This is a genomic window from Streptomyces lydicamycinicus, from assembly GCF_000829715.2.
Classification (GTDB): domain Bacteria; phylum Actinomycetota; class Actinomycetes; order Streptomycetales; family Streptomycetaceae; genus Streptomyces; species Streptomyces lydicamycinicus.
In genome coordinates, this window is the sequence record NZ_BBNO01000001.1 from 661,322 (window position 1) to 889,234 (window position 227,913).

Consider the following 227,913-nt stretch of genomic DNA (forward strand, 5'->3'; position numbering starts at 1 on the left):
CCATGGCACCGGGCCGCGCACCGCCGGCCTGTGGGCCGGCTGGACGGCCGGGTACGCGGTGTACGGCGACTGGCTGCTCGGACAGCTGCTGGCCGGCGGCCCTGATCTGCCCCCTACCGCGCCCCGGGCCGCCGTCGCCCCCGCCGTGGCACTCGCCTTCGCCCTCGCCCCCGCCGCCGGCTGCGCCCACTGGTTCACCGTGCGCGGACGACGTGTCCTGGCCGCCAGCCGCGGACTCGGAGAACTCGCCGCCCGGGTACGGCCGTTGCTGCTCGCCGTCACCCTGCTCTTCCTGGGCGCGCTGGCCGCGCTGCTCCTCGGCGCGGAAGCGGTGCTCGGCGGTGGCGACCCGCTCGCCCTGGGGGCGGCGGCCGCGCTGGGGGTGCTGCTCTTCCTCGCCCGGCTGCTCGCCGTCCACGGCTTCCCCGAAGCCGCCGCGGCCGGCCTGGCCTCGGCCGCCGCCCTGGAAGCCCTCGCCCCGGCCCTGGTGCTGATCGCCCGGCTCCCCGGCGTGCCCCCGGTCGACGCCCCGGTCATGGCGCTGGCCACCACGGTCGGACCGGCCGCGGTACCCGCCGTGGCCTGCACCGCCGCCGCCCTCGGCCTCCTCGTCCACGGTCTGCGGGCGCTCACCGGCGCTTGCGCCCACTGGCCCGCCCCCTCCGGACCGGCGGAGGCGCACCGCCCGTGACCCTCCGGACGATCACCGGCCCCCGATACCCCGCACCCCCACACGGGCACCCCACCACGCACCACCCCACGGAGCGGCACCCCGAAACGGCCGCTCCGGCCGCTGCACCGCGGACCGCACCCCCAGGGCGGACGCCGACCCCGCGGCCGAAGCCGACCCGCTTCCCTCAATCCGCCTTAGGAGCACGACATATGAACGTCCAGCCGACCACACGCCACGCGGACCGGGGGGTCGCACGATGAGGGTGCTGCTCATCGGCGCCAACGGCTACCTGGGCCGCTATGTCGCCGACCGCCTGCTCGCCGACCCCGCCGTCCAGCTCACCGCCCTCGGGCGGGGCGACGACGCCGACGTCCGCTTCGACCTGGCCACCGGAAGCCCCGGGGCGCTCACCCGCTTCCTCGACGCGGTCCACCCCGGTGTCGTCGTCAACTGCGCCGGGGCCACCCGGGGCGGTGCCCGCGAGCTGACCCGGCACAACACCGTCGCGGTCGCCACCATCTGCGAATCGCTGCGGCGCAGCAGCTGCGGCGCCCGGCTCGTCCACCTGGGCTGCGCCTCCGAGTACGGGCCCTCCCAGCCCGGCTCCTCCACCGCCGAGGACGCGGTCCCGCGCCCCGGCGGCCCGTACGGTGTCAGCAAACTCGCCGCCACCGAACTGGTCCTGGGCTCCGGGCTCGACGCCGTGGTGCTGCGAATCTTCTCGCCGGTCGGCCCCGGCACCCCGGCGGGCTCCCCGCTCGGCCGGCTCGCCGAGGCGATGCGCCGTGCCATGCAGTCCGGCGACAGCGAACTCAAGCTCGGCGGGCTCGGGGTGCAGCGGGACTTCGTCGATGTGCGCGATGTGGCGCGGGCGGTGCACGCCGCCTCACTGTCCGCCGCACAGGGCGTCGTCAACATCGGCACCGGCCGGGCCGTCCGGCTGCGGGAGGCCGCGTCGGTGCTCGCCCGGGTCGCCGGCTTCGGCGGTGCCCTGCACGAACTCGACTCCCCGCCCGCCCGGCTGGTCATCCCGGGCCCGTCCCCGGAGCACCCGGGGGCCGGCTCGCCGCCCGCCACCTACCCGTACCCGGACGGCTGCGGCACCTGGCAGCAGGCGGATGTGCGCACGGCCCGCGACCGGCTCGGCTGGCGCCCCCGGATCCAGCTGGAGGAGTCCCTCGCCGACATCTGGATGGAGGCCGCGTGTCGTATCTGAGACCGGTGTCCGCTTGTTGGGACGCGGGGACAGGGGCGGCAGCGCGCGCCCGGTCGGTGAGCTGCTCTCCGAGGAGCTGGAGCGAGGGCCGCCGGCCACCCTCCGCAGTGGTTCCGTCACCTCGTCGACGGCGTGCGGCGTCCCCCTCTCGGTGAGGCGCTGCGGAGCGCCCGCCGGCAGGGGCGGGCACGGGGCACGTCACCGGCCGTCGTGACCGGCGCGGAGAGGCCTGGGCGTCACTGCCCGGCTACTGGGACGCATTCGTCTCGCGCATCGGAACAGGTGTCTCGGAATGAAGAAGGGCGTGGCAGTGTTACGGGAGTGCAAGCTCCCCCACTCCCGGCTCGGCTCGGGCGGGGGGAACCCCATCAAGACCGACCAACGGAGTCCCCGTGTCGCTGCCACCCCTGGTCGAGCCCGCTTCCGAGCTCACCGTCGATGAGGTCCGCAGGTACTCCCGCCACCTGATCATCCCCGATGTCGGGATGGACGGGCAGAAGCGGCTGAAGAACGCCAAGGTGCTCTGTGTGGGCGCCGGTGGCCTGGGCTCGCCCGCGCTGATGTACCTGGCCGCGGCCGGTGTCGGCACGCTCGGCATCGTGGAGTTCGACGAGGTCGACGAGTCGAACCTCCAGCGCCAGATCATCCACAGCCAGGCGGACATCGGCCGCTCCAAGGCCGCGTCCGCCAAGGACACGGTGCTGGGCATCAACCCGTACGTCACGGTGAACCTGCACGAAGAGCGCCTGGACTCCACGAACGTCATGGAGCTCTTCGCGCAGTACGACCTGATCGTGGACGGCACCGACAACTTCGCCACCCGCTACCTGGTCAACGACGCCTGTGTGCTGCTGAACAAGCCGTACGTCTGGGGTTCGATCTACCGCTTCGACGGCCAGGCGTCGGTGTTCTGGAGCGAGCACGGTCCCTGCTACCGCTGCCTCTACCCGGAGCCCCCGCCGCCCGGCATGGTGCCCTCCTGCGCCGAGGGCGGCGTCCTGGGTGTGCTCTGCGCCTCCATCGGCTCCATCCAGGTCAACGAGGCCATCAAGCTGCTCGCCGGGATCGGCGACCCGCTCGTCGGCCGGCTGATGATCTACGACGCGCTGGAGATGACCTACCGTCAGGTCAAGGTCCGCAAGGACCCGGACTGCGCGGTCTGCGGCGAGAACCCGACCGTCACCGAGCTCATCGACTACGAGGCCTTCTGCGGCGTCGTGTCCGAGGAGGCCCAGGAGGCCGCGGCCGGCTCGACGATCACTCCCAAGCAGCTCAAGGAGTGGATCGACGGCGACGAGAAGATCGAGATCATCGACGTCCGCGAGCCGAACGAGTTCGAGATCGTCTCGATCCCCGGCGCCCGGCTGATCCCGAAGAACGAGTTCCTGATGGGCACCGCGCTCCAGGACCTCCCCCAGGACAAGAAGATCGTCCTGCACTGCAAGACGGGCGTCCGCTCCGCGGAGGTCCTGGCCGTCCTGAAGTCCGCGGGCTTCGCCGACGCCGTGCACGTCGGCGGCGGTGTCATCGGCTGGGTCAACACCGTCGAACCGGAGAAGCCGGTCTACTGAGCTTCCCGCACCACCCGAAAGGCGCCGGTCCGTGTTCTGCGGGCCGGCGCCTTCGCGCGGTGTACGGGAGGTAAGGCCGGCCCTTGCCGGGCGCCCGCGCTCAGATCTCGCCCTTGCGCGTCAGATACGTGAGGGCCAGCCAGCCCGGCAGCACCGGCAGCCAGAACACCATCAGCCGGAACAGCAGCACCGCCGGGAACGCCACGTCACCGGCGAGCCCGGCGACGGTCAGCGCGCCGAACAGCGCGCCCTCGACGGCGCCCACACCGCCCGGCGTCGGCGCCGCCGACCCCAGCGCGTTACCGGCCAGGAAGGCGACCGCGATGCTCGCATAGCTGATCGTGTCGCCGCCGCCGAAGGCCCGGATCGAGGCGTCCAGGCACATCACGTTCGCCGCCGTCAGCAGCAGCATCCCGCCGATACCGGTGGCCAGCTTCCCGGGCCGCTGGAGAATGTCCAGCATCCGGGGGACCACCCCCGCGAACAGCGACCGGACCCGCGTCGAGACGAACTTCCGCAGCGCCGGCACCGCCGTGACGATCAGCACCAGCACCGCCACCGTCAGCAGCCCGGCGATGACCGTACGGGACGGGGAGATGGTCGGGGTCCGTTCGGTGCCCGTCAGATAGCCGAAGATCAGCAGCAGCAGGATGTGGCTGCCCAGCCCGAACAGCTGGGAGGCGCCGACGCTCGCCACCGCCAGGCCGGGACGGACCCCGGCGCGCTGAAGGAAGCGGGTGTTGAGCGCCACCCCGCCGATCGCCGCGGGCGCCACCAGCTTCACGAAGTTGCCCGCGATCTGCGCGATGACCGTCCTGACGAACGACACCTTCTCGGTGACGAACCCCAGCAGGCTCATCGCCGCCGCGATGTACGTCAGCCCCGAGAAGCCCACCGCGACCAGCACCCACATCCACTGGGCCTTGCTGATCAGATCGCTGAGGTTGAAGTGGGTGAGCTGGGACAGCAGCAGATAGACCGCGAACGCGCCGGCGATCCAGCTGATCAGGATGCGCGGGCTGAGCCGCTCCAGCTTCGCCGGCTCGATCACCGCCGCCGGGCGGATCAACAGCACCTGCCGGCGGATCTGCGCCAGCAGATCCTCCTCGCGGGCCTCCTCGGTCGCCTCGTCCAGGGCGCGCTTCTCGGCGTTCTTCTCCGCGTGCCGCTCGGCCCGGAGCGTCTTGCGGTCCTTCGGGCCCGCCGCGTCCCGGGCCTCCCGCGCCTCCTTGGCGGCCTGCGACGCCTCCAGCACCGCTTCCCGCTCCCGCTTGGCCCGCTCCCGGGCCAGCTGCCGCAGCGTCGCGCGGGTGGTGCGGCTCAGCGCGATCGGCTGGAGCAGCGGCAGACTGTCGGCGACCGCGTCCGGGCCCAGCACCTCGACGGCCGCGGCCACCGCACGCTCGGCGCCGACCCGCAGCCCGCAGGTGGCCAGCAGCTGGGCGATGTCCATCCGCAGCACCAGATCACCGGCCGCGATCTCCCCGCCGCGCAGTTCGGTCAGCACGATGTCGCCGGAACGGTCCACCAGCAGCGCGTCCCCGACCAGCCGCCGGTGCGCGATCCGCCGGGACTGCAGCGCCTCGACCTGCCGCCAGGCGCTGTGCATCAGCGCGTCGGTGATCTCCTCGTCGGCCAGTGAGTCGAAACTGCGGCCCCCGATGTGCTCGTAGACCAGCATCACCGCGTCCGGGCCGAGCTCCGAGGTGGCGATCAGCTTGGGGGCGTGGGCGCCGGCCGCGATGGCCGCGTACGCCAGCAGCGCCTCCTGCTCCAGCGCCTGGCGCAGCGACTGGAGACTGCGGCGCTGATTGATGCCGCGCAGCGACAGCCGCCGCCACACGCGGTAGAAGAAGCCCTGCGCCTGCTGCTCGCGGTCGACGACGGTGACATCGATCGGCGGGCCGTCCTCCAGGGTGACGAGGTAACGGCGCCCGCGGTCGGCCTGCTCGGACTGCTCCGCGCCGGCCGAGTCCTCCGCGCGCAGCGCGGAAACCGGGTGGAAACCGACCCGGCGCAGCCCCGCGAGGAGGTTCTGTCCGGTGGGACGGACGTTGGGGGAGCCGACGGCGTAGAGGGTGCCGTAGGCGACGGTCCAGCCGATCAGCACGGTCGTGACGATCGCGAACGGGGTGGTGTACCGCCCGACCAGCACCGCGAACGAGTCCAGCAGCAGCACGCACCACATCGCGACCCGCCACCGGGGCCGCCGGGCCATGCCCACCGCCGTCATATAGGCGATCACGGGCGCCAGATAGCTGTGCACCGGAGCGGAGAGCGCACCGTTGTCCAGGGTCTGGGTCAGCGCGTCCCGGATGGAGGGCGGGGCGGCCTCGGCCACCCACAGATCGGTGGCCAGCGACACCCCGTGGGCGAGGACGGCGGCGAGTACCCCGTCCGCGATCCGCAGCCCGTCCCGCTTGATCAGCCGCTCGACGGCGAACGCCATCGGCACGATCAGCACCGCGACGCTGGAGGTCAGCCCCGCCAGATTGATCAGCAGCGGGGGCGCCGCCTTCGCGCCGCTGCCGATGTCGTTCTCCAGGCCCTGGGTGGTGCCGTGGGCGAACGTGGCGAGCCCGAGGACGAGCGCGATCCCGGCCATGCCGAGCAGCAGCCGCATCAGGTCGGAGGGCCGGTGCACCCGCGCGGGCAGCAGCGGCTCGTCGCCGGAGACCCGGTCGACATGGAACTCGCCGTACTCGTCGGCGCTCAGATCGGCACGGTGCGAGCCCGTACGGGGCTTGCTCCGGGCCGTGCCGGACGGCTGCTCCTCGCCCTGGTCGTGCCGGACCTGCTCCTCCTCGGGCCGCGTGCGCTCCCGCTCCTCCTCCTGCCCCTCGGTTGGCTCGGGCTCCGTGGGCCCTTCCGGCCTCTGGGACGCCCCGGGTCGTTCGGCCTTCTCGATCGTGCTCGCCTTTTCGGTAGCGGAAGCCGTGGCCGGCTTCCGTTGGTGCTTCCCCTGCGGTGCCACCTGCTGCCGCTCGGGCCGCTCGGTCACAGCGGCCGGTCCTGGCCCGGTGCGGGAGGCGTCGACGGCCAGCGCCTCAGGGGCGCCCGCCTCCCGTGGAGGCGCTGCACCCTGCTGCTCGGCCGTCTCTTCTTGATCTCGTATCACCAGTCACCGTCCGGAAGATGGTGGCACGACCGACCGGTGGAGGAGGGCATCAGGGTGCATTTCGGGGGTGCGGGAAGCGGAACATCCTCCCCCGCACCACGGCTGACGACGCCTTGCCGCCGACCTCCCCGGGGTACGGGACCCCGTGTCCGCTCCCATTGTCGGTGCCGTGCGGCAGGATGGACCGAATGAGTGGGACCGGAGATACAGGGGCGGGTGAGCTGCCGCCCTACGCGGAGCGGGTCCTCGCCGTCGCCGAGCTGATCCCGGCGGGCCGGGTGATGACGTACGGGGACGTCGCGGAGTGGCTCCGGGACGAGGAACCGCCCGCCGGGCTCCCCGATACGGGCACCGGCGGGCCCCGCCAAGTGGGGCGGGTGATGGCGCTCTACGGCGGCGCGGTGCCCTGGTGGCGGGTGGTGCGCGCGGACGGCCGGCTGCTGCCCGGCAGCGAACTGCGCGCACTGGCCCACTACCGGGAGGAAGGCACCCCCCTGCGCACCGCCGCGCAGCAGGCCGACGACCACATACCGCGGCTCGACATGCGGCGGGCCCGCTGGGACGGGCAACGGATCGATTAGCACCGGCGGCGGTGCGCGACGGCTCATGGGACGCGCTGCGTCCCGGGCGCCGACTGGCGTAGCGTCGGGCACTGCCGTCACGACGACGGCCCCGCCGCGCACCAAGCGGCCGGACCGTCCCCCAAGCCGGCGGCCCGCCGCGCGGCGCTCCTCCGGAGCCCGTCCGGGGGGACCCCTTCGCACCACCCATGCACCACGACGAGCACCTCCTCAGGACCGGCGATCCACGTGAGTTCCTCCTTCTCGGCCGCCCCGCCGACGCAGCCCCACCGGGCGCGGCGGGCTGCCGCCGGCGCGTACCGGCTGGTGCGCACCCCGCCGGGGCGGGTGGCTCCTCCTGTCCTGGACGCAGCCCAGCGCGCCGTGGTTGACCACCGGCACGGGCCGCTGCTGGTACTGGCCGGTCCGGGCACCGGCAAGACCACCACCCTGGTGGAGTCGGTGGCCCGCCGGGTACGGGCCGGCGCCGACCCCGAGCGGATCCTCGTCCTCACCTTCAGCCGCAAGGCCGCCGTCGAACTCCGTGACCGGCTCGCGGCCCGGCTGGCCGTTCTGGAGGCGCAGCCCGAGGGGGCGCCCGGTACGGCCGTCGGCGCCCGGCGGGCGGGCATCCCGCAGGCGACGACCTTCCACTCCTTCTGCTACGCCCTGGTCCGCGCCCACCAGGACGCCGACCTCTTCGCCGACCCCGTGCGGCTGCTGTCCGGACCCGAGCAGGACCTCGTCGTCCGGGAGCTCCTCGAAGGGCAGGCGGAGCTGGCCGGCGCCGGCCGCGCCCAGGTGAGCTGGCCGGACGAACTGCGGGCCTGCCTGACCACCCGCGGTTTCGCCGACGAGGTCCGCGCGGTGCTCGCCCGCAGCCGCGAACTGGGCCTGGGCCCCGAGGCCCTCGGCGCCTTCGCCCGGCGCACCGGCCGCCCCGACTGGAGCGCCGCGGCCGCCTTCCTCGCCGAATACCTCGACGTCCTGGACGGCCAGGGCGTCCTGGACTACGCCGAGCTGGTGCATCGCGCCGTGCTGCTCGCCGAACAATCCGATGTCGCGGCGCAGCTGGCCGGTGCCTATGACGCGGTCTATGTCGACGAGTACCAGGACACCGACGTCGCCCAGGTACGGCTGCTGCGGGCGCTCGCCGGCAACCACGGAGCCACCGGCACCCCGGGCTCCCCGGGCCGCACCCTCGTCGCCTTCGGCGACCCCGACCAGTCGATCTACGCCTTCCGGGGCGCCGACGTCAACGGCATCCTCGACTTCCCCGAGACCTTCCGGCGCGCCGACGGCACCCCCGCCCCGGTGGCCGTACTCGGCACTTCCCGGCGCTCCGGCGCCGCCCTGCTCGCGGCCACCCGGCTGGTCACCCGGCGGATGCCGCTCACCCGCCTGCCCGCCCAGAAGGTCCGCGCCCACCGCGAGCCCGCGCCCGTACGGGACGGCGGCCGCGTCGAGGTGTACACGTACCCGACACCCGGCGCCGAACTCGACAACATCGCCGACATCCTGCGGCGCGCCCACCTGGAGGACGGGGTGCCCTGGCGCGAGATGGCCGTCCTCGTCCGCGCCGGCGGGCGCTCGCTCCCCGCCGTGCGCCGTGCGCTGACCTCCGCCGGGGTACCGCTCGACATCGACGGCGACGATCTGCCGCTGCGCCATGAGCCCGCGGTCGCCCCCCTGTTGACGGCCCTCCGGGCGGCGGCCCGGGCGGCGCTCCGCCAGGAGCCGGCCGATGAGGCGGGTGGTGAGGGCGTGGCTGGTGACGGCGGGGCTGGTGGCGCCGGGCATGGTGGGGGCACCTCCGGTGGGGATGAGTCCGTCGCGGATGAAGCGGGTGCCGGCGAGCCGGGAGCGGACGAGCCGGGTGTTGGCGAGCCGGGGGCGGACGCCTCCGGTGTGGACGTGTCCCGTGTGGGCGTGTCCGGTGTGGACGTATCCCGTGTGGGCGTGTCCGGTGTGGACGTATCCCGTGTGGACGTGTCCGATGTGGACGTGTCCCGTGTGGGCGAACCCCTCGCCGACGCGTCCCCTTCGGGCGCACCCGAGGAGGACGAGCCCGGCCCGGAGGACCCCGTCGCGGACGCCTCCACCCAGGCCGCCCCGGCCCCCGCCGTCCCCCGCTGGCTCGACGCCGAAACCGCGCTCGATCTGCTGGCCTCCCCCCTGGGCGGGATGGACTCCGCCGACCTGCGCCGCCTGGGCCGTGCCCTGCGGGAGGAGGAACGGGCCGCCGGACAACCACTGCCGCGGCCTTCCGACGAGCTGATCGCCCGGGCGCTCGCCGAACCCCAGCGCCTGGTGGCCCACGACCCCGCCTACGCGCGCGGCGCCCAGCGGCTCGGCCTGCTGCTGCGCAAGGCCCGCGAACTGCTCGCCGGCGGCGGCACCGCCGAGCAGGCGCTGTGGGAGCTGTGGGACGGCACCCCCTGGCCGCAGCGCCTGGAACGGGCCGCCCACCGCGGCGGCGCGGCCGGCCGCAACGCCGACCGGGACCTGGACGCCGTCGTCGCCCTGTTCGAGACCGCGGCCCGCGCCGAGGAACGCACCGGCGGCCGCGGCGCCCTCAACTTCCTGGAGGAACTCGACGCCCAGGACATCGCCGCCGACACCCTCACCCGCCGCGCGGTCCGCCCCGACGCCGTCCGGCTGATGACCGCCCACCGTGCCAAGGGCCTGGAATGGCGGCTCGTCGTCGTCGCCGGCGTCCAGGAAGGTCTCTGGCCCGACCTGCGCCGGCGCGGCTCGCTCCTGGAAGCCGACCGGATCGGCCGCGACGGCCTGGCCGAACCGCTCACCCCGGGCGCCCTGCTCGCCGAGGAACGCCGGCTGTTCTACGTGGCCACCACCCGCGCCCGTGACCGCCTGGTCGTCACCGCAGTGAAGGCCGCGGCCGACGACGGCGACCAGCCGTCCCGTTTCCTGACCGAGCTGGGCGTCACCCCCCAGGACGTCACCGGCCGCCCCCGCCGCCCCCTCTCGGTGGCCGCGCTGGTCGCCGAACTGCGCGCCACCACCGTCGACCCCGCCGCCACCCCCGCGCTGCGTGAGGCCGCCGCCCAGCGGCTCGCCAAACTGGCGGCACTGCACGACGACGACCACTACCCCCTGGTGCCGGCCGCCCACCCGGACAACTGGTGGGGCCTGCACGAGCCCACCCACAGCAGCGTCCCGCTGCGCGACCGCGACCGCCCCGTGGTCCTCTCCGGCAGCGCACTCGACCAGCTCGCCAACACCTGTTCCCTCCAGTGGTTCCTGGGCCGAGAGGTCAAGGCGGACACCCCCGCCACCGCCGCCCAGGGCTTCGGCAACGTCGTCCATGTGCTCGCCGACGAGGTCGCCTCCGGCCGCACCCCCGCCGATCTGACCGTCCTCATGGAGCGCCTCGACTCCGTATGGGACGCCCTCGCCTTCGACGCGCCCTGGAAGTCACGTCAGGAAAAGGACCAGGCGCGGGCCGCCCTGGAACGCTTCCTGCGCTGGCACGTCATAGAACGCGAGACCCGCGGCCGGGAGACCGTCGCCACCGAGCACGGCTTCGACCTCACCCTCCGGGCCGGCGTCCACGAGGTCCGTATCCGCGGCAGCATGGACCACGTCTCCCAGGACGCGCAGGGCCGGGCCTATGTCGTCGACTTCAAGACCGGCAAACAGAAGCCGACCGGCCCCGAGGTCGCCCGCCACCCCCAGCTCGCCGTCTACCAGCTCGCGGTGCGCGAAGGCGCCGTGGACGAGGTTTTCGACGGCCGCACCCCCGAACCGGGCGGCGCCGAACTGGTCCATCTGCGGCTGGGCGCCCCCCAGAAGGAAGGCGGCGACGCGATGCCCGCCGTCCAGGCGCAGCCGCCGCCGGACGGCGAATGGATCGGGGAGCTCCTGGCCACCGCCGCGGGCCGGGTGCTGGAGGAGCGGTTCACGCCCACCACCGGCACCCACTGCACCCACTGCACCTTCCGGGCCTCGTGCAGCGCCCAGCCGGAGGGCCGGCACATCGTGGAGTGAGCGGGCGGTGCGGCGGGCGGCGCGCGGGCGCGGGGTGACCCCGGGCCGCCTTCCGTGCCGCGGGTGGCGAGCGGGCACGAGCCGGTCCCGGGCCACCTCCGTGCCGTGGCTCGCTCGGCCTGCCCGGCCCGCTCGGCCCGTCCGACCCCCTGACCTGCGACGACGATGCCGCCGGCGGTGACTGTCAGTGGCGGCCGTTACGGTTCTCGATGTGTCAGCTCGCCTCACCGACCCCGAGCAGCTCAAGGAGCTGCTCGGCATCCCGTTCACGCCGGAGCAGACGGAGTGCATCACCGCCCCGCCCGCCCCGCAGGTCATCGTGGCCGGAGCCGGTTCCGGCAAGACCACGGTCATGGCCGCCCGCGTGGTGTGGCTGGTCGGCACCGGCCAGGTCGCCCCCGAACAGGTCCTCGGGCTGACCTTCACGAACAAGGCAGCCGGCGAACTCGCCGAACGCGTCCGGGCCGCGCTGCTCGCCGCCGGCGTCACCGACCCCGACGCCCTCCCGTCCGCCGACGGCGCCCCCGACCAGCCCCCCGGCGAGCCGCGGAGCTCCACCTACCACGCCTTCGCCGGCCAGCTCCTCAAGGACCACGGCCTGCGCATCGGCCTGGAGCCGGGCGCCCGGCTCCTCGCCGACGCCACCCGCTTCCAGCTCGCCGCCCGGACCCTGCGCGCCGCCCCCGGCCCCTACCCGGCGCTAACCACCTCCCTGCCCTCCCTCGTGGAGGACCTCCTCGCCCTGGACGCCGAGCTCGCCGAACACCTGGTGGACCCCGCCGCACTCCGCGCCTACGACAGCGACCTCCTCGCCACCCTCGACGGCGCCAAGCTCACCAACGCCGACCTGCGCAAAGCCCCCGAAACCGCCCGCGGCCGCCGGGAACTCCTCGACCTCGTCACGGCCTACCGCAACGAGAAACGCCGCCGCGATCTCCTCGACTTCGGTGACCAGATCGCCCACTCCGCGACCCTCGCCACCACCCGCCCGGAAGTCGGCCGCATCCTGCGCGACGAATTCCGCGTCGTCCTCCTCGACGAGTACCAGGACACCTCCGTCGCCCAACGCCTGCTGCTCTCCGGCCTCTTCGGCGCCGGCACCGGCCATGCCGTCACCGCTGTCGGCGACCCCTGCCAGGCCATCTACGGCTGGCGCGGCGCCTCCGTGGCCAACTTGGACGACTTCCCCGACCACTTCCCCTTCGAGGACGGCACCCCCGCCCGCCGGTACGCCCTCAGCGAGAACCGCCGCAGCGGCGGCCGCCTCCTCGACCTCGCCAACGGCCTCGCCGCCCCCCTCCGCCGGATGCACGAAGGCGTCGAAGCGCTGCGCCCCGCCCCCGGCGCCGAGCGCGACGGCCTCGTCCGCTGCGCCCTGCTGCCCACCCACGCCGAAGAGCTCACCTGGCTCGCCGACTCCCTCGCCCACCTCGTCCACACCGGCACCCCGCCCGGGGAAATCGCCGTGCTCTGCCGCACCGCCGGCGACTTCGCCCGCATCCAGGGCGAACTGGTCGCCCGGGACATCCCCGTAGAGGTCGTCGGCCTCTCCGGGCTGCTGCATCTGCCCGAGATCGCCGACCTCGTCGCCGTCTGCGAAGTGCTCCAGGACCCCACCGCCAACGCCGCCCTGGTCCGCCTGCTGATCGGCCCGCGCTGGCGAATCGGCCCCCGCGACCTCGCGCTCCTGGGCCGCCGCGCCCGCACCCTCGTCCACCACGGCGGCCCCTCCGACGACCCCGGACAGCGCCTCGCCGAGGCCGTCGAGGGCGTCGACCCCGCCGAGACCATCTCGCTCGCCGACGCACTCGACACCTTCCTGGAGGCCGACGGGCCCGACGACGGTCTCCCGTTCTCCGCCGAGGCCCGGGTGCGCTTCGCCTACCTCGCCACCGAACTCCGCGACCTGCGCCGCTCCCTCGGCGACCCCCTCATGGACGTGCTCCACCGGGTGCTCGCCGCCACCGGCCTGGAAGTCGAGCTGTCCGCCTCCCCGCACGCCCTCGCCGCCCGCCGCCGCGAAACCCTCGGCACCTTCCTCGACATCGCGGCCGGCTTCGCCGCCAAACAGGGCGGCGAATCCCTCGACGGTGACGCCACCCTCCTCGCCTTCCTCGGCTTCCTGCGCACCGCCGTCCAGTACGAGAAGGGCCTCGACAGCTCCCTCCCCGGAGGCGACAACACCGTCAAGGTGCTCACCGCCCACAAGTCCAAGGGCCTGGAATGGGACGTCGTCGCCGTCCCCGGCCTGGTCGGCAAGCAGTTCCCCAGCGAACAGGCCCGCGAGTCCTGGACCAGCCGCGCCAAGGTCCTCCCGCACGCCCTGCGCGGCGACGCGGCGACCCTCCCCGACGTCGAGGAATGGACCGCCCGCGGCCTGAAATCCTTCAAGGAGGCGATGAAGCACCACCAGGAAACCGAGGAACTCCGCCTCGGCTATGTCACCTTCACCCGCCCCCGCTCCCTGCTCCTGGGCTCCGGCCACTGGTGGGGCCCCCAGCAGAAGCGGCCGCGCGGCCCGTCCGTCTTCCTGGAGGCCCTGCGCGAGCACTGCGAAGCCGGCCACGGCGAGATCGAGCACTGGGCCGAGGCCCCCGAGGACGGCGACGAGAACCCGGCCCTCTCCGAGGCCGCCACGGAACAGGCCTGGCCCCTGCCCCTCGACCCCACCGCCACCGCCCGCCGCCGCACCGCCGCAGCCACGGTCCGCGCCCATCTGGAACGCAGGAGGACGGGCTCGGGTGCGGCCGCCCCCGGATCTGCCACACCCGCACGGTTCGCCCACGACCCCGACTGGCCGCCGGTCCCGCCGGAGGACACATGGGACGGAGGCCCGTACGAGACCCCCGAGGCGGACCCGTTCGACCTTCCGGAAGACGAACCGTTCGACGAGGCCGCGCCGTATGGCTTGGACGATGCTCCGCCGTACGACACAGCCGAGGCCGATCCTTTCGACGTCGACGCTTTTGAAGCCGGCCCGTTCGAGGACGACGGCTCGTTCGGAGACGCCGCGGCGCAGGCGGGACCGGCGCACGCGGGACCGGCGCACGACACCCCCGGGGCCGGGGCCGGGGCCGAGGGCCAGGCCCAGCCCGGGAGCGAGACCGCCCCACGCCCCCGCATCATCGCCCAGCGCTCCACCGAACCCGACCTCACCGATCTCACCGGCCTGAACGACCCGGCCCACCCGACCCAAGAGGCCGACACCACCCGCCCCGACGACACACCTCACCTCCACGACACCACCCCCCACCCCCTCCTCCCCGAAGAGCGCCGCACCGTCGGCTCCTGGGACCGCGATCTGGACGCCCTCGCCGCCGAGCTGCGCCGCGCCCGCGCGACCGTCCGCGACGTCCCGCTGCCGTCCGCGCTCAGCGCCACCCAGCTCCTGCGCCTCGCCGCCGACCCGGACGGCTTCGCCCGCGAACTGGCCCGCCCCATGCCGCGCCCGCCCCAGCCCGGCGCCCGCCGCGGCACCCGTTTCCACGCCTGGGTCGAATCCCGCTTCGAAGAGCTCACGCTGCCGCTGCTCGGCCCCGACGAACTGCCGGGCGCCGAACCGGGCGAGGAGACCGAGATCGTCGACGAGCACGACCTCGAAACCCTCAAGGAAGCCTTCGCCCGTACCCCGTACGCCCACCGCACCCCCTACCGGGTCGAGGCACCCTTCCAGCTGACCCTCGCGGGCCGGGTCATCCGCGGCCGGATCGACGCCGTCTACAAGGAGCCCGGCCCCGACGGCGACCGCTTCGAGATCGTCGACTGGAAAACCGGCCGCGCCCACACCGCCGACCCCCTCCAGCTGGCGATCTACCGCCTCGCCTGGGCCGAGCGGTACGGCCTGGAGCCGTCCGCCGTCGACGCCGCCTTCCTCTACGTCCGCACCGGCGAGGTCGTCAGACCCACCCGGCTCCCCGGCCGGGCCGGACTCGAACGCATCCTGCTCGGCGAGACCGCCGACCTGCCTCCCCCGGAAGGCCGATAGGCTCGGTCGTATGAGCACAACCCCGGACAGCGCCGTCCGCGCGTACCTCACCCTCCACCGCGAGACCTTCCTCGAAGACCTCGCGGAATGGCTGCGCATCCCCTCCGTGTCCGCCGACCCGGAGCGCGCCGGCGATGTCCGCCGCAGTGCCGAATGGCTGGCCGCGAAGCTCACCGACACCGGCTTCCCGACCACCGAGATCTGGGAGACCGGCGGTCTGCCCGCGGTCTTCGCCGAATGGCCCTCCGGTGACCCGTCCGCGCCGACCGTGCTCGTCTACGGCCACCACGACGTCCAGCCCGCCGCCCGCGAGGACGGCTGGCACACCGATCCCTTCGTACCGCAGACCATCGACGGCAAGCTCTACGCCCGCGGCGCCGCCGACGACAAGGGCCAGGTGTTCTTCCACACCCTGGGTGTACGCGCGCACCTCGCCGCGACCGGCCGCACCGCCCCCGCCGTCAACCTCAAGCTGCTGATCGAGGGCGAGGAGGAGTCCGGCTCACCGAACTTCCCGGCCCTGATCGAAAAGCACGCCGACCGCCTCGCCTGCGACGCGGTGATCGTCTCCGACACCGGTATGTGGTCCAAGGACACCCCCACGGTGTGCACCGGCATGCGCGGCCTGACGGACTGTCAGATCGACCTCTACGGCCCCGACCAGGACATCCACTCCGGATCGTTCGGCGGCGCCGTCCCCAACCCCGCCACCGAGGCCGCCCGGCTGGCCGCCGCCCTGCACGACGCCGACCGCCGGGTCGCCGTCCCCGGCTTCTACGACGGCATGATCGAACTCACCGACCAGGAACGGGAACTCTTCGCCGAGCTCCCCTTCGACGAGGAGGAATGGCTGCGCACCGCGCACTCCCACGCCACCCTCGGCGAAGCCGGCAGCACGACCCTGGAACGCATCTGGGCCCGCCCCACCGCCGAGGTCAACGGCATCAGCGGCGGCTACCAAGGTCCCGGCGGCAAAACCATCGTGCCCGCCAGTGCACAGCTCAAGCTGTCCTTCCGGCTGGTCGCGGGCCAGAACGCGGCCGCCGTGCAGCAGTCCGTACGCGACTGGGTCGCCGCGCGCCTCCCGGCCGGCATCCGCCACGAGATCTCCTTCTGGGGCGCCACCCGCCCCTGCCTCACGCCGCTCGACCACCCCGCGCTCCAGTCCGTCGTCCGCGCCATGGGCCGGGCCTTCGACCAGAAGATCCGCTTCACCCGCGAGGGCGGCTCCGGACCGGCCGCCGACCTCCAGGACGTCCTCGGCGTCCCGGTGCTCTTCCTCGGCATCTCCATCCCGTCCGACGGCTGGCACGCACCGAACGAAAAGGTCGAGCTCGACCTGCTGATGAAGGGCGTCGAGACCGCCGCCCACCTGTGGGGCGACCTGGCGGAGACCTGGCAAACGGCCTGACCGCGCGCACCGCCGTACCGACCCGCGCCCGTACGCAGCAATCACCCACGCCATAGGGGGAGTTGGAAACACCAGTGACCACCTGGACCGACCACAGCGCCGACCGGCCGATCACCTTCAGCGCGCCGAGCGGAATCGACCGCTCCGCCCATCACCGCCTCGATGAGGCATGGCTGGCGGCGGCCTGGAGCCACCCGACGACGCGTGTCTTCGTGGTGTCCGGCGGCCAGGCGCTGATCGACGACACCCCCGACGGCCGCACCGAGCTGATCATGACGCCGTCCTTCGAGGCGCCGCTGACCGAGGCCCACCGCTACTACCTCGGCACCGACGACGACGGCGTCAGCTACTTCGCTCTCCAGAAGGACTCGCTGCCCGGCCGCATGGACCAGTCCGCGCGCCCGGCGGGCCTGCGCGAGGCGGGCCTGCTGCTCTCCCCCCGCGACGCCGGCCTCCTCGTGCACGCCGTCGCCCTCGAAAACTGGCAGCGGCTGCACCGCTTCTGCTCCCGCTGCGGCGAACGCACCGTCATCGCCGCCGCCGGCCACATCCGCCGCTGCCCGGCCTGCGGCGCCGAGCACTACCCCCGCACCGACCCCGCCGTGATCATGCTCGTCACCGACGAGGAGGACCGCGCCCTCCTGGGCCGCCAGGTCCACTGGCCCGAGGGCCGCTTCTCCACCCTCGCGGGCTTCGTCGAGCCGGGCGAGTCCATCGAGCAGTCGGTGGCCCGCGAGGTCTTCGAGGAGGCCGGCGTCGTCGTCGGCGACGTCGAATACATCGCCAGCCAGCCCTGGCCCTTCCCCTCCAGCCTGATGCTGGGCTTCATGGCCCGCGCCACCTCCGCCGAGATCCAGGTCGACGGCGAGGAAATCGAAGAGGCCCGCTGGTTCTCCCGCGAAGACCTCCGCACCGCCTTCGAATCCGGCGAGGTCCTCCCGCCCTACGGCATCTCCATCGCCGCCCGCCTCATCGAACTCTGGTACGGCAAGCCGCTGCCAAAGCCGTGAGCCGGGGGCGCGGCCGGTCTACGGCGCCGGTCGCGCCTGGTAGGGGGATGCTGTGACGGGATGCCCTGGGATTCGGTGCGGCGGCTCTTCGGCGTCTACATGTGGGTGGCAACGTCGCTCACCGACCAGCGGCCGTATTGCTGATCGGCTCAGAGCAAGGCGAGGCCCTCGCCGAAGAACGTCGGACGAGGGCTGCGACCTCTGCGGATCAGACGCCGAGCGCCTGCTTCACCTGAGCAAGGCTCGGGTTGGTCATGACGACCTCGGTGTCCCCCTGGGTGGGGACAACCCGAACGGTGGGAACCGTCTGGTTGCCGCCGTTCGCCTTCTCCACGAACGCAGCGGACTCCGGGTCGTGCTCGATGTTGATCTCGGTGTAAGCGATGCCTTCGCGGTCCATCTGGCCCTTCAGCCGACGGCAGTAGCCACACCAGGTCGTGCTGTACATCGTCACAGTGCCCGCCATGCGTCCTGCGCTCCTTCACTAAGTCTTGATCCAATACCACCCGCATCCGTACCCGACGCGGCCAAGCAACTCAACGCACATCCCCCCTCAGCCATTCCCGTGCCCCCGAAACGGCCTCGGGAACGGCTGTGGCACGGCCTGGCAATGGCCGCGCCCGCTCCCGACGCCCCCGGCCCGCACGTGCCCCTCCCGGGGGGCCGCCCCCGCCCCTCCCCACCCCAACCCCCACCGACCAAAGCCGCCCCGCAACGCTGTCTCCAGCCCCAGCCCCAGCCCCAGCCCGGCACCACCCCCGCACCACATCTACGAGATCTACGAGCCCCGCTCACCCACCCTCACCAGCCTCCAACCGCCACCTCCGCCCGCCGCTCCGGCCACCGAGACCAGCAAAGCACCCCCCGCGCCCCCGCACCCTCACTCGTCCACAGCGGTCGGCATGCATACGACCGGCTCCCGTGGCTGTGGACAGCTGTCCCGGGCGTCCCGGAGGACCTGGCAGCATGGCGGGGTGACAGCAGCAACGGACTCCTCTCTTTTCCCGCAGGTGCCTGATTCGGCCGACGGGGTGCTCGACGGGCTCGACCCCGAGCAGCGCGAGGTCGCGACGGCTCTGCACGGTCCGGTGTGTGTGCTGGCCGGTGCCGGCACGGGCAAGACCCGCGCGATCACCCACCGGATCGCGTACGGGGTCCGGGCCGGGATTCTCCAGCCCGCGAGTGTGCTCGCCGTCACGTTCACGGCCCGCGCGGCCGGCGAGATGCGCGGCCGGCTGCGTCAGCTCGGCGCGGGCGGGGTCCAGGCCAGGACGTTTCACTCCGCGGCGCTGCGGCAGCTCCAGTTCTTCTGGCCGAAGGCTGTCGGCGGGGAGGTCCCGCGGCTGCTGGAGCGCAAGATCCAGCTCGTCGCCGAGGCCGCCGCCCGCTGCCGCATCCGGCTCGACCGCAATGAGCTGCGCGATGTCACGGCGGAGATCGAGTGGTCCAAGGTCACCCAGACCGTCCCGGCCGACTATCCGGCGGCGGTCGCCAAGGCCGGCCGTGAGGCCCCGCGCGACCCGGCCGAGATCGGGCAGATCTACGGCACGTACGAACAGCTCAAGCGCGACCGGGGCACCATCGACTTCGAGGACGTGCTGCTGCTCACGGTCGGTGTCCTCCAGGACCGGCACGACATCGCCGAGCAGGTCCGTACGCAGTATCAGCACTTCGTTGTCGACGAGTACCAGGACGTCAGCCCGCTCCAGCAGCGGCTGCTGGAGCTGTGGCTGGGGGACCGCGACAACCTCTGCGTGGTGGGCGACGCCAGCCAGACGATCTACAGCTTCACCGGCGCCACCCCCGACCACCTCCTCAACTTCCGCACCCGCCACCCGAACGCGACGGTCGTCAAGCTCGTCCGCGACTACCGCTCCAGCCCCCAGGTCGTGCGCCTCGCCAACGGCCTGCTCTCCCAGGCCCGTGGGCGGGCCGCCGAGCACCGCCTGGAGCTGATCTCGCAGCGGGACGCGGGCCCCGAGCCCGTCTACACGGAGTACGCCGACGAGCCCGCCGAGGCCGAGGGCACCGCCCGCCGTATCCGCGACCTGATCGCTTCCGGGGTGTCCGCCGGGGAGATCGCCGTCCTGTTCCGCATCAACGCTCAGTCCGAGGTCTATGAGCAGGCGCTGGCCGATGCCGGGGTGCCGTATCAGCTGCGGGGAGCCGAGCGGTTCTTCGAACGGCCGGAGGTGCGCGAGGCGGGCGTCAAGCTGCGGGGCGCCGCCCGCTTCGGGGGCAATGACGCGCTGCTCGACGACGCGCTGGACCTGCCGTCCGAGGTGCGGGCGGTGCTCAGCGACATGGGCTGGACCAGCCGGCCGCCGGCCGGTTCCGGGGCGGTGCGGGACCGCTGGGAGTCCCTGGCCGCTCTGGTGCGGCTCGCCGAGGACTTCGCCCGGGCCCGGCCCACGGCCACCCTCGCCGACCTCGTCGCCGAGCTGGACGAGCGGGCCAACGCGCAGCACGCCCCGACGGTCGAAGGCGTGACCCTCGCGTCCCTGCACGCCGCCAAGGGCCTGGAGTGGGAGGCCGTCTTCCTGGTCGGTCTCACCGAAGGCATGATGCCGATCACCTACGCCAAGACAGACGAGCAGATAGAGGAGGAGCGCCGGCTCCTGTATGTCGGTGTCACTCGCGCCCGGCTCCATCTGGGACTGTCCTGGTCGCTGGCGCGCTCTCCGGGCGGGCGGGCCTCCCGCCGCCCCAGCCGGTTCCTGAGCGGCCTGCGGCCGGGCTCCGGTGCGGTGGCGGGCCGCCGCACACCGGGCGCGGCCCCAGGGGGCGTCGAGCGCGGCGACGGGACGGCGCCGGCGGCTCGGCGCACCAAGCACCGCAGCCCGGCCCGCTGCCGGGTCTGCAACAGGACGCTCACGGACCCGGGCGAGATGAAGCTGATGCGGTGTGAGGACTGCCCTTCGGAGCTGGACGAGGCGCTCTACGAGCGGCTGTGTGACTGGCGGGCCGAGCAGGCCGCGCGCTCCCGGCAGCCCGCGTACTGCATCTTCACCGACAAGACACTGATGGCGATCGCGGAGGCCGTTCCGGGAACCGAATCGGAGCTTGCGGTCATCTCAGGAGTGGGGCGGCGGAAGTTCGACCGCTACGGCAGTGATGTGCTGGCGATCTGTGCCGGCGAGGAGCTCGCGGGGGTCTCTGAGGAGGGGCCCGAAGGCGCCGCGGAAAACTCGTCGAAAAAATAGTTTGCGCCCGCGGAGCACCGCCCCATAGCCTTCAGAAGCAACGGAGACAACGGTTTCTTTCCGAGATCCGATGGATCCGTGCTGTACTTGAACACCCTGGAACGGGATTCCCGGTCCACCGAGACGCCGAGAGGAGGCGAGACCAGTGATCAGCATCATCGAGACCAACAAAATGACCGATCTCTCGGTCGTCGCCACCTGCACGCTCGGCTCCTCGCTCCCTGGCACCGGTCTGTCCGGCTTCGGCCGCCTGTCCGGTACCGAGGTCGCGCGCCCCGAGTCCCTCGCTGTGCTGACGCGCAGTGAGCGCACCGCGCGACCGACCGAGGCACCTGCGGCAGCCGTAGTGGCGGCATCGGCGAATGCCTTTGCCTTCGCGGCGGCCAACGGTGCCGAATCCCGGCAGCAGTACCAGACGAAGCATGAAATGTGGGCCTACCGCGGCCTCGAACCCTGGAGAGATCCAGCCTGATCGGCGCGATCAGGTCGGCACCTTCCAGGGCCGCGGAACCCACACCGGGATCCGCGGCCCTTTTGTTTGCCCAAGCGCCCGCCACCAGCCGGGCCGAACAGACGAGGAACACACCACCGTGCAACTCCAGACGCACACCCCGTCCGTAGCAACCGACCTGATCCCTCCGCCCGACCCCCAGGAGAACTCCTTGCTGCCCCTCACCGAGCTCGACGACGAGATCGACCGCCTCGGCGCTGCCGTTCCGTGCCGGACCTACGACCCGGAGGTCTTCTTCGCCGAGTCCCCGGCCGACGTCGAGTACGCCAAGACGCTGTGTCAGACCTGCCCGGTCCGCGAGGCATGCCTTGCCGGTGCCAAGGACCGCCGTGAGCCGTGGGGCGTCTGGGGCGGCGAGCTCTTCGTCCAGGGCGTTGTCGTGCCGCGGAAGCGGCCGCGTGGCCGTCCGCGCAAGAACCCGGTCGCGGCATGAACACCATCGGCACAGGAACGATCGACCGTCCCCTCACACGGGATCCCCAGAAGCAGGACCTCACGATGAACCCCACCTTCACCGACACACCCGTCCCCGTGAACACCGACGTGATCGAGTCGCGTCAGAACAGGAACCACGCCATGCAACTCATCCCAGAAGCCCTGGCTCGGGCCCATATGCACGAACGGCTGCGGGAGGCCGAATCGGAACGCAGGGCTCATCGGCTCGCCGCCGCGCGGCGTATGCAGCGGCGTGCCGAGCGCGCGTCGCTGCGTGCCCGTCGTGCGCTGGCCATGGCCGTGATGCAGTAACGGCGGTGCGCTGATACCGCCACATACGGGGTCCGTCCGACAGGGCGGGCCCCGTGGTGCGTTATATCCCGCTTCCTGTAGTTGGCGGGGATATCGTCGGACGGTGGACCAGAAGACGCATGAACAGGCGGAGTTGGCCGACGGGAACACGGTGTGTGCCGGCTGCGGGGCGGTGGCCGAAGGCACCCCGCCGACCTGGACCTGCTCCGTCGAGAACGGTGAACGCCGCTACTTCTGCGACGACTGCGCGCGGGAGAACCTCCGGGCCATCGAGGGACGGCTGGATTCGACCTGGTGGTGAGGCTCCTCGACGCCGTGGCCGGCGGCCCGAGGCGGGGCGGCCCGGCGGGTGGGCTCAGGCGGTGGACCCTTCGACGGCCTCCTCGCTGATGTCCGCGCCGATGACGGTGTCGAAGCCGGTGAGCTCCGAGCCGGCCGGCTCCTCCTCGGGTACAAAACCGGGCATCCATGCCTCGAGTTCGTCGCGCAGCCGTACCGTCGCCCCCAACTGGCACAGCACACCGATCGTGCTCAAGGTCACCCGGTGGATCAGCAGGTACGCGGGCGGCAGATTGAGCTGTTTGCCCAACTGGTGGGCGGGCGAGCGCGGGTCACCGACGCGGGCCGCCTGCCGGCGCATCCAGCCCCGGGTGAAGGTGAACTCGTCCACCTGCGCGGGTTCGATGATCGGCAACAGATACTCCAGCACCGCGTCCGGGTCCAGCTCGATGGACTCCTTGACGAAGCCCTCCTCGCACAGCAGCTGGTAGACCGCGTCCGCCTCGCCGTCCAGCGTCATCCGCAGGGACGTACCGATCGTCGGCGGCAGTCCGTCGGGGAGCCGGTCGACGGTGCCAAAGTCCAGCACCCCCAGCCGCCACTCCTCGACCGGTCCGTCCGGGTGGTCCCCGGCCAGCAGCCGGAAGTTGCCCGGATGCGGGTCGGCGTGCAGCAGGCCCGTACGGGCGGGGCCGGAGAAGAGGAAGCGCGCCAGGAGCTGGCCGGCCCGGTCCCGCTGTTCGTCGGTGCCGTCCGCGATCACCTCGGACAGCGGCAGCCCCGCCATCCACTCCGTCACCAGCACCTGGTCGCACTGGTGGACCACGGCCGGCACCACCACATCCGGGTCGTCCGCGAACTCCTCGGCATGGGCCCGCTGGGCCTCCGCCTCCAGGGAGTAGTCCAGCTCCTCCGACACCCGGTCGCGCAGCTCGGCGATCAGCGGCTTGATGTCCATGCCCGGGATCAGCGGACCCAACAGCCGGGCGAACCGGCTCAGCTGCGACAGATCCGACAGCAGCGCCTGGCCGGCGCCCGGATACTGCACCTTGACGGCCACCTCGCGGCCGTCGTGCCACACCCCCCGGTGCACCTGCCCGATCGAGGCCGCCGCGGCCGGCTTGTCCTCGAACTCCTCGAACAGCTCCTGCCAGTCCTCGCCGAGCTGCTCCGCCAGCACCGCGTGCACCGTGCTCGTCGGCATCGGCGGCGCCGCTTCCTGAAGTTTCGTCAGAGCGGCGCGGTACGGGCCGGCGACCTCCTCGGGCAGTGCGGACTCGAAGACGGACAGCGCCTGCCCGAACTTCATTGCCCCGCCCTTCAGTTCACCGAGCACCTTGAAGAGCTGTTCCGCGGTGCGCTGTTGCAGCTCGCGGCCGACGATCTCGGCGGATCTGCCACCGATCCGCTTGCCCAGGCCCCAAGTGGCGCGGCCGGCGAACCCCAGTGGCAGCGCGGCCAGCTTGGCGGTGCGGGTGACCGCCTTGCGGGGAAGATCAGACATGCGCCCCTCCAACTCACACTGTCCCCCTACCGGGGTTACTCCGTCATTGTGGCGTGTTCGGGCTGCGGATCCGAGGCGCCTGCCGCAGCCGGTGAAGCGGCAGCGCCACAGCCGCAGTCCGGATGCGGCTCGATCCGCACCGTGCGCACGCTCGCACACGGCGCCGCGAGCTCCATCCGCGCACCTGTGCACGGCGGTAGTTCGCCATCGAGGAACGCCAGCGCCTGGACGGCGGCGATCCCCGCGACCGTTGTTGCCAACGCGGCATCGCAGGCCGGAACCGCGGGTGCGGCACGCCCCGACCGCCACTGCGCAAGCAACCGCGGCCAGGCCGGCTCCGCGTCCGTACGACGCAGCTCGTCGCAGCGGGCACAGGCCGAACCGCCGGGCAGCACCAACGGACCCACCACACCCGTGCCCTCGATCACCCCCGCGTAAAGATGCGGGATTCCGGCGGTGAGCAACGGTTCGGACAACACGGGGTCGGGGGCGTATGCGCCGAGCCCGTCCCGCGGGGCCAGCACCACCAGCGACAGTCCGGGTTCGCCCGACTCGCTGACCGGAACCCTCGGCCGTGGGGTACGGCTCCAGGGGGAGGACTGGTGAACCAGCCGTTGCGCGGCGGAGCGCCGCCGCTCGCCGATCCGCTCGGCCGGCAGCCCGCCGGGCAGGACGTCCCACGGCTGGACCGTGCCACCGTCGAACACCTCCACCCGGCCGATGCCCGAGGCCGAGAGCAGCGCCGCGATCGCGGCGCCGACCCGCCCCGACCCCTTGACCCGCGCCCGGACCGCCCGGCGCGCTCCCATCCGGCCCAGCGCGCCCGCCGGCTCCGGATGCCGCACCGAGAGGGACGCCAGATCGGGCCGCAGCTGCTCGAAGGCGGTGTGGTCCGCCCGGACCGCTTCGGCCGACGGGCCGCCCTCGGTGGGGGATTCCAGCAGCCCGGCGGCGCCGAGCCGGTCCACGACACCCCGCACATGCTCGGGCGGGAGGTCCAGTAACGCGGCCTCCTCGACCAGTTGCTGCATGGTGCGGGTGCCGTCGATCAGTGAGAGGAAACTGCCGGTCGCCGTATCGACCGGGCCGACCACCATCGCATGCGCCGGCGCCACCCCGAACCGCACCGTCTCCCGGTCCCGCCATCCGCGCCGCAGCGCGGGCTTGAGCATCGGATGCCTCATCTCCGCCCCTGTCCTTTTCCTTCGTCGTCCGGCTCTCAGCATGCGCCCCGCGGCGGATCGGTGCGGAAGTTATCCACAGGCGGTGGGCAATGGTCGTACAAGCGGTGCACGCCATGGAGTGGTTCGATGGCGAACCGTCCGCGGGGCGGGACTTCCCGCCGCGCCAGCGGGTAACGTCGGGCGCGTGCCCGCCGACCCTTCCGCCCACGGCTCAGGGGAAACCCCTCTGCGCCGCGCCGCTGACACCTCGCGCGGTGCCGCCCCCAACCCCCTGGCCCGCGGATCGGGCACCAGCGCTGTCGAGGTGCGCCGCAGTTCACGACGGCGCAGAACGGTCTCCGCGTACCGCGAGGGCGACCGCACGGTCGTCCTGATTCCGGCCCGTATGTCCGAGGCGGAGGAGCGGCGCTGGGTCACCGTCATGCTGGACAAGCTCGCCGCCCAGGAGAGCAAGCGGATGCTGGGCGACGGTGAGCTGGCCGAGCGCGCCGAGCGGCTGTCCGGTCAGTACCTGGACGGCCGGGCCCGCCCCGCCTCGGTGCGCTGGGTGACCAACCAGAACACCCGCTGGGGCTCGTGCACCCCGGCCGAGGGCAGCATCCGTCTTTCGCACCGCCTCCAGGGCATGCCGGAGTACGTCATCGACTACGTCCTGCTGCACGAACTCGCCCATCTGCTCGTCCCCGGCCACGGCCCCCGGTTCTGGAGCCTGCTGGAGTCCTACGCCCGTACGGAACGGGCCCGCGGCTACCTCGAAGGGGTGGTCGCGGCCGACCGGCTGCCCCATCTGCCCGTCGCCCGCGGGGAATGAGGGCGCGCAGCCGGACGAGATCCGTCGCGCCCCGGCATCGCCCGCTGTCGGCGCCAGCGGTTAGCCTGGCCGCGCAGAGGAACTCACAGCGGGAGCGGGGGACGGGCGTTACGTATGGCCAGGGAATTCCAGCGGGGCCACAAGGCCAAAATCAGTGATCTGACGGCGGGAACGGATCTGTACGTCGGTGTGCAGATCGCCGGACCCGGCCTGTCCTTCGACATCAGCTGCTTCGGCCTGGACGCCGACGAGCGGCTCTCCGACGACCGGTACTTCGTCTTCTTCAACCAGCCCAAGTCGCCCGAGGAGTCGATCCAGCTGCTCGGCGCGCAGGCCGGTGACAGCGAGTCCTTCCGGGTCACCCTCGACAAGATCCCGCCGCACATCCAGAAGCTCTCCTTCACCGCCGCGCTCGACGGCGCGGGCCAGGTCTCGCAGATCGGCCCCGGCTACCTCCGGATCGTGGCCGGCGGCGAAGAGGTCGCCCGCTACTCCTTCAACGGCAGCGAGTTCAGCACGGAACGCGCCGTCATGCTCGGCGACTTCTACCTCAAGGACGTCTGGCGGTTCGCCGCTGTCGGCCAGGGCTTCGACGGCGGCCTCGAGGCGCTGCTGAAGAACTTCGGCGGCGAGGTCGCCGAAGAGGCCGAGGCGCAGCCCGAGCCGACCGCCACGGCACAGGATGTACCGGGCTTCGCCCCGCCGTCCGGGCCGGCCGCCCCCGCCCCGTCCTTCGGGGTGCCTGACGCGCCGTCCGCCCCACAGCCCGCGCCCGAGTTCGGCCCGCCCCAGGGCCCGCCCCAGGGCGCGCCGCAGGAGGCACCCCCGGCCGCACCACAGCCCCCGCAGCCCACCGCGCCGCAGGTCCACAGCGCGCCCACGCTCGCCGCGCCACTGGCCCCGCCGCCCGGCGTGCCCGGCCAGCAGCCGCCGGCCCCGTACGGCCAGCCGGCGCCCGGTCAGGACCCGTACGGCCCGCCGCAGCCCGCACCCGGCGGCTACCCCGGCCAGCCGGCCCCGCAGGCACCTCCCTACGGGCAGCCCGCGCCGCCGCCCGGCGGATACGGCGCCCCGCAGGGCCAGCCCGCCCCGTACGGCCAGCCGGGACAGCAGCCCCCGGGCGCCCCGTACGGAGGCGGCCAGGCACCGGCCGTGCCCCAGGGCGCCGGCCCCGGCCTCGGCGTCGTACTGGACAAGTACAAGGAAGCCCCCACGGGCCGGCGCTGGACCCCGCAGAACAGCAGGCTGATCCGCGTCGACCTCGGCGTCGACGGCCAGCCGGTGCTCGCCCGGCAGGGCAGCATGGTGCTCTATCAGGGCAAGGTCGACTTCGGCTACAAGGGCGCCGGCTTCCGCGGCCGGATCGTCGGCAACGCCACCGGCCAGGAAATGCAGCTGATGCGCTGCACCGGCCAGGGCCAGGTCTTCTTCGCGGAGAACAGCGCCCATGTGCACCCCATCGAGCTCCAGGGCGACGCCATCTGTGTGTCCGCCGAGGCGGTCCTCGCCTTCGACGAGTCGCTTCAGCACGAGGTCCGCCGTATCGAGGGCCACGGCATCCCCGGTGGCGCCCTGTTCACCATGCAGTTCCAGGGGACCGGCACCCTCGTCGTCAAGACCCAGGGCACCCCGGTCGTCCTCCCCGTCACCCCGACCACCTTCGCCGACGCCAACGCCATCGTGGCCTGGTCCGCCGCCTCGCAGGTGATCATTTCCAGCCAGGTGAGCCTGCGCCGGCACGCCTATCCGGGCCACTCCGGCGAGACCGTGAACCTCCAGTTCCGCGGTGCGCCCGGCAACTTCATCGTCGTCCAGCCCTACGAGGTCTGAGGGAGCCCGCACGTCATGAACCAGCAGCAGCTGTCGGGCTATGTCCCGACCCCGCCCGCCGCCCGTATGGAGAACCACGGCAGCGCCATGGTGAAGATCGCCATGCAGAGCGGCCAGGACGTCTTCGCACGCACCGGTTCGATGGTCGCCTACGAAGGCTTCGTCCAGTACGAGCCGAACCCGCCGGCCGTCCGCCAGATGGCCTCCCAGTGGCTCACCGGCGAAGGTGCGCCCCTGATGAAGTGCTCCGGTGACGGCCTGCTCTACCTCGCCGACTACGGCGCCGACGTCGTCTGCATCAACCTCAACGACGACGCGCTCTCCGTCAACGGCACCAACCTCCTCGCTCTCGACGCCCATCTCCAGTGGGGCGTGCAGCGCGTCAAGGGCATGGCGAAGTTCGCCGGCCAGGGACTCTTCAACGTCCAGATCTCGGGCACCGGCTGGGTCGCCCTGACCTCCCGGGGCACGCCCGTCGTCGTCGACTGCGGCCGCGGCGAGGACGAGACCTATGTGGACCCGGACGCCCTCGTCGCCTGGTCGACCCATTTGAAGATGAAGGGCAAGCGCAGCTTCAAGGCGTCCTCGATGATCGGGCGCGGCAGCGGCGAGGCGTACCAACTGGGCTTCTCCGGCCAGGGGTTCGTCGTCGTCCAGCCCAGCGAGGACAGCACCGACCGGCTCCGGGCCCGGGGCTGAGGGGGAGGACCGAACACGCCATGCAGAGTCCACTTTTCGCCTTCACCGAGGCACAGACCCAGGACCGCTACGCCCTTCAGAACAGCCAGCTGCTGCGCGTCGCCCTCCAGGGCCACGAGGACGTCCTCGCCCGTAAGGGCACGATGGTCGCCTATCAGGGGCTGCTCGAATTCGACGGCAACTACCAGACGCCGGGCCAGCGCCGGACCCGCGCGCACTCCGGTGAGGGCCTCGATCTGATGCGCGTCTCCGGGCAGGGCACGGTCTATCTGGCCAACCTCGGCCAGTACGTCCATGTCGTCGACGTCGACCACGACGGCCTGACCGTCGACAGCAGCTACGTCCTCGCGCTGGACTCCGGCCTCCACTGGGAGGTCGTCTCCGTCGACAGCCAGTACGGCATCTCCGGCACCGGCAAGTACCAGCTCAACATCTCCGGACGGGGCAAGGTCGCCCTGATGACCTCCGGCCAGCCGCTGATGTTGCAGGTCACGCCCGACAAGTACGTCAACGCCGATGCCGACGCGGTGGTCGCCTGGTCCGCTTCGCTGCGTGTCCAGATGCAGGCGCAGACGCACTCCTCGGGAGTGTTCCGCCGGCGCGGCAACACCGGAGAGGGCTGGGAGCTGAGCTTCCTCGGCCAGGGCTACGCACTGGTCCAGCCCAGCGAGCTGCTGCCGCCGCAGAACGCCGTCATCGGCTCCGGTGTGGCCGCCCAGTTCGGCATGGGCCAGCAGGGAGCCCGGGGACAGAACCAGGGCAACATCTTCACCAACTGAGCCCGCCGGCCGATCGCTGACACACCTCCGGCGCCCGCCCCCGGGAAGGGACGGGCGCCGGTAGGTGTGTGCCGCTGTCTAGAGCAGCGCGCGGGTGCGCTCCACCAGGCGCGTCACCGACGCATCGGCGACGCCGGGCACCTCGTCGTACGCGAACCACCGCAGGTCCAGCGACTCGTCGCTGATCTCCGCCACCGCGCCCGCGGGCGCCAGCGCCGCATACTGCACGTCCAAATGCCAGGCGCAGGGCGTGTGATGGCGGTCCAGCCGCACCGGGCCGCCGGGCAGCAGCGTCAGCCCCTGCGCGATCCCGGACTCCTCACGCGCCTCACGCAGCGCCGCATCGGCCAGCGAGGCGTCCTCCGGCTCGCAGTGGCCGCCCATCTGGAGCCACATCTTCAGCTTGCGGTGCAGCGTGAGCAGCACCCGCCCGCCGGCCGGATCGATCACCAGCGCGCTGGCCGTGAGGTGCCCGTCCTTGCAGGGCTTCCACATCCCGTCCTGATGGGCGGCGAGGTGATCCAGATACGTCAGCCGTAGTTGTTCCTGGTCGGGGGACGGCGCGGGCCACTCCTTGAGCACCCGCGCCGCGTCCTCGTGCAGACTCACGTGTCGCCGTCGCCCTTGCTCTCGCCGGGGGTCTCGTCCGGGCCGTCGCTCTCCCGGGCGGGCTTGCCCAGATCCGGCTTGCCGCCGCTCGCGGCCTCGCCGAGCATCTTGTCGAGCTCGGAGAAGTCCGGCTGCTCGTGGTGCACGAACCCGTCCGGGTCGTCCAGATCGGCCGCCGTCGGCAGCATGTCCGGGTGCTCCCACAGGCCGTCGCGGCCCTCCAGGCCCCGCGCGTCCGTCAGCGACGCCCACAGCCGCGAGGCGTCCCGCAGCCGCCGCGGACGCAGCTGGAGACCGATCAGCGTCGAGAACGTCTGCTCGGCGGGGCCACCGCTCGCCCGGCGCCGCCGCAGCGTCTCACGGAGCTTGTCCGCCGACGGCAGATGCGGCTTGGCGGCGGCGTGCACCACCGCGTCCACCCAGCCCTCGACGAGCGCCAGCGCGGTCTCCAGACGGGCCAGCGCCGCCTTCTGCTCCGGGGTGTCCTCGGGCTGGAACATGCCCTGCTGAAGGGCGTTCTGAAGCTCCTCGGGATGCTGCGGGTCGATCTGGCCGACCACGTCCTCCAGCTTGGTCGTGTCGACCTTGATCCCGCGCGCATAGCCCTCGACGGCACCGAACAGATGCGAGCGCAGCCACGGCACATGGGCGAAGAGCCGCTGGTGGGCGGCCTCGCGCAGGGCCAGATACAGCCGCACCTCCTCCTCCGGGACGCCCAGGCCCGTGCCGAACGTGGTGACGTTCCCCGGCAGCAGCGCGGCCTTGCCGGCCGGGCCGAGCGGCAGCCCGATGTCCGTCGAACCGACGACCTCGCCGGCCAGTACGCCCAGCGCCTGGCCGATCTGGGTGCCGAACATCGCGCCGCCCATGGAGCGCATCATCCCGAGCAGCGGGCCCGCCATGGCCTGCATCTCCCCGGGCAGCACATCGCCCATGGCCGCCCCGACGCGCTCGGCGAGCGGGTTGACCAGGTCCTTCCACACCGGGAGGGTCTCCTCGACCCATTCGGCGCGGCTCCAGGCCACCACCGAGCCGGACCCCGACGGCAGCGACGTCACACCGTCCAGCCACAGATCCGCCAGCCGCACGGCCTCCTCGACCGCACTGCGCTCACCCGGCGACAGGCTCGCGTCCTTGCTGCCGTCCTCGGCGCCCTGCGCGACGGTCTGCCGCGCGATGTCCTTGGCCATGTCCCAGTTCACCGGGCCGCCCTCGTAGGAGAGCATCTGCCCGAGCTTCTGGAAGGCGGCTCCCAGGTCTCCAGGGTTCATCTCGCCACCGGGGCCGCCCATGCCGCCGAAGAGCGCCGCGAACGGATTGTCCGCGCCGCCGCTCCCGCCGCCGAACCCGAAGGGGTCCGCGGGGCCCTGGCTACCTCCCTGGCCGCCCTTCTTCTTGCCGTTGTCGCCGTCCTCCGGCTCCTCCGGCGGAAGGCCGAATCCAAATGGGGTGTCACTCACGGGTTTCCTCGGCTCGTAGGGCCGCCGACCAGGTGGCCGACGGCGGCTGCCCGACATCACCTCCAGCGTAGACACCCGGACCGCTTCGGGGCTCGGTGCTTCGCTGTCCCGGTGGCTGCGGCAGGATGGACGCCACCTGGTGCGTACGCATGACCACACGTTCGCACTGAAGACAACCGCTGGAGACGCCCGGTGAGTTCCCCAGATCCGACCGTTCGCGCAGCGCGAAACGCTGCGGCCCAGACCGAGAAGGCAGGCAATGGCGCAGACGGCACCACGGACCGGCCGCTGCGCCGGCCCGTCGTCGCCGTCACCGGAGCCGCGTCCGGGGTCGGGGCGCTGCTGACCCGCGCCCTGGTCGCATCCGACGAGGTCAAGGAGGTGGTGGCCATCGATGAGCGGCGCGGCGACGTCGCCGAGGCGCACTGGCATGTCCTCGACGTCCGGGACCCCGCCATCGCCGACAAACTGCGCGGTGCGGACGTCGTCGTCCACCTGGCGCTCGACCTCGACCTGGAGACCGACGCCGCGGCCCGCACCGCCTACAACGTGCGCGGCACCCAGACCGTGCTCACCGCCGCCGCGGCCGTCGGCGTCCACCGGGTGGTGCTGTGCACCTCCGCCATGGTCTACGGGGCACTGCCCGACAACGATGTGCCACTGGCCGAGGACGCCGAGCTGCGCGCCACCGCGGACGCCACCGGTGTCGGCGACCTGCTGGAGATCGAGCACCTGGCGCACCGCGCGCCCCGCGCCCACCCCGGCCTGAACGTGACCGTGCTGCGCCCCGCCGTCCTGGTGGGCGGCACCGACACCGCGCTGACCCGCTACTTCGAATCGCCCCGCCTCCTGGTCGTCGCCGGATCCCGCCCCGCCTGGCAGTTCTGCCATGTCGAGGACCTGGTCAGCGCCCTGGAGCACGCCGCGCTGGAGAAGGTCGACGGCGAGCTGGCGGTGGGCTGCGACGGCTGGCTGGAGCAGGAGGAGGTCGAGGAGCTGTCCGGCATCCGTCGCATGGAGCTGCCGTCCTCGGTGGCCCTGGGCGCCGCGGCCCGGCTGCACCGGATCGGCCTGACCCCGTCGCCCGCCGGGGACCTCGCGTACACGATGCACCCGTGGGTGGTCAGCGGCAGCCGGCTGCACGATGCGGGCTGGCGGCCCCGCTGGACGAACGAGGAGGTGCTGGCCGAGCTCCTGGAAGAGGTCGCCGGACGGCACACCGTCGCCGGCCGCCGGCTCGGCCGCAAGGACGCCACGGCCGCGGGTGCCGCCGGTGCCACCGTCGCCCTCCTGGGCACCGCCGCACTGGTGCGGCGCGCCCGTAAGGCCCGCCGCCGCATCTGAGCCGTACCGGGCCCGCCGGGCTGGAGGAGTCTCCATACGGCGGGCCGGACGACCGGCGGAAACGGCCATTCCCGCGGCGCCCCCGGTTGCGGCACGATGGGGGCATGTCTGGCACGCCCTCCCCTTCGTCCCCCGGCCGCGACCACCCCGGTGAGCGGGCCGCGGCGGACCCGATCCGGCTCCTGGAGATCCGCGACACCCCGCTCTCCGTGGACGAGGTGTTCGCGGCCGTGGGCGACACGGCGGCCGGCGGCACGGCCCTGTTCGTGGGCACGGTCCGCTCGCACGACAACGGCGCCGACGTCGAGGGCCTGGGCTACTCCGCGCACCCGACGGCCGAGGCGGAGATGCGCCGGATCGCCGAGAAGGTGACCGCCGACTTCCCCGTCCGTGCGCTGGCCGCCGTCCACCGGGTGGGCGATCTGCGCATCGGCGATCTGGCCGTGGTCGTCGCGGTTTCCTGCCCGCACCGGGGTGAGGCGTTCGAGGCCTGCCGCAAACTGATCGACGACCTCAAGCACGAGGTACCGATCTGGAAGCATCAAGTGTTTTCCGACGGGACCGAAGAATGGGTGGGCGCTTAGCGGCGTCTTCCGGGGGCGGAAGTCGGGTGACGGGCGGGAGGGCCGGCGCGTGGCCCGTTTTCCGTGTGCGTAATCGCGCGTTCTCCGGGCAGTCGACACAACAGACGGGGCGGGGGCGTTGGCCCGGAGTCACGGGACGGTGAACTCCGAACGTGAGGCCGAACCGGTGCCATGTGTTCCGGTTGCGTAACCCGCCCCCTGGCATGAGCGTTGACCCAGCAGATGGTTAATCTGCTTATTCGTCGATCGCGGTCGTACAAGGGGTTGGGAGGTCGCTGATGGGTGCGCTCCTCTGGTTGCTGATTCCGGTCGGCGCCGGGCTGATTGCCGCGGTGTGGAGCAGCTGGACCATGCGGAATCGCAAGACCGGGGACGTGGCGGAACTCGCGGGCTATGCCCGGTTCCGGGATGCCATGGAAAAGGAGCATTCCGTTTCCGAGCCCGCCTCGGATCCGGTCTGAACCTTCGCCGTTTCTCTGCGGAAGCAAGCGCCACCCTCCGGGGTGGCGCTTTTCTGCGGACGGGCGCCCGGCCCCGTACGGACGGCCCCGCGGGCCGGTTGTCATACCCGTCCCGTACTGTCGTTCCATGCCACGCCGCACCGCGACGCTGCTCGCCTCGATCCTGATGTTGATCGCGCTGCTCTGCGCAGGGGTGCTGATCCCCGTGCCGTACTCCGAGATGTCTCCGGGGCCGACGGTCAACACTCTTGGTGATCACGACGGCGAGCCGGTGCTCCAGATCTCCCGGCGCAAGACCTATCCGACGACGGGTCATCTCAACATGACCACCGTCCGGGTCACCGGCCCCGACTACCGCATGAACCTCTTCGAGGCGGTGTACGGCTGGCTCGGCCACGACAACGCCGTGGTGCCGCACAAGACGCTCTACCCCGAGGGACAGACGGCCGAGCAGGCGGACCAGGAGAACGCCGAGGAGTTCAGCCAGTCCCAGGAGAGCGCCAAGGCCGCCGCCCTCAAGCAGCTGCACCTCCCGGTCGCCGCCCAGACCGTCGTCGGCTCCGTCGTCAAGGACAAGCCCGCCGACGGCCGGCTGCACGCGGGCGATGTGATCAAGGCCGTGGACGGCACGGCGGTCAAGCAGACCGGCGACGTCGCCAAGCTCGTCACCCGCCACAAGCCGGGCGAGAAGGTCGTCTTCACGATCATCCCCGCCAAGGAGGCCGCGGCGGCGGAGAAGCAGGGCAAGAAGGCCGTGACCGGCGCGAAGCAGATCACGATCAGCACGCAGAAGGCGGACGACGGCCGCGCCATCGTGGGCATCCAGGCCGGTGTGGACCACACCTTCCCGTTCCCCATCGACGTCAAGCTGGCCGATGTCGGCGGCCCGAGTGCCGGCCTGATGTTCGCGCTGGGCATCGTCGACAAGCTCACGCCCGGGGACATGACCGGCGGCAAGTTCGTGGCCGGTACGGGCACCATCGACGACAAGGGCAAGGTCGGCCCGATCGGTGGCATCGCGATGAAGACGGTCGGTGCGCGCGACAAGGGCGCGGAGTTCTTCCTGACGCCCAAGGAGAACTGCGCCGCGGCGGCCAAGGACACCCCGAAGGGGCTGACCCTGGTCAAGGTCGGCACCATAGGCGACGCCGTCAAGGCGCTGGAAAAGATCCGCAAGGGCGACGCCGCCGGCCTGCCGAGCTGCGGCCCGGCAGGCCGCTCCTAGGGCCGACCCGCCCCAGGACCCCGGACGCGAGCCGTCCGGCCGGGGCCCTGGACGCCGCGGTCAGGCCTCGAAGGTCGCGGCCAGCGCTTCCGCGAGGCCCGGCACCAGTGCCGAGCCGGTGAGGACCTCGGACGTGGAGTCCTTCTCGCGCAGCCGCAGTGCCGACTCACGGCGGCCGTCCCGCAGCACGGCCACCGTCATCCGGACCTCCTGACGGTCCGGGTGCTCGGCGACCCACTTGGCGAGCTGCGCCTCGTCCATGCCCGCGGGCTCGGAGTCCTCGGCGGACGGCGGCAGCATCAGCCGCTCGACGGTCAGCGCACAGCCGGTGACGGCATCCGGCCAGGCGATGGTGGCCAGGAACTCGTCCAGCGGGACGCCCGCCGGGATCTCGTCCTGCTCCACGGGGGTCAGGGACGTGGTGGTGGAGTCGTCGATACCGAGCTGGGCGGCGAGCGAGGGCTCCTGCGCCCGCAGCTTGGCGGTGTCGACGAGGGCGAACAGTCGGGCCGGCTGATCCCAGCCGAGCCCGGCGCTGTACTCGTCGATCTCGAGCACCGCGCGGGTCAGGGGGTCGGCGGCGAGGGGGGTGCCGTCAACGGGGAGGTTGGTCATGCTCAACATCGTGCCTTGTGTACCCCGGAAAGCGGGAACTGAGTAAAGCCTTCGTAAGTTGCATCGGTGGGTCCTACTATCGCCGGGCCTGCTCCACACGACAGCGAACTTCGAGGTGCGCACCTTGGCTTTCCAGATGCCGGACCGCGGCGGAGGCCCGACAGGGCCACGGATCAGAGTCGGCCGACCATCGCGGCGGATCCGGACCCTGCTCATGACATTGGGTGTGCTGGCCGTACTGGCCATGCTCTTCGTGATGTTTGCAGGGTTTTGGACGGATTGGCTCTGGTATCGGTCGGTCAAGTACTCCTCGGTCTTCACGACCACCCTGCTGACCAAGATCGGTCTGTTCTTCTCCTTCGGCGTGGTGATGGCCGTCGCCGTCGGTGTCAACATCTGGCTGGCGCACCGGCTGCGGCCGCCGCTGAGCGCGATGTCCATGGAGCAGCAGAGCCTGGACCGCTACCGGATGAGCATCGCGCCGTTCAAGAAGTGGGCGCTGATCGCGATCACGGCGGTGATCGGGCTGATCGCCGGTGCCTCCGCCTCCGGCGAGTGGCGCACCTGGCTCCAGTGGGTCAACGGTGTCCCCTTCGGCAAGAAGGACCCGCAGTTCGGGATGGACGTCGCGTTCTACGCCTTCGATCTTCCCTGGTACCGCTTCCTGTTGAGCTTCGGCTTCGCCTGCGCGGTGCTGTGTCTGGTCGCCGCGGCGCTGACGCACTACCTCTACGGCGGGCTGCGGCTGACCAGCCCCGGTTCGCGGGCGACGGCGGCGGCGACCGGCCATCTGTCGGTGCTGCTGGGCATCTTCGTCTCGCTCAAGGCGATCGCGTACTGGCTCGACCGGTACGGCCTCGCGGTGAAGTCCAGCGGCCTGAAGTCGGCCGACAACTGGACGGGCCTGCGGTATGTCGACGCCAACGCATACCTCCCGGCGAAGACCATCCTGTTCTTCATCGCGGCGATCTGTGCGGTGCTGTTCTTCGCCACCCTCTGGCGGCGGACCTGGCAGCTGCCGGTGATCGGCTTCGGCCTGATGGTGCTCTCGGCGGTCCTCATCGGCGGTGTGTACCCGGAGATCGTGCAGAAGTTCCAGGTCCAGCCGAACGAGCAGGCCAAGGAAGCGCCGTACATCAAGCAGAACATCAAGGCGACCCGGGACGCGTACGACATCCAGGATTCCGAGGTCACGCCGTACAAGGGCGACTATCAGCCCACCGGCAAGGCGGACAGCCAGCGGCTGCGCGACAACGCCGACACCACGGCCAGCATGCGGCTGCTCGACCCGAACGTGGTCTCGCCGGCCTTCCAGCAACAGCAGCAGGTGCGGGGCTACTACCAGTTCCCCTCCACCCTGGACGTCGACCGCTACAAGGACAAGGACGGCGCCGAGCAGGACACCGTCATCGGTCTGCGTGAGCTGAACATCGCCGGTATCCCCGAGCGCAACTGGATCAACGACCACTTCAAGTACACCCACGGCTACGGCGCGGTCGCCGCCAAGGGGACGGAGGCCGCCGACGGCGGCGGTCCGAAGTACACGGAGTCGGATCTGCCGGCCAAGGGACAGCTGGGCACGTACCAGCAGCGGGTCTACTACGGCGAGAAGACCTCGCAGTACTCCATCGTCGGCGGTCCGCAGAAGGAACTGGACTACTCCGACGACAGCGGCGAGAAGAGCTACAGCTACCAGGGCAAGAGCGGCGTCAACCTCGGGAACCCGATCAACCGTGCCGCGTACGCGGTGGCGTTCGGGGAGCCGCAGATCCTCTACTCCGGCGCGATCGGCGACGGCTCGCGGATCCTGTACAACCGCACGCCCAAGGAGCGCGTCGAATCCGTCGCCCCCTGGCTGACCATCGACGGCGACGCCTATCCGGCGGTCATCGACGGCCGGATCAAGTGGATCGTGGACGCCTACACCACCAGCAACGGCTACCCGTACGCCTCGCGCACCACGCTCGGGGACAGCACGGCCGATTCGCTCACCGACGGCCAGCGGGCGGTGGTGGCCCAGCAGAACCAGGTCAACTACATCCGCAACTCCGTCAAGGCGACGGTGGATGCCTACGACGGTTCGGTGAAGCTCTACCAGTGGGACGAGAAGGACCCGGTCCTCAAGACCTGGATGAAGTCCTTCCCCGGCACGGTCGAGAAGAAGAGCGCCATAAGCCCGGCGCTCAAGGAGCATCTGCGCTACCCGCAGGACCTCTTCAAGGTGCAGCGCCAGCTGCTGACCACGTACCACGTCACGGACCCCGGCACCTTCTACACCGGCTCCGAGCGCTGGCAGATCCCGAACGACCCGACGACCAAGTCGGGCAACGCGGTGCCGCCGTACTACCTGAGCATGAAGATGCCGGACCAGAAGAACCGCGCGTTCTCACTGACGACGACCTTCACGCCCAACAAGCGCGACAACCTCGGTGCGTTCATGGCCGTCGACGCCAATGCGACCAGCGGCGACTACGGCAAGATCAGATTGCTGAAGCTGCCGTCGGAGACGCCGGTGCCCGGCCCGCAGCTGGTGCAGTCGAAGTTCAACTCCGATCCGGTCATCGCCAATGAGCTGAACATCCTCAAGAAGTTCGGCGACTCGGAGATCGAGTACGGCAATCTGCTGACCGTGCCGCTGGACGGTGGACTGCTCTATGTCGAACCGGTGTATCTGCGCGGCGCCAACACCAACTACCCGCTTCTGAAGAAGGTGTTGGTCAGCTACGGCGACAGCAAGCCCGTCCTGGAGGACTCCCTCAAGGACGCGCTGGATGTGGTCTTCGGCAAGAAGGCGCCCAGTACGGGCACGGAGCAGCCGCCAAGCGGCGGCGACACCGGGCAGCCGCCGTCCGACCAGACGGTGCAGCAGGCCCTCGCCGATGCGCAGAAGGCCTACGAGGAGGGCGAGAAGGCACGCACCTCCGGCGACTGGGCCGGTTACGGCGAGGCTCAGAAGAAGCTGAAGGCGGCGCTGGACCGGGCGGCGAAGGCGTCCGAGAAGGGCGGCAAGCCGGGCAGCTGAGCCGGCCGTCCGCCTCTCGGGCCCTGTGGCCGCCGGTGCGAACCGGTGGCCACAGGGCCGCGTCGGTCCGGGGGCCGTCCGCCGCCGTGATACCTTGAGGTCACAACGACGCGGGGTGGAGCAGCTCGGTAGCTCGCTGGGCTCATAACCCAGAGGTCGCAGGTTCAAATCCTGTCCCCGCTACTGAAAAGCCGAAGGCCTGGATCCTCAAGGATCCGGGCCTTCGTCATGTGTGCGCGTCGATCGTCATGTGTTCAGGTCGATCCCGGGCAAAGGCCGGGTCGTACAACCCATGTGGGGAAGCTGTGTGCTTGAGTTTGCCAAGTCGTCGTGTCGGGAAGTCGACAAACCGCTGAAGTGACCTCACTGGCTGCGGTATACCAGGTGTACGCGGGTTACAGGTGATGCGACGATGGGTCTTATGGGGGACAAGGCAAGGTTGTTGGAGACGGACCGGTTTGTGCATGCGCCCGATGACGGGCGCGAATCCGACCTGCAAATGGACGCGATGGAGGCCGCAGAGGCCGCCGAGGCGTCCGATGCCGTGACCGAGTCCGGCCACCGCCGGGCCGCCGAGGCGGGCGACACCGCCGCGATGAGCGCGCTCGGTGCGATGCTGCTGCGCCGCGGTGACCTCGACGGCGCCGAGCCGCATCTGCGGTCCGCTGCCGCCGCCGGGGACCGCGCCGCGGCCAACAACCTGGGCGTGCTGCTCCACCAGCGGGGCTACGGGGACGAGGCGGCCGGCTGGTGGCGGATCGCCGCCGTGGCCGGTTCTGCCGCCGCCGCGCACGCCCTCGGGCGTCACTACCGGGAGCGCGGCGACGAGCCGGCCGCCGAATACTGGCTGCGCCAGTCCGCCGAGTCCGGCCACTGCCTGGGCGCCTACGCCCTCGCCGACCTCCTGGAGCACCGCGGTGACATCGGTGCCGAGCGCTGGTTCCGTACGGCCGCCGAGCGTGGTCACCGCGAGGCCGCGTACCGCCTGGCCCGGCTCATCGAGGAAGGGCGCGACGCGGACCACCGCGCGGTCCCCGCGTACGGGGAGCTGAGGCAGCAGGAGGAGGCCGAGCAGTGGTACCGCCAGGCCGCCGCGCGCGGCCACCGGCGGGCCGCGCTCCAGCTGGGCGCGCTGCTGGAGGAGCGCGGTGACGTCCAGGAGGCCGGGCGCTGGTACTTGTCCGCCGCCAAGGACGGGGAGGCGCGCGCCGCCTGTGCGCTGGGCTTCCTGCTGCGCGACGCGGGGGACGAGGAGAGCGCCGCGGAATGGTGGCGGCGCGCCGCCCAGGACGGCGATGGCAACGCTGCCAATGCGCTCGGGGCGCTGCACGCCGACCGCGGTGAGCTTCAGACCGCCGAGCGCTGGTACCGCGTCGCTCTGGACGCCGGGGATGTCAACGGCGCCTACAACATCGGGCTGCTGTGCGCCGAGCAGGGCCGGGAGGGGCGCGGCGAGCAGTGGTACCGCCGGGCCGCCTACGCCGGGCACCGTGAGGCGGCCAACGCGCTGGCCATTCTGCTGCTCCAGCGTGGCGACGCCGCAGGGGCCGAGCCGTGGTTCTCCAAGGCAGCCGAGGCGGGCAGTGTGGACGCCGCGTTCAACCTCGGCATCCTCTTCGCCGGGCGGGGTGCGGAGCGTACGGCGCACACCTGGTACGAGCGGGCGGCCGCGGCCGGGCACACCGAGGCGGCGCTTCAGGTCGCCATCGTGCAGCTGCGGGACGGTGAGCTCCAGGACGCGGAGCGGAATCTGCGCTGTGCGGCCGGTGGCGGCAGCGCCGAGGCGGCCTTCCGGCTCGCCGACCTCCTCGACCGCCAGGCGGCGGCCGCGGGTGAGGGGCTGGCGGACGGGGAGCGCGCGGCGGACGACGAGAGCGTGCAGTGGTACGAGCGGGCCGCGCGCCAGGGTCACCGTCGCGCCCAGGTTCGCGTTGGCATGTTCGCGGCGGCTCGCGGGGAGACCGTCGAGGCCGCTGAGTGGTACCGCGCGGCGGCCGAGGCCGGGAGCCGTAACGGCGCCTTCAACCTCGGGCTGCTGCTGGCCCGTGAGGGCAGCCTGCCGGAGGCCGCCCTGTGGTGGCAGCGCGCCGCCGAGGCCGGGCACGGCCGGGCGGCGCTCCGGCTGGCGCTGCTCGCCGCCCGGCGCGGGGCGCTCGCGGAGGCGCAGAGCTGGTGTGCGCACGCCGTGGAGCTGGGCCCGCCGGAGGTGGCGGAGCGTGCGGCGCGGCTGCGTACGGCGCTCCAGGAGGAGCTCAGCGCGTAGCGGGCGGCAGAGGTGTCCGGAGGCCCGGAACCCGGCGAACAAACCGGGTCCCGGGCCCCGCCGGAAGGAATTTGCGCTGGTCGTCGGGCCGGGGTTAAAGTGTGGAACACAACGACGCGGGGTGGAGCAGCTCGGTAGCTCGCTGGGCTCATAACCCAGAGGTCGCAGGTTCAAATCCTGTCCCCGCTACTGAAAGACGAAGGCCCGGATTCTCCGAGAATCCGGGCCTTCGTCGTTCTCATCTCCGGAGCCGGTGGCCGACCGCCTCCGCGTACAGGCTGCGGTCGACGAGCCGGTTCTCCGGGAGCGGTGCTCCTTCGGTGACGCCGGCGTCACGGTAGGCCTTCTGGAGCCGGTCCGTGGTGCCCTTTCTGATCTCCCAGTCCATCCGGAGGGAGGGCACCGAGGTGAGGATCTTCGCGTCGACGTCCAGCAGCTTCGCCAGCTCGGCGACGAAGGCCCGGTCGGCCTTGTAGTCGCCGGCGAAGTAGGTGTTGACCGTGCGGAGGTAGGCGCGCAGGAAGGCGACACCGGCGTCCGGGTCCCGCTGGAGCAGCGCCGGGCCGTAGAGGGCGCCGCCGAGGGGTTCGCCCCGGGGCTGGCCGCCGAGGAATGCGTATTTCTCGTCGCCGTCGACCCGCCGCCAGACCGGGTCGAGCAGCCAGGCGGAGTCCACCCCGCCGCCGGTCAGGGCGGTCAGGACGTCGGCGGAGCCGAGCTGCTGGAAGGCGACGGAGTCCAGGCGGGCGCCGTGTCCGGCGAAGGTCCTGGCCATCGGGTACATGATCACGGAGCCTTTTCCGATCATGGTGCCCAGCTTCGTCCCCTCCAGGGAGACCGAAGAGGCGCGCTCCCCGCTCCTGAGGCGCACCCACAGGCCGCTCCGGGAGTTCGGGGCGGGGGAGAAGTTGCCGGCCACCCAGCGGAGGTCGAAGCCGCCGTGGACGCCGTTGACGACGGCGGCCTCGGGGGCCGCCCACAAGGCGTCCAGTTCGCCCTTGGCCAGTAGCGGCAGCGCCTCCGGGGTGGGCAGCACCTTCAGCCGGACATCCAGGCCCTCCTTCGTGAACTCGCCCCTGGAGAGGGCCAGGCGCAGCGGGGCCACGTACTCGGCGTTGAGAGTGCCGGTGGCGACGGTGAGCGTGCGGCGTTTCGCGAGCGGGCGCGGAGCGGGGGCGCCCATGGCGCAGCGGGCCGGTGGGCGGTCCGGGGCGAGGTCGGCGGGGTCGGTCCAGGCGGCCGGGCCGCAGCCCGCGACGGGCTTGATGGTGCGGGGCCGGGCGGCGGAGGGGTGGTCCTCGGGGGCGGCGCAGCCGGCGGCGAGGGCGAGTGCGGTGATCAGCGCGGCAGTGGTGGTGCGGATGCGCATGGGACCTCCGTACGGGGCGGCGTCCGGTCGGACGGGGCGGTGCGGGATCAGCTCCGGGGGCGGCCGCGGTCGCGGGGTGCCCAGGGGGTGAGGAAGCGCCCGGCCAGCCGTACGAGCTCGGAGAAGAGCACGCCGAGGACGGCCACACAGACGATGCCGACGAACATCACGTCGTTCTGGAACAGGGCGCGCGAGTCGAAGATCAGATGCCCGAGGCCGTCGGTGGCGGCGATCTGTTCCGAGGCGACGATGACCAGGACGGCCACGCCCGCGGCGATCCGGGCGCCCACGAGGACGGCGGGCAGCGAGGCGGGCAGCAGGACGTGCCGGAACATCTGCCAGGGGCCCGCGCCGAAGACCTGGCCGGCGTCGCGGTGGCCGGAGGGGATGGCCAGTACTGCCGCCATGGTCGAGATCCAGACGAAGAAGAAGACGGTGGTGGCGACGAGGGCGACCTGCGGGCCCTCGCCGAGCCCGAACATGTTGAGGAAGACCGGCAGCAGGGCCAGCTTGGGAACCACGTACAGGGCGTCCAGGAGGGGTTCGAGGGCGGCCCGTACGAGTGACAGCGAGCCCATCAGCAGGCCCAGGAGGTAGCCGGTGACGGTCCCGGCGGCATAGCCGGCCAGGACGCGCCGGAGGGTGGCTCCCACGTCCGGCCACAGTGCGCCGGCCAGGGCGCGGTCCCAGCCGTCGACCAGGATCGTCGTGGGTGCGGGGTAGATGCGGGCGTCGAGCCAGGCCCGGTCGGCGGCCAGCTGCCACAGCAGCACGAGCAGCAGTGGTACGGCGGCGGCCAGCGAGATCTCCAGGGTGCGCCGGCGGCGGTGGGTGCGCCCGGGGCGCAGTTCCCGCGGGCCGGGGCGGCGGACGACGAGGCGGTCGGCCGCGGCGGGCCTGTCGTCCTCGTGGCCGGGCCGGGGGAGGGCGGCGGTCATGCGGGGACGGCCCCCTCGGTGGTCCGGCGGGCGGAGCCGCCGCGGTTGACCTCGTCACGCAGCAGCTGCCACAACTCCGCCTTGAGGGCCGTGAATTCGGGGGTGGCGCGGACCGCGCCGGTGCGGGGGCGGCCGGACGGCGGGCGGCGTTCGGCGATGATCCGGCCGGGGCGGGCGGACATGACCAGGACCCGGTCGCCGAGTACCAGGGCTTCTTCGAGGCTGTGGGTGATGAAGAGGGTGGTGGTGCGGGTGGTCTGGGTGAGGTCGAGCAGTTCGTCCTGGAGGACGGTGCGCAGCTGGGCGTCGAGGGCCGCGAACGGCTCGTCCATCAGCAGGATTCCGGGGTCCACGGCGAGGGCGCGGGCCAGCGCGACGCGCTGGCGCATACCGCCGGAGAGCGTGGCCGGGTAGGCGCCGGCGAAGTCGGCGAGCCCCATACGGGTGAGCCAGGAGCGGGCCCTTTCGTCGGCCTCCTTACGGGGGACGCGCTGGAGGTCGAGGCCGAAGCGGACATTGCCCAGCACCGTCTTCCAGTCGTAGATGCCGTAGTCCTGGAAGATCATCGCGGCCGGGCGGTCGGCGCTCACCCGGAGTTCCAGTTCGCCGGCACTGGGGCGCAGCAGCCCGGCGGCGATGCGCAGCAGGGTCGACTTCCCGCAGCCGGAGGGGCCGACGACACAGACGCATTCGCCCGGCGCGATCTCGGCATCGACGGGGCCGAGGGCGGCCAGCGCCTTGCGGCCGCGGCCGAAGGAGCGGGCCAGGGCGTGGGCGCGCAGGGCGGGTGGGGTGGCGGGGCCGGCGGCCGGGCGGTGCGTCGCGGACGAAGGGGGCGGCTCTCCCACGGGGTGCTCCTTGCGGAGTGCGGACAGGGTGCCGCCGTGGTGCGCGGCCCGGGGCCGGTGGGGCCCGGTGGCCGGAAAGCGCGGCCCGCCGACGATATGACGGTGCGTCAGATTTGGGCAAGGGGCGTGCGGGCAGGGTTGTGCGGTGTGGGGAGGCGCGGAGGCGTGGGGGTGAGGGCGCGGGCGACGGGCCGCCGGCCGGGCATGCGAAGGAGCCCGCGGCCGGGTGGGCGTGGGCTCGGTCGTGCGTATGAGGTGATCGGGTGCGGGGGCGGCCCGGACGGGGACCGGCCGCGGGTGTCAGGACGGGGCGCTGCACGTGGGGCAGATGCCCCGGTAGGTGACGGTGACCTCGGATACCTGGAAGCCGTAGCGCTCCGGCTCGGGCAGGGCGGACAGCGGGTCGCCCTGAAGGTGGACGTCCCGGATCGTGCCGCACTGCGAGCAGACCAGGTGCTGGTGCTCGTGGTGGGCGTTGGGGTCGTAGCGCTTGGCCCGGCCGTCGGTGCTCACCTCGAGCACCTCGCCGAGCGACACCAGCTCGCCCAGGGTGTTGTAGACCGTCGCGCGGGAGATCTCGGGCAGCCGGGCGGATGCCAGCGCGTGCACTTCGTCAGCGGTGTAGTGGACGTGGTCCCCGTCGAGGACCTCGGCGACGACGCGTCGCTGCGCGGTCAGCCGCCAGCCGCGTCCCCGGAGCCGTTCAAGCAGGTCACTCATGCCATTCACCTATCAGTCAGATAGACCCAGCGTAGCAGTGGGGGATCCATCACCGGATCGTGTACGAGTTTCACATCCTTCTTGACTTAGACATTGTCCAATGTAGGATCGTGACCGGCGCAAGCCAAGGGCAGGTGGAGAAGACTTTTCAGGAGGCGCACGTGTCGGTAGAGAGCACCACTGGACCGCTGACCACGGAGTCCGGGGCTCCGGTCGGGGACAACCAGAACAGCGAGACGGCGGGCATCGGCGGACCCGGCCTCATCCAGGACCAGCTCCTGATCGAGAAGCTCGCGCACTTCAACCGGGAGCGCATCCCGGAGCGCATCGTGCACGCCCGCGGCGCCGGTGCGTACGGCACCTTCACGGTCACCGCGGACGTGACCAAGTACACCCGCGCCGCGTTCCTCTCCGAGGTCGGCAAGCAGACCGAGACGTTCCTGCGCTTCTCCACCGTCGCGGGCAACCTCGGCTCCGCCGACGCGGTGCGTGACCCGCGCGGCTTCGCGCTGAAGTTCTACACCGAAGAGGGCAACTACGACCTCGTCGGCAACAACACCCCGGTGTTCTTCATCAAGGACGCCATCAAGTTCCCGGACTTCATCCACACCCAGAAGCGCGACCCGTACACCGGCTCGCAGGAGGCGGACAACGTCTGGGACTTCTGGGGCCTGTCGCCCGAGTCCACCCACCAGGTCACCTGGCTGTTCGGCGACCGCGGCATCCCCGCCTCCTACCGCCACATGAACGGCTACGGCTCGCACACCTTCCAGTGGAACAACGAGGCCGGCGAGGTCTTCTGGGTCAAGTACCACTTCAAGACCGACCAGGGCATCAAGAACCTCACGACCTCCGAGGCCGCGGAGACCTCCGGCCTCGACCCGGACAGCCACCAGCGCGATCTGCGGGAGTCCATCGAGCGCGGCGACTTCCCGAGCTGGACCGTCCAGGTGCAGATCATGCCCGCGGCCGAGGCGGCCAACTACCGCTTCAACCCGTTCGACTTGACCAAGGTCTGGCCGCACGAGGACTACCCGCCGATCGAGATCGGCAAGCTGGAGCTCAACCGCAACCCGCAGAACATCTTCGCCGAGGTCGAGCAGTCGATCTTCTCCCCGCACCACTTCGTGCCGGGTATCGGCCCGTCCCCCGACAAGATGCTCCAGGGCCGTCTCTTCGCGTACGGCGACGCGCACCGCTACCGCGTCGGCATCAACGCCGACCACCTGCCGGTGAACCGCCCGCACGCCACCGAGGCGCGCAGCCACGGCCGGGACGGCGTGCTCTACGACGGCCGCCACGCGGGCCGGAAGAACTACGAGCCCAACAGCTTCGGCGGCCCGGTCGAGACCGGCCGTCCGCTGTGGCAGCCGGCCGCCGTGACCGGCCCCACCGGCGAGCATGCCGCGCCCTCGCACGCGGAGGACGACGACTTCGTCCAGGCCGGAAACCTCTACCGGCTGATGGCGGAGGACGAGAAGGGGCGCCTGATCGACAACCTGGCGGGTTTCATCGCCCAGGTCTCCCGCGATGACATCGCCCAGCGGGCGATCGAGAACTTCCGCAAGGCGGACGCGGACTACGGCAAGCGGCTGGAAGCCGCGGTCCAGGCCCTGCGCGGCTGACTGGGCGGGCGCCCCTTATGCGGCTAAACCTCCCCCACGCTTAAGGCGCGGGGGGACCCCCATCGCTTTCGCGGAAGTGGTTACGCGCCGTGGGGGTTGCTCAATTGTCGCTGCCGTAAATAAGCGAAGAGGCCGGATGCCATGGGGCTTCGGCCTCTTCGTGTGTGCGGCTCCGGGGGCGGAGCCGTGTGGGAGTCAGGCGGGTACGGGGCGGGCCCGTTCCGTGGTGGTCGACCAGCAGCGGATGATGTCGCGTACGGAGACCACACCGACCGGTTCCTGGTCGTTGAGCACGATCAGATGGCGGAAGCCACCGCGCACCATGGCGTCCGCGGCATCGTCCAGGGTCCAGTCCGGAGCGGCGAAGACCACGTCCGGGGTGGTGTGGGTCTGGGCGGTCTCCTGGTCGGGGTTCTCGCCCGCGCCGAGGGAGTTGAGGATGTCGCGCTCGGTGAGGATGCCGATGCCACAGGTGTCGTTGTCGAGGACCACGGCCGCGCCGATGCGGCGGGCCGCCATCAGCTGCGCCGCCTGGCGGAGGGTGTGAGCGGGCCCGATGGTGAGGACCACCGTGCTCATGGCGTCTTTGACGTGCATGGGCATGGAGTGGAGCCACCTCCTTGGTGAATGTGCTTGCGAAGGGATTCACAAGTTCACAAAGTGGGGGATTCTCATGTTCACATGCCTCCGCCGATGCAACAAGGGGCAACTGCTGGACGGTTGTCCGAATGCGCGCCCCGCCGCAGGTCAGTGCGGGGAGTCGCCGAGATAACCCAGCAGATCCTCGTGCAGCAGACCGTTCGAGGCAGCCGCGTTGCCGCTGTGCGGGCCCGGCTTGCCGTCCAGGCCGGTGAACTGTCCGCCGGCCTCCTTCACCACCACCGCACAGGCCGCCATGTCCCACAGCGACAGCTCCGGCTCGGCGCAGATGTCCACCGAACCCTCGGCGATCATCATGTACGGCCAGAAGTCCCCGTAGCCCCGGGTGCGCCAGCAGTCCCGGCTCAGATCGAGGAAGCTGGGCAGCTTGCCGCGCTCCTCCCAGCCGGTCAGCGACGAGTACGCGAACGAGGCGTCCTGGATACGGCCGACCTGGGAGACCCGGAGCTGGGTCGCGGAGGTCAGGCTGCGGCCGGTGAAGGCGCCCAGGCCGTCGGCGGCCCACCAGCGGCGGTTGAGCGCCGGTGCCGAGACGATGCCGACCACCGGGCGGTCACCGCCCTCCCCGCGCTCCATCAGCGCGATCAGCGTCGCCCAGACCGGCACCCCGCGGACATAGTTCTTCGTGCCGTCGATCGGGTCGATGATCCAGCGGCGCGGCCCCGCGCCCTCGCTGCCGAACTCCTCGCCGAGCACCGCGTCCCGTGGCCGGGCCCGCTGGAGCTGGCTGCGGATCAGCTCTTCGGCGGCCTTGTCCGCCTCACTCACCGGTGTCATGTCCGGTTTGGTCTCGACCTTGAGGTCGAGGGCCTTGAAGCGCTCCATGGTGGCGGCGTCCGCGGCGTCCGCGAGAACATGGCCGAGGCGAAGATCATCGTGATAGTCGGGCATGTGCGAACAGTATCCATTGGTATACGCCGGAGCCACACGACCATGCGCCGCCCGGCGTGTGGCGGCCCGCGCGCCGCCGGTGCGCCCCCGCCGCGACGACCCTTGACAGTATCTGGCGGTGCGTCAATTCTGTGCGCACACCGGCTACCCGGGGCCGGCGGCCGGGGAGGCGACGGATGCCCGCAGCGCGTGAATCCTTGCTGGACGCCGCCTACACGGCGCTGACGGAACGGGCCTGGACGGCCGTGCGGATGGTCGATGTCGCGGCCGCGGCCGGGGTGTCCCGGCAGACGCTCTACAACGAGTTCGGCAGCAAGGAGGGGCTGGCCCGCGCCCTCGTCCGCCGGGAGACCGACAACTACCTCGCCGGGGTCGCGCGGGCGCTGTCCCAGGGCTCCCCGGCCGCCGGCGCCAGGCGCGACGCGGCGGGCCGGGTGGCGGCCGCGGCCGCCTGGACGCTGCGGACCGCGCGCGCCAACCCCCTGGTCAGGGCCGTACTGACCGGGTGCTGGAGCGACCGGCTGCCGGCCCCCGCGGCCGTCGGTGCCGCGCCGCCACGAGCCACCCGGCCCGGCATCCCCGCCCAGCGGACCGCGCCGTCGGGCGACGGGCCGCTGCCGGGGCCCGCAGAACTCGTCGGCCGCTTCTGCGACCAGGCGGTCGCGGCGCTGGAACCCGACTGGCCCGAGGAAGCGCTGCCCGCCCTGTGCACCGCCTGCGAGACCGCGGCGCGGCTGACCCTGGCCTGTGTGGTCGCTCCCGTGACGCCGGGGTCGGCACCGTCCGCGGGGCGCGCACCGGCACCGCGGTCGCGTCGGGAGCTGGAGACGGAGGCGGTGTCCCGGCTCGTACGGGGCGCCTTCGCCCGGATACCGGCCGATGCGCGGCCGGGGGAACACTGCTGACGAGGTGTCACGGCTGCGCGGGGCCCGGCCGCGGACGGCGGGGGCGGTTCGCGGGGCGCCGGCTCAGTGCGCCGCCCCCGACAGCTGCAGCCCGACCACCCCGACGATGACCATGGTGATGGAGACGATCTTCAGGGTGGAGACCACATCGCCGAGGAAGACCATGCCGTAGATCGCCGTACCGGCCGCACCGATGCCGGTCCACACCGCATACGCCGGGCCGACGTCGAGCCTGCGCAGCGCCAGCGTCAGCAGACCGAAACTGCCGAGGGCGAAGGCCGCGAACGCGATGGTCGGGAACAGCCGGGTGAAGCCGTGCGACAGCTTGAGGCAGACCGCGAAGCCGGTCTCCAGGATCCCCGCCACCACGACCAGCAGCCACGCCATGTCCCATTGCCTCCGTCAGCCAGGGCCTGTCTCGGTGAGCGACGACGGGGCGTCAGAATCACTCCCCAAGGCCCCGTCCGGGCGGTCCGGGCCTGACGGAACACTGCGCCGACCTCGATGTGATTATGCCTTTACCTCGGACGGGCGGCGGCAAACTTCGGCGATCAGTCGCCCTCGCGTCGCTCACGGGTGGCCAGGAGGCGGCGCAAGGAGTAGAGGCGGGCCGGATCGGCGTGGCCGTCGCTGACCCACTCGTCCAGCGCGCAGTCCGGTTCGTCATGGCTACAGGCCCGCGGGCATTCCGCGGTGCCCGGCTCCAGATCCGGGAAGGCGTGGATGACCCGGGACGGGTCGACGTGATGCAGCCCGAAGGACCGGACACCGGGGGTGTCGATGACCCAGCCCGAGTCGTCGGGCAGCGGCAGCGCCAGCGCGGAGGTGGTGGTGTGCCGCCCGCGGCCGGTGACCGCGTTGACATGCCCGGTGGCCCGGCGGCGCTCCGGGACCAGAGCGTTGACCAGGGTGGTCTTGCCCACGCCGGAGTGCCCGACGAACGCCGTCATACGGCCCGCGAGGGTGGCCCGGATCCGCTCGGCGGCGCTGCCGTCGGCGAGTTCGTCGCGATTGGTGACGATGTAGGGGACGCCGAGCGCGCCGTAGGAATCCAGCAGGGTGTCCGCGGACGCCAGATCGGACTTGGTCAGCACCAGCAGCGGGTCGAGGCCCGCGTCGTAGGCGGCGACCAGACAGCGGTCGATGAGCCGGGGGCGCGGCTCGGGGTCGGCGAGTGCGGTGACGATCGCGAGCTGGTCGGCGTTGGCGACCACGACCCGCTCGAACGGGTCGTCATCGTCGGCCGTACGGCGCAGCGTCGAGGAACGCGGCTCGACCCGGACGATCCGGGCGAGGGTGTCCTTGGCGCCGCTCAGATCACCCACGACGGCGACCCGGTCGCCGACCACCGCGCTCTTGCGGCCCAGCTCACGGGCCTTCATCGCGGTGACCGTACGGCCCTCGATGAGGCAGGTCAGCCGGCCCCGGTCGACGGTCAGGACCAGGCCTTCGCCCGCGTCCTCGTGCTTGGGGCGGCGGTTGGTGCGGGGGCGGTTGCCCTTGGGGTTGGGGCGGACGCGGATGTCGTCCTCGTCGGGGTTCTTTCCGTAGCGGCGCATGGCGGCGTCAGCCTCAGCCTCTCCGGGCCGGCACGGCCGCCGGGTCGAGCATGTCCGTCCACATCGCCGGGAAGTCCGGCAGCGTCTTGGCGGTGGTGGCGACGTTCTCCACCTGCACACCGTCGACGGCCAGGCCGATGATCGCCGCGGCGGTGGCCAGCCGGTGGTCCTCGTAGGTGTGGAAGACCCCGCCGTGCAGGGGACGCGGGCGGATGTGCAGACCGTCCGCGGTCTCGGTGACATCGCCGCCGAGCTCGTTGAGCTCCTTGGTGAGGGCGGCCAGCCGGTCGGTCTCGTGCAGCCGGAGGTGCGCCACCCCGCGCAGCGTGGAGGGGGAGTCGGCCAGCGCGGCGACCGCGGCGATGCCGGGGGTCAGCTCGCCGACCTCGCTCAGGTCGACGTCGATGCCGTGGATACGGCCGCTGCCGGTGAAGGTCAGCCCCCGGTCGGTCAGCTCGCAGGAACCGCCCATGGTGGTGAAGATCTCGCGCAGCGCGTCACCGGGCTGCGTGGTGTGCTCGGGCCAGTCCGGGATGGTGACCCGGCCGCCGGTGACCAGCGCCGCGGCCAGGAACGGCTGGGCGTTCGACAGGTCCGGCTCGACGACCAGGTCGCGGCCGAGCAGCGCGCCCGGGGTGACCCGCCAGACGTTGGGCTCGCCGCCCGCCTCCGGGGTGTCCACCTGCGCGCCGACGCTGCGCAGCATGTCGACGGTCATCCGGATGTGCGGCATGGAGGGCAGCGCCGCGCCCACGTGCCGGACCTCGACGCCCTGGTTGAAGCGCGGCGCGGAGAGCAGCAGCGCGCTGACGAACTGGGAGGACGAGGACGCGTCGATCTCGACCCGGCCGCCGTCCAGGCCGCCGCTGCCGAAGACCGTCATGGGCAGCGCCCCGCGGTTGTCGTCGTCGATCCGGGCGCCCAGGGCGCGCAGCGCGTCGATCACGCCGCCGAGCGGACGCTCGTAGGAGCGCGGGTCGCCGTCGAAACGGATCGGGCCGTCGGCGAGCGCGGCGACCGGCGGCAGGAAGCGCATGACCGTTCCGGCATTGCCGACGTCGATGGTGGCCGGGCCGTGCAGGCCCGCCGGGATCACCCGCCAGGCCTCCCCGCCACCGGGCTGCCCGGCGGCGTCCGAGCTGGAGGAAGCGGTCTCCTCGATGCCGACGCCCAGGGTGCGCAGGGCCTCGGCCATCAGGAGCGTGTCACGGGAGCGCAGCGGCCGGCGCAGCCAGCCGGGCTCGGCGGAGAGGGCGGCCAGGACCAGGCCGCGATTGGTGACCGATTTGGAGCCGGGCACGGTGACGGTGGCATCGACGGCCCCGGAGGCGAGGGGGGCGGGCCACAGGGCGGGATGTGTGGGGCTCTCGGTCATGCCCTTACTTTAATGGCTGGGCAAGGGTGCCGATCTTGATCAAAAGCGCCGCAACCCCTGTGAAACATGGCACGGGCAGTGCGCTCACGTGCCGGAACCGCGTCGCCGGCGGAACCACCGGCCGGGGCGGCGGCGGAACCGGCCCCCGGCGCGGGGCGGTTGACGTCAGAGGCCGAGCAGCCAGCGCCCGCCGCCGATCAGCGAGCACAGCGTCACCACGTGGAAGAGGCCGAGCCAGATGGCCGCCGGGACATGGGTCAGCCGCGCCAGCTGGTCCGGGTCGGAGTCCACGGCCCCGCCCCGGCGCCGCTTCCCCTGGAGCTCGAACGGCGGCCGCACCCCGCCCAGCAGGAGGAACCACACCACCACATACGCGAACGCCGCCTGCACATCCGGCGTCGTCAGCCAGGAGACCAGCACGAACGCGGCGCCGGTGAGCACGACCGTGAGCACGCCGTAGGCGTTCCGGATCATGATCAGCATCGCCAGGAGCAGCACGGTGGCGCCCCACAGCAGCGCCGTGATGTGCCCCGCGGCGAGGAGCGCGGCGCCCGCCAGACCGAGCAGCGACGGCGCGATGTAGCCGGCCGCGGCGGTCAGCACCATGCCCAGACCGGTCGGCTTGCCCCGCGAGACGGTCAGCCCCGAGGTGTCGGAGTGCAGCCGGATGCCGTCCAGGCGGCGGCCGGTGAGCAGCGCGATCAGCCCGTGCCCGCCCTCGTGCGCGATGGTGACGGCGTTGCGCGCAAGCCGCCAGGCGGTGCGCGGGACGACGGCGCCCAGCGCGAGCACCGCCGTGGCGATCACCAGCCAGAGCGAGGGATCGGGCTGGGTCCCGAACACGCGGCTCCATATGTCCGTGAGGTGGTCGGTGTCCATGTCTCCCCTTCGTGTGGCATGGCAGTGTGGCACGCATGTGCGGTAGGTATGCAGCGAGTCGTCGTCCCGAGGAGCTGGTGGGACTCTTCGGCGTTCAGCGGTGGGAGCCGACGGAGACCCTCGCGCCCAGTTGGAACGTGGCCCCGACGGACCCGGTGCACGCGGTGCTCGAACGTCCCCTCAAGGGAGCGGCGGCCGAGGACCTCCCGCCGGGCGGTCCGGCGCGCCAGCTGCGGGCGCTGAAATGGGGCCTGGTCCCGTCGTGGTCGAAATCACCCGAGGCCGCCGCGAAGATGATCAATGCCCGGGCGGAGACGGTGCACGAGAAGCCGTCCTTCCGGCAGGCCTTCGCGACCCGTCGGTGCCTGCTGCCCGGAGACGGGTATTTCGAGTGGGTCACCGACGCCGCGGAACGGCAGCTGGAGGAGCAGGGCAAGAAGAAGCGGCCCCGTAAGCAGCCGTATTTCGTGACGCCCGCGGACGGCTCCGTGATGGCGATGGCCGGGCTGTACGAGTTCTGGCGGGACCGGACGCTGCCCGGCGACCACCCGCTGGCCTGGTGGGTGACCTGCACCGTGGTCACCACCGAGGCCGAGACCACACCGCTGGCCGGGGCGGACGGCGGCGACGGGCCGCAGTCGCTGGCCGAGATCCACCCCCGGATGCCGCTGGTACTGACCCCGGACAGCTGGGACGCCTGGCTCGACCCGGCCCGTACCGACCCGGACGAGGTACGCGAATTGCTGACGCCGCCGCCGGCCGGGCTGATGCGTGCCCATCCCGTGCCGACCGGGGTCAGCAACGTCCGCAACAACGGGCCCGAGCTGGTCACCGAGCTCGACGGACCCGAGGTCGGCACGCTGTTCTGAGCCGCCGCACGGCCCGCCGCGCTGCCCTTCCCGCCGCGGCGCGGGCAGGATGGGCGTATGAGCACTGGGGCGAGGGAGACCGAGACGGTCGCGACACCGGCGGGCGATGCCCGGATCACCTGGTACCGCACGGCGGAGCCGGCGCGGGCCGTGGTGGCGCTGAGCCATGGCGCCGGCGGCGGCATCGAGGCGCGTGATCTCCAGGCGCTGGCGGCCGCGCTGCCGGCCCGTGGCTACTCCGTGGCGCTGGTCGAGCAGCCGTGGCGGGTGGCGGGCAAGAAGGTGGCGCCCGCGCCGAAGACCCTGGACACCGGCTGGACCGCGCTGTGGCCGGCGCTGGCGAAGCCGGGGCTGCCGGTGGTCGCCGGTGGCCGGAGCGCCGGGGCCCGGGTGGCCTGCCGTACGGCGCGTGAGCTGGGAGCCCGGGCAGTGGTGGCGCTGAGCTTCCCGCTGCACCCGCCGGGCCGGCCCGAGAAGTCCCGGGCCGACGAGCTGACCGGCGCCGGGGTGCCGACGCTGGTCGTCCAGGGCGGCCGGGACCCGTTCGGCCGGCCGGAGGAGTTCCCGCCGGGGACGGAGCTCGCCGAGGTGGCTCACGGTGACCACGGCTTCGCGGTACCGAAGAAGGCAGGCGTCGGGGAGGCGGAGTCGATGGCCGTGCTCACGGACGCGGTGACGGGCTGGCTGGACGGGGTGTTCGGCTGACGGTTCGGCTGCCGGGCGGCGCGGGGGTCCGGGCGGCTGCCGGGCCGGTACGTGCCGCAGCGGCGGGCGTCGGCGGCTCGGCGGGCCGGGACGGGCGGCCCCCGCCCGCGGGTTCGGCCCGGTTCACCCGTCCTGTCCGCGCGGCCGGGCCCGGACATGCATCCGCTCGCCCTGTCTGCCGAAGAGGCTCAGCAGCTCCACCGGCTCGTCGCCCGCCGGGCCGAACCAGTGCGGCAGCCGGGTGTCGAACTCCGCCGCCTCCCCGGCCCGCAGCTCCACATCGCGGTCGGCCAGCAGCAGCCGCAGCCGTCCGGAGAGCACGTACAGCCACTCGTAGCCCTCGTGTGTGCGCTGCTCACGCGGCCCGTCGACCGGATCGAGGATCAGCTTGAACGCCTGCAGCGCGCCCGGCTGCCGGGTCAGCGGGATCGCGGTCCTGTCCCCGAGCCGCATCGGGGCCGCCCGCACCCGGGGATCGCCGACCTCCGGCGCCCCCACCAGCTCGTCCAGCGGCACCTGATGGGCCTGCGCCAGCGGCAGCAGCAGTTCGAGGGTGGCCTTGCGGCCGCCGGACTCCAGGCGCGACAGCGTGCTCACCGAGATGCCGGTCGCCTCGGAGAGCGCGGTCAGCGTCACCCCGCGCTCCTGGCGCATCCGCCGCAGCCGCGGGCCCACCTCGGCGAGTACCCGCTCGTATGCCTGATCGTTCACCCTTCTATTGCCGAAGCGGCAAGCGCATTTGTCAACCCGTCGTTCCGTCCGAAGTCTTGACAGCGGACCGGGAATGCCGCGGCGAACGCGCCTGTTGTGCCAGGCGTAGTGCTCGAGTACGTCCGGTGAACGACGAGGAATGGGAGTCCGCCGCATGGGAATCGCTTGCCCGGCCCGCCCGGCCGCCGATCTGCCGTGGTCGCAGATGCAGGTCACGCAGCCCGCCCTGGCTGGAGCGGCGGCGGCACCGGATCGTCGTCTATTCTCCGAATCGGGTGGGTCCGCATCCGGATCCAGGACGGTGTTGGAGGAGGTGGGTCCGGTCACCGGTACCGACGCAGGGACCGACGGCACGGCTGAGGAGCAGGCCCAGGAGAGCGCCGCCGAGCGCAATGCGCGCTTCGAGCGGGACGCGCTCACCTTCCTGGACCAGATGTACTCCGCCGCGCTGCGCATGACGCGCAATCCGGCCGATGCGGAGGACCTGGTGCAGGAGATGTACGCGAAGGCGTACGCGTCCTTCCACCAGTTCCGGGAGGGCACCAACCTCAAGGCGTGGCTCTACCGCATCCTCACCAACACCTTCATCAACTCCTACCGCAAGAAGCAGCGTGAGCCGCAGCGCAGTGCCGCCGAGGAGATCGAGGACTGGCAGCTGGCGCGCGCCGAGTCGCATATGTCGACCGGGCTGCGTTCCGCCGAGTCGCAGGCGCTCGACCACCTCCCCGACTCGGACGTGAAGGCCGCACTCCAGGCGATCCCTGAGGAATTCCGTATCGCGGTCTACCTGGCGGACGTGGAGGGCTTTGCGTACAAGGAGATCGCGGACATCATGGGGACACCCATCGGCACGGTGATGTCCCGTCTGCACCGCGGCCGGCGCCAACTGCGCGGCATGCTGGAGGATTACGCCCGTGAGCGCGGGCTGGTCCCGGCGGGGGCGGCGGCCGGTGACCCGCAGGCCGCGCAGACGTCGGACGCGCACGACCGGAAAGGCTCGGGATCATGAGCTGCGGAGAGCCGCACGAGAAGGACTGCTCAGAGGTCCTTGACCACCTCTACGAGTATCTCGACCGGGAGATGCCCGCCGGGGAGTGCGCAGACTTCCAGGTGCATCTCGACGAGTGCTCGCCGTGCCTGGAGAAGTACGGCCTGGAGCAGGCCGTCAAGAAGCTCGTCAAGCGCTGCTGCGGCCATGACGACGTCCCCAGCGATCTGCGCTCCAAGGTCATGGGCCGGATCGAGCTCATCCGGGCCGGGGAGACCGTCCCCGAGGTGAGCGTGCTCGAACAGGCCAAGAAGGAACAGGCGCAGCGCGCGCGGGAGGACGCCGCGGCGTCCGCGGCGGAGGAGGGGACCGGTCCGGCCGACGCGACCGGCTCCACCGATGCACGTACCCGGGCCGCACGGGCCGAATAACGCGGCACATCACCCCAAGGGGTGAGGGGCGGGGCCATCGTCCCGCCCGATCCGCTGAACCGCCTTCCCCGGGGCCTTCGCCCCTCTATTCTCACCGACCCGAGCGCACTGCGGATGCGGCGCGCCAGGGCCCCGGCTCCCTCCGAGCCCGGGGGAGCGGTGGGCAGGGCGAGGAGGCGCGATGCGAGGACTTCCGGCGGCCGCACGAGGGTATATCGGCTGCGCCGCGCCGGCCGCGGCGCTGTGTGCCGCCCCCGCTGTGGGCCTCGGCCCCGGCGCCCCCTGGAGCAGCGCCCTCGCCCTGGCCATCCTGTACGGGCTCTGCGAACAGCTGCGCCGCTGCCGGGCCGGCCGGGCCCCGTACGCCCCCGACTCCGGGGCCCCGGGCGGTTTTCCCACCGGATGGGCCGGCCCCGTCCTGCTCGCCGGGGTCTTTCTGCTGCCGCCGCCGCTGGCCGCGCTGGCCGCGGTCCCCGGCGCGCTGCTCGCACCGGCCGAGCCGCGCTTCGCCGCCGCCCGCCGGCTCTGGCACGCCGCCGAGCTGGCGCTGGCCTGCTGGGCGGCCGCCCAGGTGTTCCGGTCCCTCGGCCACCAGCCGCTGTCCGCACCGCAGTTCCCCGTGGTGCTGCTGCCGGCCGTGGCGGCCGCGGCCACCTTCTGCGTGGTGCTCGCCGCGCTCGACGGCGGGGTGCTGGCCGCCGCCGAGCGGCACCCCGTCCGCACCGCCTGGCGCGGGCTGCTGACCCGCTCCCTGGCGCCGCATCTGGTGCACGGCCTGGCCGGGCTGATGATGGCGGTCCTGTGGTGCAGCTCGTACGGACCGCCGGCGGCGCTGCTGGTGCTGCTGCCGATGTACCTCTCCTGCTGGGCCTTCGACCGGTATCACCGGGAACGGGCCGCCCACCGGGCCACCATCCGCGCCCTCGTCCAGGCCGTGGACATCAAGGACCGCTACACCCGCGGGCACAGCGAGCGGGTCGGCCGCGCCTCGGTGATGATCGCCCGGGAGCTGGGCCTGGCGGAGGACCGTATGGAGGCGCTGCGGTTCGCCGGCATCCTGCACGACGTCGGCAAACTCGGCGTCCCCACCCGGCTGTTGCGCAAGGACGGGCCGCTGACGCCCCAGGAACGCCGGGTCATCGAGCTGCACCCCGAGTACGGACACGAGATCGTGCGCGGCATCGGCTTCCTGGAGGAGGCGCGGGCGGCGATCCTGCACCACCACGAGCGGCTGGACGGCAGCGGCTATCCCTACGGGCTGAGGGGACATCAGATCCCGGAGGTGGCACGGGTGGTGGCGGTCGCCGACGCCTTCGACGCGATGACCTCGACCCGTTCCTACCGCCGGGCCCGGCCGGTGCCGGTGGCCGTCGCGGAGCTGCGCAAGTGCGCCGGTGCGCAGTTCGATCCGCGGATGGTCCGCGCGCTGGTGGCCTCGCTCGACCGCTACGGCTGGCATCCGGACCTGGTGACGGCGGCTCCGGAGCCCGGCGCGGGGCGGTCCGAGCGGGAGGACGTCCCGCCGCGGGATGCCGGGGGCGGGGAGCCCGTACCGGTGCCGCCGGTGCCCTTGCCCGAACGGGCGGGGCGGGACGGTGTGCGGTGAGCGGCGTCCCGGAGGAGCCCCGGCGCGGCCGGGCGGCCGGACGCCGGGCCGCACCGGCTCAAGCGCCCGGCGCCCCGCGCACCACGGAGTCGGGCAGCTGCGGCGCCCGCGCCGTGATCGCCGCGGTCTATGTCCCGGCCGCCGCGCTCGCGTGCTGGTCGCTGGGCCGGACGCTGTGGGACGGTCTGGCCGAGCCGGGGATCGCGCTGGCCTTCGGGGTGCTGATCACGGTGGGTGAGCTGGTGGGGCAGGGGCCCGCCCCGGCGGCCGGGGGCGCACGGGTGCCGGGGGTGCGCGAGGGCGCACCGCTCGGCGCGGCCGGTGCCCTCGCCTACGCCCTGCTCGGCGAGGCCGGCGGACGGCCGACGACCCATGGCGTCCATCAGGTCGTGGCCGTGGTCCTGGCGGCCGGTCTGGTCGGCCTCGTCCCGCGGCTCGCGCGCGGCGAGGGACCGGCGCTCGACCCCCTGGCGCGCCGGCTACTGACCACCGGCTTCGCCGCCACCTGCTTCCAGCCCCTCTACAACACCGGCACGCTGGGCTCCTGGGTGGCCTCCGGGCCGGTCTACCCGGTCTTCCTGATCGCGCTGCTGGCGCTGACCGCGCTGTGCGACGCGGTCCTGGTGGCCGCGCTCGCCCGGGCCCGCACCGGCTGGCCGTACGGGCCGCTGCTGCGCGACGAGTTGCGCGCCCTGCTCGGCATCGGCTCGGCGGTCTGCGCCACCGGGGTGGTGATCTCGCTGGCCACCGCGGTCGCCGGGCTGTGGGCGCTGCCGGTGTTCTGTCTGCCGCTGCTGCTGACCCAGTTCGCCTTCCGCCGGTTCGCGGCCGTCCGCGCCACCTACCGCCAGACCATCGCCTCGCTGGCCCGCTCCACCGAGATCGCCGGCTACACCCCGCACGGCCATGCCCGCCGGGTGGCCGCGCTCAGCCGCGCGGTGGGTCGTGAACTCGGCCTGAACGAACCGGATCTGGATGTGCTCGAACATGCCGCGCTGATGCATGACATCGGCCAGCTCGCGCTGCTGGACCCGGTGCCGGACGGGGCGACCGCGCCGCTGCCGCCCGCCGAACAGCGCCGGATCGCGCTGCTGGGCGGCGCCGTGGTCCGGCAGACCGGCGTCCCCGCCGAGGTCGCGGTGATCGTCGAGCGGCAGGCCGATCCGTATCGCGAGCAGCCGGTCACGGCACGTATCGTCCGCACCGTCAACGCCTACGACGATCTCTCGGGGGAGTCTGCGGGGCCGGGCGTTCGGCTGCGCGCCCTGGAGCGGCTGCGGCTGTCCACCGCGCGGGACCACGAGCCCCGGGTCGTCGAGGCGCTGGCCAGGGTCCTGGCCTGCGGCGACCGGGCCGGGTGAGACGGCCGAGGGGCCCGGCGCGGGATTTGTCCCCTCAGGGGAGGCCCTCCCGGCCACTGGGCGAGCCCCTGCCGACCGTGTATGTCCCGACAATGCCGTAAATGCCGCCCTGGCCGACGCTCGGCGCCCCCTTGCCGGCGCCCCATCCGCCCCAGCCGCCACACCCTGCCGTTACGCCGTCGCCGGGCCCCACAGGTCGTGGAACCCATGGGTAATGAGCGCCCTCCGAGATGGGCATGGTTGGATGCGAAGGGAGCCCCTCTCAAGGGGTTCAGGGGGTCGGCGAAGGGCAAGGAGCCGCAGGGGGACCGGCAAACCGGGCTGAGCCCGGCGGCAATCTGTGGCAGGTTGTCGAGTGGGCCCCCGGAAGGCCCCGGACGCCGCTCGGGACCCCACCTCAGCGGCATCAAGAGCAACCAGCAGGCGGGAATCGTGAGGATCTTCGGCAAGGTACGGCACCGGCCCTCCGCCTCGTGGCGGCAGGCGACCGACCGCGCTTTCACGCTGATCGGCGACGGCCGTTACGAGGACGCGGGTGCGCTGCTGACCCGCGCCGCGGACATGGAGCCGTGGCTCTCCGAGTCCTGGTTCAACCTGGCCCTGCTGCACAAGTTCCGGCACGACTGGGAGCAGGCCCGGGCCGCCGGACTGCGCGCCGTCGCGCTGCTGGACCGCGAGACCGGGGCGCCCGACTGGTGGAACGTCGGCATCGCCGCCACCGCCCTCCAGGACTGGCCGCTGGCCCGCCGCGCCTGGCAGGCGTACGGCCTCAAGGTCCCCGGCGGGGGTTCGCCGTCCGGCGAACCGCTCGGTATGGCCCTGGGCAGCGCCGCGGTCCGGCTCTCCCCGGAGGGCGAGGCCGAGGTCGTCTGGGGCCGCCGGCTGGACCCGGCCCGTATCGAGGTGCTGTCCATCCCGCTGCCGTCCTCCGGGCGGCGCTGGGGCGAGGTGGTGCTGCACGACGGCGTCCCGCACGGCGAGCGGACCACCGCCGCGGGCCCCTCGTACCCGGTCTTCGACGAGATCGAGCTGTGGGCGCCCTCCCCGGTCCCCACCTGGGTGGTGCTCCTGGAGGCCGCCACGGAGGCCGACCGGGACGCCCTGGAGCGGCTGGCGGCCGACGCGGGCTTCGCGGCCGAGGACTGGTCGTCCTCGGTGCGGCTGCTGTGCCGTACGTGCTCGGAGAGCCGGATGCCCAGCGACGAGGGCGAGGGCGAGCATCTCGACCCGCACGACCACAGTGAGCCCGGCCACCCCGGCCCGCTCGGCCACCGCACCGCGGGCTCCGGCTCGCTGTGGGTGCCGGAGCGCGAATGCGGTATCGCGGCGCCGTCCGCGCTGGTCCGCGGCCTGCTGGACGGCTGGGTCGCGGACAGCCCGGACACCCGGGAGTGGCGCGATCTTGAAGAGGTCTGCTGAGGGCCCGGTCGCGCCCCCGTAGGCTGTAGGGCGACTATTCAGGGTTTTCAGGAAGGCGTACGGCGGAGATGGCCCAGCAGCCTGTGTTTGATCAAGACGGTGACCGGCGCGTGGACGAGGAGTTCATCGACGACGTCACGGACGCCGGGGAGCGGGAGGCCGCCCACCGTGAGCGCGGCACCTCGCGACCGATCACGGTCGTCGGCAATCCGGTGCTCCACAAGGAGTGCAAGGACGTCACGGCGTTCGACGACGAGCTCGGCCGGCTCATCGACGACATGTTCGCCAGCCAGCGCACCGCCGAGGGCGTTGGCCTGGCCGCCAACCAGATCGGCGTGGACCTGAAGGTCTTCGTCTACGACTGCCTGGACGACGAGGGCGTCCGGCACGTCGGGGCGGTCTGCAACCCGGTGCTGGACGAGCTGCCCGCCGAGCGCCGGATCCTGGACGACTCCAACGAGGGCTGCCTGTCCGTGCCCGGTGCCTACGCCGAGCTGCCCCGCCCCGACTACGCCGTGGTCCGCGGTCAGGACGCCAAGGGCGAGCCGGTCGCGATCCGGGGCACCGGCTACTTCGCGCGCTGCCTCCAGCACGAGACCGATCACCTCTACGGCTACCTCTACATCGACCGGCTCAGCAAGCGGGACCGCAAGGACGCGCTGAAGCAGATGGCCGAGCGGGAGCCCCGCTACCCCGTCGTCGCCAACGACTGAGACGAACGGGCGCCCGGCTGCCGGCCGGGCGCCCATTCGCGTCACGAACCCTGCTGGTAGGCCTGCCAGACCTTCGGCGGGAGGGTCGTGCCCAACTTGCTCTTCGCGCCGCCGACGCCCTGCATCGGCAGCAGGGCGGGGGTGCCCGCCTTGTTGCGGAACATGGTGACGGCGGTGGTCGGCTCGTTGCCGTCCCCGGCGCCGGGCGCGCGGCCGGGGACGACGCCCTTCCCGTCCTTCGCGCCGGTGCCGGGACCGAAGTCCGGTTCCGCGGCGGACGGACTGCCGATGAACCACGCCGACTTCATCCGGTCGCCCGGCTCCGTGCGGCCGGCCGCCACCGGCTGCTCGGGGGCGAGCCCGCCGTCCCGGCCCAGGGTGAGCCAGCCGACGATCCGCAGCGAATTCGACACCTGCTCGGCGACCTTGGCATCGAGCACCTGCTCGGCCTCGGGACGGTCCAGCCCCGGCACCTTCTTGCCGTCGTAGGTGATCCCGGACACCGCGTACGGCTCCTGGTGCAGCCCGCCGTTGGTGAAGGTCGTGTAGGCGCTCGCCATCCGGATCGCGCTGGGTGCGGAGGTGCCCAGCGGGAAGGTCTGTTCCAGCTGCGCCATGCTCTCCTTGCGCAGCCCCGACTGCACCGCGAGATCCCGGATCCGCTCCAGCCCGATCCGCTTCCCGGCCTGGACGAAGGGCGGGCTCTGCCCCGTCATCAGGGCCCCGCCCAGCTTCTGGGCCGGGGTCTCCTCGCCGTCCACCGGCGCGGTCGTGGGGTCCTCGGTGCCGTCGACCTCCTCCTGGAGCGCGGCCGCCAGCACGAACGGCTTGAAGGCGGACCCGGCCGGGACCGCCGAGGTGTCCGCGTTGTTGCTGAAGTGCTTGGTGGCGTCCGGACCGCCGTACAACGCGACGATCGCCCCGTCGTCGGGGCGTACGGAGGCCGCGCCGAATTGCACAAAGGCGTCGGCCTTGCGGTGCTTCGGATCGATCTCCTTCCGGCGGACCTCGTTGACGGCCTTTTCCAGGCGGCGGGTGCGCTCTTTGTCGAAGGTGGTGTGAACGTGATAGCCGCCGCGCGCCAGATCCTTGGTGGTCAGCCCGGTGCGGGCCTTGATGAACTTGTTGGCGACATCGAGGAGATACCCGGTCTGGCCGGCCTGGCTGGTGGGTTTCGACAGTTTTCGGGGCTCCGGGAAGGTGCGGTACCTGTCCCGCTCTTCCTTGCTCATCTTCCCGGTGGCGACCTGCCGGTCGAGTATCCACTCCCAACGCGCCACGGCCCGTGCGTGATTGGCCTTGCTCAGCCCCGGGTCGTACTGCTCCGAACCCTTCAGCACGGCGGCCAGCAGGGCGCCCTGGCTGGGATTCAGCCGGCTGGCGTCAATGCCGTAATACGCATGGGCGGCGGCCTCGATCCCATAGGAATCGCGGCCGAACCAGCTGGTGTTGAGATATCCGCGCAGAATGTCGTGCTTGGACTTCTGGTTGCCCACCTTCAGCGCGATGATGAATTCCCGCACCTTGCGGGTGACCGTCTGGTCCTGCGAGAGATAGGTGTTCTTCACATACTGCTGGGTAATGGTCGAGCCGCCCTGGGTGTCCCCGCCGGAGACCATGCTGACCACGGCGCGGCCGATGCCCTTGAGGGAGACCCCGGAATCGCTGTAGAACGTGGCGTTCTCCGCCGCGATCACGGAGTTCTCCACCGAGTCCGGCACCTTGTCGAGGGTGATGTTCTGCCGGTTGACGGCACCCACGCTCACCATTTCGCTGCCGTCGGACCAGTGATAGACGGTGGCCTGCTTGCCCGCCAGCTCATTCTCGTCAGGCACGTCGATCTTCGCGTAGACCACGGCTAACAGCCCGGCCAGGCCGACCATGCCGAGCGAGAGAACACCGAGCCACTGGCGCCATGACGGCAGCCAGCGGCGCGGGCCCTCCCGGCCCTGCCGCGGATAGTCGAGGAACCGGCGACGCCCCTTCGTTCCCTTCATGCCCGGATAGAGACGGTGGCCCCGGCTCCGGTTGCCGAGGTAACAGAACGCTCATAAACGGCGTGCCACCAGGGAGAAGAGGGGGGTGGAGGCTGTCTGGTAGCTCCTGTTGTGGAACGTGATCCGCGTGTTTGGGCGGCTTGTCGCCGAGGAGGGCGGGCCTGGCATCGGGTTCGGTGGCGGCGTCGCTGGAGGGTCGATCAATAACCGTCCCCCGCCGGCGGATTATGGCTAACCTCCCCGAAATTCCGCTCCATAAATGATCTGCCGGTACTTCGCTTTACCAAAACTTGTCCCCACTATGCCCGGGTTTGAGCATGAAGCGCGCTCTCTTCGGTTATCGCCGCAACGTGCTGTATAAGCAGTCCCGGGGCCATGGCCTATCCACTCTTTCGCCTATTGATGTGCCCTCAAGGCTGCCTGGGGGCCCGTGGCTTGCACCTAAGCTGGCATGGCAATGGCGGCTTGTGCCGGAGCGGATCCAACGGGGAAGGGGCTGTAGCAGATGGCTGACAAAGAGTCATATGTCGACCACGGTGAGATAATGAAGCTGGCTCGCAGCTTTGAGCAGCACTCCTACGATCTGGAGAAGACTCTTCAGAAGTTCACTGCGGAAACCGGCGAAGAGGCGATCACCGACGGCTTCGGGGTCCTGACCGAGTCGGAAGAGGTGACCTCGGCATATATCGAGTACTCCGCGGACGTGGCCAGTGCCATGAAGGCCATATACACCCATCTCGACGAGATCGGGGCCGCGTTGAAGCAGGTCAGCAGCAACACGGAGGTCAACGATCAGGGCGTCGAGGCGCTCTTCGGGAAAAACGACGGGGGTAAGTGATGAGCGGGGACGAGTCCGTAGCCGAGGAGATCGTAGAACTCGGAATTGAGATCGTCCATCCCGGCGGACGGCCGGATGAACTGCGCGAGGCCGCCAAGCAGTGGCGCCATCTGAAATCCGAGGTCGACCGGATCTTCGGCGCCCTGGACAAGCAGGTCAACGCCGCGGTGGGGCACACCTGGCGGGGCGAAGCCGCCGAGGCTTTCCAGGAGCACTGGAACGAGTGCAAAAAGGCCGTCGACCCGGTGACCGCGAATTTCGATGAAGCCGCCGAGGGCCTTGAGAAGGCCGCGAAAGCCATCGAGGAGGTCAATGAAGAAATCGAGGACATCTACATCGAGATCGGGATCTCCGTCGGTGTCTCGATCGGCATGTCCTTCCTGACCCTCGGTGTCTCCGCCGCGGTCGGTACGGCCCGGGTGGCGATGCTGGCCAAGCGCGCCCTGGACGCGGCCGGCAGATTGGGCAGGATGCTGAGGCTCATTGCCCGGGTCTATCGGGGGATCAAGGGCTCGCGCTATCTCAGGCCGCAGTTGATGCAACGCGGCGTAAAGGCCCTGGAAGGGTTCACGGTGAACACGGCGTCCGGCACGGCCGGCGGTGTGGCCACAAGTGTCCTCTCCGGCAAGGGACCGGAGTGGGGGACCAACCTCATGGGCGGGATCGGCGGTGCGACCGTCGGCACCGGAGCGGGAAAGCTCGCGACGGCCCTCGGCCGCGGCGATTTCGTCAGCGGTGCGGTGGGCGGTGCGGCCGGCGGCGTCACCGGCGATGTCCTGGACTCCTACCGCAAGGGCGAGGACCTCGACGGGCGGCAGACCGCGATCACCGCCGTCACCGGTGGTGCGGCAGGCGGCGTCGGTGGTTCGGTCCGGGGCTTCGACCGGGAAATGGACCGCATGGCGCGGGATATCAAGATGGAGAACCGGACTCCCGGCAGCCATGAGGCGAACATGGACACCGCGTGGGGCACCGTTGTCCCCATCGCCGGAGGCGTCTCCGGCAACGAGGGCAAGGACGGATTCGAAGACGTGGACAAGAGCACCAAGGACGGCCGGACGGCAGCCGAGCAGGGCACCAAGGGCCGGAACGAGACGACAACCGACGAGGTACGAGATGTCTTCGGCTGACCAGGCCGCGACCGGGGCCGCGCCTGCCCTTCAGCGGGTGGGCGCGGCCCCGCGCCGGGCCGGGGCGTGGTGCGCCGCGCTGGGGTTGGCGGCCCTCACCGCCGTCTTGCCGCTGTGGCTCTTCTGGCCGGATCCACAGCCGCGGCGGACGGCGATACTCGTCGGGCTGGGGTGCGCACTGGCCTGTGCCGGCGCCATCGCCGTGTTGCCGCGCGCGGCAGGCGGGCGGCGGCCGTACGCCGCGATCTCCGTCGCCGAGTTCTCGGGGGCACCGGGCGGGCCCGGGGCCGTGGAAGCGGACGGGCCGCCCCGGGTGCTGCCCTCGCGCCGGGGTGTGCAGGCGCGTTCCCTGGCGTGGTACCTGGGCGTCTGCACGGTGCTGGTGACCCTTTTCGCCCTCGTGACGGGGACGCCCCAGCGGCCGGAACAGATGCAGCGGATCGTGGACGCCGGGGCGGAGTTCGCGGCCGTACCGATCGAGAAGGTCGGCGATGTCCGGCTGCACGATCCGAGCAAGGGCCACGACTACTACACCTCCACGGCGGTCGTCCGGCTTGCCCCGAAGGCGGGCGGGCGGCCGGCCACGGCAACCGTCCAACCGGTCACCCCCGACCGTCCGCGCACGGGCGGCAAGGTCTCGGTCCTCTACGCCCCGGCGCGTCCCGGACTGGGCGCCCTCGCGGGCGACGAGCGCAGCCTCGGTGATGCGATGGAGGGCGCCACGATGGGGACCGGCCGCGTCTGGATCGTCGGCATCGCCTGGGCCGCCGGCCTGGTCCTCTCCGTGGTCGGACTTTCCCTGCGCCACGGGTTCCGTTCCTTTTCCCGGCTGGGCCGCGGCGATATGGCGGTACGCGGGAAATACCTGGGGCCTGATTTCTGGCGGCGGGGGGACAGCAAGGAGCCCTGCTTGAAGATTGTCACCGGGTCATCCCGCACCGCGCATTTCCTGGCCAATGTCATGGCGGAGCATGCCCCCGATTCCTTGACGGGGCAGCATGTGTGGCTGTGCTGGGACGCTCGCCGGGGCGCCGGCGGCGGGCGGTTGTCCGGGGGTGCCACACCGGCGGCGCTGGTGTCCGACGACGGCTGGGTGATGCACGGGATGCTCAAGGCCGACGATGCGCAGATGCTGGCCGCCGAGGGTGTCGCCGTCGAGAAGGCCGCCGCGGGCAACGGTGAGCCGCGCGCTCTGCGGCTGTGGGACCCGCACTCCGCCTGGCTGCTTTACGTGCCCTTGTCCGTGCCGCTGCTCGCCGCGGTGCTCATCGGCTGCGCCGCGCTGCTGACCTTCGACCTCACGGGCGTCTGGCGCTGGGTGACCGGCATCGCCGGTGCCGTCGCCGGGCTGTCTCTCGGCCATCTCGCGATGAACGCCCCGTACCCATCGGTCGTGCGCGCGGCCATCTCCTCGAACGGGACGGATCCGGACTGAGGTTCCGCCGGGGCCGGGAAACGCGTCCCGGAGGGAAACGGATCGCGGCAGACAAAGGGGCCCGCCCGCGGCATCGCGCCGCGGGCGGGCCCCTTTCGCCCGGACTGCCGGACTAGAAGTCGTCGTCGAAGGAGACCGACCCCTCGACGGCGACCTGGTAGGCGGATGCCCGGCGCTCGAAGAAGTTGGTCAGCTCCTGGACGTTCTGCAGCTCCATGAAGGAGAACGGGTTCTCCGAGCCGTAGACGGGCGCGAAGCCGAGCCGCTGGAGCCGCTGGTCCGCGACGCACTGGAGATACTCGCGCATCGACGCGGTGTTCATGCCCGGCAGGCCCTCACCGCACAGATCCCGGCCGAACTGGAGCTCCGCCTCGACGGCCTCCTTGAGCATCTCGGTGACCTGCTGCTCCAGCTTGTCGTCGAAGAGCTCGGGCTCCTCCTGGCGGACGGTGTCCACCACCGAGAACGCGAACTCCATGTGCATGGACTCATCGCGGAAGACCCAGTTGGTGCCGGTGGCCAGCCCGTGCAGCAGCCCGCGGGAGCGGAACCAGTACACGTACGCGAAGGCGCCGTAGAAGAACAGCCCCTCGATGCAGGCCGCGAAGCAGATCAGGTTGAGCAGGAAGCGGCGCCGGTCGGCCTGGGACTCCAGCCGGTCGATGCTCTCGACCGAGTCCATCCACTTGAAGCAGAACTCCGCCTTCTCACGGATGGAGGGGATGTTCTCCACCGCCGCGAAGGCCGCGGCGCGGTCGTCCGGGTCGGGCAGGTAGGTGTCCAGCAGCGTCAGATAGAACTGGACGTGCACGGCCTCCTCGAAGAGCTGACGGCTCAGGTACAGCCGCGCCTCGGGGGAGTTGATGTGCTTGTACAGCGTCAGCACGAGGTTGTTGGCGACGATCGAGTCGCCGGTCGCGAAGAACGCCACCAGCCGGCCGATCATGTGCTGCTCACCCGGCGACAGCTTGGCGAGGTCGGCGACGTCCGAGTGGAGGTCGACCTCCTCCACGGTCCAGGTGTTCTTGATGGCGTCCCGGTAGCGGTCGTAGAACTCCGGGTACCGCATCGGACGCAGGGTCAGCTCGAAGCCCGGGTCGAGGAGGTTCTTCTCACCGGTGGTGGCGGTGTGCGCTGCCGCGGCGTTGGTTTCAGGTGCGGTCGTCATTACTGGCAGGCCTCGCAGGACTCGGGGTTTTCCAGGGAGCAGGCGACCGCCTCGGGGTCGGTGGCCTGCTGCGGGACGGGGGCGGGGGCGGCGGCCGCGGTGCCGCGCGCCGACTGGGCGATCCGGGTCGCCGGCCGCGAACGCAGGTAGTACGTCGTCTTGATGCCGCGCTTCCAGGCGTAGGCGTACATCGAGCTGAGCTTGCCGATGGTCGGGGACGCCATGAACAGGTTCAGCGACTGGCTCTGGTCCAGGTACGGCGTACGGGCCGCGGCCATGTCGATCAGCGCGCGCTGCGGGATCTCCCAGGCGGTGCGGTACAGCGCCCGGACCTCCGCCGGGATCCACTCGACGTCCTGCACCGAGCCGTTGGCCTCGCGCAGCGCGTCCCGGGTCCGCGCGTCCCACAGCCCCAGCGCCTTGAGCTCCTCGATCAGATACGCGTTGACCTGGAGGAACTCACCGGACAGCGTCTCGCGCTTGAAGAGGTTGGAGACCTGCGGCTCGATGCACTCGTACACGCCCGCGATCGACGCGATGGTCGCGGTCGGCGCGATCGCCAGCAGCAGCGAGTTGCGCATACCGGTCGTGGCGATACGGGCGCGCAGCGCCGCCCAGCGGTCCGCCCAGCGGGGCTCGGCGTTCGGGTAGTGGTCCGGGTGCAGCACCCCGCGGGCGGTGCGGGTCGCGGACCACGCCGGGTGCGGGCCGTGCCGCTCGGCGAGGTCGGCGGACGCCTCGTAGGCGGCGAGCATGATCCGCTCGGAGATACGGGTCGACAGCTCCTGCGCCTCGGGCGAGTCGAAGGGCAGCCGCAGCCGGAAGAAGACGTCCTGGAGGCCCATCAGGCCCAGACCGACCGGGCGCCAGCGGGAGTTGGACGTCCCGGCCTGCTCGGTCGGGTAGAAGTTGATGTCCACCACGCGGTCGAGGAAGGTCACGGCCGTGCGGACGGTCGCGTCCAGCCGCTCCCAGTCCATCTCGCCGTGGTCACCCAGGTGCGCCGCGAGGTTGACCGAACCCAGGTTGCAGACCGCGGTCTCCCCGTCGTTCGTCACCTCCAGGATCTCCGTGCACAGGTTGGACGAGTGCACGACCTGGCCGGGCTCGGCGGTCTGGTTGGCGGTGCGGTTGGCGGCGTCCTTGAACGTCATCCAGCCATTGCCGGTCTGCGCCAGGGTGCGCATCATGCGGGAGTACAGCACCCGGGCGGGGATCTGCTTGAGCGCCCGGCCCTCGGCCTCCAGCTTCCGGTAGGCGGCGTCGAACTCGTCGCCCCACAGGTCCACCAGCTCCGGGGCGTCCGAGGGCGAGAACAGCGACCAGTCGGCGTCCGCCTCCACCCGGCGCATGAACTCGTCCGGGATCCAGTGCGCGATGTTCAGGTTGTGCGTACGGCGCGCCTCCTCACCGGTGTTGTCGCGCAGCTCCAGGAACTCCTCGATGTCCGCGTGCCAGGTCTCCAGGTAGACGCAGGCCGCGCCCTTGCGCCGGCCGCCCTGGTTCACGGCCGCGACCGAGGCGTCCAGGGTGCGCAGGAACGGCACGATGCCGTTGGAGTGCCCGTTGGTGCCGCGGATCAGCGAACCGCGGGCGCGGATGCGGGAGTACGACAGACCGATGCCGCCGGCGTGCTTGGAGAGCCGGGCGACCTGGTGGTAGCGGTCGTAGATCGAGTCCAGCTCGTCCAGCGGCGAGTCCAGCAGATAGCAGGACGACATCTGCGGGTGGCGGGTGCCGGAGTTGAAGAGGGTGGGGGAGGAGGGCAGGTAGGACAGCGAGCTGGTGAGCCGGTAGAGCTCGGCGACGTCGTCCAGCGCGCGGTCGCTGTGGTCCTCGGCGAGACCGCAGGCCACCCGCAGCAGGAAGTGCTGCGGGGTCTCGATGACCTGACGGGTGGTGGGGTGCCGCAGCAGGTAGCGCGAGTGCAGGGTGCGCAGCCCGAAGTACCCGAAGCGGTCGTCGGCCCCGTCGGCGAGCGCCCGGTCGACCAGCGCGTCCAGCCGGGCGGCGTGCGCCCGGACGAACTCCGCGGTCTCGTCGGCGATCAGCCCCTCGCGGTGGCCGACCTCGACGGAGGCGGAGAAGGCGACCGCCCCCTGTCCGGCCGCCTCCTCCGAGATCGCGAGGGTGAGCAGCCGCGCCGCGAGCTTGGAGTACTGCGGCTCGTCACCGATCAGACCGGCCGCGGCATCGGTGGCCAGCGACCGCAGTTCGGCCTCGTCGGAGCCGGCGTGCCGGCCGCGCAGGGCGGCGGCGGCCACCTTGCCGGGGTCGGTCGCGGTCAGGTCCTCGGTCAGCTGGGTCAGGGTGCGCAGCAGGGCGACACCCGGCCCGTCCTCGCCCGGTCCGCCGTCGGCGGTACCGGGAGGCGTGGCCACCACGGGCGGCACGACCTCGGCGTCTGACGCGGGCTCCGTTGGCGCGATGGTCACGCGATGCTCTCCCTCACTCGGCGGGGGCCGGGAGGGGCGGGCACGACGGGCGCACGCGAGCATGCGGCACCCCGAGACGGCAGGGGTGCGCGGGCACACCGCGCGGCGTCCACCGGCCCAACCCTCGGGGCCCGGACGTATCGACGACCGCACCCCTTGCGGTGCGGACGTACCGTCGGCAGGTCCTCGGACTACACGGGCACGCGCCCAGGGCCGGTATCCGCCCGGCCGAGCGCGCTCCTACACCGTTGCGGGACAGTTCCGGATTCCCACCGGATTCCCCTGCGGCGACAGCGAGGACGAGCATACATGTGGGGGTGGCCCCTCAAGTGCACCCCCACATCTAGTGTGTCGTGAGTGATCACACAGTGCCTGTCAGTGGCCTTGGCTATGGTCGGTGACAGTTCTTTGTTCCGTCCCGTGGAAGAAGGAGAAGGCCTCATGACCGCGCTCGCCGGCCGGCCGCACATCATGGAGACCGAGCATTTCGAAGAGGCCGCCCGGATACTCGCCCGCTTGGAAGAAGGCGCGCGGTTGGAACTCATCGACGGGAAGGTCAAGAACGGCGAACGCCAACGGGCCGCCGCGCCCCGGAGGGTACGCGACGGCCCGTTGCCGGAAGCCGGCCGACCGGTGGCTCAGTGGCCTGCCGGTGCCTTTTCCGTGGCCGGCGGCAGTTCCACGGCGACGCCCTCGTCGCCGGCGTCCGCCGTGTAGTCGGCGGGGCTGGTCTCGTCGATGCCCTCGGGGGCCTTGGCGGCCTTGAGGGCGAAGGTCAGGACGACGGTGACCACGACGTTCAGCACGAAGGCAGTCAGACCGATGTAGCCGATCTCACCGATGCCGGGGATCTCCGCGCTGGAGCCGCCGAAGTGCTTCTGGGTCGGGCTGGCGACGCCGTAGGCCGCGAGCGTGCCGTAGAGCATGCCGACCGCCCAGCCGGCCAGCAGCGCCCAGCGGTGGAACCAGCGGGTGAAGAGGCCGCCGACCAGGGACGGCATGGTCTGGAGGATCCAGATGCCGCCCAGCAGCTGGAAGTTGATCGCGACGGTCTTGTCCATGGTGAGGACGAAGACCAGCGCGCCGACCTTCACCAGCAGCGAGACCAGCTTGGCGACCTTGTGCTCCTGCTCGGGCGTGGCGCCCGGCTTGAGGAAGTCCTTGTAGACGTTGCGGGTGAAGAGGTTGGCCGCGGCGATCGACATGATGGCCGCGGGCACCAGCGCGCCGATGCCGATCGCGGCGAACGCCACACCGGAGAACCAGCTCGGGAACATGTCCTCGAACAGCTGCGGGATGGCCAGCTGCGGGTTGCCCTGGATGTCCGTGCCGGCCTTGATCGCCATGAAGCCGAGCAGCGCCAGCAGGCCCAGCATGAGGGAGTACAGCGGCAGGATGGTGGTGTTGCGGCGGATCACATTGCGGCTGCGCGAGGACAGCGTCGCGGTGATCGAGTGCGGGTACATGAAGAGCGCCAGCGCCGAGCCGAGCGCCAGGGTCGCGTACGCCCACTGGGCGTTGGGGCCGCTGACCAGCTCGCCACGCGGTTTGCCGGGCACGGCACCGGGCTGGGCCAGCGCCTTGCCGGCCGAGTCGAAGATCGCGTCAAAGCCGCCCAGCTTGATCGGGATGTAGATGATCGCCACCGCGATGACGAGGTAGATCAGCCCGTCCTTGACGAACGCGATCAGCGCCGGCGCCCGCAGCCCCGAGGAGTAGGTGTACGCGGCCAGCACGGCGAACGCGATCAGCAGCGGCAGGTCCTTGACGAACCAGTTGGTGTGCTCGCCGCCGCCGATGCCCATCACGTCCAGGACGGCCTGGATGCCGACCAGTTGGAGGGCGATGTACGGCATCGTGGCCAGGATGCCGGTGAGCGCCACGGCCAGTGACAGGCCCTTGGAGCCGAAGCGGCCGCGGACGAAGTCGGAGGTGGTGACGTAGCCGTGCTTGTGCGAGACCGACCACAGGCGGGGGAGGAAGGTGAAGATCAGCGGGTAGACCAGGATCGTGTACGGCACGGCGAAGAAGCCGGCCGCGCCCGCCGCGTAGATCGCCGCAGGGACGGCCACGAACGTGTACGCGGTGTAGAGGTCCCCGCCCAGCAGGAACCACGTCACCCAGGTGCCGAAGCTGCGGCCGCCCAGCCCCCACTCGTCGAGGTTGGCGGACTCCTCCGCCTTGCGCCAGCGGGCGGCCAGGAAGCCCATGACCGTCACGGCCAGGAAGAAGAAGACGAAGACGGCCAGGGCGACGCCGTTGATGCCCTGGGTCTGGGAGGCGGCGAGCGCGCTCGTGGGAGTCACTGGTCCGCACCGCCCTTGCGGGCGCGCTGCTCACGCTGCACGAGCTTGTAGGCGAGGGTGGTGAGCGCGGTCGAGATCAGCACCCACAGCATCTGGTACCAGTAGAAGAACGGGATCCCGATGATCGTCGGCTCGATCTTGGCGTACGAGCTCACCCACAGCATCGCCACGAACGGAGCGATCAGGCAGAGTCCGGCCACCACACGCGTGGGCGTGACGACCTGTCTGCGAACCGGTGATGCGGCTGACTGGGTCATGACCGTGGCTCCGTCCCCTGGCTGTCTCCTGTGCGATCGGCTGGAAATCTATGGCAGGGCAGTGGCACGCGTCACTAGCTGTCCGCATATCGGTATCAAGAATCCACCCGGCCGCGACCTGCGCCGCCGGCCCCAGGGGGCGGACCCGGCGGCGGCAGGGCAGGGGAAGGCCGGGCGGAGCGCTGTCCGCCCGGCGCGGGTCCTGGGTCAGTCCGTGGGGCGTTGCAGCCGGGCGACGAACTTGTAACGGTCGCCGCGGTAGACCGAGCGCACCCACTCCACCGGCTGCCCCTGCGCATCGAGCGAGTGCCGGGAGAGCATCAGCATCGGCAGTCCGACATCCGTGCCCAGCAGGCCGGCCTCGCGCGGGGTGGCGAGGGAGGTCTCGATGGTCTCCTCGGCCTCCGCCAGCCGGACGTCGTACACCTCGGCCAGCGCGGTGTAGAGGGAGGTGTACTTGACGAGGTTCCGGCGCAGCGCGGGGAAGCGCTTCGCCGACAGATGGGTGGTCTCGATGGCCATCGGCTCACCGCTGGCCAGCCGCAGCCGTTCGATGCGCAGCACCCGGCCGCCGGTGGCGATGTCCAGCAGGCCGGCGAGCCGGTCGTCCGCCGTGACATAGCCGATGTCCAGCAACTGGGAGGTCGGCTCCAGGCCCTGGGCCCGCATGTCCTCCGTATAGGAGGTCAGTTGCAGGGCCTGGGAAACCTTGGGCTTGGCGACAAAGGTGCCCTTGCCCTGGATGCGCTCCAGCCGGCCCTCGACCACCAGCTCCTGGAGGGCCTGACGCACCGTCGTGCGCGAGGTGTCGAACTCCGTGGCGAGGGTCCGTTCGGGCGGGACCGGGGTGCCGGGCGGCAGGGTCTCGGTGATTTCCAGCAAGTGCCGCTTGAGCCGGTAGTACTTGGGCACCCGTGCGGTCCGCGTGCCGCCGTTCTCGGCGCTGCTGCCCCCGTCCGTGTCCATGACCCGCCTCTCCGACTCCTGTCGTGCTGCCGTCACCGGCGCCTCCGTACGTAGCGGCTCACATCGTGGCACGGGTGGGATTCCCGCGCTCCCTTACAGGCCCCGGCCCGCCGGATGTCGGTCCGGTAACGGACCTGACAGCGACTCTTATACACCCTTGACACCCCTAAAGGTCTAGGCCAAGCTGCGGGGCACTGGTCTAAACCATTAAAGACCACACACCCGGCCTTTGGGGGGAGAGCGCAATGAAGCGTGGGCTCGTGGCGGCGACGGCGGTCGTGGGAATGCTGGTGGGTGTCACTGCCTGTGGGTCCGGCGGCGGCACGAAGACGGGCGCGGACGGCTTCAAGGGCCAGAAGCTGACCGTCTGGGTGATGAATGGTTCGAATCCGGCGCAGTGGACCGAGCAGGTCTCCGCGCAGTTCAAGAAGAAGACCGGCGCCACCGTCGAGTTCAAGGTCCAGCAGTGGAACGGCATTCAGCAGAAGCTGAGCACCGCCCTTTCCGAGGACACCCCGCCGGATGTCGTCGAAATCGGCAACACCCAGACCGCCGCCTATGCCAAGGCCGGTGCCCTGGCCGAACTCGGCGATCTGAAGAAGGAGATCGGCGCCGACTGGAACGAGGCCTTCAACAAGGCGTCGCTCGTCGACGGAAAGCAGTACGCCCTCCCGTGGTTCGCCGGAAACCGGGTGGTGATGTACAACAAGAAGATCTGGGCCGAGGCCGGCCTCAAGACAACTCCCCGGACCCGCAGCGAGCTCTTCCGGGCCTTTGACACCATCAAGAAGAAGACCGACGCCGAGCCGCTGTATCTCCCCGGCCAGAACTGGTACTTCTTCGACGGCCTGACCCTCGGCACCGGCGCCGGCCTCGTGAAGCGGCAGGGCGACAAGTGGGTCTCCAACCTCGGCGATCCCAAGGTCGCCAAGGCCATGGACATCTACCAGCAGTACCAGGCCTTCAGCACCGCCCCCAAGAACAAGGACGAGGCCACCCCGCAGCAGGCCGAGGTCTTCGCCAAGGGCCGTACCGGCGCCCTCATCGCCATGGGCTACGAGGCCGCCACCGCCCTCAAGGCCAATCCGAAGATGAAGAAGGACATCGGCTTCTTCACCATCCCCGGGGAAACCGCGGACAAGCCGGAAGGCGTTTTCCTCGGCGGCTCCAACTTCGCCGTCGCCGGAATGGGCAAGAACCAGGAACTCGCCAAGGAATTCCTGAAGGTCGCCCTGTCGAAGCAGAACGACCGGCAGATGGTGAAGGAGTCCGGCTGGGCTCCGAAGTCCCCGGACCTGGCCGACGCCGCACAGGAGAATCCGGCCGTGGCGGCCGCCGCGCCGGCGGCGGAGAAGTCCGGGGGCACCACACCGCTGATTCCCCAGTGGGCCGCGGTGGAGAACATTCCGAACCCGATCAAGAGCTATATGACCGCAGTTCTGGGCGGTAAGTCCCCGGCCGATGCCGCCAAGGACATCGAGCCCGAGATCAACGCACGGCTCGCCAAGCAGTAACGGACGCCCGGGCGCGCGCCCACCAGGCGCCGGGTGCCGGCCGGCCGTCCCCGGCCGGCACCCGGGCACCGCGAACGCACCGAGTTCTGACGGGACACGAGGGGGAGCAGGGGCCCATGGCAGTGCAGCTCGACGGCGCGGTGGACCAGACCGCGCCGCGGACCGGCAAGGGCGGCGCACCGCCCACCCGGCGCGGCGGAGGCAGCCGGCGGGCCGCACGCGGCGCCCCCTACCTCCTGCTGCTGCCGGCCCTGCTCGCGACCGCGGTCTTCCTGGGCTGGCCGATGGTCCGCAACCTCCTGCTCTCCTTCCAGAACCTCAATATGAAGGAGCTGATCCAGCACCTCACCGACTGGCGCGGCATCGGCAACTACCAGGAGATCCTGGGCAGCGAGCAGTTCTGGCGGGTCACCCTCCGCACCCTCGTCTTCACCGCGGTCAATGTCGCCCTGATCATGATCCTCGGCGTGCTGATCGGTCTGCTGCTGGCGCGGCTCGGCACGAAGATGCGCCTCACGCTCTCCGCCGCGCTGGTGCTCGCCTGGGCGATGCCGGCGATCGCCGCCACCACCGTCTTCCAGTGGCTCTTCGACTCCCGCTACGGCGTCGTCAACTGGCTGCTGGACAAGCTCGGTGCGCACTCCATGGCCCACTACGACTGGGTCGGCACCCAGCTCTCGACGTTCTTCGTCATCACCGTACTGATCGTCTGGCAGTCGCTGCCCTTCGTGGCCCTCAACCTCTACGCCGCCACCACGACCATCCCCAGGGAGCTCTACGAAGCGGCCCGGATGGACGGCGCCGGCACCTGGAAGGTCTTCACCTCCGTCACCTTCCCCTTCCTCAAGCCGTTCTTCCTCGCGACGACGTTTCTGGAGGTCATCTGGGTCTTCAAGGCGTTCCCGCAGATCTTCGCCATCAACGAGGGCGGCCCCGACCGGCTCACCGAAACACTGCCGATCTACGCCTTCACCGAGGGCGTCGGCAACCTCCACTTCGGCATGGGCGCCGCGATCTCCCTGCTGACGATCGTGGTGCTGCTGGTCATGACCGCGTACTACCTGCGGCTGACGGTCACCCAGGAAAAGCAGGAGGAGAACGAGCTGTGAAGCACTCTCTCGCCGGCCGTGCCTGGCCCAATGCCACGGCGGCCGTGCTCGCCCTCGGCTTCCTCTTCCCGGTCTACTGGATGTTCAACACGGCCTTCAAGCCGACCCGGGACATCATCAGCGAGGACCCCGTGTGGTTCCCCTTCCACGGCACTCTCGAACACTTCACGACGGCCGTGCGCGCCCCGAACTTCTGGATCCTGGCCGGCAATTCGGTGCTGGTGACCGTCTTCGCCGTCGGTCTGTCGCTGGTGATCGCCCTCTGCGGGGCGTTCGCGCTGACCCGGATGCGCTTCCGGGGCCGTAAGGGCATCCTGTTGACGTTCATGGTCGCCCAGATGGCTCCCTGGGAGGTCATGGTGATCTCCATCTACCTGATCGTCCGGGACGCGGACCTGCTCAACAGCCTGCTGCCGCTCACCTGCTTCTACATGCTGATGGTGCTGCCCTTCACCCTGCTGACGCTCCGGGGCTATGTCGCCGCGGTGCCCATGGAGCTGGAGGAGTCCGCGATGGTCGACGGCTGCTCGCGCCGCCAGGCGTTCCTCAAGGTGGTCTTCCCGCTGCTGGCGCCCGGCCTGATGGCCACCTCGCTCTTCGGATTCATCACCGCCTGGAACGAATTCCCGCTGGTGCTGGTCCTCAACAAGGAACCGGCCACGGGAACCCTGCCGCTGTGGCTGTCGCAGTTCCAGACCCAGTTCGGGGACGACTGGGGTGCCACCATGGCCGCCGCCTCGATCTTCGCCGTCCCCATCCTGGTCCTCTTCCTGTTCCTGCAACGCAAGGCGGTCGGCGGTCTCACCTCCGGCGCAGTGAAGGGATAACGCAGCTCATGACGCCTCTCGTACGCTCCGTACGCTCCGCCGACACCCTCACCCGCGATGCCCTCGCCGTCCTCCAGCCCGGCTTCACCGGCACCACCCCGCCCGACTGGCTGCTGCGGCGCCTCGGCGAGGGCCTGGTCTCGGTCGGCCTCTTCGGCCGCAATGTCGCCGAACCGGCCCAACTCGCCGCGCTCACCGGCCGGTTGCGTGCCGAACGCGAGGAACTGATCGTCGCCATCGACGAGGAGGGTGGCGATGTCACCCGCCTCGAAGTGCGCGGCGGCTCCTCCTTCCCCGGCAACCATGCGCTCGGCGCCGTCGACGACACCGAGCTGACCCGCGCGGTCGCCCGCGAACTCGGCCGACGGCTGGCCGACTGCGGTATCAACCTCAACTGGGCCCCCTCCGCCGACGTCAACTCCAACCCCGCCAACCCGGTCATCGGCGTCCGCTCCTTCGGCGCCGACCCGCAGCTGGTCGCCCGGCACACCGCCGCCTACGTCGAGGGCCTCCAGTCCGCCGGTGTCGCCGCCTGTACCAAGCACTTCCCCGGCCATGGCGACACCGCCGTCGACTCGCACCACGATCTGCCGCGTATCGCCGCCGATCTGCCCACCCTCCAGGAACGCGAACTGGTGCCGTTCCGCGCCGCCGTCGCCGCCGGCACCCGCGCCGTGATGAGCGCCCACATCCTGCTGCCCGCACTGGACGCCGAGCACCCGGCCACGCTCAGCCCGGCCGCGCTGCACGGTCTGCTGCGGGCCCCCGAGGCCGAGGGCGGCCTCGGCTTCGACGGGCTGATCGTCACCGACGGGATGGAGATGCAGGCCATCTCCGCCACCTACGGCATCGAGCGCGGCAGCGTGCTCGCCCTCGCGGCCGGTGCCGACGCCATCTGTGTGGGGGGCGGGCTGGCGGACGAGGGCATCGTGCTGCGGTTGCGTGACGCCCTGGTGCGGGCGGTGCGCGAGGGCGAACTGCCGGAGCAGCGGCTCGCCGACGCCGCGGCACAGGTGCGCGCCCTGGCCGGCCGGGCCCGGAGCACGGGCGCGGGGGAGGGCGCCGCGCCCGCCCCCGGCATCGGCCTCACCGCGGCCCGGCGCGCCCTGCGCGTCACCGCCGCCGGCCCGTACCGGCCCCTGGCCGAGCCCGTCTACGTCGCCGCCTTCACCCCCCTCGCCAACATCGCCGTGGGCGACGAGACCCCCTGGGGCGTCGCCGCCGAACTGGCCCGCCTGCTCCCGGGCACCGAGACCGCCACCTGCACCGGCGAGGCCGCCGCCGCGGGCGGTACCGCCGCCCTGGTCGACGGCCTGCTCACGGCGGCCGCCGACCGCCGCCTCGTCGCCGTGGTCCGCGATGTCCACCGCCACCCCTGGATGGCCGACGCGCTCCACACCCTCCTCGCCGCCCGCCCCGACACCGCCGTCATCGAAATGGGCGTCCCCCAGGCCCCACCCCAAGGCGCCCTCCACGTCGCCACCCACGGCGCGGCCCGCGTCTGCGCCCAGGCCGCGGCCGAGGCCCTCACGGGCCGGAGCCCGTCCCCCGACGAGTGATCAGGCGCCGCCGGCCCGAGGGGGCACGGTGCGGCCCCTTGCCCCCTGCCCCCGGCAGGGCCTACAGGCCCTGCCACTCCGGCTTCGCCGCATACGTGGCGCGGAAGTAGTCCGCGAGCTTCAGCTTGGCGGCCGCGGCCTCGTCCACGACGACCGTCGCATGCGGGTGGAGCTGTAGCGCCGAGGCCGGGACCAGCGCGGCGACCGGGCCCTCGACGGCATGGGCCACCGCGTCGGCCTTGCCCTCGCCGGTGGCGAGCAGCACCAGATGGCGGGCCTCCAGGATGGTGCCGATGCCCTGGGTGATGACGTGGTGCGGCACCTCGTCGAGGCTGTCGAAGAACCGGGCGTTGTCCTCCCGGGTCTGCCGGGTCAGCGTCTTGATGCGGGTACGCGAAGCCAGCGATGAGCAGGGCTCGTTGAAGCCGATGTGCCCGTCCGTGCCGATGCCGAGCAGCTGGAGGTCCACACCGCCGGCCTCGCGCAGCGCGCGGTCGTACGCCTCACAGGCGGCCTGCACATCCTCCGCCGCGCCATCCGGGCCCATGAAGGACTCCTCGGCGAGGCCGAGCGGTTCGACCACCTCGCGCAGGACCACCGAACGGTAGGACTCGGGGTGCCCGGCCGGCAGTCCGACGTACTCGTCGAGCTGGCAGATGCGCGCCCGCGAGGCGTCCACGTCGCCGGCCCGGACCTTCGCCGCCAGCGCCTCGTAGATGGGCAACGGGGTGGAGCCGGTGGCCACACCGAGCAGTGCGTCGGGCTTACGGCGCACCAGGGTGGCGATGGCCTCCGCGATCAGCTCGCCGCCCGCCACGGCATCCGGAACGATGACAACTTCCACGCTTGGCCTGCCGTTCTGGAGAATGATCCATGTGGTATAGACCAATCTAGCAGAGGGTGGCCCCCGGAACCCGTCGGCACATCCGAACGGCCGGTCAAGTTTTCCGGCACCCGCCATGCCTCCGGCCGGCAGCCGGCACCGGCAGCCCGCACCGCCGTACGGCACTCCGTCAGAGCAGCGCCCCGCCCGTCGCGTCGATCCACTGCCCCGTCACCCAGCGGCTGTCGTCCGAGGCGAGGAAGGCCACGACGTCGCCGATGTCGGTGGCGTCCGCGACCCGGCCCAGCGGGGATGTCTCGCTGACCCGCTGCCGCGCCGCGGCATTGGCCTCCCCGCGCAGCCATCCGGCATTCATGTCGGTGTTCACCGCGCCGGGCGCCACCGCGTTGACCGTGATCCCGCGCGGGCCCAGGTCCTTGGCGAGGGTCGAGGTGAAGACGTCGATCGCGCCCTTGGTCATGGCGTACGCGATCAACTCGGGCTTGGCCGCGCCCCGTGTCAGACCGGTCGAGGTGTTGATGATCCGCCCGCCGTCCCGCAGCCGGGGCAGTGCCTGCTGGGCGATGAAGAACGGCGCCTTGGTGTTGACCGCGAAGAGGGCGTCGAAGTCCTCCGGCGTCACCGCCTCGATCCGCTTCAAGGTGCCGTCGACGGCCTTGTTGATGCCGGCGTTGTTGACCAGGATGTCCAGCCCTTCGGCCTGCGCGTCGAAGGCGGCCCACAGTGCTTCGGCGTCCCCCGGCACCCCCAGCTCGGCCTGGAGCGCGAAGGCCTGGCCCCCGGTGGCCTCGATCGCCGAGACCGTCTCCTTGGCCGCGGTCGCGTCCCGCCCGTAATGTACGCCGACCCGCGCGCCCTCCCTGGCCAGCCGTTCCGAAATGGCCCGGCCGATCCCCCTGCTGCCGCCTGTCACCAGTGCCGTCTTGCCGCTGAGCGCACTCATGGCAGTGCCCCTCCCGATCCCTGTGCGGATGTCCCCGGACGTATGCGGATGCGCGCCGACGTGCACCGATGCACGCGCTGCCGCACCGAGCGCTTTCTTTATCGCTCGTTACAGAAAAACCGTAGCACGCAATCCGTACCGGCCGCTATAAAATTCTTGCCATGGCGACCAAGGAGACGAAACAGCGCGGGCGGCCCCGGTCCTTCGACCGCGAGACGGCCCTGGAGCAGGCGGTCCGGTCCTTCTGGGAGCGGGGCTACGAGGCCACCTCGATCTCCGACCTCACCCGCGCCATGGGCATCAGCGCCCCCAGCCTCTACGCCGCCTTCGGCGACAAGCGGGCCCTGTTCGACGAGGTCGTGGCCGAGTACGGGCGGCTCTACGGAGGCTTCCTCTCCCGCGCCGTGGCCGAGGAGCCGACCGCCCGTCGGGGCGTCGAACGGGCCCTGCGCGAGGCCGCGGCCGAATACACCCTGCCCGGCCGCCCCCGCGGCTGCCTGGTCATCAGCGCCGCCCTGAACATCTCGCCCGCATCGGCCGAAGTCGCCGACTCCCTGCGGGAGATGAGGCTGTCGAACGTCCGGGAGATCGCCGGCGCCATCCGTGCGGACATCGCCGCCGGCGAGCTGCCCCCTGATACGGACGCCGGCGCGCTGGCCGCCTATACCGGCGCCGTCATCCAGGGCATGTCCCAGCAGGCGCGTGACGGCGCGGAGCGGACGGAGCTGGAGGCGATCGCCGAGCTGGCGCTCAAGGCGTGGCCGCGGAAGACCGGCGGGGAGGACCGCTGAAGACCCCCGGAAGCACCCGCGGGCCGCGGCGCCGGGACAGGACCCTCAACCTGTCCGGCACCGCAGCCCGGAGCTGACATCGGCCGACCCCGTCTAGCGGCGGGCGGCGCCCCTGTGTGCGGTAGGGGTGCATCCCGTCCTGGGACCGGTCGATCGGAGGCCTCGGCGCAGTCAGGGCAGAGAGCGCCTTCGGCCTCGTTCCGCTCTCCTGTGCGGGGAGGGCGGAGGCCTTTGCTGAATTCTGGACTAGACCATTCTCACTTGTCCATGCCCGTGCAGATACAACACATACACCGTACGCCGGTAGGCTCCAAGACGTGCCCTCCATGAACGATCTCGTACGCCAGCACACCGCTCTGAGCGACACCGACCTCGAGTGGCTCCATCTGCTGGTCTCGGAGTGGCAGCTGCTCTCCGACCTCTCCTTCGCCGATCTTGTGCTGTGGGTGCCCACTCTCGATGGCACCCGCTATGTATCGGTGGCCCAGATGCGGCCCAATACGGGGCCCACCTCCTACCAGGACGACATGGTCGGCCATCTCGTTCCCCGGGGCCGCCGCCCGATGCTGGACTCCGCCCTGGACGAGGGCCGCATCGTGCGCGAGGGCGATCCGGAGTGGCGGGAGGAGGTTCCGGTGCGGGTCGAGTCCATCCCGGTGCGCCGCGAGGGCCGGGTGCTCGGGGTGATCGCCCGCAATACCAATCTGCTGACCGTACGCACCCCCAGCCGGCTGGAGCTCACCTACCTCCAGAGCGCCTCCGACCTCGCCCAGATGATCGCTGCCGGATCGTTTCCCTTCCCCGGCCAGCAGGTCGACATGGATGCCTCACCGCGCGCCGGCGACGGACTGATCCGGCTCGACGCGGACGGCATCGTCCAGTACGCCAGCCCCAATGCCCTCTCCGCCTATCACCGGCTCGGTCTCGCCGCCGACCTGGTGGGCCACCACCTGGGCCAGGCCACCGCCGAACTGGCGCCCGCCCGCGGCCCCGTGGACGAGGCACTGGTCAAGCTCGCCAGCGGCTGGGCCCCCAGGGAGTTCGAGGTCGAGGGCGACGACGGCGTGATCCAGTTGCGCGCCATTCCCCTCAAGCCCAAGGGGACGCACATCGGTTCACTGGTCCTGCTGCGCGATGTGACCGAACTGAGACGTCGCGAGCGGGAGCTGATCACCAAGGACGCCACCATCCGGGAGATCCACCACCGGGTGAAGAACAATCTCCAGACGGTCGCCGCGCTGCTGCGGCTCCAGTCCCGCCGGATGGATTCCGAACAGGGCCGCGAGGCGCTCAACGAGGCCGTACGCAGGGTCGGTTCGATCGCGATCGTGCACGAGACGCTGTCCCAGACCCTCGACGAGCGGGTCGAGTTCGACGAGATCGCGGACCGGGTGCTGGCCATGGTCGCGGAGATCTCCCCGGGCAAGGTGACCACCCGCCGCACCGGACGCTTCGGCATCCTGGACGCCGAGGTGGCCACCCCGCTGTCGATGGTGCTCACCGAGGTGCTTCAGAACGCCCTGGAGCACGCCTTCGACCAGGTGGAGCGGGGTGTGGTCGAGGTCGGCGCGGTGCGCGGCGGCAGTCGTACCGAGCCGCGGCTGCTGGTCACCGTCCAGGACAATGGCCGCGGCCTGCCCGAGGGTTTCGATCCGCATCGCGCCGGAAACCTGGGGCTCCAGATCGTACGGACCCTGGTGGAGGGGGAGTTGGGCGGAAAGTTCGACATGGTGCGGGCGCCCGAGCGCGGTACGCAGGTCATCCTCGACGTGCCGGTGCGCGCCGAGAAGCAGCACTGAGATCCGGGGCCGGCGACCGTCGGCCGCGCCCGTCCCGGCCCTGAACAGCAGGAAGCCCCGGACCATGCGGTCCGGGGCTCAAAGCTGTGTCGATGCGATAACGACCGGGCTTGTCAGCGCCGGGGGTGCATCGGGTGTACTGCGCGCTGCGGCTCGGGGGCCACGGGGCTGCTGGCTCAGGCGCTGGCGTTGCGCGCCCGGTTGCGAGCTGCACGGCGCTTCATAGCGCGGCGCTCGTCCTCGCTCAGACCACCCCAGACGCCGGAGTCCTGGCCGGACTCGAGCGCCCACTGCAGGCACTGCTCCATGACGGGGCAGCGGCGGCAGACGGCCTTGGCTTCCTCGATCTGCAGCAGCGCAGGACCGGTGTTGCCGATGGGGAAGAAGAGCTCGGGGTCTTCCTCGCGGCAAACGGCGCGGTGACGCCAGTCCATGGCTGCTCCATCTCCTCGTGTGACGGGATCGTTGCTTGTGAATGTGAACGCTTTCACGAATCCCTCCACAAGGGAAGGGCCGAAATCCAGTCGTGAACTGGCGCGGTCCTGTGGAATGAGGAGGAGGATTCGGGCTCTCAAGGGGGCCGGTAGAGCGGCCGTCCCGATCGCCATGAAGAGACTCGCAAACCTCGGCGGCGGATACAACCCCTTCCGGAAACTTTTTTTTGAATCCTTGGTGTCGCCTAGCTCACAGCCGTCATTCCAGGGGGTGGAAACCAGTCTAAACGTTCGAGTGAAAGGACTTTGGGCCCTACTGCTCACACAATCACACGCAGTGCACGGCGTACGCCTGTGAACGTCACACTCGTACGCAGTCCCAGGTGGTCACCGTCCATCTGGAAGGGCAGGGGGACCTGCGAATGCAAGGTGAAGTTCGTGAGGTCGTGAAGTGAGAGGGCGTGTTTGCCGTGGGGCCCGCGCTCGGGTGTTGACGTCAGCAACTGGGTCGCATAGCGGGCCACCGCGGACGGCGAGAGCTTGCTCAGTGCGAACAGATCCAGGGCCGTGTCGAACGAGGCGTCCGGGGACGGATAGATCGGCCGATTGCCCAGGTAGGACCAGGGGGCGGTGTTGCAGATTATGGCCAGCGCCAGGTTCTCGACGGTCTCCGCGGCGCCGTCGGTCCCGCCCGGACGTTCGAGGGTGAGGACGCCCCGCCGGCGGTTCGCCTCGCCCAGGAACTGCCGTACGACCTGTCGCATATACAGGGCGTGGGTCGAACGCTTGCCGCGTTCGCGCTGCTGCTCGACCCGGCCGACGACGCCGGCGTCGAATCCGAAGCCCGCGCAGAAGGTGAACCAGCGCTCCGGTACGCCCTCGTCCTCGCTGCCCGGGGTGCCCGCGGCGAGCCCGAGGCCGATCGTCCGCTCGCTGCCGTCGCGCAGCGCGTCCAGCAGGGCGCCGGTGGCCTCCACGACGTCATTGGGGAGCCCGAGCGCGCGGGCGAAGACATTGGTGGAGCCGCCGGGGACGACCGCCAGCCGGGGGTGTGAGTCGGGATCGGGGCCGTTGGCCAGCAGACCGTTGACGACCTCGTTGACCGTGCCGTCGCCGCCGAGCGCCACCACCAGGTCGGTCTCGCCGCCCTCGGCGGCCTCCTGGGCGAGATCACGGGCGTGCCCGCGGTACTGCGTCTGTGCGACCTCCAGCTTGAGGTCGCTGGCGAGTGCGTGGGTCAGCACGTCACGGGTGCGGGCACTGGTGGTGGTTGCTGCGGGATTGACCACGAGAAGTGCGCGCATATGCAGCAGCGTACCTACCTGCGGGTACCGGCCTCACGCCCCGTCCGGCTCCGGGGCATCCCCGGAGGCCGGGACGGCCGGCGCTACCCTGCTGGGGTGAGCAGTCAGCAGAAGCAGTCCGCGTCCCGAGCCGCCGGAGCCCCCACCGCGACCGCGTCCACCGTGCCGACCGGCCCGCGACCTGCCCGGCTGAGCGCCGCGGCGGCGCTCACCGCCGTCGAAGGGCTCGCCCTGGCCGCCCTCGGCGGCTACATGCTGATCATGGGTCTCGCCGGTTCGCCGGACAGCCCGCAGCAGGCGGAGATGGGCGGGCTCACCGTCCTCGCGCTCGCCGTGCTGCCGCTGGTGGCCGCCCGGGGGCTGTGGCTGCGCCGCCGCTGGAGCCGGGGCCCCTCGCTGATCACCCAGATCGTGGCGCTGCCGGTGGCCTGGACGCTGGTCAACGGCGGCGGTGCGCTGATCGCGGCCGGCATCGGACTGGCCGTGGCCGCGCTGGTCGTGCTCGTGCTGCTGGTCAACCCGACGGCCACCGAGGCGCTGGGTATCGGGCCGCGCGAGACGCCCTGAGGAGGGCGCGGGGCGCGCGTCCCGGGTTTCCGGCCCGGCAGACCCCTGGAACGCACGGTGGGCGGGGCCTTCGAAGGCCTCGCCCACCGCACTTGTGCGCCGTTCACTCCTCGACGAGGAGCTTGTCGCGCAGCTGGGCCAGGGTGCGGGCCAGGAGGCGGGAGACATGCATCTGGGAGATGCCGACCTCCTGGGCGATCTGCGACTGGGTCATATTGCCGAAGAAGCGCAACAGCAGGATCTTCTTCTCCCGCGGCGGGAGATCCTCCAGCAGCGGCTTGAGGGACTCGCGGTACTCCACGCCCTCCAGCGCCTCGTCCTCGGCACCGAGGGTGTCGGCGACCGCCGGGGACTCGTCGTCCGTGTCCGGGACGTCCAGGGAAAGAGTGCTGTAGGCGTTGGCGGACTCCAGGCCCTCCAGGACCTCCTCCTCGGAGATCGCCAGATGCTCGGCCAGCTCATGCACCGTGGGCGCCCGGCCGTGCCGCTGGGACAGCTCGGCGGTCGCGGTGGTCAGCGACAGCCGCAGCTCCTGGAGGCGACGCGGGACGCGGACCGCCCAGCCCTTGTCGCGGAAGTGCCGCTTGATCTCGCCGACGACGGTGGGGGTGGCGTACGTGGAGAACTCCACGCCGCGCTCCGGGTCGAAGCGGTCGACGGACTTGATCAGACCGATGGTGGCGACCTGGGTCAGATCGTCCAGCGGCTCGCCACGGTTACGGAACCGCCGGGCCAGATGCTCGACGAGCGGCAGGTGCATACGCACGAGGGTGTTGCGCAGCTCCGCGCGCTCCGGGGAGCCATCGGGCAGCTTGCGCAGCTCGTAGAACATCGCCCGGGCGCCGCTGCGGTCCTGCGGCTCCTGGGAATGCTGTTGATCCTGCCGCTTGTCGTCGGGGGCCGGCGCATCGTGCTGCTGCGCCTGCTGCCCCGGCTGCTCGCTCTGCTCCATGTGGTCCGCCCGCTCTGCCTGCTCCGCCGCGTCCAACCGGCCGCCGTGGTCGTCTACGCCCACCGGATGCGGCCGGGCCTGCTGCTCGGGGATGGTCGCGCTCGGCGCCATCCTCCCGCCGCGTTCGAGATCTTTCACGGGGCCCCCTGTTCGGTCATGACGGTCCGGGACCGGCGCCGCGCTCCTTGTACAGACTGATGGTGACCGTTTGGTCCTCGGAGACGGTGGAATCGACCTTGCCGGCGAGTGCGGAGAGCACCGTCCAGGCGAAGGTGTCGCGCTCCGGGGCGCGGCCGTCGGTCGTCGGGGCCGACACGGTGACCTGAAGTGCGTCATCGATGAGGCGGAAGACGCAGCTCAGCACACTGCCGGGGACGGCCTGTTGCAGGAGGATCGCGCAGGCCTCGTCGACCGCGATACGCAGATCCTCGATCTCGTCGAGGGTGAAGTCCAAGCGGGCTGCGAGCCCGGCCGTGGCCGTACGCAGCACGGACAGGTAGGCACCCGCAGCGGGCAGACGGACTTCCACGAAGTCCTGAGTCCCGGGCTCGCCTGCGATCTGGGACACCCTCACCTCCAAGGTGGCACAAGCTGGTTGAGCTGGAATGCGCGATATTCGCGTTGTTCGGGATATTCGCGCCGGACTTTTCTCCCCTCGGACGAAAGGAGAACGATTCGGCGCGACACATGGTTCGGCTGTGACGCTATCGCGATCTGTGGGCCGGTGTCGCCCGGAAGGAGTACCACTGCCGTCCGCGCGGCGATCCGGCCCAGGGTCGCCCGGCACCCTCGCTGTCACTGATTGTAAAGCCTCGGGTACGGACAGTGGCTAGGGGTGTGCACTGTCAAATCGACACCGATTACGCTCCGTTGACGCGCGAAGCGTCCGCGAGGTTGTGCAGTGCCTTTCCAGTGAGCCGGAAGACCGTCCATTCGTCCATGGGCTGCGCGCCGATCGACCGGTAAAAACCGATGGACGGTTCATTCCAATCCAGGACTGACCACTCGAAACGCTCATAGCCGCGGGCCACACAGATCTTCGCGAGGGCCGCGAGCAGGGCCTTGCCGTGGCCGCCGCCGCGCGCCTCGGGGCGGACGTACAGGTCCTCCAGGTAGACACCGTGCGTGCCCGTCCACGTCGAGAAGTTCCGGAACCACAGGGCAAAGCCCACCGGGGCGTCGCCGTCCTCCGCGATCAGTGCGAAGGCGGCCGGCTGCGGGCCGAAGAGGGCCTCCTTCAGCTGCGCCTCGGTGGCCTGTGCGGCCTCGGGGGCGCGCTCGTACGCGGCCAGCTCGCCGATCATGGCCAGGATGACGGGGACATCGTCGGGTGTCGCTTCGCGGATCATGTGTGAAGGCTAAACGGACGCCGGTGATCGCTTCACACCAGTTTCTGGTCGGTGAAGCACCAGCGCCAGGAGCCACCCGGTTCGAAGGTCCGCATCACGGGATGGCCGGTCTCCTCGAAGTGCCTGGTCGCGTGCCGGAACGGCGAGGAGTCGCAGCAGCCGACATGGCCGCAGGCCAGGCACAGCCGCAGTTGTACGGGGTGGCTGCCGACGGCCAGGCACTCCAGGCAGGTGGCGCTCTGCGGTGCCGGTTCGGGGCGCGGCAATTCGGCAACGTGGGTGCACTCGCTCATGATGGCCAGGTTAGATCGCCGGGATGCCCGGTGAGGCGTACGGGGACGGGACGGGCCGATGGCTGTCATGCCGCTGTTTTTGCTGGTCGCGGGGAGCGCGGCGGTGGCCGGGCTGGCGCGCCGTACGCCGGTCCCCGCGCCGCTGCTCCTGGTCACCGCGGGGCTCGCGGCCTCCTACGTCCCCGGCATCCCCGACTACACCCTCGATCCGCACATCGTGCTGCCGCTGTTGCTGCCGCCGCTGCTGCACACCGCGGCGCTGGACAGCTCGTATCTGGGGCTGCGGGCCAATCTGCGGCCGGTGGCCCTGCTGTCGGTGGGCTATGTGCTGTTCGCGACGTTCGTGGTCGGTTATGCGGCCTATCTCGTCATCCCGGGGCTGCCGCTGACCGCCGCCCTCGTCCTGGGGGCCGTCGTCGCCCCGCCGGACGCCGTCGCGGCCACCGCCATCGCCCGCAAACTCGGGCTGCCGCACCGGATCACCACGATCCTTCAGGGCGAGTCGCTGTTCAACGACGCCACCGCGATCACCGCGTACAAGGTCCTGGTGGCCGTGGCGCTCGGGACGGGCGCCTCCTGGGGTGACGGGATCAAGCAGTTCGCCATCGCGTCCGTAGGGGGCATCGGCGTCGGCCTCCTCCTGATGGTGCCGCTGCACTGGCTGCGCGTCCGGCTGCGGGAGTCGGCGCTCCTGGAGAACACCCTCTCGCTGCTCATCCCGTTCGTCGCCTACGCCGCCGCCGAGCAGCTGCACGCCTCCGGGGTGCTCGCCGTCGTCGTGGTCGGCCTCTACCTGGGGCACCGCTCCTGGCAGGTCGACTTCGAGACCCGGCTCCAGGAGGACGCCGTCTGGAAGATGGTCTCCTTCATCCTGGAGTCCGCGGTCTTCGCGCTGATCGGGCTCCAGCTGCCCGTCGTGGTGCGCGGACTGGGGGAGTTCAGCGGGGCGCAGGCCCTCGGGTACGCGGGCGTGCTGTTCGCCGTCGTGGTCCTGTCGCGGTTCGTGTGGGTCTTTCCCGCGACGTTCCTGCCGCGCATGCTGTCGGCCCGGATCCGTACCCGCGAGCCGGAGACGAACTGGACCGCGCCGGTCATCGTCGGCTGGGCCGGGATGCGCGGGGTGGTGTCGCTGGCCATCGCGTTCTCCATCCCGGCCGCCCTGCACGGCGGGGCGTCCTTCCCGGCACGCAACCTCGTGCTCTTCCTGACCTTCACCACCGTCATCGCCACCCTCGTCATCCAGGGGCTGACGCTGCCGCCGCTGATCCGTGCGCTGAAGCTGCCGGGACCGGACGCCCAGGCCGAGACGCTCGCCGAGGCGCAGGCCCAGAACGAGGCATCCCGGGCCGCCGAGGAGCGCCTCGAAGAACTCCTCCAGGACCCGCGCAACGCCCTTCCGGGGCCCCTCGTCGACCGGTTGCGCAGCGTCTTGGAACGCCGCCGCAACTCCGTGTGGGAGCGGCTCGGCGCGGCCAACGAGGTCACCGGGGAGTCCGCCGACGAGACCTACCGGCGGCTGGCCCGGGAAATGATCGAGGCCGAGCGGCGGGTGTTCGTCCGGCTGCGGGACGACGGAGGGATCGACGACGAGATGCTGCGGACGCTGCTGCGCCGACTGGACCTGGAGGAGGCCACGGCGTATCGGGAGGGGGCTTCCTAGGGCGTGTGCCGTCGCGGTCCCGGCCGGGCCGCGGTGCCTGGGGAGCGGGCGGTGCGCGAGGTGCTCCGGCGAGGTGATCCGTGCAGGTCAGGGCCGTGGTCGGCGGAGGCGGGCCGTAGTCCGGGGGATCGGCTCACCGGGTGCCGGTGATCACGGCGGCCACGGTGCTGCCGGGGGCGAAGGCGCCCTCCTCGGCCAGGGTCGTCAGCCCGTGGAGCAGCTTGGCGACGTAGATCCGCTCCAGCGGCAGGCCGTGCCGGTCCTCGAAGGCCGTCGCGAAGGCGTCGAGTTCCGGGGTGCTGCGGGCGTATCCGCCGCAGTGGAAGCGGTCCTCCAGCCGCCAGTCGCCGCGCGGTCCGCCGAACGCCGCGCGCTGTAGTTCCTCGACCGTCTCCTGGAGGAAGTGCGGACGGCCGCCCTTCAGTACGGGGAAGCCCAGCGCGCGCTGCCCCGGTCCCAGCCCTGCGGCGAGCCCGGCGAGGGTGCCGCCCGTGCCGCAGGCCACCGCGACCGTGTCCGCGGCCCCGCGCAGCTCCCGGCCCAGCTCCGTACAGCCCTGTACGGCAAGGGTGTTGCTGCCGCCCTCCGGTATGAGCCGGAACGCGCCGAAGCGGTCGCGCAGCTCGGCGAGCACCTCCGGGTCGGCCCTCCGGCGGTAGCGGGCGCGGTCGATGAAGTGCAGCCGCATCCCGTCGGCGGCGCAGCGGGCCAGCGACGGGTTGCGCGGTGCGTCGGCCAGCTCGTCGCCGCGGACCACGCCGATGGTGGCGAACCCGAGCAGCCGGCCGGCCGCGGCGGTGGCCCGCAGATGGTTGGAGTACGCGCCGCCGAAGGTCAGCAGCGCCCGCTCACCCGCCGCGGCCGCGGCCCGCAGATTCGGCGCCAGCTTGCGCCATTTGTTGCCCGGAAGCTCCGGGTGGATCAGATCGTCCCGCTTGAGCAGCAGCCGCACGCCCCGGCGGGCGAAGCGCTCATCCTCGATCTCCTGGAGCGGGGAGGGAGGACGGGGCCGGAGGGCGGCGGCGAGGTCTACGGGGTGGTTCACCCGTCCATTGTGGCCGTTGTTGCCGCGAAGCCCCCGGGCTCGGCCCACCGCCGGGCGACCCCCTGCCGCACCGGCCGGACGTGCGGCCTTCGGCCGGTCCCGTCCGGGCGGCGGCCGCCCTCGGGGGAGTGCTCCACGAACCGGTCGGACCCGGCAGGCACCCCTGGTCGTGCGGGAACGCTCGCCCCTAGTCGTGCAGGAACGCGTCGCCGTGGGCGTTGACGTGGGCCTCCAGGGTGTTGAGCGCGTCCTGGGTCGCCTCGGGGGAACCGCTGCCCCGCCGTTCGGCGAAGTAGGCGGCGCCCAGCTTTCTCAGGAGTTCGGTGCCGGCGCGGTTCTGCTGTACCTCGTCGACCTTCTGCTTGCCCTGCGCAAGCCCCTGACGGGCCTGCTCCTTGGCGCGGTCGAGAAACCCTGACATGTGCCACCTCCGTGCGGTCCGTGTCGTAAGGGATCAACGGCGCGGACGGCCGTGGGGTTCCCGTGCCAGGCTGGGGCACGTGGGCGAAACGCGCGACTTGAAGGGGCCGTCCGGCGTACCCGGTGGCTACCAGGAGCGTGCCTCCCGGGTGGCCGGTGCGGTGCTGTGGAGCCGCACCATGCAGCCGTCCGCGCGGCCGGTGCTGCCCGACGGGTGTACGGATCTGATCTGGAGCGCGGGGCGGCTGCTGGTGGCGGGTCCGGACACCGGGCCGCAGTCCGTGGGCGGGGTGCCGGCCGGTACGCCCTTCGTCGGGCTGCGCTTCGCGCCCGGCCAGGGGCCCGCCGTCTTCGGCGTACCGGCCCGGGAACTGCGTGACCGGCGGGTGCCGTTGGCGGACCTGTGGCCCGCCGGCCGGGTACGGGAGCTGACCGAGCGGCTGGCGGCCGCCGGGGAGCCGGGCGGCGCGGGCGGTATCGGCCGCCTGCTGGAGGAGGCCGCCGCGGCCCGCCTCCGGGAAGGCACCGGGGACGACGGCCGGACCGCCGCCGTCGCCGCGGCGCTCGCCCGGGGTCACCCCGTCGCCGAGGTCGCCCGCGCGGTCGCGCTCAGCGAACGCCAGCTGCACCGGCTCAGCCTGGACGCGTTCGGCTACGGCCCCAAGACCCTGACCCGGGTGCTCCGGCTCGTGCGCGCGCTGGACCTGGCGCGCTCCGGGATGCCCTACGCACAGGTCGCCGCGCGCGCCGGATACGCGGACCAGGCGCACCTCGCGCGCGAGGTGAAGTCGCTGGCGGGGGCCCCGATGGGGGTGCTGCTCACTCCGGGTTAGCGTGTCCGTCATGGACTACCAGGCCGTTCTCGAGGAGGTAGCGGCCCATGCCCGGCCGTTCGTGCGACAGGGGCGGGTCGCGGACTACATACCGGCGCTCGAACGGGTGTCAGCGGACCGTTTCGGGATCGCGGTGGCCGACATCCACGGCGAGGTGTACGGGGTCGGCGACTGGGAGGTCCCGTTCTCCGTCCAGTCCATCTCCAAGACCTTTTCGCTGGCCCTGGTGATGGCGCAGAGCCATGGCGGCCACGACGACGGCATCTGGCGGCGGGTGGGCCGTGAGCCGTCCGGTACGCCGTTCAATTCGCTGGTCCAGCTGGAGGCGGAGAACGGTATCCCGCGCAATCCGTTCATCAACGCGGGCGCCCTGGTGGTCACCGACCGGCTCCAGACCCTTACCGGCGACGCCAGCACCTCGATGCTGCACTTCCTGCGGGAGGAGAGCGGCAACCCGGACCTCGCCTTCGACCAGGCGGTGGCCGACTCCGAGGCCGAACACGGCGACCGCAATGCCGCCCTGGCGCACTTCATGGCGTCCTTCGGCAACCTGGAGAACCCCGTCCCCAGCGTCATCGAGCACTACTTCTGGCAGTGCTCGATCGAGATGAGCTGCCGGGACCTGGCCGTGGCGGGCGGCTTCCTCGCCCGTCATGGACTGCGCGCCGACGGCAGCCGGCTGCTGGAGGCCCGCGAGGCCAAGCGGATCAACGCGGTGATGCTGACCTGCGGGACGTATGACGCGGCCGGGGAGTTCGCCTACCGCGTCGGGCTGCCCGCGAAGAGCGGGGTGGGCGGCGGCATCATCGCGGTCATCCCCGGCCGCTGCACGCTCTGCGTCTGGAGCCCGGGACTCGACGCCCGCGGCAACTCCGTGGCGGGCGCCGCGGCCTTGGACCACTTCACGACGTTGACGGGGTGGTCGGTCTTCTGAGCGGGGCCGTACGGAGGGCCCGCCCGTGGGGCCCCCATTGCCGTTGTGCCCTCCGAACCGCTGGCGCATCGTGGGCGTAGGAGGTGCACCGCCATGGAGCACGAGATGCGCGCTGAGTACGAGGAAGGCGTTCTGCCGCACGCGGACACGCCGGTGAAGATCTGGCACATGGTGCGGCTGGACGGCACCACGGCGATGTGCGGACGGGAACTGGCTCCGGCAGCGGCCACCCAGACGGCCGAGGTCTGGGGTACGCCCCAGGGGGAGCCGTTCTGCCACAGCTGCGGCGCGATGTACCTGCGCGAGCACCCCGGGGACATCGGCTAGGCGCACCCGCCCTGCCGTCCTAGGGCAGCGGGGCGAACAGGTCGACGCCGTGGCCGTCCGGGTCCTGTACGACGGCGTAGCGCTGCCCCCAGAAGGCGTCCCATGGTGGCTTCTCGCCCGTGTAGCCGGCATCGGTGAGCTCCGCGTAGAGCTTGTCGACCTCGGCGGGGCCGGTGCACTCGAAGGCCAGCCCGGTGGGGGTGCCGCCCTGGGGCGGGGTCCAGTCCGGGTCGATGGCGCGTGCGGTCTCGTGGGTGTCCCACATCAGCCGCAGCCCTCCAGGGAGCGCTGCCTCGGCGTGTGGGGCGGTGTCCGCGTCGGCGGGGATGTCCAGGCCGAGGCGGCGGTAGAAGGCGAGAGCGGCGGGCATGTCGGCGACGACCATGCCGAGGGCCGCGAACCGCGGGGCGGAGGGGGTGGCGGGGGACGGTGAAGTGGAGGGTGAAGTGCTCATACGGCGAGCGTAGGCAGGCCGCCGGGCCGGGTCTTGAACGAATCGGACGCGGGGCCGTTCCGCCTCACGGACGGACGCGGAGCCTCCCGCCTCACGGATGGATGCGGGGCCGGCCCGGCTCACGGGCAGTGGATGACCTGGCCCGCGTACGAGAGGTTGCCGCCGAAGGCGAACAGGAGGACCGGGGCGCCGGAGGGGATCTCACGCCGCTCGACCAGCTTGGACAGGGCGAGCGGGACGGAGGCCGCTGAGGTGTTGCCGGAGTCGACGACGTCCTTGGCGACCACCGCGTTGACCGCGCCGATCCGCTCCGCGACCGGCTCGATGATCCGCAGGTTGGCCTGGTGCAGCACCACACCGGCGAGATCGGCGGGGGTGATTCCGGAGCGTTCGCAGACCTTGCGGGCGATGGCCGGCAGCTGGGTCGTGGCCCAGCGGTAGACGGTCTGGCCCTCCTGGGCGAACCGGGCCGGTTCGCCCTCGATACGGACCGCGGCGCCCATCTCCGGCACCGAGCCCCACAGCACCGGGCCGATCCCCGGCTCCGGCGAGGCGCTGACGACCGCGGCGCCCGCGCCGTCGCCGACCAGGACGCAGGTCGAGCGGTCCGTCCAGTCGACCACGTCGGTGAACTTCTCCGCCCCGATGACCAGGGCATGGGTCGCGGAACCGGCCCGGATGGCGTGGTCGGCGGTGGCCAGCGCATGGGTGAAGCCGGAACAGACGACGTTCAGGTCCATCGTGGCGGGGGCGGACAGCCCGAGCCGGGCGGCGACCCGGGCCGCGGCGTTCGGGCTGCGGTCGTGGGCCGTGCAGGTGGCGACCAGCACCAGGTCGATGTCCTGCGGGGCCAGGCCACTGGCGGCCAGGGCCTTGGCCGCGGCGGCGGCCGCCATCGAGTCCACGGTCTCGTCCGGGGCGGCGACATGGCGGGTACGGATGCCGACCCGGCTGCGGATCCAGGCGTCGTCGGTGTCGACGATCTTGGCGAGATCGTCGTTGGTGAGCACGCCGGAGGGCTGGTAATGGCCGAGAGCCAGGACGCGTGACCCGGTCATGAATTCCCCTGTACGTGGGTGGTCGGTATGCCCACCAGTCTCACCCCTCGGTGCCGCCCGGCGGCTGCGTGAACTGCCAATGTTCCGTCGCCAGAACTGGAGACTGTGGTCAGAACCGGGGTGCGGCGGCCGCCGGTGCCGGGCCCGCGGGCGGCCCCGTCGAGAGGGCGCCCGCGGGCGGCGCCGCGGAGCGCGCAGGGGCAGCAGCCCGCCCGATCCAACGGCAGACCCGGCCCGGTGCGGGCGGATTGCTCCGCCCGCGGGCGCGCCCCGGCGGCTGCCCCCACGGTGGCCGGATGCGGCCCGTTACGGCCCGGCCCGGCCACGCTCCATTACGGCACCGCCCGGCCCCCCCGTCACGGCACCGCCCGGCCCCCCGCCTCACGGCACCGCCGGGCCCCGTCCCCTCCCCGTCACGACAGTGCCCGGAAGCGCCGCAGCCGGAGGCTGTTGCCGACGACGAAGACCGAGGAGAAGGCCATGGCGGCACCGGCGATCATCGGGTTGAGCAGGCCGGCCGCGGCCAGCGGCAGCGCCGCGACGTTGTAGCCGAAGGCCCAGAACAGATTGGTCCGGATGGTGCCGAGCGTCGCCCGGGCCAGCCGGATGGCGTCCGCGGCGGCGCGCAGATCGCCCCGTACGAGGGTGAGGTCACCCGCCTCGATCGCGGCATCCGTGCCGGTCCCCATCGCCAGCCCCAGGTCGGCGCGGGCGAGCGCGGCCGCGTCGTTGACGCCGTCACCGACCATGGCGACCGAGCGGCCCTCGGACTGGAGCCGGGCGACGACCGCGACCTTGTCCTCGGGGAGCACCTCGGCGATCACCTCGTCGATCCCGACCTCGGCGGCCACCGCCCTCGCCACGGCCTCGTGGTCGCCGGTCAGCAGGACCGGGGTCAGCCCCAGGGCGCGCAGCCGGCGCACCGCCTCGGCGCTGGTGGGCTTGACCGCGTCGGACACGACCAGCACCGCGCGCGCCGCGCCGTCCCAGCCGACGGTGACCGCGGTCCGGCCCTCGGCCTCGGCCGCGGCCTTGGCGGCCGCCAGCTCCGGCGGGAGGAACTGGCTCCACCGGTTCAGCAGCTGCTCGCGGCCCACCAGGACGGCATGGCCGTCGACCACTCCCTGGACGCCCAGACCCGGGACGTTCACGAAGTCCTCCGGGGCGGGCAGGGTGGCGCCCCGGGCCTCGGCCCCGGTGGCGACGGCGCGGGCGATGGGGTGCTCGGAGGCGTGTTCCAGTGCTCCGGCCAGCCGCAGCACCTCCGGCTCCGTCTCTCCCTTGGCGAGATGGACCCCGGTCAGCGTCATCACTCCGGTGGTGACCGTGCCGGTCTTGTCCAGGACGACGGTGTCCACCCGGCGGGTCGACTCCAGCACTTCCGGGCCCTTGAGCAGGATGCCGAGCTGGGCGCCGCGTCCGGTGCCGACCATCAGCGCGGTCGGGGTGGCCAGCCCCAGGGCGCACGGGCAGGCGATGATCAGGACGGCGACGGCCGCGGTGAAGGCGGCCACCGCGCCGTGGCCGGTGGCGAGCCAGTAGCCGAGGGTGCCCAGGGAGAGCGCGATCACGAGCGGGACGAAGACCGCGGAGATCCGGTCGGCCAGCCGCTGCGCCGCGGCCTTCCCGTTCTGGGCGTCCTCGACCAGCCGCGCCATACGGGCGAGCTGGGTGTCGGCGCCGACCCGGGTGGCCTCGACGACCAGCCGGCCGCCCGCGTTGACGGTGGCGCCGGTGACGGTGTCGCCGGGGGAGACCTCGACGGGGACGGACTCGCCGGTGAGCATCGAGGCATCGACGGCGGAGGCGCCCTCCACCACCGTTCCGTCGGTGGCGATCTTCTCGCCGGGCCGTACGACGAAGCGGTCCCCGACGTGCAACGCACTGACCGGGACGCGGACTTCACGGCCGTCGCGCAGCACGGCGACGTCCTTGGCGCCCAGTTCCAGCAGCGCCCGCAGCGCCGCGCCCGCCTTCCGCTTCGCGCGCGCCTCGAAGGAGCGCCCGGCCAGGATGAAGGTGGTGACGCCGGCCGCGGCCTCCAGGTAGATCGCGCCGCTGCCGTCGGTACGGGCGAGGGTCAGCTCGAAGGGGTGCGTCATGCCCGGCATGCCCGCCGTGCCGAAGAACAGCGCCCACAGCGACCAGCCCAGGGCCGCGAGGGTGCCCATCGAGATGAGGGTGTCCATCGTGGCGGCGCCGTGTCGCAGGTTCGTCCAGGCGGCCCGGTGGAACGGCCAGGCACCGTAGGCGACCACCGGGGCGGCCAGGGTCAGCGAGAGCCACTGCCAGTTGGTGAACTGGAGGGGCGGCACCATCGCCATCAGCACCACCGGGACGGTCAGGACGAGGGAGACCAGCAGCCGCTGACGCAGCGCGGCGAGCGCTGCGCCGTCCCGGTCCTCCGCCGTGTCCCCGGCGTCGCCGCCGGAGGGCTCGGCGGCCGGCGGCTCCGGGACCGTCGCGGTGTAGCCGGTCCGCTCCACGGTGGCGATCAGGTCGGCGGCCGCGACGGCGCTGCCCTCCGCGACCGTCACCTGCGCCTTCTCGGTGGCGTAGTTGACGGTGGCGGTGACCCCTTCCATGCGGTTGAGCTTCTTCTCGATGCGGGCGGCGCACGAGGCGCAGGTCATCCCGCCGATCTCCAACTCGACGCCGTGCGCTCCGATCGCGGTGGCCATACCTGCTCCTCGGTCTGCTGCGAGTGCCTGTCTCCGAGGTCAACCATATACCCCCCTAGGGTATTCCCGGGAGCCGCGGCGTCACGACGTCACGGCGCCGTGCCCCCGTCCTCGCCCGCCGCCCGCTGTGCCCGGCCGCCCATCGCCCGCAGATACGCGACCAGCTCCGGCGGTTCGTGCACGGTGAACTCGTGCCCCAGCAGGGCCAGCCGGACCGCCAGCCACTCCAGCGCCTCGGGGTTGCTGTGCCAGCGGCAGGACGCCTCATCGACCGGTTCGAGCGTGCCCGCCGCCGGGCCGCCCAGCCGGGCGGCCACCTCCGCGGCCGGTGCGTACACGGTCGCCACCGCCCGGTAGGTCGCGGCCGCCCCCTGCATCCGCTCCCGCACGTAGGCGCCCGCGTCGGCGGCCGGCAGGGTGCGCGGCGGGGTGCGGACGCCGGTCGGGAACGGCTCGCTCAGCCGGTCCACCCGGAAGATCCGCCAGTCCTCGCGGTCGTTGTCGTATGCCACGAGGTACCAGCGGCGCCCCGCCGCGACCAGGCGGTGCGGCTCCACCAGGCGCTTGCTGCGGGTGCCGCCCCCGGCCCGGTAGCGGAAGCGCAGCCGCTCATGGTTGGTGATCGCCGCGGCGAGCACCGTCAGATGCTCCGGGTCGACGGTCGGGTGGTCGCCGGACGGCAGCGCGACGGTGGCCGTGCCGAGCGTGCCCACCCGCCGCCGCAGCCGGGCCGGCAGCACCTGCTCCAGTTTGGCGAGCGCCCGTACGGACGCCTCCTCGATGCCCTCGATGGCGTGCCCGGCGGCCGAGCGCAGACCGACCGCGATGGCCACCGCCTCGTCGTCGTCCAGCAGCAGCGGCGGCATCGCGGCGCCCGCGGCCAGCCGGTAGCCGCCCTCCGCGCCCATCGTGGCGTGCACGGGATAGCCCAGCTCGCGCAGCCGGTCGATATCGCGGCGGATCGTCCGGGTGGTGACCCCCAGCCGCCCGGCCAGCTCACTGCCGGGCCATTCGCGCGGGGTCTGCAACAGGGACAGCAGATTCAGCAGTCGCGCCGATGTCTCACTCATGGGACCGATGATGGGCCTCCCAGTAGGACCGGGACGGTCCTATATCGGGCCTAGTGTCGAAGACCTCGACGCCCCGGCCGGCCACCGCCCGGCGGCACCGGCGTCGGCCTTCCCTCCCTTCCGCACCGGTTCCCCTGGAGAACGCCCATGACCACGACCGTGCCCGCGGCCCCCGAGGCGGCCGTCCCGGCCCCCGCGCCGGCCGCCCGCAAACGCTGGATCGCGCTCGCCGTCCTGCTGACCGCGAGCTTCATGGACCTGGTCGACGCGACCATCGTCAATATCGCCATCCCGAGCATCCAGCGGGACACCGGCGCGGGCTTCAGTGCCGTCCAGTGGGTCACCGCCGGGTACGCCCTCGCCTTCGCCCTCGGCCTGATCACCGGCGGCCGGCTCGGCGACATCTACGGCCGCAAGAAGCTGTTCCTGCTCGGCATGGGCGGCTTCACCCTCGCCTCCGCGCTGTGCGGCGTCGCGGCGGGTCCCGGCATGCTGGTCGGCGCACGGGTGCTCCAGGGGGCGATGGCCGCGCTGATGGTGCCGCAGGTGCTGGCGATCATCCACGTCAGCTTCCCGGCGGGCGAACGCGGCAAGGTCTTCGGGATGTTCGGCGCGGTGGTCGGACTCGGCGCGGTCTGCGGCCCGCTGATCGGTGCCCTGCTCACCGAGGGCGATCTGCTCGGACTGGAGTGGCGCCCGATCTTCCTGATCAATCTGCCGGTCGGGATCGCCGGCATACTGCTCGGCCGCCGCTTCCTGACCGAGTCCCGGGCCCCGCGCGCCCTGCGCGTCGACCTCATCGGCACCGCGCTGGCCACCGTGGGCCTGCTGATGCTGCTCTACCCGCTCACCCAGGGACGCGAGTCCGGCTGGCCGTGGTGGGGCTTCGTGTCGATGGCCGCGAGCCCGCTCGTTCTGGCGGTCTTCGTCCGCTACGAGCGGATCAGGGCCCGCAGGGACGGCTCACCGCTCGTCGAGCTCTCGCTCTTCCGGGTACGGACCTTCGCGGCGGGTGCCGGCGTCCAGCTGACCTTCGGCGTCGTCAGCGGTCTGTTCTTCCTGGTCTGGACGCTCCATATGCAACTGGGGCTGGGCTGGGGCCCGCTGCACGCCGGGCTGACCGGGGTGCCGTTCTCGCTCGCCTGCTCCGCGGCGGCCGGGCTGTCCGTACAGAAGCTGGTGCCGCGGTTCGGCCGCGCGGTGCTCCAGGCCGGCGCGCTGACCATGCTCGGCGGTGCGCTGCTCTACCTCTGGGAGGCCGGGCACTACGGCACCGCCCTGGAGTCCTGGCAGATGGCACCGGCGATGCTGTTGATGGGGGCCGGGATGGGTCTGATCGTCGCCCCGATCACCGACGCGGCGATCTCCGAGGTCCCGGCCGAGCACTCCGGATCGGCCTCCGGCATCTTCAACACCACCGGCCAGCTGGGCATGGCGCTCGGTCTCGGCCTGTCGTCGGTGGCCTTCTTCGGCGTCGTCGGCGGTACGGGGGAGACGCACGGCGCGGCGGCAGCGGCCCTCGCCCCCTCTTTCGTCGACGCGACGACCCACGCCCTGTGGTGGATCTCCGGCGGTCTGGTCCTCATCTTCGGTCTGCTGTTCCTGCTGCCGCGCCGGGCGCCCGCGGCGCCCGCCCAGGACGCATCGGAGCGGACGGACCGGGAGCGCGCGGAGGCCGAGGAGCAGCGGGTCGCCCTGGTCTCCTGACGGAACGGCCCCGCACCGGGCCGGCGGCCCCGCGCCGGAACGGCAGTCGCCGGCATCCGGCACCAGCACCGCTCCGGCCGCCGGATGATTCAGCTCACGGTCGAGCCGCTGACCCCGCTGACCGCCCGGCAGCGGGGTCAGCGGGCGCCCAGGTGCGGGCGCGTCGGCGAAATCTGCCACGGCACCGCGGAGTTGACGAGCGGCACGGTGAGCGTGGGGCCGCACCCCTGGGGCGCGCGGCGCCGGGGACCCGGTAGCACGCCGCACGACCCAGGGTCGCCGCTCCGCCCCGCTGCGTAAAAACGGCCCCTTTGCCGTACCGTTCGCGGCCTCCGGCGGGCCATACTGGCCGGGTGTCGATGATCAGCAACCTCCGCAAGGCCGTCCGGCTGCCGCAGCCGCGCCGCCGGGGAGTCGACCTCAGCCACCCTGCGCGGTCGCCGCTCGGCACCGCCGTGGTGAACTGCGCGGTGTACGTGGACGGCGTGCGGCAGGAGGGCGACCACCCGGCCGATGTGGCGATCCACCGGGTCCGGAAGACCGGCCGGGGATTTGTCTGGATCGGGCTGCATGAGCCGTCCGAGAAGGAATTCGCCGGAATCGTCGAGCTGTTCGGGCTCCATCCGCTCGCCGTCGAGGACGCGGTGCACGCCCATCAGCGGCCCAAGCTGGAGCACTACGACGACTCACTGTTCACCGTCTTCAAGACCGTCCGCTATGTCGAGCACGACCGGCTCACCGACACCAGTGAGGTCGTGGAGACCGGCGAGATCATGGTCTTCACCGGCACCGACTTCGTGATCACGGTGCGACACGGCGGGCACGGTTCGCTGGGTCCGCTGCGGGAGCAACTGGAGTGTGTGCCCGAGCAGTTGGCGCTCGGCCCGTCCGCCGTGCTGCATGCCGTCGCCGACCTCGTCGTGGACGACTACCTCGATGTCACCTCCGCCGTCCAGGACGACATCGACGACGTCGAGAGTGAGGTCTTCTCCGTCCGCGGCAGCGGCGGGGCAGGCCGGATCTACCAGCTCAAGCGCGAGCTGCTGGAACTCAAGCGCGCGGTGGCCCCCTTGGACCGGCCGATGCAGGAGCTGGCGACCCAGTCGATGTCCGAGGTCGACCCGCGGATCAAGACGTACTTCCGGGATGTCGCCGACCATCTCGACCGGGTCACCGAGCAGATCACGTCCTTCGACGAACTGCTCAACTCCATACTTCAGGCCCATCTCGCCCAGGTCACCGTCGCCCAGAACGAGGACATGCGCCGGATCAGTGCCTGGGTCGCGATCCTGGCCGTACCGACCATGGTCTGCGGTGTGTACGGCATGAATTTCGACCATATGCCGGAAAAGCACTGGACCTTCGGTTATCCGCTGGTGATGAGCGTGACCGTGGCCATCTGCTGGGTGATCCACCGCGGCTTCAAGCGGAACGGCTGGCTCTAGGGGGAGACGCCCTCTAGCTCCTCCGGCGGGTGCCTCCGCTTCGGCTTCGCCGCGTCGTACCGGCAGCGGAGCGGCGGTAGCCTGAGATCGCCGATGATCCCGGGAGACACATGGACGAGCGACGCCGCCGGGCGGCCCCCTGGCAGGGGCAGTGGCCGGTGATCGGTGTGGTGGCCGTGGGCGGCGGCATCGGCGCCGCGGCCCGCTATGGCGCCACCCTCCTCTGGCCCACCGGCGACGGCTCCTTCCCCTGGACGATCCTGGCCGTCAATGCCGTCGGCTGCGCGCTGATGGGCGTGCTGATGGTGCTGGTCACCGAGGTCCGGCCGGCCCACCGGCTGCTGCGTCCCTTCCTCGGCACCGGCATCCTCGGCGGCTTCACCACCTTCTCCACCTACGCCGTGGACATCCAGCGGCTGATCGAAAACCGGCACCCCGCCCAGGCCATGGCCTGTCTCGCGGGCACCCTGCTCGCCGCGCTCGCGGCCGTATGGGGCGCGGTGACCGGCACCCGTGCACTTCTCGAACTGAGGCGGCGGACGGTATGACACACGGCACGGCACACCCCGGCGGCACCCCGGCGCTGCGGCTCACGGTCCTCGTCGGCGAACAGGACGGCTGGCACCACAAGCCGCTGTACGCGGAGATCGTGCACCGCGCCCGCGAAGCCGGACTGGCCGGGGCCAGTGTCTTCCGCGGCATCGAGGGCTTCGGCGCCACCTCCCTCATCCACACCCAGCGGCTGTTGTCGCTGAGCGAGGAGCTGCCGGTCGCGGTCGTGGCCGTCGACACCGAGGAACGGATCCGCGCCTTCCTCCCGCAGCTGGACGAACTCCTCGCGGGCGGCGGCCTGGTCACCCTCGACCCGTGCGAGCGGATCAGCTACCCGCGCACGGGCGACCCGGCCCCGGCGGAGGGCGGTCGCGGGTGAACTGGCTGCTGGTGGTGGCCGGTGCGGCGGTCGGGGCGCCGCTGCGCTACCTCACCGACCGCTATGTGCAGTCCCGGCACGACACGGTCTTCCCCTGGGGGACGTTCACCGTCAATGTCGCCGGCTCGCTGGTCCTCGGGCTGCTGACCGGCGCGGTCGCCGCCGGTGCCGCCTCCTCGCACGCCCAACTGCTGCTCGGCACCGGCCTCTGCGGCGGGCTGACGACCTACTCGACCTTCTCGTACGAGACGCTCCGGCTGGCGGCCGACGGGGCGCGGGGCTATGCCGCCGCCAATTGCGCGGCGAGTGTGGCGGCCGGGCTCGCGGCCGCGTTCGCCGGGGTGGCCGCCGCCCGGGCGCTGTGGGGCTGACCCGGCGGCCGCGCGGCAGACGAAAGCGGTGGGGCTCCGGGGGGAGCCCCACCGCGGGGGCGGCGCACGATGCGAGGGCTGGTGGGGTACGAGGGCCGGCCGCCAGGTTCCGGCACTCGACAGCCCCCAAGCCGTTCGCGGATCCGGCCACCGTCAGCTCGGCCGGGTCCGCGGGCCGCCGCCGGACTTCGTTACGTCAGCGGTCGGTCGGGGAGGTCAGGAGACCTTGCCGAAGCGGACCCCCGCCAGGCCGTTGGCCCAGAGCTGGTCCACCTTGGCGCGCTCGTTCGCGTCCGGGTTGGCGTTCTGGCACGACGTGCCGGGGCCGCCGCCGGACATCAGCTCGCTGCACGGGCCCTCGTAGTGGTCCGGCAGGCCCAGCACATGGCCGGTCTCGTGCGCGGTCACGCGGGTGGAGTTGTACTCCTGGTTCTGCTGGTAGTCCAGGAAGACGAAGCCCTTCCCGTGCCCGTCGGTGCTGGCGTACGAGCCGCGCGGGTCGTTGCCCTCGCGGTATTCGAAGTCGCCGCCGCTGCCTTCCTGGAGCTTCACGTTCTGCACGGCGCCGTTCCAGATGGAGGTGCTCTGCGCTATCTGGTCCGCGAACTTCGGGGCCTTGCCGGCGTCATAGGTGACGGTGACCGAGGCCGCGTTCGGGTGCGCCTTCATCTTCGCCTTGGCCGACTTGATCACGGCCTCGAAGAACGCCTTGGTGTCCGCCTTCTCGGCGGCCGAGCCGTTGTACGCCGCGATCGAAGCGGGGGTGCTGTGGGGGGAGTTGGTGGGGGAGGGGGAAGCTGCCGAAACCGGCGCCGCGGCTGCGAGCGCGGCGACGAGGCCCAGACCGAGCGCCGCCGACAGCGCCGTCTTGGGAGATCTCATGTGGGGGCTCCTTAATTTCCGAGGGCCGTACGGTCGCCGTGTGGGGCGGCGACCGGGGCCCTGCGGATTTCTTGGTGCCGTTGAGTCTGGACGGCATTCGCCCGGAAGACGGAGATGTTAGGTGGCGATAGCACCAGCCAATACCCTGCGAAAAAAACGGAGTTCAGACAGGTTTGAGAGTCTGGTGTGACGTATGCCGACGTCGTTATGCTCCGGACGTGGAGCTTGAGGTAAGGCATCTTCGCGCATTGTGCGCCATCGCCGACACCGGCAGCGTACGCAAGGCTGCCCGGCAGCTCGGCATGACCCAGCCTTCCCTGACCACCCAGCTCCACCGCATCGAAAAAGCCCTCGGTGGCCAGCTCTTCTTCCGTGAGCCGAGCGGCAGCCGGCCCACGCCGCTGGGGCATTCGGTGCTGTGCCGGGCCCGGCCGATAGTGGCCGAAATGCGGGCACTTATTGACGAGGTCGCGTCGGCCTCGCAGCGTGAACAGGGCACCCGGCTGCACATCGGCAGCACCAACAGCCCCGCCGTCGCGGGCTGGCTGCGCCGGCTGCGGATACGGCTGCCGCAGACGGACACCACGATAAGAACCGATGTGTCCGCCAACGCCCTGCTGCACATGGTCGCGACGGGACAGCTCGACGCCGCCTTCGTCCACGAGGTCGAGGGCGCGCCCCTGCGGGTCCCCGACGGTCTGGCCGAACATGAACTCATCGCCAGGGAACCGCAGTTCATCGCCCTGGCGGACACCCACCCGGCGGCCGCCCAGGAGGTGATCCGGGTGGCCGATCTCGCCGATGACCAGTGGATGGTCGACCCGACCGTGGACGGCGAATGGGCCGGACTGCGCCGCATCTGGGCCGCGGCCGGGATCAACCCCCGGGTCGTGCACGGCGACTACCTCACCACGGTGGATCTCGTGACGGCCGGCGAGGTGGTCACCCCCTGCCAGCCGACCGCCCGCTCCCGCCACGGCATGGCGATCCGCCCCCTGTACGGCGATCCGCTGGCCGTCCGCCTGTTCATGGCCTGCCGCCAGGACGACACCCCCGCGGCCTCGGCGGACGACCTGTTCGCCGACCTGACCGCCTCGTACATGGAGATCGCCTGGGCGAGCGACGCCTACCGGGCATGGCTGGTACGGCACGACGGGCCGCTGCCGGTGGGGTCCTAGGGGAGCCATTTCTTCCCGGGCGGCCCCGGGGCGCCGGCGCCTGCCGCCAACCGTGTGAAAGGCGCGGGCCCGGCCTTCGGGGAGCGGCCGGGCGGCGCGGGGATGGCCGAGAGTGGGAGGTCCGAGCGCCGGCGCGGCCAAGCCTGGAGATTCTGTGGACGGCACCCTTTCCCTGGTTCTGCTCCTGCTGTTCCTGTGGTGCCTGTGCTCGCGGCGGATGGAGCGCTTCGAACTCACCGCGCCGGCCGCCTTCGTCCTGCTGGGCCTGCTGCTGGGCGAGGGCACCGGGGTCCTCGACCTCGCCCTCCCGCACGAGACGGTCAAGGCGCTCGCGGAGATCACCCTGGTCTGGGTCCTGTTCACCGATGCCGCACGGCTCTCCTTCCGCGCTCTGCGTCCGGAACTCGGGCTGTACGTACGGCTGTTGGGGATCGGGCTCCCGCTGTGTGTGGGCCTCGGCGCGCTGCTGGCGGCCGCCCTGCTGCCCGGTGTCTCGGGCTGGTCCGCCCTCTACGTCGGCGCCGCGCTCGCCCCGACGGACGCCGCGCTCGGCGCCACGATGATGGTCAACCCCGTGGTGCCCGCGAAGATCCGCCGGGTCATCAACGTGGAGAGCGGCCTCAACGACGGCATCGTGACACCGCTGGTGGTGCTCGCGCTGGCCGGGGTGTCCGCGGCCGAACACACCGCCGGGCCCGACGCCACCGGCCATGCCCTGGTGCAGCTCGCCGTCGGCACGGCGTACGGCGCGGTGCTCGGGCTGGCCGCCGGATGGCTGCTGCGCACCACCCTCCGCAACGGCTGGGCCGCCGAGGACTTCGCCGGCGCCGGCGTCCTGGCCCTCTCCCTCCTCGGCTACACCTCCGCCCTCGCGATCGACGGCAACGGCTTTGTCGCCGCCTTCGTCGCCGGCCTGGCGTTCGGCACGACGCACGGGGCGCCCCCGCGGGTGCTGCTGTACGTCGAGCAGTCCGGGGCGCTGCTCTCCGTCCTGGTCTGGCTGGTCTTCGGCGCCGTGCTGCTTCCCGACGTGTTCGCCCACCTGACCTGGCAGGCTGTCGTCTACGCCGTCCTGAGCCTGACGGTGATCCGTATGGTGCCGGTGGCCCTGTGTCTGGCCGGCAGCGGGCTGGACGCCCGGACGGTGGGGTTCATCGGCTGGTTCGGCCCCCGCGGACTGGCCTCGATCATCTTCGGCCTGCTCGCGGTCGAGGAGCTCACCCCCGAAGGGGCCCGGCCGGTCCTCCCGGTGATCGCCTGCACCGTCCTCCTCAGCGTCCTCGCCCACGGCCTCACGTCCGCGCCCCTGGCGAACCGCTACGGACGGGCAGCGGCCGGGACCGCGGGCGGACCCACCGCACCGGCGGAGGAACTGCGGGTCCGGGGAATGGCGGCCGGCGGGCTGCACCACCGTCCGGGCCGGAAGTAGGGCCCCGGAGCACGCCCTACGGTTCCCCGGCCCGGGGGAGCCATACCCGGAACGCGGTGACGTCTATGTGTGCGGGCCGCCGGGGATGACCGAGGCCGCCCGGCGCGCCCTGCGCGGCGCCGGGGTGCCGCGCCGCCGTATCCACCACGAGTCGTTCGCGTTCTGAGGAGGACCGCACCGTGCACCGAGCCGGAGCCGCCACCACCGCCACCGTCGCCGGTCTGTTCCTGCTGCTGGCCCTGAAGCCGCACCAGAGCCCGACGGCCGCCGCCGCCCCGCCCGTTGAGCCCGCCCCCAGCGGGTCCCCGAGCGCCGTCCCGTCCGCCCCCGGACGCGAGGGGACGTCGGGCACCTTCACCGGGGACACCATCGACACCGCACGCGCCCGGTGCAGGTGCGGGTCACCCTGGCCAGGGGCAGGCTCACCGCGATCGCCGTGCTCAAGGGCGAACACCGCGAGGGCCCCAGCGCTGATGCCCTGGCCCGGCTCACGAAGCGGGCGCTGGCCGCCCAGAACGCGAAGATCGACGCCGTGTCCGGTGCGACGTACACCAGCGAGGGCTATCGCTCCTCGCTCCAGAGCGCACTGGACCGGGCCGGTGGCTGAGCCCCGCGCGGTGCGGCATACCGAGCACGCCATGGGCACCGTCTTCTCCTTCGACCTCCGCGGCGCCCCGACGCCCGGGGTCACCGCGGCCCTGGCCGACGCGGTGGCCTGGCTGCACCGGGTGGACGAGGTCTTCTCGACCTACCGCCCCGGCAGCCAGATCAGCCGCCTGGGCCGCGGCGAGCTGACGGAGCGTCAGTGTGACCCCGAGGTGGCGGAGGTCCTGGAGCTGTGCCGGTCCGCCGCACGCGCCGCCGACGGCTGGTTCTCCGTCACCGCCGGCGGCCGTCTCGACCCGTCGGCCGTGGTCAAGGGCTGGGCGGTCGAGCGCGCCTCGCAGCTGCTGTACGACGCGGGCGCCCGCCACCACAGCGTCAGCGGCGGCGGCGACATCCAGACCCGGGGCGAGGCCGCGCCCGGCACGCCCTGGCGGGTCGGCGTCGCCCACCCGCTGTGCCCCGGTGACCTCATCACGGTGGTCACCGGCCGCGACCTGGCCGTCGCCACGTCCGGCACCGCCGAGCGCGGTCCGCACATCCTCGACCCGCACACCGGCCGGCCGGCCACGGACCTGGCGTCGGTCACGCTGGTCGGCCGCCATCTCACCGAGGTGGACACGCTCGCCACGGCCGCCTTCGCCATGGGCGACGCCGCGCGCGGATGGCTGCGCGCGCGGGACGGGATCGAGGCCTTCGCGGTCACCTCGGACGCACGGACGTGGTGGACCCCCGGCTTCGCCGCGTACGGCGAGGTCCCGGTGCGTGGCTGACCGCAAAAGAAGACCGCACCCGCTCCGCCATGGCCGCCGTGTTCGGCGGTATGCGGACCGGGTGCGGACAGGTCGGCTGGGCCACCCGCGAAGCCGCGGGGCCGCCCGGGCCGGGGTCAGGCCTTCTTGGTCTCCCAGAAGATCTTGTCGATCTGGGCGATGTAGTCCAGGGCCTTCTGGCCGGTGGCCGGGTCGTTGGAACCCTTGGCGGCGCTGAGCGCCTTCAGGGTGTCGTTGACCAGCTGGTGCAGCTCCGGGTACTTCTCGAAGTGCGGGGGCTTGAAGTAGTCGCTCCACAGCACCGAGACGTGGTGCTTGGCCAGCTCGGCGCGCTGCTCCTTGATCAGGACGGCGCGGGTGCGGAAGTCCGCGTCCTCGTTGGCCTGGTACTTCTCCTGGACGGCCTTGACCGACTCGGCCTCGATGCGGGCCTGGGCGGGGTCGTACACACCGCAGGGCAGGTCGCAGTGCGCGCTGACCTTGACCTTGGGGGCGAACAGGCGGGAAAGCATGTGCAGTCCTTCCTCGTGATCGTCTTCTCAGGTGCGAGATTACTCGGTGCGGGAAGGCTTTTCTCGGGCGGGCCGGGGGTCTTAGGGCAAAAGTCCGGTGTCACGCCGGGACTGTTGGAGGATGGGCCGGTGAGCGAAGCGAGATGGGGGTGCCCCCGGACGACGGAGTCCGGGGGAGGGTCGGACCGGGAGGTACGGGATGCCGGAGCGGGTACACGAGCGTGAGCCGGAGCGGGACGCGGACGCGGGGCAGGAGCGGGGCGGCCTCCTTCGCGCGTTCGGGCTGGCCGAGGTGTACAACCCGTCGATGGTGCCCACGCTCCAGCCCGGGGACCAGCTGGTGGTGCAGTACGGGGCGGCGGTGCGGCCCGGTGACGTGGTCGTGCTGCGGCATCCGTTCCGGCAGGATCTGCTGATCGTCAAGCGGGCCGTGCAGTGGCGCGACGGCGGCTGGTGGGTCCAGGGGGACAATCCGTTCGTCGAGAATGACAGCCGGGAATTCGGGGTGGTCCCGGACGAACTGGTCATCGCCCGCGCCTGGATCCGGGTGCGGCCGCCGCGGGGGATTCAGCGGTCGGTGGCCGGGGTGCTCTCCTGGGTCGTCTCGGCGGTTCGGCCGGTACGGGCCGCGCGCTCGCTCTCCAGGCGCTTGCGGGCACGGTAGGCGGCGACATTGGCGCGGGTGGCGCAGCGGTCGGAGCAGTAGCGCCGGGAGCGGTTGGTCGAGGTGTCCAGGTAGACGTTGCGGCAGGGCCGTGCCTCACAGATGCCCAGTCGGTCCACGCCGAGCTCGGTGAGGTGGAAGGCCAGCCCCATGCAGGCGGTCGCGGTGAAGCCGGCGGTCGCGTTGGCGGCGTGGTCGGCGATGTGCATGTGCCAGTCGGGGCGGCCGTTGTCGTCTCGGAACTCGTGGCCGGAGATCTGCGGGCTGACGGGGAACTCCATCATCAGGGCGTTGAGCAGGTCCACGGCCAGCACCTCGTCACCGGCGTCGGCGGCCTCGAAGACGGCGCGCAGCCGGGCGCGGACCGTGCGCAGCCTGGTGACGTCGCTGTCGGTCGCGCGCCGGGCGGCCTGCTGGGCCGGGCCGAAGAGTTCCCGGACGACCTCGACCGAGGTGAGGGTGTCGGTGCCGCGCTCGGGCTGTTCGGTGTTGACCAGTCGCACGGCATAGTCCGAGTAATAGGCCAGTTCCACTTGTAGTCCTTACGGGCGGAGGCTAGGGTACGGGTGCATGCTCGTAGTAAGGGGTGTCCTCACTACGAGGGTATTACGGCCTGGAGGGGAAGCGATGACCGAGACCGTCGTCGGCGCCGATTGGCAAGCGTGGCAGAACAGTTGGGACCGCCAGCAGGAGTGGTACCTCCCCGACCGCGAGGAGCGGTTCCGGGTGATGCTGGACATGGTCGAGGCCCTGGTGGGTCCCGCGCCCCGGGTACTGGATCTGGCATGCGGCACGGGCAGTATCTCCGACCGGCTGCTGAAGCGTTTCCCCGAGGCCGAGAGTGTGGGCGTCGATCTGGATCCCGCGCTGCTGGCCATCGCGGAAGGGTACTTCGAAGGCGAGCCCCGGGTCCGCTTCGTACGGGCCGATCTCAAGGACCCCCGGTGGACCGAGAAGCTGCCGCACGACACGTACGACGCGGTGCTCACCGCCACCGCGCTGCACTGGCTGTACACCGAGGATCTGCGCGCGCTCTACGGGCAGCTCGGCACGCTGGTGCGGGACGGCGGAGTCTTCATGAACGCCGACCACATGCCCGAGGAGGGCACCCCGCGGATCAACGCCGCCGAGCGGGCCTTTCGGCATGCGCGGAGGGACGCGGCGAAGGCGGCCGGCGCCGTGGACTGGGCCGAGTGGTGGCAGCTGGCGGCCGCCGATCCACGGCTGGCCGCGCCGACCGCCGAGCGCTTCGAGATCTACGGCGAGCATGCGGACGGCGACACCCCGTCGGCCGCGTGGCACGCCGCGGTGCTGCGCGACGCGGGCTTCGCGGAGGCCCGGCCGGTGTGGGCCTCGCCCACCGACGGCCTGGTGCTGGGCCTGAAGTAGACCGGCCCGGCAACAACGGAGCGCGCCGTCGCGGTGGAGGATTTCCACCGCGACGGCGCGCTCCGGTGCCGGGGCGTCCGGCGGTGCCTGTCGCACACGCCGGACCACCCCTTACGGCAATGACGGCATCGCGTCCGCGGAAGCGGCCGCCCTACAGCACCTTCGACAGGAAGGACTTCGTCCGCTCGTGCTGCGGGTTGCCGAGGACCTCGCGCGGGTGGCCGGATTCGACCACCACACCGTCGTCCATGAAGACCAGCGAGTCGCCGACCTCCCGGGCGAAGCCCATCTCATGGGTCACGACGATCATCGTCATACCGTCCGCGGCCAGATCCTTCATGACGTCCAGGACGTCACCGACCAGCTCCGGGTCGAGGGCCGAGGTCGGCTCGTCGAAGAGCATCAGCTTCGGCTCCATCGCCAGCGCACGGGCGATGGCGACGCGCTGCTGCTGGCCGCCGGAGAGCTGCGAGGGGTAGTTCCCGGCCTTGTCGGCGAGGCCGACCCGGTCCAGGAGCTTGGTCGCGCGCTCCCGGGCGGCGGCCTTGGACTCGCCCTTGACCTGGATCGGCGCCTCCATGATGTTCTCCACCGCGGTCATGTGCGGGAAGAGGTTGAAGCGCTGGAAGACCATGCCGATGTCCCGGCGGCGGGCGGCGACCTCCTTGTCGCGCAGCTCGTAGAGCTTGCCGTTGTGCTCGCGGTAGCCGACCAGCTCGCCGTCGACGGACAGCCGCCCGGCGTTCACCTTCTCCAGGTGGTTGATGCAGCGCAGGAACGTCGACTTGCCGGAGCCGGACGGGCCGATCAGGCAGAAGACCTCCCGGGGCGCGACCTCCAGGTCGATGCCCTTGAGGATGTGGGCCGCGCCGAAGGACTTGTGGACGCCCTCCGCCTTGACCATCGGGCCCCCGCTGGTGCCGGCGGCCTTGCTCGTCGTGATCTTGGTGGTCATCCCATACCTCCGGGGCGGTTGAAGCCGCCGGACAGCTTTGCCTTGGCGCGCTGGAGCGGAGTGAGCGGAAGCTGGCGGCTGGAGCCACGGGCGTAGTAGCGCTCCAGGTAGTACTGGCCGATGCTGAGCACCGTGGTGGCGATGAGGTACCAGGCGGCGGCGAGGATCAGCATCTCGACCACGACGCCGGAGTCCCGCCCGACGTTCTGGGCAGCCTGGAGCAAATCGTAGTACTGGACGGCGATGACCAGTGAGGAGGTCTTCAGCATGTTGATGACCTCGTTGCCGGTCGGCGGCACGATCACCCGCATCGCCTGCGGCACGATGATCCGGCGCAGCGTCTTGGCGTGGCTCATGCCCAGCGCGTGCGCCGCCTCGGTCTGGCCCTCGTCGACGGCGTTGAGGCCGGCCCGGCAGATCTCCGCCATGTACGCCGCCTCGTTGAGGCCCAGGCCCAGCAGCGCGCACAGGAACGGGGTCATGAAGTCCGACCACTCGTCCTTGTAGATCGGCATGATGTCGATGTACTGGAAGACGAGGCCCAGGTTGAACCAGAGGAACAGCTGGACATAGACCGGCGTGCCCCGGAAGAACCAGACGTAGAACCAGGCGACCGTCGAGGTGACCGGGTTCTTGGACTGGCGCATCACGGCCAGGATGACGCCGCCCACGATGCCGATGATCATCGATAGCACGGTGATCAGCAGGGTGTTCCGCAGGCCCTTGAGGATGTCCGCGTTGAACATGTACTGGGGAATGGCGTCCCAGTTGACGTCCGCGGTGGCGAAGGCCCTGCCGAGCAGTGCGATCAGCCCGATGACGACGATCGCCGCCACCCAGCGTCCGTAATGGCGTACGGGGATGGCTTTGAGGGACTGGGGCGGCGGAGCATCTGCCGGCGGCTGGGCCGACTTGTCGACGTCAACTGACACGGGTGTTGCCTTTCAGCATTCGGCGGGAGGTGCGCGGAGCGGACGGGACGGCGTTCGGCGGCTCAGCCGCCATTGAGCTGCACCTTCTTGACCGCGGCGTCCTTGACGTCCCACTTGTCCAGGACCTTGGCGTACGAGCCGTTCTTGATCGCGCGTTCCACGGCGGCCTTCAGCGCGTCACGCAGCTTCTCCTGGCCCTTGGGGACCGCGATGCCGTACGGGGCCGCCTTCAGCGGCGCGCCGCCGACCATCTGGAAGTCCTTGCCGTGGCCGGAGACCTTCACCGCGTACGCCGCGACCGGGTAGTCGCTGGAGACGGCGTCCACACCGCCGGTACGCAGCCGGGTCTGGGCCTCGGAGTCGTTGTCGAACGCCTCGATCGAGATCGGCTCGGAATCGTTGGACTCACAGGCCTTCGACTTGTCCTTGGCCAGGTCGTGCGAGACCGTGCCACGCTGCACCGCGATCTTCTTGCCGCACAGCGTTTCCCAGCCGTCGACGCCGTTGGTCTTGCCCTTGCGGGTGTAGAGCGAGACACCGACGTTGAGGTAGTCGATGAAGTCGACGCCCTTGCCGATCTTCTTGCCGGTGTTGCTGTCGATGCCCTCCTGGCGCTCCTTGGTGTCCGTCATCGCCGACATCGCGATGTCGTAGCGCTTGGACTTCAGACCGCCCATGAGGGTGTCGAAGGTGGCGTTGTTGAAGTTGAGCTTGATGCCCAGCTCCTTGCTCATCGCCGCCGCGAGATCCGGGTCGATGCCCTCGATCTTGCCGTTGGAGCGGAACTCCACCGGCTTGTAGGTGATGTCCGAGCCGACCTGGAGGAAGCCCTTTTCCTGGACGTCCTTGGGCAGCGTCTTGAACAGCGGGGCATTGACGTTGCGGCTCTTCTTCGCCTCACGCTTGGCGATGGCCTCATTCGTCTGGTCGCCGCAGGCGCTGAGCAACAGCAGCGAGGCGGCGACCGCGGTCGCTGCGGCCACGGCTGTACGAGACCTGCCGGCGGCCGTGCGACGGGTGGTGCTTGCGGTCATGCTGAGCCTCCTGCGGATGGAGAAGCCGACGTGACAAAAGGGCCGGGGCACACCTTCGGGCGTCGCGACCTCGGTTGGTGACGGAATCCTGCCATCCGGACTCCGGTATTCGGACTGTCGTTCAGGTCAAAATCGGATAACGGACGGGGACGCCGGGGCGGCGGCCAGTTGCCGCACGGGAGCTTGCCCGCCGGTGAACCGCCCGGTACGGGCGGGTGTGCTCCGGGCATCTCGGAATCCGGACGGTACAGAGCGGGCTCTTCTGAGTTTTTTGTGTATTTCGCCGTTATTGTCGGAACTCTGAACCCGAGAGTAATGAATCTGACTCGTCGGGGCCCGCGCCCGTCAGGTAGAAAGGTGCGTTACACCCCTCATCCGGGGCTCAGGGCGCGTGTGCGGCGCGCCCGGCGTCCGTACCTCCCCCCGTGCGGCAGGTATCTGCCGAGCAGGGCGCGGACGCGGTGCCCGCCCACCCCTCAACCAGGGAGTGGCCACCCTCAGCAGATTTACGAATAAAAGGGGTAAGACAAGTGGCAGCGGAGATCGTCAATCCTCGCAGCGACAGCAAGAGCGGTACGGACGCGGACGGCGCGTCCGACGACGCCTTCGATCCGGCGTTCGCGCTGCATCGCGGCGGCAAGATGGCCATTCAGGCGACCGTGCCGGTCCGGGACAAGGACGACCTGTCCCTCGCCTACACGCCGGGCGTCGCCAAGGTGTGCAGCGCCATCGCCGAGCAGCCCGAGCTGGTGCACGACTACACCTGGAAGTCCCAGGTCGTCGCCGTGGTCACGGACGGCACCGCGGTGCTTGGCCTGGGCGACATCGGCCCGGAGGCCTCCCTCCCCGTGATGGAGGGCAAGGCCATCCTCTTCAAGCAGTTCGGCGGCGTCGACGCGGTGCCGATCGCGCTCGGCACCACCGACACCGACGAGATCATCGAGACCGTCGTCCGGATGGCGCCGTCCTTCGGCGGTGTCAACCTGGAGGACATCTCGGCGCCGCGGTGCTTCGAGATCGAGCGCCGGCTCCAGGAGCGGCTGGACATCCCGGTCTTCCACGACGACCAGCACGGCACCGCGGTGGTCACCCTGGCCGCGCTGCGCAACGCCGCCAAGCTCACGGACCGTTCGCTCGGTCAGCTGCGGGCGGTCATCTCGGGCGCCGGTGCGGCCGGTGTCGCCATCGCCAAGATCCTCATCGAGGCGGGCATCGGAGACGTCGCGGTGTGCGACCGCAAGGGCATCGTCTCCACCGACCGCGCCGACCTCACGGACGTCAAGCGCGAGGTGGCCGGCTTCACGAACAAGAGCCGGCTGACCGGTTCGCTGGAGGACGCGCTGGACGGTGCCGATGTCTTCATCGGCGTCTCCGGCGGCACGGTTCCGGAGGAGGCGGTGGCGAAGATGGCGAAGGACTCGCTGATCTTCGCGATGGCCAACCCGACCCCGGAGATCCACCCGGACATCGCGCACAAGTACGCGGCCGTGGTCGCCACCGGGCGCAGCGACTACCCGAACCAGATCAACAACGTGCTGGCCTTCCCGGGCATCTTCGCCGGCGCCATGCAGGTGCGGGCCTCGCGGATCACCGAGGGCATGAAGCTCGCCGCCGCCGAGGCGCTGGCCGCCGTGGTCGCCGATGAGCTCAGCGCCGACCGGGTCATCCCCTCGCCGTTCGACGAGCGGGTCGCCCCGGCCGTCACCGCCGCCGTCGCGGCCGCCGCCCGCGCCGAGGGCGTGGCACGCCGCTGACCGCGCCCCCGCGCGCGGCGCACGACGACGGGCCGGGCCCGCACCTCTCAGGGGTGCGGGCCCGGCTGTGTCGTGGTGGCGGTGTGCGGCCGGGCCGACGCGGTGCGTGTCACACCCCTGCGCGGTACCGCAGCGCCCGGCCGCGGCCTACGTTGGGATCATGTTTGCTGCCTATGCCGCCCGCATCGACCGTGACCAGCCGCTGAACGGCCTCGAATTGGGGGAGCGCCCGGCCCCCGACGCACGCCCCGGCTGGACGACCGTCAACGTCAAGGCCGCCTCGCTCAACCACCACGACCTGTGGTCGCTGCGCGGGGTGGGGATCACGGACGAGGCGCTGCCGATGATCCTCGGCTGTGACGCCGCCGGTATCGACGAGGACGGCAACGAGGTCGTCCTGCACTCCGTCATCGGGCAGACCGGCCACGGCGTCGGCCCCAAGGAGAAGCCCTCCATCCTCACCGAGCGCTACCAGGGCACGTTCGCGGAGCAGGTCACCGTTCCCTCCTGGAACGTGCTGCCCAAGCCGAAGGAGCTGTCCTTCGCGGAGGCCGCCTGTTTGCCGACCGCCTGGCTGACCGCGTACCGGATGCTGTTCACCAACGGGGGCGTACGGCCCGGGGACAGCGTCCTGGTGCAGGGTGCCGGCGGCGGTGTCGCGACCGCCGCCATCGTGCTGGGCGCCGCGGCCGGCCTGCGGATCTTCGCCACCAGCCGGGACGAGGCCAAGCGCAAGCGCGCCCTGGAGCTGGGCGCCGAGGCGGTGTTCGCCACCGGTGAGCGGCTGCCGCAGCGGGTGGACGCGGTGATCGAGACGGTCGGCGCCGCCACCTGGTCGCACTCCATCAAGTCGCTGCGCCCCGGCGGCACCCTGGTCATCTCCGGCGCCACCAGCGGCTTCACCCCGAAGAGCGGGGAGCTCAACCGGATCTTCTTCCTGGAGCTGAAGGTCGTCGGTTCCACGATGGGCAGCAAGGAGGAGCTGGCGTCGCTGCTCAGCTTCTGTGCGGCCAAGGGCATCCGGCCGGTCATCGACTCGACGCTGCCGCTGGACCGGGCGCGCGAGGGCTTCACCAAGATGGCGCAGGGCGAGCTGTTCGGCAAGATCGTGCTGACCGTCTGACGGCCTGACGGGCCGCCACCACTTCACCGGAAGGCTGCGCAACGTGCGGATCCTGCGGGCGGCGGGGCGCCCCGCCATGCCGTGGAGCAACGGCGGCGGGGTGACCCGGGAGGTCGCCGTCCACCCGCCGGGCGCCGGCTGGGACACCTTCGCCTGGCGGGTCAGCCTGGCGGATGTCACCCGGGACGGGCCGTATTCGCCGCTGCCCGGCGTCCGGCGGATCCTCACCGTCGCCGACGGGGCCGGGCTGGAGCTGACGGTGGACGGCACCACCCGGCTCCTGACCGACCGCTGCCGTCCGTTCGCCTTCCCCGGCGGGGCGGAGACCGGCTCCCGGCTGCTGGGCGGCCCCGTCGTCAACCTCAATGTGATGCTGCGGGAGGGGCGGGCGGACGCGACGGTGGAGAGGGTGCGGGGGCGCCGGGTGGTGGAGCCGGTCCGGCGGCCGGCCGACGGTGGCGCCGAGGGCCCGGAGGCCGTGCTGATCGTGGCCGTCGAGGGGGACACCCGGGTCCGGACGGCCGGCGAACCGGAGGTGCGGCTGGCGCGGTTCGACGCGGCGCTGCTGGCGGGACCGGACGCGGCGCCCGTCGAGCTGCGGACGGACGGCACCGCGGCGCTGATCGCCCTTTCCGCCGCTGACCCTGCCTGCCCCGAGGGCTGATCCTGCCCGTCCGGAGGGCCGATCCTCCCGGCCTTGAGGGCTGAACTCCCCGACTCCGAGCGGTGATCCCCTCGGAAATCTCTCAAGTGTGCTTGCCTGGGTCGAGTTGCGGCCAGCCTGTCAACGATGGTTGGCACCCTCGACGTGTCAACGTACATTGACATCCATGACCGAAGCAACGGATCTCGCCGAGCGGGCCGGCGATCGGGACCCCAGGGTCGGGCTCCGGGCCGTGGCCGCGCTCCGTCGGCTGCTGGAGCAGCTCGAAGCAGTGCAGGTGCGCAGTGCCCGTGCGCAGGGCTGGTCGTGGCAGGAGATCGCGGCGGAGCTGGGTGTCAGCAGGCAAGCGGTGCACAAGAAGCACGGGAGGCGCTGATGTTCGAGAAGTTCACGGCCGGGGCGCGTGCGGTGGTGCGTGGTGCGGTGGAGCAGGCGGACCGTACGGGGAGCGCGGCGATCGGCGAACCGGAGCTGCTGCTCGCGCTGCTGGAGCGCACGGATTCCCCGGCCGCCGGGGTGCTCGCCGCCCTCGGTGTCCACGAGCGGCGGGAATCGGTGGCGGACGCCCTCGCGCAGGTGCGCCGGCGCGGCGGGGTGTCGACGGCCGACGCGGCGGCGCTGGCCGGGATGGGGATCGATATCGACGCGATCGTGGCGCGGGTGGAGGAGGCCCACGGGGTCGGCGCGCTGGCCTCCGACAGGACCGCCGGACGCCGGAAGCGGGTGCGCCGGCCGTTCACTGCGGAGGCCAAGGCCGTACTGGAGCGCGCCCTGCGGATCGCGGTCGGCCGGGGTGAGCGGTCCCTCGGCGATGAACATCTGCTGCTCGCGCTGACCGCCGGGCCCGGACCGGCCGGAGCGGTGCTCGCCGACCACGGGGTGACGCACGACGCGGTGGTGCGGTGGCTGGACGGGACGCGGGGCCGGCGCGCGAGTTGAGCCGGGCGGGCGGTCCCGCCGGTGAAGGGGCCGCCGCGTCACCGCCGGGCAGGCCGCTGCGACACCCCTGCGGGCCCGCCCCTACGGGTGGCCGACCTTCACCTTCCCGATGCCCAGGGTGCTGTGCCGGGGGAGATAGCCCGCCTCGAAGACCGCGCAGAGGAGCGGCGTGAGCAGCTGCGCCAGCCGTTCGGCGCGGGAGTGGCCCAGCGCCCGCCACGGTCCGGCCGCCAGCCGGTCGGTGGTCCGCTCTATCGCCTCGCGCTCCTTGTGGGCGCGGTCGGTCGCGGTGCCGTCCGGGGCGATCCAGCCACGGGCGGCGAGGCGGTGCCGGGCATCGCTCCACTCCTGTGCGCTCCAGCCGCGCCCCACGAAATCGGCGGCCGGCGCGGCACCTATCGCGGCGAACGACACCAGGGCCTCGCACGGATCGAGTTCGCAGGTCAGCAGGGCCGCCAGATGGCCGTCGCCGCGGTGTTCGCGCAGCACGGTCGCGGCCTGCCAGAGCACCAGATGGGGCGCGTCCGGCCAGGGCAGATCGCGGTTGGCGGCGGCCAGCGGGCGGGCGGCGGGACCGGCGTTCTCGGCGGCCTGGCGGGCGAGTCCGGCCGCCTCGGTGAGCTGGGCGGTGGTCAGCCGGCCGTCGACGAGGGCGGTCAGTGCCCGGTCCATCGCCACCAGCCGGGCGTCCAGCACCTTGGCCGGTTCCGCGACGGTCCAGATCCGGGGGAGGTACCGGGTGATCATCCGCGGGCTGAAGGTGTAGTACGTCGCGGCGACCAGCTCGGGCCCGGCGGCGCCCAGCGGGGCCGTACGCCAGGCGAAATAGCTGGGCCAGCGGGAGGCGACCTCATGGCCGAGGCCGGCGGCGACCTGGCGTGCCTCGGGGGCGAAGTACAGGATGGCGTGCAGTGGCTCCAGCAGGTGCCACATCCGGCGGGCGACCGCAAGGTATTCCGACATCGCTTTCCCTCATGGCCTTCACGATGCGTGCGCAGACGGGAGACGTGGACAATGGTCCGGAACACGGCCGTCGGCCCCGCGGAATCGGGCAGCTGGGGCTCCCTGGAACCCGGTGCCGGACGAAAAGCCGTGCGAAGTAGTGACTTCCCCGATTACGCCGCGTGAATCCAGACCGCAGATGGCAACTGTGGGTAACAGAAGCCCGGTTGGGGGAATCCGGTTCCGGCCGCCGTGGGCCCGGGGACCCACCCTCCCCTCGCGTAACGGAAATTCGGTCGAACCCGGGCGGCCGCGCACGTACGGTGTCCCGGCCGCGGTCCACGGGGGGGCCGGGGCCGTACGACGCGAGGAAGCGAGCCGCAGATGCCACAGCACGGATGGGCCGACGAGGGCTTCGGGGCCGTCGCGGACGCCTTCGCCCGGAATTACGCCGAGGGCCGCGAACTCGGCTCCGCCGTGGCCGTGTTCGCCGACGGGCGCAAGGTCGTCGACCTGTGGGGCGGGACCGCCGATGACCGGACCGGGCGGGCATGGGACGAGGACACCGTCCTGCCCGTCATGTCCGTGGCCAAGGGCCTGATCGCGGTCTGTGCCCATCTGCTCGCCCAGCAGGGGACGTTGGACCTCGACGCCCCGGTGGCCGACTACTGGCCGGAGTTCGCCCAGCGGGGCAAGGAGGCGATCACCACCCGGATGGTGCTCGCCAACACCGCCGGAATCCCGCTCGCCGAGAGGCAGTTGACCTTCGAGGAGCTGACCCGGTGGACACCGGTGATCCGGGCCCTGGAGGAGCAGCCGGTGCTGTACGAGCCCGGCACCGCGTATGAGTACCACGCGCACGCCTTCGGCTTCATCGTCGGCGAGCTGATCCGGCGGCTGACCGGCCGTACGCCCGGCAGGTACTTCCGCGAGGCCATCGGCGACGCGCTGGGGCTGCGGACCTGGATCGGGATGCCGCAGGCGGAGGTGCCGCGGCTGGCCCGGCTCGCCGAGGCCGAGGGGCGCTCCCCGCTGCCGAGCGCCGACCTGCTGCCCATGCGGGCCCTGACGATGAACGGCGTACTGCCCTTCCCCGGTCTCGACGATCCGCACGGCTACAACTCGCCCGCCCTGCTGACCGCCGAATTCCCCGCCGCGGGCGCGGTCTCGTCCGCGGGTGGGCTGGCGGCCCTGTACGCGGCGGTCGCGACCGGTGTGGACGGTGCGCCGCGGCTGCTCGGCGCCGACACCGTGACCGACGCGGTCCGGCAACTGTCGGGCGGTGCTTCCTGGTCGGGGTTCCCGGACCTCGGCGCCCGCTGGGGCAGCGGCTTCCTCGTCGACTCGCCGTTCCGCCGGCTGCTCGGTGCGCGCTCCTTCGGCAACAGCGGTGCGGGTGGTCAATTCGCCTTCGGTGACGACGAGTTCGGCGTCGGCTTCGCCTATACCGCCAACCTGATGGGCGCCGGTGGCGACCCGCGGGTCGACCGGCTCATCGGCGCGCTGCGGACCTGCGTCGGGGCACCGGAGCCCGCGGAGCCCGTGGCGGGAGGCTGAGCGGACGGCCACGGCGCAGAGCTGACCGGACGGCCGCGGCGGGGCGGGCACCCTGAGGCGCCCGCCCCGCCGCGGTGGCGCAAGATCCCGTTATTTACGGCCCGCCCCGGCGGCTCAGTCCTCCCGGTCCGAGCCGGACGCGTACTGCTCCGGGTGGCGCAGCAGCGCGCCGATATGGGCGGCGGCCGTCGACAGCCGGCGGCGGGACTCCCGGAGTTGTGCGGCGGTGACCCCGTGATCGCGCGCCGCGTCCCGCAGATCGTCGCGGAAGCGGTCCAGCAGCCGGTCGAAGTCCCGGGCGGGGTCGTCGCCGGGCGCTTCCCGCGCCCACTCCGGGGCCGGCGGAGCCGCGGCCGCCGCGTCCTGACCGGGGGCTTCCCCGGCCTGATCGACGCGCTCGACCGTCACCTCGGTCCCGTTGTCCCGGCCGGCCGCCCCGGTCGTGCCCGGCTCGCCGTCGCTCCGCCGGGCCTCGGACGGACCGCCGGTGAAGCGGCCGACCTCGCGGGTCACCTCGGACAGCGCCTCGCGCACCGCGCCCGACCAGTCGCCCGACCGCACCGCGCCCTGGGCCTGCTCCTGGACGCGCTTGAGGACCCGCTGGACCTCCTCGCGTGCGAACGCCTGGGCATCCTTGGCCTGCTTACGGGCCCGCTGGGCGTCCTGCTTGGCGCGCCGGCTCTCCTCCTTGGCCCGCCGGGCCTGCTCCTTCCACTCCTCCTTGGCGCGGCGGAACTCCTCCTTCGCCTGCTGCCAGGACTCCTTGTCGCCGAACGCGCCGTCGAAGTAGTCGGCGGCATCCGGGAACGGCCGCCCGCCGGCGTCGTCCCCGGCGTCCGCGGTCCGTTCGCCGGTCCGCCATGCCTTTCCGGAGCCCCGGGCGTCCCGGCGGGCCTGCTGGGCGGCTTCCCGGATCTCGCGGCGCAGATCCCGCGCCGAACCGCTGACGTCCTCCCGGATGTCGGAGGCGAGCGCGGCGACCGACTCCCGGATCTCCAGTTCGAGGTCGGCCAACTCGCCGCCGCGGTCGGCGAGTTCGGCCCGTCCGGCGTCGGTGAGCGAGTAGACCTTGCGGCCGCCCTCGGTCGTGTGGGTCACCAGGCCCTCGGCCGCCATCTTGGCCAGCCGGGGGTAGACCGTGCCGGCGGAGGGGGCGTAGAGGCCCTGGAAGCGTTCCTCCAGGAGGCGGATGATCTCGTAGCCGTGCCGCGGGGCCTCGTCCAGCAGCTTGAGGAGGTAGAGGCGCAGGCGGCCATGGGCGAAGACGGGGGGCATGCTCAGAGCACCTTCTTCTCGGCGGGCGGGTCGGTGGGGGAGTCCCCCTGCGGGCCGGGGGCCGGGACGCCGCCGGGGCCGCCCGGCGGGTCCTCGCCCTCGAAGGCGGGGCGGCGGAGCAGGGCCAGACCGCCGGAGACGGTGGTGACCTTGAGGGTGCCGGTGCCCGCGCCGAGCGCGCCGGTGATCTTCTTGGCGCCCCACTGGCCGGTGACCCGCAGATCGTCGAAGGCGTTGGAGACCGTGCCGCTCGCGGTGTTGGCCTCCACCGTGGCGTCGGCCGGGTCGGGCAGCCGGATGGCGACCTCCCCGGAGACCGTGGTCAGGGCGATGTCCGCGCCCTGGGCGGGGTCCAGGTCGAGGACCATGTCGCCGCTGACGGAGTCCGCGCGCACCGCACCGCCCGCCCCGTCGATGACGGTCAGATCCCCCGAGACGGAGTGGAACCGCAGATCGCCGGTGACCGACTGCACCTCGACATTGCCGGAGACGGTGTCGGCCTGCACCCTGCCGGTCAGTCCGACGAGCGTGGCGTCACCGGAGACCCCGCGGACGTCCGTACGCCCCGAGATGCCGGAGACCACCGCGCCGGCCCCGACCACGCCGACCTCCACGCGGGTGCCGGCCGGCACCGTCACCGAGATCACCGCGCTGCGGTTCCAGCCCTTGCGCTCCAGGAACTTCAGGAAGCCCTTCCAGGGGAGGTCGTCGTAGGCGACCGAGAGGGTGCCGTGGTCGCACGAGACGGTCAGCGGCGGGCCGTGCAGCTCGCTGATCTCCACGCGGGCCGGGCTGCCGTCCGAGGTGCCGACGACGTTCACGGTGCCGCCGACCACGCGCACGCTCAGGGCGTCGAAGGGGTCGGAGATCTCCAGCGTGCGTGGCTCGGCCACCTGTACCGGTCGCTGTGACCACTCGCTCCGGGCTGACATTCCTGGCCTCCCCTGATAGCCGGGCGACGCAACATATCGCGTCTCGTGGGCAACACGATATATCGCGGATTGTGGAAGTCAAGTGCCGGTACCACGCAGGCGTGATCGCCGCCGCCGGGTGCAACCGCGAGCCGTGGCAGGGGAGTCCTGGTGAGTGACCACCGATGTCATGGCGTCTGTCATAGAGGAGTTGAACTGTGCGTACCTCCACGGGGCTGATCTCGACGCTGGTGCTCGGCGCCGCCCTGAGCCTGCCGGTCACCGCCGCCCATGCGGCTCCCGCCGAGGCTTCGGTCTCCGCCGCCGCGGCGTCCTGCCACGGGCTGATCACGGATGCCTACTCGCTGAACAACAAGGCCATTTCGGCGAGCCGGGCAGGCAGCTACAAGAAGGCCGCGAAGCGCAACCACGCGACGGAGGGGAAGATCGTCAACGCCCTGGGGGCGTGCCGGCACGCGCGCCACCGGGCGGAGATCCGGCGCGCCCTCGACGCTGCCCGGAACGACATCCAGGGCGCCGAGCACCACAACAAGAAGGCCTACATCGAGCACGACCGGCGGGCCGGGCGGGCGGCCCTCAACGACGAGTACGACGCGCAGCGCCGTCTGCGCGACGCGGCCCACTACTCCTGATCCAGGATTCCGCCGGGACGGTCCGTCTCCCTTCCGGGAGCGGACCGTCCGCCGATGACCCGGCCGCCGGGAAGCGGGGGCGCCGGGGCCCCGGCCCCGGCCCGCTCCCCGGTGGCTTATTCGTCCTCGTCCTCGTCGTCCAGGCGGGCCAGCCAGGTGGCCAGCCGCTCCACCGGTACCTCGAAGTCCGGATTGAGATCGACGAACGTACGCAGCTGGTCGGCCACCCACGCCAGGGTGACCTCCTCCTCGCCGCGCCGGTTCTCCAGCTCCTCGATGCCACGGTCAGTGAAATACACGCGCTCTCCACCAGGGGTCATGGGTCATTCCCGGCCAGGATAGGCAGGCTCACGGACCTCTCGCGCCACAGACGCCCGACGGCTAGCCTGATCACCTGTCAACGGTCCTGCGGCAATTGGGAAATTGCCGCCCACGGGGCGCAGGAGGCCGTGATGCAAGATCGCGCACAGCGCATCGAACTTCCCGACGGTACGGAAGTCTGGGCCCGGGTCTCCCGGCTGGACACCCCGGCGCCGGACGGGACGGACGACGCGGACGGGGAATTCGAGGACGTCGGCGCCTGGGACGCGCTCGGGGCCCGGGTCGAGGGGCTCCGCGAGGTGATCGGCGGCGTCGCCGCCAGCGTCCGGCAGGCCACCGAACGGGTCGCGCCGCACGAGACCAGTGTGACCTTCGGCGTGGAGCTGTCGGCCAAGCCGGGCAAGGCCGTCGCCCTGCTCGCGGACGGCGAGGCGAAGAGCAACCTCTCCGTCACCCTCACCTGGCGGCGTGCGGACCGGGAGCCGTCCGGGGACGCGCCACACGGGCCGCATACCGCCGACCGCCGGGAGCCGGACGATTCGAGCCGCTGATGTCGACCTCCGAGGGCCGGGCCGCCGGCCGCGGTGACCGCGCCCGCTACACACAGCTCCTCGAACACGCCGGACGCACCACCGTCGCCCTGCGCGCCGCACCGGGCGGGGCCGCCGCCCGCCCCTGGGGCAGCGGGGTGCTGATCGCCCCGGGATGGGTGCTGACCTGCGCCCATGTACTCGCGGCGAGCGACGGGCGGCGCCGCGAGACGGGCCCGGACGGGGTCTTCGGCGTCACCTTCGACGGCCGGGTGGTGCCCGCCCGGCTCGCCTACGACCTGAGCCGGCCCGACCCGGCCGCCGGGCCCGCCGCCGTCCGCGCCGACCTCGCCCTGGTCCAGCTGCTCGACCCGGCGACCGAGCACCCCTGCGCCTGGCTCAGCGATCAGCCGGCGACGCTCCTGGAGGACGCGTACATCTTCCGCGGCCACGACGCGTCGGGCGCGGTGACCGAGAGGGACGGCGACGCGGGCACGGTCCGCCGGGGGGAACACGCCGTACGTGACGCCGGTGACGGAGGCGACCCGCGGGACGGGGGCCCCGGGCCGGGCGACGGCCCCGGCGCCCGGGGGCGCGGCGAGCACGGGGCGCCCGCCGGTCCGCGCGCCCCCGCACCCTCCGTCGACCCCTTCATCGCGGTCCGCTTCGGCGCCCGCGATGCCCGGGGCCTCCAGTTCGGCAGCGATGTCCGGGTCTCACCGGGGGCCTCCGGCGGGCCGCTGCTCGACTGTGACCGCGGCGAGGTGGTCGGCATCGTCAAGGGCCGCCACCAACAGGACCATGTCGGGCTGGCGGTGCCGGTCACGGCGCTGCGCGGGCTGGGGCCGGAACACCTGGTCGCGGGCGCCGAGGGCCTGGGGCCCGACCCGTACCACGCGCTGATGAGCCTGCACGACCGCTGGCACTGGGCCGGTCAGGATCTCGGCCGGGCCGTCGGGCCCACCTGGTTCGACGCCCAGCACACGATCATGGCGGGCCGCGGCCGCCTGTGGGGCGTCCAGGAACGGCTCCAGGCGCTGGACCTGCTCGCCCGGCTGCCCGCACCGCGCGATCCGCTGGTCGTGGAGGCCGCGGTCGGCGAGGTACTGGAGCGCGGCGAGCGGCCCGGAGCCTGGCTGCTGCGTACCTGGCGGGACGGGCACGGCGCCCTCTACCAGGGCAGCGACCCGTACACGGAGCTGCGCGCCTTTGTGCACTATCTGCGGATCGTGGCGCAGCTGACCGCCGACGAGGTGCGCGACGCCCCGGGCGAGGAGGCCGCCGCGGTCCGCGAACAGGCCACCAGGCTCGCGGAGTTCGTGCAGGCCAAAGCGGTGGTGCTGCAGCCGCAGGACCGCCGGAGGATAGGGCCGGTACGCCGCCGGCCGTGCTCCGTGCTCGTCGAGTTCGAGCCGCTCTTCTACGACGAGGGCGGGCAGGAGCTGTTCAACTGGTCGGTCAGCGAGGGCTACGGCCAGGGGCAGTGGCTGCGGGTGGATGTCCAGGAGTCGGCCGGCGGGGTGCCGTTCGAGCAGGCGCGGGAGCAGGTGCTGCGGCGGCTCGGCGGGCGGCTGCTGCGGGCCGACGGCGATGCCGGGCCGAATGCCCGGGTGCGCCTGGAGGTCGCCGTCCCCGAAGGCCACTGGGACACCGCCGCCGGCCAATGGGAGGTGGCGGCCTCGACCCGGCGCACCGCCCGGCTGCGGCCGGTGGGCCCCGGGCGCGCGGTGATCCTGCGCGACCAGGGGCGGCGCGAGCAGGTCGACCCGGCCTGGCTGCGCCGCTGGCAGGGCCTGGCCGCCGCCCGTGAGCTACAGGCCCTGCGCATCCCGCCGCGGCCGGGCGCCGACGGCCGGTCCCCTTCCGCCGAGGCGATCTGGCGGCTGCTGGAGACGGCCGGCGAGGGCGCGCTGCCGGCGCTGTGCCACGCCGTCGCCGACGGGTTCGGCCGGGACGCGGTCGGCGTCGCCCTGGACACCGGCTTCCCGGCCGGGCTGTGGCCGGCCCACGGGCACGGCGAGGAACGGGACTGCGACGCCGGCTGCGAGGAGTTCCACCGCGGGGTGCGGGAGCTGCTCCAGGGGTCGGGCGGGGTGGCCCGGCTGCCCGAGCTGGTCCGGCAGTTGCGGGCGAAGGCCGCGGAGGCCGCGGAGGAGGGCACGCACTGGGCGCGCGATCTGGTGCTCCTGTACGACGACCCGGAGGACCCGATTCCGCCGCTCTTCACGGACCGCCCGCAGATGTCGCCGCGATGAGCGGTACGGGGCGCCGCCCCCTGGCGCTCCGGGCGCCGCGTACGCCCCGTACACCTCGCACGCGCCCGGTGCCCGGCCGGGCGGCATCCGCCCCTCCCGCGGCAAGTCACGCCCCGTACCTGGCACTTGAGCGCCCGCGATGCCCGTGCGGGAGACCGGAAACCGCCCCGTGTGCTTCCGTCCGGGTGGGTACTGTCATAGCGTCGTGGAAGACTTGTTCGTGAGGACGCGACTGCGTGACTGTGGGTGGCGGACGCGGGGGGAGGCCGAGCGGATGCCGATGTCTCCGGCGGTCCGCCATGACCATCGCTCCTGACCGAGGCCTGGCCGGCGACGAGGAGTTCCGACGTGAGCGACTGGCTCATCTACCGTGGCGCGGGGGCACCGCACGACGGAATTGAGCATCTTCCGCCGCCACCCCCCTGGCGCGATTTCGACGGCGGCCCCCTCGTGGCGCCGCCGGCCGCCCTCGACCCCTCCTCCGAGCGCAGGCTCGGCGTGCAGCACCGGGAGGCCAGCCACCACCGCCCCGGCGAGACCGAGCGCGAGCTGGTCAACGCCGCCCTCTATCTGCGCCGCCCGCTGCTGGTGACCGGCGCACCGGGCAGCGGCAAGAGCACCCTGGCCCATTCGGTGGCCTACGAACTCGGCCTCGGCCGGGTGCTCGGCTGGCCGGTCGTCAGCCGCAGCACCCTCCGTGACGGCCTGTACGACTACGACGCCATCGGCCGCCTCCAGGATCTCCAGATCGCCCGCGCCGCCCCGGCCACCGCGGAGGGTGCGGCGGCGGCCGGCCCGGACCCCACCGACGAACCCGGCGGCGGTATCGGCCGCTATATCCGCCTCGGCCCGCTGGGCACGGCCCTGTTGCCGGCCGCCCGGCCCCGGGTGCTGCTCGTCGACGAGCTCGACAAGAGCGATATCGATCTGCCCAATGACCTCCTCAATGTGCTGGAGGAAGGGGAGTTCCGGATTCCGGAGCTGGAGCGGCTGGCCGGATCCGCCCCCGAGGTGGAGGTGCTCAGCGACGACGGCACACGGGTGACGGTGCGCGACGGCCGGGTGCGCTGCCGTGCCTTCCCCTTCATCGTCCTCACCAGCAACGGCGAACGGGACTTCCCGGCGCCCCTGTTGCGCCGCTGCATCCACCTCCATATCCCGGTGCCCGACAAGGAGCGGCTCGCCGCCATGGTGCGGGCGCACTTCGGCGAGGGGGCGGCGGAGCGCTACGAAGCGGTGATCGACCGCTTCCTGGACCGCGAGCCCGGCGATGTCCGCGCCGTCGATCAGCTCTTCAACGCCATCCACCTGACCCAGAGAGCGGGCTGGACGGACGAGGACGAGGAGGAGACGCGGCGGCGTCTGACGGCGGAGCTGATGCGGCCTCTTGACCGGACGAGGTGAGTCCGGTGCCCCCTGGGGAGCCCGGCCCGGGCCCCCTCGACGAACTCGTCGCCCGGCTGACCGCGGCGGGGCTGCCGGCCGACGCCCGCGGGATGGCCGATGCCCTCTGGCTCGCCCAGTGGATCACCCCGGGCCCCTCGCGGGCCGAGGGCACCACGGACGCCGGGCCCACCCACGGGGACCCTCCGGACCGTACGGATTCAGCCACTTTCCGGGTGGGGCCCGCCGTATCTGCTGAGTTCTCGGGGACAGGTGGGACCGCAGCGGCCGGCAGCGGGAGCGAAACGGCGGACGGGGACCCCGCGCCGGCCGTGCTCCAGCAGGGCGCCCGGCGCCGGGTCGCGGAGCTGCTGCCCACCCGTGACCCGGGCGAGACGCCCGCGCGGTTCCCCGACCCGGACCGGCAGCGTCTCGGCGAGGTCGCGGTCCCGATCGCCTCCGCGTTCCCCGGACTGCTGCCGCTCCAGCGCGCGCTGCGGCCCATCCAGCGCTACCGCCCGCCGGTCGCCCCGGTCCCCCGGAGGCTGGACGAGCCCGCCACCGCCGAGCTCTCCGCCCACGCCGAAATGATCATCCCGGTGCTGCGCGGGGTGCACCGCCGGGCGGCCGGTCTGCGGCTCCTGATGGACGGCTCGTCCTCGATGGCCGTCTGGGAACAGATGCTGCACGACCTGCGCCAGGTCTGTGAGCGGGTCGGCGCCTTCCGCGACGTCACGGTGCACTACCTCCATCCGCACGGCCCGGACGTGGGCGTCGCGGCGGCCCCCGGCCCCGGCCGTCCGCTGCGCCCCGCCGACCAGCTGCACGACCCGACGGGCCATCACCTCACCCTCGTCGTCAGCGACTGCGCGGGCCCCCTCTGGCGGGACGGCCGGATGCAGCGGCTGCTCTACCGCTGGGCGGCCGACGCCCCGCTCGCCGTCGTCCAGCCGCTGCCGCAGCGGATGTGGGCGCGCACCCTGCTCCCCGCCGTCGCCGGCACCCTCGTCCGCCGCCAGGGCCCCTACCAGGCGCTCGGCTTCCGCCCGGCCCGGCGCCGCCGCCGTCCCGCCGGGCCTCCGGGCACCGCCGAAGCGCCCCGTGAGCGCGCCATTCCGGTCCTGTCCGCCACTCCCTCCGCCCTCGGCTCCTGGGCCCGGCTGGCCGCCGCCGACGCCGGTCTCTCGCTGCGCGGTGCGGCCTCCGTCGTCCGGGCCGACCACGGCACCGAACTCCCGGCCGGACCGCCGCCTGCGCCCGGGCCCGCCGCGCCGGCCCGTATGGTCCGCGAGTTCGACCAGCAGGCCTCACCGGCCGCCCGGCTGCTCGCCGTCCATCTGTCGGCCGTGCCGCTCGCGCTGCCCGTCATCCAGCTCGTCCAGCGCGCGATGCTGCCGCAGACCGGCCCGGCCGAGCTGGCCGAGGTGCTGCTCAGCGGACTGGTCACGCAACTCCCGCCGGACGAGCGGCCGTCGGGCGAGCAGGCCGGGGTGAGCGGCCCCTGGTACGACTTCGCGCCCGGTGTACGCGATGAACTCCTCGCCCGGCTCAGTGCGGGGGAGGCGGCCCTGGTGCTCAAGCACTGCTCGCTCTACGTCGAGCGCACCTTCGGCCGCAGCGCCCGCAACTTCCCGGCCGTCGCGGTCGCCATGCTCTCCGGCAGCGGCCGGGAGCCCGAGACCGGCCAGCGGGCCGTCCCCGAACCCTTCGCCCGGGTCTCGGAACGGGTGCTGCGCCGCTTCGAACCCGCGCTGCGCCCGCCCGCCCGCCGGCCGTACGCGACCGACGGACCCGCCGCGGAAGGCGCGGCCCTCCTGGAGCGCTACGAACAGGACCGCGCCGGCCGGGACCTGATCGAGGCGGTCCGGCTGCTGCGCGCCGCCACCGAACGCCTGCCGGTGGCCGGCACCGACCTCGCCCGCGCGCTGCTGCACGCCTGGGCGACCTGGCGCCAGCCGGACGCCCTGGAGGAGGCGGAGCACGCGGCCCGCGCCGCCGAACGGGCCACGGCGGGCGAGCCCGTCGACGACCAGGAGGGCGCGGCGGCGGGCCGGGAGGCCGAGCGCACCCGGGCACTGATCGTGCTCGGCCGGGTCGGCCACGCCCGCGCCCGGGAACGCCGCGCGGCCGGCACCCCCGCCGAGGAGCGCACCGCGCTCGCCGACGCCGCCCGCCATCTGCACGCCGCCTGCGGGCTGATGAGCCTGCTGGACCCCCGCGTTCTGGAGAGCATGGTGTTACGCACCGAGGTCCTGCGCCGCCTGGCCGCCCTGCCGCCCGTACCGAGCACCGACGGGGCGACCGACCCCGACCCCCTCGACGAGGCGGAACGCTCGCTCACCACGCTCCTCGACCAGTGGCCCAGTGGGGAGCAGGTGCCGGGCGAGGTCTATGCCGCCCGTGGCGGTGTGCTGCTCGACCAGGCCCGGCGGGCCGCCCACGGCGACACCGAAGGGCCGCGCCCCGCCGAGGCGCTCGCCGTCCGCGCCGCCGACGACCTCGACACCGCCGCGGTCCTGCTGCGCCGCCGCGGTGGCGCGGCCGACCGGCTGGTCTGCGAGACCCTGCTCGACCTCGCGGCGGCCCGCCAGCTCAACGGCGGCGCGGCTCTGCCGTCCGTGCTGCCCACCCTCGAACACGCCCGTGCGCTGGCCCATGAACTGGACGACCGGGCACTGGAAGCGGACAGCCTGCGCCGTACGGCCGCCGCCCAGCGCGCCGTGCACACCCGTACCGGCGATCTCACCGCGCTGGACGCCGCCATCGCCGCGCTGGCCGCCGCCCTCCGGCTGACCACCCCCGATTCGCCCGAGCACAGCGCGCTGCTCGCCGAGCGCGGTGCGGCACTGCTGCTGCGCGCCCGGCTGGAGCCGGCCGGGGAGCCGGGCAAGCGGCTGGCCAACGAGGCGGTACACGTCCTGCGCGAGGCGCTGGGGCGGGTCGCGCCGCAGGACCCCGACCTGGGCAGTCACCGGCTGCTGTTCGGCCGCGCCCTGCGGCTGCGCTACGAACGCCAGCCCTCGCTCGCCGATCTGCACGAGGCCGACTGGATCCTGGAGCTGGCCGCCCGGGGCGCGGACGTACCGGACGCGGTGGCGGCCGAGGCATGGCTCGAAGTGGGCGATGTGCAGCTGCTGCTGGACCGCCGCTTCGACTCCCGTGAGCGCCATGACCGGGCCGCCGCCTGCTACCGCCGGGCCGCCGCGGCCGCCCGGCGGGCCGACAGCGCCCTGCCGGCCGCCCGCGCCCACCACCGCCGCGGCGAGGTCCTGGAGGTCACCGCCGGACCCCGGTCCGCGCTGCACGCCTACCGTGAGAGCTGGGAGCAGTGGCAGCGGGCCGGCGAGGACACCGGCCCCGAGGCCCAGCGCACCCGTGCCCGTATGCGCGCCCTCGAATCCACCGCCTGACCGCCCCGAGCACCCCGTCCGGCTGCCTGGCCGTCCGCAGCGGAACGTGTTTCTGTGGACGGCAGTTCGGGAACACACCCGTCCAGCCGGCCAGAGGAGAGCAGCGTGGCGACTACCCCCCGCACCGAACCGGCTGTGGCCGCCCCGCCGGGGCCGTCGGCCGAGCGGCTGCCGGACTTTGCCGGGGTCGACGTGGGCGTTCTGGCGGCACGGACCGACCATGCGGTGCTGGGCGAGGTGGCGGCGCTGCTGCTGCGCAACTGGCCGTCGGCGGAGGACGCCGTCGCCTACTACGAGGACGGTCCGGAGAAGGTCTTGCACTGAGGGTCGAGAACGGTTGTTTTTGGGCAAACGTGCAAGGAAACCGGCCAGTTGCTGGGGGAATTCGGTTCTTCGCCCGAAGGCGGAGCCATGTACCAGGCAGCGGGCCGGAATCGGCGAGCCCGTACCTCGACGCAGGCAGACGAGAGCAGGGGGCGACCCGTGGCGGGGGAGAAGACCGGCCCGACCGCTGTCGTGCCCTTCCGGCAGTTCGTGCTCAAGGTCCACAGCCGCTGCAACCTCGCCTGCACCTACTGCTACATCTACGCCGGGCCGGACCGCAGCTGGCGCGCGCGCCCGCCGGCCGTCCCGGCCGCCACCATGCGCCAGACCGCCCTGCGAATCGCCGAACACGCCCGCACTCACCGGCTGCGCGAGGTCCGGATCGATCTGCACGGCGGCGAGCCGCTGCTCACCGGCCCCGGACCACTGCTGGCCCAGGCCGCCGCGGTCCGTGCCGCGCTGCCCGCCGGCTGTACCGCCGAATTCGGGGTGCAGACCAACGGGACGCTGCTCACCCGGGACATGATCGACACCCTCGGCGCCGCAGGGTTCCGGCTCGGCCTCAGCCTCGACGGCGGCACCCCCGGCCTCAACCGCCGCCGTATCGACCACGCCGGGCGGCCCTCCTGGCCCGCGGTCTCCCGCGCCGTACGCCTGCTCCACGACCGGCCCGATGTCTTCGCCGGCATCCTGTGCACCATCGACGTCACCGCCGCCCCCGCCGAGGTCTACGACTCACTGCGCGCCCTGGACCCCCCGATGGTCGACTTCCTCCTCCCGCACGCCAACTGGACCAGCCCGCCGCCCGCCCCCCTCGGCCCGGCCGGCCGCACCCCGTACGGCGACTGGCTGTGCACCGTCTTCGACCTGTGGTGGGACGGCGGCCCCGGCCCCCGCGTACGGGTCTTCACCGAAATCCTCGGCCTCCTCCTGGGCCGCCCCAGCTCCAGCGAGGCGGTCGGCCTCTCCCCGGTCGTCGCCCTGGTCGTCGACACCGACGGCGCCATCGAACAGGTCGACTCGCTCAAATCCACCTACGAGGGCGCCGCCGCCACCGGCCTCGACGTCTTCCGCCACACCTTCGACGACGCCCTGGCACACCCCGGTATGGCCGCCCGCCGGAGCGGCCGGGACGGCCTCGGCGCACAGTGCCGCGGCTGCGCCCTGGTGGAGGTGTGCGGCGGCGGCAACTACGCCCACCGCTATCGCGCGGACGCCGGCGGCTTCACCAACCCGTCCGTCTACTGCGCCGACCTGGAGCGCCTGATCCGGCACATCGCGGCCCGCCTGGACGCCACGGTCGCCCTCAACTGACCTGCGTCCGAGATGACCTGACGCACTGTCGTCATATGGAGGGACACTTGGGCTATCGTGCCAAAAAGCCAGGGCGTGCCTGATGAGACAGCCTCTCCGCGCGCGCACCACCGCATCCCAGGGAGACGGTCGCATGGTCGATCAGGCCCATTTTTCCGGTCCCACCGGCTCCAACGAACACATCACCATCAGCTACGCGGGCTTCACCCGGCCCTGGGCCGCCTGGATCTCCCATCAGCTGGAGCAGCAGGGCCACGGCACGACCATGCTGCGCTGGGACCCCCAGGTGGACACCGCGCTGGTGGAGGAGCTGTCGGGGCTGCTGGAGGCCGAGGGCCGGCTGCTGATGGTGCTGGACGACTGGTATTTCCGGCTGGGCCCCAAGACGCAGGACGAGTGGACGGCCGCGCTGCGCGAGGTGGTCTCCGCGCACGCCGACCGGTTCGCCGCGGTGAGCGTGGCCACCCAGAGCCTGCCCGCCACGGCCTCCCTGCTGCGCCCCGTCGACCTGCGTGACCTGGACGCCCACGAGGCCAACCGCCGGGTACTGCAACGGCTCGGCATCGCGGCGCCGGGCCGGGCCGTGGACGAGGACGCGCCCGGCGCGCCCCGCTTCCCGAACAACCCGCCCGAGGTGTGGAACATCCCGCGCCGCAACAACCGCTTCACCGGCCGCGACCACGTCCTCGAAGCGCTGCACGGCAAGCTGGCCGGCTCCGGCGCGGGCGCGGGCCCGCCGCTGGAGACCCGGCTCGCGCTGTACGGCACCTCCGGCGTCGGCAAGAGCCAGATCGCCGCCGAATACGCCCACCGCTTCGGCAACGACTACGACGTGGTGTGGTGGATCAGCGCCACCAACCGCGGCGCCGCCCGTGAGCAGCTCGCCGAACTCGCCACCCGGCTCGGCCTGCCCGTGGGCCGCGAGCTGGGCGACCGCATCCGCGCCGTCCACGAAGCGCTGCGCGTCGGCCGCCCCTACCGCCGCTGGCTGCTGATCTTCGACAGCGCCGACGACATGGAGTCGATCGAGGACCTGGTCCCCGACGGCCGTGGCCATGTCCTGATCACCACCCTGACCCGCGACTGGTCGGGCTCCGGCAGCGCACAGGAGATCGAGGTGCCGCCCTTTGAGCGCGTCGAGAGCGTCGCCTACGCGCGGCGGCGTGCCCCACGGCTGACGCCGATGGAGGCCGATCTGCTCTCCGAGGCGGTCCAGGACCTGCCGCTGCTGCTCGCCCAGACCGCCGCCTGGCTCGACGCCAACCCGATGGCCCCCAAGGAGTACATCGAGCTGATCCGCCGCGGCGAGCCCAGCCTCGTCGGCATCCGGATCTCCTCCGACTACCCCATGGCCTTCCAGACGAGCTGGGCCATAACTCTCAACACGCTGCGCGAACGCAGCCCGGCCGCGGTCGAACTCCTCAAGCTGTTCGCGTTCTTCGCCCCGGACACCATCCCCGTGCCGATGCTCGCCCGGGCCCGCCGCGGTGACCTGCCCGAGCACCTCGCCGACCTGGCCGCCGAGCCGATCAGCTGGAACACCGCGCTGCGCCGGCTGACCGAGTCCACCGCCGTACGCCTCGACTACCAGGTCTCCCAGGACGCCGACCCGGCCGTGGAGACCGCGCTGATGCACCGGCTCTACCACCGGTTCCTGCGCAGCGACATGACCGAGGACGAGCGCGACCTGATGTCGGCGTGCGCCTGCCGGGTGCTGGTCACCGCCGACCCGCAGAACCCCGCCGACACCCGCTACTGGGAGCGCTACGCCGAACTCATCCCGCATCTGGAGCCGGCCGGCGTCCTCGACAGCCCCGAGCCCGCGGTCCAGCAGCTGCTGCTGAACTGCGTGGAATATCTGCGGGTCCGCGGCGAATACCGCATGGGCCTGCGGCTGTGCGAACAGTTCATGTCCCGCTGGCGCACCCGCCTCGCGGCCACCCAGCGCACCATGCTCGTCCTCACCCACCAGCACGCCAACATGCTGCGCCGGCTCGGCCGCTACCGCGAGGCCGAGGCGGTCGGCAGCGCCGTCGTCGACCAGCTCGCCGCCGAACGGGACCCCTCCGACGCCGATCTGCTGCGGGCCCAGGACGGGCTGGCCGGCACGCTGATCGCGCTGGGCTCCTACGAGCAGGCCTACGACCTCTTCGACGCCGTCTGGCGGGCCTACACCGAGCTGCTCGGCCCGGAGGCACCCCGCACCCTCTCCTCGCGGCACAACCTCGGCAGTGTCCTGGCGCTGCTCGGCCGGTACGAGGAGGCGCTGGTCACCCATCGCGAGGTGCTGTCCTTCCGGGAGCGCGAGCTGCGCGCCCGCCACCACCTCACGCTCAACGCGGGCACCGCCTACGCCCGCACCCTGCGCCTGCTCGGCCGTTACCGCGACGCCACCTCCAGCCAGGAGCTCAACGCCCGGCTGCACCTCCAGGTGATGGGCGCGCACACCCCGCAGACCCTGCGCGCCGAGCACAATCTCGCGCTGTGCCTGCGCCGCTCCGGCGAGGTCACCCGGGCCGCCACCCTGCTGGCCGATCTCGTCGAGCGCTCCCGCCGGGTGCTCGGGCCCCGCCACCCCGAGACGCTGATGGTGCGCGCGGACCATGCCACCTTCCTGCGGGAGCACGGCGATCTCGGGCACGCCCGCGACCTCGCGGAGGAGGTCGCCGAGCGTTACCGGGCCCTGGCCGGCGAGCGCCATCCGTACACCGTCGGCACCCTGGGGAACGTCGGGCTGGTCCGGGGGGAGTTCGGGGACCCGGCCGACGCGCTGGACCTCGCCGAACGCGCGCTGAGCGGGATGGCCGAGGCCATGGGGCCCGGCCACCCCTGGACGCTGGGCTGTGCGCTGAACGCCGCCGCGGCCCGCAACCGGGTGGACGACGAGGAGGGCGCGGTGGAGCTGGGCCGCGACACCCTGGAGCGGGCCAAGGCGAGGCTGGGGGACACCCATCCGCTGACCCTCTCCGCGAAGACCGCGCTGTCCGAGGACCTGCGGGCGCTCCGCCGCGGCCAGGAGGCGGCGAAGCTCGAACAGGAGGCGATCCAGCAGCTCTCCGAGACCCTGGGCGCCGAGCATCCGCACACCCTGTCCGCCCGGCGCCGCCGCCGCCCGTACTGGGACTTCGAACCGCAGCCCGTCTAGGACCTGACGAGGGGACTTCGCCCCACGCATGCGGAAGGGCCCGCCCCCACCGGGGACGGGCCCTTCCGCTGGTGCCTGCCGGTTCTCCGGCGGCCCGGACGCTTACGCGTCGAAGGCCTCCGCGACCAGCTGCGCCTGCTCTGCCTGGTGACGCTTGGCGGAGCCGACGGCCGGCGACGAGGAGTGCGGCCGGGAGATCCGGCGCAGCCGCTCGCCGTGCGGGACATCGGCGCCGACGGCCAGGTCGAGGTGGTCGATCAGGTTGAGGCCGAGGAACGGCCAGGCACCCTGGTTCGCCGGTTCTTCCTGGGTCCACAGGTACTTCTCGGCGTTCGGGAACTTGGCGATCTCCGCCTGGAGCTCCTTGCCGGGAAGCGGGTAGAGCCGCTCGATACGGACGATCGCGGTGTCGTTTGCACCGCGCTTCTCCCGCTCGGCCTCCAGGTCGTAGTAGACCTTGCCGGAGCAGAAGATGACCTTGCGGACATCCTCGGGCTTGACCGTGGAGTCGCCGATGACGGGGCGGAAGCCGCCCGACGTGAACTCATCCGTCCGCGACGCCGCGGCCTTCAGACGCAGCATCGACTTCGGGGTGAAGACGACCAGCGGCTTGTGGTGCGGGTTGTGGACCTGCCAGCGCAGCAGGTGGAAGTAGTTCGACGGCAGGGTCGGCATGGCGACCGTCATGTTGTTCTGCGCGCACAGCTGGAGGAACCGCTCGATACGGGCCGAGGAGTGGTCCGGGCCCTGGCCCTCGTAGCCGTGCGGGAGCAGCAGGGTGACGCCGGACGTCTGGCCCCACTTCTGCTCCGCCGAGGAGATGAACTCGTCGACGACCGTCTGGGCGCCGTTGACGAAGTCACCGAACTGCGCCTCCCACATGACCAGCGCCTCCGGGCGGGCCAGGGAGTAGCCGTACTCGAAGCCCATCGCCGCGTACTCGCTGAGCAGCGAGTCGTAGACGTTGAAGCGGGCCTGGTCCTCGGAGAGGTAGAGCAGCGGCGTGTAGTCGTCGCCGGTCTCCCGGTCGATGAGCACCGCGTGCCGCTGGCCGAAGGTGCCACGGCGGGAGTCCTGGCCGGCGAGCCGGACCGGGGTGCCCTCCATCAGCAGCGAGCCGACGGCCAGGGTCTCGCCCATGCCCCAGTCGATGGCGTTGTCCTCGACCTGGGCCGCGCGGCGCTGGAGCTGCGGCATCAGACGCGGGTGGACGGTGACCCGCTCGGGGATGTTGACCTGGGACTCGGCGATCCGCTTGACGACCTCCTGGGAGATCGCGGTGTCCACGTAGACCGGGAACTCGGCCTTGGGCTGCGGCACCTCGGGGGCCACCGGGGCCGTCGTGGCGTCGCGGACCTCGGTGAAGACCTTCTCCAGCTGGCCCTGGAAGTCCTGGAGCGCCTGCTCGGCCTCTTCCAGCGTGATGTCGCCACGACCGATGAGGGACTCGGTGTAGAGCTTGCGCACCGAGCGCTTCTTGTCGATCAGGTCGTACATCAGCGGCTGGGTGAAGGCCGGGTTGTCCGACTCGTTGTGACCGCGGCGGCGGTAGCAGATCAGGTCGATGACGACGTCCTTGTTGAACGCCTGGCGGAACTCGAAGGCCAGACGGGCAACGCGGACGACGGCCTCGGGGTCGTCGCCGTTGACGTGGAAGATCGGCGCCTCGATCATGCGGGCCACGTCGGTGGCGTACATGGACGAACGCGACGACTCCGGGGCGGCGGTGAAGCCGACCTGGTTGTTGATGACCACGTGCACCGTGCCGCCGGTGCGGTAGCCGCGCAGCTGCGACATGTTCAGCGTCTCGGCGACCACGCCCTGGCCGGCGAACGCCGCGTCACCGTGCAGCTGGATCGGCAGGACCGTGAAGTCCGTGCCGCCCTTGTTGATGATGTCCTGCTTGGCGCGCGCGACACCCTCGACGACCGGGTCAACGGCCTCCAGGTGGGAGGGGTTGGCGGTCAGCGAGACCTTGATCTGCTCGCCGTCCAGACCGGTGAAGGTGCCCTCGGCGCCCAGGTGGTACTTCACGTCGCCGGAGCCGTGCATCGACTTCGGGTCGAGGTTGCCCTCGAACTCGCGGAAGATCTGCGCGTACGACTTGCCGACGATGTTCGCCAGGACGTTGAGGCGGCCGCGGTGGGCCATGCCGATGACGACCTCGTCGAGGCGCGACTCGGCCGCGGAGTCGATGACCGCGTCCAGCAGCGGGATGACGGACTCGCCGCCCTCCAGCGAGAAGCGCTTCTGGCCGACGTACTTCGTCTGGAGGAACGTCTCGAAGGCCTCGGCGGAGTTCAGCCGGCGCAGGATGCGCAGCTGCTCCTCGCGCTCGGGCGACTTGTGCGAGCGCTCGACCCGGTCCTGGATCCACTTGCGCTGCTTGGGGTCCTGGATGTGCATGAACTCGATGCCGGTGGTGCGGCAGTACGAGTCACGCAGCACGCCCAGGATGTCGCGCAGCTTCATCATGGACTTGCCGGAGAAGCCGCCGACCGCGAACTCGCGCTCCAGGTCCCACAGGGTGAGCCCGTGCTCGGTGATGTCGAGGTCGGGGTGCTTGCGCTGGTGGTACTCCAGCGGGTCGGTGTCGGCCATGACGTGGCCGCGGACCCGGTAGGAGTGGATCAGCTCGAAGACCCGGGCGGCCTTGGTGACGTCGTCGTCGTGCGAGGCGTCGATGTCCTTGAGCCAGCGGACCGGCTCGTAGGGGATCCGCAGCGACTTGAAGATGTCGTCGAAGAACTCGTTCTCGCCGAGCAGCAGCTGGCTCATGATCCGCAGGAACTCGCCGGAGGCGGCGCCCTGGATCACCCGGTGGTCATAGGTGCTGGTCAGCGTCATGACCTTGGAGACACCCAGCTTGTTCAGGGCGTCCTGGGAGGTGCCCTGGAACTCCGCGGGGTAGTCCATCGCGCCGACGCCCATGATCATGGACTGGCCGGGCATCAGGCGGGGCACGGAGTGCACGGTGCCGATGCCGCCCGGGTTCGTCAGCGACGCGGTGACTCCGGTGAAGTCGTCCATCGTCAGCTTGTTGTCGCGGGCCCGGCGGACGATGTCCTCGTAGGCCTGCCAGAACTCGAAGAAGGTCAGCGTCTCGGCCTTCTTGATGGCGGCGACGACGAGCTGGCGGTCACCGTTCGGCTTCACCAGGTCGATGGCGAGACCGAGGTTCACGTGCTCGGGCTTGACCAGCGTCGGCTTGCCGTTCTTCTCCGCGAAGGAGTGGTTCATCGACGGCATGGCCTTGAGGGCCTGCACCATCGCGTACCCGATGAGGTGGGTGAAGGAGACCTTCCCACCGCGGGCGCGCTTGAGGTGGTTGTTGATCACGATGCGGTTGTCGAAGAGCAGCTTCACCGGGACCGCGCGGACGGACGTGGCCGTCGGCAGCTCCAGGGAGGCGTTCATGTTCTTCGCAACGGCGGCCGAGGGGCCGCGCAGGGTGATGAACTCGGGACCGGCCGGAGCCGAGCCCTCCTCGGCGGCCGGCTTCGCGGCGGGCTCGGCCGGAGCGGCCTTCGCGGGCTCGGCCTTCGCCGGAGCGGCCTTCGCCGGAGCGGCCTTCGCCGGTGCCGGAGCGCTCGCGGCGGGCTTCGCCGGGGTGGCCGGCGCGGCGGCGGCCGGCTTCGGCTCGGCTGCGGGCGCGGCCGACTGCGCCGGGGCGGCCGGAGCGGGGGCAGCACCCTCCGCCGCCTGGCCCGGCGCGGTGGCACCGCCCGGCTTGTAGTCAGCGAAGAAGTCCCACCAGGCTCGGTCTACCGAGTTCGGGTCCTGGAGGTACTGCTGGTAGATCTCGTCGACGAGCCACTCATTGGGACCGAACGCAGCAGCAGGGTTCTTACCCTGCCCCTCTTGGTCGGTCGAGATGCTCGAGCTGTTGGGGGACTGTAGCGACACGGCGGCAACCGCCCTCTTCCGCTTCCTAAGGTGGTGGACAGCGGGAATAAAGGCTACGCCTGTTGTGACCCTTGGTGCAGGCCGGGAGGGGCACTCGTCGTGTACGTCACATTCCCGGCCGGGTTTCGGGGCATGACTTGGCGGGAAACACACGAAGTTTGCCTCTGTGCGGGTAGGAGTGATCACCACCACACCCGCGGGGGAGTGCTTCCACCACCGACCCTACGTCAGCGGCCGTCAGCTTCGAGCTGACTCCAGCCCCGGAAGAGTGACGCGGATCCGGCAACCGCGGGACGATTCCGCGACGCCGATGCGTCCGCCGTGCAGATCCACCGCCCAGCGGGCGATCGCCAGGCCCAGGCCCGTACCGCCGTCGCTGCCGGGGCCCGAGGGGGCCGGGCCGCCGCGGTTGAACCGCTCGAAGACCCGGTAGCGCTCCGCCTCGGGGATGCCGGGGCCCTCGTCCTGCACCTCCAGCACCAGGCTCTGCGGCCCCTCGCCCCGCCGTGCGTGCACGGTGACCCGGCCGTGCCGGGGGCTGTGCTTGATCGCGTTGTCGATGAGATTGGCCACGACCTGGTGCAGCCGCTCGGCGTCCGCGTGCGCGGTCAGCTCCGGCGGCGAGACGTCGAGGTGCAGATGGACGTCCGTACGGGTGTGGGTGCCGGAGCCGGCCACCCCGGCCAGCGTGGCGGCGCCCCGGCTCATGTTGGCCTCCTTGAGCACCCCGGACAGATACGGCCAGACCTCGAAGCGGCGGGCGTGCAGCGGCACCACCCCGTTGTCCAGCCGGGACAGGTCCAAGAGGTGCTCGACCAGCCGGCCCAGCCGCTCGGTCTGCTTCAGCGCCGTACGCATCGTCTCCGGGTCCGGCTCGCAGACGCCGTCGACGACGTTCTCCAGGACGGCCCGGAGCGCGGCGATGGGGGTGCGCAGCTCGTGCGAGACATTGGCGACCAGCTCCTTGCGGTGGGTGTCCACCGCTTCCAGATCGGCCGCCATCCGGTTGAAGGCGTTCGCCAGGTCGCCGAACTCGTCGCGGCGCTCCGAGCGGACCCGGCGGCTGTAGTTACCGTGCGCCATCGACCGGGTGACATCCGTCATCTCGTCGAGCGGGGCGGTCAGGCTGTTGGCCACGAACTGGGTGATCAGCAGCGAGGCGATGATCGAGAAGATCGTGATCACCCGCAGCTCGGTCGCCGAGTGCATCGCGACGAACACCAGCAGGGTGGTGATGATCACCGAGACGCTGACCAGCGCCCCGAGTGCGGCCTTGACGGAGCGGTACGGGTCCAGCGGGCGCAGCCCCTCCCAGACGCGCTGCCACAGCTCGGTCAGACGGGTGCGTGGCGACCGCGTCATGCGGCCGGGGTCTCCAGGGCGTAGCCGACGCCGTGGACGGTGCGGATCCGCTCGGCGCCGATCTTGCGGCGCAGCGCCTTGATGTGGCTGTCGACCGTACGGGTGCCGGAGGCGTCGGCCCAGTCCCACACCTCGGCCAGCAGCTGCTCACGGGAGAGCACCGCGCGCGGGGTGTTCGCCAGGCAGACCAGCAGATCGAACTCGGTGGGCGTCAGATGGACGTCCGCGCCGCGCACCCGCACCCGGCGCTGGGCGTGGTCGATCTCCAGCTCGCCCAGCCGGAGGATGCCGCTGCGCGGGGTGTGCGCGGCCAGTGCGGCGCGCTCGACCCGGCGCAGCAGCACGTGCACCCGGGCGGCCAGCTCCCGCATCGAGAACGGCTTGGTCATGTAGTCGTCGGCGCCGACGCCGAGGCCCACCAGCATGTCGGTCTCGTCGTCCCGGGCGGTGAGCATCATCACCGGCACCGGACGCTGGGCCTGGACCCGGCGGCACACCTCCAGGCCGTCGAAGCCCGGCAGCATCACATCGAGGACCAGCAGATCGGGCTGCCAGGCCTCGGCGGTGTCCACGGCGGCCGGGCCGTCGGTGGCCGTCTGCACCTGGAAGCCCTCGGCGCGCAGCCGGGCCGCGATGGCCTCGACGATCGTGGGGTCGTCCTCCACGACCAGCACCCGGCGCTGGGCACCCGGCGTGGCCGCGGCGGCGCCGCCCTGCGTTGTCTGAGTCTGGTCCATCGCCCGCCCCTGCATGTCCCTGCGTGGTCGCGTCTTGCTGGGCAGCAGCGTACGGGCATGGTGTGACTGTCGGCTACGCGCCCTTCCGCGCGAGATGGACCACGTCCGGGACGCCTCGGACAACGGGGATCTCTTCCGTATGTACCCCGCTGAAACCGGCATTTCGCAGTGCTTCCTCGAAGGCCGGTGAGGGCTGCGCGGACCAGACGGCGAGCACTCCGCCGGGGGTCAGACGGTCGCGGCAGGCGGCGAGTCCGTCGGGGGAGTAGAGGCTGTCGTTGTCCTCGGTGACGGTCCAGTCGGGGCCGTTGTCGATGTCCAGGCACAGGGCGTCGTAGGTGTCCCGGACCGCCTCCGTGCGCAGGTGGGCGACCAGGTCGGTGTGCAGGATCCCGGTGCGTGGATCGGCCAGCGCGTCCGCCGAGACGGCCGACAGCGGGCCGGTGCGGTGCCAGTCGATGACCGCCTCCTCGCGCTCGACGACGACGATCCGGCCCCAGCGCGGCTGCCGGGCGGCGCGGGCCAGGGAGAAGCCGACACCGAGGCCGCCGATCAGGACGGAGGGGTGGGCGCGGCCGGCCGGCAGCGCGTCCAGCGCGGCGTCGATCAGCAGCCGCTCGGACCGGCCGTCGGAGGTGTCCATCAGGAAGCAGCCGTTGGCGATGATCTCGTAGATCACCGGTGCCGCGGGGGTGCCGGGGCCGTCGGTGCCGGGCCCGCCCCGCTGCCGCAGTACCACCTCGCCGTACGGGCCCTCGCGGCGGTCGAGCGTGCGCGGGGCCTCGGGGGCGCCGGTCCTTGCCTGCGTCGGTGTCACGGGAGCCATGGCGCCATGGTGGCCAATACGGGGTGCGCCGGTCCAACGCTTTGGAGACGCGTTCCCCCGTCGTCTGCCCGGACGTGAAGCACCTGCCAGGGGTTGCCCCGTGTGACGGATCTCACTCTCACAGGTTCTTCATGGGTTGAGCGTGCAGGGTGGTCCGGGACGTAGGACAGGGCAGAGATTCACGGCCGAGGGACACGGGCGTGGCTCACCGGATGCGCCAGGACGGAAGGGGCCTCGGACTGTGAGCTGGCTGGGAACCGCCGAGAGGATACGGACCGGTCGCGGGCCGGTCGCCGACGCCGGACCGGACACCGGCCCGGCCGGGACACCGGGTCTGCTGCCCGGTATCCCCCGGCAGCGCGGGGGCGGGGAGGCCGGAGCCCGGGCCTCCGCCGAAGAGGGGCCGAACGCCCCTGCCGCGGCGGTGCGTTGGCGGCCCTGGCGGCTGCTGCCCACCCCCGTCGGCACCCCCTTCACCTTCGGCTACGCGGTCCTCCTCGCGGCCACCTCGCTGTTCGCCGAGTACGCCGACCCGGGGCTGGTCTCCGAGCTGTTGCGCGGCTCCAGCACCGATGTCGTTCATCTCGCCCAGGCGCCGCTGGTGGTGCTGATCGCCAGCGCCCTGTGGATCGCCGGCGGGGTGACCTCCGGCTACGCCCTCGCCTTCCTCTTCGTGCTGACGGCGCTGGAGCGGCGGATCGGCGCGCGGGCCGCCGTCGCGGTCTTCTTCGGCGGCCATGTGCTCGCCACCCTCGCCACCGAACTCCCCGTCGCCTTCTCGGTCGCCGCCGGCGGGCTGCCGGAGAGCTCGTTGCACCGCCTCGACTACGGCATCAGCTTCGGCGTGATGACCTGCACCGGAGCCCTGGCCGGGCTGCTGCCGGCCTGGCCGGGCCGGCTGCTGCTGGCCGGCGTCGGCTATCTGGCGCTGACGGATTTGTACGCCTATGTCGACCCGCTGTCCGACTGGGGGCATCTGCTCTCGCTCGCCCTGGGCGTGGCGAGCTGGCCGCTGCTGCGCCGCTGGCGCACCCGTCGCGCCGCACCCGCACCGCTCCTCGGCGACCTGGGTCATCCCGCCCTGCGGGGCGCGCGGATGTACTGAGCGTTCCGCGCGCCCCGGCCGGTCCGGGGCAGGCCCTACGGCCGCGCCGTCGACCGGTAGGTGTGGGTGATGGCGTAGCCGCAGCCGCCCAGGAGCGCCACACCGGAGAGCACACCGCTGACGAACGGCACCCACGCCACGGCGGAGGTGGCCGCCATGCCCAGGCCGATCGCGCCGAGCGCGGTCAGTGCGGCACCGGGGACGGCGATGCTGCGCCGCTTCCAGACCGCCATCAGCGCGATGAAGTGCAGGCCGACGATCAGCGCGATCCAGGCCACCGCGGTCTGCTCGGGGGCGCCCGCCGCCCGCAGTGCGAGATTGCCGCCGATCAGCAGCGCCGCCTCGGCCCCCACGACGAACGCGAACTTGCCCCGGAACCAGTCCGCCTGAGGGGCCTCGGGATCGTCCGGCACGGGCTGCCCGCGGCGCCCCGCCCGCAGCGCGAGCGTGAGCAGCCCGGCGAAGGTGAGCACCGCGAGCACCCGGAGGGCGATACCGATCGCCGGATTCAGCGGGTCGTGCGCGTTGGCGACCACGAAGATCGTCCCGAACAGTGCGCCGATGAAAACTCCGGACATCCGCTGCAACATGCCGTGAAGGTAGCAGTCATGACGGGGCGTGAGGCGGTGCGAGCGGCCTTCCGCACGGCCGTGCCGGACCGGGCGCCGCTATCCGATCCAGAGGAGCATGCCGTCCCCCTCGTCCGCCGCCGCGCGGAAGAACGGCCGCAACTGCTCGTAGTGCGCGCAGACATAGTCCAGCGGCTCGCCCCGCTCCCAGACGATCGCCGGATAGACCTGCGCCGCGGCCAGGTCCGCCGGGCCGGCGCCGGCCGTCAGACGCTCGGCGGGTATCTCCGCGAGCGCCTCGGCGGCGGTCCGCACCTGCGCGGGGGTGAGGTAGCGGGGCGGACCGTAGCCCCAGTCGTCGGCATCCGGGACGGCCTGCTCGCCATGGACGATGTCCACCGGGAAGGCCGCGCGGCGCAGCAGGAACCCGATGGCGTCCCAGGCCTTGTCGATGTCCAGGCAGCGCGTCGGCGCGGTCTCCGGGCAACCGGCGGCCTCCGCCTCCATCCGCCCCTGGACCAGCTTCAGCGCCCACTCGGGATCGCCCAGGGCGCGGTCGAGTTCGGCAGGAGTGACACGTGCGTACTCTCCGATCATGCTCATGGACCCGACGTTAGGGCCGACCACTGACAACGCCCGGTGGGCGGCGGGGCGGTGCCCGGCCGCGGCGAGCGGATCCGGCCGGGCGCGGCGGCCCTTGTGGCGCCTGGGAGAATGGCGGTCCCCTCCCGGCACCCCCTAGTGCGGTGCCCGCCGACGCAGGAGTACACCCACCTTGTCCCCAGAGCGCGAGCCCTCGATCCCGGACGTCATCGACCTCGGCCTGACATCCGACTGCGGCAGTTGCTTCGGTCTGTGCTGTGTCGCGTTGCCGTTCGCGGCCTCGGCGGACTTCGCGATCGACAAGGACGCCGGCCGGCCCTGCCCGAACCTTCAGCAGGACTTCCGCTGCGGCATCCACAGCGACCTGCGCCCGCGCGGCTTCACCGGCTGCACCGTCTTCGACTGCTTCGGCGCCGGGCAGAAGGTCTCCCAGGTCACCTTCGACGGACAGGACTGGCGGCGGGTACCGGGGACCGCCCGGCAGATGTTCGACGTCTTCCCCGTCATGCGGCAGCTGCACGAACTCCTCTGGTACCTGGCCGAGGCGCTGACCCGGCCGGCGGCCCGCCCGGTCCACGCCGATCTGCGCGCCGCCCTGGAGAAGACCGAGCGCCTCACCCAAGGCAGCGCCGAGGAGCTCATGGAGCTGGATGTGCCGGCCCACCGGGGCGAGGTCAACGCCCTGCTGCTGCGCACCAGCGAACTCGTACGGGCCGAGGTCCCGGGCCGTAAGAAGGAGCGACGGGGCGCCGACCTCATGGGGGCCCGCCTCAAGGGCGCCAACCTCCGGGGCGCCAACCTCCGTGGGGCCTACTTGATCGCCGCCGACCTCAAGGGCGCCGATCTGCGCACGGCGGACCTGATCGGCGCCGATCTGCGCGCCGCCGACCTCGCCGGTGCCGATCTCACCGGCGCGCTCTTCCTCACCCAGTCGCAGCTCAACGCGGCCAAGGGCGATGCCGCGACCGAGCTGCCGCGGAGCCTGAGCCGCCCCGCCCACTGGTAGCGCGGCGCGACCGGCCGGGCCCCGCCGGCTGCGCCGTGATCAACAGGAGCCCGGCCCGGCCCGCCCGGCCGCCGCGGGCCCGGCCCGGCCCGCCGAAACGGCAACTCCCCTGATCGCTCACAGCGAACGCACCCGGGGGAACATCTCCCGACCCCTCCGCATTGAGTGAGTAAAGCTCAACTTGCTTGCCGAAGGGGAGATCATGGCTTCGACGTCCACATCGCTCACTCTGCCCGTGCTGCCCCTCGATGACGAGGTCGTGCTCCCCGGCATGGTGGTGCCGCTGGACCTGTCCGACGCGGACGTACGGGCAGCGGTGGAGGCCGCCCAGGCTGCCGCCTCCTCGGGTAACAAACCGCGGGTGCTGCTTGTGCCCCGCATCGACGGGAAGTACGCCGCGATCGGCACGCTCGGGCGGATCGAGCAGGTCGGGCGGCTGTCCGACGGCGATCCCGGCGCGCTGATCCGGGGCCTGGGCCGGGTGCGGATCGGTTCCGGCACCACCGGACCCGGGGCCGCGCTCTGGGTGGAGGGCACGACCGTCGAGGAGACGGTGCCTCATCCGCTGCCCGGTGCGGTGGCCGAACTCGTCACGGAATACAAGGCGCTGGCCACCAGCTGGCTGCGCAAGCGCGGCGCCTGGCAGGTCGTCGACCGCGTCCAGCAGATCGAGGACGTGCCGACGCTCGCCGACAACTCCGGCTACTCGCCCTTCCTGACCACCGAACAGAAGGTCCGGCTGCTGGAGACCACCGACCCGGTGGCGCGGCTGAAGCTCGCCACCGAGATGCTGCGCGAACACCTCGCCGAGCAGGACGTCGCCGAGTCCATCGCCAAGGACGTCCAGGAAGGCGTCGACAAGCAGCAGCGGGAGTTCCTGCTGCGGCGGCAGCTGGAGGCGGTCCGCAAGGAGCTCGCCGGGCTCAACGGCGATCCGGAGGACGAGGGCGACGACTACCGCGCCCGCGTCGAGGCCGCAGACCTGCCCGAGGACGTCCGCAAGGCCGCCCTCAAGGAGGTCGACAAGCTGGAGCGGTCCAGCGACCAGAGCCCCGAGGGCTCCTGGATCCGCACCTGGCTGGACACCGTCCTCGAACTGCCCTGGAACGAACGGACCGAGGACGCCTACGACATCACCGGCGCCAAGGAGATCCTGGACGCCGACCACTCCGGCCTGGAGGACGTCAAGGAGCGGATCACCGAATACCTGGCCGTCCGCAAGCGCCGGGCCGAACGGGGCCTCGGCCTCGTGGGCGGCCGTCGCGGGGGCGCCGTGCTGGCGCTGGTCGGCCCGCCCGGGGTCGGCAAGACCTCACTCGGGGAATCCGTCGCCCGTGCCATGGGCCGGAAGTTCGTCCGGGTGGCGCTCGGCGGCGTCCGGGACGAGGCGGAGATCCGCGGCCACCGCCGTACGTATGTGGGCGCGCTGCCCGGCCGCATCGTCCGGGCCGTCAAGGAGGCCGGTTCCATGAACCCGGTCGTCCTCCTCGACGAGATCGACAAGGTGGGGTCCGACTTCCGGGGCGACCCGGCCGCCGCCCTCCTGGAGGTCCTGGACCCGGCGCAGAACCACACCTTCCGCGACCACTACCTGGAGGTCGAACTCGACCTCAGCGACGTGGTCTTCCTCGCCACCGCCAATGTCCTCGAAGCCATCCCCGAGCCGCTGCTCGACCGTATGGAGCTGGTCCGGCTGGACGGCTACACGGAGGACGAGAAGGTCGTCATCGCCCGGGACCATCTGCTGCCCCGCCAGCTGGAGCGGGCCGGTCTGGAGCCCGGCGAGGTGACCCTGGAGGACGAGGCGCTGCGCAAGCTGGCGGGCGAATACACCCACGAGGCGGGCGTCCGGAATCTGGAGCGCGCGGTCGCCAGGCTGCTGCGCAAGGTCACCGCACAGCACGAACTGGGGGAGCGGGAGCTGCCCTTCACGGTCGGTGCGGACCAGCTGCGCCCGCTGATCGGGCGGCCGCACCACACCCCCGAGTCGGCCCAGGACCCGGCCGAGCGGCGCACCGCGGTGCCCGGCGTGGTCACCGGTCTCGCGGTTACCGGCGCCGGCGGCGATGTGCTCTACGTGGAGGCCTCGCTCGCCGATCCGGAAACCGGGGCGTCCGGGCTCCAGCTGACCGGCCAGCTCGGTGAGGTGATGAAGGAGTCCGCGCATATCGCGCTGTCGTTCCTGCGCTCCCACGGCGCGGAACTGGAGCTCCCGGTCGCCGACCTGAAGGAGCGCGGTGTGCATCTGCACGTACCGGCGGGCGCCGTTCCCAAGGACGGGCCGAGCGCGGGCGTGACGATGACGACGGCGCTGGCCTCGCTGCTGTCGGGCCGGCAGGTCCGGCCGGATGTGGCCATGACCGGTGAGGTCTCGCTGACCGGGCGGGTGCTGCCGATCGGCGGCGTCAAGCAGAAGCTGCTGGCGGCGCACCGGGCCGGCATCGGCACCGTCATCATCCCCAAGCGCAACGAACCGGACCTGGACGATGTCCCCGCCGAGATCCTCGAAGCCCTGGAGGTCCACCCGGTCGCCGACGTCCGCCAGGTGCTGGAGCTGGCCCTGACACCGGCGTCGAACGGCGCCGCCCCGGAGGTACCGGTCGCGGCGTGACGACCACGACGGCCGGTCCGGCTCCCACGGGGGAGCCGGACCGGCCGTCGCGCGGGCGGGGGCGCTAGCCGTTCGCCAGCGCCCGGAGCCGGTCCATCGCGCCGTTGAAGCGGTTGTGGTCACCGACCGTCGGGCCGGACGAGGTGTACTGCCAGATGGTGTGGAAGCCCCAGCCGGCCGGGAGTTCACCGGCCGAGGAGCCGTAGCGGGGAATCCACAGGGGGTTGACGGCGCCGAAGGCGGCGGAGTTGCCGGTGCACTGTTTCCACCAGCTGGTGGAGGTGTAGAGGACGGCGTCCCGGCCGGTGCGCGCCTTGTAGGTGGCGAACCAGTCCTTCATCCAGTTGACCAGCCCGGCCGCGCTCAGCCCGTAACAGGTCGCGCCGTAGGGGTTGTACTCCATGTCGAGTGCGCCGGGCAGCGTCTTGCCGTCCTTGGACCAGCCGCCGCCGTGGTCGGCGAAGTACTTGGCCTGGGCGGCGCCGCTGGAGGTGTTGGGGGTGGCGAAGTGGTAGGCGCCGCGGATCATCCCGGTGTTGTAGGAGCCGTTGTACTGCTGGGCGAAGTAGGGGTTGGTGTAGCTGGTGGACTCCGTCGCCTTGACATAGGCGAAGCGGACGCCGCTGTTCCAGAGGGTCGACCAGGCGACGTTGCCGTTGTGGCTGCTGACGTCCACCCCTTCGACGGAGGCGAGCGGGGCGGCCGGCGGTGCGCCGCCGGCCGCCGTGCCCTCGTGCCGGGCGATCTGGGAACCGGCCCAGTCCTGTCCGGGGTGGCTGGGTTCCGGTGCGCGCTGCGCGGCCGCGGCGCCGGCGGTGCCGGGCAGGCCGAGGAGGAGGGAGACGAGGGTGAGCAGGATCCCGGCCACGGTCGCGAGGGAACGTGCGGGGCGGTGGGGGGAGCCGGATCTGAGCACGGACATACGTGCCTCCGAAGATCTCGGTGGATGACCTGAGGGGGGAGGTGCTGACGGCATGGCGCAGGCGTGCGGACACGGAGGTGCGAGGTGCATGACGCCGCGGCGGGACACCCGGGCCGCTTGGTATGGCCATGCCAGAAATGACGATACGCGCGTAGACCGAGGTGACAAAAGAGGGTCCGTGGGCTGCCGTTGGTCTAATCCTGCGAAATACTGGCCGAGCTGCGGCTTCGACCGCCGCCGGCAGAAACTTTCAGGTGAGGAAACGCGGGAATGGGCGCTGACGTGCACAACACCGGAGCCGACGGGACGACGGCGGATGGTGAGCCGACTGGTGTGGACCACGTATTTCTCGCCCTGGAACGGGAATTGGCGGTATTTCTCCGCCGTGCCCGGGCCTCTTCCGGCGAACTGGCACGAGAGGTGCATCCCGACCTGGAGCCCGCCGCATACGGCCTCCTCGTACGGCTGGCGGACGCCGGCGCCCAGCGCGCCACCGACCTCGCCGGCTACTTCGGGGTCGGCAAGGCCACGATGAGCCGCCAGCTGCACGCCTTGGAAAGGCTCGGCCTCGTCGCCCGCGAACCGGACCCGGCGGACGGCCGCGCGGTCCTGGTGCGCCTCACCGATGAGGGTCGCGAACGCTTCACCCGCGTCCGCACCGGCCGCCGCGCCCAGTACGCCCGCCGCCTGGCCTCCTGGGACCGCGGCGAGGTCGCCGAGCTCGCCCGTCTGCTGCACCGGCTGAACGCGGAGCAGGAGAGCGACGAGGCGTAGGGCGCGGGGTCCGCGCAGGGTCTTGGGCGACCCCGCGCGGATACCGGCACAGCGCCGCATTGCCGCCGGCCGCGGCCGTGGTGGCCGCCGGACGGGGCTCGCCGCGAGGCCGTTCCCCCGCGGCGGGAAAACATGCCCCGCCCGTCCGTGGTTGTCACGGCGCCACAAAAATCACCGCCGCATCGTCCCGTGCCTTGCCGCGCGGAAACGCCGCGCCCGCCGGGTCCGCCGCCTCCGCGGCCCGCACCCGGTCGATCAGCGCCTGCGGGCCCTGCCCGGCCACCAGAGCCGCACAGTCCGCCCAGGACCCCTCCCGGAAGACCTCCACCCAGCGGCTCGCACCGTCGCTGAGCGCGGTCAGGGAGCGGACCTCGGCGCGCGGGGTACTGCCGGTCACCGCGCGGGCGGCCACCGACGGGTCGGCGGCCGCCGTGAAGAAGCCGCCCTCCGCATTGCGCAGCGCCTCGACCGCCCGGCCGTACTCCCGGCCCGCCGCGGCCCGTTCCGCCGAGCCGCGGGGCAGCGCCCGTACGGCGGCCCGCAGCTCCCGGACCGCGGGCGGCAGTTCGTCCAGCCGGGTGTCGAGCACCGGCTCCACCGAGCCGTCCGCCCGCTCCAGGAGCAGCACCGAATCGGACAGGACGAGGTGCTCGACGGTGACCCCCGACCATCGTGCGGCGATCACGGTTGCCTGCGGAGTGCGGACGTGAGAAAGGTCACAGGATTCCCGGTGGCCGTCGGCTGTCCGGGAGATGGCCGCGGCGAGAGCCTCAGTCAGCGTCATATCCCGGTGTGAAACCGACAGTTCGAGCATTGCGCCACCGAGCCGCGCGGTGAACCACGGCACCCCGTGGACGCAGCCGTAGCCCTCCTCGGGTGGCGTCACGCCGTCCAGCAGGACCAGAGCTCCGCCCTGGCCGGAAGCCGGCAGGGCTACCGATGCGTAGTCCTCGTTTGGGTGTTGGGGGTCGCCCGGCTCGGTGGCGAGTGCGATGTGCATACCCGGAAGTCTGCCGGAGGTGGTGCTTCCGGCCCGGTCGGCGGGCGCCCGCGGCGGCGCCGGGGTCCGGGTGGGGCGGGGGCTTACCGACGGTAGGGGACGCCGGGCCGGCGGCGTGCGGGCGGGCATCCTTCCAGGACGGCGACGCATCTCCAAACCCGTTCGGGGGTTGCGCGGGGTTGCCGCCGAAAACTTCGGCGCACGGAAGTTGATGGTCAAACTCCGAGTGATGTTCACTCGTTCAGGTGGCCGGGCATGTGTTGCCGAGCCACTGCGCGGCGCCGGTGGAATGGTCGTTGCCCGAATCATGGGGTGAGGTCCGGACATTCGTCGCGACGCGCAGAGCCGGGCTGTTTCCCTTCGCGGAATGTGCGCTGCTGCGGTCTTCGCGCAGGTCTGCTCCGCGAGCGGAGAGCGAGCCGGGTCCGCGACGCCATTTGGCGTGAGCAGGCGAGACAGGAATGCGAGCAGCGGTGCGGAAGATGCGGCTTCGAGGCGGCGCAGGGAAGCCGGGTTCACCGGCCGGTTCGATCCCGGGACCGGGTACGGGCTCGGCTCCTGGTAAGGGCCCCGGCGCGAAGGGCGGTCCGGACGCGACGGGCCGTGACGAGAACCCCACGGGACGGCGTCCCGCGCGGGTGCGCAATCGGCTCGTCGGGGCGGTGGCCGTCGTGGCAGCCGCTGTCATCGGCGCCGGCGTCCCCGGTCTGACGGCGACCGCCGACGAGGCCAACACCGGCCAGCAACTGGTCGATCTGGCCGAACTGAACGCCCGCGCCATCGCGCTCGCGCACTCCCTCGCCGATGAACGCGACGGTATGACCGCGTACGCGGCCACCGGGCGGGGTGGCCGGACCGCCGCGGGGACGGGTGCCGCCCGGGCCGACGCGGCCGCGGCCTCCCGGGCCCAGCGCGCCCGTGTGGACCGGCAGATCGACGAACTGCGCTCCGAGGCCCAGGACGCCACGGGCGACACCGCCGTGTACCGGGCCGCCGCCAAGGCGCTGGCCGCCCTGCCGCAAACCCGTCAAAAGGCGCTGTCCGGGCCGACATCGGCCGAGCAGATCTACGGCGCCTATACCGAGGCACTCCAGGCACTCGGTGCGATCAGCGACGACATCGCCCGCGGACTGCCGGCCCGCGCGGACTCCGCCGACGCCGACACCCGCGCGCTGCCCGTCCTCGGCCGCGCCGCCGAACAGGCCGCGGGCGCCCGCGCGCTGCTGCTCGCCGGGCTCGACACGGGCGGCAGCCGGCCCCGGCTGACCGCCCTGGCCCAGGTCGCCCACCTCCGCGAACAGGGCGCGCTGGGCGACTTCCGGCAGACCGCGAGCCAGGCCGCCCGGGACCGCTACGACCGCACCGTCACCGGCGCGGACGTCAACACCGCCGAGCGCTATCTGACCCGGCTGACCGACCAGCCACGGCTGGACGCCACCGATCTGCGGCTCAACCACCGGCGGGTCCAGCAGACCCTCACCACCCGTATCGGCCTGATGCGGGGCGTCGAATCGGCCATGGCCACCGCGGACATCCAGCGGCTCGGCGCGCTGCGCGACGACGAGGTGACGGAGCTGGAGATCCGCATCGGTCTGGAAGCGCTGTGCCTGCTGCTGGCCGTCGGCGCCGGGGTATGGGCCGCCCGCTCCCTGACCCAGCCGCTCGCGGCGCTGCGGATCGGCGCCAAGCGGGTGGCCGAGGACCCCGCGCACGAGGAGCCCATCACCTACAAGGGCCGCAACGACGAATTCGCCGCCGCCGTACGGTCCGTCAACGCGCTGCACGCCCAGGTCGGCGAGCTGGCACGGCGCACCACCGAGCTGGAGGGCGAGCGCAAGCGGCTGATCGGCGGCCGGCAGCGGCTGGTCGCCGAGCGCGAGATGCTCCAGGAGCAGGGCGAGACGCTCAAGGAGGAGATCGCCGATCTCACCGAGCGGCTGGCGGCCCTGCACAGCGGGGTGCACGGCCGGTTCGTCAACCTCTCGCTGCGCACCCTCGGGCTCGTGGAGCGCCAGCTCGGCGTCATCGAGTCGCTGGAGGAGAGCGAGCAGGACCCGGAGCGGCTGGAAACCCTCTTCAAGCTGGACCACTTCGCCGCGCGGATGCGCCGTAACAGCGAGAACCTGCTCGTCCTCGCGGGCGCGGAACAGCACAGCACCAACCACCAGGGCCCGGTGCCGCTGCTGGACGTGCTGCGCGCCGCGATCAGTGAGATCGAGCGCTACGACCGGGTGCGTATCCAGTCGCTGCCGCCGCACTCGCAGGTCGCCGGGTTCGCCGCGGACGACCTCAGCCACCTGGTCGCCGAACTCCTGGAGAACGCCACCGGGTTCTCGCCGCCGAACGCCCATGTGGAGCTGTCCGGCTGGCTGCTGGAGAGCGGCGAGGTCATGCTCTCGGTCCAGGACGAGGGCATAGGGATGACCTCGGAGCGGATGGCCGAGCTCAACGAGCGGCTGGCGGACGTCGACGCCGCCTCGTCCTCGGAGACCATCGATGAGGCGCTGGGCCTCGGGCTGTACGTCGTGGTGCGGCTGGCCGCCCGGCACGGCGTCCGGGTCCAGCTGCGGGACGCCAAGCAGGGCGGCGTCACCGCCGTCATCGTGCTGCCCGGCTCGATCCTGCCCACCCGCCCCGCCCCGTCGGCCGCCTCGGCCACCGCGCCCCGGGATGTGGCGCACACCCCGAGCCTGCCCGGCTCGGTCGCCGAGGCGAACTCCAACGCGCTGCCGACCCGGGGCGCGCGGCCCGCCCCGGCCGCGGCGGCCCCGGCCGCGGCGGCCCCGGCCGCGCCCCCGGCCCAGGACGCCCCCCGCACCGACGGGCCCGGCGCCGCACCGGCCACCGGCCAGGAGGGCACCACGGACCCGGTGCCCGCCGCCGACCCGTTCGTCGCCGCCGCGGAGCGGGCGATCGACGCCGCCGGACTCGGCGACCCGGACGGACCGGCCCCGGCGCCCGCCGTGCAGCAGCCGTCCGGCCCCACCACCCACGCCGCGTCCGAAGCGAGCCCGTACGGCCCGCAGTCGCCCGGCCCGTACGGCGCCACCACCAGCGGCAGCGGCGAGCATGTGCGGCCCGGGGAGGAGCCGCGCCCGGCCGCGGACCCGGCGCCCAAGGGCACCGGCCGGCACGCCGCCCCGGCCCCCGGGACCACCACGTCCGACGCGCCCGCGGCCGACCCGTACGCCATCGGCCCGGACCAGCACACCCATGCCGGGACGGACGCGGCACCCACGGACGCGGCGGCACCCGCCGACGCGTCCCCGGCCGGTACACCGGCCGACCCACAGACCGCTGCCGCCCCGTCCGAGGGGAAGCAGCGGACGACCTCCATGGGGCTGCCCAAGCGCACGCCCAAGGTCGTGGCGCAGCAACAGGCGCCCGCCGCCCCGCGCAAGAGCGGAGCGGCCAACGCCGAGGCGCTGCGGCGCCGGCTCGGCGGATTCCAGGCGGGGGCGCGAGTCGGCCGGCGTGATGTCGAGGCCGAGATCGCGGAACGTACAGCGGAGCAGACCAGCCCACAGACGGACACCGACGGAGCGGGGGCCCCGGGAGAGAGCCACATTGTCGAGGAGGCACGCGATTGAAAGCGCAAGCGCCCACTGCTTACGGCCAAGGCCTGAGCAGCCAGGCACGGAACCTGCACTGGCTGCTGACCAACCTGGTGGACGAGGTGCCGGGCATCCGCTCGGTCGCGGTGGTCTCCTCCGACGGTCTGCTGCTGCTGTCGTCCGACCCGGACCGGGTGGACGAGGCGGCGGCAGGGCCGGGCGGCGGTGACGGTCCCCGGGGGTCCAGCGCGGACCTGGCCACCATCGTGTCCGGACTCGGCAGCCTCACCAACGGCGCCGCGAAGCTCATGGACGGCGGGCCGGTCAAGCAGACGATGATCACGATGGACGAGGGCAGCGTGTTCGTCATGGCGATCAGCGACGGTTCGCTGCTCGGCGTGCACGCCACCCCGGACTGCGACATGAACGTCATCGCCTACCACATGGCGCTGTTCGTCGGCCGGGCCGGCCACGTCCTCACCCCCGAACTCCGCAGCGAATTGCGCAAGTCGATGGAGAACGTCCAGTGAGCGAACGTAGTGAGCGACCCGTTATGGGGTGCCTGCTGAGCGGATGCGAGGCCGAGCGAAGCGAGGTTTCGGCATGAGTAGTCCCAAACTCCCCGTACGCGGGGACCGGAAGCCCGCGCGCGTGCGGCCGTACTCGCTCACCGGCGGCCGTACCCGCTTCGGCCATGTGCTGCTGGTCGAGACGTTCGTGGCGGCACTGGAGGCCCCCGAGGAGCGCCGCGAGCTCACCTCCGGCGGCTGGGGCGACCGGGTGATGCCGGAGATGCGGGCGATCGTCGAACTGTGCCGCCGGATGCGCTCGGTCGCGGAGATCTCCGCGCTCCTCAAGATGCCGCTGGGCGTGGTCCGGGTACTGCTCAGTGACCTCGCCGACCAGGGAAAGATTCGCGTCTACGGCACCGGGCACGGCTCCGGCCGGCCCGACCGCGCGCTGCTCGAAAGGGTGCTGAGTGGACTTCACAGGCTCTGACACGATATCGGCCGGGCCGACGGCGACCGCCGGTTCCGTGGGTCAGGCCGGCCCAGCGGCCGCGGCCGCCGACGCGGGGCTGCAGAGCTGGCAGACGGACCGCTCGCGGGCACCGATCGCCACCAAGATCGTGGTGGCGGGCGGCTTCGGCGTCGGCAAGACCACGTTCGTCGGATCGGTCTCGGAGATCACCCCGCTCCAGACCGAAGCGGTGATGACGCAGGCCAGCGCCGACACGGACGATCTGACCGCCACCCCGGAGAAGACCACGACCACGGTCGCGATGGACTTCGGGCGGATCACCCTCGACCAGGAACTGGTGCTGTACCTGTTCGGCACGCCCGGCCAGCAGCGCTTCTGGTTCATGTGGGACGACCTGGTGCGCGGCGCGATCGGCGCGATCGTGATGGCCGACACCCGGCGCCTGGAGGACTGTTTCCCGGCACTCGACTACTTCGAGAGCTGCGGACTGCCGTATGTCGTCGCGGTCAACCACTTCGAGGGGACCGAGGCGTACGCCGTCGAGCATGTCCGCGACGCGCTGACCGTGCCGCCGCAGGTACCCGTAGTGATCATGGACGCCCGGGAGCGGCCCACGGTGATCCAGTCACTGCTGGCGCTGGTCGGCCACGCCCTGGAGACCGCACCGGAGTGACCGATGGGTAAGGTCTCGCTCCTCCCCCCACTCTCCCCGAACCACCAGCAGTAATAGAGAAGAGCCCGCTATGCGGAAAATACTCATCGTCGGAGCCGGCCAGTCCGGTCTCCAGCTCGCCCTGGGCCTCCAGTCGCAGGGCTATGAGGTCACCCTCATGTCCAACCGCACCGCCGACGAGATCCGCGCCGGCCGGGTCATGTCGACGCAGTGCATGTTCGACACCGCGCTCCAGCACGAACGCGACCTCCAGATCAACTTCTGGGAGAGCCAGGCCCCGCGCATCGAGGGCCTCGGCGTCTCGGTCGCCGCGCCGGGCAGTCACGAGGCGCCGGAGGGCTCGCAGCGGGCCATCGACTGGGTGGGCAAGCTGGACGGCTACGCCCAGTCCGTCGACCAGCGGGTGAAGATGGCCGGCTGGATGGAGACCTTCGCGCAGCGCGGCGGCCAGCTCGTCATCCATGGCGCGGCCGTCTCCGACCTCGACTTCTTCGCCGGCCGCTACGACCTCACGCTGGTCTCGGCCGGCAAGGGCGAGCTGGTGTCCATGTTCGGCCGCAACCCCGAGCGTTCCCCGTACGACGCCCCGCAGCGCGCGCTGGCCGTCGCCTACGTCCACGGTCTGGGCCCGCGCCCCGAGCACCCCGACTTCGACGCGGTGCGCTGCAACCTGGTGCCCGGCGTCGGCGAGCTGTTCGTCATGCCGACGTACACCACCTCCGGCCGCGCCGACATCCTCTTTTGGGAGGGCATACCCGGCGGTCCGCTGGATGTCTTCCAGGGTGTCAAGGACCCCGATGAGCACCTCGCCGTCACGCTGGAACTGATGGAGAAGTTCCTGCCCTGGGAGTACGCCCGCGCCACCAAGGTCGAACTGACCGACGCCAACGCCACGCTGGCCGGCCGCTACGCCCCCACCGTGCGCAACGCCGTCGGCCGGCTGCCCTCCGGCGGGCTGGTGCTCGGCGTCGCGGATGTCGTGGTCGCCAACGACCCGATCACCGGCCAGGGCTCCAACTCGGCCTCCAAGTGTGCCGCCTCCTACCTCGCCTCCATCGTGGAGCGCGGGGACCAGCCCTTCGACGAGGACTGGATGCGGACCGCCTTCGAGCGGTACTGGACCACCGCCCAGCACGTCACCAAGTGGACGAACGCGATGCTGGCGCCGCCGCCGGAGCACATCCTGAACCTCATCGGCGCCGCCGGGCAGCTTCAGCCCGTCGCCGACCGGTTCGCCAACGGCTTCAACGATCCGTCCGACTTCGAGAACTTCTTCTACGACCCGGAGAAGACGAACGCGTATCTGGCGTCGTTGACGAAGTGACGGGCCCTCCCACGTTTTCGGGTGCGGCAGCCGTCTGTGTCCCTCCCCGCTTTCGGCGGGGAGGGACTTTCCGTTGTCGCGGCTTTCCGGATCAGTGGGGCTTGCGCCAGGGCCACTTGGGTCCCGTGGAGGGTTTGCCGGCGGGGTCGTACTCGTACTTCCAGCCACTGGGCAGGCCGAGGCGGCCCACCCGGGCCGGGACGCGCCGGTAGAAGTGGACGGTCGGGGGACGGCCGTCGTCGTGTGGTTCGGGCACCTCGTACGTCTTGGGCGGCTGGCCTGTCATGCCGACCAGTACGGGCAGGACCCGGCCGTCCAGCGGGCCGCCGACGAAGAGGGTGTTCTCGCTTCTCACGTCCTCAGTGTCACACCGGCCCGGCCCGGCGGCGGCTCACAGCAGATGCGCGGCGTCGCTCACGACGGGCAGGGTGCGGCGGGCCAGATCGCCGGCCGGGCCGTCGGAGGTCTCCAGCTTCAGCGCCGCCCGGGCCACCCGGGCGGTCTGCGGGTCCCCGGCCGCGGTCGCGGTGAGCAGCGCGATGAAGTGGTCGACCAGCCAGTTCCGCAGCTCGTCGAGGGTCGGCTGCTTGTCCTCGTCGAGCCAGATCAGTGAGGCGGCCTCGACCGCGGTGATCCACATCCGGACGGTCATCCGCAGCCGCAGGCCCGGCTCCGGTTCGCCCAGGTGCCGCAGGATCTGATCGGCCGCGGCCCGCCGTACCTCGTCGACGATCGCGGTCGTACGGGTGGTCTCCACGACGCTGCCGCCCTGGAGGAGCGCGCTGAACCCGGCGTCGTGCTCGTCGACGAACGCCAAGTAGCGGTCCAGCGCGCGCGAGAGCCGCTGGGTGAGCGGTCCGGTGTCCGGCTCGGCGAAGCAGCGCTCCAGGATGTCGGCCGCGCTGCGCAGCGCGGCCTCGTACAACTGCTGCTTGCCGCCGGGGAAGTAGCGGTAGACGAGCGGCCGGGAGACCCCGGCGGCCAGGGCGACATCGTCCAGGGAGACGTCCTCGGGAGCGCGCTGGGCGAACAGGTCCAGCGCCGCGGTGAGCAATTGGCTGCGGCGCTGCTCCACGCTCAGCCTGCGATAGGCGGGTCGGGGTACTGCTGGGGCGGTGCCGCTGCCGTTCATGAACAGCAGCGTAACCGGCCCGGATGTCGGCTCGTACAGGTGCTCGGGGTCTACGGGGTCCACGCCGCCCGCTTCAGGCCAGTAGGCCCGAGCTGCGCCACAACCGGCGGCCCATACCGCGCAGTACGCCGATCTCATCCAGGAAGTCGGTGAGCCGCCGGGCGCCGGACTGCATCACCTCGCGGCGGTGGCCACTGGCCTTGACCTGGGCGACGGCCTCCCGCTTGTCCAGCCCGACGTGGGCGTAGACGTCCGGATTGACGAAGGCGATGGAGAACACCCGGGCCGCCTCGCCGGAGCTGATCCGGGTCAACTCCCGCTCCCAGCGCGGCGCGGTGACCATCTGGCGGCGCAGCTCCTCACGGGCGTAGCGCACATGCCGGGCCTCCTCGACGACATGGATCCGGGTCACCCCGCGCACGATGCTCTGCACCCGCTCGTCCGGGAAGGTCAGCCGCTGCATCCAGTCCAGGATCTCCTCGCCGAGCAGGGTGCAGGCGAACGACCCCGGGGTGGTGGAGACCGTCTTGAGCACGCGGGCGAGGTTGTGGTTGAGCCGGGAGACCGGATACGCCGGTGCGCCGCCCTTCTGGATCATGCGCGCGAACATCTTGGAGTGCCGGCACTCATCGGCGATCTCGGTGAGTGCGTAGCGGACATGCGCGCTGGTCACCGGCTTGTCGTAGATGTGCCGGACGAGCAGCTGCATCAGGATGATCTCGAACCAGATGCCCAGCGAGGCGAGCGAGGCGGCCTCGTGCCGGGACAGGTCCTGCTGCTGTTCCAGGGACATCCTCCGCCACAGCGGGGTGTCGTAGAGCGAGACCAGCTCCGGCGGCCAGAACCACTTGCCGTCCTCCAGGGGCGCGTCCCAGTCGAGTTCGGTGTCGGGGTCGAAGGAGTGCTTGGCGGAGGAGTCGAGCAGTCGCTCGGCGACCTGTTCCCGGTCCTTGAGCAGACCGAGGGCGTCCCGCAGCACTTCGGTGTCCGTCTCGGTCATCGCGGTGGGCGCGCTCGTCATGGCTGTGGCTACCTCGCTCTGGGGTCGGGGCCTGTCCTACCCGTGGTCATCTCTTATGAGACTGCGCGTCAGCAAGCTCGTCAATCCCCCGTGCACGACTTATTGACCCGTCGGTAAGAAGCGTGTGAGCCTGCCAACGACCGCCTATGACAAGGCGTTTGGCGACCGTAGGAGGCGTCCGTGTCGACCCGAGATCTCTACGTGCAGGACCCAGGTGACCCCGTGTGGAAGGTGCCCGCCTCCGGTGCGGCCCGCTTCAGCTGGGACTACGACGACGGACGCGAACGGCTGCTCGCGCTCTACCAGAAGGGCAAGGACAAGCAGTGGGACGCCAATCTGCGGATCGACTGGGGCCTGGAGGTCGACCCCCAGGACCCGCTCGGCACCCCGGATGAGTCCATGTCCCTGTACGGCACCAAGTACTGGGACAAAATGACCGAGAAGGACCGCGGCGACCTGCGCCGGCACTACACCTCCTGGCAGTTCAGTCAGTTCCTGCACGGCGAACAGGGCGCGATGGTGTGCGCGGCGCGGATCGTCGAATCCGTTCCGGACCTCGACGCGAAGTTCTACTCCGCCACCCAGACCATGGACGAGGCACGGCACGCCGAGATATACAGCCGTTTCCTCCAGGAAAAGATCGGGATGCTCTACCCGGTCAACGACAACCTCCAGGCGCTGCTTTCCGACACCCTCAGGGATTCGCGCTGGGACATGCCGTACCTCGGTATGCAGGTGCTGATCGAGGGCCTGGCGCTGGCCGCCTTCGGCATGATCCGCGACACCACCACCAAGCCGCTGCCCAAGCAGATCCTCGCGTATGTCATGCAGGACGAGGCGCGTCATGTCGCCTTCGGGCGCATGGCGCTGCGCGACTACTACAAGCAGCTCACCGATGCCGAACTGCGCGAACGCGAGGAATTCGTCATCGAGGGCTGCTATTTGATGCGCGACCGGCTGCGCGGTCTGGAAGTCCTGGAGAACTTCGGCGTTCCGCACGACGAAGCCGCCGAATTCACCGAGAACTCCGAATTCCTGCACCTCTTCCGCAAGCTGCTCTTCAGCCGCATCGTGCCCTGTGTGAAGGACATCGGCCTGTGGGGCGAACGCCTCCAGCGCGCCTACGTCGATATGGGCGTCTTCGAGATGGGCGACTCCAGCCTCGACCTCCTCATGGCCCAGGACGAGGAACTCGCCGAGAAGCTGGACGCGGAGCGCTTCGCGGCCGAGGAGGAGGCCCGTACGGCCGAGGTCGCGGCGGCCATCGAGCAGGGCGCGGCGGGCTGACCGCCGGGCGGCCGGACCTCCGCCCGGCCGTCAGGGAGCCCCGCCGGGAAGCCCGGCGGGCAGGAAGCCGAGCACCTGGCGGCCGAGCGCGTCGGGGTCGGCGTACGGCAGGGAGTGGTGCGTGACCCCCGCCAGGGTCGCGATCCGTACGCCCGCCAGGGTCCGTTCGGCCCGGGCCGCGACCCGGCGCGGATCGTGCGTCCGGCTCCGCCCGGCCAGCAGCAACAGGGTCGGTACGGCCCGGGTGACGTCCGGCCGCGGCCCCGTGACCACCTTCGCGGTGCGGAACCCGACGGCGCCCAGGCCCATCAGCCGCACCAGTTCGGGCGCCGGCGGCGCACCCCCGGTCTCCCACTCCAGGAACCGCCGGGTGCTCCGTTCCCCGGGCCGTACGAACAGCGGCAGCGCCCGCAGCAGATACGACGGCCGGAAACCCGCGAAGCACTGCGTCGGATCGAGCAGCACCAGCCGGTTCACCCGCCCCGGCGCCGCGTGCCCGGCATAGCTCAGCGCGAGCCACCCGCCGTACGAGTGCCCGAGCAGCGCGGCCGAGGCCAGCCCCAGCCCGTGGAACACCCCGTCGAGCCAGTCGAGCAGATCCGCCGGCCGTCGCAGCGCCCGCCCGGTGTGCGCGCTGAGCCCCGGCCCGCCCATCTGGTCCACGGCGTACACCCGGTGCGTACGGGCGAGCGGGGCGGCGAGGGCGTACCAGACGGCCGAGGTGGTGCCACCGCCGTGCAGCAGCACCAGCGGCGGACCGTCGGCCGGGCCGCACACGGTGACCCGGGTACTGCCGAACTCCGACGACAGATCGAGCCGTTCCACCGGGACCGGCCACAGCGCCATGGCCTGTTCGTAGGCCGCGCGGAAGGCCGCGGTGGGGGTGGGCGCAGGGGTGTCTGCTGTCATGGTGCACCTCCGGGACGAGACGAAGAGACGCACGAGGCCGTCACTACTGCCTCGCTCAGCAAGTATCTCGCTGAGCGAGGTAATAATGCGGACGTCCGGAAAGAAAGGCGGCGGTGCATGGCGAAGCAGCAAGCGGCGGACGAAGCGGCGGGGATGGACCTGGTCCATCTGCTGCGGGAGGTGACCGTGCGACTCGACCTCGCCGGGGCACGGTTCGCCGGCCGCAACGGCCTGCACCCCACCGACCTCCGGGCCCTGATCAGCCTGCTGGACGCGGCACGGGCCGGCGAGGAGTCCACCCCCGGCCGGCTCGGCGACCGGCTGGGCCTGAACTCCGCCGGCACCACGGCGCTCATCGACCGCCTGGAACGGCTCGGCCTGCTCCGCCGGGTCCGCGACACCCGCGACCGGCGCCGCGTCCTGCTGGAGGTCGACGACCGTGCCCTGGCCCTGGGGCAGTCCTTCTTCGGCCCGCTGATCGAGCGCACCCTCGCCCTGCTCGCCACGTTCGAGGCCGACGAACAGGCGGCGATCCGGCGGTTCCTGAGCGGGCTGGGGGAGGCGGTGACGGAGGAGGGGGCGTAGGGGCGGCTGAAGGGGCGCGGGGACCTGCGCGACCGGCCACGACGTGGCCACAGACGCGGGACGGCGGACGGCGCCCCGACACGTCCCGTTCCGCGGGACGCGCCCCGGCACGTCCCGCGGAACGTCAGCGCTTGCCCGACCGCGCCAGCCAGCGCCCCTCGTGCCGGGACACCTCGATCGGACGGCCGAAACAGGCCGTCATCCGCTCACCGGTCAGCACCTCGTCCACCGGGCCGCGGGCCTGCACCCGGCCGTCGCGCAGCAGCAGGGCACGGCCGATGGCCGGGGACAGCTCCTCCAGGTGGTGGGTGACCGTCACGGTCGCCAACTCCGGGCGTCCCACGGCCAGTCGGTGCAGCGCATCGATCAGATCCTCGCGGGACGGCAGGTCGAGCGCGTTGAACGGCTCGTCGAGCAGCAGCAGCCGGGGCTCGGCCATCAGCGCGCGGGCGATCAGGATCCTGGCCCGCTGGCCGCCCGAGCACACCCCGAACGGGCGGTCCGCCAGCTCCTTGCAGTCCAGTTCGGTGAGCAACTCATGGGCGCGCTCCCGGGCGGCCGCGTCGTACTTGCGCCACAGCGGCTGGACGGTGCCGGTTGCGCCGGTCAGCACGACCGTGTGGCCGGTCGCGTCCTGCGGAACCTTCTGCGTGCCGGAGACCAGACCGATGACGGCGCGCAGTTCACGGACGTCCACCGAGCCGAGGCGGTGACCGAGCACCTCGACGGTGCCGACGGTCGGGAACATCAGCGCGCCGACGAGCCGCAGCAGGGTGGTCTTCCCGGCGCCGTTCGCACCGAGCAGTGCCCAGTGCTCACCGGACCGTACGGTCCAGTCGACGGCATCGAGGATGACCTGCCCGGTGGTGTGGCGGCGGACGCCGACGCCCTCCAGGGCGGCGATCACCCGGGCGGCTTCGGGGGCCGGCTGCGGTGCGGTCCGTCCGGACGGCGGCGCGGGATCGGCGGGCTCCCGGGGGTGCGAGGGCTGCGAAGGCTGCGTGGGGCTCATCGCCGCAGATTAGCTGTGTACGGCATCTTTCTGTGCGGGCGTCCGATGCGCGGACCCCGGTGCCCGCCGCGTCCGTACCCGTGGTGGCTACGGCGCGGACAGCCCCAACAGCGCCCGCACCCGGGCGTACTTCGCCGTCAGCCGCTCGCGCGTCGGCGCGTCCAGTACGGCCAGCCGGTCCGGATCGGCGTTGTGCGCCAGATCGGCCTCCTTGACCAGCAGCGCCCCCGGCGTGGCCAGGATGCGTGCGGTGTACTCCTCGACCGGTTCGCCCGCCCGCTTGGTGACGGCCAGGATCATCGCCTTGACCGCCTCGCTCAGCGCCGCACCGGCCAGCCACTCCTCGCTCAGCGCCCCGTCCTCGACCGCGTCGTGCAGCCAGGCCGCGGCGATCTGCTCGTCGCTGCCGCCCCGTTCGCGTACGCCCGCCGCGACCGCGGCCAGATGCCCGGCATACGGGCGGCCCGCCTTGTCCGTCTGCCCCGAGTGCACGCGCCGCGCCAGCGCCTCCACTTCGGCGAGGGACAGCAGCGGGGGCGGGGCGGGTTCCATGGGCGGGATCGCGTCAGCCATACGGCCATTGTGACGCGGACGGCCGGGTACGCAGCAAGGCGCCGGCGGCCAGGGCGTCTCAGCGCACCGCCGCCGCCATCACCGCTTGCGCGATCGGCGCCGCGCTGCCCCCGCCGCTGATGTCCGCACGGTCGGCGGCCGCGTCCTCGACCACCACGGCCACCGCCACGGCCGGCTCATAGCTGTCCTTCGCCCGCGCCCAGGAGATGAACCAGGCGTACGGCGTCCCCTCGTTGCGCACCCCGTGCTGCGCGGTACCGGTCTTGCCGCCGACCGTGACGCCCTTGATGGCGGCCCGTTTGCCGCTGCCGTGCGCGACGACGTCGATCATCATCTCCTGGATCTGCTGGGCGGTGACCGGGCCGATCACCTGGCGGGTGGGGCGGTGCGGACCGGCCGCGATCATGACCCCTCTGGCATCGGTCACCTTGTCGACGAGCGTCGGCGGCGCCAGCCGGCCCCCGTTGGCGACCGTCGCCGAGACCATCGCCATCTGGAGCGGTGTGGCGGCGGTGTCGTACTGCCCGATGGCGGACAGCGCGACCTGCGAGGCATCCATCCGGGTATCGAAGTTGCTCGGCGCGACCGGCGACGGGATGCGCAGCCGGGGGTCGTTGAAGCCGAACCGCCGGGCCATGCCGACCATGTCCCGCAGCCCGATCTCGGCGCCCAGCCGCGCGAAGACGGTGTTGCAGGAGGCCCGGAACGCGTCCTTCAGCGGGGCGTCCTCGCAGCCCTCCGCGGCATTGCCGAGCAGGGTGGCGGTGCCCGGCAGCGGGTAGGGATCGGGCGAGTTCGTCGGGGCGTCGATATCGGTGACCTTGCCGCTCTCCAGCGCGGCCGCCGCGGTGACGACCTTGAAGGTGGAGCCGGGCGGATAGGTCTCCTGAAGCGCCCGGTTGAGCATCGGCCGCGGCCCGGCAGCGTTCAGCCGGTGCCAGGCCGCGCCGACCGCGGCGTCGTTGCCGGACAGCTCACCCGGGTCGTACGAGGGCGTGCTCACCAGTGCCAGGACCTTCCCCGTACGCGGCTCGATCGCGGCCACCGCGCCCTTCTTGCCGCCCAGCCCGTCGAACGCGGCGCGCTGCATCCGGGGATCGATGGTGGTGTGCACGCTGCCGCCCGGCCGGTGGGTGCGGGTCAGCTGGTCCCACCAGGGAAAGGTGGCGAGCCGGTCGTCGAAGCCGGCCAGGATGCCGTCCTCGGCGCTCTCCAGCAGCGAGGTCCCGTAGATCTGCGAGGAGTAGCCGGTGACCGGCGCGTACAGCGGTCCGTCGGTGTAGGTGCGCTCGTAGCGCAGCCGCCCGCCGCTGTCCCGGGAGCCGGTGACGGGCCGTCCCGCGACGAGCACGGCCCCGCGCGGCTGCTCGTAACGGGCGATCACTCCCCGGCGGTTGGCCGTATTGGCGCCGTAGCTCTCCGTCTCGAAGACCTGCACCCGCGCCGCGTTGACCAGGAGCGCGACCAGGAGCAGGAAGGAGAACGCGGCGGTGTGCCGGATACAGCGGATCAACGGCCCGCCTCCGGTGACGCGGCGTCATCGGCGGAGGCCGGGGGCCGGTCCTTGGCCTGGGACCGCGTCGGCTTCAGAAACCCCACCACCCAGCTCCGCGCCCCGAACCCCGCGGCACTTCCCCCGTCCTGCGCCACCAGGCTCCTCGCCGGGCTCCCCGGAGAACTCCCCGCCGAGGCGCCCGCGCCGACCCCGCTACGGCTCCCCGCACCCGCCCCGATACGGCCGCCCGAACCGCTCCCCGCGGTACCACTCCCCGCCGGCCTCCCCATCCCGTCCCCCGAACCGCTCCCCGCGCCGCCCCCCTCCGGCCGTGGTGCCCGCGCCCGATCGCTGATCCGCAACAGCAGCGCGATGATGATCCAGTTCGTGACGACGGACGACCCGCCCTGTGCCAGAAACGGCATCGCCATCCCCGTCAGCGGAATCAGCCCCGTCACCCCGCCCGCGATGACGAAGACCTGAAGGGCGGGCAGCGCCGCCAGCCCCACGGCCAGCAGGCTGCCGAACGGATCCCGCAGCCCGAGCGCGGCCCGGTAGCCGCGGGCGACCAGCAGCGCGTACAGCAGGAACAGCGCGGTCAGCCCCGCCAGCCCGAGTTCCTCGCCGAAGGTCGCCAGGATGAAGTCGGACTTCATGGCGAAGCCGATCAGATACGAGTGGCCCTGGCCGAGGCCGGTGCCGAGCATCCCGCCGGCCGCGAACGCGAACAGCGACTGGGCGAGCTGACCGGGCCCCCGGCCCGCCGCGATACCGGCGAACGGATGCTGCCAGTCCTCGACCCGGCTGTGCACATGCGGCTCCAGCGTGCCGACGGCGGCCGCCCCCACGCCGGCCAGGATCAGCCCGACCGCGATCCATCCCGTCCGCCCGGTGGCCACGTACAACAGGACGACAAAGATCCCGAAGAACAGGAGCGAGGTGCCCAGATCCCGCTCCAGCACCAGCACCGCGACGCTGATCAGCCAGATCGCGACGATCGGTCCGAGCACCCGGCCGGTGGGCAGCCGCAGTCGCCCCATCCGGCGTCCCGTGTGGGCCAGCGCGCTGCGGTTGGCGGCCAGATAGGCCGCGAAGAAGACGGTGATCAGCACCTTGGCGAACTCGCCCGGCTGAATGGAAAATCCGGCGATACGGATCCAGATCTTCGCCCCGTTGATCGCGGGGAAGAGGATCGGCGCAGCCATGAGCACCAGCGCGAGCGCCGCACAGACATAGGAGTACCGCTGGAGCACACGGTGGTCGCGCAACAGCACCACCACCCCGATGAAGAGCCCGACGCCCACCGTCGACCACATCAGCTGGGTGGGCGCGGCACGGTCGGCCGGGGTGTCCAGATCGAGCCGGAAGATCAGCACCAGCCCGAGCCCGTTGAGCAGTACGGCGGTGGGCAACAGCAGCGGATCGGCATACGGGGCGCGGAAGCGGACGGCGAGATGCGCGAGCAGCGCGAGCCCGGCGAGCCCCGCCCCGTACCGGACCGCACCGCCCGGCAGCGCATGCCCTCGGGCCAGCCCCACGACGAGGTATCCGCAGACGCTGATCAGGACCGCGCCTGCGAGGAGGGCCAGTTCGATGCCCCGCCGCTTGGGCAGCAGCGGCAACGGGGGAGGGGTGTCCGCCGGGCGCGCGGCCGCCGCCCTCGCCATTGCCGTCATGCCTGGCAACGTAGCAAGCGGCGGCCGCTATTTCCGTTATGTCTGATGCGACGTTCGGGGTGTACGTAGCGGACGCACCACCTGGGCGCACCGCCTCAACGCCACGTCAACACCACCGCGGCTCCGCCCCCTCGTTCACGATGTGCCGCGTCGAGGACCAGACGTACGAGGCATCGCTGAGCTTGTACCAGACCGGGTTGTCCTCGACGAGCTGCCCGTTGAGCCGGCAGGAAATGCCGACGACGGACCCGTACTCCTTGAGGCCGATCGCACGGAACTCGGTACTCGGCCCGGTACGCAGCACCAGGCCCTCCTTGGCCACGACCCGCCCCTCGTACTCCGAGAGGTCGTCGCCCTCACTGTCATGGGCCGCCAGGGCGGGGCCGGCTGCGAGGGCCCCGGCGAGCGCACCGGACAGAAAGCAAAGAGCGAACGTGCCGAACTTGCCGGACTTCGACTTCGGAAACATGCGCTTCCTCCTGCGAAGGGAGAGTCTCAGGGGAATCCCTGTGGGGTGAATCGAGCGGAGTCGCCGGGCGTCACTCAACGGACGGGCCGGGGCGGACGCCCCGCCGGTGCGGTGCCTGTCGCACCCTTCCCCGGCTGCGAGTGCGGCATCTCCGCCACGCGCCGCCCTCTCGCACCGCGCCGTGCCGCCTGCCTCGCTCTCCTCTCACGCTAAGGAGGGCGCGGAGAGTCCGCAACTCATCACACTCCGTGATCGACGCGCGTGTGGGGCAGGCCGAGGTGGGCCGGGTTTCCACCACCACTCGGCAGCTCGACGACGTCACCCGAGCCGCCATCTCTCCGGACGTCGACCGGCCGAACTCCTGGAGGGGGAGCGGCTACACGGCATCCATGACGTGCAGCCGCTTACTGGAGGCGCCAGTTCATCGTCACTCACCCTCCCCTGGTCCACGCGGAGGAAATGGCGGCGGCCGGACGACTGGATAGCCGTGCCGGGCAACGCGTGGCGGCCGATGCGTGTCTAAAGGGGCGGGCGTATGTCCAAGGGGGGCTCAGGGCGGACCCAGGGAAGAGTCAGGGAAGGCTCAGGGGTGAACCAGGGGCCTCCCAGGGGCATCCCGGGTTGTTCCGTGAACGCCGCCAATGGCACTTTGTAAACTCGTCCAGACCGAATAGAAGAAGAAGGCCGAGGCCGAGCTCGTCACGCTGATGCGGACGACCGAAGACTCCGGTCGATGGCATGGACCTGTGCCATGACCACCGCAAGCGAGGGGCTATGGCGTACGTCACACCCGTAGACGCCGAGTGGGGGTTCCGTGCTGTCCCGGCCGTCTTGGGCCGCCGAGCGCGGGTGACCGTCCCCCTCGACGAAAGGCAGTATTAGCGTCATGACGACTCTCCGTTCCCGGATCATCGCCTGGGCCGGCCGCATGTATCTGGCGAGAACACAGAAGAAAGGCTTCGACCTGTCTCGAATGTCTTTCTTGCCCGAGTCCGTCCTGATGCCATTGCGGCGCGACGGCCTCAACCCGGTGGGCGATTTGGCGGCCGTCCGGGAGCGGGAGCCCGTCAGCAAGCTTCCCGTGCCGATAGCCGCCAACGTCTGGCTGGTCACCGGCTACGACGAGGTCAAGGCGGTGCTGGGAAAGGCCAATGCCTTCAGTTCCGACTTCACCAACCTCGTCGGCAAGGCCGGCGCCGGCGCCGAACAGAACCCCGGCGGACTCGGATTCGCCGACCCGCCCGTGCACACCCGTCTCCGCCGGCTCCTGACGCCCGAATTCACCATGCGGCGCCTCGGGCGGCTCACACCCCGTATCCATGAGATCGTCGAGGAACGCCTCGAAGCGATGGAAAAGGCGGGAAAGGACGGCGACCCGGTCGACATCGTCCACTCTTTCGCCCTCCCCATTCCCTCCCTCGTTATCTGCGAGCTCCTCGGCGTCCCTTATGAAGACCGCGCCGACTTCGAACGCCTCAGCGCCGCCCGTTTCGACCTTTTCAGCGGAGCGAACGCGTCCTTCGGCGCCATATCTGAATCCCTTTCCTATTTCCGGGACATCGTCAAGAAGCAGCGCGAAAACCCGGGTGACGGCCTGCTCGGCATGATCGTGAAGGAACACGGCGACACCGTCAGCGACGAAGAACTGGCAGGCCTCGCCGACGGCGTCCTCACCGGCGGCTTCGAGACCACTGCCAGCATGCTGGCCCTCGGCGCCCTGGTCCTCCTCCAGGACCCGAAGCACTTCGCTGCCCTCCATGACGGCGACGACGTCGTCGACAGCTATGTCGAGGAACTCCTCCGTTACTTGACCGTCGTACAGGTCGCCTTCCCGCGCTTCGCCCGCGAGGACCTGGAAATCGGCGGCGTCCAGATCGCCTCCGGAGATGTGGTGCTGTGCTCACTGAGCGGTGCGGACCGGGACGGCAAACTGGGCCCGGAAATGGAACAGTTCGACCCCACCCGCAACGTTCCCTCCCATCTCGCCTTCGGCTACGGAATTCACCGCTGCGTAGGCGCGGAACTGGCCCGCATGGAACTCCGCGCCGCCTACCCCGCCCTGGTACGCCGCTTCCCGAACATGCGCCTCGCCGCCAAACCCGAGGACCTCGAATTCCGCAAACTCTCCATCGTCTACGGAATCGAATCCCTCCCGGTCCACCTGAACACCTGACCCCACCCCTGCGCCCCTCATGACCGGGCACTTGGCCGAGGCGCCTGGTGCCCGGTTTCGTGGTGTCCGGACCGTGCCCAGTCGTCCTCCGTCCGCATGTGGCTCACCGTCAAATGACGCAAAATGCCCAGCGGTTCCGGCCGCCGCCTCAGGAACTCCCGGGACACATCCTCGAATACGACGGAGAAGTGGCCCGGTACGCGTGCTTACCGGGATCCACCGACTCTCGTCCCTCTCGCCCCCGCGCGCGCCGGACACGGTGCGTATCCGCGCCCGTCACAACAGGTATTCGCGCTGCGCGATCGAGGGCGCGCGGACATGAAAAGACCCCGCCCAGCATCTCTGCGCTGGCGGGGTCTTCAGGCACCTCATTCAAGGTGCCCCCGGCAGGATTCGAACCTGCGCACACGGCTCCGGAGGCCGTTGCTCTATCCCCTGAGCTACGGGGGCGTTGCCGCCTGTGTTCTCGTGGCGACGGGTAGAACACTACCAGCTCTGATGGGGTGTTCATGAACAGGTTTCGTCGGTGGCGGGTACGGGGGGTGTGGCCGGTCGGCCGGGGCCTTAGCGCATCTGCGGGCCGTGGTGCGTGACGCTCGGGGAAAGGTCCCTCGCATGGGGGCGGAAGTGGGGAAAACCGGGACGCAGTCGCAGGTGGGGTCCTAGTCTCATGGTGTGCCTGGCTTGTCCGGTCGGATCCTTGTTGTCGACGACAACAAGGTGATCCGCCAGTTGATCAGGGTCAATCTCGAGCTGGAGGGCTTCGAGGTCGTGACCGCGGCTGATGGTGCCGAATGTCTGGATGTCGTGCACCACGTGAGACCTGATGTCGTGACCCTTGATGTCGTGATGCCGCGGCTCAACGGTCTGCATGCCGCGGCGCGATTGCGCTCCGATCCGCGGACGTGGGACATCCCGATCGCCATCGTCAGTGCGTGCACCCGGGGTGAGGTGGACAACGGCGAATCGGTGGGCGTGGACGCCTTTCTTGCGAAGCCCTTCGAGCCGGCCGAGCTGGTGCGGATCGTGGGGATGCTGGTGCGGGAGGGGCGGCAGCGGCAACGGGAGCGTGGGCCCGAGGGTGGGGCCGAGGAAGAGGACGGGGAGAGCGACGGGGGCGGGGGAGACTCGGGGCGTGGTGCCTCGCCCGGTGGGGTCGCGGCGTCCGGTGGCGTCGGCATGGTGGACGCGGGCGGGGAGTAGCCGGAAGAGGTGACCGGGCGCCCTGGAGCGTCACGTGGAGTGTCCACAGGGCGAAACCGGGTCGCATGGGTACCCCGGGTCTCCCATACGCTTGTCCTGTGACCCCGGCTGAGCTCTCCCGTACCGTCCTGCGCTCCGTGCGTGGTGCGGTGGAGGAGCAGGAGCTCTCCGTGTCCGTGCCGGCGCGCATCGTGGTGCAGCCGTCGCCGCGGCCCGGATGTGGGGACTACGCCTCCAATGTCGCGCTCCAGCTCGCCCGGCAGGCGGGGCGGCCGGCTCGGGAGGTCGCCGAGATTCTGCGGAAGCGGCTGAGCGGAAGCGCCGGGATCGCCCGGGTCGAGATCGCCGGGCCGGGGTTCTTGAACTTCACGTTGGGGGACGGGGCGCAGGTCGAGCTGGTGCGGGACGTGCTGGCGCAGGGGGACGCGTACGGGGGAGCGGCTGCGGGTCAGGGCCCGGTGACGGCCGACCCGGCGACCGACCCGGCAGGTGACGCCCGTGCCGCCGTCGTCGCCGAGGTGCTGGCGCGGATCGATGCGGCGGCGGGGCCCGCCGGCCGTCGGGCCGATGGACAGCCCGTCCTCGCGTCCACTCCGTACGACCTGGCCACCCTCGTCGCCCGCCTCGGCGCCGATGAAGCGCGCTGGGTGTTGTTGCGGCCGGCCGCGCAGGATCCGGTGCGGGTGCCCGAGCGGCCCGTGCAGCGGGAGAGCAATCCGCGGTTCCGGGTGCAGTACGCGCATGCGCGGGCGCGGGCGCTCGGGCGTTACGCGCGGGAGCTGGGATTCGGGAGCGAGCCGGGGGACGTGGGTGCTCCGGTTCGGGGGCATGCCGCGGACGACGGCTCGTCGGACGGGGCCGGGTCCGCCGCGCAGGCCCTGAAGAGCTTTCACACCCTCCTCGCCACCTACCCCGCCGTCGTCGAGAGCGCCGCGCGGCTGCGGGCGCCGGACCGGGTGGTGCGGCATCTGGAGGCGACGGCGGACGCGTTCTTCCGGTGGCATGACATCTATCCGCCGCTGCCCGTCGGGGAGCAGAAACCCTTGGCCGTGCATCGCGCCCGGCTGGCCCTTGCCGAGGCCGGCCGGACGGTGCTCGCCAACGGCCTGCGTCTGCTCGGCATCTCCGCTCCCGAACACCTCTGAACGATTTTGAGGGGATCTCCACTGTCATGAGCCGTTCCGCGCACCCCGCAGGACCCCGGCACGCCGATGTGCTGCCCGAGGGGCACTACGCCGGCCCGCCCGCCGATCTGAACACCCTCGACCCGCGGGTCTGGTCCCGTACGGTCCAGCGCGACGCCGACGGTGTGGTCACCGTCGGCGGGCTGGATGTCGCCGCGCTCGCCGCGGAATTCGGCACCCCGGCGTATTTCCTGGACGAGGACGACTTCCGGGCGCGCTGCCGGGCCTGGAAGGACGCCTTCGGGCCGGGAGCCGATGTGTTCTACGCCGGGAAGGCATTCCTGTCCCGGGCCATCGTGCGGTGGCTGCACGAAGAGGGCCTGAATCTCGACGTCTGTTCCGGGGGCGAGCTGGCCACGGCGCTGGCGGCCGGAATGCCTCCCGAGCAGATCGCGCTGCACGGGAACAACAAGAGCACCGAGGAGATCACCCGGGCCGTCGAAGTGGGCGTCGGGCGGATCGTGCTCGACTCGTTCCAGGAAATGGTGCGGGTCGCTCATGTCGCGGAGCGGCTGGGCAAGCGGCAGCGGGTGCAGATCCGGGTCACGGTCGGTGTCGAGGCGCATACGCATGAATTCATCGCGACCGCGCACGAGGACCAGAAGTTCGGCATCGCGCTGGCGGGCGGACAGGCGGCGGAGGCCGTGCGCCGGGCGCTCAAGCTGGACGGCCTGGAGCTCGTCGGAATTCACAGCCATATCGGGTCGCAGATCTTCGATATGGCGGGATTCGAGGTCTCGGCCCGCCGGGTGGTGCAGCTGCTGACCGAGGTACGGGACGAGCACGGCATCGAGCTGCCCGAGATCGACCTGGGCGGCGGCCTCGGTATCGCGTACACCTCCGACGACGATCCGTGCGAGCCGCACGAGATCGCCACCGCGCTGAGCGACATCGTGCGCCGGGAGTGCGAGTCGGCGGGGCTGCGGATGCCGCGGCTGTCGGTCGAGCCGGGGCGCGCGATCGTGGGCCCGACGGCCTTCACGCTGTACGAGGTCGGCACGGTCAAGGAGCTGGAGGGGCTGCGGACGTATGTGTCCGTGGACGGCGGGATGTCGGACAACATCCGCACGGCGCTCTACGACGCGGAGTACAGCGTCGCGCTGGTGTCGCGCACCTCCGACGCCGAGCCGATGCTCTCGCGCGTGGTCGGCAAGCACTGTGAGAGTGGCGACATCGTCGTACGCGATGCCTTCCTGCCGGCGGATGTGGCGCCGGGGGATCTGCTCGCGGTGCCGGCGACCGGTGCGTACTGCCGTGCCATGGCGAGCAACTACAACCACTCGCTGCGGCCGCCGGTCGTAGCGGTGAAGGACGGTGCGGCCAGGGTGATCGTCCGGCGGGAGACGGAGGAAGATCTCCTGCGGTTGGATGTCGGGTAGGGCCGGATCGCCGGATCCCGACCCCGGGTGAAATAAATGTCTCGGCATCTGGACGACGGGCGGAAACTGCCGTCCGGTGCGTGAGACTTGTGCATGAGCAAGCTGGAATTCGCTGATCGATGAGAAGCAGAGGTCGAATGATGCGTACGCGTCCGCTGAAAGTGGCGCTCCTGGGCTGTGGTGTTGTCGGCTCAGAGGTGACGCGCATCATGACGACGCACGCCGACGACCTCGCCGCCCGTATCGGTGCGCCCGTGGAGCTCGCCGGGATCGCCGTCCGCCGCCCCGACAAGGTGCGCGAGGGCGTCCCGGCCGAGCTGGTCACCACCGATGCGACCGCGCTCGTCAAACGCGGTGACATTGATGTCGTGATCGAGGTCATCGGCGGGATCGAGCCGGCCCGTACGCTGATCACCACCGCTTTCGAGCACGGTGCGAGCGTGGTCTCCGCCAACAAGGCACTGGTCGCGGCCGACGGTGCGGCGCTGCACGCGGCGGCCGAGACCAATGGCGCCGACCTGTATTACGAGGCCGCCGTCGCCGGCGCGATCCCGCTGGTGCGGCCGCTGCGCGAGTCGCTGGCCGGCGACAAGGTCAACCGGGTGCTCGGCATCGTCAACGGCACCACCAACTTCATCCTCGACAAGATGGACTCCACCGGAGCCGGCTACAGCGAGGCCCTGGACGAGGCCACCGCGCTCGGCTACGCGGAGGCCGACCCGACCGCCGATGTCGAGGGCTTCGACGCCGCCGCCAAGGCCGCGATCCTGGCCGGTATCGCCTTCCACACCCGCGTGACCATCGACGATGTGCACCGCGAGGGCCTCACGGAGGTCACCGCGGCCGATATCGCCTCCGCCAAGCGGATGGGCTGCACGGTCAAGCTGCTGGCCATCTGCGAGCGGGCCGCGGACGGCGCGTCGGTGACCGCGCGGGTGCACCCCGCGATGATCCCGCTGACGCATCCGCTCGCCTCCGTCCGTGAGGCGTACAACGCGGTCTTCGTCGAGGCCGAGGCGGCCGGGCAGCTGATGTTCTACGGGCCGGGGGCGGGCGGTGCGCCGACCGCCTCCGCGGTCCTCGGTGACCTCGTCGCGGTCTGCCGCAACAAGCTCGCCGGGGCCACCGGGCCGGGCGAGTCCGCCTACACCCGGCTGCCCGTCAGCCCCATGGGCGCGGTCACCACGCGCTACCACATCAGCCTCGATGTGGCCGACAAGCCCGGCGTGCTCGCGCAGGTCGCGAACATCTTCGCCGAACACGGCGTATCGATCGATACGGTCCGTCAGCAGGGCAAGGACGGCGAGGCATCCCTCGTCATCGTCACCCACCGAGCGGCGGACGCGGCCCTGTCGTCGACCGTCGGGGCACTGCGCGAGCTGGACACCGTGCGCGGTGTCGCCAGCATCATGCGGGTCGAAGGGGAGTAAAGGAACCCATGTCTGCCAATTCCACCGCGAGCCGTCAGTGGCGCGGAATCATCGAGGAATACCGTGACCGGCTGCCGGTCAGCGACACGACCGAGGTCGTCACCCTCCGGGAGGGCGGCACCCCCCTCGTCCCGGCGCAGCTGCTCTCCGAGCGCACCGGCTGCGAGGTGCACCTCAAGGTCGAGGGTGCCAACCCCACCGGTTCCTTCAAGGACCGCGGCATGACGATGGCCATCACGCGTGCCAAGGAGGAGGGCGCCAAGGCGGTCATCTGCGCCTCCACCGGCAACACCTCCGCCTCGGCCGCGGCCTACGCGGTCCGCGCCGGCATGGTCTGCGCCGTCCTCGTCCCGCAGGGCAAGATCGCGCTCGGCAAGATGGGCCAGGCGCTGGTCCACGGCGCGAAGATCCTCCAGGTCGACGGAAATTTCGACGACTGTCTGACGCTGGCCCGGAGCCTGTCCGACAACTACCCCGTCGCACTTGTGAACTCCGTGAACCCGGTGCGTATCGAGGGCCAGAAGACCGCGGCCTTCGAAATCGTCGACATGCTCGGCGACGCCCCCGACATCCATGTGCTGCCCGTCGGCAATGCCGGCAACATCACGGCGTACTGGAGGGGCTACAAGGAGTACGCGGCCGACGGCATCGCCTCGCACACCCCGCGGATGTGGGGCTTCCAGGCCTCCGGCAGCGCGCCGATCGTGCGCGGTGAGGTCGTCAAGGACCCGACCACCATCGCCACTGCGATCCGCATCGGCAACCCGGCCTCGTGGTCGTACGCCCAGCAGGCGCGGGACGAGTCCGGCGGCTTCATCGATGACGTGACCGACCGTCAAATCCTGGCCGCCTACCGCCTGTTGGCGGCGCGGGAGGGTGTCTTCGTGGAGCCCGCCTCGGCCGCCTCGGTGGCTGGTCTGCTCAAGGCCGCCGAAGAGGGCAAGGTCGACCCGGGCCAGCGCATCGTCTGCACGGTCACCGGCAACGGCCTCAAGGACCCGGACTGGGCGGTGGCCGGAGCGCCGCAGCCGGTCACGGTCCCGATCGACGCGGACGCCGCGGCCGAGCGCCTGGGCCTCGTCTAGGACCCGGCGGCCGTACGGGCGGATACGCGCGTACGGCACACGGTGACGGGGCGGCCCGCGCCCCGTCACCCCCCGCGCAGCAAATTGCGCAAAGGCTGCAAAGATCACCGAAGGCAGCGTCGGGGCACAGGAAGGCGCGCGACACGCATCGTGCGCCTCCTGTGCGCCCTGTGTCGCGACAGAACCTTCCTTCGATAGGCTGGCAGCCAACTCCCCTCCCCACGGCATAACGCAGTGGTGTTCAGGGCAGGTCAGAACAGACCCCAGGAAGCCGGCCGGGCACTTCGGTGCCGCGGCGCTCCGGGGCAGTACCGCAGCATCAATCAAGGAGAGTCATCGAGCGATGGCCGGTCCCGCGTTCCGCGCCGCCGCCGTCCGGGTGCGCACCCCCGCTACCAGCGCCAATCTCGGTCCCGGCTTCGATGCCCTGGGTCTTTCCCTGGGCCTGTACGACGATGTCGTGGTGCGCGTCGCCGACTCCGGACTGCATATCGACATCGCAGGTGAGGGCGCCGACACCCTCCCGCGCGACGAGAGCCATCTGCTCGTACGGTCGATGCGCGCCGCCTTCGAGCGGCTCGGCGGGCAGCCCCGCGGCCTGGAAATCGTCTGCGCCAACCGCATCCCGCACGGCCGCGGCCTGGGATCCTCCTCGGCCGCCATCTGCGCGGGCATCGTCGCCGCCCGCGCCGTGACGATAGGCGGTGAACAGAAGCTCGACGACGCCGCGCTGCTGGAGCTGGCCACCGAGATCGAGGGGCACCCCGACAATGTGGCCGCCTGTCTGCTGGGCGGATTCACGCTCGCCTGGATGGACACCGGAACCGCGCATGCGATCCGGATGGATCCCGTTGATTCCATCGTTCCGGTGGTCTTCGTGCCCGGGAAGCCGGTGCTGACCGAGACCGCCCGTGGACTGCTGCCGCGCACCGTCCCGCATGTGGACGCCGTGGCCAACGCCGGCCGCGCCGCACTGCTCGTCGAGGCCCTGACCAGGCGCCCCGAGCTGCTGCTCGCCGCGACCGAGGACCGACTCCACCAGGAGTACCGCGCCCCCGCGATGCCGGAGAGCGTGGCCCTGGTGAACCGACTGCGTGCGGACGGCGTCCCCGCAGTCGTGTCCGGTGCGGGCCCCACGGTGCTCGCACTGGTCGAGGACGCGGCGGCCGACAAGGTCGCGGCACTGGCGGGAGAGGGGTGGGCGGCCAACCGGCTGACCCTCGATGCGGCGGGCACCTGCGTACTGCCGCTCGCCGGGTGATCACGCGGGTGATCGACGATTGCCGGTCTTGGAGAGGGGGAATGTTTGTTGGACCCGGTAGTGTTAACCTCAAGTCAGTACTCGACGCCTGAGTGGCGCGGTGCTTCGTGTCCCCCATAGGGACCACTTTCTTCCGGGAGCCTCCCAAACTGCTCGGAGCAATGGCCTGAGCAGGTGTGAGCACGCTCCGGAATCGGCGTGACGACATGGGCCACTCTGCATCTCTTCACGCCGGCGCCATGAACTGATCTCTCCGCCATTTCCGGCGGGACCACCGCCCCGGCACCGGTCCACCAGACCAAGGACCCAGCCGGACAGCACAACCGGTCGCCGAGCCAGACAGGCCGACGCCCGCTCCAGGGAAGGACCCTTCGTGAGCGACACCACCGATCTGATGGGCGCGCGCACCGATGGCAGTGCCACCGCGCCCGCCACGGACGCTCCCGCCGCGCCTGCTACCACGCGGCGCCGCCGTTCCGGCACCGGCCTTGACGGCATGGTCCTGGCGGAGCTTCAGCAGGTCGCCTCAGGCCTCGGTATCAAGGGCACCGCGCGGATGCGCAAGAGCCAGCTGATCGAGGTCATCAAGGAAAAGCAGGCCGGAGGCTCAGGCTCCGCCGCCAAGGCCGACGCGCCTGCCGACACCGAGACCAAGCCCAAGCGCCGGACGACCTCCAAGGCCCGCACCGGCGACGACGGTGCGGAGCAGGCCGCCGGCAAGGCCGCCAAGTCCGCCAAGGGCGACAAGGCCACGGACCAGGCCCAGCAGCAGATCGACATCCCCGGTCAGCCGGTCAGCGACGAGCAGCCGGCCGGCGAGCGCCGCCGGCGTCGCGCCACCTCCGCCGCGGGCAGCCCCGAGGCCGCCTCGGGCGACCTCAAGACCGACACCAAGGTCGAGGCGAAGACCGAGGTCAAGGCGGACGCCAAGACCGACACCGCGGTGTCCCCGCAGGAGACCGGCGAGGGCCGGCCCGGCAAGGGCGGCGAGCGCCAGGACCGTGGCGACCGTCAGGACCGCGGCCAGAAGGGTGACCGTGGCGACCGCGGTGACCGTGGCCAGCGCCAGCGTGACCGCCGCAAGGGCGACGCCGGTGACGGCGGCGGCCAGGGCGGTCAGGGCGGCCAGCGCCAGCGGGACCGCGGCGACCGCCGTACCGATGACGACGACGACTTCGAGGGCGGCCGCCGGGGCCGTCGCGGCCGCTACCGCGACCGCCGGGGCCGTCGCGGCGGCCGTGAGGACTTCGGCAACGAGCCGCAGGTGTCCGAGGACGACGTCCTGATCCCGGTCGCGGGCATCCTCGACATCCTCGACAACTACGCGTTCATCCGGACCTCCGGCTATCTGCCCGGCCCGAACGACGTCTACGTCTCGCTCGCCCAGGTCCGTAAGAACGGTCTGCGCAAGGGTGACCACGTCACCGGCGCGGTCCGCCAGCCCAAGGACGGCGAGCGGCGCGAGAAGTTCAACGCGCTGGTCCGCCTCGACACGGTCAACAGCGTGGCGCCCGAACAGGGCCGCGGACGGCCGGAGTTCGGCAAGCTGACGCCCCTTTACCCGCAGGACCGACTGCGCCTGGAGGGTGAGTCGGGCGGTCTGACGACCCGGATCATCGACCTGGTCACGCCGATCGGCAAGGGCCAGCGAGGGCTGATCGTGGCCCCGCCGAAGACCGGCAAGACCATGATCATGCAGGCGATCGCCAACTCGATCACCCGCAACAACCCCGAGTGCCACCTGATGGTCGTCCTCGTCGACGAGCGTCCGGAAGAGGTCACCGACATGCAGCGGTCGGTGAAGGGCGAGGTCATCTCCTCGACCTTCGACCGCCCGGCCGAGGACCACACCACCGTCGCCGAGCTGGCCATCGAGCGCGCCAAGCGCCTCGTCGAGCTGGGTCACGACGTGGTCGTCCTGCTGGACTCGATCACCCGTCTGGGCCGTGCGTACAACCTCGCCGCCCCGGCCTCGGGCCGCATCCTGTCCGGTGGTGTCGACTCGACCGCGCTCTACCCGCCGAAGCGCTTCTTCGGTGCGGCGCGCAACATCGAGGACGGCGGCTCGCTGACCATCCTGGCCACCGCGCTGGTCGAGACCGGCTCGCGGATGGACGAGGTGATCTTCGAGGAGTTCAAGGGCACCGGCAACCTGGAGCTCAAGCTCGACCGCAAGCTCTCGGACAAGCGCATCTTCCCGGCGGTGGACGTGGACGCGTCCAGCACCCGTAAGGAAGAGATCCTCATGGGCAGCGACGAGCTCGCCATCGTGTGGAAGCTGCGCCGGGTGCTGCACGCCCTGGACCAGCAGCAGGCCATCGAGCTGCTGCTGGACAAGATGAAGCAGACGAAGTCCAACGCGGAGTTCCTGCTCCAGATCCAGAAGACGACGCCGACCGCGGGCAACGGCAACGACTGACGCCCGCCGGGCGCGTCCTGGCGCCGTACACCGAGCCCCCCTCGCCCTCACGGGTGAGGGGGGCTTCGTGCTGGGCGGCCCGTACGGCACGGGCCGCGGACGGTGATCTGTGACCTGAGCCGCACCCCGAAGACCCCCGCGCGGGCGCGCTTGAGACCTTCCGCACAGATCCGTGGTAATCCGCACGGTTTCAGCCATGGCGGAAAAAGGGGCGAAAGCCCAGGTGGGGAAGGAGAAGGTCCCGGAGCCGTCCGCCCGGCCGCCGCGGATTTCTAAGAAATCGCTCATGACCCGCTGTGCAACCCTTCCCGTCGACCTCCCGTCTGACAAGGAGCAAAAGGCCGTGGCAGCACTCCGCACGGCGGCGGCGAGGGGCAGCCGAGCGAACGAGGACTGAGGAGCAGATGGCGGACAGCAGCGGGAGCGCGAAGACGGCCGAAACCCGTGGCCGCTCCATACGTCCCAAGGGGCGTCGGCGCAAGGGGCCGACCCGACGCCGCCGAGTAGCGACCATCACTGTATGCGCGCTGGTCAGTGTGGTGCTGCTCGGTGGTGCCGGACTCGGCTACGTCTACTTCAAGCTCAACGGCAATCTGAAGGGCGTCGACATCAACGCCGCCCTCGGGCACGACCGGCCGAAGAATGTCGACGACGGGTCGATGGACATCCTGGTGATGGGCTCCGACTCCCGCGCCGGCAAGAACAATGAGTACGGCAGGGACGAGGGCGCCGCGCGTTCCGACACGGCGATGATCGTGCATGTCTACAAGGGTCGTAAGAAGGCCAGTGTGGTCAGCGTCCCCCGGGACACCATGATCAAGCGCCCCGACTGCTCCAAGGACGGCAAGGACGTCCCCGGAGCGAACCGGGCGATGTTCAACACCGCGTTCGAGGTCGGCGGCCCGGCCTGCGCCGTGAAGACCGTCGAATCGATCAGCGGCATCCGGATGGACCACTTCGTCGAGGTCGACTTCACCGGCTTCAAGAAGCTCATCGACGCGCTGGGCGGGGTGGAGATCACCACCAGCAAGGCGATCGACGACAACAGCAGCCATCTGCATCTGAAGCCCGGCACCCACACGCTGGACGGTGAGCACGCCCTCGGCCTCGTACGGACCCGGCACGGCGTCCCCGGCGGCGACGGCAGTGACCTCGGCCGCATCCAGCTCCAGCAGACCTTCATCAAGGCCCTGCTGAAGCAGGTCAAGAACGTCGGGCTGCTCACCAACCCCACCAAGCTCTACGACATCGCCGACACGGCCACCAAGGCCATCACCACCGACACCGACCTCAATTCGGTCAGTGAACTGACCGGCCTGGCCAAGAGCCTGGGCAACATCGGTGCGGAGAACATCGACATGGTGACGATGCCGGTGACCTACGACCCGCAGGACCCCGACCGGGTGCTGCCGCTGACCAAGCAGAGTCGCCAGGTCTGGGACGCGCTACGGCAGGACCAGGAGATCCCCAAGTCCGCGATCAAGGGCTCGGCCGGTGACAAGGGCGGCACGGACAACTACGTGAAGTAGCCGAGGTCCTGTGGTTCCGGGGTCCGGCGGCCCCGGAACCGGTCGGGGAATAGTTACGGCTCCACCCCGGTTTTGGGAGATACGGCTAGTCCTGGCAGACTGGACCGTCGGCCCCGGTTCACGTGACGCAACCCGCGACACGACCCGGTGCACTCCCGAACCTAGGAGAATCCCTTGAAGCGCGACATCCACCCGGAGTACGTCGAGACCCAGGTCAGCTGCACCTGTGGCGCGTCCTTCACCACCCGTAGCACGGTCGCCAGCGGCACGGTCCGCGCCGACATCTGCTCCGAGTGCCACCCGTTCTACACCGGCAAGCAGAAGATCATGGACACGGGCGGCCGCGTGGCCCGCTTCGAGGCCCGCTTCGGCAAGGCCGCCGCTGCCAAGAAGTAGCGACCCTCAAGGCGCCGGTTTCCGGTCGCCCCTGCTCAGGGGTGACCGGACCGGCGCTTTGTCGTCCTGGCCCTTGGCTCCCGTACGGGGGTCCCGGGGCCCGCGGCGCAGCACCCCCGACGGGCCGGCGCCCCGGTACTCCGGTCATCACAGCAGCCAGTAGAGGAACTCCACGATGTTCGAGGCGGTCGAAGAACTGATCGGCGAGCACGCCGATCTCGAGAAGCGGCTGGCCGACCCCGCGGTCCACGCCGACCAGCGTGAGGCCATGCGGCTCAACAAGCGCTACGCCGAGCTGACCCCGATCACCGCGACGTACCGCGACTGGAAGCAGACCGGCGAGGACATGGAGACCGCGCGCGAACTCGCCGCGGACGACCCGGACTTCGCCGACGAGGTCAAGGAGCTCGACGCCCGGCGCGAGGAGCTGACCGAGAAGCTGCGGCTGCTGCTCGTCCCGCGCGACCCCAGCGACGACAAGGACGTCATCCTCGAGGTCAAGGCCGGTGAGGGCGGTGAGGAGTCCGCGCTGTTCGCCGGCGACCTGCTGCGGATGTATCTGCGCTACGCCGAGCGGGCCGGCTGGAAGACCGAGATCCTGGAGGCCAACGAGTCCGACCTCGGCGGCTACAAGGACGTCCAGGTCGCCGTGAAGACCAAGGGCGGGGGCGGCGCCACCGAGCCCGGACAGGGCGTCTGGGCCCGGCTGAAGTACGAGGGCGGGGTGCACCGTGTCCAGCGGGTGCCCGCCACCGAGTCGCAGGGCCGCATCCACACCTCCGCGGCCGGTGTGCTGGTCACGCCGGAGGCCGAGGAGGTCGAGGTCGAGATCGGCCCCAACGACCTGCGGATCGACGTCTACCGCTCCTCCGGCCCCGGCGGCCAGTCGGTCAACACCACCGACTCCGCGGTGCGCATCACCCACCTGCCCACCGGCATCGTGGTCTCCTGCCAGAACGAGAAGAGCCAGCTCCAGAACAAGGAGCAGGCGCTGCGCATCCTGCGCTCGCGGCTGCTGGCCGCCGCCCAGGAAGAGGCCGAGCGGGAGGCGTCGGACGCCCGGCGCAGCCAGGTCCGCACGGTCGACCGCTCCGAGCGCATCCGGACGTACAACTTCCCGGAAAACCGCATCTCGGACCACCGGGTCGGCTTCAAGGCGTACAACTTGGACCAGGTGCTCGACGGCGAGCTCGACCCGGTCATCCAGGCGTGTGTCGACGCCGACTCGGCCGCCAAGCTCGCCGCCGCCCAGTAAGCCCGCACGACCCGGAACGCCCCGGCCGGTCGACGGCGAACCCGCACCATGAAGACGCAGCGCACTAGGAGGAAGGCCCCGTGAACCTTCTGCTCGCCGAGGTGGCCCAGGCCACCCAGCGGCTGGCCGACGCCGGTGTGCCCTCGCCGCGCTTCGACGCCGAGGAACTCGCCGCGTTCGTGCACGGCGTCAAACGGGGGGAGCTGCACCACGTCAAGGACGCGGACTTCGACGCCCGCTACTGGGAGGCCGTCGCCCGCCGCGAGGCCCGTGAGCCGCTCCAGCACATCACCGGACGGGCGTTCTTCCGTTACCTCGAACTCGCCGTCGGGCCGGGGGTGTTCGTCCCCCGCCCGGAGACCGAATCGGTGGTCGGCTGGGCGATAGACGCCGTCCGGGCCATGGACGTGGTCGAACCGCTGATCGTCGACCTGTGCACCGGCTCGGGGGCGATCGCCCTCGCCCTGGCCCAGGAGGTGCCCCGCTCGCGGGTGCACGCCGTCGAGCTGTCCGAAGAAGCCCTTGACTATGCCCGTAAGAACGTCGAGGGGTCCCGCGTCGTTCTCCATCACGGCGACGCGCTGACCGCGCTTCCCGAACTGGACGGGCAGGTCGACCTGGTCGTCTCCAACCCGCCGTACATCCCGCTGACCGAGTGGGAGTACGTCGCACCCGAGGCCCGCGACCACGACCCCGAGCTCGCGCTGTTCTCGGGCCAGGACGGCCTGGACACCATCCGGGGCATCGAGCGGACCGCACACCGCCTGCTGCGCCCCGGCGGTGTGGTCGTCATCGAGCATGCCGACACCCAGGGCGGGCAGGTGCCGTGGATCTTCACCGAGGAGCGGGGCTGGGCCGATGCGGCCGATCACCCGGACCTCAACAACAGGCCCCGTTTCGCCACCGCGCGCCGGGCGACGCCATGACGTGGCCCGCTTCGGCGCCTGATGCAGCCGATGCATCCGAAGTATTCGTTTCGCACGAGGAGGTCCCGTAATGGCACGGCGATACGACTGTAGCGACGCGACCGACCGCACCACCGGTCTGCGCGAGGCCGCCTCGGCCGTCCGCCGCGGTGAGCTGGTCGTGCTGCCGACCGACACCGTCTACGGCATCGGCGCGGACGCCTTCAGCGCCGAGGCCGTCGGCGACCTGCTGGAGGCCAAGGGCCGCGGCCGCGGTATGCCCTCCCCGGTCCTCGTCGGGTCCCCCAACACCCTGCACGGCCTGGTCACCGACTTCTCCGAGCAGGCCTGGGAGCTGGTCGACGCCTTCTGGCCCGGTGCGCTCACCCTCGTCGCCAAGCACCAGCCGTCGCTGACCTGGGACCTGGGCGAGACCCGCGGCACGGTCGCCGTACGGATGCCGCTGCACCCCGTCGCGATCGAGCTGCTCACCGACTTCGGTCCGATGGCCGTCTCCAGCGCCAACCTCACCGGCCACCCGTCCCCGCAGGACTGCGACGCCGCACAGGAAATGCTGGGCGACTCGGTCTCCGTCTATCTGGACGGCGGCCCCACGCCCGCCGCCGTACCGTCCTCGATCGTCGATGTCACCGGCCGGACCCCGGTGCTGCTGCGTGAGGGCGCGATCAGCGCGGAAGAGCTGCGCAAGGTGGTACCCGAGCTCGAGGTGGCCAATTGATGGCGCCCCCGGGGCGTGGCATAGCGGGACCAGGCGGCGACACTCCTGTACCCCCTCCCTCCCCTTTTCGGATTCTCCACGTCAGCACCGGCAACGTCTGCCGCTCGCCGATCACCGAGCGGCTGCACCGCCATGCCCTGGAACTGCGGCTCGGTGCGGCCCGCAGCGGCGGGCTGCTCGTGGAGAGCGCCGGAACCTGGGGCCACGAGGGCGCCCCGATGGAGACGCACGCCGCCACGGTGCTCACCGACTACGGCGCCGACCCGGCCGGCTTCCTCGGCCGTGAGCTGCTCGACGAGCACGTCATCCGCGCCGACCTGGTGCTCACCGCCACCCGCGACCACCGCGCCCAGGTCATCTCGATGGGCCATTCGGCGGGGCTGCGCACCTTCACGCTGAAGGAGTTCAACCGGCTGGTGCGGGCCATAGACCCGGCCACCCTGCCCGAGCCCGATCCGGACCTGCCGGACGGCGGGCTGGTCGAGCGCGCCCGTGCGCTGGTCGGCGCCGCCGCGGCGCTGCGCGGCTGGCTGCTGGCGCCCAACCCGGAGTCCGACGAGGTCTACGACCCCTACGGCGCCCCCATCACCTTCTTCCGCTCCATCGGCGACGAGATCAACCAGGCGCTCGACCCGGTCGTCACCGCCCTCACGGGGCTGCCGGCGCGCGCCTAGACGCCCCGGCGCGGGCCCAGGCGCGCTGTCCCGCCGGACAGGCCCCGGCGCCCGTGCCGAGCGGTCCGGGCCCCGGGGTGGCACCCGGGCCCCCGAGCGGCCCGCACACCGCGCCCGATCGCCCCACCGCGCCTACATTGGGACTACGTCCCCGTACGAGGCCCGGAGCAAGCGATGCCTGCCACCACCGCGTCACCCCGTAGCGAGACCCCGGACACCCGTTCCCGGGCCACCGCGCCCGCCGCCGGCGCCGGTCCGGACGAGACCGTCGAGGACCGGGCGCGGGCCGCCCGTGAGGCCGGGACCCGGCCGGCCGGCTCCCCGGACTTCGCCGCCCTGCTGCGCCAGGACCCGGAGATCGCCGGCGTACTGCTCGGGGAGAGCGCCCGGCAGAGCGACGGACTCCAGCTGATCGCCGCGGAGAACTTCACCTCGCCGGCCGTCCTCGCCGCCCTCGGGTCCCCCCTGGGCAACAAATACGCCGAGGGCTATCCGGGCGCCCGGCACCACGGCGGCTGCGAGATCGTCGACCTCGCCGAGCGGATCGCGGTGGAACGCGCCAAGGCCCTGTTCGGCGCCGAACACGCCAACGTCCAGGCGCACTCCGGGTCTTCGGCCGTTCTGGCCGCCTACGCCGCCCTGCTGCGGCCCGGAGACACGGTCCTGGCCATGTCCCTCCCGCACGGCGGACACCTCACCCACGGATCACCGGCCAACTTCTCCGGCCGCTGGTTCGACTTCGTCGGCTACGGCGTCGACGAGGAGACCGGTCTGCTCGACTACGACGCGATCCGCGAGCTGGCCCGCGCCCGCCGGCCCAAGGCCATCGTCTGTGGCTCGATCTCCTACCCCCGGCATCTCGACTACGCCGCCTTCCGTGACATCGCCGACGAGACCGGCGCCTACCTGATCGCGGATGTCGCCCACCCCCTGGGGCTGATCGCCGGGGGAGCGGCACCCAGCCCCGTCCCGTACGCCCATGTGGTGTGCGGAACCACACACAAGGTGCTGCGCGGGCCGCGCGGCGGGCTGATCCTGTGCGGCACGAAGCTGGCCGAACGGATCGACCGCGCGGTCTTCCCCTTCACCCAAGGGGGCGCCCAGATGAACGCCGTCGCCGCCAAGGCCGTGGCCTTCGCGGAGGCCGCCACGCCCGCCTTCGGCGCGTATGCCCATCAGGTCACGGCCAATGCCCGCGCGCTCGCCGAGGCGCTCGCCGGACACGGTCTGACGATCAACACCGGCGGTACCGACACCCATCTGATCACCGCCGATACCGCCCCGCTGGGCCTGGACGCGCGCACCGCCCGGGGCCGGCTGGCCGCCGCCGGTATCGTGCTGGACACCTGCGCGCTGCCGTGCGCCGAGCCCTCCGGCGTTCTCGCGGCACGCCGGACGGGCATCCGGCTGGGCACCGCCGCGGTGACGACCCAGGGCATGGGTGAGACCGAGATGAAGGCGGTCGCCGAGCTGATCGTGGCGGCGCTGGAGGAGGACGGCGCGGTCCGCTCGCGTACCGTCGCTTTGGTCCACGGTTTCCCGCCATATCCCGATCACTGATGACGGCGGGAACCAACCGCTGACGCCCGGCGTCTTTTCCTGTATTCACGGCCAGGGGGCGGACACGCATAGGGTGTGGGGCTGTGATGGCCAGCTATACCAATGGGGCAGCCCGTGCGTGAATACCTGCTGACGCTGTGCGTCACGGCCGCGGTGACCTACCTGCTGACCGGCCCGGTGCGGAAGTTCGCAATCGCGGCCGGGGCGATGCCGGAGATCCGCGCGCGTGATGTGCACCGCGAGCCGACGCCACGACTCGGCGGCATCGCGATGTTCGGCGGGCTCTGCGCCGGTCTGCTGGTCGCCTCGCATCTGACCAACCTCAAGACCGTCTTCGAGAACTCCAACGAGCCACGGGCGCTGCTCTCCGGTGCCGCGCTGATCTGGATTCTCGGCGTCCTGGACGACAAGTGGGGCGTGGACGCGCTGGTGAAGCTCGGCGGCCAGATGATCGCCGCGGGCGTGATGGTCCTTCAGGGCCTGACGATCCTCTGGATCCCGATCCCCGGTGTCGGCACGGTCTCCCTCACCCCGATGCAGGGCACCCTGCTCACCGTCGCCCTCGTCGTGATCACCATCAACGCGGTGAATTTCGTCGACGGCCTGGACGGTCTCGCCTCCGGCATGGTGTGCATCGCGGCCGCGGCGTTCTTCATGTACGCGTACCGGATGTGGTTCGGCTACGGCATCGAGGCGGCCGCGCCCGCAACGCTGTTCTCGGTCGTTCTCATGGGCATGTGCCTCGGCTTCCTGCCGCACAACATGCATCCGGCGCGGATCTTCATGGGCGACTCCGGCTCGATGCTGATCGGCCTGGTCATGGCCGCGGGCGCGGTCTCGGTGACCGGCCAGGTCGACCCGGACCTGCTCAACGTCAAGGCGGGCGGTCTGCGTGAGGCGACCCACGCGATGGTGCCGGTCTACATCCCGCTGCTGCTGCCGCTGACGATCATCGCGGTGCCGGTCGCCGACCTGATCCTGGCGATCGTGCGGCGTACGTGGAAGGGCCAGTCGCCGTTCGCCGCCGACCGCGGCCATCTGCACCACCGGCTGCTGGAGATCGGGCACTCGCACAGCCGGGCCGTGCTGATCATGTACTTCTGGTCGGCGCTGATCGCCTTCGGCGCGGTCGCCTACTCCGCGAACAACGCCAGCATGTGGATCGTGCTCGGCATCGTGCTGCTGAGCGCGGTGGGTCTGGTGCTGCTCCTGCTGCCGCGCTTCACGCCGCGGGCGCCGCTCTGGGCGGAGTGGATGGTGCCGCCGCGCTACCGCCGGCTCGCCCCCGCGACGGCACCGGCCGCGACGACGGACGCGACCGGCGTGGCCACGGACGACGGCAGCGCCGCCGAGCCGGAGGAGGAGCGGGAGCCGGTCCCGGCGGGCCTCCACGGCGCCACCGCCATCGGCGACCGCTCACGCTTCGTGGGCCGCCGGAAGGCGGACAGTCACCACTGATCCAGAGGTTCGATCGCCCGAACGTGCCTCAAGAATCGGGACGGTTGACTCCATACCAGACATAAGGCGGCCCGTCAGTGCACCAACGCGCACGTTCACGCTCAGGTGTGACAGGGTCCACACGAACCAGGTAAAGACCTCATCAAATAGTTTGTGATACCGTTCACGAAACCCGGCGACAGAGCCGAAGGGCCGTAGTGCGACTGTCCTTGGGCCGCAGGTTCCGCCTCAGGCCGGGTCTACGCTCGTCCATGACGACACACCCCACATCTTTTGCCGGAGCGCCGCCATGCAGTCGAATGACGCCCGACTACTCCTTCACGCCGTTGTGCCCACCCTCGCCATCGGCGCTGTCGCCGTTGCCGTGAGCGGAGCGGTCGCAGGTGTGACGGGAGCGCTCGGCGCCGTCATCGGCACCGTGCTGGTGCTGCTCGTGATGGGGGCCGGCCTCGTCGTCCTGCAAAAGACCGCGAAGAACCACCCGCAGCTGTTCCAGATGATGGGCCTGCTGCTGTACACCGTGCAGATCCTGTTCGTGGCGGTCTTCCTGATCGCGTTCAAGGACACCACGTTCTTCGATACCAAGGCTTTTGCGTTCACCTTGCTCGGCGCCACCCTCGTGTGGATCGCGGCACAGACCCGCGGTCATATGAAGGCGAAGATTCTGTACGTGGAACCCGACTCCGCCGGGACGAAGAAGGCGGAGACGGCGGGGTCGCCGACGTGACACGTAGGGCCGAGATAAATGCCCTCTTGCGGGCCTGCTATCGTCCGGTTCCAACTGCGGCACAGTTGGCGCAGGCGGCTGAGCTCCCGGGTTCCACTCGATGGAACGGGCAGTTCTCGCGGCCGATGCCTGTGATGTGGCCGGGCCCAGCGCCCGCCAGCCGCCCCCAAATCCGTAAGACCAGTCCAGTGCCGCTCCGTGGCTCAACGCCGCGCCGACACAACGAGGTTGCCGTACCCATGCGCCACGCTGAAGGAGCTCGCGGTGAGTGCTGAAACGATGCTCGCCTTCGAGACCGACTGCCACATCTTTTCCGGGTGCGGCTTCCCAGCTCCCGGGCTTCATTCGTTCGTCTTCCAGCCGCTGTTCACCATCAACGGCTTCGAGTTCAACAAGGTCATGCTGCTGGCACTGCTCAGCACTGTCGTGGTCGTGTGGTTCTTCTGGGCGGCGTTCGGTAAGGCCAAGGTGGTCCCGGGCAAGCTGCAGATGATCGGCGAAGCGGGCTACGACTTCGTCCGCCGCGGGATCGTCTATGACGCCCTCGGGAAAAAGGAGGGCGAGAAGTACGTCCCCTTCATGGTCTCGCTGTTCTTCTTCGTCTGGATCATGAACCTCTGGTCGATCATTCCGATCGCCCAGTTCCCGGTGACGTCGATCATCGCCTTCCCCGCCGGTCTCGCCGCGATCGTCTACATCACGTGGGTGACCCTGACCTTCAAGAGGCACGGCTTCGTCGGCGCGCTGAAGAACTTCAGCGGCTACGACAAGTCGCTCGGTGCGGTCCTGCCGATGCTGATCGTCATCGAGCTCCTCTCGAACCTGATCATCCGGCCCTTCACTCACGCGGTCCGGCTCTTCGCGAACATGTTCGCCGGTCACCTCCTGCTGCTGATGTTCACGATCGCCACCTGGTACCTGCTGAACGGCTTCGGCGTGGTCTACGCCGGCGCCTCGTTCATCATGACCATCCTGCTGACCGCGTTCGAGCTGTTCATCCAGGCCGTGCAGGCGTACGTCTTCGTGCTCCTGACCGCGAACTACCTCCAGGGCGCGCTCGCCGAGCACCACTGAGCCCCCGCTTTCCCAGCCCCTATAGACGCCCGGTGGCCAACCCCCACCGGTCCGTGAAAGAGAAGGAAGTAACGGCATGTCCGCTGCTCTCGAGAGTGTCAACCTCGCCGCCGGCGTCACCGGCAACCTCGGCTCGATCGGTTACGGCCTCGCCGCGATCGGCCCCGGCGTCGGCGTCGGCATCATCTTCGGTAACGGCACCCAGGCCCTGGCCCGCCAGCCCGAGGCTGCCGGCCTGATCCGCACCAACCAGATCATGGGTTTCGCCTTCTGTGAGGCGCTCGCCCTGATCGGCATCGTCATGGGCTTCCTCTTCAAGGCCTGACGGACTGCTGCAATCACCGACAGACGGAAGGCACTGATGTGAACGCCCTGGTGAACATGGCGGCGGAGGTTCCTGAGAACCCCCTGATCCCGCCGATTCCAGAGCTGGTCATCGGCCTGGTCGCTTTCTTCATCGTCTTCGGCTTCCTGGCCAAGAAGCTTCTCCCGAACATCAACAAGGTTCTGGAAGAGCGCCGGTCGCTCATCGAAGGCCGCATTGACGAAGCCGAGGCGACTCAGGCCGAGGCCCAGCAGGTGCTCGCGGACTACCGGGCACAGCTCGCCGACGCCCGCCACGAGGCCGCGCGTCTGCGCCAGGAGGCGCAGGAGCAGGGCGCGACGCTCATCGCTGAGATGCGCGCCGAGGGCCAGCGGCAGCGTGAGGAGATCATCGCTGCCGGTCACGCCCAGATCGAGGCGGACCGGAAGCAGGCCGCGCAGGCACTGCGCCAGGACGTGGGCAAGCTCGCCGTCGACCTGGCCGGCAAGCTCGTCGGGGAGTCCCTCGAGGACCACGCCCGGCAGAGCCGGACCATCGACCGCTTCCTCGACGACGTCGAGGCCAAGGCGGCGTCGGACGCGACGAAGGCTGAGGCCGGACGATGAACGGAGCGAGCCGCGAGGCACTCGCCTCCGCACGTGAGCAGTTCAACGCGCTGGCGGACAACACCTCCGTCGACGCCGCGAAGCTCGCCGAGGAGCTGGCTGCCGTCACCGCTCTGCTCGACCGCGAGGTGTCGCTGCGTCGGGTCCTGACCGACCCGGCGCAGGCCGCCGAGGCGCGCGCCGAACTGGCCGGACGACTGCTGGGCGGCCAGGTGGGCGGCCCGACCGCCGATCTGGTGTCCGGCATGGTCCGCGCCCGCTGGTCGCGCTCGCGTGACCTGACGGACGCGCTCGAGGAGCTCGCCTACAGCGCCGACCTGGTCGCCGCGCAGCGGGCCGGCCAGCTCGACGACGTCGAGGACGAGCTCTTCCGGTTCGGCCGGATCGTCAGCTCCAACAGCGAGCTGCGCGGTGCGCTGACCGACCGGAACGCGACGGTCGCGGCCAAGACGGAGCTGCTCAATGCGCTGCTGGGCGGCCGGGCCAACCCGGTCACCGAGCGCATCGTGATCCGTCTTGTCGTACAGCCGCGGGGCCGTAGCCTGGAAGCGGGGCTCGACGCCCTCTCCAAGCTGGCGGCGAGCCGCCGGGACCGGATGGTCGCGGTGGTCACCTCCGCGGTGCCCCTCAGTGAAGGGCAGCGGCAGCGCCTGGGCGCTTCCCTGGCGCAGCTGTACGGACGGCAGGTCCACCTGAACCTCGACGTGGACCCCGAGGTCCTCGGCGGAGTCCAGGTCCGGATCGGCGACGAGGTCATCAACGGGACCATCGCGGAGCGCCTCGACGAGGCGGGCCGGCGGATGGCCGGCTGACCCAGCCACCAACTCAAGAGCTGCACAACCGGCGGCCAGGCGCCGGACCAGCCGGCCGGACCACGAGGTCCGGCTGCGGTCCGGAAGAAGCCCCGGGGACCAGCACAAGCATGACGGCGGCCCGAGTTGGGCCGTAAGCGGAAACCCCCTGGGGGACAGCCCCCCAGACACCCGCAAGTAACTTCGGGCCCAACAAGGAGAGCAGGGAACCCAGATGGCGGAGCTCACGATCCGGCCGGAGGAGATCCGGGACGCGCTGGAGAACTTCGTCCAGGCGTACAAGCCGGACGCGGCCTCGCGCGAGGAGGTCGGCACGGTAAGCGAGGCCGGAGACGGCATCGCGAAGGTCGAGGGCCTTCCCTCGGCAATGGCGAACGAGCTGCTGAAGTTCGAGGACGGCACGCTCGGTCTTGCGCTGAACCTGGAAGAGCGCGAGATCGGTGCGGTGGTCCTCGGTGAGTTCAGCGGCATCGAGGAGGGCCAGCCGGTGCAGCGCACCGGTGAGGTGCTCTCGGTCGCCGTGGGCGAGGGCTACCTCGGCCGCGTCGTCGACCCGCTGGGCAACCCGATCGACGGCCTCGGCGAGATCGAGTCCGAGGGCCGCCGCGCCCTGGAGCTTCAGGCCCCGGGCGTCATGGTCCGTAAGTCGGTCCACGAGCCCATGGAGACCGGCTACAAGGCCGTCGACTCCATGGTGCCGATCGGCCGTGGCCAGCGTCAGCTGATCATTGGTGACCGCCAGACCGGCAAGACCGCCCTGGCCGTCGACACGATCATCAACCAGCGCGACAACTGGCGCTCGGGCGACCCGAAGAAGCAGGTCCGCTGCATCTACGTCGCCATCGGCCAGAAGGGCTCCACCATCGCGTCCGTGCGCGGTGCGCTGGAGGAGGCCGGCGCCCTGGAGTACACCACCATCGTCGCCGCCCCGGCGTCCGACCCGGCGGGCTTCAAGTACCTCGCGCCCTACACCGGCTCGGCCATCGGCCAGCACTGGATGTACCAGGGCAAGCACGTCCTGATCATCTTCGACGACCTTTCGAAGCAGGCCGACGCCTACCGCGCCGTGTCCCTGCTGCTGCGCCGTCCGCCGGGCCGTGAGGCCTACCCGGGCGACGTCTTCTACCTGCACTCGCGTCTGCTGGAGCGCTGCGCCAAGCTCTCCGACGAGATGGGCGCCGGCTCGATGACCGGCCTCCCGATCGTCGAGACCAAGGCGAACGACGTGTCGGCGTTCATTCCGACCAACGTCATCTCCATCACCGACGGCCAGTGCTTCCTGGAGTCGGACCTCTTCAACGCCAACCAGCGTCCGGCGCTGAACGTGGGTATCTCCGTCTCCCGAGTCGGTGGCTCCGCCCAGCACAAGGCCATGCGCCAGGTTTCCGGCCGGCTCCGCGTGGACCTCGCCCAGTACCGCGAGCTGGAGGCGTTCGCCGCCTTCGGTTCCGACCTGGACGCGGCCTCCAAGCAGCAGCTGGAGCGCGGTAAGCGGATGACCGAGCTGCTCAAGCAGTCTCAGTACAACCCCTACCCGACCGAGGACCAGGTCATCTCCATCTGGGCCGGCACCAACGGCAAGATGGACGACGTGCCGGTGGCGGACATCCGCCGCTTCGAGCGGGAGCTCCTGGACCACCTGCACCGGGAGAAGAAGGACCTGCTGACCAGCATCCGCGAGGGCGCCAAGATGTCCGACGACACCATCGGCGCGATCGCCGAGGCCGTCGACGGCTTCAAGCGGCAGTTCGAAACCTCGGACGGCAAGCTGCTCGGCGAGGACGCCCCGGCCGGCACCAGCAAGTGACGACGGAAGGGACCTGATCCATGGGAGCCAAGCTCCGGGTCTACAAGCGTCGCATCCGCTCCGTCACCGCGACCAAGAAGATCACCAAGGCGATGGAGATGATCGCCGCCTCGCGCGTCGTCAAGGCGCAGCGCCAGGTGGCGGCGTCGACGCCGTACGCGAGTGAACTGACCCGCGCGGTGACAGCGGTTGCCACGGGCTCGAACACCCAGCACCCGCTGACGACGGAGGCGGAGCAGCCCTCGCGGGCCGCGCTGCTGCTCATCACGAGCGACCGTGGTCTGGCCGGCGGCTACTCCTCCAACGTCCTCAAGGCCGGCGAGCAGCTCACCGAGCGGCTCAAGGCCGAGGGCAAGGAGGTCGACGCCTACATCGTCGGGCGCAAGGGTGTGTCGTACTACAGCTTCCGCGAGCGCAAGGTCGTGGAGTCGTGGACCGGTTTCACCGACAGCCCGACGTACGCGGACGCCAAGGCGATCGCCGCGCCGCTGATCGAGGCCGTTCAGCGGGACACGGCCGAGGGCGGCGTGGACGAACTCCACATCGTCTACACCGAGTTCATCTCGATGATGACGCAGACGGCGCTCGACGACCGGCTGCTGCCGCTCAGCCTCGACAAGGCGGCGGCGGAGTCGGAGGAGTCGGCCAAGGGCGAGATCCTTCCGCTCTTCGACTTCGAGCCGTCGGCCGAGGACGTCCTCGACGCCCTGCTTCCGCGCTATGTCGAGTCGCGGATCTACAACGCCCTTCTGCAGGCCGCCGCCTCCAAGCACGCCGCCACGCGTCGTGCGATGAAGTCGGCGACCGACAACGCAGAAGAGCTCATCAAGTCGCTCTCGCGGCTTGCCAACGCGGCCCGACAGGCCGAAATCACCCAGGAAATCAGCGAGATCGTCGGTGGCGCCAGTGCTCTGGCCGACGCGACCGCGGGGAGTGACTGACCACTATGACCACCACTGTTGAAACGGCCACGGCTACGGGCCGCGTCGCGCGGGTCATCGGCCCGGTCGTCGACGTGGAGTTCCCCGTCGACGCGATGCCGGACATCTACAACGCGCTGACCGTCGAGGTCGCCGACCCGGCCGAGGAGGGCAAGCTCAAGACGCTGACCCTCGAGGTCGCCCAGCACCTGGGCGAGGGCCTGGTCCGTGCCATCTCCATGCAGCCCACCGACGGTCTGGTCCGCCAGGCCGCGGTGACCAACACCGGCACCGGGATCACCGTCCCCGTCGGTGACATCACCAAGGGCAAGGTGTTCAACACCCTCGGTGAGATCCTCAACAAGCCGGAGGCGGCTTCCGAGGTCACCGAGCGCTGGGCCATCCACCGCAAGGCTCCGACCTTCGACCAGCTCGAGTCCAAGACCGAGATGTTCGAGACCGGCGTCAAGGTCATCGACCTGCTCACCCCGTACGTCAAGGGTGGAAAGATCGGTCTGTTCGGTGGTGCCGGTGTCGGCAAGACCGTTCTGATCCAGGAAATGATCTACCGCGTGGCCAACAACCACGACGGTGTGTCGGTGTTCGCCGGTGTCGGCGAGCGCACCCGTGAGGGCAACGACCTCATCGAGGAAATGACGGACTCCGGCGTCATCGACAAGACCGCGCTGGTCTTCGGTCAGATGGACGAGCCCCCGGGCACCCGTCTCCGCGTCGCCCTGGCCGGTCTGACCATGGCGGAGTACTTCCGCGATGTGCAGAAGCAGGACGTGCTCTTCTTCATCGACAACATCTTCCGGTACACCCAGGCGGGTTCCGAGGTGTCGACCCTGCTCGGCCGGATGCCCTCCGCGGTGGGTTACCAGCCGAACCTGGCCGACGAGATGGGTCTCCTCCAGGAGCGCATCACCTCGACCCGTGGTCACTCGATCACCTCCATGCAGGCGATCTACGTCCCCGCGGACGACCTGACCGACCCGGCGCCGGCCACCACCTTCGCCCACCTGGACGCCACGACCGTTCTGTCGCGTCCGATCTCGGAGAAGGGCATCTACCCGGCGGTCGACCCGCTGGACTCGACGTCCCGGATCCTGGACCCCCGCTACATCACGCAGGAGCACTACGACTGCGCGTCGCGGGTCAAGACGATCCTTCAGAAGTACAAGGATCTCCAGGACATCATCGCGATTCTGGGTATCGACGAGCTCGGCGAGGAGGACAAGCTCACCGTCCACCGCGCCCGTCGTATCGAGCGGTTCCTGTCGCAGAACACCCACGTGGCGAAGCAGTTCACCGGTGTCGACGGCTCGGACGTCTCGCTGGACGAGTCGATCACCGCGTTCAACGCGATCGCGGACGGCGACTACGACCACTTCCCCGAGCAGGCGTTCTTCATGTGCGGTGGCATCGAGGACCTGAAGGCCAATGCCAAGGAGCTGGGCGTCTCCTGACCCCGGCACCGGTCCCGGGGGCGGCCCTGGCCGCCCCCGGCCCGTACGACCACTAGTATTTGACCCAACATCTGCCGAGCCAGGCAGGTGGAGACCCGAGGAGCCATCGTGGCTGAGCTGCACGTCGAGTTGGTCGCCGCGGACCGTCAGGTCTGGTCCGGCGAGGCCAGCCTGGTCGTCGCGCGCACCTCGTCGGGCGACATCGGCGTCATGCCCGGACACCAGCCGCTGCTCGGCGTGCTGCAGTCGGGCCCGGTGACGATTCGTACGACCGGCGAGAGCGGGGACGGCACCGTCGTCGCCGCCGTGCACGGCGGCTTCATCTCCTTCGCCGACAACAAGCTGTCTCTGCTCGCGGAGATCGCGGAACTGTCGGACGAGATCGATGTCCAGCGCGCGGAGCGGGCCCTGGAGCGAGCGAAGTCGGACGCTGACGCGGCCGCCGAGCGTCGCGCCGATGTCCGGCTGCGTGCGGTGACGGGCGTTCACTGAGCCCCGCCACCGAAGAGATCGATCCTCAGCCGCGGGCTGCCCGGAGACCTCCGGAGCGGCCCGCGGCTGAGGCAATGCAGGTGCGTTTCCCTCCCTCGCGCCCTCACGGCGCGGGGGGACACCCTTCGAGGCGAGGAGGTCGGTCGAGATGTTCCTCGCTCTGCTTGTGAGCGGCATCGTCGTAGTGCTGGTGCTGCTGGGGCTGTTCGTCTTCGGACTGCGGCGACGGCTCATCCAGCGCTCCGGTGGCACCTTCGATTGCAGCCTGCGCTGGAACGTCCCGGAGAACGAGACCGGCGGCAAGGGCTGGATCTACGGCGTGGCGCGTTACAACGGAGACCGGATCGAGTGGTTCCGGGTGTTCTCGTACGCGCCCCGGCCCCGCCACCTCCTGGAGCGCTCCGCCATCGAGGTCCTGGAGCGCCGTACCCCCCAGGGCGAGGAGGAGCTGGCGCTGCTCTCCGACTCCCTCGTACTGGCCTGCCGGCACCGTGGCACCCGCCTGGAACTGGCGATGAGCGAGGACGCGCTCACCGGCTTCCTCGCCTGGCTGGAGGCGGCACCGCCCGGGCAGAGGGTGAACGTGGCTTGATCCGGCGAGCCACGGGAATACCCGCGCGCCCGTCACGTTGTGGCCCCGAAGGGGGGCGTGTGCCCCCTACGGAAAGTGTTCGACCGACCCTTACGGCCCGTGCGCCCGTTGGGGTTCCGCCCACCCGCTAGGGCCCGTCCACTCCCAACTCCTGCGCCAGTACGGCCGCTTGCACCCGGCTGCGCAGATCCAGCTTCGCCAGCAGCCGGCTGACATGCGTCTTCACGGTGGCCTCCGCCATCGCCAGCCGTAGCGCGATATCGGCGTTCGACAGCCCCCGGCCCAGACAGCCCAGCACCTCCAGCTCGCGCGGGGTCAGCGCGTCCAGGACCGCCCGGTCCGGCGCGGCACCTTCACGCGCCGGCCGTCCCGCCGTCCGCGGGTGCGCGAACTCCGCGATCAGCCGCCGGGTCACCGCCGGGGCGATCAGCCCCTCGCCGGCCGCCACGGTGCGCACCGCGGTCAGCAGCGCGGCCGCGTCGCTGTCCTTGAGCAGAAAGCCCGCGGCCCCCGCCCGCAGCGCCCCGAAGACATACTCGTCCAGGTCGAATGTGGTCAGCACGAGCACATCCGCCAGCCGCTCGGAGACCACCTGCCGGGTGGCGGAGACCCCGTCGAGGCGGGGCATCTGGATGTCCATGAGGACGAGGGCGGGGCGCAGCTCGCGGGCGAGCCGTACCGCCTCGACGCCGTCCTCCGCCTCGCCGACGACCTCGATGTCGGGGGCGGAACGCAGGATGAGGACCAGTCCGGCCCGTACGGAGGACTGGTCCTCGGCGACGAGAACCCGGATCGGCGGTGTGTCGGCGCCTGTCATCGTCGTGTTTCCTCCCCCACGTCGGGCCACGCCGCCCCCGTGAGCCCGGTCGTACGGCGTCTTTCGGCGAGACCTTGGATGCTGTGCTCCCGGGTCGCCGAGGGGCGGTCACCCACCATCCAACACGGCGCCGGGGCCCGCTGCCGCCCGTCCGGGTCATCCCCGTACGGAGCGCGCTACATCGAAAGTTGCAGGCCCGGATCATCGCGTGCGACGAGGTGGCGGCCGGGGGCCGTTGGGAGGCTGGAGGCGTTCGGTGGAGGTTCGGAAAGGAGACAGCCGTGATCGTCGTGCTGATCGTGGCCTGCGAGGTCGGCTTCTGGGTACTGCTGGCGCTGGGTCTGGCGCTGCGCTACCTGGCACGGATGCCGCGCACCGGAGCGGCGGTGCTGCTGATGGAGCCGCTGCTGGAGCTGGTCCTGCTGATCGTCACGGCGATCGACCTGAAGAACGGCGCGCCGGCGGACTGGAAGCACGGACTGGCCGCTGTCTATATCGGCTTCACGGTCGCCTACGGCCACTACACGATCAAGTGGGTCGACGGACACGTCGCGCACCGTTTCGCGGGCGGGCCGCGGCCGGTCAAGCGTTATGGACTGGCCCGCGCCAAGCACGAGGGGAAGCTGTGGGTGCGCACGGTGGTGATGGCGGCGGTCGCCGCGGCGCTGCTCCAGCTCGCGACCTGGTACGTCGGTGACGGCGGCGACACCCGGTCGCTGCACGAGTGGCAGCTCACCACCCTGCGGATCGTCGCCGTCCACGGGGTGATCGCGCTGACCTACTTCATCTGGCCGAAGAAGGACCCGGGCCGGACCACGGCCGACGAGGAAGCGGCCCGGCCGCCGCAGAAGACGCTGAGCTAGGGGGTCTCTCCCCGGCGGGCCGGGGGCTTCGGCGGACCGGGAACGAGCCCCGGTCAGCGCTCCCCGCCCGGTACCCACAGCACGTCCCCGACCTCCTTGTTGGCCGTACGGGCCAGGATGAACAGGAGGTCGGAGAGGCGGTTGAGGTAGGTGGCGGTGAGCGGGTTCATCGTCTCGCCGTGTTCCTCGAAGGCCGCCCAGGTGGCGCGCTCGGCGCGGCGGACGACCGTGCACGCCTGGTGCAGCAGCGCGGCGCCGGCCGTGCCGCCGGGGAGGATGAAGCTGCGCAGCTTCTCCAGCTCCGCCAGGAAGCGGTCGCAGTCGGCCTCCAGCTTGTCGATATAGCTCTGCTCGACGCGCAGCGGCGGGAACTCCGGGTTCTCCACCACCGGCGTCGACAGGTCCGCGCCGACATCGAACAGGTCGTTCTGCACCCGCAGCAGCACCGCGGCGACGTCCTCGGGGAGCGAGCCGAGCGCCAGCGCCACGCCGATCGCCGCATTGGCCTCATTGGCGTCCGCGTACGCCGCGATCCGCGAATCGGTCTTGGCGGTACGGCTCATGTCGCCGAGGGCCGTGGTGCCCTTGTCGCCGGTGCGGGTGTAGATGCGCGTCAGATTCACCATATGGGCGAGCCTACGCCGCGGACCTGCGGAAGGCCCGGGTGCCGTAGGTCACGGACAGCGCGGTGAACGCGATCGCCATCAGCACTCCGTAGAGCAGGGCCGGGGAAGTGTAGGCGCCGACGAAGGCCGCGCGCACCGCGTCCACGAGATAGCGGAGCGGCATGAAGCGCGAGAGCACATCGAGCCACGTGGGCCCCAGGGCCATCGGCAGCATCAGCCCGGACAGCAGCATCGAGGGCATGGTGACGGAGTTGATGACCGGCCCGAACTCCTGTGGGGTGGTCACCTTCAGCGCCAGCGCGTACGACAGCGAGGCCAGCGCCACGGTCAGCACGGCGACGAAGACGAAGCCGATGAGGATGCCGGGCAGGGGTGCGCGCAGCCCCATGGCCAGCGCGGCCAGCACCAGCAGCACCGCCTGGAAGACGAACAGCAGGGCGTCCCGCAGCACCCGCCCCAGCAGCAGCGCCAGCCGGCTCACCGGGGTCACCCGCATCCGCTCCACGACCCCGTACTGCTTCTCGACGATGATGCCGAAACCGCAGAACGAGGCCCCGAACAGGGCGAGTTGGAGCAGGAGTCCGGGCACCAGCACCTGCCAGGAGCTACCGGACGAGGACAGCGGCAGATCGGTCAGCAGCGGACCGAAGAAGAGCAGATACAGCAGCGGCATCAGCACACCGAAGAGCATCTGGAGCCTGGAGCGCAGCGTCTGGCGGGCGTACCGCCCGAAGATCAGCGCGGTATCGGAGAGCAGGGTGGACAAGGGGAGCTCCTAGACGGCGACGGGGGTCTGGTCGTGGGGCGTGGCCCCGCGCCCGGTGATGGCGAGGAAGGTGTCCTGGAGGGAGGCGTCGGGGGAGCCGGCATGGGCGCGTTTGAGGGCCTCCGGGGTGCCCTCCGCGACCACCACGCCCTTGTCGACGATCACCAGCCGGTCGGCCAGTGCATCGGCCTCGTCGAGGTAGTGCGTGGTCAGGAAGACGGTGGTGCCGTGCTCGGCGCGGATCCGGCGGACCAGCTCCCACAGATCGGCGCGGCTGCCCGGATCGAGTCCGGTGGTGGGCTCGTCGAGGAACAGCACCTGGGGGCGGTGGGTGAGGCCCATCGCGATGTCCAGCCGGCGCCGCTGACCGCCGGAGAGGGTGGCGGTCTTGCGGTCGAGCAGCCCCTCCAGGCCCAGGTCGGCGGCCAACTCCTCGGTACGGGCCAGGGCTTCGGCCTTGCCGAGGCGGTAGAGACGGGCCTGGGTGACCAGCTCCTCCCGTACCGAGACGTGGGGGTCGACGCCGCCGGACTGGGCGACGTAGCCGGCGGCGCGCCGGACGCCCGCCGGGTCGCGGACGAGGTCGCAGCCGGCGACGGTCGCGGTGCCGCCGGTGGGCGCGAGCAGGGTTGTGAGCATCCGCAGGGTGGTGGTCTTGCCGGCGCCGTTGGGGCCGAGGAAGCCGAGGATCTCGCCGCGCTCGGCGGTGAGATCGATACCGCGTACGGCCTCGACGGCGCCGCGTTTGGTGGTGAAGGTCCGGGCGAGTCCGGACGCGCTGAGGACTGGCATGTCCTCAGAAAAACAGAGCTACTGAAAAATTGCAACGCCCCCAAAAATGCAACCTGCCCAGCGAGGGGTAGGGTGTGGGCATGGCAGAGGGGCTCAGGGAGCGGAAGAAGCGGCAGACCCGCCAGTACATCTCGGACGTGGCCACCGGCCTCTTCCTGGCGCGCGGCTTCGACGCGGTGACCATCGCGGAGATCGCCGAGGCCGCCGATGTCTCCGTCAACACCGTCTACAACTACTTCCCGGCCAAGGAGGACCTCTTCCTCGACCGGAGCAAGGGCCTCGTGGACCGGCTCTGCCGCTTCGTGCGGGGCCGGGCGCCGGGGGAGTCCGCGGCCGCCGCCGTGCTGCGCGAACTGCGGGAAGAGGTCGAGGCGGTCTCACCGCGGGTCGGGCTGATCGAGGGGTACGACCAGTTCATGCGGGTGGTGCACGAGGCGCCCACCCTCAAGGCGCGGCTCTGGTACCTCCAGCAGGAGATCCACACCAACCTGGAGGAAACCCTCCGGGAGGAGACCGGAGCCCCGGCCGGCGATCCGCTGCCGGGCCTGATGGCGGGCCAGATCGGCTGGGTGCACCAGAGTCTGATGGGGTGGATCGCGCAGGAGATGCTCGCCGGCCGCAAGCCCGCTGAGGTCTCCCGGGAGGCCCTGGTCCTGCTCGACGAGATGGAGGACCTCTTGGGTGAAAAGGTCCTCAACTACGCCGTACGGGCGGTCGGCTGACGGCGGAGTGTCCGGTTCGTGCCCCGCGGGAGCGGCCCGGGGGTGTGATGTCCGTCATCTGAGACGTGACGCGCATCTCTTACCCTCCAAAGGATCGCTCACGACCGCTAACGTCACCCAGGACCGTCAAATGCACAGGGTGTGAGGGGACAGCAGTGGCAAAGAAGCTCGCCGTCATCGGCGCCGGACTCATGGGATCCGGTATCGCGCAGGTCTCCGCCCAGGCGGGCTGGGACGTGGTCCTCCGCGATGTGACGGACGAGGCGCTGGCCCGGGGCAAGGGTGGCATCGAGGCCTCGTACGAGAAGTTCGTCGCCAAGGGCAAGCTGGCGGCGTCCGACGCCGAGCAGGCGCTGGCCCGCATCACCACCTCGACCGACCTGGAGGCCGCCGCCGACGCGGACATCGTCGTCGAGGCCGTCTTCGAGCGGATCGAGATCAAGCGGGAGATCTTCCAGGCGCTGGACAAGCTGGTCAAGGACGAGGCGGTGCTGGCCTCCAACACCTCCGCCATCCCGATCACCAAGATCGCCGCGGCCACCACCCGCCCCGAGCGGGTCGTCGGTGCGCACTTCTTCTCGCCGGTGCCGATGATGCAGCTGTGCGAGCTGGTCCGCGGTTACAAGACCAGTGACGAAACCCTCGCCACCGTGCGGCAGTTCGCCGAGTCGGTCGGCAAGACCTGTGTCGTCGTCAACCGCGATGTGGCCGGCTTTGTCACCACCCGCCTGATCTCGGCGCTGGTCGTCGAGGCGGCCAAGCTCTACGAATCCGGCGTGGCCAGCGCCGAGGACATCGACACCGCCTGCAAGTTGGGCTTCGGCCATGCGATGGGACCGCTGGCCACCGCCGACCTGACGGGCATCGACATCCTGCTGCACGCCACCGACAACATCTACACCGAGTCCCAGGACGAGAAGTTCGCCCCGCCGGAGATCATGCGTCGGATGGTCGATGCGGGCGATATCGGTCGCAAGAGTGGGCAGGGCTTCTACGAGCACTGATGCCGCGTCAGGCCCATCGGCCTGATGGCGTCACCCCGTGGGGTGAATTCGGTATCGGTTCGCTTACAGGCGGCAACTTCGCCGCGCGAGAGGCAGTCAGATCTGTAGACGTCCAGGCTTCATCACCCATGACATCGGGGAGCGCATATGCACATCAGGGGCGACCACGCCGAGCTGGTCGTCGGGGGCCGCCTTGACGTCCGCAGCGCGGCGGACGCCCGTACGGCCCTGCACGCCGCCGTTGACTCCGGTCGGGGCGATCTCGTGCTGGACCTGACCGAGCTGGATTCCTGGGACGCCACCGGCCTCGGCGTGATCATGGGCGCGCACCGTCGCGCCGGCCGGGTCAACCGCAGGCTGGTGCTGCGCGGTGTGCCGCCCCAGATGCAGCGCCTGCTGGTCGCCACCAGGCTGCACCGCATCCTCGCGATCGAGGGCGGCATCGAAGCGGAATCGGTTCCCCGGGTGTGACGCAAGGGCGGTGCGCCGCCCGACGGCCGCACGGACGCCCGGGGAGCGATCGGGCTCGTAAGGCAAAGAGTCCGAAGGATGCGGAACTGTGCGACGGAAATGTCGTAAAGAGCGCGATAGCGCGCAATCCCGGAAGTTCCGGTCAGGACCCGCCCCCGGCGGTGCACCGGGCCGCCGTCCAGGTCTAAGGTTCGGTTCCCGCCCGTATGTCATCATCCGCGGCGGGCACCGGACCGGCCGCGACGACTGAGGACGAGCTGCCGGCGCCGGGGGAGTGCGGACAGCCGGAAGCGCGGTCGGCACGCCGCTCCGCCTCCTGGACCGAGGACGCTGGGCGGAGGCGGAGGCGGAGCGGAACGAAGCATCTGGGAGCTTGCAGCATGGACCCGAACACTCACCGGGGACCTGAGGAGTACGGCGAGCAGGGCGGCCCTGCCATGCCGCCGGCCCCCGCGTTCGGCGGCGCGCAGAGCGGCTCCGCCGAACGCGCCCGCGTCGTCCGGCTCGTCTCGGGCCCCTACCTCGTCACCGTCAACCCCGTCGACGGCAGCGAGATAGAGCCCTGCCCGCCCGGTGAGCGCCCCGCGGCCCCCGGCCGACTCGACCCGGAGGAACGCGCCGCGGCCGCCCTCGCCGCCGCGCCCCCGCTGCCGCCGGGCCCGCCCGGGACCGCCGGGCCCGAGACCGCCCTGGAAGAGCGCACCGAGGACACCGAACGCCTGGTCCGGCTGCTCTCCCGCGGCCGCTCCGTCCGCGTCACCGGTCCCTCGGGCTCCGGCCGCACCCGGCTGCTGGACGCCGTCGCCACCGCCTGCGCCGACCTCGCCCCCGACGGCGTCATCCGGCTCTCCGGCTACCACCGCACCTCCACCGACCTGCTGTACGCGCTGTTCGCCGCCGTTTACCGGGCCCCGCAGCACCGCCCCGACCGGCCCGAGATGCTGCGCATGGTCGCCGAGATCGGCGCGATCGTCGTCCTGGACGACCTGGAATTCGGTGGCGCCGCGCTCGACGAGCTGCTCGACGCCACCCCCGAGTGCGCCTTCCTGATCGCCGCCACTCCCGACGTCGCTGCCCCCAGCGCCGGCTCGCACCTCGAAGAGGTCTTCCTCGGCGGCATCGGCCGCGGCGGCTGCGGCCGGCTGCTGGAGCGTGCCGTGGACCGGCCGCTCACCGACGACGAGGAGGCCTGGGCCGCCGACCTCTGGTTCGAGTCCGAGGGCCTGCCGCTGCGGTTCGTCCAGGCCGCGGCCCTGCTGCGGCAGCACGACCGGGCGCAGGCCGGACCGGGCGCCCTCGACGACGGCTACGGCCTCTTCCCCGAGGACGGCACCGACGAGCCGGCCGCCGAGCCCGCGGAGAGCCCGGAGGTGACCCTGCCGTCGCTCGGCGAGGCCGCCGCACCCGCCCCGCTGCTCGCCTCGCGGCTGACCGAGGCCGCCCGGGAGACCCTGCGCTTCGCCGTCGCGCTCGGCGGCGAGCTGCCGCACCAGGCGCATCTGCCGGCCCTCACCCAGGACACCCACGCCGACGCCGCCCTCGGCGAGCTGCTGGCCTGCGGTCTGATCACCCCGGTCGCCGGCCACTACCGGCTCGCCGCCACCGTCCAGGACCAGCTGACCGCGGCCGGCTACGCGGACGGCGCCGCCGCCCGGGCGCACACCGTCGCCCAGCACTACGCCTGGTGGGCCGGGCACCCCTCGGTGAGCCCCGAGCGGGCCGCCGCCGAGTCCGATGTGGCGCTGGCCGCGATGGGCGTCCTGACCGGCAGCCGGGAGAGCGGGCACGCCAGCGCGGCCGTGCTGCTGGCCCGTACGGCCGCTCCGGCGTTCGCCGCGGCGCTGCACTGGAGTGCTTGGGAGCGCACCCTGCGGCACGGCCAGGAGGCCGCCCGGCTCGCCGGTGAGGTCGCCGAGGAGGCGTACTTCCACCACGAGCTGGGCGTGCTGGCCCTGTGCACCGGCAGCCTCGACCGGGCGCGCGCCGAGCTGGAGGCGTCCATCGGGCTGCGTGGGGTGCTCTCCGACCGCAATGGCGCGGTGGCCGGCCGGCGCGCCCTGGCGCTGGTCACCGACCGTACGCGGGCCGACTCCGCGGCGGCGGCCACCACGGCCCTGCCGACGGCCGCCGGGGCCTCCGCACCGCGGCCGGGCACCTCGAAGGCCGCCGCCACACCGTTCGACACGGCATCGACCGCGAAGCTGAACAAGCCGCGTGCCGAGCGGGCCGCGGCGACGCTCGTGGCCCGGAGTTCCGCGACGACCACCGGGACCACCACCGGCGTCCCGGCCGCGACCGGCAGCGGCGAGGGCGCCGGCAAGGGCGTCCGGCGGGTGTTCGGCGGGGCGCGGCGCAATGTGGTCGCCGCGGGCGCCGGTGCCCTGCTGGCGGCCGTCCTCGGCACCGTCATCACCATCGGGGCGACGGGCGGCGACGACCCGCACAGCGACAAGGTCAACACGGAACAGACCACGGACGACGGCGAGAGCACCGACCTGCCGGCCGAGCAGCCCGCCACGGACACCGGTCAGCCGCCCACCGGCCCCGGCACGTCCCGGCCCGGCACGGCCGGCCAGGCGGACCGCCCGTCGCCCTCGGCCAGTGGCCCCTCCGCCAGCGGCTCGCCCAGCGACCCCGCCACCGGATCGCCGGACCCGACGGCCGACCCGACGCGGCCGACCGAGCGGCCCACCACACCCACCGGCCGGCCGACCCGCCCCACGCACCCGCCGACGGACGAGCCGACCGACCCGACGCCGACGGACGAGCCGACCGAGCCCTCGCCGTCGGATACGACGCCCACCGAGAAGCCGACGGAAAAGCCGACCTCCGAGAGCCCCTCGCAGTCCGCGTCCGGCCCCTCGGCGAGCGGTACGTCCGGCGGCACCCCGTCGGACGGCACCACCACCTCCTCCGGCACGGCGAGCGCCCCGGCGGCCTGACGGCCCGCAGGAATCGACGCGGCACGGAACAGCGCAACGGCCCGGTCAACTGCCGGGCCGTTGCGCTGTGTGCCGCTCTCATGGAGGCGGCGGGGTCAGAACAGGCGGAGCTTGTCGTCCTCGATGCCGCGCAGGGCGTCGTAGTCCAGCACCACGCAGCCGATACCACGGTCGGTGGCCAGCACCCGCGCCTGCGGCTTGATCTCCTGAGCTGCGAAGATGCCCTTCACCGGCGCCAAGTGCGGGTCGCGGTTGAGGAGTTCGAGGTAGCGGGTGAGCTGCTCGACACCGTCGATCTCACCCCGTCGCTTGATCTCGACGGCGACGGTCTGGTTGTCGGCGTCCCGGCACAAGATATCCACCGGACCAATGGCAGTGGGGTATTCACGCCGAATCAGGGAGTATCCCTCACCAAGGGTTTCGATCCGGTCCGCGAGGAGCTCCTGGAGGTGGGCCTCCACACCGTCCTTGATGAGTCCCGGGTCGACACCGAGCTCGTGCGAGGAGTCGTGCATGACCTCCTCAAGGGTGATGATGAGCTTCTCGCCGCCCTTGTTCTCCACCGTCCACACCTCACCGTCGCCCTCCTTGAGAGTGCAGGGCGGCGACATCCAGTTGAGGGGTTTGTAGGCCCGGTCGTCCGCGTGAATGGAGACGGAGCCGTCCGCCTTCACCAGGATGAGGCGAGGGGCGGAAGGAAGATGGGCGGTGAGCCGGCCCGCGTAGTCCACGGAGCAGCGGGCGATGACGAGACGCATGGGGCGTCACGCTACTCGACCAGGGGCCACCTACGCGATTCGCCCTGGATCACGGTGCCTTTACGGGGGAAATCCCCGCACCCCCGGCGTTCGCCAATGGCCGGTTGTATGTGCAATCTCCTGGTGCGGGCCTCTTGCGCGGCATACCGTTGAAGCGGGGGGTTGTGAGGCGAACACGCTCCGTCGCAAAGCCCCTTGTCCCGTCCCTAGGCCCCGTCCGTCCCGGCGGGGCCGCGAGAGGAGAACCTCATGTCGCTCGACGTCTCACCGGCCCTCCTCGAACAGGCCGAGCGAGGCGAGGTCGACGAAGCCGCATTTGTCGACTGCGTCCGGACCTCCCTGCCCTTCGCATGGGGGATGATCAGCTCTCTGGTGGCACAGCTGAAGGTGGACGGCGGAGAGTTCGCCGACAATCAGACGCCGCCGCCGGACGAGCAGGCACGCGGCCAGCTGCTGCGCGCACTGGCGAGTGACGCCATCCGTGGTTCGCTGGAGCGGCACTTCGGTGTGCGGCTCGCTTTTCAGAACTGCCACCGGGTCGCGGTTTTCCCGCTCGACCCGGCGGTGGACGACCGTCTGGCCCGCTTCACGTCCATCCGCGGCCAGCTGCTGAACCAGTCGCCCGAACTCCGCGACTGCTGAACGGAGTTGCTGCCGCTGCGCACACGGTTGTGATACGCACCGTGCCGTGCGCCAGCGGCAGCACCACCCACAGCACACCGGCCTTCCAGTACGGCGCCACCGCACCACCGCACGACACGGTCACCCGCATACCGGCCGCCGCACCCGGACCGGTCACCCCAACTGGGGCAGGACCTCCGCGCCCAGCCGGCGCACGTTCTCCTCCGTCGCCGCGAGGTCGCCGGAGCCCTCGACGAGCAGCGCGAACCGAGTGATGCCCGTACGCTCCGAGGTCGCCGCCAGCCGGTCGGCACACAGCTGCGGCGGGCCGACGGGATGCAGCCCGCACAGCAGCTCCGTATAGGCCAGCGGATCACGCATCGCGCGATAGCGGCCGTCGACCGTCACATGCGCGCCCAGGCCCTGCTGGAGCCAGCCGGGCATCGCCTTCGTGAGGGTCTCCGTCGCGGCCTTACGGGCGTCGGCGACCTGCACCACGCCCGCCGAGACATGCCCGGCCGCGGCGACCTCGTCGCCGTCCCGGCCGGCCTCCAGGGCGGCCGACCGCCACAGCGCGACCATCTCCGCCTTCTCCTCGTCGCCGCAGTGCATGCCCAGCAGCATCGGCAGCCCGCGCTCCGCGGCCGTACGGACCGATGAGGCGGAGGTGCAGGCCACCACCACCGGCGGGCCCGGGGGGCCGGACTCGTCCGGATCGGTCAGTGCCTCGGCCGGCCGGGGCACCACCGCCACTTCCCGGAACGCATAGCGCTCGCCCTGCGCGCCGACCCGGGGCTCCCGCAGCCAGCGCATCAGCAGATCGAGTGACTCCGGGAAGCCGTGGTCGTACGCGGCGAGGCCGGAGCCGAACACCTCCAGATCGACCCACGGCCCGCCCCGGCCGACGCCGAGCGTGAACCGGCCGTCGGAGGTGAGATGCAGCAGCGCCGCCTGCTCACCGAGGGCCACCGGATGCTGGGTCGGCAGCACGCTCACCGCCGTCCCGACACCGATCCGGCGGGTCCGCCCCAGCAGCAGCGCGGCCAGCGTCACCGCATTCGGGCAGACGCCGTACGGTACGAAGTGGTGTTCCGCGAGCCAGACATCGTCGAGTCCGGCCTCCTCCGCGACCTCCGCGGAGCGCACCGCGCGGTGCAGTGCTTCCCCCTGTCCCTGACCGGGGAATTGAGCGGCCAGGATGAAAGCCCCAACGCGCATCGCTCTCTGCCTCCTCGCAGCCGACGCGACTCCCCCTTACAGGCAACAACGTGTGACACGTGCCAAGGGCACGGCCTGGCGACAAATTTCCTGATGATCGCAGAATCCTGCCGAGGGCCGTTCGCCCGTGACCGCGCCGCGTACGCTGGTGACATCCCGTGACCCCGTGACTCTCCGAGGTGCTCTGTGTCCCCGCGTCGAAACCGCCAGCACGGCGGCGCGAAGCCCGTCGACCGCACGGGCGGTGACCGCTACGGCCTGGAACGTACCGAGGAATGGCGCGGCGAGGACTGGGTCGTCCGGCTGGTCGGGGGCGGCGGCGCGGCCAAGCACTACCGCTGCCCCGGCTGCGACCAGGAGATCCCGCCCGGGGTACCGCATGTCGTCGCCTGGCCGCAGCACGGCGATGTCGATGACCGCCGGCACTGGCACAAGGCGTGCTGGAACGCACGGGACCGCCGGAGCGCGCGGCTCCAGCGGTCCCGGAATGCGCCCCGCTACTGAGGGCGGGCGGCGTCAGACGTCGCGCTGAAGGACGGCGGCGTAGGCGCCGCCCAGCGTCACCGCGGTCACACCGGCGAGGATCCACACGGGAGTCCAGCCGGTCGGGCCGGTGCTGAGGAACGGGATGTCGTACAGCGTCGCGAGCGCGCTGGGCACCGAGTACTCGATCAGCGCCTGCTGGACGTCCTTGAGGCTCTCGCCCTGGAGGAACAGCGCCAGCAGCATCGGCAGCAGCACCACGCCCATCATCGTGCTGATGGCACCCGCCGAGTGCCGCAGCAGCGTGCCGACGGACAGCGCCAGCAGACCGAGCAGCGCGACGTAGAGACCGGCGCCGACGGTGGCGCGCAGCCACTGGTCGGCGGTGGGCGCGGGGCCGTTGAGCATCGCGCTGTCGAGCAGGGCGACCAGGCCGGTCGCGACCGTCGTGATCACCAGCGCGAGCGTGAAGAAGACGATCGCCTTCGCGGTCAGCATCCGTGCCCGGCTGGGGCAGGCGGTCAGCGTCGTACGGACCATGCCGGTGCCGTACTCGGACGAGATCGACAGCACCCCCAGGGTGATCACGCACAGGCTGCCGAGCAGGACACCGACGAAGCCGAGGCCGAGCACCGGGTCCAGCTCGCGGTCCGAGCCCGCCGCGAGGGCGGCCAGCAGGCCGATGCCGACGCACAGCAGCAGCATCACGCCCAGCGTCCAGATCGTCGAGCGCACCGAGCGGATCTTCGTCCACTCGGAGAGCAGCGCATGGCCGAGGTGGGTGGGGCGCACCGGGATGGGCGAGACATAGCCGCCCGCGCCGGCGTAGGCCTGCTGGGGGTGCGGCGGGGCCGGCGGCTGCGGGGCCTGGGGCTGGGCGGCCTGGGCCGGCGCGTGGGCCTGGGCGGGCGCGGGTGCCTGGACCGGTGTCTGGAGCATCATCGTGCCCGCGTCCTTGCCCGGTCCGTGCGCCGCGAGCGGCTGCGGCTCGGGGTACGACTGGGCCTGGAGCATCATCGTCCCGGCCTCCTTGGCCGGGGCGGGCTGCGCGGGGGCCTGGCCCTGGGCGGGCGCCTGCCCGTGCTGGGGCTGAGGCTGGGCCTGGGCCGCCTGGGCCGCCTGGGCCTGAGCGGGTGCCGGGCCCTGGGCCTGGAGCATCATCGTGCCCGCTTCCTTGGCGGGCGCGGGCTGCTCGGGCGCGGGCTGGGCCTGAAGCATCATCGTGCCGGCCTCTTTGGCGGGTGCCGGCTGCTGAGCGGGCGGCTGCTGACCGGGCGGCTGCTGGGCGGGCGGCGTCTGCGGCGGCTCGCCCTGCGGCTGGTGCGGTGCGGCCGGCGGTGCCGCGGGCGGCATCGGCGGCGCGGCCGGCACCGGCTGCTCGTGTGCGCCGGTGTCGTGGGGTCCGCGCTCAGGCTGCGGCTGGGGCTGCGGCTGCTGAGGGCTGGTCATCGGGCGTCCTCGTGGTGGGGCGTGGGCAGGTCGGCGGGGGCGGCGGGAGCCGCGGGCGGCATCGGCGCGGCGGGCTGTTGCCCGTACGGGTGAGGCGCACCGTATTGCTCGGGTCCCCCGTACGGGTGGCCCTGAGCGGGCGGCGGATAACCCGGCCCGGGAGCGGGCGCCTGCTGGGCGTACGGATTCGGCTGCCCCTGGCCGGGAACACCGGCCGGAACCTGACCGGGGACACCCGGCTGACCGGGCGGGAACCCCGGGCCGCCCGCGTACCCCTGCGGGGCGTACCCGGCGGGGGCCTCCTGAAGGCCGGCCCGCGCGTCCGCCGTCGAGCGGTAGTCCACGACGCCCTGCGTCAGCTGCATATACGCCTCTTCCAGGGACGCCTGGTGCGGCGACAGCTCCCACAGCCGGACGTCTGCCTGATGCGCGAGCTCGCTGATGCGGGGGAGCGGCAGCCCGGTCACCCGCAGCGCACCGTCCGGCTCGGGCACGGTCTGCCCGCCCGCCTCACCGATCGCGGCGGTCAGCTTCTCGCGCTGCTCCGGCTCGGTGTCCGGGGTGCGGACCCGGGCGAAATCTGCGGAGTTGGCCGAGATGAAGTCCTGCACGGACATATCCGCCAGCAGCTGCCCCCGGCCGATCACGATCAAGTGCTCGGCGGTCAGCGCCATTTCGCTCATCAGATGCGAGGAGACAAAGACCGTACGGCCCTCGCTCGCCAGCTGCTTCATCAGATTGCGCACCCACAGGATGCCTTCGGGGTCGAGCCCGTTGACCGGCTCGTCGAAGAGCAGCACCTGGGGGTCGCCGAGCAGCGCCGCGGCGATACCCAGCCGCTGGCCCATACCGAGCGAGAAGCCCTTGGAGCGGCGCCCGGCGACCTCCTGGAGACCGACCACACCGAGCACCTCGTCGACCCGGCGGGCCGGGATGCCGGACACCTGGGCGAGCGACAGCAGATGCTGGCGCGCAGTGCGCCCGCCGTGCACGGCCTTGGCATCGAGCAGGGCGCCCACCTGGCGGGGGGCGTTGGGGAGGCTGCGGAAGGGACGGCCGGCGATGGTGGCCCGCCCCGAGGTCGGTGCGTCCAGGCCCAGAATCATGCGCATCGTCGTGGACTTGCCGGAGCCGTTGGGCCCCAGGAAGCCGGTCACCGTACCCGGCCGCACCTGGAACGACAGGTTGTACACGGCCGTCTTGGCGCCGTAGCGCTTCGTCAGGCCGACTGCCTCGATCATTCTCCGCCCCTCGCGAGATGGTCGGGGCAGAGGCGCTCTCGTACCCCCGTGAGGATTAGGAGGCTATCCGGCCATTGACGGTTCCCGTCAATCGACGACATACCAGCACCCCCACCGGCCTTCTTTCCCCACCCACCCACGGGAGGGGACGGGCCGGAGGGGCAGGGTGTCCGGACGTAAAGCGAAGCAGTCCGGACACTCTGCCCCGGAGGTCCGTCACCGCACCCCGACAGCCCCGCGCAGCGGCAACGCCCGCCGCAGGCGCAACGGCGGGAAGCCCCCACGGCGGGACAGCCGGAAACGTGGGTCAAAAGCCCAGCGCAGCGTCACGCATCGCGCCGCTTCAGCAACACGAACCCGCAGACCAGCGCGACCACCGTCCAGGCGATCATGATGCCGAGCCCGCCCCACGGGCCGTACGGCACCTGGTCGTTGGCCCGCGGCACCACCTGCATGATTTTCGAGCCGGCCTGGTCCGGCAGATAGCGGCCGACCTTCCGGGTCGCCGAGACATTTCCGAGGATGTTCGAGATCAGGAAGAAGAACGGCATCAGGATGCCCAGCGAGAGCATCGGGCTGCGCAGCATCGTGGCCACCGCCATCGAGAACAGCGCGATCAGCGTCATATAGAGCCCGCCGCCGATCACCGCACGCAGTACGCCCGGGTCGCCGAGGTGCGCCCGCAGGTCACCGAGCACCGCCTGCCCCGCGAAGAACGTCACGAAGCTGGTGGCGAGACCGACGACGAAGACCAGCGCGGTGGCCACCAGCAGCTTGCAGAACAGAAAGGTGCCGCGCTGCGGTACGGCGGCCAGCGAGGCGCGGATCATGCCGGTGCTGTACTCGTTCGAGACCACCAGCACCCCGAAGACGATCATCGCCAGCTGGCCCAGTCCCATCCCGGCGAAGCTGATGTTGGTGGGGTCGAACGCCAGCCGGTCCCGGGCCGGCATCGAGCTGAAGTCGTTGTTGGCCAGGGTGCAGATCAGCACGCCCAGTCCGATGGTGACGACCACGGCGATGCCCAGCGTCCACACCGTGGACCGCACCGACCTGATCTTGGTCCACTCCGACCGAATGACCTGCCCCAGCGCCGCCATCCGTCAGCTCCTCTTCTTCTGCCAGTCCGCGCCCCAGCCGGTCGGCTGCGGCTCACCCGGCCGGGCCCCGGCCGGCTGCGGTTCTCCCGGCGGCCGGGCCCCGGCCTGAGCCGGCACCGGCTCGCCGTCGTGCGCGTGATACTCCACCGACTCGGCCGTCAGCTGCATGAACGCGTCCTCCAGGGAGGCTTGCTGAGGGCTGAGCTCATGCAGCACCAGCTGATGCCGGGCGGCCAGTTCGCCCAGCCGGTCGGCGGGCACTCCGTCGATCTCCAGCGACCCGTTGCCGACGGCCACTGCGTCGATGCCCTCGTCGTGCAGCAGGTCCAGCAGCTTCTCCCGCTGCGGGGACCGCATCCGGACGTACGACCGGGAGTTCTGGTGAATGAAGTCCTTCATCGAGGTGTCCGCCATCAGCCGGCCCTGCCCGATCACGATCAGATGCTCGGCGGTCAGTGCCATCTCGCTCATCAGATGCGAGGAGACGAAGACGGTGCGGCCCTGGGCGGCGAGGTTCTTCATCAGATTGCGGATCCAGTGGATGCCTTCGGGGTCGAGTCCGTTGACCGGCTCGTCGAAGAGCAGCACCTGGGGGTCGCCGAGCAGTGCCGCGGCGATACCGAGCCGCTGGCTCATCCCGAGCGAGAAGCCCTTCGAGCGCTTCTTGGCGACCGTGCTCAGCCCGACGGTGTCCAGCACCTCGCCGACCCGGCCGCGGGGGATGCCGTTGCTCTGCGCCAGGCACAGCAGATGGTTGGCGGCGCTGCGGCCGCCGTGCACCGCCTTCGCCTCCAGCAGCGCCCCGATGTAGGTGAGCGGATCCTTCAGCTGGCGGTAGTGCTTGCCGTCGATCCGGACCGTCCCCGATGTCGGGTTGTCCAGGTCGAGCATCATCCGCATGGTCGTCGACTTGCCGGCGCCGTTGGGGCCGAGGAAGCCGGTGACCATCCCGGGCCGCACCGTGAACGTGAGGTGGTCCACGGCGACCTTGTCGCCGTAATGCTTGGTCAGCCCCTCGAGCTCGATCATGTACGGCACGCTAGGCGTCCCCGGAGGCCGCTGCCACCGGGGCGGGGCCGCCCGGCTGACCCCCCGTACGCACCGCGCCCCCGCACCACCACGGAGGCGGTACGGGGGCGCGCGGGGCTGCTCGGGAAAGCCTGGCCCGGGGGCACCTTCCGGCGTTGGCCGGGGGAGGGTCAGCGGCTCTGCTGGGCGGGGACGCCGCGGGTGACGGTCTCGTCCTCGCCGGGGGCGCCGGCCGCGGCCACGGCGGCACCGGTCAGCGTCGCCAGCATCTCGCGGACGTTGGTCAGCTGCGCGTTGATGGAGTCGCGGCGGTTCGTCAGCGCCGCCAGCTCGCGCTCGGATTCGCTGCGGATCCGGTCCGCCTTGGCGTTGGCGTCCGCCACGATGTCCTCGGCCTGGCGCTGCGCGGTCTCCACCGTCTGGCGGGCCCGGCGCTCGGCGTCCGTACGCAGCTTCTCGGCCTCCAGGCGGAGCTGCTCGGCGCGGTGCTCGATCTCGGCGAGCCGCTTCTCGGCCTTGGCCTGACGCGAGGCCAGGTCGCGCTCGGACTGCTCACGGCGCTTGGCGAGGTTGGTCTCGAAGTCCGCGGCGGCCTGCGCGGCCTTGGCGCGGGTCTCCTCGAAGAGGGAGTCCGCCTCCTCCCGCTTGGACTGCGCGTCCTTCTGTGCCTCGGCGCGCAGGGTGGCCGCCTCACCCTTGGCCTTCTCGACGATCCGGGCGCCCTCGTCCTCGGCCTTCGCCTTGCGCTCGGAGGCGAACGACTCGGCGTCGTTACGGACCTGCTGGGCGGCCGACTCGGCCAGCTCACGGTGTTGCTCGGCGGCCCGCCGGGCCTCCTCGCGCAGATCCTTCGCCTCCTCTTCGGCGAGCCGGAGGATCTTCTCCACGCGCGCGCCGAGGCCCGCGTAGGACGGTTCGGCGTCATTGACCTGCGCCTGGGCGTTCTGCGTTTCGAGGTGCAGCTCCTCGATCCGCTTTTCCAGCGACGTGATGCGGGCCAGCGCGCTGTCGCGGTCGGCGACGAGCTTCGTAATGCGGTCGTCCACCTGACCGCGGTCGTACCCACGCCGCACGAGCTCGAAGCCGAAGGGGGAGGAAGTGTCGCTCATGGGGTTCCTGTCGAAGAGACCGGTGAGGTGATAAGGAGAATCCTAGGGGTCACAACGGCGTGTCATCGAGTCATTGCCCGTTTGATCTGGAGAATGACCCCTCATTTGAGTGGCTACCCCTCAGACTGCTTGCCACTCGAACGAGTTGCACCCGCTCCCGCGGCAGCCTTCACACCGCCGCCCTTGCCTTCCCCGCCCCCGCCGGGTGCCTCGAACGATTCCAGCGCTTCCAGAACGTCCTGGACGCGGGAGATTTCGGCGTTGATGTCCTCCCGGCGGCGCACCAGCACCTCCAGCTCCCGCTTGCCCTCGTCCACGATCCGTTCGGCCTCCGCCTCGGCCTCGGCGCGCATCCGCTCCGCGTCGCGCACCGCCTCGGCCTTCTTGTTCTCGGCCTCCTTGATCAGGCTCTCGGCCTTCTTCACCGCCGAGATCCGGACCTTGCTCGCCTCGCTGTTCGCGTCCGCCACCATCCGGTCGGCCTTCTCCTCGGCCTCGACCTGCTGGGCGGTGGCCTGCGCGATGAGCTTGTCGACCCGCTCGCCGGCGTTCTTCATCGTCTCCGCCGACTCCCGGCGGGCCCGCTCGTGCAGCTCCTCGACCTCGGACTCGATCCGCTGGCGCAGCTCCTCGGCGCGGTCCCGGATGCCGGTGGCGTCGCGGCGGGCCTCCTCCAGCAGCGTGTTCGCGTCCGTACGGGCCTTCTCCACCCGCGCATTGCCGTCGGCCGTCGCCTCCGAGACCAGCCGCTCGGCCTCCTTGCGGGCCGCCCCGACCATGGTGTCGGCCTGCTCCTCGGCGGCGGTGGCCGCGTTGAGCGCCTCCTCCTGGGCCTTGGTGACGAGCTGGTCCGCCTGCTCGGCCGCGTCCGCGCGGCGCTTGGCGGCGTCCTTGCGCGCCTCGTCGAGCAGCCGGTCCGCCTCCTGCTGGGCCTGGGTCCGGGTCTGCTCGGCGGCCGCCTCGGCGTCCTCCTTGAGCTTCGCGGACTCGTTGCGGGTGCGGTTGGCGTGCTCCTGCGCGGCGGTGACCGTCTCGGCCGCCTCCGCCCGCAGCCGGTCCGCCTCCGCGGTGGCCGTGGCGAGCATCCGGTCCGCCTGCTCCCGGGCGTCGGCCCGGGTGCGGTCCGCGTCCCGCTCGGCGTCCGCGGTCGTCTCCGCCGCCTCCGTGCGCAGCCGTTCGGCCTCGGTCGCGGCCTCCGACATCAGCTCGTCGGCCTGCTCCGCGGCGTCCGAACGCGTCTTGTTGGCCGCCTTGCGCGCCTCGTCGCCGGTGTGGTCCGCCTCTCGGCGGGCCTCCTCCAGGACCTCGGCCGCCTCGGCCCGCAGCCGCTCCGCCTTCTCGGTCGCCTCCGTCACCAGACGGTGCGCCTGCTGCTCGCCCTCGGCCCGCAGCTGATCGGCGGCCTGCTGGGCCTCCTGGACCGTGCGGTCCGCGTCGTCCTGCGCCGAAGACGTCAGCTCGGTGGCCTCGGTGACAATCCGTTCGGCCTCCGCGCGCGCCTCGGTGATCAGCCGGTCGGCCTGCTCCGCGGCGTCCGAGCGCATCCGGTTCGCGTCGTCCCGCGCCTCCGCACGGGCCCGTGCCGCGTCCTGCTCGCCGGCCGCCAGCGCGTCCGAGGCGTCGGTACGCAGCTGCTGCGCCTTCGCCGTGGCGTCCGCCACCAGCTTCTCGGCCTGTGCGGTCGCCTCCGACACCAGCCGGTCGGCCTGTTCGGCGGCCTCGGTCCGCGCCGTGTTGGCGTCCCGGCGTGCCTCGTCCAGCACCCCGGCCGCCTCGGCGCGCAGCCCGTCGGCCTCCTCGATGGCCTCGGAAACCGCCCGCTCCGCGAGGGCCTTCGCGGCCTCCGTCGCCTCCTGCGCCTCCGCACGGGCCCGCGCCGCGTCCTCCGAGGCGCGCTCCCGCTCCTCGTAGGCGTCCTTACGGATCCGGTCCGCCTCGTCCTGCGCCTCGGCCTTGGTGCGCTCCGCGGCGTGCTCGGCCGCCGAACGCAGCCCGGCGATCTCCTCACCGGCCTGCTCGTGCAGCCCCGCGACCGAGTCCCGCACCTGCTGCGCGGTCTGCTCGGCCGCCGCCACCAGCTCGCCCGACCGCCGGTCCGCCTCCTCGACCAGCCGCTGGGCCTCCTCCTGCGCCTCGCCCACTCGGGTACGGGCCGACGCCAGCAGCTCCTCGCTCTGCTCGCGCGCCGCGGTGCGCTCCTGGTGGGCCTCCTCGCGGGCCTCGCCCAGCAGCTGCTCTGCCTCCCGGCGCCGCCGCGCGGCCTCCTCCTGGGCCGCGGCCAGCGCCTGCGCCGCCTCCGCGCCCGTACGCTCGGCGGCCGTCGCCGCCTCGGCACGGACCCGGTCCGCGGTCTCCTGGGCCTCCGTCTTGAGCCGCTCCGCCTCGGCCGACGCCTCGGCGCGCAGCCGGCCGGCCACCGACTCGGCCTCGGCGCGCGCCGCCGACGCGTCCGACGCGGCCTCCGTACGCAGCCGCTCGGCCTCCTCCTCGGCCTGCTGCTGAAGCGTCCGGCGCCGCTCCGCCGACTCGGCCTTGAGCCGGGCGGCGTCCTCCTGGGTCTCCCGGCGCAGCCGCTCCGCCTCCGCGCGGGCGTCGCGCAGCGACCGCTCGGCGGCGGTGACCTTCTCCTCCGCCTCGCGGTGCAGCCGGTCCAGTTCGTCCTGCGCCTCGGCGCGCCGCTCCTCGGCGGCCTGCTCGGCCTCCTCGCGCAGCCGGGCGGCGGACTCCTCCGCCTCGGTGGTCACCATCTCCGCGGCCTGGGCGCCCTCGGTGAGCAGCTCCTCGGCCTCCGAACGGGCCCGCTCCAGCGCCTCCTCGGCCTGCCGGCGCAGCGCCGAGGCCCGCTCGATGGCCTCCGTCCGCACCCGCTCGCTCTCCGCGACGGCTCCCGAACGGGTCTCCTCGGCGTCGGACTTGGCCTTCGCCAGCAGTTCCTCGGCGGTCCCGGCCGCCTCCTCGATCTGCTGGACCGCCTCCCGGCGGGCCTCGCCGCGGATCCGCTCGCCCTCGGCGACCGCGTCCGCGCGCAGCTGCTCGGCCTCCCCGCGCAGCCGCCGTGCCTCCTCCTGGAGTTCGACGGTCTTGGCGCGGTACTCCTTGGTGTCGTCCTTGGCCGCGCCCTTGAGCTGCGCCACGGTGTCGTGGGCCTCTTCGCGCAGCCGGTCCGCCTCGGCCTCGGCCTCCTTGCGCAGCCGTTCGGCCTCCTCCGCGGCGGCCTTGGTGGTGGCCTTGGCGTCCTCCGACGCCTTGGTCAGCACCTCCTCGGCGCTGCGCGCGGCCTTCGCCAGCTGGGCCGCGGAGTCCTCCGCCACCTTGGACCGGGCGGTCTCCTGCGCCTCGGCGACCAGCCGCTCGGCCTCCGCGCGGGCGTCCGACCGCAGTTGCTCGGCCTCGGCCTTGAGTGCCTCGGCCTCCTTGGTGGCCTCACCGACCAGCCGGGCGATCTCCGCCTTGGCCGTACGGGTGCGCTGCTCGTTGTCCGACTCGGCCGCCGTCAGCCGCTTGGTGGCGCTCTGCTGCGCCTCGTCGACCAGCTTCTCCGCCTCGGCGCGGGCCTCGCGCAGCGCCTTGTCCGCCTCCTGGACACGGGCCTCGGCGGTACGGGTCAGCTCCGCGGCCTGCCGGCGGGCCTCCTCCGACTCGGTGCCGACGCTGGTGCGCAGCTGCTCGGCCTGGTCGGTGGCCTCCTGGGCCTGGCTGGAGGCGGCGTTCAGCAGCCGCTCGGCGTCCGTACGCGCCCGGCGCAGGATGCTTTCCGCTTCGGCACGGGCCTCCGCGGCCTCGGTGCCGAGCCGCTCCCGGGCCTGCTCGGCCAGCCGCTGGGCCTCGGCCCGCGCGGCGGCCAGCGCCTGCTCGGCCTCCCTGCGCGACTCCTCCATGAGCCGACGGGCCTGCGACTCCGTGCGGGCCCGCAGTTGTTCGGCCCAGGCGACGTTCTCGTTGACATGCGATTCGACGGTCTGCCGGCGCTCGTTGAGCTCCTCGTCGAGCCGCTGCCGGCGGGTGACCGCCTCGGCGTGCAGCTCGGCCTCCAGCCGGGACTGCCGTTCGGCCTGCTCCTGGAGCAGCCGCTGGGTCTGTGCCCGTGCCTCGCGCAGCTCACGCTCGGCATCGGTACGCAGCTGGTCCGCCTGGATCTGCGCGTTGCGCAGCAGTTGTTCGGCCTGATGACTGACGTTGTCGTAGGCAGGGCGGGTCGCGAGGTTGCGGCGCGCCTCATGGAGCTTGGCGCGCAGCACCTCGACCTGATAGCCGAGGTCGTCGGCGTGCTGAACGGCCTTGTCCCGCTCCGTCTTCAGCCGCTCCATCTCGGCCTCGAACTGCGAGAGGTGGTCGTCAGCCTCGTAGCGGTCGTTGCCCCGCACTGCGCGGTCCCATCCGTCCCCTGGTCATGGTGGCGGCCTTCTCCGGTCCTGCGGTGCTCGTCCCGTACACGTCACGTCGTACCGGACTCGCGCCCATCGGAGCTGACCCTTCCGAAGAAATGGTGTCAGATCATCGGCAGGGTATGGACCGAGCCCCACTCCCTTACCCCGGCCGAAGCTGCACTCTACCGGCCGGGGAAGGTGAAGGTCAGTGGTCCGTCGGGGTGGTGGGCGCCGCGGTGACGAGTTCGGTAAGCACTCCATGACAATCCTTGGGGTGCAGGAAGGTGATCCGGGAGCCCATCGAGCCGGTCCTGGGCTCGTCGTAGAGCACCCGGACACCCTTGCCCCGGATGGCCTCGGAGTCACCGTCGACGTCCGCGGTGCCGAAGGCGATGTGGTGCACCCCCTCGCCGTTCTTGGCGAGCCACTTGCCCACCGCGGAGTCCTCCCGGGTGGGCTCCAGGAGCTGCAAATACGAGGCTCCGCCGTCCGAGGTTTCATTGATCTTGAGCATGGCTTCCCGGACCCCCTGCTCCTCGTTGACCTCGGTGTGGAACACCTCGAAGCCATACGTGGCACGGTAGAACTCGACAGTCTTGTCGAGGTCGAAACAGGCGATCCCGATGTGGTCGATTCGCGTCAGCATGGCTCCAGTGCACCGCCCGCACGGCTGGTTACGCAACGTGCGCGCGATCACACCCGCTTGCCGGTGACCCGGCGCGTACCGCTCAGTACATTGACGGGAACCCTCGTTAACTTCCCTGCAAAGGAAGGCCGCACCGCATGTCTGCAACGAACGGCACGAACGGCAGCACCTCAGTGATCGTGGCGGGAGCGCGCACCCCCATGGGCCGGCTCCTGGGATCGCTGCGGACCTTCTCCGGCGCCGACCTGGGCGCCGTCGCCATCAAGGCGGCACTCGACCGGGCGGGCATCGGCGGCGACCAGGTGCAGTACGTGATCATGGGCCAGGTGCTCCAGGCCGGGGCAGGGCAGATCCCGGCACGTCAGGCCGCCGTCAAGGCCGGCATCCCCATGAACGTCCCCGCGCTGACCGTCAACAAGGTCTGTCTCTCCGGTCTCGACGCCATCGCGCTGGCCGACCAGCTCATCCGCGCCGGCGAGTTCGATGTCATCGTCGCCGGCGGCCAGGAGTCCATGACCAACGCCCCGCACCTGCTCCCGAAGTCCCGCGAGGGCTTCAAGTACGGCGCGATCGAGATGCTCGACGCGATGGCGCACGACGGCCTCACGGACGCCTACGAAGGCATCGCCATGGGGGAGTCGACCGAGAAGCACAACACCCGTTTGGGTATCGCCCGACCGGAGCAGGACGAGATCGCCGCGCGCTCCCACCAGCGGGCCGCCGCCGCCCAGAAGAACGGGCTCTTCGAGGCCGAGATCACCCCCGTGGAGATCCCGCAGCGCAAGGGCGAGCCGGTCCTTTTCAGCAAGGACGAGGGCATCCGCGGCGAGACCACCACGGAGTCGCTCGGCAAGCTCCGCCCGGCCTTCGCCAAGGACGGCACGATCACCGCCGGCACCTCCTCGCAGATCTCCGACGGCGCCGCCGCGGTCGTCGTCATGAGCAAGGCCAAGGCCCAGGAGCTCGGCCTGGAATGGATCGCGGAGATCGGTGCGCACGGCAATGTCGCGGGCCCGGACAACTCGCTCCAGTCCCAGCCCTCCAACGCCATCAACCACGCCCTGAAGAAGGACGGCCTGGCCGTCGAGGATCTTGACCTGATCGAGATCAACGAGGCGTTCGCGGCCGTCGCCGTGCAGTCCATGAAGGACCTCGGAGTGTCCCCGGAAAAGGTGAATGTCAATGGCGGCGCCATTGCGCTGGGTCACCCGATCGGGATGTCCGGCGCCCGGATCGTGCTGCATCTCGCGCTGGAGCTGCGCCGGCGGGGCGGTGGCGTGGGCGCCGCCGCGCTGTGTGGTGGTGGCGGCCAGGGCGACGCGCTGATCATCCGCGTACCGGGTAAGTAAGCGAGAGCTCGTACGCCGGTGCGTACGAGCGGGCCGAATCGCGTACGAGCGAGCCGAAGGAGCCGAGCGGCGATGGTGGACGTCCCCCAGCTGGTGGAACAGGCGCGGCAGGGCCGGCCGAGGGCCGTGGCACGGCTGATCTCCCTCGTCGAGGGGGCGGCGCCGGAGCTGCGCGAGGTGATGGCGGCGCTGGCCCCCCTCACCGGCAACGCGTATGTGGTCGGGCTGACCGGCTCGCCCGGTGTGGGCAAGTCCACCACCACCTCCGCGCTGGTGACGGCCTATCGCAAGACGGGCAAACGGGTCGGCGTCCTCGCCGTCGACCCGTCCTCGCCGTTCTCCGGCGGCGCGCTGCTCGGTGACCGGGTCCGGATGAGCGAACACGCCTCCGATCCCGGCGTCTACATCCGCTCCATGGCCACCCGCGGCCATCTGGGCGGCCTGGCCTGGGCCGCGCCCCAGGCGATCCGCGTCCTGGACGCGGCGGGCTGCGACGTGGTCCTCGTCGAGACGGTCGGTGTCGGCCAGTCCGAGGTGGAGATCGCCTCCCAGGCCGATACGAGTGTGGTGCTGCTCGCACCCGGCATGGGCGACGGCATCCAGGCGGCCAAGGCCGGAATCCTGGAGATCGGCGACGTCTACGTCGTCAACAAGGCGGACCGCGACGGGGCCGATGCGACCGCCCGCGAGCTCAACCACATGCTGGGGCTCGGCGAATCCCGTACGCCGGGTGACTGGCGGCCGCCGATCGTGAAGACCGTCGCGGCGCGGGCCGAGGGCGTCGACGAGGTCGTCGAGGCGCTGGAGAAGCACCGGGCCTGGATGGAGGAGCGGGGCGTCCTCGCGGAGCGGCGGCGGTCCCGGGCGGCGCACGAGGTCGAGACGATCGCGGTGACGGCGCTGCGGGAGCGGATCGGTGATCTGCGGGGGGATCAGCGGCTGGATGCGTTGGCCGAGCGGATCGTTGCCGGTGAGACGGATCCGTATCGGGCGGCCGATGAGTTGGTTGATGGGCTGACTAACGGGGGCTGAGGGGTTCCGCTGTTCGGCGGGTTGTGTTTTTGGCTGCGGGTGGGGTGTGGCTGGGCGCGCCGTTCCCCGCGCCCCTGTGGGGGTGGCCGTGCCGTTGTTCGGTGCGGCTGTGTTGTGGCTGGTGCCGTTGCGGGGTCTGTGGTTGCCGCGGGTGTCGGAGGGGACGCACCGGGGCCCGTCCTCGGCGCGGGCGACGCGGGTGCGTGGGATTGATTGCCCCGGTGTCTGCTCCGGTCCTGCGGGCGGGCCCCGGTACATCCCCTCCGACCGTCCCCCGTTGCCGACTGCCGGACGGTGGCACCGCGCCTCACGGCCCATCTCGGCCCGCGCCCCGGCCTGCGGGGGCCAGATGCCTGCCAAGAGGTGCCGCCGCATCGCCGTAACGGCCATCCGTACGGCGGGTCGGCCGCGCACGCACGGTGGTCGGAGGGGATGTCCGGTGCCCCGCCCGCAGGACCGGAGCGAACGCCGGGGGGCTTGCCTCTGAGACCAGGGCCGCCCGCGCCGAGGACGGGGTACCGGGCGTCCCCTCCGACCCGCCACCCACCACGCGTAGGCGCCCGGCGCCCAGCCACCGGCAACCCGCACCGGCGCCCAGCCACCGGCAACGCCACAGCCGAAGGCCCCGCCCACGGCGAGGTGGGCGGGGCCTGATGTGGGGGGTGGTCAGTCGTCCGCGCCGTCGTTGTCGTCGTCGGACTGCGCCGGAACGGCGCTCAGCTTGCCGGACTGCGGGTCGACCAGCAGCTTGTGCTCCTTGCCGTCCTTGGTGATCGTCTCGACCTCCCAGACCGCCTTGCCGCGGTCGTCGTCATCCAGGTCGACGGAGGTCACGGTGCCGTGCGAGGCGGCGGTACGGGCGGCCGACGCGGCGTCGGTCCGGGCCTGCTGGAGGGCGGCGCGCTCATGGGCGTCGTCGTCCTCGTCGGTGTCGACGTGCTGGTTGAGCACCCGCGCGTTGCCCGCGTCGAGGGTGACCTCGTGCCACTTGCCGTCCTTGCCCAGCACGTCCGCTTCCCAGACCAGGCCGGCCCGGTCCGCGTCCAGGTCGAGGCCGGAGACGGTGCCGGGGACGGCCTTGAGAGCGGCGGCCGCGGCGTCCGGCGCGCTGACCTTGGCGGCGCGGGCCTCGCGGCGGTCCTCCTGGCCGTTGGCGTCGTCGTCCTGCATGCGGATGCTGGAGTGGCCGTCCCGCACCTGGGCGGTGCCGGAGCCGGTGGCGGCCGTGTCGTGGGCGGCCGACCGTGCCGAGACCGGGGCGCCGGACCGGGCGCTGCCGGAGCCGTCGGCGCTGACCGCGACGGCGGTGACCGTACCGCCGGCGACGAGGGCGGCCGCGGCGGCGGTGGCGATGATCAGATGGCGCTTCATGTGTTTTCTCCCCTTGCGATCGGCTGTGCCAACACACTGGCGGAACCAAGCTGAAGGGGACCTGAAGGCACCTGAAGGGGCCTTCAGGAAGGGAATGGCAAGGTGAGCGCATGCACCCGCCCGTCACGCAGTACCGCCCGCCCGGCCCCGCCGCTCACCGTCCGTACCGGCTCCTGATCGTGGAGGACGAGAAGCGGCTGGCCCTGTCACTGGCCAAGGGGCTGATGGCCGAGGGCTATGCGGTCGATGTGGTGCACGACGGCTTGGCGGGGCTCCACCAGGCGACTGAGGAGAGCTACGACCTGGTCGTGCTCGACATCATGCTGCCGGGGATGAACGGCTACCGCGTGTGCGGGGCGCTGCGTGCGGCCGGCCACGAGGTGCCGATTCTGATGCTGACCGCCAAGGACGGTGAGTACGACGAGGCCGAGGGGCTGGACACCGGCGCCGACGACTACCTGACCAAGCCGTTCTCGTATGTGGTGCTGGTGGCGCGGGTGAAGGCGCTGTTGCGGCGGCGCGGCCGGACCGCGCCGCCGGTGCTGCGGGTGGGGGCGCTGGCCATCGACCAGGGGGCCCGGCGGGTCGAGCGGGACGGCGCCGAGGTGACGCTGACGACGAAGGAGTTCGCCGTGCTGGAGCAGCTGGCGGTGCGGGCGGGCGAGGTGGTCTCCAAGGCGGAGATCCTGGAGCACGTCTGGGACTTCGCCTATGAGGGCGATGTCAACATCATCGAGGTGTACGTGAGCGCCCTGCGGCGCAAGCTCGGCGCGGGCCACATCGTGACGGTGCGCGGCGCGGGATACCGGCTGGTGGCCGGTGGGTAGCGTGCTGGGCTCGGTACGGGCCAGGGCGGCGGCCGGGGCGACCGTGGTGGTGGCCCTGGCGCTGATCGCGGCGGGTACGGCGGTGCTGCTGGTGCTGCGTGGCAATCTCCAGAACCAGGCGGGGCTGGAGGCGGAGGTCGCGGCGCGTGAGGTGGCCGCGCAGATCGCGACGGAGACGGCGTACGACAAGCTGGATCTGCCGGACGGCGATGAGCATCCGGTGGTGGTCACCGGTGATGACGGGCGGGTGCGGGCGGTCGGTGAGGACGTGCGGGCCGTCGACGGGAAGCGGGTGGGCGCCGCGCAGGGGGCGGGGAGCGTCGCGCCGCCGGCGGAGGACGAGGACGGTGAGGACGACGACGATCGTGCGCTGAAGCCGGGTGAGGTCGACGACGACGTCGAGTACCGGGACGGGACCGCGGATGTCGACGGGACGGTGGCCGACTACCGGTTCGCGGTGGTCGAGGCGAAGGACACCCGCGGTGAGCAGGCGACGGTGCGCGCGGGGGCGGCGCTGGCGCCGGAGCAGGACGCCGTCGGGTCGGTGCGGGACGCCATGCTGCTGGGGCTGCCGCTGCTGCTCGTGGTGGTGGCGGGGGTGACCTGGCTGGTGACCCGGCGGGCGCTGCGGCCGGTGGAGGGGATCCGCGGGGAGATGGCCGCGATCACGGCGAGTACGGATCTGAGCCGGCGGGTGCCGGTGCCGTCGTCGAAGGACGAGATCGGCCGGCTGGCCCGGACGACCAACGAGACGCTGGCGGCGCTGGAGTCGGCCGTGGAGCGTCAGCGGCGGTTCGTCGCGGACGCCTCGCACGAGCTGCGCAGTCCGATCGCGAGCCTGCGGACGCAGCTGGAAGTGGGGGTGGCCCACCCGGAGTTGCTGGATGTGCCGGGCGCGGTGGAGGACACCGTGCGGCTCCAGCGGCTGGCGGCGGATCTGCTGCTGCTGGCCCGGCTGGACGCGGGGGAGCGGCCGGGCGGGGCCCGGGTCGATCTGGCGGCGATGGTGCGTGAGGAGAGTTCGCAGCGGGTCGCGGACCGGGTGCCGGTGCGGACCGGGGAGCTGGCGAACGCGGAAGTGGCCGGATCCCGTGGCCAGTTGGGCCGGGTGCTGGGGAACCTGCTGGACAACGCGCAGCGGCATGCCGTCGCGTCCGTGCGGGTGGCCGTGGTGCGCGAGGGGGAGTGGGCGGTGCTGCGGGTCGAGGACGACGGGCCCGGGGTGCCGGAGAGCGAGCGGGAGCGGATCTTCGAGCGGTTCGTCCGGCTCGATGACGCACGGGCCCGGGACGACGGCGGGGCCGGGCTGGGGCTGGCCATCGCGCGGGATGTCGCGGTGCGGCACGGGGGTTCGCTGGCGGTGCGCACGGGCTCGGTGTTCGAGCTGCGGCTGCCGGTGGCCTGAAGCCCGGCGCGGCCCGGGCGGCGCGGCCCCGGCCCGGTCAGGGGGCCGAGGCCGGCCGGTCAGAGGCCGCCGCGCTCCTTGCGGAGGTGTTCGGCCACCGGAGTGAGCGAGCTGCGCAGCGCCTGGAGGTCCTCGGACGTGAAGAGGTCGATGAAGTGCTTGCGGACCGAGGCGACATGGTGCGGGGCGACCCGCCGCATGGTGTCCCAGCCCTCGTCGGTGAGGACGGCGTAGAGGCCACGGCGGTCCGACTCGCAACTCTCACGGCGCACCAGCCCGGCGTTCTCCATCCGGGTGATCTGGTGGGAGAGACGGCTCTTGGACTGGAGGGTGCTGGCTGCCAGGTCGCTCATCCGGAGGCGTCGGTCCTCGGCCTCGGAGAGGTTGACCAGGATCTCGTAGTCGTTGTTCGTCAGGCCGAACGGTTGCAGATCGCGCTCGAGTTGGTGCATCAGCAGCCTGCTGACATCGAGGTGGGTGCGCCAGGCACACTGCTCCTGGTCGGTCAGCCAGGGGGTGTCGCTGTCGGTCGTCATGGAGTGAATTCTACCCGTAAAAGTTGAATATCGAATTAATCATGCCGGGGGTGGCGCCTCGCCCGGCCGGGGGCCGGTTGTTGGTCAGACGTTCGAGGTCACCGTCCGCAGAGTACCGCTCACAGCCCGAAGCGGCGCTGGAGGCTCCCGAGGTTGCCGGGGAGCTGGGGCAGTTGTGAGCCACTTTGCGGGACGTGTCCGCCCCCGCCCGGAACGCCCGCTTCGGAGGGCACCGCGCCGGTCGCCAGCTCCGGCATCAGCTGCTCCGTCGACTGGAGCAGGACCGTGCCGGCCCCGACGAACTCGAATTGGTGCTCCTCTCCGGACGCCCCGCCGATACCGGTGTGCGCCCGCAGCCCGCCCAGGAATCCTTGCAGGTACTGATGGTCGTAGTGGTGGCACGGGGAGGGGCAGTCCGCCCAGCCGACGAGCGCCTGCGGGTCCACCCGGATCGGCGGCTCCATGAAGACCACCGGACCGTTGGACGCGGCCACGAACTTGCCCGTGCCGATGAGGGTGAGAAAGCCCGGGATGATCGACTGCTTCAGCGACAGAGATGGCTGAAATGCGAGCAAGTTGCCCGAGCGAATCGTGAGGTTGCCGTCCTCCAGGTCGAAGGAATTCACATCGAAGGCACGGTCCGCGAGCAGCATCTTTCCCCGGCCCTCGGCGACGACCCAGTCCGCGGCGTGCAGTGGCGAATGAAAACTTCCGGCGACGAGGCGGTCCAGACGGCCGTGTCCGATGCCGTGGAAGTCGATCTGCCCGTAGTAGGCAATCATCTTCCCCTTCTGGAGGAACCACTGGCCGTCCAGTTCGACGCTGAAGGCGTACGCATGGACGTTGTCGTCGGCGGGGAGCGAATGGACGTCGTGGACGACGGGACCGGTCACAGCTTTTCCTCCGACGCCTGTACGTAGACG

General features: G+C 71.6%; 202 protein-coding genes, 3 tRNA genes and 1 riboswitch (2 of these 206 only partly in view). Of the genes, 122 read left to right on the forward strand and 83 right to left on the reverse strand.

Annotated elements, in window-relative coordinates; all coding sequences use genetic code 11:
• From TU31_RS02860 to moeZ, 3 genes are all read left to right on the forward strand, one after another.
• A protein-coding gene (locus TU31_RS02860; RefSeq protein WP_042148339.1) for a hypothetical protein crosses the window boundary here: on the forward strand, nucleotides 1–691 show its 3' portion. It extends 539 nt beyond the left edge of the window; the window shows 691 of its 1,230 coding nt (coding positions 540–1,230); its start codon lies beyond the left edge, outside the window; its stop codon occupies nucleotides 689–691.
• A gap of 238 nt (nucleotides 692–929) precedes the next feature.
• Nucleotides 930–1,889 carry an NAD-dependent epimerase/dehydratase family protein gene (locus TU31_RS02865; protein ID WP_042148342.1) on the forward strand — a complete coding sequence of 320 codons (960 nt, stop codon included), beginning with the start codon at nucleotides 930–932 and terminating at the stop codon, nucleotides 1,887–1,889.
• Nucleotides 1,890–2,281: 392 nt separating this feature from the next.
• The gene (moeZ, locus tag TU31_RS02870; protein WP_042148345.1) at nucleotides 2,282–3,460 is read left to right on the forward strand and encodes an adenylyltransferase/sulfurtransferase MoeZ; all 1,179 of its coding nucleotides are present in this window, start codon (nucleotides 2,282–2,284) and stop codon (nucleotides 3,458–3,460) included.
• Nucleotides 3,461–3,560: 100 nt separating this feature from the next.
• On the opposite strand, the gene TU31_RS02875 is transcribed toward moeZ, so the two are convergent.
• Nucleotides 3,561–6,578, reverse strand: coding sequence for a lysylphosphatidylglycerol synthase transmembrane domain-containing protein (locus TU31_RS02875; RefSeq protein WP_181018517.1), 3,018 nt, complete (start codon nucleotides 6,576–6,578; stop codon nucleotides 3,561–3,563).
• 188 nt (nucleotides 6,579–6,766) lie between these two features.
• On the opposite strand from TU31_RS02875, the gene TU31_RS02880 reads away from it, so the two are divergent.
• From TU31_RS02880 to nudC, 5 genes are all read left to right on the forward strand, one after another.
• Nucleotides 6,767–7,159 (forward strand): MGMT family protein, encoded by a 393-nt coding sequence (locus tag TU31_RS02880; protein ID WP_042148350.1) that lies wholly within the window; start codon nucleotides 6,767–6,769, stop codon nucleotides 7,157–7,159.
• Nucleotides 7,160–7,387: 228 nt separating this feature from the next.
• Nucleotides 7,388–11,149 carry an ATP-dependent helicase gene (locus TU31_RS02885; RefSeq protein WP_181018518.1) on the forward strand — a complete coding sequence of 1,254 codons (3,762 nt, stop codon included), beginning with the start codon at nucleotides 7,388–7,390 and terminating at the stop codon, nucleotides 11,147–11,149.
• 211 nt (nucleotides 11,150–11,360) lie between these two features.
• The gene (locus TU31_RS02890; RefSeq protein ID WP_042148353.1) at nucleotides 11,361–15,134 is read left to right on the forward strand and encodes an ATP-dependent helicase; all 3,774 of its coding nucleotides are present in this window, start codon (nucleotides 11,361–11,363) and stop codon (nucleotides 15,132–15,134) included.
• A 10-nt stretch (nucleotides 15,135–15,144) separates the two neighbouring features.
• Complete coding sequence (locus TU31_RS02895; RefSeq protein WP_042148355.1) at nucleotides 15,145–16,545, forward strand: dipeptidase; 1,401 nt, start codon at nucleotides 15,145–15,147, stop codon at nucleotides 16,543–16,545.
• Between the two features lie 74 nt (nucleotides 16,546–16,619).
• Nucleotides 16,620–17,555 carry an NAD(+) diphosphatase gene (nudC, locus tag TU31_RS02900; protein WP_042148358.1) on the forward strand — a complete coding sequence of 312 codons (936 nt, stop codon included), beginning with the start codon at nucleotides 16,620–16,622 and terminating at the stop codon, nucleotides 17,553–17,555.
• Nucleotides 17,556–17,763: 208 nt separating this feature from the next.
• Here the strand turns inward: nudC and TU31_RS02905 are convergent, their stop codons facing one another.
• Complete coding sequence (locus TU31_RS02905; RefSeq protein WP_042148360.1) at nucleotides 17,764–18,021, reverse strand: mycoredoxin; 258 nt, start codon at nucleotides 18,019–18,021, stop codon at nucleotides 17,764–17,766.
• A gap of 436 nt (nucleotides 18,022–18,457) precedes the next feature.
• Here TU31_RS02905 and TU31_RS02910 point away from each other — a divergent pair, with 436 nt between their 5' ends.
• The 5 genes from TU31_RS02910 to TU31_RS02930 all read left to right on the forward strand — a co-directional run bounded on the left by TU31_RS02910 (nucleotide 18,458) and on the right by TU31_RS02930 (nucleotide 22,317).
• The gene (locus TU31_RS02910) at nucleotides 18,458–20,758 is read left to right on the forward strand and encodes an ATP-dependent DNA helicase UvrD2 (RefSeq protein ID WP_078885520.1); all 2,301 of its coding nucleotides are present in this window, start codon (nucleotides 18,458–18,460) and stop codon (nucleotides 20,756–20,758) included.
• 145 nt (nucleotides 20,759–20,903) lie between these two features.
• Nucleotides 20,904–21,230: a hypothetical protein gene (locus TU31_RS02915; RefSeq protein WP_042148367.1), complete on the forward strand. Its 327-nt coding sequence runs from the start codon at nucleotides 20,904–20,906 to the stop codon at nucleotides 21,228–21,230.
• Nucleotides 21,231–21,348: 118 nt separating this feature from the next.
• Nucleotides 21,349–21,702: a WhiB family transcriptional regulator gene (locus TU31_RS02920; RefSeq protein WP_026169602.1), complete on the forward strand. Its 354-nt coding sequence runs from the start codon at nucleotides 21,349–21,351 to the stop codon at nucleotides 21,700–21,702.
• Nucleotides 21,699–22,016, forward strand: a complete 318-nt coding sequence (locus tag TU31_RS02925; protein ID WP_042148370.1) for a putative WhiB-interacting protein — start codon at nucleotides 21,699–21,701, stop codon at nucleotides 22,014–22,016. The genes TU31_RS02920 and TU31_RS02925 overlap by 4 nt, the downstream gene beginning before the upstream one ends.
• 103 nt (nucleotides 22,017–22,119) lie before the next feature.
• Nucleotides 22,120–22,317 carry a hypothetical protein gene (locus TU31_RS02930; protein WP_042148374.1) on the forward strand — a complete coding sequence of 66 codons (198 nt, stop codon included), beginning with the start codon at nucleotides 22,120–22,122 and terminating at the stop codon, nucleotides 22,315–22,317.
• Between the two features lie 54 nt (nucleotides 22,318–22,371).
• Here the strand turns inward: TU31_RS02930 and TU31_RS02935 are convergent, their stop codons facing one another.
• Both TU31_RS02935 and TU31_RS02940 read right to left on the reverse strand, forming a co-directional pair.
• Nucleotides 22,372–23,799 (reverse strand): ABC1 kinase family protein, encoded by a 1,428-nt coding sequence (locus TU31_RS02935; protein ID WP_042148377.1) that lies wholly within the window; start codon nucleotides 23,797–23,799, stop codon nucleotides 22,372–22,374.
• Nucleotides 23,800–23,834: 35 nt separating this feature from the next.
• Nucleotides 23,835–24,983: a ThiF family adenylyltransferase gene (locus TU31_RS02940; protein WP_042148381.1), complete on the reverse strand. Its 1,149-nt coding sequence runs from the start codon at nucleotides 24,981–24,983 to the stop codon at nucleotides 23,835–23,837.
• 184 nt (nucleotides 24,984–25,167) lie between these two features.
• On the opposite strand from TU31_RS02940, the gene TU31_RS02945 reads away from it, so the two are divergent.
• From TU31_RS02945 to TU31_RS02960, 4 genes are all read left to right on the forward strand, one after another.
• The gene (locus tag TU31_RS02945) at nucleotides 25,168–25,794 is read left to right on the forward strand and encodes a M48 metallopeptidase family protein (RefSeq protein ID WP_078885522.1); all 627 of its coding nucleotides are present in this window, start codon (nucleotides 25,168–25,170) and stop codon (nucleotides 25,792–25,794) included.
• A gap of 114 nt (nucleotides 25,795–25,908) precedes the next feature.
• Entirely contained in the window at nucleotides 25,909–27,624 is a 1,716-nt protein-coding gene (locus tag TU31_RS02950) for a TerD family protein (protein WP_042148388.1), read from the forward strand.
• 15 nt (nucleotides 27,625–27,639) lie between these two features.
• On the forward strand, nucleotides 27,640–28,323 hold the full coding sequence (locus TU31_RS02955) for an AIM24 family protein (RefSeq protein WP_042148391.1): 684 nt from the start codon (nucleotides 27,640–27,642) through the stop codon (nucleotides 28,321–28,323).
• Nucleotides 28,324–28,343: 20 nt separating this feature from the next.
• A complete protein-coding gene (locus tag TU31_RS02960) occupies nucleotides 28,344–29,102 on the forward strand; it encodes an AIM24 family protein (protein ID WP_042148392.1) in 759 nt (252 codons plus the stop codon).
• 78 nt (nucleotides 29,103–29,180) lie between these two features.
• Here TU31_RS02960 and TU31_RS02965 read toward each other — a convergent pair whose 3' ends face one another.
• Both TU31_RS02965 and TU31_RS02970 read right to left on the reverse strand, forming a co-directional pair.
• Entirely contained in the window at nucleotides 29,181–29,711 is a 531-nt protein-coding gene (locus TU31_RS02965; protein WP_042148394.1) for an NUDIX hydrolase, read from the reverse strand.
• On the reverse strand, nucleotides 29,708–31,171 hold the full coding sequence (locus TU31_RS02970; RefSeq protein WP_042148396.1) for a zinc-dependent metalloprotease: 1,464 nt from the start codon (nucleotides 31,169–31,171) through the stop codon (nucleotides 29,708–29,710). Before TU31_RS02970 ends, TU31_RS02965 begins: the two co-directional genes overlap by 4 nt.
• A 192-nt stretch (nucleotides 31,172–31,363) precedes the next feature.
• Here TU31_RS02970 and TU31_RS02975 point away from each other — a divergent pair, with 192 nt between their 5' ends.
• The 4 genes from TU31_RS02975 (at nucleotide 31,364) to TU31_RS02990 (ending at nucleotide 34,785) form a co-directional block, all read left to right on the forward strand.
• Nucleotides 31,364–32,515, forward strand: a complete 1,152-nt coding sequence (locus TU31_RS02975) for an SDR family oxidoreductase (protein WP_042148398.1) — start codon at nucleotides 31,364–31,366, stop codon at nucleotides 32,513–32,515.
• A 104-nt stretch (nucleotides 32,516–32,619) separates the two neighbouring features.
• Nucleotides 32,620–33,099 carry a molybdenum cofactor biosynthesis protein MoaE gene (locus TU31_RS02980; protein WP_042148401.1) on the forward strand — a complete coding sequence of 160 codons (480 nt, stop codon included), beginning with the start codon at nucleotides 32,620–32,622 and terminating at the stop codon, nucleotides 33,097–33,099.
• Nucleotides 33,100–33,377: 278 nt separating this feature from the next.
• Entirely contained in the window at nucleotides 33,378–33,560 is a 183-nt protein-coding gene (locus TU31_RS02985) for a hypothetical protein (protein ID WP_042148404.1), read from the forward strand.
• A 127-nt stretch (nucleotides 33,561–33,687) separates the two neighbouring features.
• A complete protein-coding gene (locus tag TU31_RS02990) occupies nucleotides 33,688–34,785 on the forward strand; it encodes a YlbL family protein (RefSeq protein ID WP_042148407.1) in 1,098 nt (365 codons plus the stop codon).
• Nucleotides 34,786–34,845: 60 nt separating this feature from the next.
• Here the strand turns inward: TU31_RS02990 and TU31_RS02995 are convergent, their stop codons facing one another.
• Nucleotides 34,846–35,400: a PPA1309 family protein gene (locus TU31_RS02995; RefSeq protein WP_042148408.1), complete on the reverse strand. Its 555-nt coding sequence runs from the start codon at nucleotides 35,398–35,400 to the stop codon at nucleotides 34,846–34,848.
• Between the two features lie 214 nt (nucleotides 35,401–35,614).
• Between TU31_RS02995 and TU31_RS03000 the strand changes: the two genes are divergently transcribed.
• From TU31_RS03000 to TU31_RS03015, 4 genes are all read left to right on the forward strand, one after another.
• On the forward strand, nucleotides 35,615–38,422 hold the full coding sequence (locus TU31_RS03000) for a UPF0182 family membrane protein (RefSeq protein WP_042148411.1): 2,808 nt from the start codon (nucleotides 35,615–35,617) through the stop codon (nucleotides 38,420–38,422).
• A gap of 109 nt (nucleotides 38,423–38,531) precedes the next feature.
• Nucleotides 38,532–38,605: transfer RNA gene (locus TU31_RS03005), tRNA-Met, on the forward strand.
• Between the two features lie 229 nt (nucleotides 38,606–38,834).
• Nucleotides 38,835–40,685 carry a tetratricopeptide repeat protein gene (locus TU31_RS03010; protein ID WP_181018520.1) on the forward strand — a complete coding sequence of 617 codons (1,851 nt, stop codon included), beginning with the start codon at nucleotides 38,835–38,837 and terminating at the stop codon, nucleotides 40,683–40,685.
• Between the two features lie 115 nt (nucleotides 40,686–40,800).
• Nucleotides 40,801–40,874 (forward strand) — tRNA-Met (locus TU31_RS03015).
• 49 nt (nucleotides 40,875–40,923) lie between these two features.
• Here the strand turns inward: TU31_RS03015 and TU31_RS03020 are convergent.
• From TU31_RS03020 to TU31_RS03035, 4 genes are all read right to left on the reverse strand, one after another.
• Entirely contained in the window at nucleotides 40,924–42,054 is a 1,131-nt protein-coding gene (locus tag TU31_RS03020; protein WP_042148416.1) for an ABC transporter substrate-binding protein, read from the reverse strand.
• Nucleotides 42,055–42,101: 47 nt separating this feature from the next.
• Complete coding sequence (locus TU31_RS03025; RefSeq protein WP_042148419.1) at nucleotides 42,102–42,992, reverse strand: ABC transporter permease; 891 nt, start codon at nucleotides 42,990–42,992, stop codon at nucleotides 42,102–42,104.
• A complete protein-coding gene (locus TU31_RS03030; protein ID WP_042148423.1) occupies nucleotides 42,989–43,840 on the reverse strand; it encodes an ABC transporter ATP-binding protein in 852 nt (283 codons plus the stop codon). Before TU31_RS03030 ends, TU31_RS03025 begins: the two co-directional genes overlap by 4 nt.
• 300 nt (nucleotides 43,841–44,140) lie before the next feature.
• The gene (locus tag TU31_RS03035; protein WP_042148425.1) at nucleotides 44,141–44,560 is read right to left on the reverse strand and encodes a Fur family transcriptional regulator; all 420 of its coding nucleotides are present in this window, start codon (nucleotides 44,558–44,560) and stop codon (nucleotides 44,141–44,143) included.
• A gap of 161 nt (nucleotides 44,561–44,721) precedes the next feature.
• Here TU31_RS03035 and TU31_RS03040 point away from each other — a divergent pair, with 161 nt between their 5' ends.
• Nucleotides 44,722–46,185, forward strand: a complete 1,464-nt coding sequence (locus tag TU31_RS03040) for a catalase (protein ID WP_042148429.1) — start codon at nucleotides 44,722–44,724, stop codon at nucleotides 46,183–46,185.
• Nucleotides 46,186–46,380: 195 nt separating this feature from the next.
• On the opposite strand, the gene TU31_RS03045 is transcribed toward TU31_RS03040, so the two are convergent.
• Together TU31_RS03045 and hisN are read right to left on the reverse strand one after the other, a co-directional pair.
• Nucleotides 46,381–46,782 (reverse strand): CBS domain-containing protein, encoded by a 402-nt coding sequence (locus TU31_RS03045; protein ID WP_042149880.1) that lies wholly within the window; start codon nucleotides 46,780–46,782, stop codon nucleotides 46,381–46,383.
• Between the two features lie 150 nt (nucleotides 46,783–46,932).
• The gene (hisN, locus tag TU31_RS03050) at nucleotides 46,933–47,736 is read right to left on the reverse strand and encodes a histidinol-phosphatase (RefSeq protein ID WP_042148432.1); all 804 of its coding nucleotides are present in this window, start codon (nucleotides 47,734–47,736) and stop codon (nucleotides 46,933–46,935) included.
• A 176-nt stretch (nucleotides 47,737–47,912) separates the two neighbouring features.
• Here hisN and TU31_RS03055 point away from each other — a divergent pair, with 176 nt between their 5' ends.
• Nucleotides 47,913–48,641, forward strand: a complete 729-nt coding sequence (locus TU31_RS03055) for a TetR/AcrR family transcriptional regulator (protein WP_042148435.1) — start codon at nucleotides 47,913–47,915, stop codon at nucleotides 48,639–48,641.
• A 63-nt stretch (nucleotides 48,642–48,704) separates the two neighbouring features.
• Here TU31_RS03055 and TU31_RS03060 read toward each other — a convergent pair whose 3' ends face one another.
• The 4 genes from TU31_RS03060 to TU31_RS03075 form a co-directional block, all read right to left on the reverse strand.
• Entirely contained in the window at nucleotides 48,705–49,028 is a 324-nt protein-coding gene (locus TU31_RS03060; RefSeq protein ID WP_042148438.1) for a DMT family transporter, read from the reverse strand.
• A 164-nt stretch (nucleotides 49,029–49,192) separates the two neighbouring features.
• Nucleotides 49,193–50,200 (reverse strand): ribosome small subunit-dependent GTPase A, encoded by a 1,008-nt coding sequence (gene rsgA / locus TU31_RS03065; protein WP_042148441.1) that lies wholly within the window; start codon nucleotides 50,198–50,200, stop codon nucleotides 49,193–49,195.
• A gap of 13 nt (nucleotides 50,201–50,213) precedes the next feature.
• On the reverse strand, nucleotides 50,214–51,575 hold the full coding sequence (gene aroA / locus TU31_RS03070; protein WP_042148444.1) for a 3-phosphoshikimate 1-carboxyvinyltransferase: 1,362 nt from the start codon (nucleotides 51,573–51,575) through the stop codon (nucleotides 50,214–50,216).
• A 165-nt stretch (nucleotides 51,576–51,740) separates the two neighbouring features.
• Nucleotides 51,741–52,454, reverse strand: a complete 714-nt coding sequence (locus TU31_RS03075) for a M50 family metallopeptidase (RefSeq protein ID WP_042148448.1) — start codon at nucleotides 52,452–52,454, stop codon at nucleotides 51,741–51,743.
• Nucleotides 52,455–52,489: 35 nt separating this feature from the next.
• Between TU31_RS03075 and TU31_RS03080 the strand changes: the two genes are divergently transcribed.
• The gene (locus TU31_RS03080) at nucleotides 52,490–53,323 is read left to right on the forward strand and encodes an SOS response-associated peptidase (protein ID WP_042148451.1); all 834 of its coding nucleotides are present in this window, start codon (nucleotides 52,490–52,492) and stop codon (nucleotides 53,321–53,323) included.
• 57 nt (nucleotides 53,324–53,380) lie between these two features.
• Nucleotides 53,381–54,028 (forward strand): alpha/beta hydrolase family protein, encoded by a 648-nt coding sequence (locus TU31_RS03085; RefSeq protein ID WP_042148454.1) that lies wholly within the window; start codon nucleotides 53,381–53,383, stop codon nucleotides 54,026–54,028.
• 123 nt (nucleotides 54,029–54,151) lie between these two features.
• On the opposite strand, the gene TU31_RS03090 is transcribed toward TU31_RS03085, so the two are convergent.
• The gene (locus TU31_RS03090; protein ID WP_052718808.1) at nucleotides 54,152–54,739 is read right to left on the reverse strand and encodes a helix-turn-helix domain-containing protein; all 588 of its coding nucleotides are present in this window, start codon (nucleotides 54,737–54,739) and stop codon (nucleotides 54,152–54,154) included.
• Nucleotides 54,740–55,052: 313 nt separating this feature from the next.
• Between TU31_RS03090 and TU31_RS03095 the strand changes: the two genes are divergently transcribed.
• From TU31_RS03095 to def, 6 genes are all read left to right on the forward strand, one after another.
• A complete protein-coding gene (locus TU31_RS03095) occupies nucleotides 55,053–55,748 on the forward strand; it encodes a sigma-70 family RNA polymerase sigma factor (RefSeq protein WP_219819184.1) in 696 nt (231 codons plus the stop codon).
• Nucleotides 55,745–56,158 carry a mycothiol system anti-sigma-R factor gene (gene rsrA / locus TU31_RS03100; protein WP_042148461.1) on the forward strand — a complete coding sequence of 138 codons (414 nt, stop codon included), beginning with the start codon at nucleotides 55,745–55,747 and terminating at the stop codon, nucleotides 56,156–56,158. The genes TU31_RS03095 and rsrA overlap by 4 nt, the downstream gene beginning before the upstream one ends.
• A gap of 181 nt (nucleotides 56,159–56,339) precedes the next feature.
• Nucleotides 56,340–57,764 (forward strand): HD-GYP domain-containing protein, encoded by a 1,425-nt coding sequence (locus TU31_RS03105; protein ID WP_042148464.1) that lies wholly within the window; start codon nucleotides 56,340–56,342, stop codon nucleotides 57,762–57,764.
• The gene (locus TU31_RS03110; RefSeq protein ID WP_078885524.1) at nucleotides 57,761–59,125 is read left to right on the forward strand and encodes an HD-GYP domain-containing protein; all 1,365 of its coding nucleotides are present in this window, start codon (nucleotides 57,761–57,763) and stop codon (nucleotides 59,123–59,125) included. The genes TU31_RS03105 and TU31_RS03110 overlap by 4 nt, the downstream gene beginning before the upstream one ends.
• A 432-nt stretch (nucleotides 59,126–59,557) precedes the next feature.
• Nucleotides 59,558–60,544: a tetratricopeptide repeat protein gene (locus TU31_RS03115; protein WP_018089486.1), complete on the forward strand. Its 987-nt coding sequence runs from the start codon at nucleotides 59,558–59,560 to the stop codon at nucleotides 60,542–60,544.
• A 68-nt stretch (nucleotides 60,545–60,612) separates the two neighbouring features.
• A complete protein-coding gene (gene def, locus TU31_RS03120) occupies nucleotides 60,613–61,257 on the forward strand; it encodes a peptide deformylase (RefSeq protein WP_042148467.1) in 645 nt (214 codons plus the stop codon).
• 41 nt (nucleotides 61,258–61,298) lie between these two features.
• Here def and TU31_RS03125 read toward each other — a convergent pair whose 3' ends face one another.
• Entirely contained in the window at nucleotides 61,299–63,254 is a 1,956-nt protein-coding gene (locus TU31_RS03125; RefSeq protein WP_042148471.1) for a transglycosylase domain-containing protein, read from the reverse strand.
• A gap of 505 nt (nucleotides 63,255–63,759) precedes the next feature.
• Here TU31_RS03125 and TU31_RS03130 point away from each other — a divergent pair.
• Genes TU31_RS03130 through TU31_RS03140 form a run of 3 tightly spaced genes read left to right on the forward strand, consistent with a single transcriptional unit; the run spans nucleotide 63,760 to nucleotide 66,657 of the window.
• Entirely contained in the window at nucleotides 63,760–64,092 is a 333-nt protein-coding gene (locus tag TU31_RS03130; RefSeq protein WP_042148474.1) for a hypothetical protein, read from the forward strand.
• Nucleotides 64,092–65,222 (forward strand): WXG100 family type VII secretion target, encoded by a 1,131-nt coding sequence (locus TU31_RS03135; protein ID WP_052718809.1) that lies wholly within the window; start codon nucleotides 64,092–64,094, stop codon nucleotides 65,220–65,222. Before TU31_RS03130 ends, TU31_RS03135 begins: the two co-directional genes overlap by 1 nt.
• Nucleotides 65,209–66,657, forward strand: a complete 1,449-nt coding sequence (locus TU31_RS03140; RefSeq protein ID WP_158894234.1) for a hypothetical protein — start codon at nucleotides 65,209–65,211, stop codon at nucleotides 66,655–66,657. The genes TU31_RS03135 and TU31_RS03140 overlap by 14 nt, the downstream gene beginning before the upstream one ends.
• Before the next feature lie 112 nt (nucleotides 66,658–66,769).
• On the opposite strand, the gene TU31_RS03145 is transcribed toward TU31_RS03140, so the two are convergent.
• The 5 genes from TU31_RS03145 to TU31_RS03170 form a co-directional block, all read right to left on the reverse strand.
• Nucleotides 66,770–67,825: a ribonucleotide-diphosphate reductase subunit beta gene (locus TU31_RS03145; RefSeq protein WP_042148479.1), complete on the reverse strand. Its 1,056-nt coding sequence runs from the start codon at nucleotides 67,823–67,825 to the stop codon at nucleotides 66,770–66,772.
• Entirely contained in the window at nucleotides 67,825–70,260 is a 2,436-nt protein-coding gene (locus TU31_RS03150; protein WP_370682693.1) for a ribonucleoside-diphosphate reductase subunit alpha, read from the reverse strand. Before TU31_RS03150 ends, TU31_RS03145 begins: the two co-directional genes overlap by 1 nt.
• A 160-nt stretch (nucleotides 70,261–70,420) precedes the next feature.
• A riboswitch (cobalamin riboswitch) is annotated at nucleotides 70,421–70,573 on the reverse strand.
• Between the two features lie 325 nt (nucleotides 70,574–70,898).
• Nucleotides 70,899–72,524, reverse strand: a complete 1,626-nt coding sequence (mctP, locus tag TU31_RS03160; protein ID WP_042149885.1) for a monocarboxylate uptake permease MctP — start codon at nucleotides 72,522–72,524, stop codon at nucleotides 70,899–70,901.
• Between the two features lie 38 nt (nucleotides 72,525–72,562).
• Complete coding sequence (locus tag TU31_RS03165) at nucleotides 72,563–72,823, reverse strand: DUF3311 domain-containing protein (RefSeq protein WP_042148487.1); 261 nt, start codon at nucleotides 72,821–72,823, stop codon at nucleotides 72,563–72,565.
• 207 nt (nucleotides 72,824–73,030) lie between these two features.
• A complete protein-coding gene (locus TU31_RS03170; protein ID WP_042148491.1) occupies nucleotides 73,031–73,789 on the reverse strand; it encodes a GntR family transcriptional regulator in 759 nt (252 codons plus the stop codon).
• Between the two features lie 245 nt (nucleotides 73,790–74,034).
• Between TU31_RS03170 and TU31_RS03175 the strand changes: the two genes are divergently transcribed.
• From TU31_RS03175 to TU31_RS03190, 4 genes are all read left to right on the forward strand, one after another.
• Nucleotides 74,035–75,303, forward strand: coding sequence for an extracellular solute-binding protein (locus TU31_RS03175; RefSeq protein ID WP_042148494.1), 1,269 nt, complete (start codon nucleotides 74,035–74,037; stop codon nucleotides 75,301–75,303).
• Nucleotides 75,304–75,419: 116 nt separating this feature from the next.
• Nucleotides 75,420–76,412, forward strand: coding sequence for a carbohydrate ABC transporter permease (locus TU31_RS03180; protein WP_042148498.1), 993 nt, complete (start codon nucleotides 75,420–75,422; stop codon nucleotides 76,410–76,412).
• Nucleotides 76,409–77,239, forward strand: coding sequence for a carbohydrate ABC transporter permease (locus TU31_RS03185; protein ID WP_042148501.1), 831 nt, complete (start codon nucleotides 76,409–76,411; stop codon nucleotides 77,237–77,239). Before TU31_RS03180 ends, TU31_RS03185 begins: the two co-directional genes overlap by 4 nt.
• Before the next feature lie 8 nt (nucleotides 77,240–77,247).
• Nucleotides 77,248–78,798, forward strand: a complete 1,551-nt coding sequence (locus TU31_RS03190) for a glycoside hydrolase family 3 protein (protein ID WP_042148504.1) — start codon at nucleotides 77,248–77,250, stop codon at nucleotides 78,796–78,798.
• 61 nt (nucleotides 78,799–78,859) lie between these two features.
• On the opposite strand, the gene nagB is transcribed toward TU31_RS03190, so the two are convergent.
• Both nagB and TU31_RS03200 read right to left on the reverse strand, forming a co-directional pair.
• The gene (gene nagB, locus TU31_RS03195; protein ID WP_042148508.1) at nucleotides 78,860–79,642 is read right to left on the reverse strand and encodes a glucosamine-6-phosphate deaminase; all 783 of its coding nucleotides are present in this window, start codon (nucleotides 79,640–79,642) and stop codon (nucleotides 78,860–78,862) included.
• Nucleotides 79,643–79,811: 169 nt separating this feature from the next.
• Nucleotides 79,812–80,585: an SDR family oxidoreductase gene (locus tag TU31_RS03200; protein ID WP_042148512.1), complete on the reverse strand. Its 774-nt coding sequence runs from the start codon at nucleotides 80,583–80,585 to the stop codon at nucleotides 79,812–79,814.
• Between the two features lie 161 nt (nucleotides 80,586–80,746).
• Here TU31_RS03200 and TU31_RS03205 point away from each other — a divergent pair, with 161 nt between their 5' ends.
• Together TU31_RS03205 and TU31_RS03210 are read left to right on the forward strand one after the other, a co-directional pair.
• On the forward strand, nucleotides 80,747–81,376 hold the full coding sequence (locus TU31_RS03205) for a TetR/AcrR family transcriptional regulator (RefSeq protein ID WP_042148514.1): 630 nt from the start codon (nucleotides 80,747–80,749) through the stop codon (nucleotides 81,374–81,376).
• 326 nt (nucleotides 81,377–81,702) lie between these two features.
• Nucleotides 81,703–83,175: a sensor histidine kinase gene (locus tag TU31_RS03210; RefSeq protein ID WP_042148517.1), complete on the forward strand. Its 1,473-nt coding sequence runs from the start codon at nucleotides 81,703–81,705 to the stop codon at nucleotides 83,173–83,175.
• Nucleotides 83,176–83,351: 176 nt separating this feature from the next.
• On the opposite strand, the gene TU31_RS03215 is transcribed toward TU31_RS03210, so the two are convergent.
• A complete protein-coding gene (locus tag TU31_RS03215) occupies nucleotides 83,352–83,609 on the reverse strand; it encodes a WhiB family transcriptional regulator (RefSeq protein WP_003983230.1) in 258 nt (85 codons plus the stop codon).
• Between the two features lie 320 nt (nucleotides 83,610–83,929).
• A complete protein-coding gene (locus tag TU31_RS03220) occupies nucleotides 83,930–84,913 on the reverse strand; it encodes a diacylglycerol/lipid kinase family protein (protein ID WP_042148523.1) in 984 nt (327 codons plus the stop codon).
• 96 nt (nucleotides 84,914–85,009) lie between these two features.
• Between TU31_RS03220 and TU31_RS03225 the strand changes: the two genes are divergently transcribed.
• A complete protein-coding gene (locus TU31_RS03225; protein ID WP_042149893.1) occupies nucleotides 85,010–85,480 on the forward strand; it encodes a hypothetical protein in 471 nt (156 codons plus the stop codon).
• 103 nt (nucleotides 85,481–85,583) lie between these two features.
• Here TU31_RS03225 and TU31_RS03230 read toward each other — a convergent pair whose 3' ends face one another.
• The 4 genes from TU31_RS03230 to TU31_RS03245 all read right to left on the reverse strand — a co-directional run bounded on the left by TU31_RS03230 (nucleotide 85,584) and on the right by TU31_RS03245 (nucleotide 88,074).
• Nucleotides 85,584–86,543: an RNA polymerase sigma factor SigF gene (locus tag TU31_RS03230; protein WP_042148528.1), complete on the reverse strand. Its 960-nt coding sequence runs from the start codon at nucleotides 86,541–86,543 to the stop codon at nucleotides 85,584–85,586.
• A 43-nt stretch (nucleotides 86,544–86,586) separates the two neighbouring features.
• Nucleotides 86,587–87,000 carry an ATP-binding protein gene (locus TU31_RS03235; RefSeq protein WP_042148531.1) on the reverse strand — a complete coding sequence of 138 codons (414 nt, stop codon included), beginning with the start codon at nucleotides 86,998–87,000 and terminating at the stop codon, nucleotides 86,587–86,589.
• Nucleotides 87,001–87,292: 292 nt separating this feature from the next.
• Nucleotides 87,293–87,781 carry a GNAT family N-acetyltransferase gene (locus TU31_RS03240; RefSeq protein ID WP_042148534.1) on the reverse strand — a complete coding sequence of 163 codons (489 nt, stop codon included), beginning with the start codon at nucleotides 87,779–87,781 and terminating at the stop codon, nucleotides 87,293–87,295.
• A gap of 32 nt (nucleotides 87,782–87,813) precedes the next feature.
• Nucleotides 87,814–88,074: a UBP-type zinc finger domain-containing protein gene (locus TU31_RS03245; RefSeq protein ID WP_042148536.1), complete on the reverse strand. Its 261-nt coding sequence runs from the start codon at nucleotides 88,072–88,074 to the stop codon at nucleotides 87,814–87,816.
• Nucleotides 88,075–88,132: 58 nt separating this feature from the next.
• Between TU31_RS03245 and TU31_RS03250 the strand changes: the two genes are divergently transcribed.
• Nucleotides 88,133–89,734: a Na+/H+ antiporter gene (locus TU31_RS03250; RefSeq protein ID WP_042148538.1), complete on the forward strand. Its 1,602-nt coding sequence runs from the start codon at nucleotides 88,133–88,135 to the stop codon at nucleotides 89,732–89,734.
• Nucleotides 89,735–89,867: 133 nt separating this feature from the next.
• Here TU31_RS03250 and TU31_RS03255 read toward each other — a convergent pair whose 3' ends face one another.
• Both TU31_RS03255 and TU31_RS03260 read right to left on the reverse strand, forming a co-directional pair.
• Nucleotides 89,868–90,779 (reverse strand): 1-aminocyclopropane-1-carboxylate deaminase/D-cysteine desulfhydrase, encoded by a 912-nt coding sequence (locus TU31_RS03255; protein ID WP_042148540.1) that lies wholly within the window; start codon nucleotides 90,777–90,779, stop codon nucleotides 89,868–89,870.
• A 187-nt stretch (nucleotides 90,780–90,966) separates the two neighbouring features.
• A complete protein-coding gene (locus TU31_RS03260) occupies nucleotides 90,967–91,200 on the reverse strand; it encodes a hypothetical protein (RefSeq protein ID WP_042148542.1) in 234 nt (77 codons plus the stop codon).
• A 79-nt stretch (nucleotides 91,201–91,279) separates the two neighbouring features.
• Between TU31_RS03260 and TU31_RS03265 the strand changes: the two genes are divergently transcribed.
• The 3 genes from TU31_RS03265 (at nucleotide 91,280) to TU31_RS03275 (ending at nucleotide 93,293) form a co-directional block, all read left to right on the forward strand.
• On the forward strand, nucleotides 91,280–92,032 hold the full coding sequence (locus tag TU31_RS03265; RefSeq protein ID WP_423602676.1) for a helix-turn-helix transcriptional regulator: 753 nt from the start codon (nucleotides 91,280–91,282) through the stop codon (nucleotides 92,030–92,032).
• A gap of 10 nt (nucleotides 92,033–92,042) precedes the next feature.
• A complete protein-coding gene (locus tag TU31_RS03270; RefSeq protein WP_042149896.1) occupies nucleotides 92,043–92,966 on the forward strand; it encodes a glutaminase in 924 nt (307 codons plus the stop codon).
• A 93-nt stretch (nucleotides 92,967–93,059) separates the two neighbouring features.
• Entirely contained in the window at nucleotides 93,060–93,293 is a 234-nt protein-coding gene (locus TU31_RS03275) for a hypothetical protein (protein WP_042148548.1), read from the forward strand.
• Nucleotides 93,294–93,312: 19 nt separating this feature from the next.
• On the opposite strand, the gene TU31_RS03280 is transcribed toward TU31_RS03275, so the two are convergent.
• The 4 genes from TU31_RS03280 to TU31_RS03295 all read right to left on the reverse strand — a co-directional run bounded on the left by TU31_RS03280 (nucleotide 93,313) and on the right by TU31_RS03295 (nucleotide 98,556).
• Nucleotides 93,313–93,747, reverse strand: coding sequence for a VOC family protein (locus TU31_RS03280; RefSeq protein ID WP_042148551.1), 435 nt, complete (start codon nucleotides 93,745–93,747; stop codon nucleotides 93,313–93,315).
• A 119-nt stretch (nucleotides 93,748–93,866) separates the two neighbouring features.
• Nucleotides 93,867–94,805 carry a beta-ketoacyl-ACP synthase III gene (locus TU31_RS03285; protein WP_042148554.1) on the reverse strand — a complete coding sequence of 313 codons (939 nt, stop codon included), beginning with the start codon at nucleotides 94,803–94,805 and terminating at the stop codon, nucleotides 93,867–93,869.
• Between the two features lie 413 nt (nucleotides 94,806–95,218).
• Nucleotides 95,219–97,486, reverse strand: coding sequence for a heavy metal translocating P-type ATPase (locus tag TU31_RS03290; protein ID WP_042148557.1), 2,268 nt, complete (start codon nucleotides 97,484–97,486; stop codon nucleotides 95,219–95,221).
• 89 nt (nucleotides 97,487–97,575) lie between these two features.
• On the reverse strand, nucleotides 97,576–98,556 hold the full coding sequence (locus tag TU31_RS03295; protein WP_042148559.1) for a helix-turn-helix transcriptional regulator: 981 nt from the start codon (nucleotides 98,554–98,556) through the stop codon (nucleotides 97,576–97,578).
• Nucleotides 98,557–98,703: 147 nt separating this feature from the next.
• On the opposite strand from TU31_RS03295, the gene TU31_RS03300 reads away from it, so the two are divergent.
• The 5 genes from TU31_RS03300 to crcB all read left to right on the forward strand — a co-directional run bounded on the left by TU31_RS03300 (nucleotide 98,704) and on the right by crcB (nucleotide 103,010).
• Nucleotides 98,704–100,263: an MFS transporter gene (locus TU31_RS03300; protein ID WP_042148562.1), complete on the forward strand. Its 1,560-nt coding sequence runs from the start codon at nucleotides 98,704–98,706 to the stop codon at nucleotides 100,261–100,263.
• 359 nt (nucleotides 100,264–100,622) lie between these two features.
• A complete protein-coding gene (locus tag TU31_RS03305; protein ID WP_042148566.1) occupies nucleotides 100,623–101,708 on the forward strand; it encodes a magnesium and cobalt transport protein CorA in 1,086 nt (361 codons plus the stop codon).
• 110 nt (nucleotides 101,709–101,818) lie between these two features.
• A complete protein-coding gene (locus tag TU31_RS03310; RefSeq protein ID WP_042148570.1) occupies nucleotides 101,819–102,256 on the forward strand; it encodes a fluoride efflux transporter FluC in 438 nt (145 codons plus the stop codon).
• Entirely contained in the window at nucleotides 102,253–102,639 is a 387-nt protein-coding gene (locus TU31_RS03315) for a DUF190 domain-containing protein (RefSeq protein ID WP_042148573.1), read from the forward strand. Before TU31_RS03310 ends, TU31_RS03315 begins: the two co-directional genes overlap by 4 nt.
• A complete protein-coding gene (crcB, locus tag TU31_RS03320; protein WP_042148575.1) occupies nucleotides 102,636–103,010 on the forward strand; it encodes a fluoride efflux transporter CrcB in 375 nt (124 codons plus the stop codon). Before TU31_RS03315 ends, crcB begins: the two co-directional genes overlap by 4 nt.
• A 216-nt stretch (nucleotides 103,011–103,226) precedes the next feature.
• Here the strand turns inward: crcB and snpA are convergent, their stop codons facing one another.
• Nucleotides 103,227–103,892, reverse strand: a complete 666-nt coding sequence (gene snpA, locus TU31_RS03325; RefSeq protein WP_042148576.1) for a snapalysin — start codon at nucleotides 103,890–103,892, stop codon at nucleotides 103,227–103,229.
• Between the two features lie 218 nt (nucleotides 103,893–104,110).
• On the opposite strand from snpA, the gene TU31_RS03330 reads away from it, so the two are divergent.
• From TU31_RS03330 to TU31_RS03345, 4 genes are all read left to right on the forward strand, one after another.
• Nucleotides 104,111–105,070 carry a LysR family transcriptional regulator gene (locus TU31_RS03330; RefSeq protein ID WP_042148577.1) on the forward strand — a complete coding sequence of 320 codons (960 nt, stop codon included), beginning with the start codon at nucleotides 104,111–104,113 and terminating at the stop codon, nucleotides 105,068–105,070.
• A 154-nt stretch (nucleotides 105,071–105,224) separates the two neighbouring features.
• Nucleotides 105,225–106,499 (forward strand): cation:proton antiporter, encoded by a 1,275-nt coding sequence (locus TU31_RS03335; RefSeq protein ID WP_042148579.1) that lies wholly within the window; start codon nucleotides 105,225–105,227, stop codon nucleotides 106,497–106,499.
• 388 nt (nucleotides 106,500–106,887) lie between these two features.
• Nucleotides 106,888–107,106 carry an FMN-binding protein gene (locus TU31_RS37820; protein WP_107070604.1) on the forward strand — a complete coding sequence of 73 codons (219 nt, stop codon included), beginning with the start codon at nucleotides 106,888–106,890 and terminating at the stop codon, nucleotides 107,104–107,106.
• A 31-nt stretch (nucleotides 107,107–107,137) separates the two neighbouring features.
• On the forward strand, nucleotides 107,138–107,875 hold the full coding sequence (locus TU31_RS03345; RefSeq protein WP_181018544.1) for an FAD:protein FMN transferase: 738 nt from the start codon (nucleotides 107,138–107,140) through the stop codon (nucleotides 107,873–107,875).
• 116 nt (nucleotides 107,876–107,991) lie between these two features.
• Here the strand turns inward: TU31_RS03345 and sodN are convergent, their stop codons facing one another.
• Nucleotides 107,992–108,387, reverse strand: a complete 396-nt coding sequence (sodN, locus tag TU31_RS03350; RefSeq protein WP_030085982.1) for a superoxide dismutase, Ni — start codon at nucleotides 108,385–108,387, stop codon at nucleotides 107,992–107,994.
• 199 nt (nucleotides 108,388–108,586) lie between these two features.
• Between sodN and sodX the strand changes: the two genes are divergently transcribed.
• Nucleotides 108,587–109,051: a nickel-type superoxide dismutase maturation protease gene (gene sodX, locus TU31_RS03355; protein ID WP_042148585.1), complete on the forward strand. Its 465-nt coding sequence runs from the start codon at nucleotides 108,587–108,589 to the stop codon at nucleotides 109,049–109,051.
• On the opposite strand, the gene TU31_RS03360 is transcribed toward sodX, so the two are convergent.
• Nucleotides 108,955–109,584, reverse strand: coding sequence for a CGNR zinc finger domain-containing protein (locus TU31_RS03360; protein ID WP_042148588.1), 630 nt, complete (start codon nucleotides 109,582–109,584; stop codon nucleotides 108,955–108,957). The genes sodX and TU31_RS03360 overlap by 97 nt on opposite strands.
• Nucleotides 109,585–109,678: 94 nt before the next feature.
• Here TU31_RS03360 and TU31_RS03365 point away from each other — a divergent pair, with 94 nt between their 5' ends.
• Entirely contained in the window at nucleotides 109,679–110,440 is a 762-nt protein-coding gene (locus TU31_RS03365; RefSeq protein ID WP_042148592.1) for a class I SAM-dependent methyltransferase, read from the forward strand.
• 151 nt (nucleotides 110,441–110,591) lie between these two features.
• On the opposite strand, the gene TU31_RS03370 is transcribed toward TU31_RS03365, so the two are convergent.
• From TU31_RS03370 to TU31_RS03380, 3 genes are all read right to left on the reverse strand, one after another.
• Nucleotides 110,592–111,344: an amino acid ABC transporter ATP-binding protein gene (locus TU31_RS03370; protein ID WP_042149899.1), complete on the reverse strand. Its 753-nt coding sequence runs from the start codon at nucleotides 111,342–111,344 to the stop codon at nucleotides 110,592–110,594.
• Between the two features lie 47 nt (nucleotides 111,345–111,391).
• Nucleotides 111,392–112,327, reverse strand: coding sequence for an amino acid ABC transporter permease (locus TU31_RS03375; RefSeq protein ID WP_042148595.1), 936 nt, complete (start codon nucleotides 112,325–112,327; stop codon nucleotides 111,392–111,394).
• A 62-nt stretch (nucleotides 112,328–112,389) separates the two neighbouring features.
• Nucleotides 112,390–113,361, reverse strand: coding sequence for an ABC transporter substrate-binding protein (locus tag TU31_RS03380; RefSeq protein WP_042148598.1), 972 nt, complete (start codon nucleotides 113,359–113,361; stop codon nucleotides 112,390–112,392).
• A gap of 530 nt (nucleotides 113,362–113,891) precedes the next feature.
• Between TU31_RS03380 and TU31_RS03385 the strand changes: the two genes are divergently transcribed.
• From TU31_RS03385 to TU31_RS03405, 5 genes are all read left to right on the forward strand, one after another.
• The gene (locus TU31_RS03385; RefSeq protein ID WP_042148600.1) at nucleotides 113,892–115,115 is read left to right on the forward strand and encodes an NAD(P)-dependent malic enzyme; all 1,224 of its coding nucleotides are present in this window, start codon (nucleotides 113,892–113,894) and stop codon (nucleotides 115,113–115,115) included.
• A gap of 160 nt (nucleotides 115,116–115,275) precedes the next feature.
• Complete coding sequence (locus tag TU31_RS03390) at nucleotides 115,276–116,238, forward strand: zinc-binding dehydrogenase (RefSeq protein ID WP_042148603.1); 963 nt, start codon at nucleotides 115,276–115,278, stop codon at nucleotides 116,236–116,238.
• Between the two features lie 43 nt (nucleotides 116,239–116,281).
• On the forward strand, nucleotides 116,282–116,902 hold the full coding sequence (locus TU31_RS03395; protein WP_245698386.1) for a HutD/Ves family protein: 621 nt from the start codon (nucleotides 116,282–116,284) through the stop codon (nucleotides 116,900–116,902).
• A gap of 166 nt (nucleotides 116,903–117,068) precedes the next feature.
• Complete coding sequence (locus tag TU31_RS03400; protein WP_018087470.1) at nucleotides 117,069–117,278, forward strand: helix-turn-helix domain-containing protein; 210 nt, start codon at nucleotides 117,069–117,071, stop codon at nucleotides 117,276–117,278.
• The gene (locus TU31_RS03405; protein ID WP_042148608.1) at nucleotides 117,278–117,841 is read left to right on the forward strand and encodes a Clp protease N-terminal domain-containing protein; all 564 of its coding nucleotides are present in this window, start codon (nucleotides 117,278–117,280) and stop codon (nucleotides 117,839–117,841) included. Before TU31_RS03400 ends, TU31_RS03405 begins: the two co-directional genes overlap by 1 nt.
• A gap of 81 nt (nucleotides 117,842–117,922) precedes the next feature.
• Here the strand turns inward: TU31_RS03405 and TU31_RS03410 are convergent, their stop codons facing one another.
• Nucleotides 117,923–118,804, reverse strand: a complete 882-nt coding sequence (locus TU31_RS03410; RefSeq protein WP_042148611.1) for an SCO6745 family protein — start codon at nucleotides 118,802–118,804, stop codon at nucleotides 117,923–117,925.
• A 363-nt stretch (nucleotides 118,805–119,167) separates the two neighbouring features.
• On the opposite strand from TU31_RS03410, the gene TU31_RS03415 reads away from it, so the two are divergent.
• Entirely contained in the window at nucleotides 119,168–120,340 is a 1,173-nt protein-coding gene (locus TU31_RS03415; RefSeq protein ID WP_042148614.1) for a serine hydrolase domain-containing protein, read from the forward strand.
• Between the two features lie 114 nt (nucleotides 120,341–120,454).
• Here TU31_RS03415 and TU31_RS03420 read toward each other — a convergent pair whose 3' ends face one another.
• Entirely contained in the window at nucleotides 120,455–121,615 is a 1,161-nt protein-coding gene (locus TU31_RS03420; protein WP_042148617.1) for a PadR family transcriptional regulator, read from the reverse strand.
• Nucleotides 121,616–121,617: 2 nt separating this feature from the next.
• Entirely contained in the window at nucleotides 121,618–122,547 is a 930-nt protein-coding gene (locus TU31_RS03425) for a DUF4097 family beta strand repeat-containing protein (protein WP_042148620.1), read from the reverse strand.
• A 197-nt stretch (nucleotides 122,548–122,744) separates the two neighbouring features.
• Between TU31_RS03425 and TU31_RS03430 the strand changes: the two genes are divergently transcribed.
• Nucleotides 122,745–123,179 (forward strand): hypothetical protein, encoded by a 435-nt coding sequence (locus TU31_RS03430; protein ID WP_042148623.1) that lies wholly within the window; start codon nucleotides 122,745–122,747, stop codon nucleotides 123,177–123,179.
• A 116-nt stretch (nucleotides 123,180–123,295) separates the two neighbouring features.
• Here the strand turns inward: TU31_RS03430 and TU31_RS03435 are convergent, their stop codons facing one another.
• Nucleotides 123,296–123,478 carry a DUF6104 family protein gene (locus tag TU31_RS03435; protein WP_018087464.1) on the reverse strand — a complete coding sequence of 61 codons (183 nt, stop codon included), beginning with the start codon at nucleotides 123,476–123,478 and terminating at the stop codon, nucleotides 123,296–123,298.
• 153 nt (nucleotides 123,479–123,631) lie between these two features.
• Between TU31_RS03435 and TU31_RS03440 the strand changes: the two genes are divergently transcribed.
• From TU31_RS03440 to fxsT, 7 genes are all read left to right on the forward strand, one after another.
• On the forward strand, nucleotides 123,632–124,051 hold the full coding sequence (locus TU31_RS03440; protein ID WP_042148626.1) for a CU044_2847 family protein: 420 nt from the start codon (nucleotides 123,632–123,634) through the stop codon (nucleotides 124,049–124,051).
• The gene (locus TU31_RS03445; RefSeq protein ID WP_042148629.1) at nucleotides 124,051–126,285 is read left to right on the forward strand and encodes a VMAP-C domain-containing protein; all 2,235 of its coding nucleotides are present in this window, start codon (nucleotides 124,051–124,053) and stop codon (nucleotides 126,283–126,285) included. Before TU31_RS03440 ends, TU31_RS03445 begins: the two co-directional genes overlap by 1 nt.
• Nucleotides 126,286–126,633: 348 nt before the next feature.
• Nucleotides 126,634–127,689 carry an AAA family ATPase gene (locus TU31_RS03450; protein ID WP_042148632.1) on the forward strand — a complete coding sequence of 352 codons (1,056 nt, stop codon included), beginning with the start codon at nucleotides 126,634–126,636 and terminating at the stop codon, nucleotides 127,687–127,689.
• Between the two features lie 5 nt (nucleotides 127,690–127,694).
• Nucleotides 127,695–131,078 carry an SAV_2336 N-terminal domain-related protein gene (locus TU31_RS03455; RefSeq protein WP_245698387.1) on the forward strand — a complete coding sequence of 1,128 codons (3,384 nt, stop codon included), beginning with the start codon at nucleotides 127,695–127,697 and terminating at the stop codon, nucleotides 131,076–131,078.
• Between the two features lie 105 nt (nucleotides 131,079–131,183).
• Complete coding sequence (locus TU31_RS03460) at nucleotides 131,184–131,402, forward strand: YxD-tail cyclophane-containing RiPP peptide (protein ID WP_042148635.1); 219 nt, start codon at nucleotides 131,184–131,186, stop codon at nucleotides 131,400–131,402.
• Between the two features lie 159 nt (nucleotides 131,403–131,561).
• The gene (locus TU31_RS03465; RefSeq protein WP_042148638.1) at nucleotides 131,562–132,716 is read left to right on the forward strand and encodes an FxsB family cyclophane-forming radical SAM/SPASM peptide maturase; all 1,155 of its coding nucleotides are present in this window, start codon (nucleotides 131,562–131,564) and stop codon (nucleotides 132,714–132,716) included.
• A gap of 133 nt (nucleotides 132,717–132,849) precedes the next feature.
• The gene (gene fxsT / locus TU31_RS03470) at nucleotides 132,850–135,861 is read left to right on the forward strand and encodes an FxSxx-COOH system tetratricopeptide repeat protein (RefSeq protein WP_042148640.1); all 3,012 of its coding nucleotides are present in this window, start codon (nucleotides 132,850–132,852) and stop codon (nucleotides 135,859–135,861) included.
• Between the two features lie 102 nt (nucleotides 135,862–135,963).
• Here fxsT and TU31_RS03475 read toward each other — a convergent pair whose 3' ends face one another.
• The 4 genes from TU31_RS03475 to TU31_RS03490 all read right to left on the reverse strand — a co-directional run bounded on the left by TU31_RS03475 (nucleotide 135,964) and on the right by TU31_RS03490 (nucleotide 142,692).
• Nucleotides 135,964–139,767 (reverse strand): multifunctional oxoglutarate decarboxylase/oxoglutarate dehydrogenase thiamine pyrophosphate-binding subunit/dihydrolipoyllysine-residue succinyltransferase subunit, encoded by a 3,804-nt coding sequence (locus TU31_RS03475; RefSeq protein WP_042148643.1) that lies wholly within the window; start codon nucleotides 139,765–139,767, stop codon nucleotides 135,964–135,966.
• Nucleotides 139,768–140,004: 237 nt separating this feature from the next.
• Nucleotides 140,005–141,129, reverse strand: coding sequence for a sensor histidine kinase (locus TU31_RS03480; protein WP_042148646.1), 1,125 nt, complete (start codon nucleotides 141,127–141,129; stop codon nucleotides 140,005–140,007).
• The gene (locus TU31_RS03485) at nucleotides 141,126–141,866 is read right to left on the reverse strand and encodes a response regulator transcription factor (protein ID WP_042148648.1); all 741 of its coding nucleotides are present in this window, start codon (nucleotides 141,864–141,866) and stop codon (nucleotides 141,126–141,128) included. The genes TU31_RS03480 and TU31_RS03485 overlap by 4 nt, the downstream gene beginning before the upstream one ends.
• Before the next feature lie 73 nt (nucleotides 141,867–141,939).
• Nucleotides 141,940–142,692: a spermidine synthase family protein gene (locus tag TU31_RS03490; RefSeq protein ID WP_042148650.1), complete on the reverse strand. Its 753-nt coding sequence runs from the start codon at nucleotides 142,690–142,692 to the stop codon at nucleotides 141,940–141,942.
• Nucleotides 142,693–142,933: 241 nt separating this feature from the next.
• On the opposite strand from TU31_RS03490, the gene TU31_RS03495 reads away from it, so the two are divergent.
• Nucleotides 142,934–143,797: a rhomboid-like protein gene (locus TU31_RS03495; RefSeq protein WP_245698388.1), complete on the forward strand. Its 864-nt coding sequence runs from the start codon at nucleotides 142,934–142,936 to the stop codon at nucleotides 143,795–143,797.
• 35 nt (nucleotides 143,798–143,832) lie between these two features.
• Here the strand turns inward: TU31_RS03495 and TU31_RS03500 are convergent, their stop codons facing one another.
• Together TU31_RS03500 and TU31_RS03505 are read right to left on the reverse strand one after the other, a co-directional pair.
• On the reverse strand, nucleotides 143,833–144,387 hold the full coding sequence (locus TU31_RS03500) for a hypothetical protein (RefSeq protein WP_042148653.1): 555 nt from the start codon (nucleotides 144,385–144,387) through the stop codon (nucleotides 143,833–143,835).
• 78 nt (nucleotides 144,388–144,465) lie between these two features.
• Nucleotides 144,466–144,969: a YfbM family protein gene (locus TU31_RS03505; RefSeq protein WP_042148656.1), complete on the reverse strand. Its 504-nt coding sequence runs from the start codon at nucleotides 144,967–144,969 to the stop codon at nucleotides 144,466–144,468.
• Between the two features lie 172 nt (nucleotides 144,970–145,141).
• Between TU31_RS03505 and TU31_RS03510 the strand changes: the two genes are divergently transcribed.
• Both TU31_RS03510 and lon read left to right on the forward strand, forming a co-directional pair.
• Nucleotides 145,142–145,975: a pentapeptide repeat-containing protein gene (locus TU31_RS03510; protein WP_042148659.1), complete on the forward strand. Its 834-nt coding sequence runs from the start codon at nucleotides 145,142–145,144 to the stop codon at nucleotides 145,973–145,975.
• Nucleotides 145,976–146,177: 202 nt separating this feature from the next.
• Nucleotides 146,178–148,586, forward strand: coding sequence for an endopeptidase La (gene lon / locus TU31_RS03515; protein WP_042148662.1), 2,409 nt, complete (start codon nucleotides 146,178–146,180; stop codon nucleotides 148,584–148,586).
• Nucleotides 148,587–148,650: 64 nt separating this feature from the next.
• On the opposite strand, the gene TU31_RS03520 is transcribed toward lon, so the two are convergent.
• Complete coding sequence (locus TU31_RS03520) at nucleotides 148,651–149,508, reverse strand: lysozyme (RefSeq protein ID WP_042148665.1); 858 nt, start codon at nucleotides 149,506–149,508, stop codon at nucleotides 148,651–148,653.
• A 270-nt stretch (nucleotides 149,509–149,778) separates the two neighbouring features.
• Here TU31_RS03520 and TU31_RS03525 point away from each other — a divergent pair, with 270 nt between their 5' ends.
• Entirely contained in the window at nucleotides 149,779–150,282 is a 504-nt protein-coding gene (locus TU31_RS03525) for a MarR family winged helix-turn-helix transcriptional regulator (RefSeq protein ID WP_042148667.1), read from the forward strand.
• Between the two features lie 154 nt (nucleotides 150,283–150,436).
• Here TU31_RS03525 and TU31_RS03530 read toward each other — a convergent pair whose 3' ends face one another.
• Complete coding sequence (locus TU31_RS03530) at nucleotides 150,437–151,282, reverse strand: hypothetical protein (protein ID WP_042148670.1); 846 nt, start codon at nucleotides 151,280–151,282, stop codon at nucleotides 150,437–150,439.
• Between the two features lie 638 nt (nucleotides 151,283–151,920).
• On the opposite strand from TU31_RS03530, the gene TU31_RS03535 reads away from it, so the two are divergent.
• The 5 genes from TU31_RS03535 to TU31_RS03555 all read left to right on the forward strand — a co-directional run bounded on the left by TU31_RS03535 (nucleotide 151,921) and on the right by TU31_RS03555 (nucleotide 157,814).
• Nucleotides 151,921–154,872 (forward strand): sensor histidine kinase, encoded by a 2,952-nt coding sequence (locus tag TU31_RS03535; protein ID WP_042148673.1) that lies wholly within the window; start codon nucleotides 151,921–151,923, stop codon nucleotides 154,870–154,872.
• A complete protein-coding gene (locus TU31_RS03540) occupies nucleotides 154,869–155,366 on the forward strand; it encodes a roadblock/LC7 domain-containing protein (protein ID WP_042148678.1) in 498 nt (165 codons plus the stop codon). Before TU31_RS03535 ends, TU31_RS03540 begins: the two co-directional genes overlap by 4 nt.
• Nucleotides 155,367–155,439: 73 nt before the next feature.
• Complete coding sequence (locus TU31_RS03545) at nucleotides 155,440–155,835, forward strand: DUF742 domain-containing protein (protein ID WP_042148681.1); 396 nt, start codon at nucleotides 155,440–155,442, stop codon at nucleotides 155,833–155,835.
• Nucleotides 155,836–155,872: 37 nt separating this feature from the next.
• Nucleotides 155,873–156,490: a GTP-binding protein gene (locus TU31_RS03550; protein ID WP_042148683.1), complete on the forward strand. Its 618-nt coding sequence runs from the start codon at nucleotides 155,873–155,875 to the stop codon at nucleotides 156,488–156,490.
• A gap of 70 nt (nucleotides 156,491–156,560) precedes the next feature.
• Nucleotides 156,561–157,814: a styrene monooxygenase/indole monooxygenase family protein gene (locus TU31_RS03555; protein ID WP_042148686.1), complete on the forward strand. Its 1,254-nt coding sequence runs from the start codon at nucleotides 156,561–156,563 to the stop codon at nucleotides 157,812–157,814.
• Between the two features lie 91 nt (nucleotides 157,815–157,905).
• Here the strand turns inward: TU31_RS03555 and TU31_RS03560 are convergent, their stop codons facing one another.
• The 3 genes from TU31_RS03560 to TU31_RS03570 form a co-directional block, all read right to left on the reverse strand.
• Nucleotides 157,906–158,169, reverse strand: a complete 264-nt coding sequence (locus TU31_RS03560) for a DUF8847 domain-containing protein (protein WP_042148688.1) — start codon at nucleotides 158,167–158,169, stop codon at nucleotides 157,906–157,908.
• Between the two features lie 36 nt (nucleotides 158,170–158,205).
• Nucleotides 158,206–158,946 carry a TetR/AcrR family transcriptional regulator gene (locus TU31_RS03565; protein ID WP_042149910.1) on the reverse strand — a complete coding sequence of 247 codons (741 nt, stop codon included), beginning with the start codon at nucleotides 158,944–158,946 and terminating at the stop codon, nucleotides 158,206–158,208.
• A gap of 73 nt (nucleotides 158,947–159,019) precedes the next feature.
• Complete coding sequence (locus TU31_RS03570) at nucleotides 159,020–159,967, reverse strand: AurF N-oxygenase family protein (RefSeq protein ID WP_042148690.1); 948 nt, start codon at nucleotides 159,965–159,967, stop codon at nucleotides 159,020–159,022.
• A 180-nt stretch (nucleotides 159,968–160,147) separates the two neighbouring features.
• On the opposite strand from TU31_RS03570, the gene TU31_RS03575 reads away from it, so the two are divergent.
• Nucleotides 160,148–161,254, forward strand: a complete 1,107-nt coding sequence (locus TU31_RS03575) for a ferritin-like domain-containing protein (RefSeq protein ID WP_042148692.1) — start codon at nucleotides 160,148–160,150, stop codon at nucleotides 161,252–161,254.
• A gap of 30 nt (nucleotides 161,255–161,284) precedes the next feature.
• Here the strand turns inward: TU31_RS03575 and TU31_RS03580 are convergent, their stop codons facing one another.
• Entirely contained in the window at nucleotides 161,285–162,163 is an 879-nt protein-coding gene (locus tag TU31_RS03580; protein ID WP_042148694.1) for an alpha/beta fold hydrolase, read from the reverse strand.
• Between the two features lie 117 nt (nucleotides 162,164–162,280).
• Here TU31_RS03580 and TU31_RS03585 point away from each other — a divergent pair, with 117 nt between their 5' ends.
• A complete protein-coding gene (locus tag TU31_RS03585) occupies nucleotides 162,281–162,748 on the forward strand; it encodes a MarR family transcriptional regulator (RefSeq protein WP_042148696.1) in 468 nt (155 codons plus the stop codon).
• Between the two features lie 124 nt (nucleotides 162,749–162,872).
• Here the strand turns inward: TU31_RS03585 and TU31_RS03590 are convergent, their stop codons facing one another.
• The 5 genes from TU31_RS03590 to TU31_RS03610 form a co-directional block, all read right to left on the reverse strand.
• Nucleotides 162,873–163,655 (reverse strand): ABC transporter ATP-binding protein, encoded by a 783-nt coding sequence (locus TU31_RS03590; RefSeq protein WP_042149912.1) that lies wholly within the window; start codon nucleotides 163,653–163,655, stop codon nucleotides 162,873–162,875.
• Nucleotides 163,656–163,847: 192 nt separating this feature from the next.
• Nucleotides 163,848–164,333, reverse strand: a complete 486-nt coding sequence (locus tag TU31_RS03595) for an HD domain-containing protein (RefSeq protein WP_245698390.1) — start codon at nucleotides 164,331–164,333, stop codon at nucleotides 163,848–163,850.
• A 58-nt stretch (nucleotides 164,334–164,391) separates the two neighbouring features.
• On the reverse strand, nucleotides 164,392–165,846 hold the full coding sequence (locus tag TU31_RS03600; protein WP_042148702.1) for a penicillin-binding transpeptidase domain-containing protein: 1,455 nt from the start codon (nucleotides 165,844–165,846) through the stop codon (nucleotides 164,392–164,394).
• Nucleotides 165,843–167,495: an FtsW/RodA/SpoVE family cell cycle protein gene (locus TU31_RS03605; protein WP_042148704.1), complete on the reverse strand. Its 1,653-nt coding sequence runs from the start codon at nucleotides 167,493–167,495 to the stop codon at nucleotides 165,843–165,845. Before TU31_RS03605 ends, TU31_RS03600 begins: the two co-directional genes overlap by 4 nt.
• Nucleotides 167,496–167,610: 115 nt before the next feature.
• Nucleotides 167,611–167,973 carry a hypothetical protein gene (locus TU31_RS03610; protein ID WP_042148707.1) on the reverse strand — a complete coding sequence of 121 codons (363 nt, stop codon included), beginning with the start codon at nucleotides 167,971–167,973 and terminating at the stop codon, nucleotides 167,611–167,613.
• 886 nt (nucleotides 167,974–168,859) lie between these two features.
• On the opposite strand from TU31_RS03610, the gene TU31_RS03615 reads away from it, so the two are divergent.
• Nucleotides 168,860–170,146 carry a cytochrome P450 gene (locus tag TU31_RS03615; RefSeq protein ID WP_078885529.1) on the forward strand — a complete coding sequence of 429 codons (1,287 nt, stop codon included), beginning with the start codon at nucleotides 168,860–168,862 and terminating at the stop codon, nucleotides 170,144–170,146.
• A 378-nt stretch (nucleotides 170,147–170,524) separates the two neighbouring features.
• Here the strand turns inward: TU31_RS03615 and TU31_RS03620 are convergent.
• A tRNA-Arg gene (locus tag TU31_RS03620) sits at nucleotides 170,525–170,596 on the reverse strand.
• A gap of 225 nt (nucleotides 170,597–170,821) precedes the next feature.
• Here TU31_RS03620 and TU31_RS03625 point away from each other — a divergent pair.
• From TU31_RS03625 to TU31_RS03745, 25 genes are all read left to right on the forward strand, one after another.
• Entirely contained in the window at nucleotides 170,822–171,349 is a 528-nt protein-coding gene (locus TU31_RS03625; RefSeq protein ID WP_042148710.1) for a response regulator, read from the forward strand.
• Nucleotides 171,350–171,447: 98 nt separating this feature from the next.
• Complete coding sequence (nrtL, locus tag TU31_RS03630) at nucleotides 171,448–172,494, forward strand: ArgS-related anticodon-binding protein NrtL (protein WP_042148713.1); 1,047 nt, start codon at nucleotides 171,448–171,450, stop codon at nucleotides 172,492–172,494.
• A gap of 26 nt (nucleotides 172,495–172,520) precedes the next feature.
• The gene (gene lysA, locus TU31_RS03635) at nucleotides 172,521–173,912 is read left to right on the forward strand and encodes a diaminopimelate decarboxylase (RefSeq protein WP_042148716.1); all 1,392 of its coding nucleotides are present in this window, start codon (nucleotides 172,521–172,523) and stop codon (nucleotides 173,910–173,912) included.
• Nucleotides 173,913–174,049: 137 nt separating this feature from the next.
• Nucleotides 174,050–175,342 carry a homoserine dehydrogenase gene (locus tag TU31_RS03640; RefSeq protein WP_042148719.1) on the forward strand — a complete coding sequence of 431 codons (1,293 nt, stop codon included), beginning with the start codon at nucleotides 174,050–174,052 and terminating at the stop codon, nucleotides 175,340–175,342.
• 8 nt (nucleotides 175,343–175,350) lie between these two features.
• Nucleotides 175,351–176,427, forward strand: coding sequence for a threonine synthase (gene thrC, locus TU31_RS03645; RefSeq protein ID WP_042148722.1), 1,077 nt, complete (start codon nucleotides 175,351–175,353; stop codon nucleotides 176,425–176,427).
• A 343-nt stretch (nucleotides 176,428–176,770) separates the two neighbouring features.
• Nucleotides 176,771–177,688 carry a homoserine kinase gene (thrB, locus tag TU31_RS03650; RefSeq protein WP_042148725.1) on the forward strand — a complete coding sequence of 306 codons (918 nt, stop codon included), beginning with the start codon at nucleotides 176,771–176,773 and terminating at the stop codon, nucleotides 177,686–177,688.
• 373 nt (nucleotides 177,689–178,061) lie between these two features.
• Nucleotides 178,062–180,107, forward strand: a complete 2,046-nt coding sequence (rho, locus tag TU31_RS03655; RefSeq protein WP_042148728.1) for a transcription termination factor Rho — start codon at nucleotides 178,062–178,064, stop codon at nucleotides 180,105–180,107.
• 404 nt (nucleotides 180,108–180,511) lie between these two features.
• Complete coding sequence (locus tag TU31_RS03660) at nucleotides 180,512–181,636, forward strand: LCP family protein (protein ID WP_042148731.1); 1,125 nt, start codon at nucleotides 180,512–180,514, stop codon at nucleotides 181,634–181,636.
• 174 nt (nucleotides 181,637–181,810) lie between these two features.
• Nucleotides 181,811–182,032 (forward strand): 50S ribosomal protein L31, encoded by a 222-nt coding sequence (rpmE, locus tag TU31_RS03665; RefSeq protein ID WP_042148733.1) that lies wholly within the window; start codon nucleotides 181,811–181,813, stop codon nucleotides 182,030–182,032.
• A 175-nt stretch (nucleotides 182,033–182,207) separates the two neighbouring features.
• Nucleotides 182,208–183,287, forward strand: a complete 1,080-nt coding sequence (gene prfA / locus TU31_RS03670; protein WP_042148737.1) for a peptide chain release factor 1 — start codon at nucleotides 182,208–182,210, stop codon at nucleotides 183,285–183,287.
• 80 nt (nucleotides 183,288–183,367) lie between these two features.
• Nucleotides 183,368–184,213: a peptide chain release factor N(5)-glutamine methyltransferase gene (gene prmC, locus TU31_RS03675; RefSeq protein ID WP_042148741.1), complete on the forward strand. Its 846-nt coding sequence runs from the start codon at nucleotides 183,368–183,370 to the stop codon at nucleotides 184,211–184,213.
• A gap of 70 nt (nucleotides 184,214–184,283) precedes the next feature.
• On the forward strand, nucleotides 184,284–184,931 hold the full coding sequence (locus TU31_RS03680; protein WP_018087395.1) for an L-threonylcarbamoyladenylate synthase: 648 nt from the start codon (nucleotides 184,284–184,286) through the stop codon (nucleotides 184,929–184,931).
• The gene (locus TU31_RS03685) at nucleotides 184,928–185,605 is read left to right on the forward strand and encodes an arsenate reductase/protein-tyrosine-phosphatase family protein (RefSeq protein ID WP_370682694.1); all 678 of its coding nucleotides are present in this window, start codon (nucleotides 184,928–184,930) and stop codon (nucleotides 185,603–185,605) included. Before TU31_RS03680 ends, TU31_RS03685 begins: the two co-directional genes overlap by 4 nt.
• A 174-nt stretch (nucleotides 185,606–185,779) precedes the next feature.
• Nucleotides 185,780–187,165, forward strand: a complete 1,386-nt coding sequence (glyA, locus tag TU31_RS03690; RefSeq protein WP_107070605.1) for a serine hydroxymethyltransferase — start codon at nucleotides 185,780–185,782, stop codon at nucleotides 187,163–187,165.
• Nucleotides 187,166–187,267: 102 nt separating this feature from the next.
• Nucleotides 187,268–188,623 (forward strand): MraY family glycosyltransferase, encoded by a 1,356-nt coding sequence (locus TU31_RS03695; RefSeq protein WP_181018522.1) that lies wholly within the window; start codon nucleotides 187,268–187,270, stop codon nucleotides 188,621–188,623.
• A 289-nt stretch (nucleotides 188,624–188,912) separates the two neighbouring features.
• A complete protein-coding gene (locus tag TU31_RS03700) occupies nucleotides 188,913–189,350 on the forward strand; it encodes a Cg1360 family ATP-synthase-associated protein (RefSeq protein WP_042148745.1) in 438 nt (145 codons plus the stop codon).
• A gap of 279 nt (nucleotides 189,351–189,629) precedes the next feature.
• The gene (gene atpB, locus TU31_RS03705; protein WP_042148749.1) at nucleotides 189,630–190,424 is read left to right on the forward strand and encodes a F0F1 ATP synthase subunit A; all 795 of its coding nucleotides are present in this window, start codon (nucleotides 189,630–189,632) and stop codon (nucleotides 190,422–190,424) included.
• 76 nt (nucleotides 190,425–190,500) lie between these two features.
• Nucleotides 190,501–190,749, forward strand: coding sequence for an ATP synthase F0 subunit C (atpE, locus tag TU31_RS03710; protein ID WP_042148752.1), 249 nt, complete (start codon nucleotides 190,501–190,503; stop codon nucleotides 190,747–190,749).
• A 38-nt stretch (nucleotides 190,750–190,787) separates the two neighbouring features.
• A complete protein-coding gene (locus tag TU31_RS03715; protein ID WP_042148755.1) occupies nucleotides 190,788–191,354 on the forward strand; it encodes a F0F1 ATP synthase subunit B in 567 nt (188 codons plus the stop codon).
• On the forward strand, nucleotides 191,351–192,166 hold the full coding sequence (locus tag TU31_RS03720; protein WP_042148757.1) for a F0F1 ATP synthase subunit delta: 816 nt from the start codon (nucleotides 191,351–191,353) through the stop codon (nucleotides 192,164–192,166). The genes TU31_RS03715 and TU31_RS03720 overlap by 4 nt, the downstream gene beginning before the upstream one ends.
• A 214-nt stretch (nucleotides 192,167–192,380) precedes the next feature.
• Nucleotides 192,381–193,973: a F0F1 ATP synthase subunit alpha gene (gene atpA / locus TU31_RS03725; protein ID WP_042148761.1), complete on the forward strand. Its 1,593-nt coding sequence runs from the start codon at nucleotides 192,381–192,383 to the stop codon at nucleotides 193,971–193,973.
• A 20-nt stretch (nucleotides 193,974–193,993) separates the two neighbouring features.
• Nucleotides 193,994–194,914, forward strand: coding sequence for a F0F1 ATP synthase subunit gamma (locus TU31_RS03730; RefSeq protein ID WP_042148764.1), 921 nt, complete (start codon nucleotides 193,994–193,996; stop codon nucleotides 194,912–194,914).
• A gap of 5 nt (nucleotides 194,915–194,919) precedes the next feature.
• The gene (gene atpD, locus TU31_RS03735) at nucleotides 194,920–196,362 is read left to right on the forward strand and encodes a F0F1 ATP synthase subunit beta (RefSeq protein WP_042148768.1); all 1,443 of its coding nucleotides are present in this window, start codon (nucleotides 194,920–194,922) and stop codon (nucleotides 196,360–196,362) included.
• Nucleotides 196,363–196,470: 108 nt separating this feature from the next.
• Nucleotides 196,471–196,854: a F0F1 ATP synthase subunit epsilon gene (locus TU31_RS03740; protein WP_018087383.1), complete on the forward strand. Its 384-nt coding sequence runs from the start codon at nucleotides 196,471–196,473 to the stop codon at nucleotides 196,852–196,854.
• A gap of 148 nt (nucleotides 196,855–197,002) precedes the next feature.
• Nucleotides 197,003–197,446: a DUF2550 domain-containing protein gene (locus tag TU31_RS03745; RefSeq protein WP_042148772.1), complete on the forward strand. Its 444-nt coding sequence runs from the start codon at nucleotides 197,003–197,005 to the stop codon at nucleotides 197,444–197,446.
• A gap of 127 nt (nucleotides 197,447–197,573) precedes the next feature.
• Here the strand turns inward: TU31_RS03745 and TU31_RS03750 are convergent, their stop codons facing one another.
• A complete protein-coding gene (locus TU31_RS03750; RefSeq protein WP_042148776.1) occupies nucleotides 197,574–198,263 on the reverse strand; it encodes a response regulator in 690 nt (229 codons plus the stop codon).
• 281 nt (nucleotides 198,264–198,544) lie between these two features.
• Here TU31_RS03750 and TU31_RS03755 point away from each other — a divergent pair, with 281 nt between their 5' ends.
• Nucleotides 198,545–199,126 (forward strand): hypothetical protein, encoded by a 582-nt coding sequence (locus tag TU31_RS03755; protein ID WP_042148778.1) that lies wholly within the window; start codon nucleotides 198,545–198,547, stop codon nucleotides 199,124–199,126.
• Nucleotides 199,127–199,179: 53 nt separating this feature from the next.
• On the opposite strand, the gene TU31_RS03760 is transcribed toward TU31_RS03755, so the two are convergent.
• From TU31_RS03760 to TU31_RS03770, 3 genes are read right to left on the reverse strand one after another with little or no spacing between them, the layout of a single operon-like run.
• The gene (locus TU31_RS03760) at nucleotides 199,180–199,752 is read right to left on the reverse strand and encodes a cob(I)yrinic acid a,c-diamide adenosyltransferase (protein WP_042148781.1); all 573 of its coding nucleotides are present in this window, start codon (nucleotides 199,750–199,752) and stop codon (nucleotides 199,180–199,182) included.
• 10 nt (nucleotides 199,753–199,762) lie between these two features.
• Nucleotides 199,763–200,518, reverse strand: coding sequence for an ABC transporter permease (locus TU31_RS03765; RefSeq protein WP_181018523.1), 756 nt, complete (start codon nucleotides 200,516–200,518; stop codon nucleotides 199,763–199,765).
• A 9-nt stretch (nucleotides 200,519–200,527) separates the two neighbouring features.
• Nucleotides 200,528–201,310, reverse strand: a complete 783-nt coding sequence (locus TU31_RS03770) for an ABC transporter ATP-binding protein (protein ID WP_042148785.1) — start codon at nucleotides 201,308–201,310, stop codon at nucleotides 200,528–200,530.
• An 80-nt stretch (nucleotides 201,311–201,390) separates the two neighbouring features.
• Here TU31_RS03770 and TU31_RS03775 point away from each other — a divergent pair, with 80 nt between their 5' ends.
• The 4 genes from TU31_RS03775 to TU31_RS03790 all read left to right on the forward strand — a co-directional run bounded on the left by TU31_RS03775 (nucleotide 201,391) and on the right by TU31_RS03790 (nucleotide 206,449).
• Nucleotides 201,391–202,032, forward strand: a complete 642-nt coding sequence (locus TU31_RS03775) for a TetR/AcrR family transcriptional regulator (protein ID WP_042148787.1) — start codon at nucleotides 201,391–201,393, stop codon at nucleotides 202,030–202,032.
• A 155-nt stretch (nucleotides 202,033–202,187) separates the two neighbouring features.
• Nucleotides 202,188–203,036 carry a 3-hydroxyacyl-CoA dehydrogenase family protein gene (locus tag TU31_RS03780; protein ID WP_042148790.1) on the forward strand — a complete coding sequence of 283 codons (849 nt, stop codon included), beginning with the start codon at nucleotides 202,188–202,190 and terminating at the stop codon, nucleotides 203,034–203,036.
• A gap of 147 nt (nucleotides 203,037–203,183) precedes the next feature.
• Nucleotides 203,184–203,507, forward strand: a complete 324-nt coding sequence (locus TU31_RS03785) for an STAS domain-containing protein (protein ID WP_042148793.1) — start codon at nucleotides 203,184–203,186, stop codon at nucleotides 203,505–203,507.
• A gap of 380 nt (nucleotides 203,508–203,887) precedes the next feature.
• Complete coding sequence (locus tag TU31_RS03790) at nucleotides 203,888–206,449, forward strand: ATP-binding protein (protein ID WP_042148797.1); 2,562 nt, start codon at nucleotides 203,888–203,890, stop codon at nucleotides 206,447–206,449.
• 95 nt (nucleotides 206,450–206,544) lie between these two features.
• On the opposite strand, the gene nucS is transcribed toward TU31_RS03790, so the two are convergent.
• A complete protein-coding gene (nucS, locus tag TU31_RS03795; protein ID WP_042148800.1) occupies nucleotides 206,545–207,207 on the reverse strand; it encodes an endonuclease NucS in 663 nt (220 codons plus the stop codon).
• A 249-nt stretch (nucleotides 207,208–207,456) separates the two neighbouring features.
• On the opposite strand from nucS, the gene TU31_RS03800 reads away from it, so the two are divergent.
• A complete protein-coding gene (locus TU31_RS03800; RefSeq protein WP_018087370.1) occupies nucleotides 207,457–207,849 on the forward strand; it encodes an SCO5389 family protein in 393 nt (130 codons plus the stop codon).
• A gap of 153 nt (nucleotides 207,850–208,002) precedes the next feature.
• Here the strand turns inward: TU31_RS03800 and TU31_RS03805 are convergent, their stop codons facing one another.
• On the reverse strand, nucleotides 208,003–209,046 hold the full coding sequence (locus TU31_RS03805; RefSeq protein WP_042148805.1) for an LLM class flavin-dependent oxidoreductase: 1,044 nt from the start codon (nucleotides 209,044–209,046) through the stop codon (nucleotides 208,003–208,005).
• Nucleotides 209,047–209,232: 186 nt separating this feature from the next.
• Here TU31_RS03805 and TU31_RS03810 point away from each other — a divergent pair, with 186 nt between their 5' ends.
• Nucleotides 209,233–209,550: an Rv1322 family protein gene (locus tag TU31_RS03810; RefSeq protein ID WP_042148807.1), complete on the forward strand. Its 318-nt coding sequence runs from the start codon at nucleotides 209,233–209,235 to the stop codon at nucleotides 209,548–209,550.
• Between the two features lie 12 nt (nucleotides 209,551–209,562).
• Here the strand turns inward: TU31_RS03810 and TU31_RS40535 are convergent, their stop codons facing one another.
• The 7 genes from TU31_RS40535 to mce form a co-directional block, all read right to left on the reverse strand.
• Nucleotides 209,563–210,471, reverse strand: coding sequence for an ABC transporter permease (locus TU31_RS40535; protein ID WP_370682702.1), 909 nt, complete (start codon nucleotides 210,469–210,471; stop codon nucleotides 209,563–209,565).
• Nucleotides 210,472–210,974: 503 nt separating this feature from the next.
• Nucleotides 210,975–212,219: an ABC transporter ATP-binding protein gene (locus TU31_RS03820; RefSeq protein WP_042148810.1), complete on the reverse strand. Its 1,245-nt coding sequence runs from the start codon at nucleotides 212,217–212,219 to the stop codon at nucleotides 210,975–210,977.
• Nucleotides 212,220–212,545: 326 nt separating this feature from the next.
• A complete protein-coding gene (locus TU31_RS03825) occupies nucleotides 212,546–213,319 on the reverse strand; it encodes an ABC transporter permease (RefSeq protein ID WP_042148813.1) in 774 nt (257 codons plus the stop codon).
• Between the two features lie 3 nt (nucleotides 213,320–213,322).
• Complete coding sequence (locus TU31_RS03830) at nucleotides 213,323–214,348, reverse strand: ABC transporter ATP-binding protein (protein WP_042149932.1); 1,026 nt, start codon at nucleotides 214,346–214,348, stop codon at nucleotides 213,323–213,325.
• A 170-nt stretch (nucleotides 214,349–214,518) separates the two neighbouring features.
• On the reverse strand, nucleotides 214,519–215,457 hold the full coding sequence (locus TU31_RS03835; RefSeq protein WP_042148816.1) for a coiled-coil domain-containing protein: 939 nt from the start codon (nucleotides 215,455–215,457) through the stop codon (nucleotides 214,519–214,521).
• A gap of 113 nt (nucleotides 215,458–215,570) precedes the next feature.
• On the reverse strand, nucleotides 215,571–219,821 hold the full coding sequence (gene scy, locus TU31_RS03840; protein WP_042148820.1) for a polarized growth protein Scy: 4,251 nt from the start codon (nucleotides 219,819–219,821) through the stop codon (nucleotides 215,571–215,573).
• Nucleotides 219,822–220,029: 208 nt separating this feature from the next.
• Nucleotides 220,030–220,470, reverse strand: coding sequence for a methylmalonyl-CoA epimerase (gene mce, locus TU31_RS03845; protein WP_042148823.1), 441 nt, complete (start codon nucleotides 220,468–220,470; stop codon nucleotides 220,030–220,032).
• A gap of 173 nt (nucleotides 220,471–220,643) precedes the next feature.
• Here mce and TU31_RS03850 point away from each other — a divergent pair, with 173 nt between their 5' ends.
• Both TU31_RS03850 and meaB read left to right on the forward strand, forming a co-directional pair.
• Entirely contained in the window at nucleotides 220,644–221,819 is a 1,176-nt protein-coding gene (locus tag TU31_RS03850) for an acetyl-CoA C-acetyltransferase (protein WP_078885565.1), read from the forward strand.
• A 72-nt stretch (nucleotides 221,820–221,891) separates the two neighbouring features.
• Nucleotides 221,892–222,851 (forward strand): methylmalonyl Co-A mutase-associated GTPase MeaB, encoded by a 960-nt coding sequence (gene meaB, locus TU31_RS03855; RefSeq protein ID WP_042148829.1) that lies wholly within the window; start codon nucleotides 221,892–221,894, stop codon nucleotides 222,849–222,851.
• Nucleotides 222,852–223,517: 666 nt separating this feature from the next.
• On the opposite strand, the gene TU31_RS03860 is transcribed toward meaB, so the two are convergent.
• Nucleotides 223,518–224,222 carry a PepSY domain-containing protein gene (locus TU31_RS03860; RefSeq protein ID WP_042148831.1) on the reverse strand — a complete coding sequence of 235 codons (705 nt, stop codon included), beginning with the start codon at nucleotides 224,220–224,222 and terminating at the stop codon, nucleotides 223,518–223,520.
• A 110-nt stretch (nucleotides 224,223–224,332) separates the two neighbouring features.
• On the opposite strand from TU31_RS03860, the gene TU31_RS03865 reads away from it, so the two are divergent.
• A complete protein-coding gene (locus tag TU31_RS03865) occupies nucleotides 224,333–225,049 on the forward strand; it encodes a response regulator transcription factor (RefSeq protein WP_042148834.1) in 717 nt (238 codons plus the stop codon).
• Between the two features lie 4 nt (nucleotides 225,050–225,053).
• Complete coding sequence (locus TU31_RS03870; RefSeq protein WP_042149934.1) at nucleotides 225,054–226,454, forward strand: sensor histidine kinase; 1,401 nt, start codon at nucleotides 225,054–225,056, stop codon at nucleotides 226,452–226,454.
• Between the two features lie 59 nt (nucleotides 226,455–226,513).
• Here the strand turns inward: TU31_RS03870 and TU31_RS03875 are convergent, their stop codons facing one another.
• From TU31_RS03875 to TU31_RS03885, 3 genes are all read right to left on the reverse strand, one after another.
• A complete protein-coding gene (locus tag TU31_RS03875; protein ID WP_042148837.1) occupies nucleotides 226,514–226,990 on the reverse strand; it encodes a MarR family winged helix-turn-helix transcriptional regulator in 477 nt (158 codons plus the stop codon).
• A gap of 119 nt (nucleotides 226,991–227,109) precedes the next feature.
• Nucleotides 227,110–227,883 (reverse strand): AIM24 family protein, encoded by a 774-nt coding sequence (locus TU31_RS03880; protein ID WP_042148840.1) that lies wholly within the window; start codon nucleotides 227,881–227,883, stop codon nucleotides 227,110–227,112.
• Nucleotides 227,880–227,913, reverse strand: partial view of an AIM24 family protein gene (locus tag TU31_RS03885; protein ID WP_042148842.1) — the end only. Its footprint extends 617 nt past the window's final position; 34 of the gene's 651 nt are visible here — the last part of the coding sequence; its start codon lies off the right edge, out of view; it ends in the stop codon at nucleotides 227,880–227,882. Before TU31_RS03885 ends, TU31_RS03880 begins: the two co-directional genes overlap by 4 nt.

Coding starts and splice junctions, on each gene's coding strand:
- TU31_RS02865 (WP_042148342.1), top strand. CDS start 930: ATGAGGGTGCTGCTCATCGGCGCCAACGGCTACCTGGGCCGCTATGTC.
- TU31_RS02880 (WP_042148350.1), top strand. CDS start 6,767: ATGAGTGGGACCGGAGATACAGGGGCGGGTGAGCTGCCGCCCTACGCG.
- TU31_RS02895 (WP_042148355.1), top strand. CDS start 15,145: ATGAGCACAACCCCGGACAGCGCCGTCCGCGCGTACCTCACCCTCCAC.
- TU31_RS02905 (WP_042148360.1), bottom strand. CDS start 18,021: ATGGCGGGCACTGTGACGATGTACAGCACGACCTGGTGTGGCTACTGC.
- TU31_RS02910 (WP_078885520.1), top strand. CDS start 18,458: ATGCATACGACCGGCTCCCGTGGCTGTGGACAGCTGTCCCGGGCGTCC.
- TU31_RS02925 (WP_042148370.1), top strand. CDS start 21,699: ATGAACACCATCGGCACAGGAACGATCGACCGTCCCCTCACACGGGAT.
- TU31_RS02935 (WP_042148377.1), bottom strand. CDS start 23,799: ATGTCTGATCTTCCCCGCAAGGCGGTCACCCGCACCGCCAAGCTGGCC.
- TU31_RS02940 (WP_042148381.1), bottom strand. CDS start 24,983: ATGAGGCATCCGATGCTCAAGCCCGCGCTGCGGCGCGGATGGCGGGAC.
- TU31_RS02950 (WP_042148388.1), top strand. CDS start 25,909: ATGGCCAGGGAATTCCAGCGGGGCCACAAGGCCAAAATCAGTGATCTG.
- TU31_RS02955 (WP_042148391.1), top strand. CDS start 27,640: ATGAACCAGCAGCAGCTGTCGGGCTATGTCCCGACCCCGCCCGCCGCC.
- TU31_RS02960 (WP_042148392.1), top strand. CDS start 28,344: ATGCAGAGTCCACTTTTCGCCTTCACCGAGGCACAGACCCAGGACCGC.
- TU31_RS02980 (WP_042148401.1), top strand. CDS start 32,620: ATGTCTGGCACGCCCTCCCCTTCGTCCCCCGGCCGCGACCACCCCGGT.
- TU31_RS02985 (WP_042148404.1), top strand. CDS start 33,378: ATGGGTGCGCTCCTCTGGTTGCTGATTCCGGTCGGCGCCGGGCTGATT.
- TU31_RS02990 (WP_042148407.1), top strand. CDS start 33,688: ATGCCACGCCGCACCGCGACGCTGCTCGCCTCGATCCTGATGTTGATC.
- TU31_RS02995 (WP_042148408.1), bottom strand. CDS start 35,400: ATGACCAACCTCCCCGTTGACGGCACCCCCCTCGCCGCCGACCCCCTG.
- TU31_RS03000 (WP_042148411.1), top strand. CDS start 35,615: ATGACATTGGGTGTGCTGGCCGTACTGGCCATGCTCTTCGTGATGTTT.
- TU31_RS03010 (WP_181018520.1), top strand. CDS start 38,835: ATGGGTCTTATGGGGGACAAGGCAAGGTTGTTGGAGACGGACCGGTTT.
- TU31_RS03020 (WP_042148416.1), bottom strand. CDS start 42,054: ATGCGCATCCGCACCACCACTGCCGCGCTGATCACCGCACTCGCCCTC.
- TU31_RS03025 (WP_042148419.1), bottom strand. CDS start 42,992: ATGACCGCCGCCCTCCCCCGGCCCGGCCACGAGGACGACAGGCCCGCC.
- TU31_RS03035 (WP_042148425.1), bottom strand. CDS start 44,560: ATGAGTGACCTGCTTGAACGGCTCCGGGGACGCGGCTGGCGGCTGACC.
- TU31_RS03045 (WP_042149880.1), bottom strand. CDS start 46,782: ATGCACGTCAAAGACGCCATGAGCACGGTGGTCCTCACCATCGGGCCC.
- hisN (WP_042148432.1), bottom strand. CDS start 47,736: ATGCCCGACTATCACGATGATCTTCGCCTCGGCCATGTTCTCGCGGAC.
- TU31_RS03055 (WP_042148435.1), top strand. CDS start 47,913: ATGCCCGCAGCGCGTGAATCCTTGCTGGACGCCGCCTACACGGCGCTG.
- TU31_RS03060 (WP_042148438.1), bottom strand. CDS start 49,028: ATGGCGTGGCTGCTGGTCGTGGTGGCGGGGATCCTGGAGACCGGCTTC.
- rsgA (WP_042148441.1), bottom strand. CDS start 50,200: ATGCGCCGCTACGGAAAGAACCCCGACGAGGACGACATCCGCGTCCGC.
- aroA (WP_042148444.1), bottom strand. CDS start 51,575: ATGACCGAGAGCCCCACACATCCCGCCCTGTGGCCCGCCCCCCTCGCC.
- TU31_RS03075 (WP_042148448.1), bottom strand. CDS start 52,454: ATGGACACCGACCACCTCACGGACATATGGAGCCGCGTGTTCGGGACC.
- TU31_RS03080 (WP_042148451.1), top strand. CDS start 52,490: ATGTGCGGTAGGTATGCAGCGAGTCGTCGTCCCGAGGAGCTGGTGGGA.
- TU31_RS03085 (WP_042148454.1), top strand. CDS start 53,381: ATGAGCACTGGGGCGAGGGAGACCGAGACGGTCGCGACACCGGCGGGC.
- rsrA (WP_042148461.1), top strand. CDS start 55,745: ATGAGCTGCGGAGAGCCGCACGAGAAGGACTGCTCAGAGGTCCTTGAC.
- TU31_RS03105 (WP_042148464.1), top strand. CDS start 56,340: ATGCGAGGACTTCCGGCGGCCGCACGAGGGTATATCGGCTGCGCCGCG.
- def (WP_042148467.1), top strand. CDS start 60,613: ATGGCCCAGCAGCCTGTGTTTGATCAAGACGGTGACCGGCGCGTGGAC.
- TU31_RS03125 (WP_042148471.1), bottom strand. CDS start 63,254: ATGAAGGGAACGAAGGGGCGTCGCCGGTTCCTCGACTATCCGCGGCAG.
- TU31_RS03130 (WP_042148474.1), top strand. CDS start 63,760: ATGGCTGACAAAGAGTCATATGTCGACCACGGTGAGATAATGAAGCTG.
- TU31_RS03135 (WP_052718809.1), top strand. CDS start 64,092: ATGAGCGGGGACGAGTCCGTAGCCGAGGAGATCGTAGAACTCGGAATT.
- TU31_RS03140 (WP_158894234.1), top strand. CDS start 65,209: ATGTCTTCGGCTGACCAGGCCGCGACCGGGGCCGCGCCTGCCCTTCAG.
- TU31_RS03145 (WP_042148479.1), bottom strand. CDS start 67,825: ATGACGACCGCACCTGAAACCAACGCCGCGGCAGCGCACACCGCCACC.
- TU31_RS03165 (WP_042148487.1), bottom strand. CDS start 72,823: ATGACCCAGTCAGCCGCATCACCGGTTCGCAGACAGGTCGTCACGCCC.
- TU31_RS03170 (WP_042148491.1), bottom strand. CDS start 73,789: ATGGACACGGACGGGGGCAGCAGCGCCGAGAACGGCGGCACGCGGACC.
- TU31_RS03175 (WP_042148494.1), top strand. CDS start 74,035: ATGAAGCGTGGGCTCGTGGCGGCGACGGCGGTCGTGGGAATGCTGGTG.
- TU31_RS03180 (WP_042148498.1), top strand. CDS start 75,420: ATGGCAGTGCAGCTCGACGGCGCGGTGGACCAGACCGCGCCGCGGACC.
- TU31_RS03190 (WP_042148504.1), top strand. CDS start 77,248: ATGACGCCTCTCGTACGCTCCGTACGCTCCGCCGACACCCTCACCCGC.
- TU31_RS03200 (WP_042148512.1), bottom strand. CDS start 80,585: ATGAGTGCGCTCAGCGGCAAGACGGCACTGGTGACAGGCGGCAGCAGG.
- TU31_RS03205 (WP_042148514.1), top strand. CDS start 80,747: ATGGCGACCAAGGAGACGAAACAGCGCGGGCGGCCCCGGTCCTTCGAC.
- TU31_RS03210 (WP_042148517.1), top strand. CDS start 81,703: ATGAACGATCTCGTACGCCAGCACACCGCTCTGAGCGACACCGACCTC.
- TU31_RS03215 (WP_003983230.1), bottom strand. CDS start 83,609: ATGGACTGGCGTCACCGCGCCGTTTGCCGCGAGGAAGACCCCGAGCTC.
- TU31_RS03220 (WP_042148523.1), bottom strand. CDS start 84,913: ATGCGCGCACTTCTCGTGGTCAATCCCGCAGCAACCACCACCAGTGCC.
- TU31_RS03230 (WP_042148528.1), bottom strand. CDS start 86,543: ATGGCGCCGAGCGCGACCATCCCCGAGCAGCAGGCCCGGCCGCATCCG.
- TU31_RS03240 (WP_042148534.1), bottom strand. CDS start 87,781: ATGATCCGCGAAGCGACACCCGACGATGTCCCCGTCATCCTGGCCATG.
- TU31_RS03245 (WP_042148536.1), bottom strand. CDS start 88,074: ATGAGCGAGTGCACCCACGTTGCCGAATTGCCGCGCCCCGAACCGGCA.
- TU31_RS03250 (WP_042148538.1), top strand. CDS start 88,133: ATGGCTGTCATGCCGCTGTTTTTGCTGGTCGCGGGGAGCGCGGCGGTG.
- TU31_RS03260 (WP_042148542.1), bottom strand. CDS start 91,200: ATGTCAGGGTTTCTCGACCGCGCCAAGGAGCAGGCCCGTCAGGGGCTT.
- TU31_RS03270 (WP_042149896.1), top strand. CDS start 92,043: ATGGACTACCAGGCCGTTCTCGAGGAGGTAGCGGCCCATGCCCGGCCG.
- TU31_RS03275 (WP_042148548.1), top strand. CDS start 93,060: ATGGAGCACGAGATGCGCGCTGAGTACGAGGAAGGCGTTCTGCCGCAC.
- TU31_RS03280 (WP_042148551.1), bottom strand. CDS start 93,747: ATGAGCACTTCACCCTCCACTTCACCGTCCCCCGCCACCCCCTCCGCC.
- TU31_RS03285 (WP_042148554.1), bottom strand. CDS start 94,805: ATGACCGGGTCACGCGTCCTGGCTCTCGGCCATTACCAGCCCTCCGGC.
- TU31_RS03290 (WP_042148557.1), bottom strand. CDS start 97,486: ATGGCCACCGCGATCGGAGCGCACGGCGTCGAGTTGGAGATCGGCGGG.
- TU31_RS03295 (WP_042148559.1), bottom strand. CDS start 98,556: ATGAGTGAGACATCGGCGCGACTGCTGAATCTGCTGTCCCTGTTGCAG.
- TU31_RS03300 (WP_042148562.1), top strand. CDS start 98,704: ATGACCACGACCGTGCCCGCGGCCCCCGAGGCGGCCGTCCCGGCCCCC.
- TU31_RS03305 (WP_042148566.1), top strand. CDS start 100,623: ATGATCAGCAACCTCCGCAAGGCCGTCCGGCTGCCGCAGCCGCGCCGC.
- TU31_RS03310 (WP_042148570.1), top strand. CDS start 101,819: ATGGACGAGCGACGCCGCCGGGCGGCCCCCTGGCAGGGGCAGTGGCCG.
- TU31_RS03315 (WP_042148573.1), top strand. CDS start 102,253: ATGACACACGGCACGGCACACCCCGGCGGCACCCCGGCGCTGCGGCTC.
- snpA (WP_042148576.1), bottom strand. CDS start 103,892: ATGAGATCTCCCAAGACGGCGCTGTCGGCGGCGCTCGGTCTGGGCCTC.
- TU31_RS03345 (WP_181018544.1), top strand. CDS start 107,138: ATGGGCACCGTCTTCTCCTTCGACCTCCGCGGCGCCCCGACGCCCGGG.
- sodN (WP_030085982.1), bottom strand. CDS start 108,387: ATGCTTTCCCGCCTGTTCGCCCCCAAGGTCAAGGTCAGCGCGCACTGC.
- sodX (WP_042148585.1), top strand. CDS start 108,587: ATGCCGGAGCGGGTACACGAGCGTGAGCCGGAGCGGGACGCGGACGCG.
- TU31_RS03365 (WP_042148592.1), top strand. CDS start 109,679: ATGACCGAGACCGTCGTCGGCGCCGATTGGCAAGCGTGGCAGAACAGT.
- TU31_RS03370 (WP_042149899.1), bottom strand. CDS start 111,344: ATGGTCAAGGCGGAGGGCGTCCACAAGTCCTTCGGCGCGGCCCACATC.
- TU31_RS03380 (WP_042148598.1), bottom strand. CDS start 113,361: ATGACCGCAAGCACCACCCGTCGCACGGCCGCCGGCAGGTCTCGTACA.
- TU31_RS03390 (WP_042148603.1), top strand. CDS start 115,276: ATGTTTGCTGCCTATGCCGCCCGCATCGACCGTGACCAGCCGCTGAAC.
- TU31_RS03400 (WP_018087470.1), top strand. CDS start 117,069: ATGACCGAAGCAACGGATCTCGCCGAGCGGGCCGGCGATCGGGACCCC.
- TU31_RS03405 (WP_042148608.1), top strand. CDS start 117,278: ATGTTCGAGAAGTTCACGGCCGGGGCGCGTGCGGTGGTGCGTGGTGCG.
- TU31_RS03410 (WP_042148611.1), bottom strand. CDS start 118,804: ATGTCGGAATACCTTGCGGTCGCCCGCCGGATGTGGCACCTGCTGGAG.
- TU31_RS03415 (WP_042148614.1), top strand. CDS start 119,168: ATGCCACAGCACGGATGGGCCGACGAGGGCTTCGGGGCCGTCGCGGAC.
- TU31_RS03420 (WP_042148617.1), bottom strand. CDS start 121,615: ATGCCCCCCGTCTTCGCCCATGGCCGCCTGCGCCTCTACCTCCTCAAG.
- TU31_RS03425 (WP_042148620.1), bottom strand. CDS start 122,547: ATGTCAGCCCGGAGCGAGTGGTCACAGCGACCGGTACAGGTGGCCGAG.
- TU31_RS03440 (WP_042148626.1), top strand. CDS start 123,632: ATGCAAGATCGCGCACAGCGCATCGAACTTCCCGACGGTACGGAAGTC.
- TU31_RS03445 (WP_042148629.1), top strand. CDS start 124,051: ATGTCGACCTCCGAGGGCCGGGCCGCCGGCCGCGGTGACCGCGCCCGC.
- fxsT (WP_042148640.1), top strand. CDS start 132,850: ATGGTCGATCAGGCCCATTTTTCCGGTCCCACCGGCTCCAACGAACAC.
- TU31_RS03480 (WP_042148646.1), bottom strand. CDS start 141,129: ATGACGCGGTCGCCACGCACCCGTCTGACCGAGCTGTGGCAGCGCGTC.
- TU31_RS03485 (WP_042148648.1), bottom strand. CDS start 141,866: ATGGACCAGACTCAGACAACGCAGGGCGGCGCCGCCGCGGCCACGCCG.
- TU31_RS03490 (WP_042148650.1), bottom strand. CDS start 142,692: ATGGCTCCCGTGACACCGACGCAGGCAAGGACCGGCGCCCCCGAGGCC.
- TU31_RS03500 (WP_042148653.1), bottom strand. CDS start 144,387: ATGTTGCAGCGGATGTCCGGAGTTTTCATCGGCGCACTGTTCGGGACG.
- TU31_RS03505 (WP_042148656.1), bottom strand. CDS start 144,969: ATGAGCATGATCGGAGAGTACGCACGTGTCACTCCTGCCGAACTCGAC.
- lon (WP_042148662.1), top strand. CDS start 146,178: ATGGCTTCGACGTCCACATCGCTCACTCTGCCCGTGCTGCCCCTCGAT.
- TU31_RS03520 (WP_042148665.1), bottom strand. CDS start 149,508: ATGTCCGTGCTCAGATCCGGCTCCCCCCACCGCCCCGCACGTTCCCTC.
- TU31_RS03525 (WP_042148667.1), top strand. CDS start 149,779: ATGGGCGCTGACGTGCACAACACCGGAGCCGACGGGACGACGGCGGAT.
- TU31_RS03530 (WP_042148670.1), bottom strand. CDS start 151,282: ATGCACATCGCACTCGCCACCGAGCCGGGCGACCCCCAACACCCAAAC.
- TU31_RS03545 (WP_042148681.1), top strand. CDS start 155,440: ATGAGTAGTCCCAAACTCCCCGTACGCGGGGACCGGAAGCCCGCGCGC.
- TU31_RS03555 (WP_042148686.1), top strand. CDS start 156,561: ATGCGGAAAATACTCATCGTCGGAGCCGGCCAGTCCGGTCTCCAGCTC.
- TU31_RS03565 (WP_042149910.1), bottom strand. CDS start 158,946: ATGAACGGCAGCGGCACCGCCCCAGCAGTACCCCGACCCGCCTATCGC.
- TU31_RS03570 (WP_042148690.1), bottom strand. CDS start 159,967: ATGACGAGCGCGCCCACCGCGATGACCGAGACGGACACCGAAGTGCTG.
- TU31_RS03580 (WP_042148694.1), bottom strand. CDS start 162,163: ATGACAGCAGACACCCCTGCGCCCACCCCCACCGCGGCCTTCCGCGCG.
- TU31_RS03585 (WP_042148696.1), top strand. CDS start 162,281: ATGGCGAAGCAGCAAGCGGCGGACGAAGCGGCGGGGATGGACCTGGTC.
- TU31_RS03595 (WP_245698390.1), bottom strand. CDS start 164,333: ATGGCTGACGCGATCCCGCCCATGGAACCCGCCCCGCCCCCGCTGCTG.
- TU31_RS03605 (WP_042148704.1), bottom strand. CDS start 167,495: ATGGCGAGGGCGGCGGCCGCGCGCCCGGCGGACACCCCTCCCCCGTTG.
- TU31_RS03610 (WP_042148707.1), bottom strand. CDS start 167,973: ATGTTTCCGAAGTCGAAGTCCGGCAAGTTCGGCACGTTCGCTCTTTGC.
- TU31_RS03615 (WP_078885529.1), top strand. CDS start 168,860: ATGACGACTCTCCGTTCCCGGATCATCGCCTGGGCCGGCCGCATGTAT.
- lysA (WP_042148716.1), top strand. CDS start 172,521: ATGAGCCGTTCCGCGCACCCCGCAGGACCCCGGCACGCCGATGTGCTG.
- TU31_RS03640 (WP_042148719.1), top strand. CDS start 174,050: ATGATGCGTACGCGTCCGCTGAAAGTGGCGCTCCTGGGCTGTGGTGTT.
- thrC (WP_042148722.1), top strand. CDS start 175,351: ATGTCTGCCAATTCCACCGCGAGCCGTCAGTGGCGCGGAATCATCGAG.
- thrB (WP_042148725.1), top strand. CDS start 176,771: ATGGCCGGTCCCGCGTTCCGCGCCGCCGCCGTCCGGGTGCGCACCCCC.
- TU31_RS03660 (WP_042148731.1), top strand. CDS start 180,512: ATGGCGGACAGCAGCGGGAGCGCGAAGACGGCCGAAACCCGTGGCCGC.
- prfA (WP_042148737.1), top strand. CDS start 182,208: ATGTTCGAGGCGGTCGAAGAACTGATCGGCGAGCACGCCGATCTCGAG.
- TU31_RS03680 (WP_018087395.1), top strand. CDS start 184,284: ATGGCACGGCGATACGACTGTAGCGACGCGACCGACCGCACCACCGGT.
- glyA (WP_107070605.1), top strand. CDS start 185,780: ATGCCTGCCACCACCGCGTCACCCCGTAGCGAGACCCCGGACACCCGT.
- TU31_RS03695 (WP_181018522.1), top strand. CDS start 187,268: ATGGGGCAGCCCGTGCGTGAATACCTGCTGACGCTGTGCGTCACGGCC.
- TU31_RS03700 (WP_042148745.1), top strand. CDS start 188,913: ATGCAGTCGAATGACGCCCGACTACTCCTTCACGCCGTTGTGCCCACC.
- atpB (WP_042148749.1), top strand. CDS start 189,630: ATGCTCGCCTTCGAGACCGACTGCCACATCTTTTCCGGGTGCGGCTTC.
- atpE (WP_042148752.1), top strand. CDS start 190,501: ATGTCCGCTGCTCTCGAGAGTGTCAACCTCGCCGCCGGCGTCACCGGC.
- TU31_RS03720 (WP_042148757.1), top strand. CDS start 191,351: ATGAACGGAGCGAGCCGCGAGGCACTCGCCTCCGCACGTGAGCAGTTC.
- atpA (WP_042148761.1), top strand. CDS start 192,381: ATGGCGGAGCTCACGATCCGGCCGGAGGAGATCCGGGACGCGCTGGAG.
- TU31_RS03730 (WP_042148764.1), top strand. CDS start 193,994: ATGGGAGCCAAGCTCCGGGTCTACAAGCGTCGCATCCGCTCCGTCACC.
- atpD (WP_042148768.1), top strand. CDS start 194,920: ATGACCACCACTGTTGAAACGGCCACGGCTACGGGCCGCGTCGCGCGG.
- TU31_RS03745 (WP_042148772.1), top strand. CDS start 197,003: ATGTTCCTCGCTCTGCTTGTGAGCGGCATCGTCGTAGTGCTGGTGCTG.
- TU31_RS03750 (WP_042148776.1), bottom strand. CDS start 198,263: ATGACAGGCGCCGACACACCGCCGATCCGGGTTCTCGTCGCCGAGGAC.
- TU31_RS03760 (WP_042148781.1), bottom strand. CDS start 199,752: ATGGTGAATCTGACGCGCATCTACACCCGCACCGGCGACAAGGGCACC.
- TU31_RS03770 (WP_042148785.1), bottom strand. CDS start 201,310: ATGCCAGTCCTCAGCGCGTCCGGACTCGCCCGGACCTTCACCACCAAA.
- TU31_RS03775 (WP_042148787.1), top strand. CDS start 201,391: ATGGCAGAGGGGCTCAGGGAGCGGAAGAAGCGGCAGACCCGCCAGTAC.
- TU31_RS03785 (WP_042148793.1), top strand. CDS start 203,184: ATGCACATCAGGGGCGACCACGCCGAGCTGGTCGTCGGGGGCCGCCTT.
- TU31_RS03790 (WP_042148797.1), top strand. CDS start 203,888: ATGGACCCGAACACTCACCGGGGACCTGAGGAGTACGGCGAGCAGGGC.
- nucS (WP_042148800.1), bottom strand. CDS start 207,207: ATGCGTCTCGTCATCGCCCGCTGCTCCGTGGACTACGCGGGCCGGCTC.
- TU31_RS03800 (WP_018087370.1), top strand. CDS start 207,457: ATGTCGCTCGACGTCTCACCGGCCCTCCTCGAACAGGCCGAGCGAGGC.
- TU31_RS03805 (WP_042148805.1), bottom strand. CDS start 209,046: ATGCGCGTTGGGGCTTTCATCCTGGCCGCTCAATTCCCCGGTCAGGGA.
- TU31_RS40535 (WP_370682702.1), bottom strand. CDS start 210,471: ATGATGCTCCAGACACCGGTCCAGGCACCCGCGCCCGCCCAGGCCCAC.
- TU31_RS03820 (WP_042148810.1), bottom strand. CDS start 212,219: ATGATCGAGGCAGTCGGCCTGACGAAGCGCTACGGCGCCAAGACGGCC.
- TU31_RS03825 (WP_042148813.1), bottom strand. CDS start 213,319: ATGGCGGCGCTGGGGCAGGTCATTCGGTCGGAGTGGACCAAGATCAGG.
- TU31_RS03830 (WP_042149932.1), bottom strand. CDS start 214,348: ATGATCGAGCTCGAGGGGCTGACCAAGCATTACGGCGACAAGGTCGCC.
- TU31_RS03835 (WP_042148816.1), bottom strand. CDS start 215,457: ATGAGCGACACTTCCTCCCCCTTCGGCTTCGAGCTCGTGCGGCGTGGG.
- mce (WP_042148823.1), bottom strand. CDS start 220,470: ATGCTGACGCGAATCGACCACATCGGGATCGCCTGTTTCGACCTCGAC.
- meaB (WP_042148829.1), top strand. CDS start 221,892: ATGGTGGACGTCCCCCAGCTGGTGGAACAGGCGCGGCAGGGCCGGCCG.
- TU31_RS03860 (WP_042148831.1), bottom strand. CDS start 224,222: ATGAAGCGCCATCTGATCATCGCCACCGCCGCCGCGGCCGCCCTCGTC.
- TU31_RS03865 (WP_042148834.1), top strand. CDS start 224,333: ATGCACCCGCCCGTCACGCAGTACCGCCCGCCCGGCCCCGCCGCTCAC.
- TU31_RS03875 (WP_042148837.1), bottom strand. CDS start 226,990: ATGACGACCGACAGCGACACCCCCTGGCTGACCGACCAGGAGCAGTGT.